Source organism: Aphanothece sacrum FPU1 (assembly GCF_003864295.1).
GTDB classification, from domain to species: Bacteria; Cyanobacteriota; Cyanobacteriia; order Cyanobacteriales; family Microcystaceae; genus Aphanothece_B; species Aphanothece_B sacrum.
Map to the genome: position 1 here is coordinate 630,850 of NZ_BDQK01000013.1, position 230,686 is coordinate 861,535.

Here is a 230,686-nt window from a genome sequence, read left to right on the forward strand (position 1 = left end):
CATCCCGAAACCATTCCGGCATAGGGAGAAGACAATTAACTCTTGCATAGGGAAACCAGGAAGGAACTAGATCTTGTATAAAAATATTAATATCATAGGGAGGTTTTTTTCTAAAAGTATTGCTGGCAAATTTTTCAAAATAAGTAGTTACACGATGAATTTTATGACCAATAGATGGCTTACCAACAGTAAAAACTGATACTTGAAAACCTGCTTTTCTCAAAACCTGACTTAAAATAGAGCTACATCTTGTCAAGCCATGCTGATTATCTACAGTTACTATGTTTATATACGGCATTTTAACTTAGTTTCTAGTTACTCTCGTCTTCAGACATTATCAGTGATTTCTTTAATTAAGGCAAGTGTTTTCTCAATCATCTTTTCTTCAGAAAAGTCTTGAACCCGCTTTTGAGCATTATTAGCCATTTCTTGCATTTCTTGAGGATGTTCTAAAGCCCAAATAATGGCTTCTAATAAGGCGTGTTTATCTTCTTTTTCAAATAATAAACCATGCACTTTATTTTCAATAATTTCTGGCATTCCACTAGCATTAGATACAACAATAGGTAAACCATGAGCCATAGCTTCACTCACAGCAAAAGATTGTCCTCCTTCAAAATGAGTAGGAAAAATAAACAAATCAGCCGCGTTTAAAAAGCGAGAAACATCAGAACGATATCCTAATAAAATAACTTGATTTTCAATTTTATATTTATTAATTTCCTTAACCAGATGATTTCGTAAATCTCCTTCTCCAATCCACACAAATTTAACATTAGGAAATTTTTGAACAATGGGAAAAATAACTTGAACAAGTTCTCGATAACCTTTCTGTGGATGTAAACGCCCGACGGTTAACAAAATTTTATCATTATCATAAATACCAATTTCTTGACGCACTTGATGGCGTAATTGTTGATTTTTTTCTGGAGAATAGTCTAGAAATTCAGCGTTGATTTTAGCTCCATTATAAATAACAGGTATTTTTTCTTCAGAAATTTGTAATGATTGACAAATAAATTTCTTATTATCCTCTGAAATTGCAATCCATTTTTGATTTCTTGAATAACACCAATGATAAATTTTTAGGCGAAATTTACTATAATAAAAATAACGATAAAATAATTGAAATGATACTACTGTAGGCAGGTTTAAAAAGCTACAAGCGATGATACTATCAAAACTCCAATAAGGCCAAGGAACAGTAATATGAACAACATCTGGTTTAACTTTAGATAATAATCTCAAAGTTCTTAAACAATGAGGTATATGTTCTCTAAAAAGCTTATATTCTTTACCATCAACTGGCGCAATATCTAAAGGATGATAAATAATTCCTTGATCTTGAAAATCTTTAATTAAAGACTCAGTTTCAGGCGTTTTAGGAAATGCAGTCTCTACTTGCCAACCTTTTTTAACACCAGCTTTAGCAATAGTTAACGCATATTCTTCCGCACCTCCTCGAATCGGCGAGGGAAAAATGACTAATAGCTTCATATTTTCACAAATGATAAACTTATCTCAAATCTGATTTTGTTGTCCATCGGGATTGATTATTAGTTGATGAAAAAGCTGTAATAGCAGGCTGTAAATCTTCCTCTGTCCATCCTTTACGATAAATAGCCAGTGCTGTACCGGGAATGGCTAAAATGGGGATTTCTTTGGATAATTCGTACAAAGCTTCAGGAACACCATTATAATCACTAAGCCATCCCCAATCAGCATAATCATGCCATAATAATACCCCTTTTTCAGTAAGTAAAGAAAGTAAAATTTTTGTATCAGCTTCTACTGCTTCTTTTTTATGATCTGCATCAAGAAAAAATTCCCATAAATCCTCCTTTTTTTGAAAAAAAATAATATTAATCCTGACTATTGATTTGAATTTATCTTTTTAATTAGAGAAGGTAATAACTCTTGTGGATGACGATAAAAATATTTTATCTTACTATCAATAGACCATTCCCAATAAAAAGGCAATCTTTCAAAAAAGGGAAGCTCTTTGATATGTTGCTTTAAAAGTTTATTATAACGTTCCATGAAAAAATTATTGACTTTACCGTAATAATAGCTTTTAGTTCCTGGTATATGCCTAAAGTTTCCCCAAGTTTCATCTATATACTTTATTTTAGCCACTTTAATAGCTCTGAGGAAAAATTCATTATCCATCACATAGTGTTCATCTACATCATATAAACCAGCTTTTTCATGAATAGATTTATGATAAAAATAAGCAGAAGGATTAACAGGGGGAGGGTTAATCATAAATCCCCGAAGTAAATCTTTTAACCGTAGCTTAGCGGGTTTTTGTACATTAATAATCTGATCATTATCTCCGAGAATATTACAATTACCAACTAAGAAGCTTAAATCAGGGAGACTCTTAAAAATTTCTGCCGCACGGTTCAACACATTTGGTTCATAAAAATCATCAACATTCAAGAAGGATATAATTTCCCCTTTAGTTATCTTAATACCCTTATTCATAGCATCAGATTGTCCTTGGTCGGGTTCAGAAATCCAACGAATATGAGGATATTTCTCAGCATATTCTTCAATAATCTCGACTGTTCTATCTTTTGAACCTCCATCAACAATAATATGCTCAACGTCAGCACAATTTTGCTCAATTACAACTTTGAGACAAGATTCAATAAACTTTTCCCCGTTATAAACCGGAGTAATTACACTGATCATTATTAATCCATAAGTAGTTGAGGTTATGGATTATTATACTTGATCGAGTCCCTAATTCTCAATCCCCAGAAAAACTGACCTTAAGATTGACTCGTTAACGTAATAACTGTTAGTTCTGGGGGACAAAATAAGCGTCCGGGAAAGTATGTCCCTAAGCCTCTATTAACATATAATTGGTTTTGGGCTACTTGATGCCATCCTTGGGCCCATTGCCAATGTTTTAACACTGTGGAACATTTTCGGATAAAAGGAATCCAAGTATCTAAACATCTTGGAGTATATGGACGAATCTGTTGCAGTAAAACGGCGGCCGGCCCAAATCCAGGAATATTAACTTGTCCTCCGTGACTATGACCCGATAATTGTAAATCTACTCGCCATTTTTGTAAAATTTCGGCAGAATCAGGGTTATGAGATAAGACTAAACGGGGAATATGAGGGGAAAGTTGGGTCATAATCGCTTCAGGATTAAACTCTTGTGACCAAAAATCTGCTAGTCCAACAATAGGCAAATCTTCTCCGAGAGGGGTAGCAATTTGATTCCATAATACTTGAATTCCAATACTTGTCAAGGCTTGAATTACCCTACTTTTCGCCTGACAATGATCATAATCATGGTTGCCTAAAACCGCATAAATTCCAGCGCGACTGTGGAGAGACTGAAGACACAATACCAGATCATCAATGGGATCGGGTTGATAAGTGATATAATCTCCAGTGAGTAGGACTAAATCGGGATTTTCTCGATTACTGGCCGCGATCGCTTGGCTTAATAATTTGTCAGATAAACGAAATCCATCATAATGAAGATCAGAGAGTTGGATCAGTTTTGTTCCGACTAAAGAGGGGGATAAATCAGCGATCGCGACCGTCACCCGTTCTATTTTTAGGGGTTCAAACCAAATGGGTGTCATTTCAGTTACCAGTTATCAGTTATCAGTTACTACCGCAAACAAGTCTGTAGCTTGAAGCAACGAATATTTTTATTTCTATCCCCTTGCTCATAGGAGGTTTCAAACCTCTTTTTTTGGTCATGATTGAGATTCAACAAGCAAAACAAGGGTCTATATTATTACAATAGCTTTGGATTTGTTATGGACTAGAAATTGATGGTATTTTTATAATATTTGAAAATAATTAACCTATGCTTAATAGTCTCTTAATTTTTAAAATATTGCTCACCCTATTAGACTGACACAGCTAATAGGGTGTATTAGGAGGCGGTTTTGTTGGGTTTCGTTCCTCAACCCAACCTACAATTTGGCTAAAGTAATCCTGCTTTTTCAAAAATCTGTTTGCCCATTCTATCCCAACTTCTCCTTCGTTTTGAGTCCAATCATGCAACATTTTTGATAAGGCTAAATTAAACCCGCGTAGGCGGGTTTTGTCTATATAGCTTAACCCGATCGGGTTTAAGCATAAATTTCTAATAGTTTTACATAATAGGTTCGGTAGGGCTAATTAAGTTTGCGTAAGTCTTAATCATTTGTTGTGCAATAACTGGCCATTGATATCTGTTTAAGACTAATTGACGGGCATTTTCGCCTCGTTTTTGTCGTTCTTGAGGATTATTTAAGGCTGTTTCTAGGGTATTAGTTAACATTTCTATGTCCAATGATGTTACCCAACCGGCCGCAACTTCTTGGATATCAGGCCAAATATAAACTCCTTCAGAAATTACTACAGGAATGTTCATGGCCATTGCTTCAGCTACTGCAATACCAAAATTTTCGTAATAAGAAGGTAAGACAAATAAATCTGCATCTTGAAGTAATCCTAATTTTAATTCTCCTTTAACAAATCCAGTAATAGTGGTATGTTTGGCTAAACAAGATTTAGATATCTGTTCTTGTATTTGTGCTTCATAAGTAGGATCTTGAGGGTTTGATCCTGCTATGACTAAATGAAATTTGACCTCACGTTTGACTAAATTTTCTCCGGCTGCTAATAATAAATTTAAGCCTTTTTTGGGATCAATACGAGACATAAATAATAATAAAGGTAAATTATTAGGAATACCTAAATTTTGTCGAATTTGTCCGTAGGGGGGACAATTATCGGGTAAACTAACTCCTAATGGAATTACTAAATCTTGAGTTTTCACCCCATAACGATGAGAAATTTTAGCTTCTTGTTCTGTCGTAAAATGAACCCCCGCGGCCCCTGCTAAATTAGGACGTTCTAGAAATGTGCCATAAAATTGTTTAAGAAGACGTTTTTTTTGTAAATCTGCCGGATCTAAGGTTCCTAATGGACGCAAAATATAAGGTAAGTGACAATAACGGGCAATAGTGGCGGCTGCCGTACTTACAGGAGAAAATAAGGCATGAATATGGGCAATATCGTAGTCTGAGGCGTGATTAGCTAACCATTGAAGTAATTGTAAAGAAAATTTGTAACGACGAAAGGGAGAACAAGGAAAATAGATAATTTGATAGCCTTTTTGGAGTATAGGAACCCCTAAAGGAACCTCTAAAGGCAGTTGACCCGTATCTCCATTAGAATTAGTTGTAAGAATAGTTACATCAATTCCTTGATCAGCTAAGGCAGCACATAGGCCTAATACCATTTGACTAGGGCCACCATAAACCAAGGAAATTGACGGAACAACATGTAATATTTTCATCGTAAGTTGCTAATTATAAGCTTATGTGCTATATTTGTCTTTCTATTTGGTATTCAAAAAAATTTATAACGTAAACTTAGTAAATCTAAGAAAAAATAAAAGGGACTATTCCTTTTTTGTTAAAAAGTCTATCTTTTAGGTTCTACCGAACTTTTTATGCCAAATTATCATAAACAATAGCCTTTAACTCTAAAGAGTTGAGCTATACAAACAAAGGTTGCCTACGCAACCTATAATTGAGTTCGCGCTCGTCGGACGCTCGTTTTTGTTGCATCAGGCAATAGTGGCATTATTAATCATTAGTTTAGCATAGTTTGTCTGGTAGAATTGCAATTACTTGGCATACTTCACTTGCAAGTCCCTTATTAAAGGGGGCCATCGCCAGACTGATCACAGATCCATTTCCACAGAGGATGTTTTGGCCCCAACTCCCGAATATTTTTCACCTCATTTTCTAAACGCAATCTTTCTCTAGGAGACAGGCCCCTGAGAATATAGGTACTTTGCCAAACTAAAACCGCCCCCGTCACCCCAATACAAAAAAATAGACTAAAAGCCCCCATCAGATGAAAGGCTAAGCCATAACGTAGGGCAACCCAAGTAAAATGCTCTCGCCAGAGATCAAAGTCTCCTCGAAACTGCCAAAGTCCGTATTGGCCAAAGGTTAGCCAACACAACGTAACAAATAACCAACGACGATAAATACTCAATTCATATAATCGTTGGACTTGTTCGGCTAGGGTAGGATCAGGATCGCTCATGGAGGTACAAATATTCGTTAGTTTCCACGATTTTAAGGCAGATTAAGTAACTGGACAAAAATAAAGTTACAACCTAGTTACATTTCTTAACATAGTATTGTTTATTTATGTCCGACTACTTAGCCAACTCCAAATGCCCTTGGTCAATTTTCCAACAGCGATCAGCGATCGCTAATAGTTCGGTGGGATCATGACTAACCACCAAAATTGTCCAGTGATTTTTCAGCTTAGCTAAGAGTTTAGCCAATTGTTGACGCATTGACCAATCTAATCCGGCCGTGGGTTCATCTAATAAAAGTAAATTCGGTTGACGAATTAATTGTACAGCTAGAGCGAGTCTTCTTTGTTGTCCACCACTAAGAGCATGAGGAGAGGTATTCAGGGAAATATGCTCTAATCCGACCTCCTGTAAGGCGTTTTTAATAGTATCAGCCTCGATTTCGGGATGCCCTAAGCGTAATTCTTCTAAAATAGTACTACCACAAAAATGTCGTTCAGGAAATTGAAAGACTAAACCGCCTAATTGTTGTAAGTCTAGGGGGGTAAGTTCTTGATCTCGCCAAAAAATCTGACCTTTGGTTTGTTCGGCTAATCCGGCTAAGATTTCTAATAAGGTGGTTTTACCGGAACCACTCGGCCCGATCACTAGCCCTAATTCTTGGGAAGCTAGTTCTAAGTTAGCCCCACTTAAAATTGGACTGGGTGTGGCTGGGGGGTGATAGGCTACATCTTTAAGATAGAGCATTGTATCATAGCAACTTGAAAATGAGGATAAGAAAATTTCGTACAGGGATTCAACAGCCGTCTGGCCCACAGAAACTGTGTCCGTACAGTACCTCCGCGTCAGAGATATAGATAATGCCCGCAAAATCGAGGAAAAACTTCACTGCGATCTGATCGGCAATATTCTCCGCCATATCCCGATCAGCGGTGAGTACCTCGAACTTTATATTCGCCTGGGTGTCGGAAACGCTGGGTTGTCCCGACGAGCGCACGTTGCGACTGCCTTTACCGCCAGTCTCCACCACCGTATAACCGGTCGCCCCGGATTCATCGATGATATGGGCGATCTTTTTCAGGAGAACCTTTTCTGTGATTATGACGAGCTTTTTAGCTGGTTTAGCCATGTTGCTTACCTCCTTACAGATGTATATTGTCTATATTGATCTACTTGGTTTGCCGGGTCAAGGGAGCGGCGACATACCGCCGATCGCCTGGGCGAGTCCGATGAAGAACGGTATACACAAGCCGATCGCAACTGGCGTACCGACGGCGGTGGACGCGCCTATATAGGCGGAGGGATTGGCTGATGGGATACCGGCTCGCAACGTGGGGGGTCCTGAGATGTCGGAACTAGAGGAAGCGATGACAGCCAGGATGACAACGCCGCCCATGCTGAATCCTGTGGCGTAGTGGGCAACCATGCCGAGACCGAAGGCGATTAGCCCATGTAGAAAAGGTGCTACTACACTATACACGACGTACCACTGAGCCACCTTCCGCAGTTCGCCAATTCTTGACCAAGCCTCCATACCCATGACCAGCATCAAGATCGAAAGCAAGCCACGAAAGAGGGGATCGTAGAAGCTTTTATAGACACTTTCGGGCTGAGTAAGTATGCCAAGCGCAAGGCCGAGCAACATTGCCGATAGAGCAGGACCCCGGAGACTTTCCTCGATGATCGGCCAGATCTTGACCCGATTATCCCCAGGATCTTGCTGTTGGCTGAGATACTCCTGCCGGTTGCTGGGATAATCTTGCTCATCGGAATAATCCCCTGCCGCAACGGCCTTCTTGCTTAAAGACTCCTGCACGGTGGAGTGGGCTGCTGCTGCACTATGCTTCTTCTTGTTGAGGTAAATGTTGGCCACAACAATCGCAGTTACAAGCGCGGGGATATCCATAAAGGGATAGAGTGCGCCAGCCCATGCCTCGTATGGAATTTTTTGTTCTTCTAGTACCGTCAGACCTGCGGCCATGGTAGAACCACTCACGGCTCCAAACAACCCCCCAGTTGCGAGGGCATCGACGACTTTGACCTTCGGCAGATTGGCCAATGTAAAGCGCGAGATGAAGACAATAAGAACACCTACCATGACGGCAAAGATCATGGGTAACACCATCTCCGTCAGGTTGGAATTGCGGATCGCAATGCCACCGGTCAGACCGATTTTGGTGAGCAGCATAAATACGATGATCGTACAAATCGACTCTGGAATTACCAATTCGCTCCCAAGAGCTGCAATGATCATCCCACCAATTAAAAAGGCGAGTGTTGGAGACTGCAACTGTTTAACAAAGTCTATTAAAAAAAGGGACAAAAAATCCATTAATACCTCCTTGTGCCTCCTCGTCAGAGGAGTATTTACATTGACATCCTCACCGCAGTGAACGGACGGTGATTCCCAAACCTGACGATTTGAGTTTCTCCCACCCCTAACCGAGGCCGGCGGTGTAGCGGGGGATTCCCAAAGCTGATGATTATAGTAGCATCTTCCTTGATCCCTAATCGAACGTCAAAGATTTTTGTTAGCATCAAAGGCAATATTAATCTTTAAATCCTTGATTTTGTGTTGTCTGGAGAGACTTATGATAAATTGGTTGACAAGAACTCAAAAAACGTCTTTATCTTGGTCAGTGCTATGTTTGATTGGGATTAGTATTTGGGCTAATCCTGCCTTAGCGGGTGATCCTTTCCGCCGTAGTAACCCCCGTCCCATTGGGGATAAGACAGAAGCCGCTTTTATTGCTATTTTTCGTAAAGGCAATTATACAGAAGCTCAAAAGTATTTACTCGAAGCCACTAAGGTTGAAGGGGATGAACCTTTAGCCCATGCGATGCAGTCTTCTTTGGCTTATTCTGATGGTAATTTTGACCAAATGAAAGCTGCTGCTGATAACACCTTGGCCACTGCCCAAAAACTGGTCTCTAAAGATCCCTTGCGAGGGAATCTTTATGTAGCGGTTGGCCTTTTTCTTCAAGGGGCTTATACTTATAAAACTCAGGGGCCTTTAGGAGCTATTGATAAGTTACAAAAGGTCTTTGATCATCTTGAGCTTGCTGAGCAAAATGCCCCTAATGATCCAGAGTTTAATCTGCTTAAAGGTTATCTGGATTTGATTTTATCGGTTAATTTGCCTTTTTCTAAGCCAGAAGACGCGATCGCTCGCTTTGAAAAATATGCGGCCCCTGATTATATGGTGGATCGGGCCCTGTCCTCTGCTTATCGGGATTTGAAACAGTATGATAAGGCTTTAGATTTTATGAATAAAGCGTTAGTCATTAGTCCTGACAATCCCGAACTACAATATCTTAAAGGTCAAATTCTGCGGAAACAAGGAAAAAATAATAAAAATATGGTGTTGTTAAAAGAGGCTTATACTTATTTTGAGCAAGCTATGAAAAAAGTCGATCAATTACCCAAAGAGGTTCAAATTCCCCTCCGTCATGATCATCAAGCTGTACAACAAGAAATCGAAAAACTGGCAGCTAATCCTACTCTTGACAAGTTTTAATTATAAGCTGAGGTCTAAGTATTGTGGCAAAATTAATTAATTCTTAACTTTCTAGTCCTCAGGGATTTTTCATATTTTTAGTAATTTCATAAGTTAAACTAATGTCAAGGAACAGCCAGAGGGTGTCTAATGTCAAGAAATCGTAGGATTTTAATAAATACTTAATAGAAACATGATTAAACAAAGGGAGAGAATTGAACAAGAACGCAAAAAGTAACCAACGGCAATTATCCACCGTGAAAGTTTTTATTTTACTTGCATCTTTATCTTTGACTCAAGTGTTGGGAGATATCCTATTGAGTCTAGGAATGAAAGGTTTTTTGGGGTTTGATTTTTCTGACCCAACCATTATCTTTCATTTAATTGCCTATTTGTTGACCAATTCATGGATATTATTAGGGGTTGCTGTTCTAGTGCTTTCCTTGGGCATTTATCTAACAGCGATTTCTTATTTAGATTTAAGTTACGTTTTACCCATTCATGCGTCAAGTTATGTCCTCAATGGGGTCTTTGCTTGGGCATTTTTGGGAGAAGATATTTCCATGATGCGGTGGTCAAGTACGATTATTATTTCCTGTGGTGTTTTATTAGTAGGATTTAGTGATAGTCAGACTTCTAATGTATCAAATTCTCATAACTCAAGCATAAAAGTTCAAAATCTCCCTTTGTTTCTCCTCCCCTTAAGCATTACTATTTCTAAATCTTGGATCGCTATCCTAATTAGTTCTGTATCTGATGCGTCAGGAGATTTACTATTAGCATTAGGGATGAAAAAGATTGGACAAATGAAAATGCTTCCCTTACGAAAAATGCCCCGATTAATTTGGAATATTTTAAGTAATCCTATGATCATTAGTGGTATTATTTGTCAAGGAATTGCCTTTTTTAGCTTTATTTCTGTCTTAAGTTGGGCCGATGTTAGTTTTGTACGTCCAGCAACAGCCTTAACTTATATTATCAGTATGTTAGGGGCAAAGTTTGTTCTCAAAGAAAAAATTAAACCACAAAAATTCTGGGGAATCTTTCTAATTGGTTTAGGGGTATTTTTACATCATTAATAAGTCCGTTTTCGTAGATAACAATTTTAGGTTTTATAGGGGTCAACGGCCGTTGACCCCTACTCTTTAGATATAATTTAGCATAACATATACCAAAGAAGCTTAATCAATTATTTGGAGGTAAAATTCATGAGCGATGACCCCTTATTTTGTGTCAATAATTTACGCATTCAATACCCCAATAATGATATTTGGGCAGTGGATGGGGTATCTTTTACTTTGCGTCGGGGAGAAAAATTAGGCTTGGTGGGGGAGTCAGGGTGCGGTAAATCTACCTTGGGACGGGCAGTTATGGGGCTTCTACCCCAGTTAACACAGGTTAAAGGGCAAATTGAGTTTGAAGGTCAGTCCGTGTTCGCTTTAGCCTCAGAAACGTTACGGCGGTTTCGGGGGGAAGTGGTGGGATTGGTTTTTCAAGATCCCATGACCAGACTTGACCCTTTAATGACTATTGGGGAACATTGTATTGAAACTTTACAAGCCCATCAACCGGAATTATCTCGGACTCAGGCGAAGGAAATAGCCCTAAAAACCCTTGATAAAGTCAAAATTCCGGCAAATCGTTGGGGACAATATCCTCATGAGTTTAGTGGAGGAATGCGACAACGGGTGGCTATGGCTTTGGCATTATTATTAAATCCTAAAATGATTGTAGCTGATGAACCGACAACCGCTTTAGATGTGACGGTAGCGGCGGAAATTTTACAAGAATTGACCCGTTTGTGTGCTGAAGAAGATATGGCCTTGTTATTAATTTCTCACGATTTGGCAATGGTGGGGGAATATTGCGATCGCTTAGCGGTGATGAATCAGGGAAAAATTGTGGAAATGGGAGTGATTCAAGATCTTTTATCTTCTCCTCAACATGAGTATACAAAATCTTTATTAGAAGCAGCTTTGCACGTTCAAGTAGAAGACGAAGAACCCGCTATTAGATACGATAATAACTCAGAGAAACCTGTTTTAAAAGTTACTAATTTACAACAATATTTTACCATAGAAGGTAACTTTTTACAACAATTTTTATCTAAAGAGAAGGAAGTTATTAAAGCTGTTGATGGGGTAAGTTTTGAAATTTATCCTGGAGAAATTTTAGGATTAGTGGGAGAATCTGGCTGTGGTAAAAGTACCCTATCTCGAACGATTTTAAGGTTATTGGAAGCGACTTCAGGAACCATTGAATTTATGGGGGAAGATTTAACTAAAATTTCCCTTGAATCCATGCGTCAAAAACGCCGTGAGATGCAGATGATTTTTCAAGATCCTCATGCTTGTTTAAATCCGGTGATGACGGTGGGACAAAGTATTGCTGATCCTTTATTTATTCATCAAGTAGCTAATCCTCAAGAAATAGAACAACAAGTTAAAGCTATGTTAAAACGGGTTAAATTAACCCCTGTAGAAGATTATTATCATCGTTATCCCAAACAATTATCAGGAGGACAACAACAAAGGGTTGCTATTGCCAGGGCGTTAATTACTAAACCTAAATTAATCATTTGTGATGAACCTGTGAGTATGTTAGATGCGAGTGTACAAGCTGAGGTGTTAAAGTTAATGTCAGAGCTAAAAGATGAGTTTAAGTTAACTTATTTATTTATTACTCATGATTTATGGGTTGCTCGTTTTTTCTGTCATCGTATTGCGGTGATGAATCAAGGTAAAATTGTTGAAATTGGGGAAACAGAAACTATTTTTAAAACACCTCATCATCCCTATACCCAAAAGTTATTAAATGCGGCTCCTTTATTAACAATTTAAAACTTATTTGGTTCTACCGGACAAGTTATGTTAAATTATTACAAAGAATAGACTTTAACTTTAAAGAGTTAAGCTATACAAACAAAGGTTGCCTACGCAACCTAGAATGGCTGTCCGCGCTCGTCGGACGCTCGTTTTTATAGAATAAGGCTTTAGCCTTTTATTAATTATTAGTTTAGCATAGTAAGTCCTGTAGAACCGATTTTTTAATCGTAATACTATAACTCATTGACGACATTTTTCAATCTCAGAAATTGCCACATCAAAAGAAATTTCTTGATCATTAATAGCATTATCATAAGCTCGAATAGCTTCTAATTCTTCTAAAGCTTCTAAGATTTTTTGGTATTCTTCCATGTCTAAAAGAACACCGATTCGATTACCATTAGGGTCTATAATGTATTTTTCTTTTATCTTCATTTAACTATTCTCTTTTAGATTAATTCTTAACTTAATTGTAACTTATTTTTTTAGTTTGTGGAACAGGCCTCTTGCCTGTTTTACGAGTTAATTTGTGGACTGGCACATCTAAAATGTTGCAATAGACCTAGAGATTGCTCCTCATTTAAGATTTTGTTTATACACAGTCTCTTAAAATTGCTATAATAATAACAGTAATCTCAATCAAAAGTAGATGAGAATATATCATTAAATTTAGCTAAGATAAAATGAAACATAAAGCAAAATACTTAACGATTATAGGAGGGGGATTATGGGGATTATCCCTCGGAAATTTAGCTAAACATAATCAAGAAAATACTATTAATCTTTGGTCGCGGAACAGTCATGAAACATTAGAATTAGCTATAATAAGAGCGGATGTTATTGTCTCTGCTGTTTCCATGAAAGGAGTCCGACCAACTATCGAAAAATTGCAAGAGATTAATATATCAGAAACTTTAATTATTGTCACAGCAACTAAAGGATTAGATCCCGAAACCACTCATACACCTTCTCAAATTTGGCAAGGGGCATTTCCTCATAATCCTATTGTAGTTTTATCGGGGCCAAATCTATCAAAAGAAATTCAAAAAGGATTACCTGCCGCTACAGTCGTTTCTAGCTATAATATTAATGCAGCAGAAACGGTTCAAAGCATATTTTCTTCTGATATTTTTCGAGTTTATCTTAATAATGATCCTATTGGTACAGAACTAGGTGGAACTTTAAAAAATGTTATAGCGATCGCGGCTGGTGTTTGTGATGGATTACAATTAGGAATTAATGCGAAATCAGCTTTATTAACCCGTGCTTTACCAGAAATGATTCGGGTAGGAACTGAACTAGGAGCATCTCCTGAAACATTTTTTGGACTATCAGGGTTAGGAGATTTAATGGCAACTTGTGATAGTCCTTTATCTCGTAATTATAGAGTGGGTTATGGACTTGCTCAGGGTCAAAAATTAGACCAAATTTTAATAGAATTAGGAAGTACTGCTGAAGGAGTTAATACCACTAATGTCTTGATAGATTTAGCCAAAAAACAGAAAATTGCTGTTCCTATTGCTCGTCAAGTGTATCGACTTCTCAATGGAAAAATAACTCCTCAAGAAGCAGTTCAATCTTTAATGGCAAGAGAACTTAAATCAGAGTTTGATGACTTAGATTTTTGATAAATAAGTTATAATTTAGGGTGAGCATCGTCCACCACTGTCACTTTAATCATTATGATTTAATAAGTCTTGAAGCGTCGTTAAAGGAACTTGACAAAAATATTGACGTTGAAATTTTTCTTCTTCAATGGCTTCATAAAATATTTCTAATTCTTCTTTGTAATTATTATTTTTTGGCGTGACTTTTGTAAAGGATAACTGATTTTTCTTTTTAGTAGTTTTAAACCCTATTTTTTTTAGTAAATTTAACCCTAACTCTAAAGTAGAATCAATTAATTGTAATTCTTCTTTTAATTGTTCTCTGGTAACGTTTTTTTGTGTCCGAGTTAAATATTTAACAATGCCAATTAATTGTTGACAAACTTGTTGAGGGTTTAAGTTTTCTTGATGGGAATAAGCCAAGGCTAATGTTTCTTTTTGTTTCAACGTTTTTTGATATTTTTTTTGTAATTCGTTCCAATTTGCAGGACAATTTTCTAAGAGTTGATAATCTCTATTTTCTTCGGGTAAATATTGATGATTACGCCAATCAATTAAACTAATTGTATCATAATTATCTTGATTAATCAAAGGGAATGATTCAGAAGAACGTACCGAAATTAAACGAATTTGATATTTTTGATTAGAAGGATTATAATCGAGTTCTACCACAGCATCACAAGGTTGATTTTGCGGTAATTCCTCTTGATAATGTCCCCACCAAATCCCAGGAAATCCTTCCTCAACTGATCGATCTAAAATATTAAAAACAGTTCTGATATATTGAACTTTTTTACTTCTTGCATCTTCAGCATTATAATTTTTTACTTTCTCAAACCAACAGTTCTGAATTAATAATTTTGGTACTGGATTTCCCATACCACAAGGTTCTAATAATTTTAATTCTCTAAATAAATCTTTACCTAATTGAGAAACTGTGACGACTAAATCAACTTCAATTGTCATATTTAAAAGATTGATATCTGTTATTTTTTGACGTAATTTTTGATTAATAGATTCCCGAAATAAATTAATATTTTCAACTGGTAAACTTAGCCCTGCCGCATAAGGATGTCCTCCAAAACGATGTAATAAATCTTGTTGAGAAGACACTAATTCATATAAATCAATTTGATTAATAGAACGGGCTGAACCCCTTGCTAATTTTATAGATTCTTGACTTAAATTTTCTTCTTGTACTGTTGTCAATAAAATTGTAGGACGGCCATATTCTTGCGCAATTTGTCCGGCCACTAATCCTAATACTCCACTGGCCCATTGAGGATCATCTAGAACAATAACTTGAGTCGTTGAAAAATCAATATTAGCTAGTTTCTTTTTAACTTCATTGATAACATTTTTTTGTAGTTCTTTACGACGAGTATTTGCTAATTCCGTATCTAAAGCCAATTTTTTACAGTATTCTTTATCCTTACTTGTAAGCAAATCAACCGCAAATTTAGCATCTCCATGAATACGACTAATGGCATTAATTCGCGGCCCAATTCCAAAAGAAATATCAGTCGGGCGATCGCCGTTTCCTTGACAAGAATTTAACAGATGAGAAATTCCCGGACGAAAACCTTTTTTTGCTTGTTTTTCTAATTGTTTAATCCCTTTTTGTGCCAAATAACGACAATCACCTTTCAACTCAACTAAATCTGCAATTAACCCAATAGCTACTAAATCTAATAAAGTGTCTAAAGGTTGTTGAGGAATCTGTGGTAAACTCTCATAAAGAGCCTCTACCAATTTATAAGCAACTGCCACACCTGACAAAGAAAATAGAGGATGAGTTGAAGCAAAATAACGAGGATTAATAATAGAAATAACAGGGGGCCGTTCATCCGGTAAGGTATGATGATCTGTAATAATCAAATCAATTCCTAACTCATTAGCATAGTCAATTTCTCCTAAATTAGTGCTACCAGTATCACAAGTAACAATTAATGTCGTTCCTGATACTCTTAATTTTTCTAGTCCTGCTTTATTCAACCCATGAGATTCTTTAAACCGATTAGGAATATAATAATCTAATTGTAAATGAGGCACAAAAAAATGTCCTAATCCCTCCCAAAGTACACTAGTTGCTGTAACTCCATCCGCATCAAAATCACCCCAAATAGTAACTTTTTCTCCTACATCAATAGCTTTCTTAATTCGTTTAATCGCCTGTTTTATTTCTTGTCCAAACGCTAAATAACTTGTCGGTTGATACTCATTAAAATCTAAAAAACTCAGCAATTCTTCACGATTTTTAAGACCACGTTGCCATAATAATTGGGCTGCATATTTACCCTCAGATTGAGGGGTATAAATTTTAACCAAATCCACAAACCAATCAGGAAGTAATTGCGGAAGTAAAATGTGCCATTGAGGTTGAAAAAAATTCATATTAATCTAAGTTTCTAGTTACGAATATTATAGATTTGATCCCCCCTAACCCCCCTTAAAACAGTGAACAGTAAACAGTAAACAGTTACCAAGGATAAACACATCATTCTTTACTGATAACTGATAACTGATAACTGTTAAAAAGGGGGATCAAGAATTGAACCTTTTAAATCATCCTCCAGTCTAAACCATTGAATTGACTGGTAGGGCAAAGCGTGACTGTGTTAGCAGACAACCAAGCTGATACGAAAGAGAAAGATTTAGTGCTTCAGTGTCAGCAAGGAGATTCTACCTCATTTAAACAATTGTATGGCCGTTATCAACAACGAGTCCGAGCTACCCTCTATCAACTATGTGGGGATGAAATGCTCGATGACTTAGTACAAGATGTGTTTCTCCGAATTTGGAAAGGTTTACCCCGACTTCGACAACCTGAGTACTTTTCCACTTGGGTATATCGTATTACTTGGAATGTAGCAACAGATAAACGACGGCAGTTTGCCCAAAACCACCTATCCACCGAGGATGATTCAAGTTTGGATAGTACACCATCGCGCCCTGAAGATACCCCTGATTTAATGCGTTTGCACTATCAAGATTTGGTGCAGCAAGGGTTACAGACCTTAAGTTTAGAACATCGTGCGGTTTTGGTATTACATGACTTGGAAGATGTCCCTCAAAAAGAGGTGGCTAAAATTTTACAGCTACCCGTCGGAACGGTGAAATCTCGCCTTTTTTACGCTCGCAATCAAATGCGGAAATTTCTTCAACAGCAAGGAGCATTATAATGTCTCAATCTCCTCATGATAATCGAAAATTGGTCGATTTTCTCAAAAAATATCGGCCTTTGCCTCCCCCTATTTCCCCAAAACTCGAAACTCAGTTATTCGCCACCCTTCCCAGAAAATCTCAGACCCGACCTTCTTTATCTCGTCTGTGGCCATGGCTGATTCCTGGTGCTTTAGTTCTGGGTATGACAGCCATCGGCAGTCAGTCTCGTTGGCAAGAACCCTCTCTCCAACTGGGTACAGGGAATGATTCAGAGGAATTAGAAGCTTTTATGGTTAGTAACTGGCAAGGAACCATAGGAGAAGGTTATGCAGAAGTTTCTACCCCACCTGTCTATGGTCAGTGGATGTTATTGGAAAATTCTGCTACTCCGTCTGAGGTTTCCCATCCCTAAGTTTAAACTTCAGCAATTTAATATTAATGAGGAGAGCATGATTCATGAAGTCTTATCATCCTTTATTCTGGGCTTTTTTGACTATTCCTTTGACAATTAACTCTGTTTTCGCTGAGTCTATCCTTAAATCTTCCTGTGACTCTGGTTTGTGTGACACTCATCTCTTGTCCCAAGGTACCAGAGGTGGTGGCCCAGATAAATTGATGGAACAACTAAATCTTAGTCAGACGCAAGTTCAACAGCTTCAGGCCATTCGCCAAAAATATAGCGGACAAATGGAACCTTTACAACAACAAATACGAGTAAAAGCAGACGAATTAAGCCAATTAATGGATGGAACAGCATCAAATGATGTAATACGCTCTAAACATCAAGAAATGCTTAATTTAAGACAAAAAATGGGTAATTTACGCTTTGAAAGTATGTTAGAAATGCGAGAGATATTAACCCGTCAACAACGTCGAGAATTTGGTCAATTAATGCAGCAACGTCGTCAACAAATGAGAGGAAATCAAGGAGAGGGAGGCGATTTTTCTCCCTAATTAACAATATTATTTAGGAGACTAATAATATTAGCTTTTAATGTAGGGGTCAACGGCCGTTGACCCTTACAAATACTCAGATTAGAAAAAAAATAAACCCAAATTCAATGACATATCAGATTGATCTAATTATAACTCAAATAAATTAATCTTTGACAATTAAACTTTTTTTTGTAACAATAATAAATAGATTTATTTTGAGTAATTATTTACATTAACTGTATGTCTCTAGAAGCCATTTCCCTTAAACCAACTAACAGTAACACTCCTGATCATCTTTTAATTATGCTTCATGGTTGGGGAGCAAATGCTGAAGATTTAGCCCCGTTAGCCTCAATGTTATCCCTTCCTAAATATCAATTTATTTTTCCTAATGCGCCTTTTCCTCATCCTCAAGTTCCTGGAGGACTAGCTTGGTATGAGTTAGAAACAGAAGAACATAAAGGCTTATCCGAAAGTAGAGAACTACTAACAAATTGGTTATTATCTTTAGAAGAAATCACCAAAATTCCTTTATCTAGAACAATTTTAAGTGGCTTTTCTCAAGGGGGTGCAATGTCTCTTGATGTAGGATTAAATTTACCCTTAGCGGGAATTTGTAGTCTTAGTGGTTATTTACATTTTCAACCACAAAATTTAGCATCATCTCTGCCTCCAATTTTAATAATTCATGGTAAACAAGATTTTGTCGTTCCCATAGAAATGGCCCGTCAAGCAAAAGAAAAATTAATATCTATTAATGCTCAAGTAGAGTATCACGAATTTAATATGGGTCATGAAATTCCCGCTAATATTCTTCCTATTGTCGAACAATTTATTAAAACAAAAAATTAGAATTTTAGGTTCTACATAGTATTAATCCCTGATAAGTAGGTACACAAAATTAATTACCCAAGATTTTGTAGGGGCGGGTTTTTTAAATAAATCAATGATTCTCACCAAATAAATAAACCCGCCCTGCTATGTGTAATTGATTTTGTTTAAGCCCTGATATTTAAGAGTTTTAGATAATTCGTGAATTCTAGATAATTCTAATTAGCACTTTTGAAAATTATAAAAAGGAAAAAGCCCTCGGAAGTCTGGCCATGTTTCGACTCCAAGGGCGTTTGTCTTTCGTTCTTACTCCTCACACACCCATATCATGACGCAGCTTAATTAGATAAGTTTCCTATTAGTGACGATTTTTTTATTGTCACTGTTAAACCTATTAAAAGGAACTAAAATTCCTTTCTTAAAGTCTTGTTTCATAATATTTTAGGACTTATGCAGCCCTTCTAGATCATAATTTTTTTGTAGGGTCAATTCATGAATTAACCCTACGATGTCATGTTAATACATCAGTTCAAAATTTTTTAAATAAAAGTTTCCCAGTCTTTCAATTTAGGTTAACCTGAAAACTGAAGGACTGAATTCTTTTGTGAAAAAGGTTCAAACTGGTGTAATCTATGAATAGGAAAAAATATAAATAATCATATAAATAAGCTAGAAGCACCATGATTATCTCAATTACAGCCTTAAAAGGAGGAGTGGGAAAAACAACCACTGCGATACATTTAGCAGCATATTTACAACAAAAAGCCCCTACTTTATTAATTGATGCTGATAGAAACCGTTCTGCTTTAATTTGGTCAAAAGACGAAAAACTTCCCTTTTATGTTGCCTCTCAAGCAGGGGCCACCAGTTTAATTCGTCAATATCCTCATATTATCGTGGATACCAGAGCCAGACCAGAACCAGAAGAATTTAAAGATCTTGCCGATGGTAGTGACTTATTAATCATTCCTACTACCCCTAACCATCTCGATATTGACGCTACCTTTAAAGCAGTAGAACAATTACAATCTTTCAATGCTAATTTTAAAATTTTGTTAACTAAAGTTGATGCTCGTACCAAAAATGGACGAGAAGCTAGAGAAAGATTAAAAGGAGCAAAATTACCTCTTTTTAAAACAGAAATTCCCCTCTTAGTAGCCTTTGAAAGAGCCTCTCAAAAAGGTGTAGTTATTAAAGATTATTCTGATCCTCGTTCTAAATTTGCCTGGTCAACTTATGAAGCGGTTGGTAAAGAAATTATTCCTTAATTTTTTAAGACTATTTATATTAGTAGATGCCTAAATCTTGCCCATTTTTTAATAAAATTTGTAAATTATTTTTGAGGAAAAGACATACTCCATTTAAGTTTGTCCTAAAAAATCAGTAGCATCCTCTGGTTTTAAGGGACGACTAAACCAATAACCTTGGACTTCTTCACAGTTTAAACCTTGTAATAATTTTAACTGTTGTAAAGTTTCTACTCCTTCTGCAATCACTCTTAAGTTAAAAGTTTTTCCCAAAGCAATGACAGCAGAAATAATCGCCGTATTTTGAGGAGTATCTTGCAAAGATTGAATAAAAGATTGATCAATTTTTAATGTATTGACTGGGAATTTATGTAAATAACTCAAAGAAGAATATCCTGTTCCAAAATCATCTAAAGAAACCTGAACCCCTAAATGTCGTAATTTGCCTAATGTTTGCTGAGCGAGATCATGATTTTGCATCAAAGCAGTCTCAGTAATTTCTAGGTCTAAAAATTGAGGTTCCAACCCAGTTTCTTCTAATACTTGACCTACCATTTCTACTAAATTTGGTTGTTGAAATTGTCGTGCAGATAAATTAACTGCAACTGGCATTTTAGATAGTCCTGCTTTTTGCCAGACTTTATTTTGTTGACAAGCTGTCCGTAAAACCCATAAACTAATAGGAACAATTAAATCAGTTTTTTCTGCTAAAGGAATTAATTTGACTGGTGAGACATTACCCAATTCAGGATGATACCAACGTAATAAAGCTTCCATTCCTGTGACTTTATTGTTTGTCAATTTTATCTGAGGTTGATAATTTAGACAAAACTCATTTTCTTCAATTGCTTGATAGAGTAAGTTTTCTAATTTAAGAATCATTGATGCTTTTGATGTCATTGTAGAACTATAGAAACGATAGTGGTTACGACCTCTTTCTTTTGCTCGATAAAGAGCCGCATCAGCATTTTTAACTAAGGTTTCTGAGTCTTCTCCATCTTGGGGATAAATAGCAATACCAATGCTAGTTTTAATATATAATTGATGTCCAGAAATTTCAAACGGCTGTTTTAATTCATCTAAAATACGCTGAGCTAAATTAACCGTATCTTCTGGACTATTAATACGAGGTAATAATAAAGTAAATTCATCCCCACCCCAACGAGCAACTAAATCTTCAGAACGGACACAAGAATTTAATCGTTTCGCAAAACTTTTAAGCAGTTGATCCCCAACACTATGACCTAAAGTATCATTAATATTTTTAAAAGAGTCTAAATCAAGAAACATTACCCCTATTAAATAGTTTTCTCTTTTTGCTCTAGCTAAAGCGAAAGCTAATCTTTCATCAAACCAAGTACGATTAGGTAAATCCGTTAAGGTATCATGAAAAGCTCGATATTCTAGGGTTTTTTCGGCTTTCTTACGTTCAGTAACATCAAATAAATAACTTCTAATCAGTTGATTATCGCATAAATAATGAATATACTGCTCAAAAGTTGCTTGACCGACTTTTATTTCTCGTAATAGTAAATTTCCTTGAATATTTGGGGATTCTGATAATAATCCGGCTAATACTGGATGTTTCAGTTTATCATGAGTAATGGTTTCAAATTTGATACTGGCAGCAGGATTAAGATAAGTTAAATTACCTGTAAAATTAATTTCAATAATGGGATTAGGACTTAATTCAGGAAAAGAGGCTAATCTAACTAAATCATCTCGATCTCGTTCCTGCAAATCTTCGCCTACAATTAAGGTACATTTATTATTTTCTTCCTGAACTTGAGTAATAATTGGTTCTGCTTGTTCAATATTGTCAAATTGATTGAGATCAAGAGGATTAAATAGAGCAATTTCTATGGATGTAGAAAGAATATAATAACTTGCTTTTGCTTCAGGGCTAAAGAAAATTACATCCCCATGTTTAAGATTATGGGACTCATAAGAATTGCCGTTAATTGTTAACCCGTTGGTGCTACGATTTCCTTCTAAATCTCCATCAATAATACGATAGGAATAGTGATCGAGTCGAGGAGTAGGTTTAATGCGAACTAATGTGGCGTGACGGCGAGAAACCACCCGATCATAAATGACGATATCATTGATTGACTCCCGACCAATACTATAGGTTGGTTCTTCAAGAGCAATAATTCGTCGCGCTTTTTGATCCTCAATGACCAGGATATGCCGAAACGGGGTTAGAGTATTCATTGCGGACACATAGACAAGAGCTAATATTAGTGTTCCCGAACTTTTCCCAAAACTAACATTCCTTTAAATAGATTAAAATGGATAATACTGAGGCTGCTTATTGGTTCGCATGGTCGAAAATTCCAGGAATTGGCCCCGTTTTGCTCAAAAGGGTTTGGCAACAATTGGGTAGCTTATCAGATGCTTGGAAAGCTTCTCCAGAAACCTTGGGTTCTGTTGATGGGTTGGGCAAAAAAATAATTCAAGAGGTAATGCAACAGCGATCGCAACTTGACCCCATACAATTATTTAAAGAACATACTCAAAAAAACCCTAATTTTTGGACTCCTGATCATCAAAATTATCCTCGTTTATTATTAGAAATGCCTAGTCCTCCTCCGGTTTTATACTATCGAGGACAGGTGAATTTTCCAGAAAATCAAGGAATTACTCCATTAGTTGGTATTGTTGGTACTCGACACCCCACGGAACATGGTCTTCGTTGGACGGGTAAAATTAGTACAGCTTTAGCGCAACATGGTTTTACGGTGGTATCTGGGATGGCCGCGGGAATTGATGGAATCGCTCATCAGAAGTGTTTACAAGCTGGAGGTAGAACCCTTGCGGTGATGGGAACGGGGGTTGATCTGGTTTATCCGAGTGAACATCGCCAATTGTATCAACAAATTCAAGAAAATGGCTTAATTTTGAGTGAATATCCGGCGGGGACTCCTGGCGATCGCCGTCATTTTCCGGCCAGAAATCGTATTATTGCGAGGTTATGTCGTGCTATTTTAGTGATGGAAGCTCCCGAAAAATCCGGAGCATTAATTACGGCTCGTTATGCCAATGAATTTGGACGAGATGTGTATACTTTGCCAAATTCTCCTGATATTGTACAAGCGCGAGGTTGTTTAAAATTAATTCATCATGGGGCCGAAGTAATTGTTAATTTAGATGAATTATTAGAGATGTTGGGAACTATTCCTAATATTGATCAGCCTAAACAATTATCTTTGTTTGAGTCAGCAACTCCTCAAACTTTACCTAATTTAGAGCCTAATTTATTAAAGATTTTTCACTGTGTTAATTCTGAGCCTATTTCTTTTGATTTGATTGTTAAAAATACTGGCTTAAGTACAGGGGAAGTATCAGGAGGCTTATTACAATTGGAATTAGAGGGGTTAGTGACTCAATTACCAGGAATGCGTTATCAAAAACAGTCTTGATCAATCTGAATAAAATTAATCAATGAATACAGGCTAAAGCCTTATTCTATAAGAACAAAGGCTGTCTACACAGCCTAATTCTAAGCCTGAGTCGCTAGGTTTAGCTCTTTATAAGCTTTACTTATCAGCACAGGTACGGGAGAGCCTTAATTTGGGTTAAATACTTCGGAAACTTTTAACTTTAGTTCTTTAAATATAGGAGATTGTACTAAATAATTATTGCCAAAATTTCCGACTTCTATATAACTATTTCCTGTAAGTTCTAAGACTAAGATAGTTTTGGTTTGAGGATTAACAATCCAGTATTCAGGAATACCACAATCTTCATATTGTATTCTTTTGGCGATGTAGTCCCTATCTCTTTGTATTTCTCCAGGACTAACTACCTCAATGACTAAAATAGGAGGTGACATTGAAAGACGAATAGTATTGCGGTTTGATAATTGTTGAATATGTTCTTCTCGGATAATAGTGAGGTCGGGATAACGGTTTTTTGGTTCCCCTCTCACTTCTAATTCTAATCCTTGTCCTCGTACTCTACGATACCCTAAAAGTGAAGCAAATTTAAGTAATAAAAAAGTAGCAATTTCAACATTAAAACCTGACTCTGGCGGCACTTCAATCAATTCTCCATTAAATAATTCATAGAATCTATCTGAATTATCATTGTATGCTAAGTATTCTTCAAAAGTTGTAAATCTAGGTTTAATTGTTAACATAAAATTGCTCCTAATAAGTAAGTGATTATAAATAAACTTAGGGTGGGCAATGCCCACCCTACCAATGGGGTATGATATATTATGCCCCTAGGAGAACTTAATTATTTTTCAACAATTGGAGCTAATTTAACATTAGTTGCTAACCCAAGTATTTGTAAAAAACGAATAGTCATCCAAGTAATATCAATTTCCCACCAATCTAAACCATGACGAGCAGAATATTGATAAGCATGATGATTATTGTGCCAACCTTCACCAAAAGTTAGGAGAGCAACCCACCAACAATTACGAGAATGATCGTTAGATTCGTGAGTTTGATAACCGAATTTGTGAGTAGCACTATTGACAAACCAAGTGAAGTGAAACACCATCACTAAGCGGACAAAAATGCCCCAAATTACCCATGACCAACCACCAATAGCATATAAACCTAATCCTAAAACCAGTTGAATCAAAATCATGTATTTTTGACAAAATTGATAAAAAGGATCATCTTTAATATCTTGAGTATAACGAGGAACTTCCTTATCGGCAGGAATTTTATGTAACATCCATCCCAAATGACTCCACCAAAACCCTAGATTAGAATCATGGGGATCTGTTTCAGTATCCGAAAATTTATGATGAATACGGTGTAAACCAACCCATTGAATTGGGCCACCTTGACAGGCTAAAGTTCCGCAAAAAACAAGAAGATATTCTAACCATTTAGGAGCTTGAAAACTGCGATGTGTTACTAAACGATGAAGTCCTAATGTAATACCAAGGCCGCCTGTTATCCAATAAATAAATAATGTAATACCAATGGCTCCCCAACTAAAATTACCTGGAAAAAAAGCCAACATTGCAACCAGATGAATGGTAGCCATGTAGATAATAACAGTCCAGTCAAGAGGAAGTTTTTGAGATGTAGCAACAGTCATGTAATAACCTGAATGTGAACGTGATTGAAAACGGTAAAAAATTCAGTTATGCTAATGGTCAATTATTAAACTTAAGGTATTTTTGATACTATAGAGAACTTGTTTAATCATTAATTAACAAAACCGAATTGACATTGACTTATTGATTTGACATACGTAACCTTTTAAGGCTTGAATCAGTAATTAGCCCAATAAGTTTACTTTTAATTGACAAATGGACAGTTTAATGCTTGTAAAAGCAGCAGAAGATAGACTATCTCCGATTTTTTCGGAAATTGACACAAAGGTCAAGCAAAATCTCAAAAAAGTCTTAGAGGCTTTTCGCCATCATCGGGTAGGGGTGCATCACTTTGCTAGTGTGAGCGGTTATGGCCATGACGACTTAGGGAGAGAAACCCTAGATTTAGTCTTTGCTGAGGCGATGGGGGCCGAAACCGCCGTCGTGCGAGTCCAGTTTGTTTCAGGAACTCATGCAATTGCCTGCGCTTTGTTTGGGGTACTTCGTCCAGGGGACGAAATGTTAGCTGTTGCTGGTTCCCCTTATGATACTCTCGAAGAAGTAATCGGTTTGCGTGGCAATTGTCAAGGTTCCTTAATTGATTTTAACATTAATTATCGAGAATTGGCCTTAACACCTCAAGGAACGATTGATTGGGATAATCTTAAAACTGCTATTAAAGATCATACTCGTTTAGTGTTAATTCAGCGTTCTTGTGGTTATTCTTGGCGAGCAAGTTTATCTATTTCAGAGATTGAAAAAATTATTAAAATTGTCAAACAACAAAATCCTAACACAATTTGTTTTGTGGATAATTGTTATGGAGAATTTATTGAAATGCAAGAACCCACTGCAGTAGGAGCAGATTTAATGGCAGGTTCTCTGATTAAGAATCCGGGAGGAACTATTGTTACGGCGGGAGGCTATATTGCAGGGAGAAAAGAGTTAGTAGAAGCGGCTGCTTGTCGTTTAACTGCCCCAGGAATTGGCTCAGAAGGAGGGGCTACCTTTGAGCAAAATCGATTACTATTTCAAGGTTTATTTTTAGCTCCTCAAATGGTAGGAGAAGCGGTTAAGGGAAGTCATTTAATTGCCTATGTTTTTGATCAATTGGGTTATCCGGTGAATCCTTTACCTTTAGTTCCCCGTCGAGATGTAATTCAGGGAATTAAGTTAGGAACTCCTGAAAAATTAATTGCTTTTTGTAGAGCGATTCAAACCTATTCTCCTGTGGGTTCTTATTTAGACCCTGTTCCTGCTCCTATGCCTGGCTATGAGAGTGAATTAGTGATGGCTGGTGGAACATTTATTGATGGGAGTACCTCGGAATTTTCGGCGGATGGCCCCTTAAGAGAACCTTATATTATTTTTTGTCAGGGGGGAACACATTGGACTCATATTTCTTTAGCATTAGAGGCAGCTATTGAGTCTATTTTATTAATGGATAAGTGATAATTAATCTTAACTCTAAAGAGTTAAGCTATACAAACAAAGGTTGCCTACGCAACCTAGAATTTAGTCCGCTCTTGTCGGACTTGGTTTTTATAGGATCAGGCATAAGGTCTGTTATTAATTATTAGTTTAGGATAGAATGACCTGGTTATTATCCATTATTGAACCTTCAATTAAATAACAATTATTTAACTCAAATAGAGTAAGAATTACTTAATTATTGATCGTAATCACTTTCAATACTAATATCTAGAGAATCAGGGTCAATGCTAATATAAAGTAAATTAGGACGACAACAAATTTGACAATCTTCGATATAAGATTGATAGCTTCCGGCACTAATATCCACAAAAGTAGTATTGACTTCTCCACAATAAGCACAGTAATAATCGGCGGTTGTTTCCATAGTTGATAGTTAATAGTTGATAGTTGATAGTTGATCAAATAATATTAGTTATAATTAACTAATTGAAGAATTTGATCAGCAATAGTTAAATTAACAGGAATGATAGATAATCGATTACCTCGTTTAACCACTAATAAATCTTCTGGATTAAAAGTTTTTTTGAGAGTATCTAATGTTAAAATAGCGGGGAATGCTTCCATAAATTCAACTTTAACCGTTTGCCAACGAGGAGAATTAACCGTTGATTTAGGATCATAATAGGGACTATCTTGATTAAATTGAGTAGGATCAGCAACCTGATTTTCTATTATAGTCATTAAGCCTACAATACCAGGAGGAGTTGTATTAGAATGATAAAAGAAAACTCGATCACCTATGTCCATCTGGCGCAAAAAATTACGAGCTTGATAATTACGAACACCATCCCAAATTGTTTGACCATCTTCTTGTAAATCTGTAATACTATAAACAGTAGGCTCAGACTTCATTAACCAATATTTCATTTTACTTATCTTCCTAAAAATTAATGATTCAACTCAACAACTCTAAACATAATTCTTTAAAACCAGGGGTTTATTTTATTGGTGCTGGCCCAGGAGATCCCGACTTATTAACGGTAAAAGCAAGTCAAATTATAGCTCAAGCGGATGTAATTTTTTATGCTGATTCTCTTGTTCCCAAACAAATATTAAATCAAACTCGTTCTGATGCTCAATTAATCCCCACAGGCAACAAAACCTTAGAAGAAATTATGACATTAACCATAGAAAAAGTCCAACAAAATTGTTCTGTTGTGCGTCTTCAATCAGGGGATTTATCTCTTTATAGTGCCATTCAAGAACAAATTTCAATTCTTTTAGACAAAGACATTTCAGTAGAACTTATTCCAGGGATTAGCGCATTTCAAGCAGCCGCCGCGAAATTAGGCACAGAATTAACCATTCCTGATTTAGTACAGACTATTATTTTAACTCGTATTAGTGGAGAAGCTTCCTCCGTTCCCGATGCCGAAGAATTAAGCAGTTTAGCGGCCCATCAAGCCAGTTTATGCCTTTATTTAGCTGCTCGTCATGTAGATAAAGCTCAAGAAAAATTACTTAAATACTATCCCCCTGATACCCCTGTGGCCATTTGTTTTTGTATTGGTTGGCCTGAAGAAAAAATTTGGGTTGTTCCCTTAGAACAGATGAGCAAAATCACCCAAGAAGAAAAATTAATCCGAACCACCCTATATATTATTAGTCCTGCCCTAAAAGCTAATCAACAGTACCGATCGCGCTTATATCATCCCCAACATTCCCACCTATTTCGACCTAAATAATAACCACATTTTTAGAATTTCACAGGTAAGATATTAGTACTAATTTATGATTTCACAGACAAGATGCGACGTGCCACTGCTGACAAATTTTACCCCAAAAATGAAACAGCCCTGAAACAAACCTTACCCACTTTGAGTTCCCCTTTGCGTCTTTGCGCGAGATAAAAAAATCTTCACCGTCACGAGTATGTCACAATAATTGAGTGCAAGAGGAATTATACCTTAAGCGTTACAGTCTAAAAATATGAATCATGCAGGGTTTACTCAACAGTATTTGGCAGTCGATCAAACAATTCTTTAGTCAGCTTTTTGGTTCTTCAAAATCATCAAAGTCTGGCCTCTATAAAAACGACGTAGCAGCAGCAAACCGTCCGTTAAGCGACACAGATTATGAATTTTTATTTAGCCAGTTACTCGATGGAGTGGCTCACGGATGGCATGAAGGGCGTATTCTCAAGTATTTTGAAGACTTAGGAGAACGGGGAAAATCTAGACTGTGGTTAGCTTGGTTAGAACGATTTGAGCAAAAAGTATTAGCCTCTGCGGCCCCTAATTTACAATTAGCCGCCCGCATGATGCGTTTAGGAGAATTAGCTCAATCATTTCCAGCAACTGAACCTATTGGCCTTGCTTCTTACGAGATTGGTAGACAACTGTATACCAAAGAAGCTGGGGGGACAGTGTGGGAATATGAAGGGCCTGATACGGATGTAGCTATCACTGAAATCGTCACCCCAGGAAATCGTAAAAGTACCCCACCCCCTGACCCTAAAATCGTCTTAAATCCAGGAAATCAAGTTCCTGCTGAGGGAACAGAAACCCTAACCCTAGAGGAATTAATGGCTCGTTTAGGGCAAGATTCTCAACTCGCTGAACAATTAGCGGCTCAATTGGGGATTCAATCAACTAATCCTCAAGAGATTGTAGATACTTTGATTGCTCAATTTCAAGTCGATCAAAACCAATTAGAAAATCAAGCTCTCCCTACTACTGTTGAGGGATGGTTTAATTTGGGCATACAACAAGCCAATTTAGGGGATTTAGAAGCCGCGATCGCTAGTTGGGATCGTGCTTTAGAGATCAATCCTTCTTTATCTCAAGCATGGCATAATCGAGGCAGTGCTTTAGGGAATTTAGGCCGCTTAGAGGAAGCGATCGCTAGTTTTGAGCGGGCGATCGCGCTAAATACCAATGACTTCCAATCCTGGAACGCTCAAGGTAACGCCTTTTCTACCTTAGAACGGTGGGAAGAAGCGATCACTTGTTGGGATCATTGTCTAGAATTAGAACTAACCTACTATCAAGCTTATTATAATCGCGGCACTGCTTTAGAAAACTTAGACCGGATAGAAGAAGCGATCGCTAGTTATCGTCAAGCTTTAGAGATTAAACCGGGTTTTGAATTAGCGATCGCTCGACTTGATCAGTTATTGTAATAAAGGTAATAAAAAAAAGGGTTCTCCCGTACCTGTGCTGATAAGTAAAGCTTATAATTCGTAGGGTGGGTTAGACGCGGCTATAATTTTGATGAAAAACGCATAACTTTTAAGGCGCGTCGTAACCCACCATATAAAGTATTGTAGCTGATTATACATTTTATACAATGAAATCTAAAATCTATTTTTGTCTAAATTCTTTTATTGATTATTAAATTCCTATGAAATTCTTTATTAGCATCAGCACCACATTATTAACTCTCTTAAGTGTATCGTTGACGGCTCAAGCCGAAAACCTAGAACATTTGACACAACTGTTATCTACGAAACAATGTTCTCTATGTGATTTAAGCGGTTCTGGGTTAGTTACAGCAGATTTATCAGGGGCTAAACTCATTGGTGCTAATTTAGCGGGGGCAAATTTGTCTCAAGCTAATTTAAGTGGGGCTGATCTGAGTGGGGCGAATTTGACAGGAGCGTCTTTATATGGGGCAAATTTAACGGGTGCTAATCTCAGTAGTGCTATTGTAACAGGAACTGATCTCAGAGAATCTTATTTAACGAATGCTAACTTAATTGGGACTGCCTTGGAACAAGCTTATCTCCAAGGAGCAAAAGGAATTCCTAATAATGCTGCAGATCCCAAATTATTTTATGAATGGGGATTAATTGAAACCAAAGAGGGAAATTATCAACAAGCAATTGATCATTATAATAAAGCCCTTGCTATTAATCCTGAATTTGCTCCTGCTTATTTGGCGCGAGGCTATTCTTTATTGCGAATGGGTAATGAAAATGGAGCGGCTTTGAATGTGGAAATGGCGGCTAAATTATTTAAAGATCAAGAAAATGCTCAAGGACAGGAAACTTCTGATAATTTTCTGAAAAATCTGAAGGCGATGCAAGAAGCTAGAAAGAAAGATAAAGGCAATCCTCAATTAGATAATTTTGTTAGAGGAATGGCTTCTTTGATGCTTCAATTTGTTCTTAAGGGAGGATTTTAAATCAATTAGAAATTAACAATCAAGGTTCTATCTTACGATGGAAAACTAATAATTAATAATGGGACATGATTCTATATTTTTCTCCCAAAGCTAGGATACAAAAGCAGAAATTTTTCTGAGAGGTAGTTATCTAAATTAGGGCCAATTTTGTTATGGAGTCTATTATACAAGAACCGTTGAATCAGTTTGAATAATTTCCCCGTTTTTCGGCCAAAGTTGCTACAATCGGCAAAGAATATCCTTAATCAGCAAGTACAAATATTCTAAGTTGTTTAAAATTTACTGGAATAACAAAATGTTTAAAAAACTGTTCTGGAGAGGGTTTGTCGGTGCTATTTTTCCTATCTTTTTATTAGGGGGATTGCCAGCATATAGCCAAACACAACCCCTTCTTGCTCAAGCGAATTCCCAAACCAACTCTTTAAAGAGTTTAAGTAAAGAAGATTTACAAAAATTCGCTCAAGCTGTCAAAAAACTCCAAGCACTCGAAGAAGATGCTCAACGGAAAATGGCTGAAGCTGTAAAGGCTCAAGGGATGACACCAGAACGGTTTATGGAAATCGGCAAAAGTGAAAATCCCACTAGTAGTAATATTAACGCTGCCGAACAAGAGAAATTTACCAAAGCTTTAGCCCAAGTCAAGAAAATCATTGAGGAGGATAAGGTCAAGAAACAAGAAGCAGTACAAACAAGCGGATTAAATATTGACCAGTTTAATGAGATGGCTCAAGCTATCCGAAAAGATCCCGCTCTACAAGAACAAGTTCGTAAACTTTTAGGTAGTTAAAAAGGCGTTCAGTATAGGTTACATCTGAGGGCTTAATGGTATTCATTAGTGTCAACTTAGTCCCAAACGCCGACAGGCTAAAGCCTGTGGCTATACCAACAAAGTCCGACGAGCGCAGACTTTACTTTAACATTAGCCTGTGTAGACAGGCTTTGTACAGTTAACCCCACCCTTGGCAGGGTGTGGGTGGGATAGTGAGAAAGCTTGCACCCCGTCAAGTTTCGCCTTAAGTTGACACCGATGAATGGTAAGCTGTTGTGCATTTAAACTGCTTATTGGTTAAATGCAAGAAAAAAGCTACAATCCTCTTCCCTTTTGCTTTTTGCCTTTTGCCTTGCTAAAACGCATTGTAAATGCGTTTTAGCTTATTAAGCCCCTACTGCTAAACTCCTTAATTCTCATTTTCTGTAAAGCTGTCGTAGAACGACGGGGTTTTTACCCAAAATTTTCTATGACAAATTCAAAAAGTTGACCATCAGGACTGCCAAACTGAAGTTGTGTTCCTGAAATTAAAGGAACCTCTTGACGGTGAACTCTCTGCCACCCTTCTTCCCCAGAAATCAAGGTTCCAAAACGAGAAAAATCTCGTAAATAATAAGTATAATTATCCTGTTGAGTGCTTCCAGATTCCCGACAAATGATTTCAGCATGATGCTGACTGACCCATTGTTCAGGAATCACTAAATCGTTTCCAGGAAGACGGCCTACTCGTATTAATCCGCCAAAAATTTGACAAATATAATCTTTTCGGTCAACATAACGGATATAAGCCACAGGAGGAATGCTCCTATTCACCGTGGGTAGTTGGGTAATATCCTCAAGGGGCGAAACCAGTTTTCCATCAAATTCTGGGTGCATATAGAGGATGGGTAATGTCCAAGCGGGTTGGTTAAACTTATAGAGAGTCAGTAATTGTTGTCTGGCAATTCTGACGGCCTCATCAATGGGTTTACCTTGGGTTAAAGCTTTGGTAAAGGATTGAATAAAGGTTAAGGCTTCTCGATCTGCAATAGAATCTCGCATGGCTAAAACTGCCGGGACACCATGATGAAGCAAGACTTCCGCTAAACTGCTACGTTCAATGGTTTTTGCTCCATAGCGATCAGGTTGCGCCCCCCAACAAGCGTTAAATACCGCTAAGGTAATCTTATTTCGGATCAGGATTTGAGCTAATTCTGTGCCATTAATTTCCGCTTGGGGGCCTAAAAAGAGTAAACCGCCATCAGGGGCTGGCATACCGTGGCCAGCATAAAAAATTACGTTATACTTGCCTGTATCTAGGGTCTCAATCAGTTGTTCAGGAGTAGGTTGAATGAGGGGATGCACCTGAACACAAACAAACTTCTGCGGGGGGTTTAACCCGTGGGCAACTAAGGCACTTTGTTGTATGAGTTGAGCTAAAAGGGCCGCTTCTCTTTCTAAATCTAGTTCATTAGATGATGAATGATCCAATATATTTGATAGGGTTATCCCTGCTTCGGTTTTGTTAACCACTTCTTGGAGAATCCTTTGACAGGGATGGACTTTTTGCCCTAATACCAACAAAATATTGACGGCTTCTTCTACTTTTGGTAAGACTAAGGGATCAACATTGTTGGTGGTTCGACTAAATAAAATTTGGGAATTGAGAGAAATAGCTTGTTTTCCTACCTCTAGCTGCATAATTTCCCAAGGTAGGGGAACTAAATCCGGTTCTCGAATCTCTAGGCGTAGTCTTAAGGGCCGATATTGTCCCAAGGCTAAACCATGACTTTGGGCAAAACTCTGGGAAATTGGCCCATTAAATAACCATTTACCTAAATTTATTCCTAATTCCTGCATTAACTGCCCCCCGTAACTCTCTGTTGGGTTAGAAAAGGCAAAGGTTAAGGGGGGTAAATAACTGTCTAAGACTTCGTGGGTGACGGGAAAATGAGGTTCTCCTTGAGGAGAAAACATTTCTTGCCAAGCTAACCACTTTCTGGTTAAGCTTTCTGACCATCGGCAGTCATGGTGAACATATCCCCCTGGTAAGGGAGAATGAGTTACCCAAATGGCAAAGCTATCTGAACCGGCCGTTTTTAAAGGGGCGATCGCTAAAGTTAGACAAGGAGTTAGATCGACAGCCATTCCCATCGTTTTAATTAATCAATACCCAAACATTGTGACATATTTTGACTCTTAATGGCTACCTGAATCAACCTTCAACAATTGATAATTGATAATGGATAATTTATTAATAATTATTTACCTGTCTAAACTGGTTTCACCTTTACATATCAGTTTAAAATGCTATATCATAAGTGATATTTAGGTTATTATCTCAGGAATATTATTATGAGTCTTGATTCACTTCAGGCCATCCCTGGAATAGCTTCAGGCAGTTTGCGCCGAGTTCATCATATTGCTTTAAATGTTAAAGATATGAAAAATTCTTGTCATTTTTATAGACAAATTTTAGGGCTTCATCAATTAACAGGAGAGGAAGTACCTAGCACCTTAAAAAAACTGGTTGCTGAAGGAAAAGTTAACAATTTTATGACTCCTGATGGGACAATTTTAGATTTATTTTGGGAACCAGATTTATTGCCCCCTAACCCTGATCCGAGTCATCAATTCACCCGCGCTAATCATTTAGCCTTTGATATTGCACCTGAATTATTTGAGCAAGCAGTGGAAATCTTAAAACAAAATAAAGTTGTAATTGATCATGGGCCGGTTAGTCGTCCAACAGGTAGGGGAATTTATTTTTATGATCCCGATGGCTTTTTATTAGAAATTCGCTGCGATCCTATTTAATAATTGATAATTGCACAAGCTCAAATAGTCTTTAATTCAGCGTTATCTTTGACTTATGTACGGGTTGGTTTATCTAATATATTTGTTGAAAACCAGCAATTGTGATTAAAAACCCGCCCCTACCATTTATTACTTATTACTTAGATCTAGTAAGACTATTAAGTTCTCAGAACTGAGATAAACTATGGGGAAGTGATCCAGAATCTTCTCACCTGATCTAATCTTCTTAGACAATGTGCATTCAATCTAAATCAAGTGTACGGGTAACATCATCAACAGTTGAAGTATTAACACCAACGGCGATCGCTCTGGGTAACTTTGACGGTATACACTTAGGACATCAACAAGTCTTAGCTCCTATTTTATACCCTCCAGAGACCATATTATCCCTTAAATCCCCTCCTTATCCTACTATCGTTACTTTTACTCCCCATCCTCAAGAATTTTTTAGTGGACAACCACGACAACTCTTAACCCCTCTATGGGAAAAGGTACAACACTTAGAACAGCTAGGTATAGTTCAGTTAGTACAATTGCCTTTTGATCGAGAATTAGCGGTTTTGAGTCCTCAAGAGTTTGTGGCTAATATTTTAGTTAAGCAACTCCAAACTAAAACCATTAGTATTGGTCAAGATTTTCGCTTTGGACGGGGACGAATGGGAACGGCCGAAGATTTACAAGAAATTGCCGCATCTTTTGGGGTATCTGTCCATATTACCTCCCTTAAAACCGATGATTCTCCCTCGACTACCCGTATCAGCAGTTCTTTGATTCGTCAGTGCTTAACTGATGGGAATATTCCTCAAGCCAATCTGATGTTAGGTTATTCTTATAGTTTAATCGGGACTGTTGTTCCTGGACAACAAATGGGCCGAACTTTGGGATTTCCCACCGCTAATCTCAAACTACCCTCAAATAAATTTATCCCCCGTCATGGGGTCTATTGTGTCCGAGTTTATTTAGAAACTCAACAGATGGTTAATGGAGTAATAAATATTGGCCATCGTCCTACCCTTAATGGACAAATTCCCACAATAGAAGTGCATTTATTAGATTGGTCGGGGGATTTATATCAACAAACATTAACAGTAACTTTAGAAAAATTTTTACGTCCTGAACGGAGATTTCCTTCTTTAGAAGCTTTAAAGGAGCAAATTACATCAGATTGTCATCTAGCTAGAAAATTTCTTGAGGAACTAAATAAGTAGTGTATTAAGTAAGCATACAAATTTACCGTTATCAAACCTCAACATCATCTTCAATTTATCCCCAATCCCTAACCTCATTAGAAATTCTAGGAGACAGACTGTAAACTTTAAACTCAAATTTGGGCAACCTATACTTGAACCCTCATACCATCACCCTGAAAATAATCCCTATGAGAGATAAAATAGCTGCCCTCAAGGATAATCTAAGTCGTACCATTGTCGGCAAAGATAAACCCATTCGTCTTGTCATTATTGCTCTTTTAAGTGGAGGACACGCTCTCTTAGAAGACGTTCCAGGGGTAGGTAAAACCTTATTAGCTAAATCTTTAGCTCGTTCCATTAATGGACGGTTTCAACGGGTTCAATGTACCCCAGATTTGCTCCCTAGTGATGTTACCGGAACCAATATTTGGAACCCCAGTAGTCGGGAATTTGAATTTTTACCTGGCCCTGTCTTTGCGAATGTTTTATTAGCTGATGAAATCAACCGCGCAACTCCCCGTACTCAGTCTGCTTTATTGGAAGTGATGGAAGAAAAGCAAGTAACTGTAGATGGAGAACCTCGCAAAGTTCCTCAACCTTTCTTTGTTATTGCTACCCAAAACCCTATTGAATATCAAGGTACTTTCCCTCTCCCTGAAGCGCAAATGGATCGCTTTACCGTGTCTTTGAGTATGGGTTATCCCAGTGCTGCTGAAGAACTTCTGATGTTACAAAAACAACTCCATCAAGTGAATGTGGATGAGTTGGAACCCTGTATTTCCCTAGACGATGTGCGAGAATTACAACGTCTGACGAGTCAGGTGAAAGTAACCCGTTCTTTGCAACAATATATGCTTGATATTGTCCGCACTTCCCGTGAAGATGAGGAAATTAGTTTAGGAGTTAGTCCCAGGGGAACAGTTGCCCTACAAAGAGCAACTCAAGCTTTAGCTTTCTTGGAAGAACGCGATTATGCTATTCCTGATGATGTTAAGTTTGTCGCACCTCATGTCCTATCCCATCGGTTAACTACTACTAGTGGCCGTCCACCTAAAGCAATCGTCGAAAGATTGTTAAGATCAGTTATGGTAGAATCCGTAGCCGCTTAACGTTTCTCATGGTCAAGTTTTCTCGATGGTTTAGTCCTTTATCTTTAATTGTTGTCTTGGCGATCGCTCTCTGGTCGATTAGTGTCGGTTGGGAGATCACTCAGGCCCTAGAACCGATCGCCCAATTAACTAATGAGGATAACCCAAGGTTTGAAGCAGGTCGTTCTATGTATATCGAAACCTGTGGTAGTTGTCACATTCCCATTCCTCCAGAGGTGCTACCTATCGAAACTTGGAAAAAGTTGTTAGAAAAACCTAATGACCATTATGGAACCTCTGTTCCGAATGTTATTCGTCTGAGTCAATTATTGATTTGGGACTATGTAAAAACCTTTTCTCGTCCTTTGTCTACGGATGAACCAAAACCTTTTTATGTGGGCCAATCTCGTTATTTTAAGGCCCTTCATCCCCGTGTTAAGTTTACTGAACCTATTACTAATAAAAATTGTATTGTTTGTCATCCAGGGGTCAAGGATTTTGATTTTCGTTCCCTAACTCCTGAATGGGAAAATTCCCCTTAAAGAAGATAAGCAGTAAAATAAGTAAGATTTTCCCTTAATTTTATGGATAAAAATCCTCATCTGATAATTGTATTGGTGTAAAAGGACATTCTCTGGGATACTCAGATTCTTGAGGTTTTCTAACCCCAAAATCAGCCCTTTTACCCTGTTTAATAGCTAAAGTTCGGCCTCGTTCATAAGCTTCCTTAATTCCTTCCTGTAAATAGGATTGTAATGAGGGTATTTTAGCTAAATCAAATATCAATCTACTTCGATGTTCATCTACTGAATCATACCAACTTTTTTTCATTGATTCTGGGGCATCATGCTGAACTTTTAGCTTAAGTAAATGGGCAATTAGTATCATTAAATGACTGACTAATGCTTTTTTTTCTGATTTTCCCATCTCCTCTAATTCTTCCAATAAATTTTCCCAATCTACTTCATTAAATCGGTTTTCTTGTATTTGCTTTTTAGTAGTTTCTATCCATTGATTAAAGTCTTCTTCATGGAGTTTTTTTAGTTTCATACTTGATCCATGACTTTTCATTTAGATACTCTCTAAATTTTCATTTATTATTATACTAAGGATTTAATGAATACAGGCTAAAGCCTTATTCTATAAGAACAAAGGCTGTCTACACAGCCTAATTCTAAGTCTGGGTGGTCATAATTAAAGTCAGAATAGAAAATTTTGTATTAATAGCTTTAGCCCTTATTATACAAAGCTTTCAATCCCTGAAGGGAACCTACTACAAACATTCGTTTATTTATAGCCACCTACTTAAATTGAGCCAAAAAAGGAATTAACATAGGAACTTCACGGCGATAATTTTCATAGGTTTCACCATGAATTTTAATTAAATCTTTTTCCTCTAATTGAATGGCAATTAAAATATAAATGGTCGTAATGATAGCAAAAACAAGATGAGCAACTGTCATCCTAGGAGTCATCCAAAAAGCGAAGAACCAACCCACATAGAGAGGATGACGAACATATTTATATAATCCAGGAGTTTTGAATTCTAAAAATGTATAATCCTTCCCTCGTAAATAAAGATAAACTTGTCGCAGTCCAAAGAGATCAAAATGATTGATTAAAAAGGTAGAAATTAGGACAATAACCCAACCTAAACCAAACAGGGATAATAAAATAATACGTCCCCCTAAATTATTGATATTCCAAATAATTCCCCCCATAGGTTGCCACTGCCAAAAAAGTAATAATAAAGCTAAGCTAGAAAACAAAACATAAGTGCTGCGTTCCATGGGTTCAAAAATAAATTTTGTCCACCAAGTTTTGAATTTTTGTCGCGCCATTAAACTATGTTGAACAGCAAATATGCCTAATAAAGTCACATTAATTAATAATGCTTTTACTAAAGGAATTTCAGGGGAGGAGTCTATAGATTTAGGTACAATAATATTACATAGAAAAGAAATTGCGTAGAGAAAAATTGCCAAAAAGATAACATAAGAAATTATGCCATAAATAAAGACTATAATTTTGGCTAGGCTAATGGTTTTTGCTTCTGGTTGTTGCATCATGAAAATTATAAATTAACTAATAATTTAGTGCATTAGGATTTTGATTTTCGTTCCGTAACTCCTGAATGGTAAAATTCACCATAATTAATCCAAATTAATTATATGAAAAAACAAAAATCTTTTAAACAAAAATCAATCACCCCCATTTGAACAAACACTGATTTTATTATTGAGTTCTCCCTGTGGTTTTAGCACAGGGAGAACTCAAAGGTTTTAGTTTGTTCGCCTTATCTTGAACTCACCTCTTCAGTATTGTTGCGTTTGAGCTTAAGCAGAGAGCTTGCACCTAATAATCCACAAGCTAATAAACCTAAATTAGCATTTGCCTCAGGAACACTGGTTGCTGGTACAACGGTATGGAGTTGAGGAGCAGGAGAGTTTGTCCGAAGTCTAACAGGAGTAATAGCAAAGAAATCTGTATTAGAACATGGACCAGACGCAGTGTGACAATTAGCAAGGGGATCACCGTTCGGACCTCGTACGAGTACGGCATCGGGGGGCGGTGTATTACTCCACTCAGCCTCATCCTGACGAACATCAAAACCGCCAAAGGTTGTCAAGGTGCTTCCACCACTTACGGGGGTGAAATCCGCTTTATATCTGATCCCTAAGAAAGAAGAAAAAGTACCATTTTGTCTGAGGTTTATTCCTCCTAAAGTTCTATTGTCAACCACACCGTCTCCATTGGCATCACGTCGATCAAGGGTGACTAGAACATTATAGAGGGTTCCTGCTACATTCACAGGGTTAATACTCTCAACAGCAAGCGCTAAGGCTTCCATCGGAACCGTGCATTCACCACCAACAAAAGTACAGTCTGCTTGTCGCTCTACTAAGGTATCAGTGTTTCCAGGAAACCCAGCTACAGGTTTTCCTTGCAACGGAACAGTAAAAGGAGAGCCAGGAAGACCTAATGCTGCTGGATCGAAAGTGAAGACAGTACCACCAGCCGGTGATCTTGAATAATCTCTCCCTCGTTGAATATCCACAGCGTTGGCAGGCTTTACCACACTGATAAATGCGACAGCACTAAATATAACAGCCCCAAAACTGAATAGTTTTTGAGCCAAATTCTTTCTTTGAACTGTTTTTGACAATGCTAGAGCTTTTTCTAAGAATGATTTCATTTAGTTAATCTTCCTCAAAGTTTTTTCCTAGCTGATTTATATATTTAATGTCCTTATCTTGTCAATGACTTTGACAATACGTTCATAATTTTTAACATAATTGTAATTGGTTGGACAGAACCCTATTTCTTTTCAACTTTTGTTAGTAAATTGTTAATTAACTAATAACCTTCAACGGTGAAACTATAAATAGTTTGCGTTTGTAGTTCAAGACAGCATTGAGAAGGTTGATGACTTAAGGGAAAAATATGACGATCTAAGTGTACCTGTAACCCTAACATGGGGTCATCTCCCGAAGAAATAAGGAATTCTAACCGTTTTAAATTGGGCCAAGTAACGAGATCATCAAGAATAGACGCGATCGCCAATAAATAAGGGTGTTTCGGGTTCTTATACCAATTTTGTGCGATCATTTGTCGCTGTTCAAAACCTAAGTGAAATATCAAGGAAGACTGACCAAATAAAGCCACTGCCACCGGTCTAACCTCTTCTTGTAATAATAATCCAGCAGAACGGCTTAAATGACGCAATTTCTCTAATTTAGCATAGCTTTCTTTTACAGATGGGACTTCAGCTTGCCAGTCAATAGCGATAGTAATTAAATAGGTTTGTAGTAGCAAATGCCCTAATTTTTCGGCTTTAGTAGCCAAATAACCAGAATTATAATCATTAGAGTCAATTAATAAAGGAACCCGATCGACCACTTCTAAACCATAACCCTTTAATCCGGCGATTTTGCGGGGATTATTCGTAATTAAGCGAATTTGCTTAACCCCTAAATCGTTCAACATTTGGGCCCCCATGCCATAATCTCGTAAATCAGCCGGAAACCCTAAACGTTCATTTGCTTCTACTGTATCAAGTCCCATATCCTGCAAAGAATAGGCTTTTAACTTATTAACTAAGCCAATACCTCGGCCTTCCTGTCGTAGATAAACTACAATTCCTAATCCTGCGGCTTCAATCATTTTTAAGGCACTTTGTAACTGCATTCGACAGTCACAACGCATTGATCCCAAGGCATCCCCTGTTAAACACTCTGAGTGCATTCGCACCATGATAGGTTTATCTTTAAACTGTTTGGGATCACCTTTAACAACGGCTACGTGTTCAGTTGCATCTAAAACATTACGATAAGCGTATATTTTAAAGTCTCCAAACTGACTAGGAAATTGACAGACAGTTTCCCGATAAACAAAGCGATCATGTTTAAGACGATAACTAATTAAATCAGCAATACTAATTAGTTTAAGATCATGTTTTTTGGCGTATTGGAATAATTGAGGCAGTCGGGCCATGGAACCATCAGAGTTTTGAATTTCGCAGATAACTCCTGCTGGATAGAGTCCCGATAACCTGACTAAGTCAACGGCCGCTTCTGTATGGCCGGCCCGTTTGAGAACTCCCCCTTCTTTAGCGCGAATAGGGAAAATATGTCCCGGACGAGTTAAATCATCGGGTTGGGTATTAGAGTTAATAGCCACTTGGATAGTACGGGCCCGATCTTCGGCTGAAATGCCTGTGGTGACTCCTAAATGGGGAGAAGCATCAATACTAACTGTAAAAGCGGTTTGGTTACTATCGGTATTTTTTGTCACCATCAAGGGAAGATGTAATATATCTAATCTTTCTCCCATCATGGCCAAACAAATGAGTCCTCGTGCCTCCACTGCCATAAAATTGATCATGTTAGGGGTGGCAAATTGAGCAGCACAGATGAGATCTCCCTCATTTTCTCGATTTTCGTCATCAACAACCACTACAGCGCGGCCTGCTTTAATATCAGCTAAGGCAGCATCAATAGGGTCAAATTCAAGAATAGGGGTTTCTATTGCGTCCACAAGTCGTCTGTATATTACGTTGACAATCTAGTTTAATTATACTTTAAGTTCTGCCCCGGCTGCTTGATCGAATAACCAGAATAGTTCACCTTGAGGTTGAATAGAACGAGAGGGATAGATTGTCTCCGAGGCCACCTCAGCAAAAACTTGAGCTAAAGCGGGCCGTTTACTTTCTCCAGCCACTAAAAAAATGACACAATGAGCTTGATTAATTAAAGGTAGGGTAAAAGTTAATCGAGGTTGCCCATCTTTATTACCTACTGTGATCAAACGATCATTTACCTTGAGCGCATCTGTTTGAGGAAATAAGGAAGCCGTATGAGCATCATCTCCCATGCCTAATAAAATCACATCAAAAGCCGGAAAATCACCGGGTTTTACCTTGAAAAACTGAGTTAGTTCCATTTCGTGGGTTTGGGCATCTTGGGCTGGATTTTGCGCCCCTGTTGGCATCGGGTGAATATTGGCCGCGGGAATAGAAATTTTATCTAACCAAGCTTGACGTGCCATAAGCTGGTTACTATCGGGATGATCAACCGCCACATAACGCTCATCCCCCCAGAAAATATGAATTTTTTCCCAAGGTAAAGATTGTTCGGCTAAAGCTTCATACAGAGGTTTAGGGGTGCTGCCACCAGAGAGGGCGAGGGTACACTGTCCCCTCCTTTCAATCGCTGATTTAATTTTTTCGACCGTTAAAGATAAAGCTCTACTAATCAGCGAGGTTTTATCGGGTAATACTTCAATAAATTTGTGCATAGTCTTCCCTATCTTAGACAAAATTGACCCTTTATTAGCCTAACAGGCTATTTACAAGTAAAGATTAACTAACTATCCGTCTAAAATGTGAGTTTCTTTATTATTATATTGAGAGGACTTTTGCCCCTTGCGGATTCGCCCCAAATCTTTTAAGCTCATAAATCAAGTTTAAGTGATTATTGCGTGACGATTGAATCAATTTATAGTTGGGCACAAGTCTTGTAAAAAACCAGAAGGAGTGCTTATTTTAAGGCTTAGACTTTGAGATTTAAGTTTAAATAAGAGTAAATCTCTCTTTTGCCCTATCCTTTAACTAATAACAGTGACATAACAAATCAAAGATGAATACTTCGGCTTTTACCTCTCTATCCCTGAAATTGATCGGGGTGATCTTTATTCTCTCGTCCTTACTCGATTATCTAACCCTAGCATTTCCTCTCAATTGGCAAAGTCCTGAGTGGCAAATTGGTTTAGTAACCAATATTGTAGACCGAGGCATTGTTCCCTTGGTGGGAACGGGGTTTGTTTTGTTAGGATATTGGATTGATGCTCGTAGTGATAATCCTCCCCAAAAACCGTCAGGATTTGACCTACGATTACCTGTTTATGCTTTATCTACCCTGTTAGGGCTTCTATTTTTATTGATGGTTCCTTTACACCTCAATAACTTGAATCAGGCTAAAACCACTGCCTTACAGCAGATTGAACAAGGGGCCGGACAAGGAGCCGAACAAATTAAAGGTTTTTTGAGTCAGGTGGACACTTTATCCAAAAATCCTCAGCTACTTAGTCAGCAAATTCAACAAAGAACTGCAGTGATTGAAACCGGTCAAATTCAGGGTAGACAACTCAACGCTCAACAGTTAGATACTCTTCGTCAACAGCGCGATCAATTAAAAGGATTGCTAGATCTGTCTAAAAATCCTGCGGAATATAAAAAGAAAACCAATGAGTTGAAAAAACAACTAGAAACTCAACTTCTTGATCGTCGTAAAAAAGCTGAGGACGAAGCAAAAACCCAGACCTTAAAACAGAGTTTACGCATTGGGTTAAGTAGTCTAATGCTGGCTATTGTCTATAGTGCTATCGGTTGGATTGGCTTTAGCTCAGTAATGGCAGGGGCAAAAATGCGCCTGCCTAAAGCCCCTAAACGCTAATTACCCAAAAATTCCTAATTGAAATATTGTAGTCACCTGTAGGGGCTTAACACAATCTGTTAAGCCCCTACTAAATGAGGTGTGATATGGTATGATCAAAAGCGGTAAGTATGGAGAGTTTGGCCTCTGTGCAACGCTTCAAGCAAGATCTAAAAAATGATTTGATTGCTGGGTTATTGGTGGTTATTCCCTTGGCAACCACCATCTGGCTGACTATTACTGTCGCTAACTGGGTAATCAATCTTCTGACACGAATTCCTAAGCAGGTTAACCCTTTTGATGGTCTTGATCCGATCATTAGCTACTGTCTTAATTTATTGGTGGGGTTCGCGGTTCCCTTATTATGTATTTTGGTCATTGGGTTGATGGCTCGCAATTTTGCGGGTAGATGGCTCTTAGATTTGGGGGAACGAATTTTACAGTCTATACCCTTAGCTGGGGCGGTTTACAAAACCTTACAACAAATTTTAGAAACCCTCTTTAAAGATTCTAAGACCAAGTTTCGTCGGGTAGTTCTGGTTGAATATCCCCGTCAAGGGGTTTGGAGTATTGGGTTTGTAACAGGAACCCTCAGTTCTTCTTTACAATCTCATCTTAATCAACCTATGCTCAGTGTATTTATTCCTACTACCCCTAATCCCACTTCAGGATGGTATGCTATTGTTTCAGAAGATAATGTGATTAATGTGCCAATTTCCATTGAGGATGCCTTTAAAATACTGATTTCTGGCGGTATTGTTAATCCTAATCCTCCTCTACCTGTTCCTTTAACAAAACCCTACAATTGAGAAATGGCTTGAAAAACAATCTTATTCTTGACCAGAAAAAAGGTTTCAAGCCTCCTCTTTCAAGAGAATAGAAATAAAAATATTCGTTGTTTCAAGCTACCGAGTTGTTTGCGGTAGTAACTGATAACAGTTAACTGTTAACTGTTAACTGAAATGACCTAGACCTCATATTGCTCAACAAAGCTGAAAATTACTATGCCCCCTCGCCAGCAACCTCGCCGAACTTCTCGTGAATTAGCTTTATTGAGTTTAAGTCAAATTAAGGGAAATGATGAAACATTAGAACAGCAAGACTTAGATAATCTCGTTTTAGCCGCTATTCGTACCCTGACGAGTGAGGTACATGATGTTCTAGAAACCGCGGCCGCTGAAGTGACAAGGGGCAATGATCAGTTATTTAAGTATGAAACTAGGGCCACCACTCTCGAAAGTGGTAAAGCGATGATCAAAGAGGCTATAGATTTAACTCAAAAAGCCATTAATCGTTTGGCCACTGCCCTTGATTTACCTGAAACGATTAATCTATCAGGTCAATATGAAGTGCGGCAATATGCCCTAGAATTAATTGGGGCAGTTCACCGCCGACGCATAGAAATTGATCAAAAATTGGAATCCGTGTTGGTAGATTGGCATTTGAGTCGTTTACCGAAGATTGATCAAGATATTTTACGCATTGCGGTGGCTGAGATGTTATTTCTTGATGTTCCCCAGAAAGTAGCGATTAATGAGGCTATAGAATTAGCTAAGCGTTATTCTGATGAAGAAGGCTATCGTTTTATTAATGGGGTTTTACGACGGTTTACAGAACGGTTAAAGACTGTTAATCCCAGCTAATTAATGTTAACTAACTGCATAATCTGTATATTTCCTCATATATTAGGGTTGAAATCCTAACACGATATCTTGTTTATCAACTCCTAAATCTACTAATTCTTGACCAATATCAACATCAACAGTAGTTGAGAATCATAAAAACCCTGAAAATGCCTGTAATCATCTGAGTAACGGAATTATAAGCGATGATATTATATCGAACTCAGGTTACTTACTTCAAATATTCTTGAATTTTTCTCACAATAATTTTCTTTAGATATCCCATTTGAATTAAAATAAGTTGAGGCTTAGATAATGACCAAAGAGAATGTTTAAGATAGTACCAATAAACCATTTTTTTTTCATTATTAATCCAAATAAACCAGGGTTTTGAAGAACCCACAAAATGAATAATATTGACGTTATTCTTAAGGGTTGATAAAAAAGATAGATTTGTTTGATTCTTAGTCCGTTGGCCTTCATTATATAGTTTTTCTCTACCTAAATCTACCAAAAAATTCCATTCACTGCCAAGTATCAAAAAATTACCATCAACAATTTTATTAAGAGCATCCTGATCCCAATTTTTTATCATTTCTGGGTTATTTTTAGCAAATTCAAGAGACTGATTGCCGATATTATGTTCTCTCCATTTTTTCAAATTAATGAGCATAACGCCCGAATTAAAATATAAATTATTGTTAAGTTTAAGTTGTTTAGCATAGCTGTTGGATTGATTGCCATAAGCCGCGATATAATAGTCTTCTATATCAAGATCATAAAGTTTTGTTAAAGAATTAAGAACAACTAGATCTGAATCTAGATAAAGGATTTTGTCTACATTGTCCGGTAAAATATTACCAACCATTAATCGATAATAAGCAGCTTCAGAAATATGTGATGAAATTTTCAGGTTAGCAAATTGTTCTTTGGTTACTTCAAAAACAAAGAAGTTAAGTTTATTATTTATGTTTAGTTCTCCTAAGTTTTTACGTAATTTTTTTGAGGCAATATCAGTTATTATATAGAGATTAATAATAGTATCGGAATTATTTAAAATTAATGAAGTTAGGGCGACACCAAAATGTTGCTCGTATTGTTGATCAAAACAAAATAAAATATTCATAACATACTTAAAGTGTTATTTGACTCAAAATATATTGTAGTCTATCATAATCGTCTTTAAGCAGAATACTTAGAATTCTGCCGACTTTTACTAACCAATCTCGATCTGCTTTTCTTAATAAATAAATTTCCCTAATTGTAGCAGCGATTAGGGCTTCAGGTGGAGAGTCTTTAACTTGTAAAAGAATTCTTAAAAAGTCAACTTGTTCGCTAAAATGAATGATTTCTGACGGTTCACACTGATAAACCCCTTGATGAATTTGGGGGGGACGAGGGGGTAAATATTGATAGACTTTCCCTAAATTATTTCCATTACCATTGACTAGGTTTTGTGGTACTTCAAAACCGACAATTGTGGTACGAAATTCCGTTTTTAGCATAGCAAAAATTTGGGGTTGTTGTTCGCGCAAATCCGCTAAAGATAACCCCAAAGCCCTCGCCCGATGTACTGAATCAATGGGAGAGGTTGTCGCATAAGTCACAACCCCTATAATTTTATTACCTGATTCTTCATCAAAAGATTTTACCCAACTGCCAAAAGGGGGCATGACTGGAAAACTCAGTTCTTCGGGTTCAAGACACTGGGCTAAAAATTGAGTCGTCGCTGTTTCGATAACCTCAGCAATATGATTAGGAGAACGACTATCGGTGGCAAATTTGAGTAGGGGAAGACGCATGATAAATTCAGAAATTAAGGCTAAAATCAATGGTAAATTGATCAGTAGTAGGGTGCGTTGGGCAAATTGTTATTATTGAATCATTAATTACAATTTTTATGATGCCGTAACGCACCAATGCCTAGAAGTTTAGGTATGTTACGCTACGCTAAAACATCCTACTACAATTATCTTAAGGTTATTTTTTCTTGCCTACAGTGGTATCAACTGCTTCAATTTCCGATAATTGAAACGTGATTAATTTATCCCAGTTTCCTCCTTCAAATAATACGGCGGCTTTGCCATCACTGACGCGCTGAACTAATCCTTCAAAGCGATGATAAATATCATCAGAGTTGATCACTTTTACAGTTGTACCAGGTAAAATTAGCATAATTTTTTTGTTGTCAGTCAAACTAATATGTTTATATTTTAACAGATAAATCCTGTTTTTGATAACATCTCAGCAAAAATTAGTAATCGTGCCAAATAAATAACTCAAAATTCGTAAGGGCGAGTTTTTGTAGGGGCGGGTTTTTGGGTTCTACCGGATTTACTATGCTAAATTAATAATGAATAAAAGGCTAAAGCCTTATGCTATAGAAACAAAGTCCACCTTCGTGGACTAAATTCTAGGTGTGGAACGCCGCATACTTCGTCTTCGCTCAGTACAAGTCTTGCCTGTTTTGTAGGGGTCAACGTGGAACGCCGCATCTTTCCTGTGGTTGACCCCTACGATGAACGAGTTAAAGTCCTTTATTTGTAATAATAAAGCATAACTTGTCCGGTAGAACCGAAATTAAATAAACCCGCCCTATTTTCCTTGATTCTCAGCAAGAAGTTACATAAGCTGTTGTGCATTTAAACTGCTTATTGGTTAAATTGAAGGAAATAGCTACAACTTTCTTTCTTTTTGCCTTTTGCCTTGCTAATACGCATTTTAAATGCGTATTAGCTTAAACCCGCCCTATTTTCCTTTATTCTTACCAAGAAATTAAATAAACACTCCCTATCTTGATTTTATGGGATATTTATTTTTCTAAAAGTTGTTGATAAAACTTAAGTAATTGTTTAGCTAAAGCTTGATTAGTATATTTTTTTTGCACTCTTTGATAGCCTTTTTCTGCTAATTCTTGGGCTAATTGAGGATTTTCTATCAGTTGTTCTAAGCATTGTTGTAAACCGAAAGAATCTCCTTCAGAAAAAATTAATCCTGATGCTCCAATAACATGAGGAATTTCACCAGAATTAGAACCAATAACCGGAACTTTACAAGCCATAGCTTCAATCAGTACATGACCAAATTGTTCCTTCCATCCTACGGCAGTTAAGGTTTTAAATTTGTTGCTTGTTTCTGATGGTAATACTAACACATTCATTAAATTAATATAACGAGGTACTTCATCATGGGGAACACTTTCAATAATTAATATTTGATGTTCAATTCCCATTTTTTGGGATTCACTAAGAATTGTTTCTTTGAGTTCTCCTCGTCCTAATAATAATAGTTTCCAGGATGAATTAGATAAACGACTAACTGCTTTTAATAAAGTTAAAATACCTTTTTCTTCAACAAAACGACCCACAAAACCAATAACAAAATCTTCAGTTTTAATTTCTAATTGTTGAGCTAATTCTGGTTGAGATGAAGGAGAAAATAAAGTTTCATCTACTCCTAATTGGGGCATTACTTCAACAGCTTTTGTATATCCATGATCTTTTAAAATATCTGCCCCATCTTGATTCCCCGCCACTAAGCCATCAGTATAATTAAGATTATAAGATTCTAACAAAGAAATAGGAAATTTAGACTCATAGGGTAGATTCCACCAAGTGAAAAACAAATTTTTAGCCTTTAATTTTAACAGATTATTGAGAGTAATTAACTGAGCATAAGCCAGAGATTTAACACCTTGTTCGACTTGAATTATTTGCGGTTTAAATTGAGTAAGTAAGCTAATAATATCTAATCCAAATGTCAATAGTCCTTGGTTATTTTGACTAAAATTAGAGATAGGAACGATTCTAAAATTAGCTTCATTTCGAGGTTTAGTTTCAATAATTTTATTTTGTACTCCTCCTGGTTGCCATTTTTTAGGAACAACAATAGTCACTTCAATCTCAGGATCTAAGTTAGCTAAAATTCTAAATTTCTCACAATTTAGGGGAACAATGTAAGTATGACTAACTACTAAAATTTTCATGCTTGTATCTCAAAATTTAATATTAGAGTAAATTAAACTTACTCAAAATAAGTCGTATATTTTTCATCTTGTTGGCTATAAATTTGAGTATCATTATTTCTAGATTTTACTAAAGTTTTCAGAGCATCTATAAAACCTAAACTATAAAAAAAACCTCTAACCATAATTTTAATAGGTGAACCACTTTTATTACAAGGGGGATTACCTAAAACATGACAATCAAACAGTTTACTATAGAGACGTAATTGTTGATTTAGGGTTAAATTTTTTAAAGCCATAAGAAAGTGATTATGATAAAAAGTTACTTGATATTGAAATGATTTAGTGCTGATATCATGACAGCCCCCTGTTTCTTCTCCTAAATGAACTAAATAAGCTTCCGGTTCATACCAAATTTTATAGCCAGTTTGTCGTAATCGTAGACAAAAATCCGACTCTTCTCGGACAGCACTTCCCCGAAATTTTTCATCAAACCAAATATTATATTTAGTAAAAATTTCTTGACGAAACGACATATTACAACCTCGCGTAGAAATGACTTCTTGTGCTTTTGTAGTATGAACTAAATCAATATAATACCAAGCAATTCCAGGGTCCATTGCTTGAGGAGGTAAAGTGTCTATAGTATAAGGAAGATCGCCATTATTAATCTTTTGAGAATCAGCTAATTTCATACGATCTAATACCCGTCCAGCAACAGCCCCAATTTCAGGAAATTCTTGATAAATTCTACCATGAGTTTGTAAATATCCTAATGGTAATTGAACATCATCATCAATAAATAACATAATATCTCCTTTGGCTCTGCGCACACCATAATTTCTCGCTCCAGGTAAACTAGCCCAATTAACTCGAAACCAATTAATTTTATTGGTATTGGCCAGTTGTTCTAAATAAGTTTGAATAGCAGGTTCATGAGTCGGAGTTTGATCAATAACCAGAACCTCAAAATTGGGATAATCTTGTTTCAGGACATCTTCAAGAGTATCTTTGAGGGTTTCTTCACGTCGGTAAGTGGGAATGATTAAAGAAATGGCTGGGTAATTCATAAAAATTTGACTAAAAATTTGACACAAATGGCTGAGTCTTAATATTTTATTTTACGATATAGAATGCTTTTGTTGACCACGAATAACAGTTTTTTTGTTACCTTGTGCTGATTCTTTTTCTGCTTTTAATTTAGCTTGTTCTTGTTGATCAATTATCGGTAGTTTGAAGATTATACCAGCAAACATCCAATAATACAGAGCTACCGGATCAGTATCGAGAGGATACCAATAGGGGAAATAAGCAATAATTAACATAAATACCCAAAAACTAGAAGCAAAACTCCTTAAGCTTTTATCTTTCAAAGAACGATAAGATTTAAAAGCAAGAAAGGTCAAATGAGTAATGAAAATCATGAAAGCAGCTAATCCGAAAAAACCAATTTCAAATAAGAGTTTTGGGTGATAGGTTTCTACCAGAGAAATATCTCCAAATATACGAGTAGAATTAGTAGCAGTCCCTAATCCATTACCGAATAAAATACTTAGAGTTCCTTTAAGATTTTTTAGGGAAAAATTAAATTGTTCTTGAATAAAAACAGTAGGAGGAGACGTATTCCAACGACCAACTAAACTATCAATTCTTTCTTGAAAAAAATCTGGATTAACAAATGAAAATCCGATCAATAATACAACAGATAAACCAATTAGAATAGGAAGAAACTTCTTCAAATTAGCAATTTGTCCGGTTAATATTAGCAAGAGAAAAATAATTCCGGGAACGGCAGCTAAAGCCAATCGCTGACCACAAACAACCGCATTGAGAAATACTAAAGCTATACCGACTAATCCTCCCATTCGCCAGAAAAATGAAGTCTCACTAAAAGTAGTTGCAAAGCAAGTAGCCGCATTTCCGATTAAAAACCATGACCAGTGCCAAGGTGACACAAAAGTTCCAGGTAATCGAATTTGTCCTTGACTGGGACTATACAGAAGTGCGCCTCCAACTAAACACTTTGCATCTAAACGAGGTTTAAATAACTCCAATCCACTCAAATGATCTGTTCCTTTGCAACGTCCTGTTTTCAACATCCAATACTGGGCTAAGCCCAGGATACAACAGATAATTGCTAGGGTAACTAATAACCTTCCTAATGTTAGTAATTGTTTCTTATCTTCTACTAAATAATAAGCACAAAAAATTAGAGGTATATAGCCCATTAAAACCTTTAAACCTAATATACCTTGTAAAAAAGGAATCCCAGATTTACAAGCATTCTTAATGACTACTCCTTGGGCATTAAGAACATAGTCTCCATTGGCATTTACTAGAAATTTCTGAAAATTTGGATCATTACATTCGATGATAAATTGCTGCATCCCATTGACTAAGAAAAGGGTTAATAGGGCAGCTACTAAAAGTAAAATCAAGCTAGGAACTATATTTTTGGGTATAATAATTGGCTTCCTTTTACGGCGACACTCTTGTACAAGTGCAACTAAAGCAGGAAGATAAAAGATATCTTTAGAGACTTGGAATAAAGAATTTCCGCCTCCAATCCAATAAGTAGCAGTTCCACTAAAAGGCATATAAATTAGAAAACTCCATAAAGCTAATCGAGGATAATTATAAGAAATAACTAAAATTGGTATTCCTATAATAATTCCAAGTCCAACTTTAATTCCAGCAATTAGGATACCAGGTACACCTACAATAATTCCAAAAAATAGAGAAAATGCAATAAGACTTATGAGTTTTTGACGAGCTTCTTTAGCCTGTCGTTTCTCAGCTAATTTTTGCTTAATATCAACCGATGAAGATTCTGCTTGATTTTTAGAAGCTTTTTTTTTCCTTTTGGTTCGTAACATTGTATTTAATTTGATAAATTTACTGTTTTGATGGGAAATATTAACAATCTTTAGGTAATAATAAACTCTTAGACCATACTCAGTTTAAAATAATATATATATTTTATAGCTATTCCTCCCCTTTTTTCGATTACAATATAAACTCATGAAGACTCTATTTTCTCTCCCTAACATACCCTCTTGCGCTTGGAAACGTCCCATCGGTCAAGCATGGGATAATCCTTACACCGTGCGCTATGCTAGTAATTTAGATGATGGCCCCTCTCATGGAATGCCCCTGGGTGGGTTTGGGGCAGGTTGTATTGGCCGTTCCCCTCACGGTGACTTCAATTTATGGCATCTTGATGGGGGTGAACACATTTTTCGCAGTCTCCCTTCCTGTCAGTTTAGCATTTTTGAACAGCCTGAAGATGGAACCGCCCAAGCTTATGCTTTATGTACGGAACCACCTCAAGATCAAACTCTCTCTCGTTGGGCCTGGTATCCTCCAGAAAAAGGCACTTATCATGCTCTTTATCCCTGTAGTTGGTATGAATATCAAGGGGTATTTCAATCTCAATTAATCTGTGAACAATTTTCTCCTATTATTCCCAATAATTATCAAGAAACTAGCTATCCTTTAGCAATTTTTGAATGGACGGCCCATAACCCCACTGACAAACCTATTACCCTGAGTATTATGGTCACGTGGCAAAATATTGTCGGTTGGTTTACTAATGCTATTAAATCCCCTGAAATTACCGTTAGAGATGATGGTAGTCCTGAATACGAATATCAACCGAGATGGGGAGATAGTACTGGCAATTTTAATCAATGGATTCAAGATAATTTCAGAGTGGGTTTTATTTTAAATCGAATTCAACCCCATGAGCAAATACAAGAAGGAGAAGGACAAATTTCTATTGCCAGTATTACTAATCCGAGTTTAGAGGTTTTTTATTTGGGTAAATGGAATCCTAATAGTGATGGTTCTGATGTTTGGGACTATTTTGCTATGAATGGTTCATTACCTGATCAAGAAGATGAAACTCCGGCTGAACCTGGAGAACAAATTGCTACAGCTATGGCTATTCGTTTTACGATTCGTCCTGGAAAAACTCGTAAGATTCCCTTTATTTTAGCCTGGGATTTACCTGTCACAGAATTCGCTCAAGGAGTGCAATATTATCGTCGCTATACTGATTTTTTTGGCCGCAATGGTCAGAATGTTTGGGCAATGATTAGAACTGCCTTAAAACATGGTGATGTTTGGCGAGATAGAATCCAAGAATGGCAGTCTCCTATTATTAAACGGGAGGATTTACCTGATTGGTTTAAGATGGCTTTGTTTAATGAATTATACTTATTAACTGATGGGGGAACTCTTTGGAGTGCAGCATCTGAGACTGATCCTGTTGGACAATTTGGTGTCTTAGAATGTTTAGATTATCGTTGGTATGAAAGTCTAGATGTCAGATTATATGGATCTTTTGGATTATTGATGTTATGGCCTCGTTTAGAAAAGTCAGTAATGGAAGCATTTGCACGAGCAATTCCTAGCAGTGATGATACCATTAGAATTATTGGTTATAATCAAGCAAAAGGATTGCGTAAAGCTCAAGGAGCAACCCCTCATGATTTAGGGGCCCCTAATGAACATCCTTGGGAGAAAACGAATTATACTAGCTATCAAGATTGTAATCTTTGGAAAGATTTAGGCAGCGATTTTGTTTTACTAGTTTATCGAGATTATGTGTTAACAGGGGCTAAAGATACAGAGTTTTTATGGGAATGTTGGCAAGCTATTACAGATACGTTAAATTATTTGAAAGCTTTTGATTTAGATGAAGATGGTATCCCCGAAAATTCGGGCGCACCGGATCAAACTTTTGATGATTGGGAATTAAAAGGAATTAGTGCTTATTGTGGTGGATTATGGATTGCTGCTTTAGAAGCTGCCATTAAAATTGCTAAAATATTACTCGATTATCCCCCAATTAATCCTCAGTTAAAACCTCAAGATTATCCAGAATCTATTCATAATTATCTGACTAATTATCGTCATTGGTTAGAACAATCTCGCTCGATTTATCACTCTACTTTGTGGAATGGTGAATACTATAAATTGGATAGCGAAAGTGCCTCAGATGTGGTAATGGCTGATCAATTATGTGGTCAATTTTATGCCCGTTTATTAAAGTTACCTGATGTGGTAGAAAATGACTATGCACAATCAGCTTTAAAGAAAGTTTATGAAGCTTGTTTCTTAAACTTTCAAAACGGAAAATATGGGGCTGCTAATGGGATGAAATCTGATGGAACTCCCGAAGATCCTAATTCCACTCATCCCCAAGAAGTTTGGACAGGAATTAATTTTGGTTTAGCTGCATTTCTGTTACAAATGGACATGAAAGATCAGGCTTTTCAACTAACTGAAGCAGTAGTCAAACAAGTGTATGAAAATGGCTTACAATTTCGTACTCCTGAAGCCATAACCGCAGTAGGAACCTTTCGCGCAAGTCATTATTTACGGGCCATGGCTATTTGGGGAATTTATGGTGTATTAACAGACTTTAGTTAAGGTTATTAATTCTACTGATTTATAATTAAACAAAAAGATTATAATCTTAAAGAAAAATACGTCCCATTAACTGAGTATGTCTACTTGTCCTAAATGTCAGCAACCTGTTGATACACAAGCTATTAATTGTCCCTATTGCAAGACTCCTCTTAAAGCTTATGGACATCCAGGAATTCCCTTATATCAAGCTAGTAAAGAGGAATTTTTATGCGATCGCTGTTTATACGACGAAGATGATAGCTGTAACTATTCTAAACGTCCCTACGCCAAAACTTGCACCCTTTATCATGATAAGACTCAACCCTTAATAACACCAGAAACTATTAGTTTAACCCCTAGTAATCTTATTAAAATTATACAACGATGGTGTTATCGAAATCGGGGATTATTATTAGTTTTAGGTTTAATTGTAATTAGTTTAGCGATCGCCTTATCAAGATAATAAACTACTAGGATTAATTGTAACTTGAGGAGGTAAGTCTTTGAGTTCCTTAACTGACTCTTGAGAAGAACAATTTTCTTGATAAACCGCTAAATCAAACCAAAATGTAGTTCCTACTCCTACCTCACTAATTAGATGAATGCGACTATTATGTTTTTCCATAATATTTTTAACAATAGACAGTCCTAGTCCCGTTCCTTCTAAAGTATGAACTCGGTTTTCAACCCGAAAGAAACGGTCAAAAATTGCCTCTTGATCTTCAGGATCAATGCCAATTCCTGTATCAGATATCTCTATCCTAACTAAAGGTTTATTACAAGGAATAGCAGGATTATATTTGAGACGATAAGCACGAATGACAATGCGTCCTCCTGATACAGTAAATTTTAATGCATTCCCGACTAAATTAGTCAATACTTGTAACAAAAGATCGTAATGTCCCAAAACAAGAGGTAAATTGTCTTCAAGTTCCTGACCTAATTCTAATCCTTTATCTTTGGCATTAAGTTGATAACTGCGTAAAATTTGTTCAACTAATTGAGGTAAGTCAACCCCATGAAAATGATAAATTTTAGAAGATTCTAAACGGGATAAATCTAAGACATCATTAACTAAACGAGTTAGACGATCAGTTTCATGATTAGCGGTTTCTAGGAACTCTCGTCGTTCTTTTTCTGTTAAATCTTCTCCAAATTCAGAGAGAGTCTCTATAAAAGATTTAATATTAAATAAAGGAGTTCTCAACTCATGAGAAACATTGCTAATAAATTGACTTTTAGCAGCATTTAATTCCACCTCACGAGTGATATCTTGTACCGTCATAGCAATACCTTTCAACGTTTCTTTAGGTTGATCGAAAACCTGGGTTAATAGAATACGAACAATACGCTGAGTCGGTTGGGTTAAGGTAATACAAAATTCTGCGGGAGAAACCCCTGAGTCAGTTTCACAAAGGTCTAAAGATTTATTATCAATTTCTTCAGACTCCTGTTCTTCTTGTGCTATTTGTCGTAAAGGAACCGACAGTTCACGGGTTAATTCTGAGGGTAATAAATCAAGCACATTCTCGCTAATAACATCTTTTCCTTCCCAACCGAACATCCGTCTTGCCCTGGGATTAACTAATAATAATTGTAAATTAGTATCGAGTAAAATTGCCCCATCTACAATGGTAGAAACTAGGGTTTCTAATTTGGCTTTTTCTGCCCTTAATTCTTCAATATTCTGTTCTTCATAGCGTTCTAACCGTTCAGCCATTTCATTGAAACTAAAAATCAATTCTCCTAACTCTCCCCCCAGGGGAAGATTAATCCTTTGTTTAAAATTTCCAGTGGCAATATTTTTAACCCCAACTAATAATTCTTTGATGGGTCGAGTAATAGTTAAAGCATTAAATACAGCTCCCAGAATCACCATAGCCCAAATAGCCACAAAAACAGCAATAGTGACATCACGAGTAAGATTAGAAGAATTAACAACCGTTGGATTAGGATTAATACCAATGGCTAAAATACCGAGATATTTATTATTATGTCTAAGAGGAACAAAAACATCAGTTACTTCTCCATTAGGACTAGGATGTTGTCGGACTAAAGGTAAGTTCGTGTGTTCAATATCAGTATCAGGTAATTGAATGCGACGTTCAATAGTCAGAGAATTTTGCACTTCTGCGGCTGAATAAGGAATACCAAAGAAAATTTTACCCTCTTGATCCGCATAGATCAGATAACGAATACTAGAGGTACTCTGATAAAAACGACTGGAAAAACGGGCCACATCAGTTAAATTATCCTCTGCAATCAGGGGGGGCTACGTTGGACGATAATAACAGACCTAAATCTCGACCAAAGCGAGTATCACTTAATTGGGCATCTTGTTGGATACTGTTGACGGCCCAAAACGTTAAACCACTCATCAGTAAAGAGACGGCTAGGGTCGCTGCTGCCATCAATTTGGTTTGCAGGGTAAATTCCGACCACCAGCGTCTGATAATTTCTCGAACTTTTTGTAATAGACTTAGCAAGGTTAACTCAGATCCAAGATTTTAGTCACAATTAATTGTTTGCTATACTATAACCATTATGAACGAGATTTGCTGAGTATTTCCACTTCCCCAAAGTGTCAAGAAAAAATATTTGTTCAACCCCTTGCAATGCTCAAAAATATTTGCTATACTTGGCAAGGACTGATGAAAATTCAAGCCGCCGGGATAGCTCAGTTGGTAGAGCAGAGGACTGAAAATCCTCGTGTCACGAGTTCAAGTCTCGTTCCTGGCATTTTTCGGCTATCGCCCAGACTAACTCACTTTCGTCTTAAAGGGAACGCCGGAACGCCGGAACGCCGCAACAATTTCCCCATCCCACCAAAAATATTTACAGATGCGGCGTTGCCAACCTGAGTTCGATATAAGCTATATAATCAATTCATAAACTAACCCATTGAAAAGGAAGTTAGGAGAAAGTGACAACTAATCTTTACAATACAGATTTTGCCCTGTGGTTAGAAAAGCAAGCGATCGCGCTGACGAATCGAGACGTTCACTCCCTCGATTGGGATAATTTAATAGAGGAAATTGAAAGCTTGGGAAATAGTGATAAAAGAGATATTAACAGTCTGACTCATCGACTTTTATCCCATTTGCTTTTTTATCGCTATTGGACTGACCATAGAGAATTATATCTTGATGGTTGGGCGGAAGAAATTGACAATTTCCGCGATGATTTATTGGCTTTACTTGAAAGTAAGACGCATTACAATTACTTTTTGAGCCAATTTGAAAGTAATTACAGCAAGGCCTTGAAGGTGGCTAATAAGAAAGCAAAAAGGGCCAAATTATACGTCCTTCCTTCGTTTCCTCAAAACTGTCCTTTTACAATTGAACAGATATTAGATGAGGATTTTTATGCGTAAAGGTGACTTATATGAAGAAGATTACAACCTGTGGTCAGACCTACAGATTGCCGCTTTAAAAAATCGAGATGTTGACGCACTTGACTGGGAAAATTTAGCGGCAGATTTAGACTATCCAAAGTATTGGATAGATCATCAGTTAGTCATGGTGATCAGTTCTTTGCTCGAACTTTATGGCGACTTTAACGCCGAAGATTTTGAGAAATACCATTGGAAAACTTTTGTAGATACTAACCGATTCATGCTTAATGGTGTCTTGGAAGATTGGCCACATTATTCTGAAAAGATTAAGTTCGCTATTCCTAAAGCTTATCTAAGTGCTGTTAATTTAATGGAACGTCATGGGAAAGGCAAAGGTTTTGAGTTCAAATTCCCGGATACTTGTCCGTTTAGTTTTGAACAAATACTTGAAGATGGATGGTATCCTGCCTAAATTTAAAGAAAAATCAAGCTACATATTCGTCTTTTTTAAACAAAGATGATTCTGAATCTCGCAGGGATGCAACGCCAACTATAAGGTTCAACTCCTGCACCCTGGATGAAAAAGTTGAACCTGATGAACTACCCCGACTTTTGAGAAGTCGGGGTTTCTAAATCCCCCAGACTTTTATTATTTTGTCGAGACTTTTGTCGCTTCATTTCCCCCATTTGCTTCATCGATCCCGTATGTTTACGAGTTTTAGAAGTAGAGATGGTGAGATCCACGATTTCGAGGCGAGTTCCTAGCCCCGTTTGTTGATTAGTTACCACATTATACATGACCATTACACTCGATTTGTCCCTTCCTTTTTCAAAGTGACAGTTATCACAAATATGATAACGATTTGACAAATCAGCCCAATGTTTATGAACAGTTCCACATTGGGGACAGCGTTGAGAAGGTTTAATCTTTTTGGTGGGTAAAAAGATAACTAACCCCCCCTTACTTTGAACTTTATAAGTGATTTGTTGATTGAGAGTTCCAAAGCCAACATCTAAGATAGACCTATTCAATCTGGGTTTTTGATGTTTACGTTTACTCCCTTTTTTGGCCTTACGGGTCATGTTTTTTGTCTCTAGCTTTTCCGTAACAACGATGTCATAACGACTAGCGATTTCTCTTGTTACTTGATGCTGCCAATTCTTTCGTTGATTGGCTACTTTTCTTTGAAGCTTCGAGACTTGCTTTCTCGCTTTTTTCCACCGTTTTGAAGCAGGAATTTTCTTGTTATGATTGGGGCTTCTTTTCCTCCTTAGTTTCTTAGATAATCTCTGGACTTTTTCTTCAGACTGACGAACAAAACGCGGATTTTCTAATTCAATAAAATCTTCTCCATCATATCCAGTTAAGGCTGTTTGAGTGCCTAAATCAACCGCTAAAATCGATTGATAACTTAAGGTACTCTCTGAGCCAAATTTTGAGTTTGGGACTTCTACATTCACCGTAAAACTGGCATACCATTGATTAAGATAAGGTTTATAAATAATCGTCAAAGTTGTGGGAGTTCCCCACTGATGAACTTGACCTCTTATCCTTATATTTATCCCTAAATCATTAAGAACAACTTGACCATGTTTCCCATTAGTCAAAGCTTTCCAACCACTATAAGCTGGATAAGTCCAACCTGAGTAATTACGAATGGATTGAAATTTCGGTCTTTTTGATAATCCTTTAAAGAATCTGTTGTAACTTAAGTCAACTCTTTTTAGGGTAGCTTGTAAAGTTTGAGAATGGAGTTCCTTGTATTCTGGCCAATCTTCTTTGAAAGCAGGTAAAACATTTTGTTGTTGCAGATAAGTCACCGATTTCCCAAATCTTTCATATTCCGTTTTTCGATGAGAAATTGCTGCATTGTATAGGTAGCAATGCAATCGTCTTGCCTCAAACAGTTTTGACGTTTGGGCAACATTAGGATACAGTCGAAAAGTATATCGTCTAGTAACGATGGGCATTAAAGCTATGCTCTACAACTTACTTGATTCTCTGCTTAACACAATTATATCTTATTTATCCCATAATGCAACCAAACCAACTAAGAAAAAGTTCTCATGCTGTTTTTTCTATTCATCTTCATGTTATTTTTGTGACTAAATACCGTAGAAAAGTCTTGCTTGGTCTTATGTTAGACGATATCAAAGAAGTTTTTGAAAGAGTATTAAGTGCTAATCAAAGCTTTTTAGAAGAATGTAATCTAGAACCTGACCATATCCATCTATTGATTGACCTTCATCCTAATAATAATATCTCTAATTTGATTGCTTCACTCAAATCAGCAAGTAGTCGAATTCTCCGACAAAAATATCCTGAACATATTGCTAAATTTTACTGGGGAAGGAATGCTAAATTATGGCATGATTCTAAATGTATTGTTTCTTGTGGTGGCGCACCTTTAGAATTAGTCAAGCAATATATCCAAAATCAATCTGGCGGACTCGAAACGAAGAAATAATGACGCTACGCGGGTTTATTTTTTGGTCGGGCATTCATCCCTACCTTATAGAAGGATAGGGAATTCTGCCCGACATTTGGTTAAATTAAGTTAAGGCATAATGGGAATCTGTTGTTGTCTGATATAGATTTCCGATGCCCCAGGAGTCTGCGTACGGATATACTCAGGATTGGCCGTTAAAGACGTATTAAACGGATTAGAAATGTCAGGAGTGCGAATTCTTGGTCCGGCCGTTTGCTGTCGCAAAGCATCATGATAGATGGTTTCAAAGGTTTCCCCATCACTAGCAATTTGATTATCAAAGTAAGAACCCGAAGAAGTACGCCAACCGAAAATATTGTTCATTTGACCTGATATATCAGTACTTTCGTAAAATCGCCCTGTTTCGTTATAAAATGCTCTATTAAACACATTGATCACGTGATCCCCTGGTTCTGTGGGAATGGCTTGAACCCCTGGTTGAGTTCTCTGATAGGCCCCTTGTCCCTGACTTTTGGCCTCTAATAAACGCCGTTCGAGTTGTTCTAGACAAGCATTTAAACCGGCCGCAAATTCATTACGACTTAAAGGGCGATCGCCTCGATAAGTCTGATCCGGATATCCGACAATACAGCCATAATTTTCTACTAAATTTTTTAACGCTTGGTAAGACCAATCAACGGGAGAAACATCTCGCAATTGTTGAATACTGTTAAGCTGATGTAAGGTTTTCTCATAATCTGGGACTTGGTTAAGTCTTGGATTCACCGTCGAAGGGGATACAGGGGAGGCTATAGGTTCGTTAGCTTGGACAGGGGTTAGACTTGTACTCCCCACCATAACTGACCCCATCAATAAAACGGGCCACAAAAATTTAGACATGATTAGTGTTTTCCTTTCACGTTCTATCTTAGTGTATTATTATAGTGTGATCGCCGCTACTGTGGAAGAATTAACTCACGAATTTCCAGAGGACGGAGCAGGTGAACCCCGCAACATTCCTTCCGTACTCAGATCTTCGTCTATGTCATCCCAGTGAATTCCATATCCACCACCGCAAACTTCCCAATTTGAACGTTGTTCGGGTGTGGCATTCAGTAGCCTTGGGTACCAAGCTAGAGGTACGGTAATAGTCCGCCCATCCATTAAATCAACGCTAACGGTTTCTTCCGTGAAGTAAACATTTTTAACTAATTTATGGTTATTCATTAATTGATTTAGATGAGATTTTTGTTAAAATATTGTAAGTCAAGAATTAAAACCTTCATATTAGATAAAATTATTTATGGATACTCCATTTACGGCAATTATTAAAAAAGATGGGGATTGGTGGATTGGATGGATCGAAGAAGTAAAAGGGGTCAACGCTCAGGAATCTACAAAAGAAGAACTTATTGAAAGTCTAAGAGAAGCCTTAAAAGATATTTTAGAGCTAAATCGAGAAGAAGCTCGTCAAGAAGCAGCCGAAAACTACGAGGAAATTCTAATTATTCCATGAAGCGAAGTGATTTGATTCGATATCTTGAACAACATGGATGTGAGTTGCTTCGTGAAGGATCTCGACATTCTATCTGGTGGAAACCAGCAACAAAAGATAAAACCGCCATTCCTCGTCATAGAGAAATAAAAGAGTTTTTAGCCAAGAAAATCTGTAAAGATCTCGATATTCCATCAGTATAACCTACAAGATCTAAGTGCGGTCTTGCTTTACAAGTGCGGATGCAACGCGCACGAGTGTAGGGTGCGTTAATGAAATGTAACGCACCTAATTTATGGTTATTCATTAATTGATTTAATGGTGGATTACGCGCAGGCTAATCCACCCTACAGTGCGATCTATACTTTTGATGGCAATCGATAAAATTAAACAATGATCACGGAGTTGGTTATAGTTAAAGCAGGATCGTGATAGTTAGAAATTCAGTAAACCCATGACAAAACGGGCCCTCCTATTAGTTAACCGTCACTCTCGCCAAGGCCAAAGTAATTTTGCCCAAGCGGTAGATATTTTAAATGATTTGGGGTTTGAACTGATCGTTGTCCCCATTAAAGATTCTGAAGCCTTGCCCAAATTAGTACGACATCATGGCCAAAACGTTGATCTCGTCATTGTGGGGGGAGGAGACGGAACCCTCAATGCAGTTGTAGATAGTTTAGTAGAAATGAATCTCCCTCTAGGTATTTTACCTTTGGGAACGGCTAATGATTTGGCCCGAACCCTAAACATTCCTCTTACTATTCCCCAAGCGTGTCAGGTGATCGCCAAAGGATACATCAAATACATCGATCTTGGTTGGGTTAATAATAAATACTTTTTCAATGTAGCTAGTCTAGGATTAAGTGTAGACATTACCCAAAAACTCTCAAAAGGGGCTAAAAGACGTTGGGGAATACTCGCTTATGGGTTTACTGCTTTACAAGTTATTAGCCAAACTCGTCCTTTTCATGCCCAAATTTGCATTAATGAGGAATTAATAGAGGTTAAAACTATTCAAATTGCCGTAGGTAACGGACGCTTTTATGGGGGAGGAATGGCGATCGCCGAAGATGCTACTATTGATGATCAGCGTTTAGACATTTATAGCCTAGAAATTAAACATTGGTGGCAAATTTTCCCCCTGTTATGGAAGTTACCTCAAGGACAACAAGGGGCCTTAACTTGGGTACGAACCTTACAAGGGGAAAAAGTGGAAATTTATACCCGCAAACGTCAAAAGATTAACACTGATGGGGAAATTACTGCCACAACCCCTGCTACTTTTGAAGTGATACCAAAAGCTTTAGGGGTGTTAGTTCCCTGAAGTTTAACAGTTATAGCAGAAGGCAACAGTTCGTAGGGTGGGTTAGACGCGGCTATGATTTTGATGAAAAACTAATAAGTTTAAAGGCGCGTCGTAACCCACCATCTTAAGTATTGTAGCTCCGACATACATTTTACACCAAGATGTCGGGTGATAACTGATAACTGTTTACTGTTAACTGGTTTAACGACCTCCGACGGTAATTTTATCTACTTTTAGATGAGGTTGACCGACAGTAACATAAATACTGCCACTGACGGAACCACAGAAACCTGGGGCTAGTCCTAAGTCTTGGGAACACATGGAAATTTCGGTCATAATATCTTTAGCTGTGCCAATCAGAGTTGCGCCCTTAAGTGGTTTGGTAATTTGACCTTTTTCAATCAAATAAGCTTCAGAAACGGAAAAATTAAACTCTCCTGTTGCGCCAACACTTCCCCCTCCCATTTGCTTACAATAAATGCCTTTATCAATAGAGGCAAAAAGATCATCTAGGGAATAATTACCAGGGGCAATATAAGTGTTCCGCATCCGAGAAGCTGCCGCATAAGCATAACTTTGACGACGACCGCTACCCGTGCGAGGATGACCTGTACGCATTGATCCGGTGCGATCAGCTAAAAAGTTCTTCAGGATGCCGTTTTCAATCAATAGGGTTCGTTGAGTGGGCATTCCTTCATCATCCATATCAAGAGTACCAAAGGCTTTATCGGATCGTCCTTCATCCCAAGCGGTGAGATTTTCGTGGGCAATTTTTTCACCTTTTTTATCCATAAAGGGGGTGGTTTTATGTTCAATTTGAGTGGTTTCTAATAAGTGTCCACAAGCTTCATGAAAGATGACTCCACCAAATTCATTAGCCATAATTACAGGATAATTACCTGATTCTACAAAGTCAGCATAGAGCATTTTTCCTGCTGATTCTGCTACACTTTCGGCTGCAGTTTCGTAATTCCATTGTCGCAAAAAATGAGGGTCACTGGTATCGCCAAATCGTTTACCAATGGAGGAACGATAAGTACCATCTGCACAGAATAAAGAATAACTGACAGATTGAGTTAAGCGGATATCTCTGGCAAATGTGCCATCACTAGTAGCGATTAATATTTCTTGCCAGTCTCGAAAATACATGGCGCGGCGAGATTGAGCATGAGAGGCTTTTTGTGCTAAATTATAGTTAGCTTTGAGGAGAATTTCTCCCATTTCTTCCATTGAACTACATTGAGATAACCAGGTTTCTTTCTCTTTAGCGGTTGCGTAGTCCCGTAACATTTCTAAGTTAATTTCTGGGATGTAGGAATTAGGAGAAGGTAAGGTTAAACCAAGAATAGATAATCCTTTTTCTAATGCTATTTTTAATCCAGTAAAACTGACATCATTGGTGCTGACATAACAGTCTGCTTTGCCTTTAAAAATTCGTATTCCTGCCCCTGTAGAAAGACGGGGAGAAATACTGGTGATAGCATCTTCTTCTGCTAATGAACTGATATAATTAACTCGTTCGATGAAGAATTCAATTAAATCTGCTCCTGCTGCTCTTCCTAATCCCAATAAAGTTGATAGGGGTTCTTGCCAAGTATTATCAAAGCGATCGCGGCTAGAATGATAAGTTAATTGAGGTAGTTCTTTAGATATTAACAATGTGGGTGACATAGATATTTTACCTGGTTGTGCTTTGACAATACACTATTATAATTCTATTGTTTTTTTGCCATAAATATAATTATAACAATTTTTAGTTCTACCGGACAAGTTATGCTAAATTATTACAAATGATAGACCTTAACTCGTTCATAGTTAAGCTATACAAAACAGGCAAGATGCGGCGTTCCATACTTAGAATGGGTGTCCGCGCAGGCGGACTTAGTCTTTATAGGATCAGACATAAGGTCTGTCATTAATTATTAATTTAGCATAGTTTGTCCGATAGAACCCAACTTTTTAATTGTATGTAGGGGCATGGCATCAAAAAACCTTAAAACCCCACCAAAACCTTAAAATTGCCATGCCCCCGTAGATTGGCTAGGGATGCAGTCTTCAGAAAAAGTCATCACTTGAAATCCTTTCTTTGTAAGCGATTGATCCAGTTTTGACTTAAAAAAGTCATCACAACAGTGATTAAAAAATAGGCGTTGCATCACTACAGGATGATTTAACTTTTTCCTAATTTTTAAAGTTTCTAATTTTAGAGAACAATTTCAAACCTGAGATGATCTTGTTCATTAAAATTATAAGTAAAATGATCAATAACATTGGTATCACTCAATTCTAAATTATAAAAATCAACAAAATCATGATCAAAATGAGGTCCCGCGTGCCAAGTTCCTACTTCTAATTTAATAAAACAATTTCCTGGAATTTTAAAGGCTTTTAATTGCATAATATCAGGGTAATTTTTATTCTCAGGAGGCGCAAAAGCCATCAACCATTCTTTCCCTTCTAAAGACCCCAAACACTGAGTACATTGACCATGACGAGTGATATGATTGAATTGACGACCTCGTTTTTTTAAGTGCATAATATAAAATCGAGGGATACCATTTGCTAAATTTAATTGAGCATCAGTCTCATCATAAATTTTACCATCTTTTGATGGAATAATTAACTGTCCATAAGGCTTAAAATTATCTGAAGTAATTTCTATCGCTGGTAACTGTTTAAGAGTAATCGTTGTACTCATAACTTTAAGTTCCTGTTTTAACATCTATTAAAAATATCTGTATCAAAAGTTTATTACCTAAGACTAGAGTAATAAAAACTCAGTTAAAAATAGTTAAGTATTTCCTGATATAACCAACCGACAAACTGCTACTAAAAAAACACCAACTGCTGTAATTAATATCCCAATAAGTGTCCAAATTTGCGCCTTAGATGAGCCTTTTAATTCTTTGACATCCTCTTTAATACTTGCTACTTCTGTATCAAGTGCTTTAATTTCTCCCTTAAGTGATTCAATAGAGACTTTAGTTTCAGTTCTAAAATCATTAACATCTTTTTGGAGAATATCAAACTTATCATCAAGTCTGTCTAATTTATTGTTAATTTGTCCTAAAATTTCTTCTAATGAATAAGTGACAGTAATTGGTGTTTGACTCATAAATTCAGTTCCTCTGGGGGACTACTTTTATTATCTTTTATCTTCGCCGATACCTCACATTTTAACCCATAGACTTTCCAGATGGCCCCAATAAACGTATAGTAAGAAGTGATCCCTAATTTAATTATGCAGCATTGTGAAAAAAATATCTATTCTTGGCTCTACTGGTTCTATTGGAACACAAACCCTCGATATTGTTAACCAATACCCCGAACAATTTCAAGTAGTTGGTTTAGCGACTCGTTCTAATGTAGAATTACTAGCAAAGCAAATTAAGCAGTTTCGTCCTGAAATTGTAGCTATTGGTGATGAGAATAAGTTAGGAACCCTCAAAGAGGCGATCGCTTCTTTTGACTATTCTCCTATCCTCCTTGCAGGGGAAGAAGGGGTGATAGAAGTTGCCCGTTATGGAGATTCTCAAAGTATTGTCACCGGAATTGTCGGATGTGCTGGATTATTACCTACCATTGCTGCTATTGAAGCAGGAAAAGATATCGCTTTAGCTAATAAAGAAACCCTCATTGCTGGAGGGCCAGTAGTGTTACCTTTAGTGGAAAAATATGGGGTTAAATTATTACCCGCAGACTCAGAACATTCGGCTATTTTTCAATGTTTACAAGGAGTTCCTGATGGGGGGTTACGACGCATTATTTTAACCGCATCTGGTGGGGCATTTCGAGATTGGTCTGTTGAACAATTAAAGTATGTTACAGTTCAAGATGCTCTCAAACATCCTAACTGGTCAATGGGACAAAAAATTACAGTAGATTCTGCTACTTTAATGAATAAGGGATTAGAAGTTATTGAGGCTCATTTTTTGTTTGGAATGGATTACAAAGATATTGATATTGTGATTCATCCTCAGAGTATTATTCACTCTTTAATTGAGTTACAAGATACCTCAGTTTTAGCACAATTAGGCTGGCCTGATATGCGTCTTCCCTTGTTATATTCCCTATCTTGGCCCGAAAGAATTTATACTGATTGGAAACCATTAGATTTAGTTAAAGCAGGTAGTTTAACTTTTAGAGAACCTGATCATGATAAATATCCTTGTATGCAGTTAGCTTATGCAGCAGGTAAGGCAGGAGGTGCCATGTCTGCGGTCTTAAATGCCGCAAATGAACAAGCGGTAGCTTTATTTTTAGCTGAAAAAATTGCCTTTTTAGATATTCCTCGTGTCATTGAAATAACTTGCGATCGCTTTACGTCTCATAATTCTTCAACTCCTAGTTTAGAGGATATTTTAGAAGCAGATAATTGGGCAAGAAAAATGGTTTTAATGGCAACTGAAGAATTAGGTAAAACCAGTCATTTTGTTTCTTTAAAATAACTTATATAGCAATCCTAAATCATTTGTGAGAAGTGACACGCCGCATTTTGCTTGTGATCTATTAATTCAAGTAGGGATCAACGGCCGTTGACCCCTACAGATATATTACTCTCATATCTGATTATTTTTTAGTGAATAATATGCCCATTAACTTAATTTTGTTAATCGCAGCTTTATTAGTTTCTTGGCTAGTATTTCGTTGGTTATTTACGGTTATTAAATCAAGTGCTACTACGGCTATTTCTATTGCTGTTATTGTGTTATTATTACAATTAGGTTTTGGCATCGGCCCTGAGAAATTATGGAATGAAATTACAAATATTCCACAAACTTTTCAACAGCTTTTTAAAAAATAATAGAATGTACACAAAAACCATGTAGAGGCAATTCATGAATTGCCTCTACTAAATTAATGAGCAAAAAATCCCGTTAATAATAAGGGTAATAAAATCAAAATACTGATAATTAAAACTGCCGTTTGTGGACTAACAGGAATGGTATTTTTATCAGGTTTAGTCATCGTAAATTCTCTCTTATCTTATTAATTGTGCTTTGAGTTTGTTCTCATCCCAATAAGCTTTTACTTGGGTAATTTTATCTGCTTCATTTAGTTCAAAAGTGGTAATTCCTTCGGCAGTTGCTTCTCTCCCATTTTTACTAATAACCGTCATTTTCCATTTCACTGCCGCTTCATTATTCACCACAAATAAAGATTCTTTCACTATCTCAAATTTAGCATAAAAAGTCGTGAGGATAGTAAACAATTTAATTGAGTCTTTTTCAGGGTTTAAAGGAGGTTTTCCCACGGGATCATAAATAACCGCATTATCTGCTAATGTTGCTAACCAACCATCAGGATTCATCGCGGCTAAACTATTATAATAATTGGAAATTGTTGCTTCTATTGACATAATTTTTTCTCCTGTAGGGCGATGCATTGCCCACCTAAAAGGTTAACATTAAAATTCAGCACTTAAGGGGGTACGAGGGAAAGGAATCACATCTCGAATATTACCCATTCCTGTCATAAATTGTACCAGTCTTTCAAAGCCTAAACCAAATCCCGCATGGGGAACTGTTCCATAGCGTCGTAAGTCTAAATACCACCATAAATCATCAGAAATAATACCCATTTGTGCGATACGTCTTTCTAACACATCTAATCTTTCTTCCCGTTGAGAACCGCCGATAATTTCCCCAATTTTTGGGGCTAAAACGTCCATAGCAGCAACGGTTTTTTGATCCTCATTGAGACGCATATAAAAGGCTTTAATCGCCGCCGGATAATTAGTCACAATTAAGGGCTTTTTAAACAGTTCTTCGGCTAAATAGCGTTCATGTTCTGACTGTAAATCTATACCCCATTCTACCGCATATTCAAACTGTTTATCAGCTTTTTCGAGTAATTTAACTGCCTCCGTATAAGTAATGCGTTCAAACTCATTATTAATAATATTATTCGCTGTTTCTAAGACTGACTTATCAATGCGTTCGTTAAAGAATTCCATATCTTCTGGACAGGTTTCTAAAACATATTTAAAGATATATTTTAAGAATTCTTCCGCTAAATCTTGATCCCCTTGAAGATCACAAAATGCCATCTCTGGTTCTACCATCCAAAACTCAGCTAAATGACGAGATGTATTAGAATTTTCTGCCCGAAATGTAGGGCCAAATGTATAAACATTTTGAAAGGCCATGGCCATAACTTCAGCTTCTAATTGACCACTTACGGTTAAATAGGCCCGTTTCCCAAAAAAGTCTTTATCAAAGTCTATTTCTTGTTGTTTATTGCGAGGAATTTTGTTTAAATCAAAATTAGTAACGGTGAATAATTCTCCTGCCCCTTCACAATCACTGGCCGTAATAATAGGAGTATGAACCCACAAAAAATCTCGTTCTTGAAAAAAGTTATGAATAGCAGTTGCACAAGCATTTCTGACCCGCATAACTGCCCCCATTGTATTTGTACGCGATCGCAAATGTCCAATAGTTCGTAAAAATTCAAAGGAATGACGTTTTTTCTGGAGAGGATAAGTTTCGGGGTTAGCATCTCCATAAACTTGTACAGAAGACGCTTTTAATTCAATTCTTTGCCCCTTTCCAAGAGAGGTAACTAAGATACCTGATACTTCTACAGAAGACCCAGTATTTAGGGTTTTAATGACATTATTATAGTTAGGAATATTAACATCAATGACTACTTGTAAATTACCCATAGAAGACCCGTCATTGACTTCCATAAAAGTAAATTCTTTTAATTGTCTTGTCGTTCTTACCCAACCTTGAATAATAATGGTTTCATCTGGTTGACCATGACGTAAAATATCTCTAATTCGTTTAGTTTGCATCGTTTCTTAAAATTAGTATAAAGCCATTAGTTAGCTATTTTATCAATTATAGCGAGAACTTGATAAAATAAAAAGATAATCATACCATTGGGAAGAAAGATAATGGCAGTAGAACGCTGGACAGATGAAATGCTTGATGAACTCGCTTCTAGTGTGAGTCAAATGCGAAATAGTATGACTGATATGCGAGACAGTATTACTGATGTACGAGATAGCATGAGTGATGTACGAGATAGTATGGATAGTTTGAGAATAACATCTCAAGTTTTGTTACAAGTTGCTGCTCAAAATCAACAAAAAATGAATATGTTTGAACAAGAAATAGAGTTAATGAAACAACGTCAAACAGAAACTGATCAAAGATTTAATATTTTACTCGAAGAAGTTCGTTATCTCATTCGAGGAAAACAAGAAGATTAAGATTAAGAAGGGGATAAAGTGGATAAATGAGGGACAGTTTGTTTAACAAAATTCTGAAGTAAAGCCATTCGTTGATTATTCTCAAATACTTGTTTTAATTTTTGGGAAAATTGCTCAAAATTAATCCCATTCTGAGTCTCAGAATTAATATCTTGAACTTGAAAATATTCAATTAAACTTAATCCTGCTACTCTGGTTAAATAAGCAGCACTAATGCCTTGAGTCGCACCACCTGCAATATATGTAATCATATTACTTTTTAGTAAACCAGCGATCGCCTGAGTAGACATTTCAACTAACCCTAATTGCATCATTAATTTACCAATTGTACCTGATGCCGTTTGTCCTTGAGAAAGAGAAAATTTTTGTTGATAAATCCCACTCAAATCCACTACCATTTGACTACTAATAGCCGCAGTAGCTAATAAATCTAGGGCCGCTACCGGATTAGCAAAAGCCGTCGCCGCAGCTATCCATTGATATTGTTCTATTATAGGAAGGGCGCGATCGCGTCTAACCTGATTTAATCTTTCTTGCGCTTTTTGCTTAATTTCGGTAGATTCACGCCAAATGCTGCCCCAAACTAAACCTTTTCTCTCTTGTTTAATAATTTCTTGTAAACGCCCTTGTAACTGTTGTACATCAGAAGTTTGTTTTTCTTTCCATTCTTGGATAGTTCCATCATCTCGGTGTTGTCGAACCATTATATCTCTGGGAGCGGCACTAATAGGAATAATATCCTCAGAAGGAATAATAGACTCTACCCGTTGACGTAACATTTGTAAAATTAACGCCCGTTCTTCTTGACTATAATTATCTTGCTTATTAAAAATCAACAAAGAACGTTGATAGTTACGGTGTCTTTCTTGGAGATATTGCCATTGAGAGTCGGTTAAATCTCCATTAGTCAAAAATAACAGTAAATCGGCGTTAATAGAAGTATTTTCTACTTCTGTAAATAACGGTTCTGTATCTATCCAGTTTACTTGTTTAGCAATATTTTCCTGAACTAAAAGCTGTTTTAGAGTAGTTTTCCCCGTATTTTTGCCCCCGACTACAGCAATAGAAAGATTTTGACGTTCAAAAGTCTGAGATACTTGGTCTAATTGCTCATTTAAGTCAGAAATATCTTGATTTGGGGCTTCTTCCTGAAAATAATTGATCACTTTTTGGGTTTGGGCGATCGCATCTTTAACCATTTCTAGGGTGAGAGGAGATACAGACAAAACTGTTGGTAAAGCTTTAGTTTGACGTTGCCACCACCAAAACCCCGTTCCTAAAGTCATGGCCCCTAAAAGTCCCCATTCACCTAATTGTAGGAATTTCTCTTGTAAACTTTCTCCTATCCATAAGAGAAAAGAAATGCCAATACCAGCGACGAGAATAGGCTTATTTACTTTAACTGTCATTTTCCCCTCTTTAGCTACCCTTGACTCGATTGTATCGTTATTGGGGACGATTGACGATGAATCTAACACTCCAGTCTAGGAAGTCTATAATATACATAGTATATATCTAGCGATTCACGAAAAAAGAGGTTATAAACCATGAAATCTCAAATTGGGAAGTGGGGTAATTCTTTGGGGTTCCGCATTCCTAAGCATATTGTCGAGACTCTGAACTTAAAACCTCATGATTCAGTTGAATGTTTCATCGAGAATGGTAGATTGATTGTTGAGCGCATTGATCAACTGCCAGAATTTTCCTTAGAGGAGTTACTAGATCAGGTAAGTGAACCTTCTGAGGAAGAAATAGATTGGGGAAAACCTTATGGGGACGAGGTTTGGTGATGTATATTCCCCAGCGACAGGATTTTATTTGGCTTAATTTTGATCCGCAAGCTGGCCATGAACAAATGGGGAAAAGACCCGCTTTAGTGGTTAGCCAAGATGATTTTAATTGTAAAATGGGTTTTATTTTTGTCTGCCCCATCAGTAATACACAGCGCAACAACCCCTTTTACGTTCCTATTCCTGAACAAACCGTAGTAACGGGAGTCATCATGGCAGATCAAATGCGATCACTCGATTATCGTGCTAGACAGGCAACTTTTCTGGGTAAATGTCCTCACATACTCTTTCAGGATGTTTTGCGACGCATTAAACCCATTCTATTTTAGATACTCTTTAATTGCCTCTGCTATAAACTTGTTAAGGTTCATCCCTCTTTGTTGGGCCGCGATCGCTGCTTGTCTGTGGAGATCACTTCCTGTTCTGATATTAAAGCTGCCTTTAAATGGTTTTTCTGGTTCTATTCCTTGATCTTTGCAAATTACCAGGTAATCATCGACCGCTTCTTGAAAATTTGCCTTCAAGGATGGTACATCATGTCCTTCGTAACTAATTAAACTGCGGATATACTCAACTTTTCCGTAAAATACCTCATCTTCGTCATTGTAATTAACTGAACCAAAGTATCCTTCATACTCCATCATGTTTTTCATAGTAGTCCCTCTTGTTTGAGAATCTCAATCACTTGTTCTATCTGATACCTTTTTAAAATATTGTGAGGATGGGGTTTATGAATACTAATAACCAATCCCGAAAAATTGACAAAATTTCGTCTGGAACCCCCTGTTTTTCCCGTTTTTCTCTCCTCAAAATCGAATCCACTCAAGAGAGTGATTAATTCCTCCCAAGTAAAATCTTTTGGTTTACTTAACAGACGCTTGATCAGCTTCTCTTTTCGGGTCATTTCAGCCTCGATTCTCTTATTCAATTGTGCGCTATTTTATAACTAAATGCAACTATTTTTAGTTGCTTAATTGCTTCTGGAAATCAAAACTCAGCCGATTATTAACTGTTGTGACCGTTATTAGTCCATTTTAATGGACTTATTCTGTTAGCCGTGAAATTGATTTCACGGCAGACTGTGGAACCTAACTAGGAAGCCATGTTTTCGTAGGGGCGGGTTTTTTCCATAAATCAATGATTCTCACAAAAAAACTAGATAAACCCGCCCTCTCTACCAAATCCTTACGAGATAAGCATTTCAGCCCCGTTGAAATCTTTGGCAAAAAAAAAATTCCTGAAGTGATATGAAATTTGATCAATGTGGGTATGTTCTTTTTAGAAGACAAAAAACACACAAACGTCTACCACAAACAAGGAAAAACACCAATGAATACTCAATTTCAAGCTAAACTTCTCCAAACTCTCGCTAACAAAAAAGGAAACAAAGGTTTCACCTTAATTGAACTATTAGTTGTTGTTATTATTATCGGTGTATTAGCTGCGATCGCTCTACCTAACCTTTTAGGACAAGTTGGTAAAGCCAGAGAATCTGAAGCAAAAAGCACTATCGGTGCAATGACCCGCGCTCAACAAGGTTATTTCACAGAAAAAGCCGCTTTTGCTTCCAGCAAAGACCTTCTTGAAGTTCCCACCGGAGGCGAAAAATATTACTTCATCAACATTCCCTCTGCAGGACTGCAAATGGCACAAGGTAGTGAGAGTCCTACCGTTCTACAAAACGGTGACAAAGCCAACGAGAAAAATGGCACCCGCGACTATATCTCTGGTATTGCTTATGATACCCTCAATCGTACATTCTCTAACCAAGTTTGTCGTGCAGATAATAGCAAGAAAGCTACTAAATACGTGCTGACAGCAACTGATGCTCCCACTGGTACCAATGGCATTGCTGATAGTGCAGCTGTTACCTGTAAGTCTGGTACTGAACAAATCAAATAGATTTGAGGTCAAAGCAACTCTTGCTTAATGGTGAATATTGACAGGTGGTGTATTAAGATTCCCGCCTGTTTTTATTTATATTGACGTTTAATTATGTTCGACTATTTAGCGATCGCATAAATCCGATTCTACTAATAGTTTAAGCTAATTAGTTCAACAATGAATAATGGATAATGACCTCTCTCTAAAAGGGAAGATGATTGAAAGAAATGAACTTTGTTTATTTCTCCTTGAAAGGAGAGGTTTTAAAGCGAATTAATTAATTATCAATTGTCAATTATCCATTGATAAAGTAGGTATGATTCTTTACTACTAAAAATAGCCATGACTAATGTAATATTTAAGCACCTTATCCCAAAAAAATTTGATCAAGGATTTACCCTAATCGAATTATTAGTTGTTGTTATCATTATTGGCATTTTAAGCGCGATAGTCCTACCCCAAACAATGAACTTTATTGCCAAAAGTAGAGAAGTAGAAGCAAGAAGTATGATGGGAGCTTTAAATCGCGCACAACAAGGTTATTTTAATGAAAAAGGTATATTTGCCACTAGCGCACAACAACTAGAAGTGCCACCGGGTAATGAAAAATATTATACATTTGTCGTCAATCAAAGCAATGATGAAACCGGAGGGTTACAAGGTGCAATAGGTAAAGACAATAAGGGTTATGGCACTCGTGATTATGCAGGTGCAGTTGGTTATAATACAGTGAATCGAAGCTTTTCGACTGTTATTTGTCGTTCAAAAGATAAAGCCAACCAATATAAAATTACAGGTTTAACATCTATTAATACAACTACAGGTACTGGCACAGTGGCGGGTGCAACAGGTGGAATAAAGGCTCAATGTGATACTACTTTAACAGAAGTTGAAGAAATTAATTAATTAGAAAGGGACAAAAAAGTATTACAAATTGAGAGAAGAAGCTAAACTAATAATTAATAACAGACCTTATGTCTGATTCTATAAAAACTAAGTCCGACGAGCGCGGACTAGATTTTAGGTTGCGTAGGCAACCTTTGTTTGTATAGCTTAACTCTGAGCGAGTTAAATTCTATTATTTGTAATATGTTATGTTGCATTATTGAATCCTGAAGATTTTTATTAAATATTAATAAACTAATGTAAAATATAATCGAGTTAACAGTTTTTGAGGAGTCATCACCTAAGTGTTTCAGAAATTATTTAATCGTTCTTTTTTAAATTTACTTGTTTGTGTATCTTTGGGTTCATCTTTTGTCTTATCTGGTTGTAACCCCAAAACAGAAACCCCTAACGCTTCTGTTCCTTCTCAGACCCAAAATGACACCTTAAAGCTATTATACTGGCAAGCTCCCACTATTCTCAATCCTCATCTTTCTACAGGGTTTAAAGATTCGGAAGCTAGTAGAATTACTTTAGAACCTTTAGCGAGTTATGATAAAAATAGTCAATTAATTCCTTTTTTAGCGGCTGAAATTCCTACTATCGAAAACGGAGGAATTGCTAAAGATGGTAAGTCAGTAACTTGGAACTTAAAACAGAACATAAAATGGTCAGATGGGACTCCTTTTACGGCTGATGATGTAGTCTTTACTTATCAATTTATTACTAATAATAAAGTCGGGTCTACCAGTGCAGAAACTTATACGAATATTGTCAAAGTTGAAGCTTTAGATAAGTATACCGTAAAAATAACTTTTAAGACAAGTACCCCCTCTTGGGATCGTCCATTTACTGGCACATCAGGAATGATTTTACCTCGTCATAGTTATGAAAAGTATAACGGAGAAAATGCCCGACAGGCCCCTGCCAATTTAATACCTATTGGTACAGGACCTTATAAAGTAATTGAATTTAAACCAGGAGATGTAGTCGTTTATGAGGCAAATTCTTACTTTAGAGATGAGGATAAATTAGGCTTTAAACGGATAGAATTAAAAGGAGGAGGAGATGCGACATCGGCCGCTAGGGCAGTATTACAAACTGGGGACGCTAACTATGCCTATAATCTGCAAGTAGAAGCCCCTATTTTGAAACAATTAGAAACAGGAGGACAAGGAAAAATTATTTCATTATTAGGGCCATTAAGTGAAAGAATTCTAGTAAATTTATCTGATCCTAATCAAACAACTAAAGAAGGTGAACGTTCTAATTTAAAATTTTCTCATCCTTTCTTTAATGATAAAAAAGTTAGAGAAGCGTTTAGTTTAGCCGTTGATCGTGATACCATTGCTCAACAATTATATGGGGTAACAGGAAAACCAACTGCTAATTTTTTAATTTTACCGCAAGAATATAATTCTCCTAATACTAGCTATGAATTTAATTTAGAGAAGGCATCTCAATTATTAGACGAAGCAGGATGGAAAGACACTAATAATAATAGAACCAGGGATAAAAATGGAGTAGAAATGAAAGTTTTATTACAAAGTTCTGTTAATACTCTGCGTCAGAAAACCCAAGAAATTATTAAACAAGGATTACAAAAAATTGGGGTAGGAGTAGAATTAAAAAGTATTGATCCGAGTGTATTCTTCTCTAGTGATCCGGCGAATAATGATACAGTTGAACATTTTTATGCAGACTTACAAATGTTTACTACAGGGAATGATAATCCTGATCCGAGTACCTACATGAAAACCTATACTTGTAATACTATTCCTCAAAAAGCAAATAATTGGTCAGGAGATAATTATTCTCGTTATTGTAATCCTGAATATGATCAATTATGGGAGGCATCCAATAAAGAATTAGATCCCAAAAAACGTGCAGAAATCTTTATTAAAATGAATGATATATTGGTGAAAGATTTTGTTGTCATTCCTTTGGTTCATCGCGCTGAAGTTGCTGCTATTAATAATCAATTACAAGGTTTTGATTTAACCCCTTGGGACAGAAATACTTGGAATATTAAGGATTGGAAAGTAAAATAATATTAGTGTGGTCGCTGACATGACTAAAATGCTACCATAGATTAACTTATACTGGTATCTCGCCAGAAATATTTTCATAAACATCACTTATTCTTAACTCAATATTGATTGAAGATAAGTTGATTACTCCTCCTTGATCTCGATTTTCTTGTAATAACCATTGATTATCTTGTGTCTTTGTATAATGTTCAATAAAATAGTCAGATTGATCAATTAAAATATATTCTTTAAATTGAGGAATTGAACGATAAGATAAGAATTTATCTCCTCTATATCATGATATTCATGTTTAAATTCTGATATTTCCTCTAGTTTTCGATAATTTTCTAGAGAGATAATTTGCTTTTTGGGTGTAGTATGTGTAGATTGTATGATCATATATCAAGGTTTTTGAACTGTAAATATAAAAAGTAAGGTTGCTTCTACCTTCATTATAAGTAACTGGACAAAAATAAACGTTACGGTGAAGTGAGCGCCGGAGCAGGGGAGCGCCGGAGCAGGGAGAGGGGTTACAACCTAGTTACATTTCTTAACATAGTATTGTTTATTTATGTCCGACTACTTAATTGTTATGTTGGGTTTCGGAGTTATTAAGCTAACTGACAAGATTAGCGCTCGCTACCTTATAAACAATAGATTTAATACCAGAGAGACAATCTCCTAAAGTTTCTCCTATTGTCAACCCAACCGACAAGATCGGCGATCGCACTGCATATCCATTAATCGCCTCGAACTACATCCGTTTTAGCAATTCATCGTACTCATCGTGTGTGCCAATCCAATACCAGTAAATATGGTCGCCTTCGAGTAAACCTAAAACACGATAATTGAGACTGACACGAGCAGAATAAATCGGTTGCTTCTGACTGACTCGCTTGAACTGAAGGCTTGGATGATAAGGATCTTCTTGCCAAAGGGCGTAAGCTTTATTGGTTTGTTCTTGAACTGATGCAGGCAGATCTCCTAGCCGCTTGCGAAATGACTTTGTGACGCTTGATTTCATTTTTGTGTTGGGAAGACCTCATCAAGTAGAACAGTTTCTCCTGCTGCGATCTCCTGCCGCACCATTGCCGTCATCTGATCCCATTGATCCTCTGTCGTGGTAGTAAAACGGGTTTCCCATTTTTGCTCGTCCTGCAACTCTGCCAAAAACCGAGCCGCGATCGCATCTTGCTGGTCGGGTGGGAGTTTTTGGATTTGGGCGATCGCTTGTTGAAGCAGTTCTGTCATTTTTCAGTAGCAGTTAACACCGCAAAATCATATAGCTTATTTATTTTACCCAATATAGAATAAGGGTTGCCAGACTCCTAATTTTGACAAGTTGTCCACCAAAATCCTTATATAGAAATTTATTTCTCTTCAAGACGGTGCGTTACATTTCATTAACACACCCTACAAGATCGGCGATCGCACTACAACATTAGAGATCGCACTAAAATTTCGGCAATAAACCAGCCTGTTTGCAGATTTCATTGGCTGTAATTCTATCAAAAATTTTATGTCTCTTTACAGGAATCGTTTTAGTTTCATTAGTATAAATTGAGTGATTACCACCTTCTCTCAAAAGATAAAAACTGTTTTCTTCAAGGTAGCGAACTAGATCACGTCGTTTGACCGACATAATTAACCTCAACGGGCATTTGTTCTATCAGGCTGTTGCCCAGTGGAATTTCTTTATACTGCTGTTGATAGGCTAAAACCATTTCCTGGGTAGCATCTCGCAACATCTGTCTACATTCTTCTAGATCTTTACCTTCGGTGACAACTTCTGGCCACTCAATGAGTTGACCCATATAACCCGCATCAATTTTAATGTATTTAGCCGTATAGCTTTGTATCATTTACTGGTAATCTTATTAATCATTTAGAATATATTCATTATAAAACAGAATCATGCTTCGCACCCTACAAGATCAGCGATCGCACTGACGAGATTAGCGATCGCTGTGGGATGTTGGGTCAGAGGAACTTCTCTGACTCAAAATTAGTGATAATCTGCTTAATTTTGACTATACTAATATCATCTTGCTCAGATTTTGTATAAATATCCAACAACACAATACCATCAGTTATTTTCAGCCAATAAATCAGACGATACCCACCACTTTTACCCTTTTGGATATCAGTATTTTTAATCCGAACCTTATAAGCAATATATTTAATACCAGAGAGACGATCTCCTAAAGTTTCTCCTAATCTTAGCTTTTCTAAAATTGGCTGTAAATCAGTTTGAAGGTGAGGATATTTTTTAGATAATAATTGTACCTTACGTTTAAATTCACGAGTAGCTTTAATTTCAATTGGTGTCGGTTCAGGCAATGTCTGTCTCCTCCCATAATTGAGATAGGGGTACAGTTTCACCTGCTATTGCCTGTTGCCACGATTTCTTAAAGCTTTCTTCTGAAAAATCCTCATCTACATTAACTAATTCCTCACTATTTTCTTCGGGTTCAGAAACTAAAATAATGACTTTAACCCTTGACGGTTGTGATGAGGTAGGAGAGAGACGAAAATCCGGCAATTCAATCTTGCCATCGGCAGTCACATTAGCGGTTAGTTCGTAGGCTTTCATAGATAGATTAGCTCAATTTTAGACCTGATTTAAACAATAATTGTAAAACCCTGTAGCGCGGGCAAAACTCTATTGTTATTTTATCTTATTATTAATGATATCAATTTGCCTGCCCTACAAGCTCAGGCTTCTATCCTAATCATGATTGTTGTGTTGGGTTTTGGAGTCGTCAACCCAACATACAAGATCGGCGATCGCACTAGGTTTGAGAAATAGAGTCAAGATATAGAGTATCAGGACATATATCTTGTTCGTTTGGCCAAGTTACTGTACCGTCTAGAATTTTTACTTGATTAAAATAATGTTTATTTCTAAGTTCTTGAAAGATGCCAAAGTCCAGAAGTGGTGAACAATCATAAATTTTTTTCTCTTTATTAGTAAATATGAGTTGTAATTGATAGTTGGGTAAGGGGATAAATTAATTACACATAGTTATCCTTGTGTAGCATAGAAGAGAAGAAATTCATAAATTAGTATTTTACTAAGTTAGTCATTGAGTTTTTTCTCAAGGAGTTCATTAAGTTTAGTTTCCTGTTCTAATAAAGACATATCTACCTCAAAATAGATAGCATTTGGACGACGACGGTTAGCGAATTCTTGCCAAGCTTTCTCATCGTCTCTATGAGTTAAAACATAACTTCTTAGTTCCTGAAGACTCATAGTTTTAAAATTAGGTTGTGGTGACATCATATCTCCAGTTTCCTCCTTCAAAAATAGTTATTTCAATTGTCCCTTGTTCTCCAGCTATAACAAATATCTCTTTTCTTTTACTATCATACCGAAGTAATTGAATCGGTCGGTAACAATTAGAGAGTATTTGACAGAGAATAATACATTTTGATGATTGTAAGGCTGTTGGCATCTTACTGATTTTTTTATAATAACAAAAAAGGTGGGCATTGCCCACCCTACGATTATTTGGCAGGAGTTAAGGTTTTCTCCGCTACCATGACGGGATTAGGATTTGTTTCAGGACTTTTTGCTTCTGATGGGGGGACTGCTTGCCAGAATTTACCAACATAATCACCCCAATTATCCAATATTAATTGTCCTTTTTTACTGCCTGTACGAGTAACATGAGTAGCAATTAATCCTTTTAATTGTGCTTCTCCAGCTTCTGTACAAATTCGCTGAATTTCCACAATTTCAGTGTTAACTTTTTCGGGGAAGCTGTTATCTTCATCTAAGAAATAAGCTAAACCTCCCGTCATTCCTGCCCCCACATTGCGGCCAACGGAACCGAGAACCACGATCACACCACCCGTCATATATTCACAACAGTGATCGCCGGCCCCTTCTATCACCGCTTGGGCCATAGAGTTACGCACCCCAAACCGTTCACCGGCCCGACCATTGGCATATAAAACGCCGCCTGTTGCCCCATAAAGGCAGGTATTCCCGACAATTACGTTATCTGCTGCCTCAAAGGTCGCTTTTTTGTAAGGAACTATCACTATTTCGCCGCCGTGCATTCCTTTACCTACATAATCATTGGCTTCCCCTTCTAGGTGCATAATCATACCAGGCAGGTTAAACGCGGCAAAACTTTGACCAGCGGCCCCTGTAAAGTTAAAGGTAATTTCACCTGAAAATCCCGTATTACCGTATTTTTTGGCTAAAGTTCCCGCAATACGGGCCCCGATCGTCCGGTCGGTATTGACGATTTTAACGTCTTTGCTAACAGTTCCATGACTGGCGATCGCAGAACTAATAGCCGTATCAGCCAATAATTCATCGTCTAAGACAGGCCCATTGCTGTGAACTTCCTCATGGTTTAACCAGTCACGGTCTGTTTTGACATCAGGAAGGTTGAGGAGACAGTCTAAATTTAACGCCTGAGTCTTGGTTAATTTGCTCGTCTGACGCATTTTCAACAGGTCAGACCGTCCAATGACCTCATCTAAGGAATAATAGCCTAATTTCGCTAAAATTGAGCGTACTTCTTCGGCGACAAAATAGAAGAAGTTGACCACATGATCGGGAATACCTGTAAACCGTTGACGTAACTTTTCTTGTTGAGTCGCAACCCCAACAGGACAGTTATTCGTATGACAAATACGGGCCATGATACAACCTTCGGCGATCATGGCAATGGAACCGAACCCATATTCTTCGGCCCCCATTAATGCTGCCATCATTACATCCCATCCGGTTTTTAACCCTCCATCGGCCCGTAAAATAACCCGGCCACGGAGTCGGTTTTCGATCAGCATCCGATGTACTTCTGTCACTCCTAGTTCCCAAGGACAACCCGCGTGTTTAATGGAACTTAGAGGAGATGCACCTGTACCGCCATCATGACCAGAAATCTGGATAATATCAGCGTTAGCTTTAGCTACTCCGGCCGCAATGGTTCCGATGCCTATTTCTGCCACTAATTTAACGGAAACTTTAGCTTTTGGGTTAATTTGATGTAAATCAAAGATTAACTGGGCCAAGTCTTCGATGGAATAGATGTCATGGTGAGGAGGGGGAGAAATTAAAGTTACACCCGGTTTAGACTTGCGTAACATGGCAATATAGGGGCTGACTTTTGGCCCTGGTAACTGGCCTCCTTCTCCTGGTTTGGCCCCCTGGGCCATTTTAATTTCTAATTGTTTACCATTCATCAAGTATTCGGGTGTTACCCCAAACCGGCCTGATGCTATTTGTTTGATAGCAGAACTAACCGTGTCTCCGTTACGCAGTCCTTTAAGATGGGGGAAAGTAACAGAGTTGCCGTTTTCGTCTACATCTGACAAGGTAATAAAGCGGGTGGGGTCTTCTCCTCCTTCTCCTGAGTTTGACTTACCCCCTAAACGGTTCATGGCGATCGCCAAAGTTTCGTGGGCCTCCCGTGATAAGGCCCCTAATGACATTCCCCCTGTACAGAAACGTTTCACAATAGTTTCTACTGGTTCCACATCTGCAACGGGAATAGAAGGGCGATCGCCATTAAATTCTAATAAGTCTCGTAAGGCAGTAATGGGACGTTCTTCGAGGTATTTTTGATACATTTCATAATGATCATAGGCCTCTTTATTGGCCCCGTTTTCCCCTGCTTTATACGCTTCTACCGCTTTATGGAGAGATTTGGCCATTTCTGGGGAGTTCATGTGATATTCTCCCCCTGGACGATAGTTAATAAAGCCAAAGTTTTTAAGTTTCTTGTCAGTTAAACTGGGGAAAGCTTGACTATGAACGGCGATAACTTCTTCGGCCAGTTCTTCAATACTTAACCCTCCGACACGACTGGTAGTCCCATCAAAAGCTGTTTCTACTAAGTCCATACCTAGTCCAATGGCTTCAAAAATTTGGGCCCCATGATAAGAAGCTAACAAAGAAATTCCCATTTTAGAGAGAATTTTTAACAGTCCTTCTTCTACTGAGTGACGATAGTTATTTAAAGCTTTGTCTAGGGTAACTTTTCCTAGTTTGCCATTGGCCATCAATTTTTGGGTCCTCTCATCATTCCACCATTGACGGATGGTTTCTAAGGTGAGATAGGGACATATTGCCGAGGCCCCATAACCGACTAAACAAGCAAAATGATGGGTACTCCAACATTGGGCCGTATCAACTATCAAAGAAGTTTGTAACCGTAACCCTTCTTTAATGAGGTGATGATGAACTGTCCCGACTGCTAATAAGGGGGGAATATAACTGGTTGTCTCATCAATATTTCCCTGGCCGTTCGGACCGACAACGCGATCGCTTAAAATCAGGATTTTTGCCCCATTTTTAACCGCTTCTGTTGCTTCGGTACATAGACGATCTAAAGCTGTTTTTAGACCTCCTGGCCCTGATATAATCTCAAATAAAGTAGATAATCCTGTCGCCTGGAAATCAGAAGCTTTGATCAAGTTTAATTCTGTTTCATTCAGAACAGGGGTGTCTATCTTTAACAGTTTAGCATCAGCAGCTTTGGGATCTAAAAGGTTGCCTCTTTCTCCTAATAGCATAGTCAAGGACATGACTAAACTTTCTCGTAAGGGATCAATAGGAGGGTTAGTAACTTGGGCAAACCGTTGTTTAAAGTAGTCGTAAAGTAGATGAGGTTTATTCGAGAGAACGGCTAATGGTATATCATCTCCCATGCAGAAAGTTGGTTCTTTCCCTTGACTGGCCATAGGAACCACAATCATTTCTACATCTTCGGCCGTATAACCAAAGGCGGTTTGTTGCTGTAATAATTGATTAGTTTCGCTTAATAATAGAGTGTCAGAAAAAGGTTGAGGAGTAATTTCTTGACGGTAGGTTGCTAACCATTCCCCATAAGGTTGTGCTTGGGCCACAAGTTTTTTAATGTCCCAATTTTTGAATACTTCTTGAGTGGTTAAGTCAACAGAAATAGTTTGTCCTGGACCTAATCTTCCTTTTTCGATAATTTCAGACTCAGGTAGGTCTACAACTCCTGCTTCCGAACCTACCACAACATAATTATCTTTGGTAATACAATACCTTGCCGGTCGTAACCCATTACGATCTAAACAGGCACCGACCATCTTACCATCACTAAACACTAATAAGGCTGGCCCGTCCCAAGGTTCTTGGAATCCACTATAATACTGATAAAAGTCGACAATTTCGGGATATTGTTTGAGATCTGGTTGATTTTGATAAGCTTCCGGCACTAAAATCATGGCCGCTTCAATGGGACGACGACCAGTTCTTACTAATAACTCCATCGCACTATCTAAGTTGTAGGAGTCACTATTAGCAGTATTAACAATAGGGGTTAAAGCTTCAAGTTCTTCTGTTGTCCACCCTGGTAAACTTAAATTACCTTCTCGTGCCGCCATAGAGTTAATATTACCGATGAGGGTGTTAATTTCCCCATTATGACCCAATAAACGCATCGGTTGGGCCAAAGGCCATTTAGGCATGGTATTGGTACTAAAACGGCGATGATACACCGCAAACTGACTAATAAAGGCAGGATTCTTTAAATCTTGATAAAATTCCCCTAATACCTCACTGCGTACCATCCCTTTATAGACTAAGGTACGACAACTAAAGGAACAAATATAAAAATCATCAGCCAAACGTTTTCCGATCCGCGATCGCGCAATATACAAAACCCGATCTAAAGCATCTCCTGACAACCCATTAGCAGAAGTCACCATGACCTGTTCAATATGAGGTCGGTTTCCTCTTGCTTGCATCCCCAAAACTTCCGCTTTAACAGGGACTTCCCGCCATCCTAACACAGTTAACTTGACAGCTTTAACCACTTCCTCAACGTGGGCCCGTTCTGCTGCCCGTTTGCTGCTATCTTGAGGTAAAAAGACCATACCTACCCCTAATTGTTCCACAGGGGGCATAGTGATGCCTTTTTCTGCGAACCAGGGGGCTAATAATTCGCGGGGAATAGCCGTCATGATACCTGATCCATCTCCTGAATCATTATCTGCGCTACAACCGCCCCGATGCTCCATACAGCTTAACGCAGTTAAAGTCTGTTGTATGAGTTTATGGCTGCCTTTTCCTTTGACATCAGCAATAAACCCGACCCCACAAGCGTCTCTTTCTTCTACTAGGGAGGGTGGCCCCATATAGGTTCTTTGGGGTTGGTTGGTGGTGTTGGTATCAGGGGTCATGTTCATTATGCTGCGCTCATCCATAGCAAGTCAAATGTTAGGGGTTACGGGGTGGCTAAAGCTGGTTTGGTCGGTATCCCAAACCATCATTTACAGAAATCAGAAGTTGTAGGGGCGGGTTTTTGCCGAAATTCTCTGAATTCTTACAAATATGTTAGATCAACCCGCCCATACTCCAATTAAGAAGTGAAAATCTCTGTGTACTTAGGTTTGAGACAAAAGGTCTGTCTTAACCCTTACTTCTCATGCTATCGAACCTGAGAGTTAATGATCTAATTTCCTTGTTAAGACAATTTATCCTATAGATATCCGATGATAGCTGAATTTTCGGAAAGTTATTACATTTGGTTCTAATTTTTTAAGGTTTGTTTAAGGTTTCTAGCTTAATGATCGTATTAACAATCGGCGATTATGTTTTAAATAGCATCAAGGAGATGCTTTTGATGTTGAAATTGTTGATTATAATTAGGAGTCAATTATGGAATCTTTTCAATTATTGCCTGTCCATCCTGGAGAAATTTTATTAGAAGAATTTTTAAACCCGATGGAAATTAGCCCATCAAAATTAGCTGAAGATATTAATGTTTCTATTACTTTAATTAATGAAATTATTGAAGCTAAACGTTCGATCAATGCTGAAATGGCTTTGCGTTTATCTAAATATTTTGGATTATCAGAAAGATTTTGGTTAAATTTGCAAATTAAATATGATCTAGAAGTGACTAAATATCAGTTAAAAAATTCTCTAGAAACAGACGTAAAACCAATACAGATTTAGGTGATTTATACAATGGAATATTACCAAATTAATTCTAAATCTAAGACAAAGTTAGGTAAGATATCCTCCCCTGATAATGTCTGAGGATTATCTAATATTTCCACTTCTTTTCTTTGTCTATAAATTTCCACTTGTTGAGTTTTTCGATTAATTAACCATCCTAATCTTGTGCCATTTTCTAGATACTCTTTCATTTTATCTTGTAAGGATTTTAAGTTATCACTAGGAGAACGTAATTCAATGACAAAATCAGGACATAAAGGTAAGAATTTTTGACGCTGTTGGGATGTTAAATTATTCCATTTTTCTAAGAGTATCCAAGACGCATCAGGGGATCTATCTGCACCGTTTGGTAACGTAAAACCGCCTGAAGAATCGAAAGTAACACCCAATTTATTCTGACGATTCCATGCTTGAAGTTGATAGGTTATTTCACTATTTCGATTGCTAGTTTCTCCTCCTGTTGGTGGCATAATTACCATATCTCCATTGCTGTTTCTTTCAAATCTTAAATCACGATTATCTTGACAGAGTTGATAGAATTGTTCGTCTGTAAGTTTAAAGGATTCAAACTTTATTTCTAAAGGGTTAACCATCTTTCTTATTTCTCCTTATCATATTATATAAATCAGATTCAGAAACAAATGATCCTGGTCTATCATTCAAAATATATGTCTCCGGTTTTACAATTGGAGATGACACTACACTACCCGGTAGTGTCGTAAATTTATGCTATCTTAGCATTAGGGTCTTCTGCTGCTGTTCTGATACCCAAATTAATTAATGCCCCCAAAAAGCAAAAACAATTAATTGAACAATGGCAGAGAGATGAACAATATCTGATTGAACCTTAAATTTTGTAGGGGTAAATTATTTTCCATGACTCCACAAGGAGAACTACTAAAATGAAAACCTTACCAATAGAAATATCAACTACTAAAATAACTAAATTTTGTCAACAGTGGCAAATCACGGAACTTTCCCTCTTTGGTTCTATTTTAAGAGAAGATTTCCATGATAATAGTGATATTGATATTTTAGTCACTTTTTTTCCTAAAGCACAATGGAGTTTATTAGATTTTGTCAGAATGGAAGATCAATTAGAAACTATTTTTCATTGTAAAGTAGATTTAGTTATGAAACAATCTATTGAACAAAGTGATAACTGGTTACGCAAACAAGAAATTTTAGGAACAGCACAAATAATCTATGCTAAGAGATGAAGCAACTTTACTTGATTTCCTGATCTGTCTTTTTCAAATTCCCAATAAGCTAATTTTAGCAAATGTTCTAAGAGACGGGTTAAAAGACTTAATAAAGCGCGTTTATCATTTTTTCCCATACTCTCTATTTCTTCAATCAAATTATCCCAGTCTATTTCATTAAAATTTCCTTCTCGTAATTGTTGAACAGTTGTTTGAATCCATTGGTTATAATCATTATCGTATAAAGTTGATGACATTGAGACTTTTCGCCTGATTTTCTATATAAATTTTATCCTTAAAATCATTTCAAATAATCTACAACTAATTGTAACTCTAAATCAAGAGCTTGAGCAATAACTATTGATTTAAAAACTGTCTAGAATTAATAATATAAATTTCACTAAAGGGATTTAAAGTAAGTAAATCTTGATCACCTGTAATAATATATTGAGCCTTGCCACAAACGGCTAAATCTATAAATTTATTATCTTTCTTGTCTCGACAGACATCAAAATTTTGAGTAATTGTAACAGTTTCAGCATCCTTTAAAAAGTCGGCCAAAAATTTCATTCTCTCCTCTTGTAGCAAGTATTTATTAAGTTTTTTACGATTCAAGACTTTAGTTAATTCTCTAATAATCTCTTGAGAAATCAAAATTTTGCCTGTATCTAAAGCTTTATTAACTGCCTGTCTGGGAATTGATTGTGAAAAGAGTAAAGAACTAACAATTACGTTAGTATCGAGGACAAAACGCACCATAATTACTCTTCTTCTGCTAAAATATCCTCTAGAATTTCTGGGGTTAATCCCCTCTCTTGTGCATTTTGACTAATTTCATCCATTGTTTTTTTCAAGGTTTCATGGTTGGATTGTTTGTATTCTTTGAATAAGCTACTAACTAAAATTTCTAGTTTTTCTTTATCAGTATCAGAGATACCAAGAAACATTGCTACAGCTTCAGCATCAAGTTGTAAGGTTAGGGGGTGTTTTTGTTGAGTTGACATAGCCTAAAAATTATTTCAAATAATCTAAAACTAATTGTAACTCTAAATCAAGAGCTTGAGCAATTTGTTCTGCGGTTAATCCCATTTGTATCAATTTTCTTCTAACAAAATCATAACCTGTTCTCTTGTTACGGTAGGAAATCCTCCTAAAAAATAATCAATTGATTCTCCTCCTTTAAGATAATCTAAAAGAGTTTGTATAGGAACTTTAGTACCTAAAAACACAGGAATACAACTCATTATTTCCGGTGAAATACTAATAATAGAGGCATCTTTGACCATAGTTTTTGTTAGCCTAATTGTATTTTACTATTATAGCTATTGCGCCGCTTGCTGAAGAGGAAGGTTAAATCATTTACTAAAACTGAGAAACTTTTTCTAAAACCCATTCTCGAATTAGATTATGATAATCAACCCCTTGAGATTTAGCTATTTTTTTGATAGTTTCTACTTCATGTAGTTCCAAACGAAGAGAAATTAAGGTTTCTCGTTCAAAAACCTGATCTTTCACCTCTTCTAACTGATCTTCAAAATCTATTAGATCATGAGTATCCCAAAATTGTGCAAGTTCTTTAATCGAGTCAGTTGAGGGAATTTTGCTATAGTTCATGATTTTCTCCATTTTTGATAGCGTTTTCTTTCATTATCGGTCATTGGACGCGCTGTAACAGGATAACCTTTACCATCAGGAAATTGAATCACCACACAAAATAAATATCTCCCCGTGTTAGTTTGTCCTAATACATAATAGACGGGATTTTCTCCTTGAGATTTAGCTTTTAATACCAAAGAAATACCAAAACAAACATCTTCAACTTCATCGGATGTTATATTATGACGAGCAATGTGTTCAATGCGATCATTATTCCAAATAAACTCATAAATTCTCATGAAGTCAGTATATATAAATTTAGCTGATTTTGCCGGGTGTGTTACTGAAATGTAACGCACCTAGGACTATATCAGAATCCGCCCTAGCTGTGCAATTAATTGTGCTTAAATACTTAAATTGGTTAGAATCTGTACCTTATCTAAATAAGAAAAGCTATATCAAGAATTTTTATTATATAATAGGTGATCAGAATAATATTTTTAACTAGCTAGTTGAAGTAATGAGTAATACAATTTTTACAAAGATTATCAATCGAGAAATTCCAGCTAATATTGTCTATGAAGATGATTTAGTATTAGCTTTTAGAGACATAAATCCTCAAGCACCTACTCATATTCTAGTAATTCCTAAAAAAGAAATCACTCAATTAGATACAGCGACTAAAGAAGATGAAAATTTATTAGGCTATTTATTACTTACAGTTAAAAAGGTAGCTGAACAAGTAGGATTAAAAAATGGTTATCGAGTCGTCATTAATAATGGCAATGATGGAGGACAAACTGTTGACCATTTGCATTTACATATTCTTGGAGATCGTCAAATGAACTGGCCACCAGGTTGATGTCATAAAATTTGTAGGGGCGGATTTTTGTAGGGGCGGGTTTTTGTAGGGGCGGGTTTTTTACAGGAGTTATAATGCTCACAAAAAAGTTGAATAAACCCGCCCTATTACTATTACATGATGCTATGCTAAATTAATAATGAATAAAAGGCTAAAGCCTTCTGCTATACAAACGAAGTCCGACGAGCGCGGACTAAATTATAGGTGTGGAACGCCGCATCTTGCTTGTGGTTGACCCCTAAGTGGTTGTACATAATTAAACGAACACAACCTGTAGGGTGGGCATTGCCCACCTTTTTAATGGGTTAAAAAGCATCTAAATCAATAGCTTTTGAACCGCCAAATTTCAACTGTTTTAAGACATTTTCCAATTGAGTCCAGACTAAAGCCGCAATAAAAATAGTCATGGGTAAAGAAATAGCATAAGACAGCCAACGATCAAAGAGAAAAACTTCTAATCCAGCAGACAAAAAGACACAGATTCCAACACAAATTCCCAAGAAAGGTATCTGTAAACCCGAACCTTTTAACATCTCATCTACAGGTTTTTTAAGTAGTTCTCTGACCTTAAATTTAAGGCTTGCTTCAAAGGCTGAACCACAAGTAATTCCGATGAATAAACCAGCAATAATCAAAAAATAGGGAGGTTCAGGCAAATAGTACATAAATGTTGATTAAGGGAGAAATTTTACAACAAAATAGACCATGCTTAATTTAACTCATCTTGACTGTATTGGGAATAATCGCTGCCACTCCCGCAGTAGAAAATTCCCGAAAGGCATTAATAGCAACATTAATTAATTGTTGAGGTTTAAATTCATCACTAATTAAAGCCCAAATTCGTTGCACTTCCTCTGTATGTAAGCGATCATCTTCTGTCAAGGCTAATAATAATTGACGACGTAAATATCTGCCTTCATCTGAAAGTAGATATTGTAACCCTAATTGGGCAGTTGGTAGTAGATCAAATTGTTGATCCGAACGGGCGATCGCAATCATATTTTCTAATCGCTGCCATTGGAATTTTCCGTCTTTAAATAAGACTTCTAATAACCGTTTTCGTAATTGAGGAGATTCCCCAGTTAACAGTCTTCTGGCAACATAAGGATAAGCTACTTCAACAATTTTGAAGTCAGGATCAAGACTTAATGCTAACCCTTCTTGAGTGATTAATGACCGAATAATTAAGGCGAATTTAGCAGGAACTCGGAAAGGATATTCATACATTAATTCCGAAAAATCATCGGTGATAGTTTTAAAGTTAAAGGTTCCCACACTTTGACCAATGGCATTACCTAAGACTTTTTCTAAAGCTGGAATAATGGGACTAATATCAATGTCAGGAGTTAAAAAACCCAACTTAACAAAGTCATCAGTTAATGCATTGTAGTCTTGATTAATCAGTTGAACGACTGAACTCGCAATGGTTTCTTTTGTATCTTCTTCTAACTGATCCATCATGCCAAAATCAATATAAGCCATGCGACCATCTAAGGTCGCAAATAAATTTCCTGGATGGGGATCAGCATGAAAAAAACCATATTCTAAGAGTTGTTTTAAGCCTGATGTTACACCAATTTTGACGATAGTATAAGGATCAATTCCAGCCGCTTTTATTTTGTCTGTATCGGTTAGTTTATAACCGTTAATCCATTCTAAAGTCAAGACAAAATTACTGCTATATTGCCAATAAATTTCAGGAACTTTTACCTCCTTATCATCTCGAAAATTAGCGGCGAATTTTTCAGCATTTCGTCCCTCGTTAATATAGTCAATTTCTTCAAAGAGTTTAACTCCAAATTCATCGACAATAAGAGTTAGATCATGACCTAAATTTAAAGGTAATAATTTACCAAATTGACAAGCTGCCCACCTCATTAAAAAGAGATCACGGGTTAAAGTTGGACGTAAATTAGGCCGTTGCACTTTAACTGCGACTTCTTCTCCTGTATGTAATAAAGCCCGATAAACTTGTCCTAAACTGGCTGCCGCAACAGGATGGGGAGAAATTTCTCGATAAGCTTCATCAATTGAACAGTTTAAAGATTGTTCAATAATGCTAAAAGCTGTATCATTATTGAAGGGAGGTAATTGATCTTGAAGTTTGATTAATTCTCCTAAAAAATCAGGACGAATTAAGTCGGGACGAGTAGAAAGTGCTTGACCAACTTTAATAAAAGTAGGACCTAAACGAGTTAAAATTTGCCGTAATTCAGTGGCGCATTTTTGCTTATTATTTTGGTCAGGGTTAAACCATTGATCCCATTGCAAATGAATGAGAAACCAACCAAAAGACCAGATAATGTTTATAGCACGCCAGATGACCTCCCAAGGACGAAGGCTATAGTAATTAGCGATCGCGGTCGGGTTATAACGTTTGAGTTGTTGAAAGTCAGAACTGGAGTCAGATGGATCTTGTTTTTGCCTATTCACAAGTTGAACTGATACCTCGTAATTCAATAGGGGAAAATAGGATTTTTTTAAAGTTTGTATACAAAACTACAAATATCTTAACTTAATATTATCACCTATTTTCTCTTTCTTGACAATATGCCGCTTAAATGACTGAATGAAGTTCATCAGGGCTTAAGTGAGAGTAGATGACTTGTCCGTCCCGAAACCAGATGATTCGCCCAGAATTACGGGCAACTTCGGCTTCATGGGTGACAACCACAACCGTCATGCCACTCTGATTAAGTTCTGTAAAGAGATCTAAAATTTCTTGGGTAGTTTGAGAATCTAATGCTCCAGTTGGTTCGTCTGCTAGGAGTAACACGGGTTGATTGACAATGGCACGGGCTACTGCTACCCGTTGTTGTTGCCCTCCAGACAGTTGATTAGGCTTATTATTGATACGATGACCCAATCCTACTCTTTCTAGGGCTTCTGTGGCGCGATCGCGGCGTTCTGATGGAGAAATTCCGGCGTATACCATAGGCAAGATGACATTTTCTAGGGCTGTCATCTGGGGTAAGAGATGAAATTGTTGGAAAACAAAGCCAATTTTTTGATTGCGAACTGTGGCTAATTCGGTTTCTGAGAGTCCTGAAACATCGATTTTATCTAAATAATACCTACCGGATGTGGGACTATCTAAACAGCCAATCATATTCATCAGTGTAGATTTTCCTGACCCTGATGCTCCCATGATAGCACAGTATTCACTTTTCTCAATAGTTAGGTTAATGTTATTCAAGGCATGGACAACTGTGTCTCCTTGGCCATAAACTTTACTAATTTCTTCTAGGCGAATAATAACAGGGTGATAGTCGTTAACATTAGGAGTAAAATGGGTTATATTTTTGATTAAGGATGATTTTTCCGGGGTCATAAACTGAGCCATTAAAATATTTACGTCTCTATTATGACGTATCTGAGTTGATTTCTGATGAGAGTAGACGAGTTTTATCTTATTCAAATATGGCAAAATTTTATTCTGAACTAACTCCTGAATTAATTAGTTTTATTGAAGAACAAAAAATGATTATTGGCAACAAAAAAATATTGATACAGGGCTATTTCATTCTTGGGAAATGCTCTCAGGCTAAAGCCTGGAGCTATACAAACGAAGCCTGCCTGCGCAGGCTCAAATATTAATAATTCTTTATTTAGCCCGCGAAGGCGGGCTTTACTTGTTTAGCCCAACCCTTTAGGGTTAGGGCATTTTAAAGAATGAAATAGCCTTGGTATTGATGGGTTGCTTACTTACTTTTTATTATGTATTCAAAATGAAAGCAATATTAGGATTGACTCTTTCTAGTTTAATTATGGTAGAAACCAGTTTTATGGGAGTTTCTCTGGCTCAAGTTAAACCCTCATTGTCTTTAGTTTATCCACCTAATAATCATCAAACAAACTCTGATAAAATTTTCTTAATTGGAACGGCTTCTCCTCAAGGAGAAGTAATTATTAATGAACAAAGAATTGAACGAAGTAAAGCAGGACATTTTGCCCCAAGTTTTCCTTTAAAATTGGGAGAGAATAAATTTAATTTACGCTATAATAATGAGACAATTAATGTAACCGTAAATCGTGTTTCTTCAAGTTTCCAAATTCCTCAAGAAGTGGCTTTTGCTGATAATTCTTTACTTCCTAATCAAAACATTACACGCTTGACTAATGAGCTAGTTTGTTTTAGTGCGATCGCGGCTCCTGATGCTAAAGTTTCCGTTAAAATTGCTGATCAAAATATTGCTTTATTACCCGGTTATCAAATAATTAAATTACCCGCTAATTCTGCTATTTTAACAGATCAAATTTCTCCTATAGTTACTCCACTTATTGAATATCAAGGATGCACAAAATTCTTAAATTCTGGTCAATTTAATTATCCTATATTTCAGTTAACTTTAAATAATAAAACTATTACCCAAACAGCACAAGGAACGGTTGAAATTATTGAACGTAATGAATTAGAAATTATTGAAATTTCTAATTCAGCCATAATTCGTACCGGCCCAAGTTCAGAGCATTCTCGTTTAACTCCCTTACCTAAAGGGACATTAGCTACTGTTACGGGAAAAGAAGGAGAATGGTTACGATTAGATTATGGGGCCTGGGTGAATAAAAATGAGACAAAATTATTACCTATTACAAAACCTCCTCATGCTTTAATTAGAGGGATTAAATTTCAATCACTAAATGAAGCCACAAAAATTATCTTTCCCTTAGATATTCCCGTTCCTATGAGTGTCAAACAGGAAAGTAATAGACTAATATTAACTTTACATAATACAACGGCAGAAACTGATACTATCAAGCTTGACTATGGGCCATATATTAAACATTTTAGTTGGCAACAAATTAATCCTAATGCCATTGAATATACATTAGAATTAAACTCTGATCAACAATGGGGTTATGAGTTAAACTATGAAGGAACTAACTTAATTTTTACCCTACGACATCCTCCCAAATTAAACTCTAATAATTCTCAATCTTTGCAAGATTTAAGCATATTATTAGATCCTGGACATGGAGGTAAAGAAACAGGTGCTATCGGGCCAACTGGTTATCCAGAAAAAAATGTAAATTTAAGAGTTTCTCAGTTATTAAAACAAGAATTATTAAAAATGGGAGCAACAGTTTATATGACAAGAGAAACCGATCAAGAAGTATCATTAAACCAAAGAGTAGAGTTAATTAATAAACTCAAACCCACCATAGCAATTTCCATTCATTATAATGCTTTACCCGATGAGGGTGATGCTATGAATACAAAAGGAATTGGTGTATTTTGGTATCATCCACAAGCTGAAAATATCTCAAAATTTTTGCATAATTATTTAGTAGAAAAAGCTAATCGTCCTTCTTATGGAGTGTTTTGGAATAATTTAGCTTTAACCCGTCCCCACACAACTCCAGCAATTTTATTAGAATTAGGATTTATGATTAATCCCACTGAATTTGAATGGGTAACAAATCCTCAAGAACAAGAAAAATTAGCCCAAATATTAGCTAATGGGATTAGGGAATGGTTTACCAAAGTTTCTTTAAAATAAACATAACTTATACAAAAATATTAAGTACCGAAGCAAAATTAATTGCACAATTGATGCTAATTTCTAATTTTTTGAATTTTATTTTTTTCTTCATGAATAATACAGATTAATTGCTTAAATGTAAGCGAAACATCTTTGTAGGGGTCAACTGCAGTTGACCCCTAAACCATCCGCATCTGTAGTGGAATTTTGAAGAATTGGTATAATTTTCACAAGAATGAAAATTATATTGATAGTCTAATGGCATTTAACAAAACTAACCACAATGTCTCAGAATCTTGCTCCTTCCCTATATCAGATCAATACTCGTGTTTGGCTTAATCAACTTTCTCATCAACTTGGTCGTCATGCTACCCTCGATGACATCCCAGATACAGAACTAGATAAACTCGCTAATTTAGGGTTTAATTGGGTTTATTTCCTCAGTGTCTGGCAAACTGGAGAAGTGGCACGTCAAGTTTCCCGTACTAACCCACAATGGTTGGCTGAATATAGAGAACTATTACCCGACCTAAAAGAAGAAGACATCAGTGGATCAGGATTTGCTATTACCAGTTACACTTTAAATACCAGTTTAGGCGAATCCGACTCATTAATTCGTCTACGCGATCGCCTTCATCAACGGGGCCTGAAATTGATGTTAGATTTTGTCCCTAACCATACTGCCCCCGATCATCATTGGACTAAATCTCACCCTGATTATTATATCTCTGGGAACGAAACCTTACTGGCACAACAACCCCAAAATTATATTAAGATAGACTCTGCCGAAGGTTCAAGAATTCTCGCTTATGGTCGTGATCCTTATTTTGATGGTTGGCCTGACACTCTACAACTTAATTATGGTAATTTAGAGTTACAAACAGCCTTAATCAATGAATTATTAACGATAGCCCAATGGTGTGATGGTTTACGCTGTGACATGGCCATGTTAGTCTTACCCGAAATTTTTGAAAGAACTTGGGGTATTCCCACCGAACCGTTTTGGCCCAAAGCTATCCCCCAAATAAGACAACAACATCCCGATTTTGTCTTTATGGCCGAGGTTTATTGGGATATGGAATGGACATTGCAACAACAAGGATTTGATTATACCTACGATAAAAAATTGTATGATCGTCTTGAACATCAGATTGCTCGTCCGGTTCGGGAACATTTTTGGGCTGATCTCGATTATCAGAGTAAATCTGCCCGTTTTTTAGAAAATCATGATGAACCCCGCGCTGCGGCTACTTTTGCCCCTGATGTTCACCAAGCAGCCGCAATTTTAAGCTTTTTCTGTCCAGGGTTGCGCTTTTTTCATCAAGGGCAGTTACAAGGATGGACGAAAAAGATATCGGTTCACTTGGGACGAGGGCCTCAACAACCCACTGATACTGGTTTAGAGAAATTTTACGGTCAACTGCTTGAAGGGTTGCGCTTAAATGCGGTTCGGGAGGGAAAATGGCAATTATTAGAGTGTAAACCAGCTTGGGGGGATAATTGGACTTGGGATTGTTTTATTGCCTTTGCTTGGCAAGGAAACGAGGGAGAACGGGTGATCGTTGTAGTGAATTATGCCGGAAACCAGAGTCAATGTTATATTCCCCTTCCTTGGTCAAACTTAGCTGGTCAACGGTTTAAACTTCAGGACATCATGGGTGGTACTTCTTATGAGGTTGATGGGGATAATTTAGTGACCCCTGGTCTTTATCTAGACTTTTCAGCTTGGGGATATCAGGTACTTAAATTTTAGCTTTGCCGCCAAGAAACCCCGCGCTGTTTTTGATCAGCAATTTTCGTAGGTTGGGTTGAACGATAGTGAAACCCAACACAGCTTGAGGGTTTTGATAAGGTAAGTAGGTGGTCCTAATTAAAGGGTTCTACCGGACAAGTTATGCTTTATTATTACAAATAAAGGACTTTAACTCGTTCATAATAGGGGTCAACGGCCGTTGACCCCTACAAAATAGGCAAGATGCAGCGTTCCAAACCTATAATTTAGTCCACGAAGGTGGACTTTGTTTCTATAGGATAAGGCTTTAGCCTTTTATTAATTATTAGTTTAGCATAGTTTGTCCCGTAGAACCAGTTTTATTTAGCAGCCATAAGGTTCTCACCACTTAAAATCTTGTCCTAAAACTTCATATAGTTTTTCATTATAACCCGCAAAATAATTTTGTAGTTTTGCTATTACTTCTTCATCATTTGGATTTTTTTCATATGATGTTACCGCATATTTTTCTTGTTGTAACTTAGTGATTTGTTCTAAAGAAAAGGATTCAATTTCTAAAAAATTACAGAGATTATTGAGGAGTGAACTTAAATCTTCTCGCAACTGATCGAAACTGAGAATAAGAATCTTTTCTCGATCAAAATGATTGTAGTAATTTTCTAGTTGATTAAAGTACTGACCTCTTTTAAGATAATCATAGGAATATTTAGCACTATTAGAATCGGGATTAAGTTCTTCCTCTATCGCTTGAGAGAATGTCCTTGTATCAGCTTTTGTTCTGAGGTGAGCGTAGGAGTTTCTACTATAACTATGAAACATTTGCCAAGCTGAATAAGCACGCTCACTAGGATTTCTCAAGAGTGCTATCATCTTTATATTGCCTAAATATTGCTTAATTAATTGAGGAATCTGAGGATAGTATAGATAGCTTGGTGAAGCTTCAAAGGTGAGTTTATTACCTTTTTGGATTTTATTAGGAAAATGACTCAAGTACCAACCGAACCCTTTATTTATATTTTCAGGAACATCAAAATAATAAGTTTCTTTCAATGGGTTGGTCACTAAAATTTGAGAATGTTGTTTGAGATATTGATAGAGGGATGTCACACCAGATCTTTGAGTGCCTATAATCAAGAAGTCGGGTTGTGAGTGGGTAATGGAATAAACAGGATAGATAAGCTTTTTAATAAGTTGTTTCATACTTTTGTTTCCTTATGGTTTAAATGTGATTGGAGCTTACCAGTTATAGCGATTTCCTAGAAAATCATAAAGTTTTTCATTATAAGGAGCGAAATACGACTTCAAGTTTTCTATTGTTTGTTCATCTTCGGGAGTTTTGTCCGATTTATACTTCCCACTATTATACTTCTCAGTTTGAATTTTCTGAATAATTTCTTCTGGAAAAGGATTAAGATTTAAAAATTTGCAAACCTGATCAAGAATTAAGGGTATATTTTTATGAATGTCCGTAAAATTCAAGACTAACAGATTTTCTTTGCCAAAATGGTGACAATAATTTTCTAGCTGTTCGACATATCTACCTCGGCCGACATAATCATAACGAAAAGGATATTTATTATAGTCAAAATCAGATTGAAATTCTTCTTCTACTGCTTCAGAAAAATTTCTTTTATCAAAAAAAGGCTTCAAATGAGCGTTATCAATATTCTCGAAACTATGAAACATCTGCCAGCCTGAATAAGCACGAGAAACAGGTTCTCTCAAGATAGCAATCATTTTCAAAATGCCCAAATCTTTTTTGATTCGCTCAGGCACAAACTCATAGTAGAGATAGTTAGGAGAAGCTTCAAAAGTTAACCTATTTCCCAACAACCTCCAGAGTTTTATGATCAGAAGTTCTTGGAACAAGACTATTTACGAAAACATTATACGCAATCAGGATATTATTCTCTATGGGCAGTTATTGCAGATCGTATCAGACTTGAAAAGATTAATTCTCTATTTAAATACCTAAGTTTTGGTGAATTTAAACTGTTTATGGGTTAAAGTAAACAAAAAAGTTATAATTTTTTTCTATTACATTTTTAAGAGTTGAGACAAAATGGTTCTTATATTTGGAATAAAACTGGGCTTGTTTCTTAGAATGAGCTTATCTAAGCTTAATAATACAGCTTTAAAACTAGGTATGCGACTAAAGTATCCAGAGTATTATAAAAATGATAATTATATTCATCCCTTATCAAATATTGGCAATTTTACGACAATTGAGCGGGGAACTAATATTAATGGACCTGCTTTTATAGCTAGTTCAATAGAAGCTCCTTGCTCTATTGGAAAGTTCTGTGCAATAGGACATAATCTGCGAATTAGACCAAGGAATCACTATACTGGATTTGTAAATATGAATGATAAGTTTCAAAACCGATACAAATTTCCCAATCTATCTTCATTTAAGGGAAAGGTTATTATAGGTAACAATTGCTGGATTGCTGATAATGTTATAATTCTTGGAGGTGTAAAAATTGGTGATGGAGTGGTTTTAGGGGCTGGTTCAATAGTTACAAAAGATATACCTCCGTATTCGATAGCAGCAGGCAGTCCTGCAAAAATCATCAAAAAAAGATTTAGTGAAGAAATCATTCAGCAACTTCTTGAAATTAATTGGTGGGACTGGACAGATGAAAAAATTATCAAGAACAGAAAGTTTTTTGAATTGGATCTAAGTCTGAATGGTGAAGTCGATCTCAAATCAATAATTATTGATTAACTATCTACTGATATTTAGTATTCTAGTAACGTAAGTTGCTAGTTACAATTAGCAACTTGCGTTAGTAGGAGAAGTGATCTTGATGATTGCGGTCATTGATAAAAAACTGGTCTCATTTGATGAGTTTATTGATTGGTATCCAGAAAACTCAGAGAACCACTATGAATTGAGACGAGGGGTAATTCTGCAAATGCCGAAACCGAGAGGCAAGCATTCCAGATTAGCAGGGGATCTGGCGTTCGCGCTAGGTACTGTTATCCGACAAACAAACCAACCCTATTTTATTCCTAAAGAATGTGTGGTCAAAATTGCTAATGATACGGGTTATGAACCAGATATCATTGTTTTGGATGAAACTGCCATTGCCGATGAGCCACGTTGGGAACGAGAATCGATCATCACTTTAAGCCAGTCGATTAAACTGGTGGTAGAAGTGGTTTCAACCAATTGGCGAGATGATTATCTCGTTAAATTAGCAGACTACGAAGGGTTTGGCATTCAGGAATACTGGATTGCGGATTATCTTGGCTTCGGTGGTCGGCGCTACATTGGCTCACCCAAACAACCAACTTTTACCGTTTGCTCCTTAGTGAATGGGGAATATGAAATGCAGCAATTTCGTGGGAGTGATCACCTCATCTCGCCTACTTTCCAGGAGTTCCAATTGACAGTTGACCAGATTTTTAATAGCTGTCCAAGTATCGGAACACAAACTTAATGGGTAGCGAACTCAGTAAATTGTCGCATATAAGGGGAGTGAAACGCCAACACGATATCTTCTTTAGGTACACCTTGTTCTAATAGCAGTGTAGCAATGCCGACTTCAGTACCATCATGCTGTATCCAGATTTTGCCGTCTTTGATATCTAGATGAATGCTACATCCATGAGTCCGACTATTACCACGCCAACCCGTATGTAGTAGGAGGTAGTGGTCGCCTTCGGTATCTAAAACAGCTTGTGTTTCGACTTCTTCTGGGGAACATTGCTGTTGTAACCGCGCTAAAATTAAGTCTTGAATAATTCGACGATATTGTTCTATTTCCATTGAACAATTACCTCCTGTTTTTCATCATAAACCAGTAAATTAATTTGAGTTCTCTCAACTACTAAGCGTAGGAAACAGCGATCCTTAGCCATTGGACTTTTTTGACTTTTCAGATGAAAACATAATTATAACGTTTCTTAGTCTAATCTAGTATTATAGAGAAATATATACAATGAGTTTAGGAGAGGCTAAACGATGGCTGCTATTTCCGAAATCATCAATATTCCTAGTCAAACTCTTCCTGACCATACGCAATTACCAGAGTCAGATGGTACTTTCGTGAAAAATTTTCAAGAACATCCTCAAAGTATTTTATTAACTGAATCTATTTGGTCTAGACTACAGCAAATTCATCCTGATGGGCAATTTTGTCTCGGTCAGGATAGTGGGATATATTGGAGGATAACTGAGCCTCCAGAAAAAGGAGCGGAAGCTCCAGACTGGTTTTATGTCCCAGATGTGCCGCCAACCATAGATGGGCAAATGCGCCGTTCTTATGTAATGTGGCAAGAATTAATTGCGCCTTTAATTGTCTTAGAATTTGTTTCAGGAGATGGCAAAGAGGAAAGAGATAAAACTCCTTATAGGGGTAAGTTTTGGGTATATGAAACAGCAATTCGCGTCCCTTTTTATGGAATTTATGAAGTGAAGAAAGCTATGGTTGAGATGTATTACTTAACAGCAGGGAAATATGAACTGATGTCGGCAAATGAGCGGGGACACTATCCCATAGCACCATTAGGAGTAGAATTAGGAATTTGGCCAGGAAGGTATAAAAATGTGGAGCTACCTTGGTTACGTTGGTGGGATGAGCAAGGAAATCTTTTGCTGACTGGAGAAGAAAGAGCAGAGCAAGAAAGACAACGAGCAGAGCAAGAAAGACAACGAGCAGAGCAAGAAAGACAACGAGCAGAGCAGGAAAAACAACGAGCAGAGCGTTTTGCCGTACAATTACGAGCTTTAGGAGTTGAAATCGATGACTAAGAACAAAGTTATTTTTATTGGTCTTGATGGAGCGGATAAAGATTTAATCTTTGCCAAGGGATGATTCAAGACTTATCTGATATCGTTAACGCTAATACTGGAGAACCTGTTATTCTACAGATTTTCCGGTCAAAGGATCTTTATCAAGGAGAACAGCCCAATGGTCATCGTGATCTTCTCGTGGAGTGGAATCGCAATGCACCAATCACCGCCGTTTATTCTCCCAAAATAGGAAAAGTTGAAAAGATCTACTGGGATAGTCGCACTGGCGATCACAAAGCAGGTGGTCTTTTTCTTGCTCTGGGTGAGTCGATCAAACCGATGCAGGTAGAACAGCCTACCTCTATTCTTGACTTTGCTCCCACCCTTGCTTCTTTATTGGAAGTAGAATTGCCTAATGCTGATGGAAAAGCGATTGCTGATATTTGTCGCTAAATTTTGTTGAGTTGGCAAATGTTTACACGATCTCTAACCTTTATTATACAAAGCTTATTCTTTCATTGAAAAAACTATCCATGACGAACTCCGAACTTAGGTTGTTGGGTTTCGTTCCTCAACCCAACCTACATTTACCATAGGTAGATGAGAACAAAAATCCTGGGATCATTGATGATGAGGGAGGGGGGTTATTCTCTTGTGGGGAATGTCTAAATTGCCAAACTAAATAAGTTATCCCTGCTAATGCTATCCCACTCAACAAGAAGATTAACAGCTTTTTCCTCGGAAAATTAGCAGTTTCAGCCAGATTTATGGGGGTTGTCGGGAGTAAATCCGACAGAGTATCCTGAGATATATCATTTATTCGTTCTGGTGATAAGTTAAAACCATTCAAAGCTGTTTCAATGTCTGTCATAGATAGGGGGGTAGTTTCACTATTAATAAGACATTGGACTTGAGAATAAATCAATCCCACCGTTACATTATCATGTCCGTTTTTTTTGTTGCCAATATCAATTAATTGCTTAGCAACCGTCCCTATATCGGTTTCCCCTTTTAATAAAGGAACTATAGTACTTTGCCAATACTCATCCACTCGATCATAATCGCTTAAACCATCAGAACAGAGCAAAAATACACAATCTTCATCCACAATTAACTGTTGTACATTGGGATGAAGGGATGAACCATTGCCCATCCCCAAAGCTTGAACTAAAGCCCCCGCATTAGGATATTGAATCGCATCCCGATAAAATAAATAGCCTAAACGTACCTCTCTAGAAGCAAGATCATCATCAATAGTGACTTGATGACAACTAGTAGGGGTGATGCAATAAATACGAGAATCTCCCACGTTTGCTAAATATATCTCATGGCCATGGGCCAAGACCATCACTAGGGTAGTTCCCATGCGCTGTCGATCTTGTCGTTGTTCGTCATCATTACGCTGACTAATACGATCATTAACCAAACAAACCACATCCCCTAATACCTGACACCACTCCTGAAACTGCCAATTTTGTGTTGATGAGCATCGCTGAGGGATTTCTTCAGCTAAACTATCAATAGCTAACCCAGAGGCAATTTCTCCCCCATCTTGTCCCCCTACCCCATCACAAACAATAACAAAGGGTAAAGCGGTTTTATCGGTTTCTCTCAATTCTCCACTAGGGGGATAACAGGTATCTTCATTATGATCGCGGGTTGGCCCTGCATCCGTGGCCGTAATTATTTGATATCTTTGTTCGTACCATTGACCACACTGAACGATAGCGGCTTCAAGATAAGTTAATAAGTATTCAGGATGGCGAATTTTTCCCTTTTGTAAATATTCGCATAGGTGTCGTAAAAATTCTTGAATTAAAGGAGAAGCTGTATCCACCCAAGATAACCAAAGTTTTCCTAATTCTTTAACACTGTGATAATGATGTTCGTCTTTGTGGAGTTCCAATAATTGAAGAGTGGCCCCATTAACCCTGAGTAAAGACGGATCAAGCAAACTAGATACCATCTCATGTCCTTCTAGGGGTTGCCATAATTGGGCTATTTGCCATAACCAGTTAAGTTGTCGTAGTGGGGTCGCTTCTGCCCAAACTTCGCTTAATTGAGGCAGAAAATTGGGATAAAGTAACTCCCCAGACTCATTAATCGGAATTGTGCCATATTCTAGTAAACAGACATTAATATCGGTTTTATCTTCATCGGGACTCGGAAAATAGCTATAAACTTGGGGTAGGTGCAAACGATGGGTAAATAATTTTAAGTAAGTTCGTAAATGATGGGGGACTTCATCGAATAATTGGGGTGTTAGTCCGGGTTTAGTATCTAGGAAAATTTTATCCTGTTTAAATAAATAGCGATCGCCTATTAATTGTCCTACTTCATATGAGTTAACCCAATCTCCTAATGCCCACAAATAACGCTTGAGGACAGGAGTTCCACATTGATCACAAAATTGATTCTCTGGGGAATTAGAAGCTTGGCACTCACTGTTAGAACATTGAATTGTTGCCATCGGATCTTGCATGACATCTATCGTTCCCTAGACGATTGACAAAAGGAAAGCTTTATTAAAGATTACTACATCATGACTAACTACTAAGAGTAGTTAAGAAATATAAATTAGCCGTTAACCGTTTTCTAGGGCTAGAGGGTGGGGTGTGCCGAAACACCCCTAAAGTAAGGGAGAATATCCCTATCTTTTGTGTAAGTTGAGACCAATTTCTTGGGCCATAGCCTGAATTCCTTTCTTTTCTAAAGTTTTAATGGCTTTTGTGGAAAGACGTAGTCTAACCCAACGATTTCCTTCAGACCACCAGACTCGTTTCCATTGTAAGTTGGCGTTTTGTAACTTTTTCGTCCGACGGTGAGAGTGAGAAACCGCAAACGCATTATTGGCCTGTTTTCCGGTTAGGTCGCAATGACGAGCCATAATTAAACCTCCTGAATCTTTAAGTATATTTCATCCGATCCCTAATAGTAACAAATTATGGTTTTTTTTTCAGATATTTAGAAGTTGAGAAATTTTTAACCTGAAAAAGGAATTTAAGATTAAGATTGTTTTGAGACTTAATTTCTGAGGAAAAATTACCATATTTTTCGCCACCAATGATTGATAATTAAATAAAAAAATTAAGTCAAATTAACCATATGTCCAAGTTTGTACAGAATTTGAGTTGGTGATGCTCAAATTCTATCTTCCATAACTAAAATTCTATTCATTATCTAATTAAAACCCTATACCTGTCAATTTTACAGGACTTCAGTAAGGCCTCTAGATATTGAGTGTTGTGCTAAGCTCATCATAAATTGACCTGACAGATAGTTCTAATGGGTAAGTCCTATTTTAGATGATTAGGTACAAGAATTAACCACATTTAAGGTATGATTGATAAAGATAAACATAACCCTATTGAACACTACTTGAATTGAAGATGCTTCCTAAAATGACAATCGACTGGCGTAAATCATTACAAGATCCTACCTCTTGGGTAGTTGCGTTAGGAATAGCTTTAGCTGGCCTGCATCTGACGATAGTTGATCTATCTAAAGAACTTAACTTGATGAGTTTAAGTATACTTGCGTGGTTAGCTATTGCCTCTATGCTTTGGGATAAAAGAGAAGATATATCCTTTAAAAGTGGAGTTTTTTCAAGTTTTTTAGGAGCAACCTTAATTGTTTTTATGCTACTAAGAAGTCTTTCTTCTAGTGGTTATCATCTAACATTTTTTCCCTTAGTTTCTGGAGTAGCAATGGCTTTAATTGCATCAGGAATTAAGCAAATTAAACAATATTGGAAAGAATTAGTAATCCTAACTATTTTAGCGGCTACTCCTATTTTTACTTCTCTGTTACAACTGATTAATTTACCCACATTAACCGCTAAGTTTTCTAATGCTTCTTTATGGTTGTTAGGATTTCAAAGTTACCGAGAAGGAATTTATCTTATTTTACCAACAGGACGGGTTGAAGTTGGCGAAGCTTGTTCAGGAATTGAGAGTATTTTACTGATGTTTTTTATTGCTATTCTTTTCCTTTTTATGATTCCTCTTAACCGACTACAACAAATTATTTGTGTTGTTTTAGGAGTTTTATTAGGTTTTATTATTAACAGTATTAGAGTTTGTATTTTAGCTCTTTTAGTCGCTTTTTCTAATAAACAATCTTTTGACTATTGGCATGGAGATGATGGCAGTTTAATTTTTGCTCTGAGTTCAGTTTTCATCTTTGGGATATTCTGTTGGTTAGTGTATATTCGTCCTATGACACTAACAAGTGAATCAGAAGAAAACATTGATATCGAGTAAAATAATTTAAGTAAAGTAGTGATTAATTTATTATAAAAATATGGACAATATTCGTTGGCAAAGAACTAGAATTGGACTGATGGCATTTCTTATTACAGGAGTAATAGCAATTCTGATTCGATCTTTTTTTGTATTGCCCAACAAAGGTGATCAAGAGTCGGCAAAAGTCTTTGAATTTCCTGCAACAGTTCCTTTAGAGGGATGGAAACAAATTGAAGTCAAATCTCTTAAACCTAAGCGAGGAGATGAGAAGGAGATTGATAGTCAAGTATACATTTATGATAATAAAACTCGAAAAATTGAGATTGTGGCTAATTACAGAGAACATGATGGTGGGGATGTCAGACGGCTGTTATTTCGTCTAGGTTCTATTCCAAGAGGAAGTCTAGATATTGAAACTAAATATCAGAATGAGATGGGCTATTATTTTTTATTTGAGTATGGAAATAAAGTTCATTTGAGTACCTGTATCAATAGAGTTGGAGAAAACAGCGTAAGTAATGAACAATTTGTTAAAAACAAGTATAAATATGGGTGGAGTCCTCAACAAGCGGCTTTATGGCTATTAGGAGAAAAAGACTTTTTTGAGACTGGTTGTTTATGGACTTTAGTATCAATACCAACCTCAGATTCAAATGATTTAGAGAAAAACTATCAAACCTTAGAAACTGTTTTTGGGGAGTGGTATAGTTGGTGGAAACAAAAATTATAGTATTATTTTCTCCCAATTATTACTGAAAATGCGATAACATAAATAGGAACTTTATTAGTTAGAAAAATATGGAAATAACAGAACTTAAAAGAGAAATAGAAACAGTTAATTCGCGCCTGGGGAAAACCCAGGACTATCTTTGACTTAGCTCAATTAAAAGCGACAATTCAAGACTTAGAAAATGTGGCTGCTCAACCGGAGTTTTGGGATAGTCCAGATACTGCTCAAATCACTCTACAACAACTCAATGATCTTAAATCTAATATAGATCAATATTACGTTTGGAAAAGTCAATTAGAAGATACAAAAGCCATCGCTCAATTATTAGAATTAGAGGATGATGTCACTTTACGAGAAGAAGCAGAAAATAATATTACTCAACTTAATCATAATTTAGATCGTTGGGAATTACAACAATTATTATCGGGTATTTATGATACTAAAGGAGCGTTTTTAACTATTAATGCGGGAGCAGGGGGAACTGATGCTCAAGACTGGGCAGAAATGTTATTAAGAATGTACACTCGTTGGGGAGAACAACAAGGCTATAAAGTTCATTTAACAGAAATTTCCGAAGGGGATGAAGCGGGTATTAAATCGGCTACCTTAGAGATTGAGGGACGTTATGCTTATGGTTATTTAAAAGGAGAAAAGGGAACCCATCGATTGGTTAGAATTTCCCCATTTAATGCTAATGGAAAACGTCAAACAAGTTTTGCCGGTGTGGAAGTAATGCCAGCTTTAGAGGAAGATGATCTTAAAGTTGAAATACCCGAAAAAGAATTAGAAATTACGACTTCTCGTTCAGGAGGAAAAGGGGGACAAAATGTCAATAAAGTAGAAACTGCTGTGCGTGTTGTTCATCTTCCAACGGGGTTAGCAGTGCGTTGTACTCAAGAACGTTCCCAACTGCAAAATAAAGAAAAAGCCTTAACTTTATTGAAAGCAAAATTGTTAGTTATTGCTCAAGAACAACGGGCCCAAGCTATTGCAGAAATTCGAGGAGATATAGTAGAAGCTGCTTGGGGAACGCAAATTCGTAACTATGTTTTTCATCCTTATCAAATGGTGAAAGATTTACGAACTAATATAGAAACCACTGATATTAATGGGGTGATGAATGGTAATTTAGATCAATTTGTTGAGGCTTATTTACGTTATGTTACCCGTAATTAATTTTAGTAGGTTGGGTTTCACTACAGCAAAGGGTTTTGTTGGGTTTCACTACAGCAAAGGGTTTTGTTGGGTTTCACTATCGTTCAACCCAACCTACGTTTATCCAAAATATGTTAAAATAGAATTAATTCTTAGGAAAAATAACTAACAATGAAATGGGAAGAAGTTTGTGAAAATAAACAATTACAAGATTTACCTTTTAAAATTGAATTAAATAAATGGGGTCAAATTGTAATGAGTCCTGTCAAAATTAAACATTCTTTTTATCAAGGAAGAATTCAAAGGTTATTAGAATCTTTTTTGAAGACAGGGGAAGTGATGCCAGAATGTGCGATTAATACATCAGATGGGGTTAAAGTTGCTGATGTTGTTTGGTGTTCGGAGGAAAGATTTAAGATAATTGAAGATGAAGTATCTGCTTCTATTGCACCAGAAATTTGTATAGAAGTTAAGTCTAGTAGTAATAAATTAGAGGAAATGGAAGGGAAAAAGAATTTATATTTAGAAGCTAAGGCGATTGAAGTTTGGTTATGTAATGAACAAGGAAAAATTAAATTTTATAATCAACAAGAAGAACTAGAACAGTCTTTGTTAGTGCCTAATTTTCCTAAACAGATTCAACGTTAAGGAATAAAAATTAAGTTTTAAGAGCAGTCTTCCACCAATTTTCTAAAGGGTGATTTTTATTAGGTAGGTATCGTGCTTTGACTCGAATAGCATCAAGAATAGTATAAAGCTTATCTGAACTTAAATGGTTTATTTCTGACCAATACTTGATGATATCTGGTGTTGATAAAATTTGAAGATTGGGTGCTTCTTGACTAAATAGCTTGATTGCTGCTTTATCATCAGTCGCTATACTCCATTCTCGATTAATAGCGATCGCCCCTGTTGCTGATTCTCCATCATCTCCTAAAATAGCCGCATAATTAACAAATAAATCTGCTTCAATTTCTGACTCTAAATCAACAATTTTAACCATTTCTTGAATTATAGCATCATTAAACTGTTGTTTATCTTCTGGTTCAAATCGATCAAATTTAATTAACTCTTGTTCATATACTGTTTGGGTAATCACAACTTGAACAGGAATTGTCGTTAAAATGGAAAGAAAATGACCAGAAGCGACAAAATTAAAAACGCAACAAGCATCAAGTAGAAGGTGGGAGTTATGAATTATCATAATTTAAGTGAATCTCCCAATTTATGAGCCTTGACGCAGATCTAGATCCATATTTTCTTCAGTCATTCCACTAGAATATTCCCGTAAAATTTCTGCAATACGACGCGCTTCTAAACGATCAACTCTTATAAAATTAGCGAAACGTCCCTCTGTAATTAACCCTTGATCAAATGCTTCTATCGCTAAATGTTGATAATGAATAGGGGTCAAATCAATCCTTGATTTATTTTCTTGAAAACCTAATTCTTCTTGTGCTTTTCTAACTTTTAAACCGCGATTTTTTAGGCGATCCCAAGTTCCTGATGGTAGCAAATTCATTTCTTCTAACCGATAGATAAGAGCTTGTACTGATACTCCATAATAATACGCTAAGGTTAATAAATTTGTTGGGGTAAACTTACCATGAGTACGATACATATCATTAAATTGTTTAAGTAAGCTACTGGTAGGCATTAGGAAATATTTAGGAAAAGCTTCTGCTAATCGCTCACTTTCAGGCATTCTTTGATATTGATCTTCATAATTAATTACGGGTTTATATCGATGAGATAAAAAGTGTAAATAACCATGTGCTAATGACCAAAGTTGTCGCTCTTTTGGATGATAAGCATTAATGGCTAAACATCCCCCCATTTGTTCATTGTAGCTATAGATTTCTGAACATTTGGATTTTGACGGCATTGGTAGATAAAATATCCGCAATCCTACTTCTTGTTCTAAAATATCTCGTAATAGGGGAATTGCTCTATCTCCTAATCCTAAACGCTGTCTTTCTGTATTAGCAATACTCTCGGCAGCACTTTCTAAAGGCATATTTTCGAGATTATATTCTTGAGGATAATTCCGAGGAAGAGGAGCATCCATTATTTTCTCTAGTTCGAGATAGTTTTGACACAACTTTTCAAACTCTAAAATAATGGGTTTAATTTCTACTTCTTCTGTTTCCCCACGACGATAAGCAACGCGAAACTGTACGTCAAAAGATTCAATAACAGGAGTATTTTGCACAAAATCGCTGATTTTCCGTCCATAAGCACGGGCAAGTTTGATTAATTCTGATGATTTAAGACGACGTTCTCCTTTTTCAATAGCTACAATAGTAGTACTGGCAACATCAATCACGTTTGCTGCGTCTGCCTGAGTCATACCGCACTGTTTTCTTGCTTGTTGTAGTCGTTCTCCCAATTGATTTAGATTAATTTTGTCAAGGATACTTTTAGCCATCGCATTTTTCCTCAACTTTGCTAAAGGATATTCATTAACGTAATTTCGATAAAGTTGTAACAAAGATTTTTGTGTTGCTATAGGTACTAATTCATGAGTAGATGTCATGCAATCTACTATTAATATTTAATCCCATAATCGTTCAATTGAATAAGCATCAAACTTAACATCTCGACTAATTAAAATAAAGGATCTTGTCATTGCCTGAGCGATCAACATTCGATCAAATGGATCACGATGATGTAATGGTAGATGACGAATTTGTAGAGTGTCAATAAAGGAAATAGGTAGCAATAAAATATCTGATGATTCAAGTTCACTGCCAATGGTTTCATAACTGTTTTGAAGTGACAACTTACCAATATTTAGCTTAACTGCAATTTCCCAGAGACTAGCAATACTGAGGTAAACAGTATCAGCTACATCAATAATATTTCTCAGATTCTTAGGTAAATTAGGATCATTTTCAGATAGCCAGATAAATGTATGGGTATCTAAGAGAAAAGAATTCATTCCATGTATTCCTTGAAATCTTCTAACGGTTCATCAAAATCATCTGGTAATGGCAAAACAAAAGTCCCTTGTAAAATGCCTGAGCGACGTTTTTTATGAGGATGTTGTTTTAGGGAAATATCTGTGGAGTAATTTTCCATCAGATACTTGGCATAGTTTAGAACTTCTTGTTTTAGAGGTTCTGGCATTTTCACAATAGTTTGTAATATTTCTGTGTCAATATTCATGTCTTTTATAACTTTAGCTTGGCTTCTTCTACATTAACCTATAGAAAAAAACAGGCTTCTAGCCTGTACCACTAAAGAGAAACAGGCTAGAAGCCTGTACCACATTTACTGTCCCTGTAATTGTAATTCTGTAGTTTGGGGGGAATTTGCGGATTTTTGACTACAATTCTGAACTAAAGCAAAACCTGCGATCGCAACAGCGGCCACCATTCCCAAAGCTAGACCCCATTTCACATTAAAACCGGACTTAGATTCTACTATTTCCTCATCTTCGGTGGGTTCTTCAGAATGGGCGTGACGATGGAACAAGAAATCTAAGGCATAGTTGCGTAATTCATAGTATCTGGGATCTTCAATAATTTGAGCGCGGTTACGAGGACGAGAAAAGGGAATTTCTAGAATTTCCCCAATTTTTGCCGATGGCCCATTAGTCATCATTACCAAGCGATCGCACAAAAACAAAGCCTCATCAATATCATGAGTAATCATCATCACCGTTAAACGATGATCTTGCCAAATATTGAGCAATTCTTCCTGTAATTCCTCTTTAGTGATAGCATCTAAGGCCCCAAACGGTTCATCTAAAATAAGAACTTGAGGACGAATGGCCAATGCGCGGGCGATCGCAACTCTTTGTTTCATCCCTCCCGATAGTTGATCGGGTTTTTTGTTGGCTGCTTCTGTTAACCCTACCATCGCTAAATGTTCTTCAACAATTTTGACCTTTTCAATCCGGTTTTTTTCAGGATAAACGGACTTAACGGCTAAATAAACGTTCTCAAAAGCAGTTTTCCAAGGTAATAGACAATAATTCTGGAAAACCATCATTCTATCTGGTCCAGGTTCCTGAATTTCTTTATCGAGTAATTTTACTTCTCCAGTGGTGGGGGTATTAAACCCCGATACCATATTTAATAAGGTAGATTTACCACAACCTGAATGACCGATCAAACAGACAAATTCTCCCTCACAAACGGTTAAATCTACGCCATCAAGAACCGTATAATCTCCTGTTGGACTCGGATAAACTTTAGATACCTGATCAATGCTTAAAAAAGGAATTTTCGCCTTTATAGAGTTTGTTTCAGTAGAATTCATGGTGTGCATAGTTTTGATGGGGTTAAAGGGTTTTAGGAGACAGGAGTTTAATAAGGGCTTAACACAATGTTTATTGGTCTTAACTTAAGGCAAAACCCAATATGAAATTCCCTCTATCTCACCCACACCCTGCCAAGGGTGGAGTTAACTGTACAAAGCCTGTCTACACAGGCTAATGTTGCTGAAAGTCCGCAAAGGCGGACTTTGTTTGTATAGCCACAGGCTTTAGCCTGTAGGCGTTTAGGAGTTCACGAATTTATAATTTTCTGTATTTTTAACTCCTAAACCCCTTTTTATTTATCATTCATAATTCATAATTTAGTAGGTTGATCGAGCAAAATTTCTGAGATTTGGAAATCACGACAGATAGAAAGACGCTTAAGATATCCTACAGGATCATCAGGATTAAACACCATTTTGTCAAATAGTTGCAAATTCTGGCGATCTGGTTCAATATCTGGCCATCCTAAGGCCCGACAAGCTTCTCCATAAAGATCAGGACGACGGACTCTTTCTAAGATTTCTACCCAGTTACGGGGAAAAGGAGTATACCCCCATCGCGCTAATTGGGTTAAAATCCATAATCCTTCTACCCGGCCAGGACAATTGGTGTTTTCAACATAAAATTGATTAAATCTGGGCAAATATTCGGGTTTTCCGGTTCCCCGATTATAAGTATCAATCAAACCTGGACGAATATAGGCAGGTGAACATCCCACATATTCTGGTTTACGGATTAAATCTACCATTTCTTCCCGATTTCGCCGATCATCGCAATATTCACAGGCTTTTAGTAAGGCTTTCACCAAAGCAATATGAGTTTGGGGGTATTTCTCCACCCAGTCTTCTCGTACCCCTAATACTTTTTCAGGATGTCCTGCCCAAATATCAAGACTTGTGGCGATAACATAGCCTAAATCTTCATAAACGGCGCGAGAATTCCAGGGTTCTCCTACACAATAGCCTTCAATATTCCCTGCTTTCAGACTCGCTACCATTTGCGGAGGAGAAATCATCGTTAACCCCACATCTTCATCGGGATCAACTTCTCCTGATGCTAACCAGTAACGCAATAAAAGATTGTGCATAGAGGCTGGATGTACCATGCCAAAAGTATGTACTTTGTCGGGAGTAGCGGCGATCGCGGTTTTTAAGTCTTTGAGGTTTGTTACCCCCATTTCAAGGAACTTTTTACTCAGGGTGATGGCGTTACCATTGCGACTGAGAACTAAGGCAGTAATGATAGGTGTAGGGATTTTACCTCCGGCCCCTATAGTCATGCTTAAAGGCATTCCAGCCACCATTTGCGCCCCATCTAAACGACCTTCGGCTACTCCTTTAGCAATTTCTTTCCAGGAGGGTTCCCGACTCAGGGTCACTTCTTCTAACCCTTCTTCGGCAAAAAAGCCCAATTCTTTGGCTATAATCAAGGGCGCACAGTCGGTTAAGGCAATAAATCCTAGATTTAGGTTGACTTTCTCTAAACCATTGTGAGAAATGGCAATTTCTGGGATTCTACCGACTTTTTTCGACCGTTTTTGTTGATTGAGGAAGTAAACCATTTCATTGCGTAAACCATAGTAACTTGGATGGTTGACCACTTCTAAACGTTCACGGGGCCGGGGTATGGGGACTTCTAATATTTGTCCGATATGGGCCTCTGGCCCGGTGGTTAACATGACCACTCTATCTGAGAGTAAAAGGGCTTCATCCACATCATGAGTGACCATAATACAGGTAACATCATTTTTTTGGACAATTTCCATTAATTTCGTCTGTAAATTGCCTCTGGTGAGGGCATCTAAGGCCCCAAAGGGTTCATCTAAAAGCAAAACTTTGGGACGGATGGCCAATGCGCGGGCGATCGCCACTCGTTGTTTCATTCCACCGGATAATTGCCCAGGACGTTTATTAGCTGCGTGTTTTAAGCCTACTAAGTTGATATTATGATTAACGATGTCTCGTCTTTCTTTCTCAGGGAAATGACGCATCACACGGTTAACCGCTAAGGCGATATTTTGACGGACGGTTAACCAAGGCAGAAGAGAATAGTTTTGAAATACTACCATGCGATCGGGGCCAGGTTCGGTGACTTCCCGTCCTTCTAAAATAACTCCTCCGTGAGTTGCTTGGGTTAAACCGGCCACAATATTTAGTAAAGTAGATTTACCACAACCAGAGTGACCAATTAAGGAAATAAATTCCCCTTGTTTGATTTTAATGTCAATGTTTTTTAGGGCAATATAGCGATCGCCATTAGGTAGAGGAAAGATTTTATCAACGTGATCAATTTCAATAAAATTAGACATTTTTAGGGGTTAGGGGTTAGGGGATGGATTTTATCTTCGATTATTTTTGTTCGGGAGGGACGACAATACTAGCAATATAACCTACTAATCTATCTAGTAATAATCCTACGACTCCCACATAAATTAAGGCTAAAATAATTTGACTCATTTTAGAACTATTATAAGCATCCCAAATAAAGAAACCAATACCGACTCCTCCCACTAACATTTCTGCGGCTACAATAGCTAACCAAGATAAACCGATTCCTATTCTTAATCCAGTAAAAATATAAGGAACTGCTGAAGGGAAAAGAATGTTAAAAAAGTATTCTGTTTGAGATAGTTTAAGGACTCGTGAAACGTTGCGATAATCTTGAGGGATTTGTTGAACTCCTACCGTCGTATTAATAATTATTGGCCAAATAGCGGTAATGAAAATTACAAAAATAGCTGAGGGATCAGATTGACGAAAAGCTGCTAAAGAGATGGGCAACCAAGCTAAAGGAGGAATCGTTCTTAATACTTGAAATATGGGATCTAAACCATCATAAATTAAGCGATTAGTTCCGATTAAAATTCCTAATCCTATACCGACAATAGCTGATAAAGAAAAGCCTATCGCCACCCGTTTTAAACTAGCTAAAATTTGCCAGAATAAACCGACATCTGTTCCTCCATTATCATAAAATGGGTTAATAATATAAGGATTCCATGTTTCTTGAATAACCGTAATAGGAGAGGGTAAATTAGGACTTTCTCCTGAACAGAGGATTTGCCAAATCATCAAAAATACGAAAAGTGCGACACAAGGGGCGATAATTTTCCTATTAGATTTTGAGAACAAAAACTGCATGAGTGGATTCTGAGGAGAATGACGTTTTAATTGTGCTTTAGCTGTCATAAAGTTGAAAACAAGAGGTGATAGGAATGAATGAGTTAAGGATAAATTTAGGTTGGTTTTAACGATTATGAAACCCAATAAAACTCTTTAATGTGTTGGGTTTATTTCTCAAATATAGATGGGGTGATGCGTTGGGAACGCATCCTACCTTGAATTAAGCTTTCTTTATTTTGAGACTCTTGAGGTATGCGGTCGGATTTTCCGGGTCAAATTCTACCCCATCAAAGAAAGTTTCAACTCCTCTAGATGTGCTAATAGGAATTTCAGCAGCAGGCACTTTTAACGCTGTGGCCGCTTCCTTCCATAAATCCTCACGATTAACTTGATCAATTAAGGCTTTGGTATCAGTATCCGCCGGAATATAACCCCAACGCATATCTTCAATTAAGAACCATAAATCATGGCTTTTATAGGGATAAGACGCATTATCAGACCAGAATTTCATAGCTTGAGGGAAGTTTTCAACTTCTTTACCATTGCCAAAGTTAATGTTTCCTTGGGCCCGAGGTAAAATATCTTCTACAGGTACTTTAAACCACTTATCTTGAGAAACAATTTTACACATTTCTGCCTTATTTTCTGGCTTATCACACCATTGTTGTGCTTCTAAAACGGCCATTAATAAAGCTTTCGCTGCTTTGGGATTTTTATCAACCCAATCTTTACGCATTGTAAAAGCTTTTTCCGGGTGATCTTTCCATAATTCACCAGTTACTAAAGCAGAATAACCCGCTTTTTGATTGACTAATTGGGCATTCCAGGGTTCTCCTACACAAAAAGATTCCATATTGCCTACTTTCATGTTGGCCACCATCTGAGGAGGAGGAACCGGAATCACTGATACATCTTTATTGGGATCGATACCTCCTGCTGCTAACCAGTAGCGTAACCAGAGATCATGGGTTCCGCCAGGAAAAGTGACAGCGCATTTGAGTTCTTTACCGGAAGATTTGGCTTTAGTAAACGCTTGTTTGAGTCCTGCGCTATCTGTGCCAATTTTTAGGTCTTTATGAGTATTAGAGACTGAAATTCCCTGTCCATTGAGATTTAAACGGGCTAAAATGTACATGGGAACGGGTTGTTTCGTTTTCGTAATAGTTCCCAGGGTCATCATGTAAGGCATAGGGGACAGAATATGGGCCCCATCAATACCCCCTCCTTCCGACCCTAATTCTAGATTATCCCTAGTGACTGGCCAAGAAGCTTGTTTAAGCACTTCTACTCCCGTCATGCCATATTTATCAAAAAATCCCTTTTCTTTGGCAATAACTAGGGGTGCAGAGTCAGTTAAGGCGACAAAACCGAGTTTAGCTGTGGTAACTTCTGGGCCGTCTCCTGTTGCGGTGGTGGGTGAAGTTGTTGCGGTGGGAGAGGCCTGAGTTGTTGCCTGTTTGTCACCACCACTACTACATCCATGTAGAATCATTGTCCCTGCGGTGGTAGCCCCGGCGGTTAATATAAATTTACGTCTTGATAGTTTAGCCATATTTTAATGATAGTCTTCCTTAGAATAGATTCCCAACAGCTTTGTCTAGTTGCCATTTGACCCTTAACCAAGGCAGTTTTGGGGATGGTCTGAATTGCCTTTAAATGTAATTCGCTGATTATTTATAAAGCTTTCAAACAGGTAACTTTTGTAGTTTATGTAACAAAATCTTAATTTTTATGCGATTAAGTCTTAATTACTATGCGATTTCTGCATAATAAAAGTTTAAACCATAGTAAAGAAAGGATGATCTTATGAAAAAAGATGGTTTATTGTTTTAATAAGACTTTTTATTTGGTAGAAAAAGATGAACACACCTAATAATGATAGTCCATTAGGACAAGAGATAATTGAACCTCAAGAAGAAGTATCTATTGAAACCATTGCAAAAATGAGTGCTGATAATTTAAAGTCAGTCGATCATCCTCCTGCTTATCGTCAAGTACATTCTAAACCTCATGGTTGTGTTTGGGGTCAATTAATGGTTGATTTAGATATCCCTGAAAATCTCAAGCATGGTATCTTTAAACATCCTGATATTTTTGATGCTTGGATTCGATTTTCTAATGGAAATCCTCCGGATCAAAATGGTCAGTTTAAACCGGATACTGTAGGAGATATTCGAGGCATGGCTATTAAATTAGTCAATGTACCAGGAGAAAAAATACTTGATGATCCTAATCATGCTCATGAGCATGATTTTTTGTTAATGAGTAGCCCTATATTTTTCATTAAAAATGTAGAAGACTATATTACTTTCTTTCAAGTAGGTAATAAAGTTAGAGCAGGAGAAATAAACGTAAAAACTGGCGAAGTTCCTAATGATTTAAGGGCGGATTTTGATAAAGTGGCTTATGCTTTTAAGATTTTTGATGAAATTGGTGAAAGTCCAACTAATAGCCCTTTAGATAGACCTTATTGGAGTGCTACTCCTTATCAATTAGGTACTCATGTGATTAAAATGTTAGCAGAACCTCACCCCAATACTGAACCATTTAATCCCGAAAATGCGACCGATAAAGATAACTATCTTAAGGAAGCTATGAAAGCACATTTAAATAAAAAAGATGCTTATTTTGATTTAAAGGTTCAATTACAAACGAATCCTGAAACTATGCCTATTGAAGATCCAACTATTGAATGGAATGAGGTAGAATCCCCTTATATTAAGGTAGCTACCTTGAGAATTCCTCGTCAAGTATTTGATTTTCAAGCGAGAAACAAATTTAATGAAAATTTATCTTTTTCTCCTTGGCATTGTTTACCTGAACATCAACCATTAGGGGGAGTTAACCGAACTCGTAAAACTGTATATAAAGAACTATCAAAATTACGTCATGAACTCAATCAAATTAGTGAGTAAAGTATTAGATTGGGGTGATAAGTAAAGCTTATAATTTGTAGGGTGGGTTAGACGCGGCTATGATTTTGATAAAAAAACCATAACTTTTAAGGCGCGTCGTAACCCACCATCTTAAATATTATAGCGGCTGTCAACAACCCACCGTTAATCGGAGTACCGATGTAACGGGGGCTTGAAATATAGCCTAAGTTGACCAGACTAAGTATCTAGTATACTACGTTATTTTTGTCACGACACCTTGCGGATGCGAAGCTAGTCCCCTGCTCTGTCATTAGTAATTAAACATCTTTAAAGGGTTAAGGAAGTGTTACTAATTTAAAAAGCTTAAATAACATTGTCGAAGCTAACTTTACCCAGTAATGGAGAGGCAGTAATGTCAAATTATGTGTTAGTAATTGATTCAAACAAACAACCATTAAACCCTTGTCATCCGTCAGTAGCCAGAAAACTATTAAAAAGTAAAAATGCAGCAATATTTAGACAATATCCTTTTACTATTGTCTTAAAAAAAGAAATTCTCGATGTTGTAATTGAACCAATAGAAATTAAAATAGATCCTGGTTCTCAAACAACTGGTATTGCTTTAGTTCAAGGGGATAAAGTTATATTTGGTGCTGAACTTTCTCATCGTGGTTCAACTATTAAAGATAGTTTAGAATCAAGGAGATCATTACGTCGCGGTCGTCGTAGTCGTAAAACTCGTTATCGTCAAGCTAGATTTCTTAATAGAAAAAAACCTTCATGTTGGTTAGCTCCTTCCTTACAACATAGAGTAGATACTACTTTAACTTGGATTAAAAAACTAATTAAGTTCGCTCCTATTGTTGGTATTTCTCAAGAATTGGTAAGATTTGACTTACAACAATTAGAAAATCCTGAAATATCAGGAGTAGAATATCAACAAGGTGAATTAGTTGGTTACGAGGTAAGAGAGTATTTATTAAACAAATGGGACAGAAAATGTTCTTATTGTTCAATAGAAAATGTCCCTTTACAAGTTGAACACATTCATCCTAAAGCCAAAGGAGGTACAAATAGAATAAGTAATTTATGTTTAGCTTGTGAATCATGTAATCTCAAAAAAGGAACTAAAGATATTAATGTATTTTTAGCTAAAAAACCTGATGTTTTAAAGCGTATTTTATCACAAGCGAAACGTCCCTTAAAAGATGCTGCTGCTGTTAATTCTACCAGATGGACATTATTTAATGCTTTAAAAAACACAGGTTTACCCATAACTACAGGATCAGGAGGTAAAACTAAATTTAATAGAACACGATTAAATTTACCAAAACAACACTGGATTGATGCAGCTTGTGTAGGAATAGTTGATACTTTAAAAGTGTTAACTAATAAACCATTATTAATTAAAGCAACAGGTCATGGAACTAGACAATCTTGCAGAACCGATAAATATGGTTTTCCTTCTAGATATGTTCCTAGATTCAAATTCATTAAAGGTTTTCAAACAGGAGATATCGTAAAAGCTGTTGTAACTAAAGGTAAAAAAATAGGGACTTATGTTGGTCGTGTTGCTGTCCGATCAATAGGTAGTTTTAATATATCTAGTCCTAATGGATTAATCCAAGGTATTAGTTATAAAAACTGTACGCATATTCACAAAAAGGATGGTTATTCTTATGCGACATAGACCTTGCCCCTCATTTCCTCTCATCGCTAATCGGAGTACCGATGTAGCGAGAGTCTCCATGAGGGCGGAAAGATGATTTTGATGAAAAACCCATAACTTTTAAGGCGCGTCGTAACCCACCAGCTTAAGTATTATAGGTGATTATACATTTTATACCAAGATATCGGGAGAGCCTGCAGGGCTATTTCATTCTCTAAAAAGCCCTAACCCTAAAGGGTTGGGCTATATGAACGAAGCCTGCCTACGCAGGCTCAACTATTAATAATTCTTATGGAAATGGGATAAATCATGTTAGTATTATGATAGAGTAATGAAGATTAAGGTTCATTTTAAGTCATGAAAATTCTTTCACTTCGACAGAAAGTATTATCAATAGTGATGATAAAATTAATCCTTGATTTTATCAGTTTTTCAGTTAAAATTAGATCAAGGTAAACTAGAAAATCTTAATTATTTCCCATGTTAAACAAACCTAAAAAAGTTTGGAATCCATCAAACTGGGCCAGTTGGAAACCCTTCGGGTTAGGAAAACAATATCCTAATAATTATTGGGAATTGTTGCGGGCAATATGGGAAAATAAAGATCAATTACCCTATGCCTGGGACATTCTTAATCAAGGAGTTTGTGACGGCTGCGCTTTGGGAACTACTGGCATGAAAGATTGGACAGTAGAAGGGTTGCATCTATGTAACGTCCGTTTGCGGTTATTGCGTCTCAATACTATGGCCGCCTTTGACCCTGCAAATTTAGCTGATATTAGTCAATTACGCGCTAAAAATAGCCGTGAACTCAAAGAAATGGGCAGACTTCCTGTTCCTATGCGACGGGATAAGGGGGATAAAGGTTTTCGTCCTATTAGTTGGGAAGAAGCGTTAGACTGTATTGCTAGTCATATTCGCGCTACAATGCCCGATCGCACCAGTTATTATCTTACCAGTCGAGGAACGGTTAATGAGACTTATTATGTGACCCAAAAAGCAGTTCGGGCCATGGGAACAAATAATATTGATAATGCGGCCCGTATTTGTCATTCTCCGAGTACCACTGGACTTAAAAGTAGTTTAGGAGTTGCGGCCACTACTTGTTCTTATAAAGATTGGATAGGGACTGATTTATTAATATTTATTGGTTCTAATGTAGCAAATAATCAACCCGTTACGGTTAAATATCTTCATTGGGCAAAAAAAGCAGGAACCCGCATTGTTATGATTAATAGTTATCGAGAACCTGGAATGGAAAGATATTGGGTTCCGTCCATTCCTGAAAGTGCTTTATTTGGCACAAAATTTGCCGAGGATTGTTTTTTGGTAAATGTGGGAGGAGACATGGCTTTTCTTAATGGAACCCTGAAACATTTGCTAGAAAATAACTGGGTAGATAACAACTTTATTGATAATAATACCACAGGATTTGAGAATCTTAAGAATACTATTAATAGTCAATCTTGGGAGAAATTAGAACAACTTTCAGGGTCTACTAAAGAGCAAATGTATGAGTTTGCTATCATGATTAAAGATGCTCAAAAAGCTGTTTTTGTCTGGAGTATGGGCATTACTCAACATCCTTGGGGTGAAGATAATGTTAGGGCTATTATTAACTTAGCATTAACGAAAGGATTTGTCGGTCGAGAAGGTTGTGGATTAATGCCTATTCGTGGTCATTCTGGGGTACAAGGAGGGGCAGAAATGGGCTGTTATGCCACAGCTTTTCCTGGAGGAAAAGAGATTAATTCTGAAAATGCTGACTATTTAAGTCAAGTTTGGGGGTTTGATGTTCCCACCAGTAAAGGGTTAATTACTTCAGAAATGATCGACGCAGCAGCAGAAAATAAATTGGATGTTTTATTCTCGGTTGGAGGTAATTTCTTAGATGTTTTACCTGATCCAAATTATGTTAAAAATGCATTAAAACAGGTTCCATTAAGGGTTCATATGGATATCCTTTGTTCTCCTCAAATGTTATTAGAACCCCAAAAAACTGTAATTTTATTACCCGCAATGACTCGTTATGAAATTCCCGGAGGGGTAACAGAAACTAATACAGAAAGACGGGTTATTTTTAGTCCTGAAATTCCTGGGCCTCGTATTGAGAATGCCCGATGTGAATGGGAGGTTTTCTTAGACTTAGCGAGACGGGTTAAACCTGAAATTCCTGATCAATTATTCTTTAATAATACCACAGAAATTCGTCAAGAAATTGCTCAACTTATTCCCAATTATGCAGGAATTCAACATCTAAAAGAAGCAGGAGATCAGTTTCAATATGGGGGTTCTCATTTATGTTTTGGTTGGCATTTTCCCACAGAGGATAAAAAAGCTAAGTTTACTGCTTTATTGCCCCCAGAAACTCAATTACCCGATGGTTATTTTGTGGTAACAACAAGACGAGGTAAGCAATTTAATAGTATGATACAAGAGCGAAAAGATGCCATTACAGGGGCAATGAGAGAAGCCATTTTAATGAGTTCTATTGATGCAGAAAAATTGGGTTTAAAAGACGGCGATCGCGTATTATTAAAAAATGAATCAGGAGAATATGAAGGAACAGTTTATACGGCTGCTATCCTACCCGGAAACTTACAAATTCATTGGCCAGAAGGTAATATTTTATTAGATAAAAAAGCGCGATCGCCTGTTGCGGGTATTCCTAATTATAATGGAATTGTTCAGTTAGAAAAGATTCCCTAATCTTAAAAAATATGTCTACCCTAAAAATAGCTAATGGAAGCACAAGCAAAAGAAATTCGACTTTATATTACATCAGAGGGAAAAATTCCTTTTACCGACTGGTTAGAAGCCTTACCTGATCAACAAGCAAGAGGTAAAATTAAGGCAAGACTAAAGCGAGTTACTTTAGGAAATCTAGGAGATTACAAAACAGTAGGTTTAGGAGTATGTGAACTTAGAATTAATTATGGTTCAGGTTATCGAATATATTTTAGAATAATAGGAAGCACAATTATCCTTCTTTTGTGTGGTGGAGATAAAAGCACCCAGACTAAAGATATTAACACAGCCCAACAATATTGGAGAGATTATGACAAGCGTACAAATATCAGCTAGTGACAGCTATCAAGACTATTTAATTACATCTCTGAAAGTTCCAGAAGAAGCGGCCGGATATTTAGATGCTATTTTAGAAGAAGAAAACCCAGAACCAAATTTATTATTATCAGCTTTAGAAGATGTAGCTATAGCATTGGGTGAGGTAAAACTATCTTCAGAAAAGTCTAAATTACATCAACAAAAATTAAAAGATTTTTTACACAAACAAGAAATTGAAGTTGTTTATGAGTTGAGTAGTTGGCTTAAAGTATTAGGATTAAAATTGACAGTAAAAGTTAGTGAAGATTAGATGAGCAATCTTATAAATTATGTCTTTATTAATCATGAAAAATATACCAAAAAGTCAAAGTAAATCTAAAGTTTGGGTAGTAGAAAATGGTCAAATAAGATCACGTACTGATTTTTTGGTAACAGAAGAACCCTTAGAAATTCGTTTAGTTTCTCCTGCTCAAACTGTCGCAGTTACTATGCGAACACCAGGGGCAGATTTTGACTTAGTAGCAGGATTTTTGTATAGTGAAGGTGTAATAATTTGTCAAGAAGATATTCAACAGATGAGTTATTGTGTTGACTCAGATATAGAGGCAGAACAAAACTACAATATTATTAAAGTTGAACTCAGAGAAGAACTAAAGCCAAATTTACCGTCATTAGAACGACATTTTTTTACCTCTAGTGCTTGTGGTGTTTGTGGAAAAACTAGCCTTGAAAGTTTAAAGATAAAGGGATGTATACCAGTTAATACTAATATTAAAATTACTTCAGAATTAATTCTACAACTGCCGACAAAACTTAAAGAAGCTCAAAATATTTTTACAAAAACAGGAGGGTTACACGCTGCCGCATTATTTGATATTGAAGGAAACTTATTAAAATTACGAGAAGATGTGGGACGACACAATGCTTTAGATAAATTAATTGGTTCTGCTATTTTAAGTAAAGAAATGCCTCTAAATAATTGTATTGTGATGGTGAGTGGACGCTCTAGCTTTGAAATCTTACAAAAGTGTATTATGGCTAAGATTCCTCTGTTATGTGCTGTGTCTGCACCGAGTAGTTTAGCCGTGACTTTAGCCCAAGAATTTAAAGTAACATTAATTGGATTTTTACGAGAAAATCGTTTTAATATTTATACAGAAGCAGAGCGAATTATCTGAAAACTTAAGAGTTTATTGAGGTTCAATAATTGATCCTATTAATAAAATAGTATCTGTTTTATTGTCTCGAATAGCAGAGATAAAGGGGCGATTTAAAACCATACTAAATTGATTTTTAGCAGAAAATAGAGGTTTTAATTTCAGATCAAGGGGATTAAATGAAGGAGAATTTGTGCCTGTTTCATTCATTTTTAATAAGGTTTTATGTTTAATTCCATCAATATAAGCAGGACGAGAACTTAAAGCAGAAAAATTAGCATCTGACTGTTTAAATATGGTTGATACTCCTAAAGATTTTAACGTATTTTTTAGATCAACTTCATATTCAATATGAAAACGGGGTATTTGGACTAAACCTGTTTTTTTACTAAACTTATTTAACCATTTACTCCAGTTATTAACAGTTAATTGACCAATTATATCTTTGATAGTTTTATTGGGTTTAGGAAGAAACAGATACAAACTAAACCGTCCATCACCATAGGGAATATTAACAGTTTGAAAAACTGAATTTTCCCAATATTTATATTGGCCTTGACGAGACATAAAAGGATAAATTTTCTGATGGCCATTAGATAAATTAAACGGTTGATCAGTAGTCAAATTTTTGTCAAAATTAACCTGCCAATCCCCTTGAAAAGAAACAGCATTGATTAAAAATAAAGTATCATCATGACTCAGCTTATTCATAATATTCTGAATTTTGCCCTGAGTTTTATCTTGAACCCAACGATTAATAATCCCAAGAGATTCAGAACTGGTAAAATTCAAATTAGTAATCTTAGTATCATAGTATTTTTGATTATCCTTAAGAAACTGATAACGAAAAGAAAACCCTTGTTTAGCCCAAACTGAATTAGCCATCACTAATTCAACTTTATTATGATTAGTATTAATTTCTTTAAGTAAAGTTTGATTAGATTGATTTAAAGCATCAATATCTACCCCTTCAACGTCCAAAAGTGAGGCGATTTCTTGCTGAGTATTGCCCCTAGAACCATTGTAGAGAAGGGACACAGACAAGGCTATACTACTAGGAGAAATAAAAATATTTTCTCCCCCCCTAACTTTAGTTAAGGTCGAAAAGAGCTTAAAGCCAAATTCCGTCTGAGTATTCACCAATTGTCCCTGATTGAGAGATTTTTTGGGAAATAACACAGTAGGAGAAACTTCCTGGACAGCTTGAGCGTCTGGTAATATACTCAGAACGCGAGTCTTTGATAGGGGGAAAAACAAAGTCAACGAAAACAGACAAAGAAAGCCCATAGTTGCGGTTATAGCTTGTTGATTTCTCATCACCCTCACTCCTATTGATTAAACAGGTATGTTGACCAATGCTTAGAGAAAATACTCTAAAGCCTTGTCTGCGTTACCATTTGAGCAACGGTCAGTTTTTTTGTAGCCATTTGGGAGTTAACATGCTCCTTCTCAGAGGATATACTTGATCCCTCAATATAAACCCTTAGAATTGTGAATAAATGATTATATCTATCAACGAAATGCCTAGCTCAAGGCAAGCAAAGGAGGTAAGCTAAGACGGTGAACATCGCAGTAATTATGCAAAAGGGTGGGGTAGCCATGTGGCCCCTACTATTTCTCTCGGTATTATCATTAAGTACCATTATTGAGCGTTTTTGGTTCTGGGGCAGATTTTTACTGAAACAAGGGCAGATTATCAGCCGAATTATGGATGCAGCCGCCCGTAATTGGGATTTAGCTCCAAAAATCGCTAAAGAATATAGTAATCATCCCCTGGGTAATTATCTTTATTCTCCTTTACGTTTAGTGAATGCAGATCCAGAGGTGTTTCATTTAGCTTTAGAATCAGCCGCAGATGATGAATTAGCCCTCATGCGACGGGGAGACAAGGTATTAGAAGCGGTAATTGCCCTCTCTCCTTTGTTAGGATTATTGGGAACCGTATTAGGATTAATTACCTCCCTGAGTGATATTCAACTAAGTGATTTGGGAACATCTTCGACAGCAGGTGTGACCCTAGGAATTTCGGAAGCACTGATCTCAACAGCCGCAGGATTAATTGTAGCTATCATTAGTTTGGCTTTTTACCGTGTCTTTCAATCTCTTTGGTTTAACCAAGTTAGAGTATTTCGTAAAACGGGTAACGAATTAGAGCTAATTTATCGTCAACGGTGGCTCGAAGAAGAAGATTATCCCCCAGCAAATCCGGTGAATCAGGACTTTAAATACGATGAATAAAGAATTAAACTTTACTCAGAACGACTAACTATTACTTTCGTAATCTTGAGGGATTAAAGGTGGCCATGACACAGACAACAATAAAAAAAAGATTACCTCGTAAAACCAGATCTCAAATTCATGTTCGTCCCTTAAAATTGGGACAGGGTATACCCGTCGAACAAGAGGTACGCATTGAAATTGTTCCGTTAATAGACGTTATTTTTTGTATTTTGACCTTCTTTATCTTAGGGGCAGTAGGTCTATCCCGTCAGCAAGCCATGGAATTAGAACTACCTAAAGCAGGTAGTGGTTCCCCCCAAATGCGGGAAATGTTGGTGGTGAGTCTTGATGATTTTAGTCAAGTTTATGTCGAAAAACAACTGGTAAACCGCAATCAGTTATTTGATGCCATAAAAAACTATCACCAATTTAATCCTAATGGTGTAATGGTGCTTCATGCTTCGAGAAATGCCAGTTATAACGACGTGATTCAAGTCCTTGATATGCTTAAACAAGTTGGGGGCGATCGCGTGGCTTTAGCGACATTACCCGGCGAATCTAACCCTGGAAACAACTGGAGTAATCCTACAGCAAATCCCTTACCATCAGAGAGTGGTTTACCTGGAACTGTTCCCAATGGTTTCCCTCAGACTATACCATCCAACCAATCTCAAGGATTTGGTACTATACCCACTACCCCGCCTAATTCGACCCTACCTGGTGTTCCTACTACACCTCCAAGCACACCACCGACTAATTAAGTGACACTCCTCCCGACGCTCACCGCAAGCGGGACAGCGCGGGCTTCCCTACCTCACAGTAGGACGTTACTGTTGGCTGGCTTTTTTGTCAATTTTCTTAGATAGTTTTGATGAGGTTAGAAAGTGCGACGACGAGCGAGTAATTGCTCTTCTAAGGCAGCAATTCGATTATAGGCGGCGGTTAGTTGCGCAGTAAGTCGCCGTACTTGAATATCTGTGGTTAGAATCACTTCTCCCTCTGTCGTAACTAGGGTATCGCTGGCCCGATCATCGACTAGAATGTCTTTATGTTCCATCACCGACTTCAAATGTCCATGAGTGGGTAAGGCAGTAGGCTTCGGTAAAGCATTCTGATGAGACATGGTTGCCACAGAATATCTTCGGTTAGTCATCATCGGGTCATATTGTCCACTTGACCCTACTATCTGTTTAGTAAGCTGCTCAACAATATGATGGAGTTGATCTACTTTATGATTGATCTCATTAATTTGGTGCTGTAGTCCATCCATAGGATTGCCCATCATTGAAAACTTTTATATCTTTTATCCTAAAAGGAAGTGAGAAGATAGGTTACAGAATGCTGATTGATTTAACGATTACTTCACTACTCTTCATTAAATGATAAAGTTCTACTCTTTTTGTTAAGCTTTTTTATAAAGAAGTTAACCGTCAATTTTGATACAATAATATTCATGTTTAACCGTCGTTCTTTTCTTCTTAGTCTAGGAACAATTGCACTAAATCAACTATTATCGGGGTGTGGCGATAGTGAGAATGGATTAGATATCTTATTGCTTAAAGGTTCAATTCCGCCTCAGCTTTTAAGACTATTCCGTCAACAACTCTCGAAGACACAAACCCTATCCCTGAAACCTCTAGCAAACTTAAAAGAGTTATTTAAACTTCTAGAAACTTGGCATGATAAAGATGCTCAAAATTCAGGTTTTTTGCCTTATCTTCCTTTAGTTAATCCTCAACCCCCTCCTGTTAGTGATTTACTGACTTTAGGTGATAGTTGGTTAACTCAAGCAATTCAAGGGCAATTAATTCAACCGTTTGAGATAAGTGAAATTCCTGGTTGGGAAAAATTACCACCCCGTTGGCAGGCTTTAGTTAGACGAGATAATAAGGGAAAAATTGCAGATGATGGACAAATTTGGGGTGTTCCTTATCGTTGGGGAACGACATTAATTGTTTATGATGAAAATCAGTTTCAAAAGTTAGGATGGACTCCTACAGATTGGTCAGATTTATGGCGCGAAGAATTACGAGATCGCCTTGCTATAATTGATCAACCTAGAGAAGTAATTGGCTTAACTTTAAAAAAATTAGGACAGTCTTATAATACTCCTAATTTAAGAGATATTTCTGAGTTAAAATCTCAACTATTCGCCTTACAAAGACAGGTTAAATATTATAGTAATAAACACTATTTACAACCTTTACTTGTAGAAGATGTTTGGTTAAGTGTCGGATGGTCAACTGATATTCTTCCTTTACTTGCTAATAATCGGAATCTTAAAGCGGTGATTCCCCAATCAGGAACTGCTATTTGGTCAGACTTATGGGTAAAACCTAGCCTGAAAACTAAAGAATCTCAATTATCTGATGTAGCTAAAAAATGGATTGAGTTTTGCTGGCAAACTAAATCGGTTAATTTAATTAGTCTATTTACTGATGGTACTTCACCAATGATTTATCAGACCCCAGAAAAAGATATAGAAAAAGAAATTAAAAATAATCCGCTTCTTTTTATTAATCAAGAAATTAGCAAAAAATCAGAGTTTCTTTATCCTTTATCAAAAGAAAGTCAACAGCAATATGAAAACCTTTGGAAAGAGATGAGAAATAGTTAAAAATATCACCATGAAAACTTTATTTATTTGGCTAATTAAGGGATATAGAAACTTAATTTCTCCACTATTTCCTCCTAGTTGTCGTTTTCAACCTACTTGCTCTCAATATACCCTAGAAGCTATTGAAAGATTTGGAGTAGTTAAAGGTAGTTGGTTAGGAATTAAACGTATTTTACGCTGTCATCCCTTTCATCCAGGGGGTTATGACCCTGTTCCTCCTTTAAATCGGGATAAATTATGAATTATGTTGCTAAACCTTAGTTGTTATTATTATAGAAGCCATAAAAATAAAAAAATAGGGGTGAACGGCCGTTGACCCCTACAACTGGGTTGGCTGTACATAAAACTTGTGCCACCTTAAATGTTCACAAAGGGGCCTTTTACAAGAAACCGACAAAAATGGTTAAGATAGACAATAGGCGACCCAATCTCCACTGCGATTCATGAAAGTATCTTCTGATAATTACCCTAAGTCTCTGATTCGTCCCGTGCAGTATCGGGATCTTGACTGGTTGGAAGCCCTTACCAGTGATTCTGCTCAATCCCAACAAAACTCCGTTTCTGTCTCATTTCAAGAGCAATTACAACAGGTTAGACGTTGGTTTGGACTGCTGAAGTTTCTCAGTTGGTTTCCTAATCTGTTTCAGGATCATTTTCGCGTCTATGTAGCTGAATTACCGAAATCTTCCCCAGAAGTTAACTTAAAGGGGTTTATCCAGATTTCGCCTTTTAATACGGGGCGTAGTACCTGGCGTGTAGAACGGGTTATCATAGCTGATGGAGAAGGAGAACCGGAATTATTGACTAATCCTAAAGGCATCGGTTCTCAATTATTACGCCATTGTCTAGAAAAGATCTGGGAAGCCAGAACTTGGGTATTAGAAGTTAATATTAATGAAAAAAATACCCTTGCATTGTATCGTCAAAATGGGTTTCAACCTTTGGCCCAATTAACTTATTGGTTTTTAGAACCAGAATTATTACAACAACTGGCCCAACATAATTCAGATTTATCCAATTTATTACCTGTTAGTAATGCTGATGCTCATCTACTTTATCAGTTAGATTGTGTGTCTATGCCCCCATTATTACGGCAAGTTTTTGATCGCAACCCCCAAGATTTTAGGACTCGTTTTTTAACTGGGTTTTTTTCAAAATGGCAAGAGTGGTTTAATCAACGAGAAGTGGCCGAGGGATATGTATTTGAACCCCAACGTAAAGCAGCGATCGGCTATTTTAAATTAATCCTATCTAAAGATGGTTCACAAGCTCATCAAGCTCAATTAACTGTTCATCCTGCTTATACTTGGCTTTATCCTAAGTTACTGGCTCAGATGGCTCAAATTGTCCAAAAATTTCCTAATCCAAGTTTAGAATTAGTGTCATCAGATTATCAACATGAACGAGAAGAATATCTAGAAAAATTAGGAGCAAAACCTATAGAACATTCTTTGTTGATGTCTCGTTCTGTTTGGCATAAACTCAAAGAAGTGAAACCAGAAGGACTGCATTTATCAGAAATGTTCCAAGGGTTACAAGCAGTTCCTCGAACTCCTATTCCTAGTCGTATGGCCTGGCTAAAAACACCCTTAAACCCTTCAGAAAAAAACACTAAACCGAATAATCAAAAAGAGCAAAATTCTTCTCTAGAACCTTCAGAAAACCCTGATCACGAGTAAGGAAAATTAATGAACTGTTAACCCAAACGACTGAGCAAATACACTCAAAATGTTTTTGAAGCTCTGTTGTTATGTAAAATCAGTTTTAGGGAACAATAACAGTAAATTGATTGAGATGATCTAGAGTATGAAAGCTTCAGAAACCAGTAATTTCGTTATAGAAATACAGAAAATTAACTAACAACTAGAAAAAATACCCACAATTGATACACAAACCGTTAGCATAGAGAGGTGAGCGATCTATTTTATCCGTTGCGATCTCTAAAAGCGGGAAACTGGTTTAAATTAATCTGTGGCGCAAGTTTTCAAGACTTGCCAGCCATTCGCACTCTCACCCTTATTTATACTTTAGCGGGTGTTGATTGCATCGATGTTGCTGCTGATACGGCCGTCATTAATTCGGCTAAAGAAGGGATAAAAATAGCCCAAGGTTTGGGAAATATTGCCAAAAAGAAAGGCTATCAGGGCATAAATAACCCCTGGCTAATGGTAAGTTTAAATGACGGGGAAGACCCCCATTTTCGCAAAGCTTACTTTAATGCTCAAATTTGTCCCCCAGACTGTCCCCGTCCCTGCGAAACCATTTGTCCTGCCCAAGCGATCAACTTATTTGGGGTCATCGATCAGCGTTGTTATGGATGTGGTCGCTGTTTACCTGTCTGTCCCCATAATTTAATTCAGACGCGATCGCATATTATCACCCCAAATCAGATTATTCCCCTTATTGAACCGATGGGAGTAGATGCCCTCGAAATTCATACCCAAGTGGGTCGAGAAGCCCAATTTAAGCAGTTGTGGCAAGCGATCGCCCCTTGGGTGGATCAGTTAAAACTGATTGCCATTAGCTGTCCCGATGGAGAATCATTAATTGATTATCTCCACACTCTTTATGAGGTAATGTCTCCCTTGCCCTGCCCTTTGCTATGGCAAACAGACGGTCGCCCCATGAGTGGAGATATCGGCAAAGGAACTACCCATGCTGCCATAAAACTCGCCCAAAAAGTCCTTAATTCTAGTTTACCAGGATTGGTGCAATTAGCAGGAGGAACTAATCATCATACTGTTCCTAAATTAAGAGAATTAGGATTATTAAAGGAGGCAAGAGATAAAAGAATAGAAAATGATACCTTTGTAGTAGGGGTTGCTTATGGCAGTTATGCCCGTTCTTTATTGTCTCCCATTTTAGAAACATTAGAAATGACCTCAATGTCTTCAAATACAACTCATCAGTTAGAAAATTATCCTGATTTACTCTGGCAAGCGGTAGCTACTGCTTATGAATTAGTTTCTCAGATTAAATCCTTTTAAACAATAAACAAAGGAAAGCTTTCAACCTTGAATTGTTAATTGTTAACCTCATCCATACCTTTATCAGATTCAGAACCTTTAATGCCAAATAATACCCTTTCTCAACGGATGCAAATTACCGATGATATCGGTAAACTTCTTGCTATTTTACCGCCAGATATTCGTCAGCAAATTGAGCAACATCCTAAACAAGATCGCTTAATTGAAGTTGTTATGGATTTGGGAAGATTACCAGAAGCGCGGTTTCCTGATGAAGCGGTTTATTTAGGAAATACACCCATTTCCCCCGAAGATTTACAACATTGTATTGAACGAGTCGGCAGTTTTAGTGGGGATAACCGGGCCGGAATTGAACGAACTTTACACCGTATTAGTGCCATTCGTAACCGCACAGGTATTATTATCGGATTAACCTGTCGTATGGGACGGGCCGTTTTTGGTACCATCAGCATGATTCGGGATTTAGTAGAAACGGGTCAATCCTTACTGCTTTTGGGTCGTCCTGGAGTGGGTAAAACGACGGCCTTGCGAGAAATTGCCAGGGTATTAGCAGATGATTTTAATAAGCGGGTGGTCATTATTGACACCTCTAACGAAATTGCCGGAGATGGAGATATTCCTCATCCGGCCATTGGTCGGGCCCGACGGATGCAGGTTTCCCGTCCTGAATTACAACATCAGGTAATGATCGAGGCTGTGGAAAATCATATGCCAGAAGTGATCGTTATTGATGAAATTGGTACAGAATTAGAGGCATTAGCGGCCCGAACTATTGCAGAACGAGGAGTACAATTAGTAGGGACGGCCCACGGCAACCGCATTGATAATTTGATTAAAAATCCGACTTTATCCGACTTAGTAGGAGGAATTCAAGCGGTAACGTTAGGGGATGAGGAGGCCCGACGACGGGGTTCTCAGAAGACCGTATTAGAACGGAAGGCCCCCCCAACTTTTGAAATTGCCATCGAAATGTTAGAACGTCAGCGTTGGGTGATTCATGAAAATGTGTCCCACACGGTTGATATGTTGTTACGGGGTGTAGAACCTAACCCACAAGTCAGAACGGTTGATGAGAACGCAGAACTGACTATTACCCAAGAAAAGTTAGACAAACCTCCCAGTTATGGGTTAACTGGTACGGTCGGTTTAGAAAGTGTCCCTCGGCCCACGGGATTACGCGCATCAGGACGCATGACTCCTCTTGCACCGATGGGGCTAAATCAAGGGGGATTCTCTAGTGATTTTGAGCGTCTTTTGGATGAGTCTTGGTGTCAACCGGAAGGGGAAGGGGAAAGCGAAAAAATACGCATTCCTGGCCCTAATGGGGAGGATTTCCCTGTTTATGTCTATCCCTATGGTATCGGGCGATCGCAGCTTGAACAGGTGATTGATGTTCTTAATTTACCTGTTGTTCTAACGAAAGATCTCAGTAATGCGGATGTGGTGTTGGCCTTGCGTTCCCATCTGAAAAATGAGTCTAAGTTACGTCAGATTGCCAGGGTTCGTCAAATTCCTGTACATGGGGTAAAATCTAACACTATTCCCCAAATTACTCGTACTTTGCGGCGATTATTAGGGATGGATGAGGTCAAAATCCCTGAGACGGCTGATTTACGGTTGTTTACTCGTGGGGGTAATGATGATGAGTTGGAAGCTTTGGAAGAAGCGCGACTGGCAGTAGAACAGATTGTATTACCAAAAGGGCAACCTGTGGAGTTATTACCGCGATCGCCGCAAGTGCGAAAAATGCAGCATGAATTAGTAGAACATTATCGGTTACAGTCTGATAGTTTTGGGGAGGAACCTAACCGTAGATTACGGATTTATCCGGCTTAATAAGATACTTTGTCGGGGCGGGTTTATCTAATATATTTATTAGAATCATGTAATTTTGTTAATAACCCGCCCTTGTATGCGAACCCATTAATAAAATGTTTTTTGTTTAAGTAATGTTAACGATATCAGATAAATAGTTAGTAACATCAAGAATTGTTTTTAAATGTGTCAGAGACAGTTTTGGTAACTGATTTTGAATTTGTTTCCGAATTTATTGCATTTGCTCTGTTTTACTTGTATAAGTTATTTTGTTATTCATACAATTTCTATTTTGAAAAATTAGGTATCATTAAAATAATTGGTTCTACCGGACAAGTTATGGTAAATTATTACAAATGATAGACCTTTGATAGACCTTAACTCGCTCAGAATTAAGCTATACAAACAAAGGTTGCCTACGCAACCGAGAATTTAGTCCGCGTAGGCGGACTTAGTCTTTATAGGATCAGACATAAGGTCTGTCATTAATTATTAATTTAGCATAGTAAGTCCGATAGAACCAAATAATTGAGAATTATAATAGCATATTTTGTCAAAAATGACAACATTAATCACGAACTGTAGAGTTCAATGACGGGCAAAATGCCCATTCCACAAAAAACATAAAAATTAACCTAAATATTTAAAAATAAGCATAATCACTAATAGCCTAAATCACTCTTTTGGGGGAATAATAAAAAGATAAACCATGATACTTTTAAGAAGAGTATATAAGTAAAGCTCATAATTCGTAGAGTGGGTTAGACGCGGCTATGATTTTGATGAAAAACTAATAAGTTTTAAGGCGCGTCGTAACCCACCATCTTAAGTATTGTAGGCTTATTATACATTTTATACCAAGATCGGGAGAGCCTATATTACGTCCCACACGATACTTTATTGAGTCGCAAACTACTGTAAATTTAGATACGGACTGGGTTATTTTTGGGAGGAACAATGAAAACAACTCACAAATATCGATTTTATGTCCAACGTAAATATCAAATATTTATTATATTTTTTCTGCTGACTTTACTAATTATTTGGTGGGGACATAATAGTTTTAACTCTCATTTATTTACCTCAGAAGGATTACACAATATTCTCACTAAATCAGGTTGGCTTGCCCCTTTTATTTATATCATTTTTTTAGTTATTTCTGTGGTCATTTCTCAAATTCCTGCTATTCCATTAGTGATGGCTGCTGGAATGGTTTGGAATCCTCCCCTTGCTACTATATATAGTGTAATTGGGGGATTTTTAGGAGGATTATTAGCCTATTATTTAGGTCGTACTTTAGGAAGAAATGGAATTAAAGCATTGACAGGAAAAATGTTTTATATTTCTAAAGACAGAGGAGAAATTTATCTCGGTTTTCTAATTTTTATGACTCGACTAATTCCTTTATTTTCTTTTGATTTAATTAGTTATGCTTCTGGTTTTGCTGGAATTTCTTTGCCTATTTATGCAATTAGTACTTTATTCGGCATGATTCCACCTACATTTTTATTAACTTATATGGGGTCTAGTTTAACCTTAGATTTTTATCAGAAATTGAATATTATGAGCTTTTTATTATTAAGTACCTTAATATTTGCTTGGTTGATTCATCGCTATAATTTTTTAGGTTTAAAAAATTTAATTCATGTTGAATAATATCTAATACTAATTTTTTATAAACGTAGGTTGGGTTGAGGCACGAAACCCAAAACTAAAATCTTATTGTAGGGGTCAACGGCCGTTGACCCCTACGTTTTATATCTAAAGAGTTATTCCTAAAAACGTAATAATTTGAGGGAATATTCTCGTACAAGCTGTGGCTAATTTAGTGGCAGGTTCTAATCCTTTAGCAAGAGTTTCTAATAAATTAACGGCTCGGGTTTTTTACATAAATCAATGATTCTCAGCAAAAAACTAGATAAACCCGCCGGAGGCTGTGCAATTAATTTTGCTTCGGTACTTAAATATCCAATAGTAATTGGGTAAAATTAGCATATAGTTAATGTTGAGCTTAATAATATGGTTTCGGCAACTTACAAATGGTCGATAGATAAATGGCACGAATTGGTGAAATCTGGAGTGCTAGAAGGGCAAAAGGTGGAGTTATTAGAAGGAGATATCGTTGAGATGAGTCCAGAGGGTGTCGAACATAGCTTTACTAACGAGAGCATAGTTATTTATCTACGAAACAAGCTATCTCGATTAGCTCATGTTAGAGAATCTCATCCTATCACTTTAGATAATTCTGAACCCGAACCCGATATTGCTATTGTTAGATTGCCTTTAGCTATTTATCGTACCCATCATCCTTATGCAGAAGATATTTATTGGTTAATTGAGGTGTCCCAAGGAACACTCAAGAAAGATTTAGAACAGAAAGTTACTACTTATGCTCGTAATAGAATCTCTGAATATTGGGTAATCGATCTAAAAAATAAGAAGTTAATTATTCATACTCAGCCGAATAAAGATAAATACTTGCAAATAGTTGAATATAAATCGGGAATAGTAATGCCTCAAGCTTTTGCCAATATCGAGATCGAGATCGATAATTTATTGTTGTATTAATTGTTGCCAATTCAGGTGTTATTGATTTGCGCCATGCTGTAATACCGCCAGCTAAAACAAAGGTATGTACTCCTTAATAATCCTTTCTTCCGTACTTATGTTGAAAAGGAATAATAAGCTATAATATTTTACTAGTGGATTAGGTTTTCGATGAAAGAGTCTAAATTGATCGAATCGTCAGAAAAGCCAAAGATTCAGAAGGCGAAAGGATTAAATGCAATTTCTTTACGCTTAGTCTTAATCTTGCCCTTTGTCCTGCAAATTGTTGGTGCAGTAGGATTAGTAGGCTATCTTTCCTTCAAAAACGGACAGCAAGAAGTGAATAATTTAGCTGGTCAACTGCGAAGAACTCACACAAAACAAATTTCCTATTATCTTAGCAACTACTTATCCGTCCCCCAAGAAATTAATCAGATTAATCAGGAAATAATTACATCAGGCTTGCTAAAGTTAGATGACTTTGAACGAATGGGACATTTATTTTGGCAGCAGGTACAGACATACGAAGTAGGTTATATTGACTTTGCTAATGAAGAGAAAGAATTTCTTGGCGTTGAGCGATTTGATAATGGTCAGATATTACTCCACGAAGAACAGAAAAATACAAACAGAAAAAGCTTTAAGTATAAGATTGACAATCATGGTAATCGAAAATATCTGGGAACAACTGACGTTATTGAAGATATCCGTAAAGAGGGTTGGTATGCCGATGCTGTTAAGGCTGGACACCCTATTTGGACACAGATTTATCAATGGGACGACAAGCCAGTATTATCGATTTCCTCAAGCTACCCAATCTACGACAAAAATAAAAATCTATTAGGTGTGATTGGGGTTGACCTAGTTCTTTCTCAAATTAACGATTTTTTGAGGACAATTTCAATTAGTCCTTCAAGTTGTATCTTCATTTTAGAGAGAAATGGATTAGTTGTGGCTAGTTCTAGTGAGGTTCCTTTTTCTGAGGTTGTTGATGGTAAAGTTAATCGACTGAGTGCGTCAGGAAGTTCAGATATACTTATAAAATATAGCACTGAATTTTTGCAAAAAAAGTTTGGTGATTTGTCCAAAATAGAGCAAAGCCATCAATTAGATTTTTTTCTACCTAATAGTAATGAACGTTATTTTTTGCAAGTCACACCCTGGAAAGATAAATATGGATTGAATTGGCTAGTGATAGTAGTCGTACCTGAGTCAGATTTTATGGGACAGATTAATGCCAATAGACAAATAACCATCATCCTCTGTGTTTTAGCCCTAATAATAGCCATTATTCTCGGATTAATTACCTCCTCTTGGATTACTCAACCCATTCGACGTTTGAGTCAAGCATCTGTTGCTATTGCTCAAGGAAATTTGAACCAAAAAGTAGAAGTTAAAGGCATCATTGAACTAGCTATTTTATCCCATTCTTTCAATGAGATGGCCCAACAATTACAAGCCTCCTTTGCTAATTTAGCTAGTACCAATCAACAACTAGATCAAACTAATGCAGAATTAGAGAAAATCAATCAAGAATTAGAAATTAGAGTAGAAGAAAGAACTGCTGAATTAAAAGAAGCCAAAACTCTTGCCGAATCAGCTAATCGTGCTAAAAGCAAATTTATTGCTAACATGAGTCACGAACTTCGCACTCCCCTTAACGCCATCCTTGGTTTTAGCCAACTGCTGGACCGTGAAACCTCTCTAACCCAACAACAACAAGGGAATATTCGCATTATTAATCGCAGTGGCCAACACTTATTATCCCTCATTAATGATGTATTAGATTTAGCCAAAATTGAGTCAGGAAAAATGACTCTTTATGGTACTGATTTCGATTTATACGATTTATTAGACCTCATCCATGAAATGTTAGCATTGAAAGCAACATCTAAAGGGTTACAGTTAATTATTGAACGTGATAACAATCTACCCAAATATATCAACACAGATGAGAAAAAATTGCGTCAAGTTTTGCTTAATTTATTAGGGAATGCTATTAAATTTACCCATCAAGGCACTGTAACCCTAAGAGTAGGATTAGGAGACAAAGCTAACCATATTAACTTTGAAGTGGAAGATACCGGCGCAGGTATTGCGCCTGAAGATATAGACAGTTTATTTAAACCTTTTGTCCAAACAGAAATAGGCAAACAATCTCAACACGGAACAGGTTTAGGCTTGCCAATTAGTAAGAAATTTATTGAACTTATGGGCGGGAAAATTACGTTTAGTTCTCAAGTTAACCAAGGAACTATCTTTCGCTTTAGTATCGAATTTAAATTAAGTGAATATCGTAAAATAAAAGAACAAAAATCCCTTCAAAGAGTCATTGCACTAGCACCAAATCAACCAGAATATCGAATTTTAGTCGTAGATGATTATTGGGAAAATCGTCAAGTATTATTAAAATTACTACAACCAATTGGTTTTACTGTCCGAGAAGCTTGTAATGGACAAGAAGCTGTAGACATTTGGCAAGAATGGCAACCCAATCTTATTTGGATGGATATGAGGATGCCAGTAATGAATGGTTATGAAGCAACTCAACAGATTAGATCCCATCTTCAAGGACAAGCCACAGCCATTCTAGCGTTAACTGCTAGCACTTTAGAAGAAGACAAAGCCGTTGTCCTTTCGGCAGGTTGTGATGATTTTATTCGTAAACCTTTTCAGGAAGAAGTCATTTTTAAGAAGATGACGCAATATTTGGGAGTTCGTTATCTCTATGAAGATATTCACCCAGAGGATATCTCAAAAGCTGTTAACATTGATAAGTTAACCGCCGAAGCTTTAAGGATTATGCCTGATGAATGGTTAGAGGAACTTGCTGAAGCCGCTGCTTTAATTAATAATCAACTTATTACTCAATTACTCTCTCAAATATCTGAAGAACATCAAAGTTTAGCCCAAGCTATTCACATAGAAGTTGATAATTTTGATTTTGAACGTCTTATGAACCTTGCACAAAATGCTATAAACAATGGACAATGAATAATAACTTTAAAAGGTTTCCTCTACGCTTAATTTTGATATTGCCTTTTGTTCTTCAAATTTTTGGTGCGGTGGGATTGGTAGGTTATCTTTCTTTTAGAAGTGGACGACAATCAGTAGTTGAGTTGATTAATCCATTGGAAGAAGAAATTGCCAGCCGTGTTGAGAAAGAAACAATTAATTTCTTAAGGACACCCCATTTAGTTAACCAAGTTTTGCTCTCTAGTATCTATAGTGGTAATCTGAATCTAGAAGACAAGCCAGCCTTAGAAAAATTATTTTTTACTCAAATTAAATCTCATGGAATTGTTTCATATCTTTTTTATCTAGACAATTTTGGCAATTTTACCGGAGTTCAACAACTTGATAATGGTCAATTTATTAATAAAATTAAAGATAAATCCACAGGTAAAAATAGAAATATCTACGAACTTGATGAGCAAGGTCGTCGCGTTAAACTAATTAAAAGTACAGAATTTGATAGCAAGGAATATTTTTCATTCCCTCACTCTAAAGACACAAAAATCAAAAAAATAGACCAATCAACTTGGAGCAAAGTTTCTCTATCTTCTAGTGTATTGGCTTTGGAAATTAAAGCTCTTACGCCAGTATACAGTAAGATAGGTAAATTACAAGGTGTATTAGGAGTCGAACTTTTTCTATCTCAAATTAGTCAGTTTCTCCGCAAGCTCAAAGTCAGTGAGTCTGGACAATATTTTATTTTAGAACGTTCTGGGGAAATGATTGCAAGTTCAAGTTTAGAGTACCCTTACATTGAAAAAAATAATAGACAATTTCGACTGCTGGCGACAAAAAGCCACGATCCTTTGACTCAGGCAACAGCAAAACATCTATTACAAAAGTTTGGAGATTTTAATCAAATTACGTCCGGTCAACGCTTCACTTTTGAACTTAATGGCCAACGGCAACTTGTTTATGTGCAACCACTAAAAGATCCTGGAGGAATAGATTGGTTAACGATTGTTGTTATTCCCGAATCTGATTTCATGGCCCAAATAAATGCTAATACCCAAACAACTATCATCCTCTGTATTTTAGCATTAATAGTCGCCATTATTCTAGGCTTAATGACCTCTCGTTGGATTACTAAACCAATTGTGCGTCTGAGTAAAGCCTCAGTTGATATTGCTCAAGGAGATTTGAACCAACAAGTAGAAATACAAGGTATTATCGAACTAGAAGTTCTATCCGACTCTTTTAATGAGATGGCGCAACAACTGCAAGCGTCGTTCAATAATTTAGCTCGTACTAATCAACAACTAGATCTTATCAATCAAGAATTAGAAACCAGAGTAGAACAAAGGACAAATGAGCTAAAACAAGCTAAAGAATTAGCAGAGTCAGCCAACCGTGCTAAAAGCGAATTTCTGGCTAATATCAGTCATGAACTGCGGACTCCCCTTAACTCCATCCTCGGTTTTAGCCAACTGATGAACCGTGAAACATCTCTGACAAAACCGCAACAAGAGAATATTGATATCATCAATCGTAGTGGTGAACACTTATTATCTCTGATTAATGACGTACTAGATTTAGCCAAAATTGATTCAGGAAAAATGACTTTCTACCCCAGAGATTTCGATTTTTATGATTTATTAGACCTAATCATAAAAATGTTAGCCCTCAAAGCTAAATCTAAGGGGTTACAGCTTATTTTTGAACGTAGCAACGAATTACCTCGATATATCAATACTGATGAGAAAAAACTGCGTCAAGTTCTGATTAATTTACTAAGTAATGCCATCAAATTTACTGCATCTGGTAGAGTAACTTTACGAGTAGAATTAGGAGAGAAAGCTAACAATATTAACTTTGAAGTAGAAGATACAGGTGCAGGCATTGCACCCGACGAGATAGAAAGTTTATTTGAACCTTTTGTGCAAACAGAAATAGGCAAAAAATCCCAAAAAGGAACAGGTTTAGGCTTACCTATTAGCAAAAAATTTATTGAACTGATGGGAGGGAAAATTAAGGTTAGTTCAGTATTAGGCAAAGGCAGTATCTTTCAATTCACAATTCAATCTAATTTGAGTGATACTACTCAAATTAAAACACACCAAGCAACTTCAAGAGTCATTAGACTCGAACCTAACCAACAAGAATATCGAATTTTAGTAGCAGATGATCGCACTGAAAACCGACAACTATTATTACAATTATTACAACCAATTGGTTTTTCCCTCAAAGAAGCCAGCAATGGACAAGAAGCTGTAGAAATTTGGCAACAATGGCAACCCCATCTAATTTGGATGGACATGAGAATGCCTGTGATGAACGGTTATGAAGCGACTCAAAATATTAAATCCCATCTCCAAGGACAAGCAACGGCAATTATTGCTTTAACCGCTAGTACCTTTGAAGAAGAAAAAGTATGTGTTCTTGCGGCTGGTTGTGATGATTTTGTCCGTAAACCTTTTTCAGAAGAAGTCATTTTTCAGAAGATAGAACAATACTTGGGGGTACGCTATGTCTATGAAAGTATTGAGGCTGGAGATAATTTTGAATTAGCTAGTATTGAGGAATTAACCGTTGAAGCTTTAAGGATAATGCCTGATGAATGGCTAAGGGAACTTGCCGAAGCTGCTGCCCTTATTAATAATCAACTAATTGCCCAATTATTGTCTCAAATACCTAAAGAAAATCAAAGTTTAGCCCAAGCTATTCACAAAGAAGTCGATGATTTTGATTTTGAGCATATTCTTAACCTGGCTCAAGAAGCTATTAAGTGATAATTGATTATGAAATCATGTTGAGTTGTTGATCTAGATCACCATCACAGAGAATATAATCAAGATATAATTGGTAATTGGTGATGAGTTTATAACTCCTTAATCGGGAAAACATCAAAAGAAGGCGTTGCTGATTGATGGTATGATTTTTAGTTCGCGCAAAGACGTAAAGACGCAAAGAATCGACGCAAAAAATGGTTGTTTCATACTCTGATTCAGCAAGTACCAAAAGAAAAGTTGGACAAGATGAATTTCATTAGTACCAATAAACCAATTAGTTTACTTAATAACCGTCAGTTTATGAATTCTAACAAGTTAGATTATTTTGGCCGCAATATTTTAATTGTTGATGATATTCCCGATAATCTCAGATTTTTATCCGCGTCTTTAAGCAGGCAAGGCTATCAAGTTCGTTGTGTTAAAAATGGGGCAATGGCATTAATCACAGCCCAAAAATCTCCACCAGATCTTATTTTATTAGATATTAAAATGCCAGAAATGGATGGATATGAAGTTTGTGAAAAGCTCAAAGCCAACGAATTAACTCGTGACATTCCTGTCATTTTTTTAAGTGCCTTAGATGATGTTTTTGATAAGGTAAAAGCCTTTACAGTGGGTGGCGCAGACTATATCAGCAAACCTTTTGAAATTCAAGAAGTGTTAGTTCGCATAGAACATCAATTATCTTTACAAGCAGCTAAAGCAGAAATTTATCAGCTAAATGCCAAATTGGAACAAAAAGTTCAAGCAAGAACCGCAAAATTAGAAGAGGTTATTAATAAACTTAATATAGAAGTTACTCACCATAGAAAAACCCAAGAACAACTCCGAAAACAGGCCTTTACACGATTCTCTGACTGGTTTACCCAATCGTACCCTGTTTATGGATCATCTGGAAAAAGCTCTCCAACGCGGTCAAAGAAACCGAAATTATTTGTTTGCTGTCTTTTTTATTGACCTTGATCGCTTCAAAATTATTAACGATAGTTGGGGACATTCTGTCGGTAATAAGCTTTTAATTGCCATTGCTAAAATTCTCCAGAGATCATGCCGTGAAATAGATACAGTTGCTCGTTTGGGTGGAGATGAATTTACCATTCTTTTGGAAGATTTGCCTGATTTTCAAGAGGCAATCACTATCGCCGACCGACTATTAGAAAAACTGCATTCTGCCATTGATTTAGGGGGTAATAAACTTTTTACCAGTGCTAGTATAGGCATCGTTTTCGGCTCGACAAATTATGAAAATGGAATAGAATTACTGCGGGATGCTGACATTGCCATGTATCGTGCTAAAGCTTTAGGAAAAGGATGTTATACTATTTTTGATCAAGAAATGTATGAGCAGACGCTTCATCTTTCACAAACCGAAAATGATTTGCGTTTAGCTCTAGAACGTCAAGAGTTTCGGCTTGACTATCAGCCCATTGTCTCTCTAAAAACCGGTCAAATGGAAGCATTTGAAGCCTTGTTGCGCTGGCAACATCCTGAAAAAGGATTAATTCATCCTAGTGATTTTATCCCGATTGCTGAAGAAACTGGCTTAATTGTACCCATTGGAGAATGGGTTTTACGGTCCGCTTGCCAACAATTACGAACTTGGCATCTTAAGTTTCCCCATGCTTCATCTTTGCAGATCAGCGTCAATCTTTCGAGTAGACAAATTAAATGCTTGAATTTTCTTGATAACTTAACAAAAATTATAATTGATACGGGTTTAAATGGGGAAAATTTATGTTTAGAATTGACTGAAACTATGATTATGGATCAAGGAGAAAAGACTATCGAAATTCTATCCCATATTAAAGAGAAAAATATCCACTTAAGTCTCGATGATTTTGGGACGGGTTATTCCTGCTTAAGTTATTTACATCGTTTCCCTATAGATACTCTTAAAATCGACCGCTCTTTTGTCAATTGTATTGATACTGAAAAAGCAAATTCTGGCATCATAAAGACAATCATTACCCTAGCTGATTCTTTGGGGATGAAAGTGATCGCTGAAGGAGTTGAAACATCATCTCAATTTACTCATTTAAAAAGTTTAGGCTGTGACGCAGCCCAAGGATACTACTTTAGTCAACCTCTTAGCTCACAGTTAGCAGAATCAATAATTACTACCAATCGTCATTTCCTCGACGAAAGATAATTTTCGTCTCTAAGTTTTTTATTATAGTTAAAAAATTATCCTAGCTTTTTCTGAAGAAATATTGGTATAATCTAAAATATTAAATTTTTATGATTCAATTATTTGCTTTCATGAAAGAAGTCAAATATCCCCTCTGGAATCTCAACAGTATCAGCTTAATACCCGTAATTTTGTTATTATTTTTTGCTGCTAGTTTGGGTATGGTTTGGCAAATTTTCCATAGTCATACCTTAACGGAAAAAATACTCGCCTTTTCTCTGTTTTTAGCCTCTATTGAGCAAGGAAGAATGGCAAAAGTTGATTTAGACCAAATTGTACAAGTAAAACAACATATTGAAGATTCTCGCTTAACTCATTTTTCTTTAGTAACTATCACCACCATTATTGTAGAACTTATGGGCTTTTTTTGTGCATTTTTTCTACCTTATTGGGGAACATTGATCATAATATTAAGCCTCGCTGGATTTAATCTTTTTGCAGGTATCAGACTTCACCCTAATGAAGAAATAATGATTGAACCTTGGGGGGTTTTACCCAGATTACCTATCCTATTAGCTGATGGATTAGGATTAGTTTTAGTTAGTTTGGCCATGCTTCCATTTACCCCCCTAGTTATGGTATTATTATTATTAACAATCTTTCTTATTTATGGCTGGATTAAGTATATTTAAACAGTTGAGCAGTCGTGTTAAAAAATTGCTTAGCTCCTTCTGTTAAACTATCTTCGTCTAACACCCATAATTCCTCATCATTGTTATCCCAATTATCTTGATTTTCTTCTAAGATAGATTCCATTAAAAAAATGAGATAGAGTTCATCTTGAATATTATTAGAAAAATTACACATTGATTTCCGCCTCCTATTTCCTTTTATTTAATTATCTTAAATTCTGAATTAATTATCTTCATTCCTAAGACTTATTCAGTAGGATGATTTAAAACCCACTAAGGATGAAGTCATCTATCCATTAAGAGTGCAACTATTCATCCCAATGGGTGAATTGAGAGCATGACTTGACACTCTCGCCGCTAACCGCTTGGGGGGTGTAGCGGGAGATTCCTGATTCAACGAGCGATGCTTTCTAATACAAGTACCAGCGAGTCTTATTCACTCTCCACAGGCTTAAAATTCCGTCTGTCCGGCGGTATTTATTGACAGTATTCTTAATCCTTCTGCTCTGATATTTTTAGCTGCGTTTTCGTCTCGGTCATGGTGAGTTTGACAATTAGGACAAACCCAATCTCTGATGCTTAAATTTATCAAATTATTTTTGAATCCGCAGCAAGAACAGGTTTTTGTACTTGGATAAAATCTGTCAACTTGAACAAGTTTCCCCCCCTCTCTTTCTAGCTTGTAGCTTAAGAAGTTTAGTAACATACCAAATCCAGCATCAAGTATTGATTTAGCTAATTTGGTACGCGCTAATCCTTTTATACAAAGGTTTTCTGCTACAATGACTTGGTTTTCGTCAACGAGCTTTCTTGAGAGTTTGTGGAGAAAATCTTGTCTAGTATTAGTAATTTTTTCGTGAACAAGAGCGACTTCTTTAATCGCTTTTCTACGGTTGTTAGAACCCTTGGTTCTACGAGATAATTTCTGTTGTCTCCTTTTTAATCGTTTGGCATATTTTCTAGTTGGTTTAATTGGGTCAACCTTATAAGTTGTTTCACCATCAAAGACTGTCACTAGGCTAGATAAGCCTAAATCAATTCCTGAGACTTTAGAGGTTTTATTGATGATTAAATCGTCAGATTCAAATAAAATAGAGGCAAAATATTTACCTGTACTTGTTTTTGAAACTGTCACTGACTTAATCTTTCCTAAAATCTCTTTTGAAAGTTTAGCTTTAACAATCCCCAGTTTTGGGAGCTTTAAACCGTTGTTATTAAGAGAACAACCTTCAGGGTAACGGATTGATTGTTGTTTATATTTACTCTTAAACTTAGGAAATTTAGCCCTTTTAGAAAAGAAATTTTTAAAAGCAGCTTCTAAGTTTTTGAGTGCCTGTTGTAAGGTGGCAGCCGTTGATTCTTGCAACCATTCAAAATCAGGGAGCTTTTTTAGCTGAGTTAGGTCTTTTGCCATTTGGCAATAAGTCATCCCAATCCCAGTTTCTTGATACTGATTGTTAGTCTTATTTAAGTAAAAATTATACACAAATCTTGCACAGCCTAAATTTCGATTTAAGGCAATTTCTTGTGGCTGATTTGGATAAATTCTGACTTTTAAGACATTTAACACGGCTTTCGACCTGTTGTGTTACATTAGCCAGTGTAACACTTAACGCTTTAATATGTCAAACGCTTACAATCATGGATTTAGATCGGTCTACAGACTTAACGCTCATATTGTTTTTGTCGTTAAATACAGAAAACAGGCTATCAGTGAACCTATACTGTCTAGACTTCAAGAAATCTTTAAAGACACTTTAAATAAATGGGATTGTGAATTACTAGAATTTAATGGCGAGTCCGACCATGTTCATTTGCTCATTGACTACAAACCCGATAAACCTTTATCTACTTTAATCGGTAATTTAAAAACTGTTAGTAGTAGGTTGATACGAAAAGAAAACCCTGACTTGTCTAAGAAATACTTTTATGGAAAACCTTATTTTTGGACAGGCTCTTATTTTGTGGCAAGTTGTGGTGGCGTAACTGTTGAACAACTTAAAAATTATGTTGAAAACCAAAATTCCCCTAAGAAATAAGGACTCCCTACGGTCGGTTTATTTGTTGGCAAAAATTCATCTCACCGCTAACCGCTTAGGCGGTGTAGCGGGAGTCCTCTTTTTGCATTTTAGATAGTATAATTTTTTGTAGGTTGGGGAGCCACTTCCTCTACTTGGGGTCTCCCCAAGTAGAGGAAGTGGCGTTTGAGGAACGAAACCCCACACAGCACAGAGGTTTAGTCTGCATTATTCATGACAAGCTACGAGGCCAGTTATGGGGTTCTATCGGACAAGTTATGCTAAATTATCACAAATAATCGACTTTAACTCGTTCATAGTTCAGCTATACAAAACAGGTAAGATGCGGCGTTCCACACCTAGAATTTAGTCCGCGCTCGTCGGACTTTGTTTCTATAGGATAAGGCTTTAGTCTTTTATTCATTATTAATTTAGCATAGTAAGTCCGGTAGAACCAAAAACCCAGGGCGGGTTTATCTAGTTTTTTGGTAATAATCATTGATTTATGTAAAAAACCCGCCCCTACTACAAATTTTGTGTAATTAATTTTGTCTACCTACTTATGATTAGCGGTGCTGTGATAACATTAATAGGATTAAGTCTAGCTTTTTTAACTCTCTAAAACTCCTGTCGTAAACGATAAAGAATAGTATTGCGGTCAATTTCATCAAGAATTGTTTTAATAACGGTACTTGGCCCCAATGGCCCCCAACTACAGCCTTTTTCTAAATATTCTTGGGCTGCTTTTCCAATAATATAAGCACAATATCCCGCCATTCCTCCTTGCATTAAAGCGGTAGTTCCATAAGTAGTTAATATAGCAGGACTTTCTAAAAAACTAGACACCGCAGACGCACTTTTTCCGACTCCTAAAATCAAACTACTCCCTAGTTCTGTTAATAATAATCCCCCTGAACTAAAAAGAATTTTTCGCCATAATTTCCCCGCTTCATGATTAGTAATGGGCAAGCCATACAATTGAGCTAAGGCACGAATTAAAGATAAATCGGCAAAAGCTCCTCCAATTATATCAAATAAAGCAACCGGATTTAAACCCACAATTAAAGCTTTATATTTAGTATATTGCCAAATAATTTTTTCTGCTTCTTTTTGTCTAATTTCTAATGTTTTTTGAGCAATATTTTCTTCCGCTTGTTTTGCTTGCATTAAAGCATTAATTGATAAAAGAGACTTGCCTTCTTGGTTTAAAATATTAAGAATAGTTTGACGAAGTTGTTCAATATCTGGGGGAGGTGTTTCCCATTCTTCTGTTACTTTACCATTAGGATATTCCACTCTAATAGGAATGGGTTGAGGTTCAGCGGCCACCATAATAATTTCTTCCGTTGAAAGAAGTGGATTTGCTTTTCCTTGGGATTTAATAGCAATATTTTGTAATTGTTTATAAATAGTTTCACAATCTTTTTCAGGATAAAGATCAATCTTATTAAACACTAAAATAAGAGGTTTTTGAGCGCGTCTTAACTCCCATAAAGCTTGATATTCTGTCCGAGTAATATCTCCCGCCACAATAAAGAGAATTAAATCAGCTTGACGCGCTATTTCTTGAGCCATATTTGCCCTTGCTTCCCCCTGAATTTCATCTAACCCAGGAGTATCAATAAATTCTATTTGTATCTTACCGCTAGGAGGTGTCCAACGCACTGATTTTGGCCACTGAGTTACACCATGAAGGGGCCCAGTATCAAGAAGTTTCTGTCCAATTAAAGCATTAACAACCGCAGATTTTCCCCGACTAACTAACCCAAAGGTAGCAATTTTAATTATATTTTGTTCTACTTTATCTAAAGCTTCTTTTAGTGCTTGTAAATCTTGTCGTACTGCTGCTTGCAGTTCAGGATTAGGGGGATAATTCCAATGACGACGAAAACTCGCATACCAGGATAACGCTTGTTGGAGACTAACGCGAGCTTGTTGGAGATGGGTTTCTTGTTGCGTTTGAGTCAAAGTAATTTTAAATAATGAATGATAACTAATTAATTAAATTATAGCAAATCTGGTATAAATTGTGTGTTTTGTAAGGGCAATTTATGAATTGTCTCTAGAAGTAGAATCTCTTGGTAAGTCCTGTTTTTATCTTATTTAACCCATGCTTTATCAGTTTAAAATCTTCTGGCTCAGTAAAAGATAATAATCCCACTAACATGAGCCATTGAAATAAAAATAAATTCATGGCATATTCGAGAGAGAGGTGCATTCCCACTGCTATTAATAAGGCAAAACGACGGGTTTCTTTAAACCATAAACCAATAGGAATAAATAATTCAACTACTAAAACTATCCAAGTCATTATCTTCATTAATGTTAATGAAGTAAACAAAAATTGAGGAACGGGAAAATGTCCAAATAAATCGTCTAAATGACTAACATAATAAATTGCTGTTCCATTAACCCAGTCTTCTCCTTTCATTTTTTCCCATACTGTAGAAAAGTAAATTAATGACATCTGAATCTGAAGTAATCTTAAAGCCCAAGTTGATTTTTTTTTATTTAAAGTATATCCTTTACGAGTATTTAAACAATTATCTAAAGAATAGTAAGTTCCAATTGGCATAAATATTAAAAAAAATCCTATTAGTCTAAATAAAGTATCTTCTGCATCAAATAAAATATGATGGCGATGGACAAAAGAAACAAACCAAATAAAGACACAAATCGCTTGAAATCTGCTAAATAAGCCAATTAATAATAGAATAATTTGAGAGACAAAAATTCCATAACACAGCCATAATACGTCATTATTCTTAGGTAGCCACATAAAAATTGTTAGAGTATCAGGATCAATAATTTCTCTAGATACTGAGTAAGGTAAAAGCCCATTTTCTCCAAACCAATTGTTTAAATCTGGTAACAAAACTAAAAGATTAATTAGTAATAAAAAACTATAAAAAATGCGAATAATATCACAAATTTGAGGATTAATAGGCTGATGAAAAAATATATTCCAACCTCGAAAAATTTGCTTCCAGCTTAAAGAAGAAATACTCATGGATTCCCTTGCCAAGTATACAGTTGAGTATAATTTATTTTCTGATTATCTGATATTTCTTTCTGTACTTTATTGTCGTTAGGTGGCGGAATATTGACCCATTCTTGAATTAAAAAAATTTTGATAGGTTTCGCTTCTGGATTATTAGGAGAAACAATATTTTTAGCTAAATATTCAGCTAAATGTGGCCAAGTTTTTTGATAAGTTTGTAAGCGAACACCATCATAATATTCCATATATCGAAACTTAATAAAACGTTCCCAAATTGACATTTGAGTCCAATCAGGAGAAGACCATTTTCCTTGAGTTAGATCAGAAAATGTGATTTTTGCAATAATACGACTATTAATTTTATCCACATTAGGAGCAAATAATTGCCAACTTCCTTGCCAAATTCCCATAGCATCTACTATGGGGTCAATCATCTGTTTTAAGCGACCATGTAACAAAGAAGTTTCAGGTAAACCGTCAATTAATATTAAGAATAAGATAAAAGCAATAAAAGTATTAAGAACAAATCTTTGACCTAATTTCATCAACACTTTTTAAGTATTAGATAATATTGATTTATGTAAAAAACCCAGGGCGGGTTTATCTAGTTTTTTGGTAATAATCATTGATTTATATAAAAAACCCGCCCCTACTACAAATTTTGTGTAATTAATTTTGTCTATCTACTTATTAAGATTCTACTAAAATTATATAAAATCAGAAAGAGAACCGACGACTTTCCTTGTTTCGTCTCGGCTCTCTTGCTGGTTTTCGCTCCTCACACTTGTAATAACTATAGAAGAAACTTTTTATTTTGTCACTGTCCTTAAAGAAAATTTTAAATTTGTTGTAAAGTTATAATTCGACTGGGGGAACACGCCCTGTTTCCCTCTCCCAGAGCCTCTTTAACCATTGTTGTGTCACCCAAATTAATCCTAGTCTGGCTTGGGATAATTCGGGAGTCTCTCGCAACGTTTCTCCAAAAATACGACAATAACGCTCAAATTCTAAAAAAGATAGGCTTAAATTAGTAGCTAATTTACTTAAACTCTCTAAAGATTCACTAGAAACTTGATCACTCGTGTTTACTAAGCAAGAAATCAGCGATCGCTCTTTTGGGTCACTTAACCATAAATTTTTCTCTGATGTCCTTAACCAAGGAATGGGTTGAGGTTTTTTTTGAGGCTGAGTAAAACTACTCAAAACCGAGTCATTAAGCTGGATTATCCCTTCTTGATCTCCAAGACGTAATAGGGCGCAACAACGAGCATGAGCATAGTTAACTAAGAATGAATTGTCATAATTACCTGACATTTGTCGGTGATTTGACGGTTGCCATTCTTCAAAATTAAGCGAACTAATGTATTGTAGCCACATGGCCAAGGAGGAATCAGTCAAACGAAAATCTAACCACCCTGGTTCAATAAATCTCACCCTGACACTTAACTGAGGAAACAACTCGTCAGAATCATCAATCTGAGGGAGCAAAAGAGCTAATATATCTTGAGCTAGTTGTGGAGGGGATAAACCAGACTGACGGGATAATTGAAACGCGATCGCACAACGATAAGTAATGTCTGTCCCATGAGACAAACGAAATAGAGAAATCTCTTGAACTTTCAAATCATTGGGAGCAACTTGTAACCCTGATTTACAATTTAATCGAGTCAATAAAAATAGTTTCAGGCACTTCTGAAGGGAAAAAGTCTCTAATGTCAGATTAAACGGATAAAAATGTCCTTTAATTCCTTGATTATCTAGGCTAAAATTCACATTTTTAAGATGGATTCCAAAGATTATGTTTTAGATTTAAAAAATTTAGTTTGGAGCATTATTGATCACCCAAATTATTAATTATAAATACGATAGGAATAGAAGGACAAATTTGCCGTTTTATTATGACCATTTGTAGGGAATTAGGTCTGTATCAAATGGTAAACGTTCTTCGTCGGGAGTATCTGCTATAAAAGCAACTGAGTTAAGATGCAAGGCAAAGGTTTCTTGAGTACCAACTGCTTGAAAACCATGCCAAATTCCTGGAGGAAACTGAACTAGCTTGGGAGCCAATTCTCCTAACAATATAGTATCAACTCTTTCATAGGTTGGAGAATCCTCTCTAGCATCGTAGAGAACAAGTTTTAATAACCCTATAATGACAGCAATTTGGTCTATCTGTATAGAGTGCTTATACCAAGCCTTGATAACACCAGGAAAAGTAGAAGTGATATAAGCTTGTCCAAAACCGGGGAAAATAGAATCATCAAATCTTTGGACTTCCATCAGTCGTCCTCGTTCATTAGGAACAAGTTTTAAGGGAGATACTTGTACCCCATCTATCCAATCTACATTAGAGACTTTTGATGTCAAACCCATAAAAACTAGAGAGATTGTTGACAATTTATACTTGCTATTATATCTTAAATCATATTGCATATTATAGAATTTGGAAATTAGTGGTTATCAATCATTTAAACTTATTGTTATTTACAAAAGATGTATCATTAGCAAAACAAGCTGAGGAAGCAGGTGTTGAGAGCATTATAGTTGATTGGGAGCAAACAGGTAAACATCAAAGACAGAGCGGTTATTCAACAGAGATTAACTCACATACAACCCAAAATGTGATTGAGCTTGCTGAAGTTATTACTATACCAATTACAGTCAGGATTAATCCCTTTGGATCAAATACCATTAAAGAAATTGAGACAGCACTAGATTGCGGTGCTAAGATTATTATGTTGCCTATGGCCAAACATCCCAGAGAAGTAGAAAAATTTCTAGATTTAGTTCATGGGAGAGCGGAAACAATCATTCAGATTGAAACTTCCGAGTTAGTTGAACATTGCCATCTCCTTCGAGATCTTTCATGGAACTATGCTTACATCGGTTTGAATGACCTAACTATTTCACGCCAAAAAACATGGATTTGGGATTTAGTAGCTGATGGCACAGTAGAAAAGATTTTTGAAAGTTTAGGGCATCGTCTAATCGGGTTTGGAGGTGTTACTATAATTAGTGGTGGAAACCCTATCCCTTTCATCAACATCTTACATGAAATGTCCCGACTAAACTGTCGATTAAGTGTTTTAAGACGTAGTTTCAAAAGGGAAATTGTAGGGCGTGATTTTCAGACTGAAATTGATGCTATTCGGACTGCTTGGGTGGCTGCATCCGAAAGGAATCCGAAGACTATTCAGGATGATCATCTAGCTTTTATAGAGCTACTTCGAGATAAAAAATATATGTTATACAAAGTTTAAGTTTTTTAAAAAAATTGTATTTTTGATTTTCTTCGTTTTTTTTAAAGACCCAATGATGGATATAGCTGTTATCATCCCATTATTTAATGGTGCCAAATGGATTCGTCAAACCCTAGAGTCAGTTTTTTCTCAATCTCACTTACCACGAGAAGTGGTAGTAGTAGATGATGGCTCAACCGATAAATCATTAGAAATCCTTCAGGATTTTCCTCATGTCAAACTGTTACGATCTCCCGATAAAGGAGGTCCTGCGGCGCGAAATTTTGGACTACAACAGACTACAGCACCATTGGTAGCATTTCTCGATCAGGATGATATTTGGCATCCTGATCACCTGCGTCTTTTAAGCGGTCTTCTGTGTCAATATCCTCAATATCCGGCTGCCGTTGCCATGATGTTAAGTTTTGAAGATAACCTAGTGTTTCCACATCCTGTTCTCGATGAGTATCCTTTGGATTTTTGGAGTACCTTTCCCAGAAATAGTATTGGTGGTCCTTCGCCAATTCTAATCCGTAGAACTGCTCTCGATTCAATTGGAGGCTGGCCAACAAAATTTTCTACAAGTGCTTTTTATGCTTGGCTGAGACTCAGTGCCAATCATCCCTTTATGCAAAACCGAAGCTTTACAGTTGGATATCGTCAGCATGATCAATCTCATAGCTATAGATTACGGAAACAATGTAGTTTTTATGATGAACAAATAGAAGCTTTAGAAGATGCCCTTCCTTATAGGATAATGGCTCAACCTCAAGAAGAGAAAGAGTTAAGAAAACGGTTAGATACTTGGTTCATTTTATCTGATCTATTGAAGGCAATAGTTAATTGTGATTACACGCTTCTAGAAAAGTATGCTCTGATTTTAGAAGATAATTTATCTGACTTCTCAACGGAATTTAGTGAATCTTTGTGTCAAAGTTTAGTCTTTTGGAATTTAGTACCTGTTTGGCGTTATGATTCATTACAACAGCAGCAACAACTAATAGAAACTCTATTAGAACATTGGCCTAAAAAAGCAGAAAGAACGAGACAAATTATCCGATCATTGACTCAGCAAATTGCACCAAGAAAAGCATTTATAAAATATCTATTACATCGTCCCTTTTCTTGGAAACGGTGGATTGTATTTTCAGAGATAATCTTCAATTTATCCCCAACCCCTAACCCCTAACCCCCATCTTCACTTTGGCCTACTTGTCACCCCGTCAGCCCTTATTCTCTCGTTGAAAAAATTATCCACGACGAACTCCGAATTCAGGTTGCCCCTTTACAACCCCTATGACGTGCTATAATTATCGGGCGGTAATCCCCACGAAGCAAGAATCCCACCGCTTCTAGCTGTGGAAGTTTCAAAGTGAGATATAGCGATCTAAAATTAAACTCGTAGAAAACAGGCCATTTCTATGCATATAAGTGACATGACTCATCCCAATCAGTTGCATGGCTTATCACTTCGACAACTGGAGGATGTCGCCCGTCAAATTCGAGAAAAACATTTACAAACCGTCGCCGCAATAGGAGGCCATTTAGGCCCAGGGTTAGGAGTTGTAGAATTAACCGTTGCCTTATACCAAACCCTAGATTTAGACCGAGATAAAGTCATTTGGGATGTGGGACACCAAGCCTATCCCCATAAAATATTAACCGGACGTTATCATCGTTTCCACACTTTACGGCAAAAAAAAGGCGTTGCTGGCTATCTTAAACGTTGTGAGAGTCAATTTGACCATTTTGGAGCGGGACACGCCTCTACTAGCATTTCTGCTGCTTTGGGAATGGCTTTAGCCAGAGATTCTCAAGGAGAAGACTACAAAGTTGTTGCTATCATCGGAGATGGTGCCTTAACCGGAGGTATGGCCCTAGAAGCCATTAACCACGCCGGCCATTTGCCCCATACTAACCTGATGGTGGTCTTAAACGACAATGAAATGTCGATTTCTCCCAATGTGGGCGCAATTTCTCGTTATCTCAACAAAGTTCGTCTCAGTGATCCGGTACAGTTCCTCTCAGACAACCTAGAAGAACAATTTAAGCATTTACCCTTCTTTGGTGAGGCATTTAATCCCGAAATGGAACGGCTTAAGGAAGGCATGAAACGCCTTGCTGTACCGAAAGTTGGCGCAGTCATTGAAGAATTGGGCTTTAAATATTTTGGCCCTATTGATGGTCATAATTTACAAGAATTAATCGCCACCTTCAAACAAGCCCATAAAGCCACAGGCCCCGTATTCGTCCATGTTGCCACAGTTAAAGGCAAAGGTTACGAATTAGCCGAAAAAGATCAAGTGGGCTATCATGCCCAAAGTCCCTTTAATTTGGCGACCGGAAAAGCTATTCCCTCCAATACCCCTAAACCTCCTAGTTATTCCAAGGTTTTTGCCCATACCCTCACTACCCTCGCTCAAAATAACCCTAAAATTATCGGTATTACGGCAGCGATGGCTACTGGGACAGGACTTGATAAACTTCAGGCAAAATTACCGAAACAATACATTGATGTGGGTATTGCCGAACAACACGGCGTTACTTTAGCCGCAGGGTTAGCTTGTGAAGGAATGCGCCCCGTAGTGGCGATTTACTCCACTTTTCTACAACGGGCTTACGATCAGGTCTTACACGATGTCTGTATTCAAAACTTGCCCGTTTTCTTCTGTTTAGATCGGGCCGGTATTGTAGGCGCAGACGGGCCTACCCATCAAGGGATGTATGATATTGCCTATCTACGGTGTATCCCCAATATGGCTATTATGGCACCCAAAGATGAAGCGGAATTACAACGCATGATAGTGACGGGAATCAATCATACTGATGGCCCTATTGCTATGCGTTATCCTCGTGGTAACGGTATCGGGGTTCCTCTGATGGAAGAAGGATGGGAACCTTTACCCATCGGCAAAGGGGAAATTCTGCGTAATGGGGATGATCTTTTATTAGTCGCTTACGGTAGCATGGTTAATACGGCCTTGCAAGTGGCTGAAGTTCTCAGAGAACACTCTGTTGAGGCCACAGTCATAAACGCCCGTTTTGTTAAACCTTTAGATACCGAGTTGATCCTACCTCTAGCCCAACGTATCGGTAAAGTCGTTACTTTAGAGGAAGGCTGTTTAATGGGAGGTTTCGGATCGGCTGTAGCTGAGGCTTTAATGGACAATAATGTCTTAGTTCCTCTTAAACGCTTTGGAGTCGGGGATCACCTAGTTGATCATGCTACACCCAATGAATCTAAATCTGATTTGGGGTTAACCAGTCCTCAAATTACGGAACAAATTCTCAAAACCTTTTTTAGTGTTAAACAATCTTCTGTTGTCAGCTAAATTACACTAATTAGACAAATAAACTGTAGGGGTCAGACTGTTGACCCCTATATTTTTTCCTATCAATTGATTAAGATGTATAGCAGTAGCCAAGGCAATTAGGACATTTTCCAAAGCTCAAACAAGGGCGATGACAACGGTTTTACTGTTGCCTGTGATTTATCAAATGGGAGAAGAACGGAGTCAAGAACTAATTAATACTTATTTTCCACGTTTTTGTCAAAAAAAATATGAAGTGATTACTTAATTAAAGTCAAATTTACGTGACTGTATCAGACAAAAGATTCTTTTATTATACAGACAAGAGGGGGTTTATTTGCGTCTTTAAAATTTCTAAGATTTGAGGCGGTAATAATAGAGTAGATTCAATTTCTTGAGAGACTTTAGGACTAATTTGTCCGTCTGAGTTTAAACATTCCACTAAAAATAAATTAGCTTGATAATACTGATCCCAGAGTTCTTGTTGTTCAGGGTTCAGTTGCCAATTATAACCAATTTGACGATGTTCAATCAGTAGATGATGAAACGTTTCAACCCATTCTTTTCCTTCTTCTTGCCACCAAGTAAAAATATCTTCTTTCTTATTTTCGGGTGAAGGAAGTATAGATTTTAATGTTTGAAAACTTTCTTGAAAATTGGGATCTAACTGAAACTTGTTTTCTAATTCCAAAGTAAAACATAAATTCAGAAAATGTTTAAGATTGGGTTTTTCAACTAAGCGGACACTATCTACAAATGCTCTGGCTAAAATAGAATCTAGTTGTAGTTCTTTATCTAATTTTAATTGACTTGATAAATTAATATCAAGAGCAAGAGCTAAGTCTAAATCTCGATGACGAAATAAAGTAAAATAAAAAGCTCTTAAGGCTGATTTTTCACCAGAAAATTTCACTGATGATACCTTGTTCTCTAGAAGAACTAAGAATCTTTCTAATAGCAAATCTTGTTGAACTAAAGAATCAAGAACTTGTTTCATATTTTGCAATACAAAATCGGCATTAGGTAACAAACTAATCGTTAATAAAATTACCTCCCGCCAACGACTTTCTAGTATTTTTTGGGCTAATTTATTTAATTCATTTTTTAAAACTTCAGATTTTGTACTAACAATTTTTCTCGCTGTCAGATATTCTTGAAAAGTTAAATGAGAAAAAGAATAAATATCCCTCGCTCTTTCAATTAATAAACCATGCTGTAATTCAATGGATTTTAACACCGCTTCACTGGTTAACCATAAGGTTTCAGCATCTTCCTTCAAATCAAGAGAATTCTCTAGATATTCTTCGATAATATCTAAAACTTCCCGACTTTCAAAAAAACAACTATCCCGCTCAAATGTAATAGCAGCAATTTGACATAAAAGCTTGATTTTATGAGGTAAGGGCAAATTATGATAAATACCATCTCTTTCAATACCTCTAGCTTGATCCCAACGCTGTAATAAAATATCTAAGCCAATTTGATATAATTTAGCTCGTTTAGTCGGGAAACTAGACCTTTCTTTAAAGACTGAACAGAGAAGATTTAGTAAAATAGGCGTAATCGCTAATTCTCGAATGGGCTGATTTTCAGGGAGATCTAATTGTTCTAGGAATTCATCTGCTTTATTCTTACCATTCCGCTTATTATCAGCCATTGCCACAAACCATCTTTGAGCAAAATTTTCAATACTGGTATGATCAAAATCAGCAATTTCTACATAGGTAAATCCCTTAAAATGAAATTGCTGAACCGCACCTCTACAAGTCATAATAATTCTATTTTTGTAATAATCTTGAGCAAAATTATCAATATTTCTGTATAAAATCTCTCGACTTTCTTGAGAAATTTCATCTAGTCCATCTAATAAACAGAAAAATTTCCCCTCCTGCAATAAAGTCAAGCTTTGTTCATGAGATAACCCATGACCAAGACATTGTCTCATCAGATAAGATGATAAATTAATTTCCTCATCAAACCCTTGTTCTAACCAACTTCTTAGCTGAATAAAACAAGGAATTAAGTCACCTTTATACTTGCCTTTACTACATTGGAGCGCAATATATTGTAAAAATGTGGTTTTTCCTGCTCCTGGTTTCCCCAAAATCATCAACTTGTTATATTTATTGATTATTTCGAGTCCAGATACCGCTTTCGGGTTAGTACCCTTAACACTAAATCTTTGTGTACTATTTTTCCCTTGTTGTAAATCAACAACTTCTAACCATCGTTGATGGGTTGGTTCAGGTAAAATCTTAACCGTAGTATAAATTTGATCAAGGGGAGGTTGAGTTAACTCAAAAGAAGATTGTAAGCTATTACATTGGATTTGAATTTGCTCTCCCACTTTAGCGCGCATCATCTTTACACATTCCTCAAGACCTAGATTTTCCACTATCCATTCAGGTTGCACTCGTTTGGGTGATTGTTCATAAGGTAAGTCAACAATTTCTTCCCAATTAAGTTCTAATTTAAAACAAATTTCTTTAAAAATATGACGTTCAATGGGTCGCCCTGTCAAAAATTTCCAGACACATTGACGACTAGACAAGCCGACTTCACCCGCCAAATATTGCTGACTCCAGCCTTTCATGGCTAATATTTGCTTCGCTTGAGTAATTCCGTCTTCAGAAGAACGTACAGATCGGTGTGTCATACTTATAGCTTAATTGAGTAATATAATTAGTTTTATATCCTTGAACAAATACATCAATTTATCTGAAGGAGACTGGGGGAGTCGCTACTAATTAATTTTCTCCCAGATATATTATCAATAGATAATTCACTATATAGAATGTATTTTAGATAAGTTCAAGCATTTTTGCTGTGATCACCGTCACTGAGATTTAGAGATCGATATTACACCTATATCAAGTATAAAGCATGATAGTAGAAAGCAATTGATAGAAAACACTTATTTCTTACATTAACAGAACAAAATGGCTATTAATGATCTTAAGAAATGTCTTGACCTTTTACATCCTGTCGTTGAAAACGCCAAGGAAATTAAAATATTTAGCCTAGTACTTTCAATTAGAGACACCGAAAGAAAATAACTGTCCTAACTTGTCTTCATTGTAACAAGCTATTGTCATATTATAAATAATTATGAATCTATGGAAACAAAAATTGATAAAGTAGAAAGAGTGTACATAAAACCAAAAAATTAGCAATAAATACCAATAAACTTCAGAACTTGATTACCTGACTCCCTAAACTAGCTATAGCCATAGCTTTATTCTCAGTTAAATCTATGACAATGAGTAATATCAAACCGAACAAAATAACCCTTCGCTATTTAGTCCTGACAAGTATTGGTTTGATCGTGGCGCAATTGATTTTTGGGATCATTCAGGTACGTTGGCGATACTATCAGAGTACGGAAAATATTCGAGATCGCGTACAAGATTTAGCTAAAGAATTACGCATTATTTCTCAAGAATCATCCCTTAAGCTAAATGATTCTACCTTAGAACGATTAATGAGACAAAATAGTTTAGAAAATAAATTGGTTTATGGCATAATTATTAATGATCAGGGTCAGACAATAACCAGTTTTTTTAATCAAGAAGAAAAAACTATTTCTGATGCGATCACTACTCCAAATACCACTTCAATTAAACTTAGTAAAATCCTTGAAACAATTAAAAATAATCCTAAAATAAGGGAAATTCGTCAACCAGTTATCGTTTCTGGCGAATCTTTAGGAGAGATTCGTCTAGCTTATTCCTTAGAACCAACAGATCAAGAAACCCTCAAATCAGCCAGTAAAATTATTATTGCTTCTTTAATAGTGAGTGGAGTCTTGGTAATAATTACAGTCGCAATGTTTAAGAGAGAAATACAACGTCCATTACAAATTTTAGTTAAACAAGCTCAAGATATTCTGCCAACTGATGAAGTTTCAGACATTGATAATAAAGATGAATTAAGTCAATTACAGATATTAATTGATAGTCTGAGAAAACACTTAGAACGTTTTGAAAATTTACAGATAAAAGTTACAGAACAAAAAGCAACAGAAAAAGCGATTGAAGAACTTAGCAAAGCTAAAAATGAGTTTTTAGCCATGATTGGCCATGAAATTCGTACCCCGTTAAATGCAGTCACTGGAATGACCGGATTATTATTAGATACTCAACTAAATCCCCAACAAAAAGAATTTGTGAATATTGTCCGAAGCAGTGGAGAAAGTCTTTTGACGATGATTAATAATATTTTGGATTTCTCCAAAATCGAAGCCGAAAAAATTGAATTAGAAGAACAACCTTTTGAACTGGGCCCCTGTATTGAAGAAGTATTGCGTTTATTCGTTCCCCAGGCCTCCGATAAAAAATTAGAATTAGCCTATTTGATAGAACCAAATACTCCTAGTGCCATTGTGGGAGATAGCACAAGATTAAAGCAAATTTTAGCTAATTTAGTTGGTAATGCTGTTAAATTCACCGAAACTGGGGAAGTGGTTATATATATCAATGGGACATCCCTGTCTCAGGAAGAACCGACGGAAGAATCTTCCCCTAACTATGAACTGCGCTTCGCCATCAAAGATACAGGTATTGGTATTCCCAATGATCGCTGTCATCGCCTATTCCAAGCCTTTAGTCAAGTTGATGCCTCTACCACCCGAAAATATGGGGGAACAGGGTTAGGCCTAGTCATCAGCAAACGTTTGACCGAGTTGATGGGAGGTAAAATGTGGGTACATAGTACAGAAGGAAAAGGATCGACATTTTACTTTACCCTTCAGACTAAGGCGGCCCCCAGTTATTGTCGCGCGACTTCTCAAGAAGGAGAACGGGAGTTAATGGGTAAACGAATGTTAATTATTGATGATAACCTGACAAATCAGAAAATTTTGACCTTACAAGCCCAATCTTGGGGAATGTTTACCTGTGCCGTTGATTCAGGTGAAAAATCCCTAGAATGGCTCGATCGCGGCATTACCTTTGATGTGGCAATTTTAGACATGAATATGCCTCAGATGGACGGTTTGTCCTTAGCTAAGAGCATTCGTCAACAACCCCACTGTCAAAATTTACCCCTAGTGATGCTCAGTTCCATCACGACTCAAGAGATCAACCAACAGTCTGATTATGCTGACTTTGCCGCCATACTAATTAAACCGATCCGACAAACTCAACTTTATAATAGTTTGATGCAGATTTTCGCTGGAAAACCGATTATAGTGACTAAATCGGTTAAAGAAGCGTCCCCAGAACAATTAATGGCTGATATTATGCCTTTACGCATTCTGGTAGCGGAAGATGTGGGGGTCAATCAAGAGGTTATCCGTTTATTATTAGAAAAATTGGGCTATTGGGCTGATATGGTCAGTGATGGAGAAGAAGCTTTAGACGCAATACGTAATAGACCCTACGATGCTGTTTTAATGGACGTGCGAATGCCTGTTATGGATGGATTAACGGCCACTCGTCAGATTTGTCAAGAAATCCCGAACCATAAGCGTCCCCGCATTATTGCCATGACCGCAGAATCAATGCGAGGCGATCGCGAAAAATGTCTGGCCTCTGGGATGGATGATTATATTTCTAAACCTATTCGCATCGAGGAGTTAAAACAAGCCCTTAGACGATGTAAACCTCTAGCAAAAATGCCCGCTCTTGATGGTTCTACTCTCAATTCTTTACGAAAAATGGCAGGAAAACGGGCGGGGGAGGTAATTAATAACCTAATCATGGGTTATCTTGAAGATGCTCCCCTACGTCTGTCTGCCATAAAATCCGCGATCGCTCAAAATGATCCAGACGCTTTACGTCAGGCGGCTCATGCTCTAAGATCGGCTAGTATTAATTTAGGGGCAACGGATTTATCTAATTTGTGTCAAGAATTAGAGATGATGGGACGAAAAGGAACCATGTCTGGAGCAAATAAGAAAATGTCTGTCCTTAAAATGGAGTATGATCGAGTGTGTCAGACTTTGCAAAAAGAACTTATTAAGATCTAACAACCCATCATTGTTAATGGTTAACTGTGAGCAGTCAAACTTTTCTATCAAAAACCCCTCTAATTCTGATTGTGGATGATGATCGAGCCATGCGAACCTTGTTAAAAGTCGCCATGGAAGAAGAAGGTTATCGTGTGATAGAGGCCAAAAATGGTCAACAATGTCTGGAGGAATATAACCGGGCTAAACCGGATATGATCCTCTTAGATGCGATTATGCCGGAAATGGACGGATTTACCTGTTGTCAGCAACTTCGCGCCCTCCAGAATGATGTTTATCTGCCCATTCTAATGATTACTGCTCTTGATGATCAAGACTCCATTGATCAGGCGTTTGTCGTAGGGGCCACAGATTATGTCACAAAACCTATTTATTGGTCGGTATTATCCCAACGGGTACGGCATTTATTGGAAACCAGTCAAGCTTTACAAGAGCTTCAGTCTTTAAAATATCAATTAGAGCGACAACAGCAGTGGCAAACTCTTTGGCAACATTTGACGGGACAATTAACTAAACCGTTTCAGATTAAATCTTTACTTCAAAAAACGATTAATGAACTACGAACATTAGTAAATGCTCAACGGGTTGGATTATCACAGGTTAATGATAAGTTCTTGGTAGAATCAATTGAACCTGGTTATCCTTCGGTTAAAACTTTATCTTGGGACAAATTGACAGGTTTTGAAGAGTATAAAAATACTTATGAAGCCGAACAAATTGTCATGATTGATTTATTAAGTCAAACTGATATCCCTCAAACCGCGATCGCCCCTTGGGAACAATTAACGATTAAAAGTTTAGCAATGGTTCCTATTATGGGTAAAGAAGGATTATTTGCTATTTTATGGATTCATCATTGCCAATCTTCCTATCAATGGGAATCTTGGGAAGTGGAATGTCTGTCTTATCTTAGGGACTTATTAGGGTTGACAACTAGCTACCATTTTGCTAACATTAACTAACAAACGCTAACAAATCAGCGAATGTTTGTTCCATTACGAAAAGCTGTTGAAATTTTGGGTTTTCATCCCAATACATTAAGAAAATATGCCGACGAAGGAAAAATCAAAAGCATTAAAAATGAAGCTGGACAACGATTGTACGATGTCCAATCCTACATTAATGGTGCAACTAGAACTTCCCTTGTTTGCTATTGCCGAGTCAGTTCAACAAAGCAACGAGACGACCTTGACCGACAAGTTAACTTCATGTACTCATTCTATCCAGAAGCAGAAATCATCAAAGATATTGGAAGTGGGATGGCTCATAGTAATACTGTTACATCTTCTAGTGCTGTTGTTAAATGACAAATAACTCGCTTAAGGCAGTACGTATCATTTTAGTCGAAACGGCTGGCCCTTTAAATGTGGGATCAGTAGCGCGAGTTATGAAGAATATGGGACTTAATCAGTTAATTTTGGTTAACCCTCGTTGCGATCGCTTCAGTGATGAAGCTAGACGCATGGCTGTTCATGGTCTTGATGTGTTAGAACAATCTCAATTAGTGGGTAGTTTGCCGGAAGCTTTAAGGGGATGTCAACAAGCAATCGCCACAACTTCTCGTTCTCGGACTCTTCTAACTCCCTTAGAATCACCTAAAGAAGCCCTCCCCTGGTTACTGACACCTAACCTGACCAGTGCCTTAATTTTTGGGCCAGAAGATCGGGGCTTAAATAACGAAGAACTCAACTATGCTCAGCGTTTTGTCGGAATTCCGGCAAATCCTGATTATCCTTCCCTTAATTTAGCGCAGGCGGTGGCTGTTTGTGCCTATGAACTCTATCAAGCGGCCCAAAGTGTTAGGGAACCTCTACCAACTATAGAATTAGCGTCATTGGACATTCTCGAAGGCTATTATCAACATTTAGAAGCCAGTTTACTTAAAATTGGTTATCTTTATCCTCATACCGTGACTGCTCGTATGGAAAAAATTCGGAGATTATATAATCGTGCTAATCTGACTCCTGAAGAAGTCGCTCTATTACGGGGCATTCTCGGACAAATGGACTGGATGTGGCAACATTTATCCCAACAGGAGAGTCACAAAAGCCAACCATCTTAATTCGGTTGACTAGAAATAATCTGTCTCATCAGGAAAAATCTACTTATGTCTCGTCGAATTGTTAACCCTTCCTCCTCTAACAAAAACACCACTAACTCTCCTTCTCGTCGTTCTGTGAAAGCTAGAAGTAGTCAAAGTCGTCAACGAATTAATATGGTTTCAGGGAAAGCAAATTCCGACAGAGACAATACTATAAAAGAATCTTCTACCCTGACAGTTTCTGCAAAACGGGTCGATACCCCATCCCGTCAGCGTAATAAGCCTCGTCCCCCTAATATTATTGCATCTGCCTTATTGTATGTCCTTCGTTTCGCCATTATGGGAGTAGGAATTGGTGCGATCGCCGGAACAGCTTTCACTGTTTTTGATCCTACTGGCTTTTTGGCGACTTACCTAAAATTTCCCTCCTCAACTGCGACTCCCCAAAAACCCGCACCCATAGAGGTAGAAATTCCCCAAGAAACTCCTAGTAATGAAATTATTTTAAATCAAGAATTAACCAATCTCAAAACTAAATTACAAGCAATTGCAGCTAAATATCCAAAGGTTAAACCTCAAGCTTGGTTTTTGGATTTGGATAATGGGGCTTATATTAATTTAGGCGGTTCTACTCCTATTCCTGCGGCTAGTACCATTAAAATCCCTGTTTTAGTGGCTTTCTTTGAAGAAGTTGACAAGGGAAATATTCATCTTGATCAAATGTTGATAATGGATAAAGAAGTTATAACTACTGGGTCAGGTGATATGCAATATATGCAGGTCGGAAAAAAATTTACCGCATTAGAAGTAGCGACTAAAATGATTATTATTAGTGATAATACTGCTACTGATATGTTAATTCGGCAAATTGGGGGTAAAGAAGTTCTCAATCAAAGGTTTAAAGAATGGGGATTAACTCATACTGTAATTAATAATCGTTTGCCGGATTTAGAAGGAACTAATACCACCAGTTCAGAAGATTTAGGTAAACTTTTAGCTAAAGTTGAACGAGGAGATTTTTTAAGTCCAAGATCCCGCGATCGCTTATTAGCTATTATGGAAAAAACCAAAACTAGAACTTTATTGCCTCAAGGGATTGAAAAAGAGGCTAATATTGCTCATAAAACTGGAGATATTGGCACGATTTTAGGGGATGCTGGAATTATTGATATTCCTACAGGAAAGCGTTATATTGGTGTAGCATTTGCCCAAAGAGCTTATAATGATCCCGCAGCAAGATCCTTAATTCAAGAATTTTCTCGAACAGTTTATCAACACTTTAAATATTATCAAACTCGTCCCACACCTAAAGTAATCGAAAATAAACCTAAACCTCCAGCACAACCGACTAATTCCAATATTCCTGAAAATAAACCTAAACCCCAAGGACAAGCAGATAATTCTAATCATTCTAACAATTAATATTGATGTATCAAATAGGTATTATAATAATCAAAAATCTCTCTTAAAACCATGATAAATCTTACCATTCATAACCTAGACGAAAACCTCAAAAGTCGTCTACAAAAACAAGCTAAACAAAATGGACATACCCTGGAAGAAGAAGCTAAAGAAATTTTGCGTTTAGCCCTCATGAAAAATGAAAATCCTATCAATCTTGTTACTCTGATAGAGCGACGTTTTGCCCATTGTGAAGACATTGAAATACCAGAAATACCTAGAGAACCTATCCGACAAATAGCCACCTTTTTAAAAAGCGGCTTCAATATAGTCTAATAACGTTAATTGATAACCTTGCCATTGAATAGATTTACCAATTTTGATAGTAAGTGTATCGAGTTCTAACTCATTATTTTGACAAGGTTTATAATGAACTAAAGCCACATCAAAACGACAAGGAAGTTCAGCAAATTGCGTATATTTTCCTAAAAAATAAGCGGCTGTTTGCCTAATTTTAGCTTTTTTTTGACCTGTAATTGCCAAGACTCCCCCGCCATCCCAATTACAAGTTTTACGGGTTTTGACTTCAACAAAAGCAACCATAGAGGCGTTATAATGTTGAGCAATGAGGTCAATTTCTCCCCAAGGAGATCGCCAACGCTGTTGTAAAATTTGCCAACCGCCAGACAGTAACCATTGAGCGACAAATTGTTCTCCAACTTGGCCAATTGATGTCATAAAATTGGTGTAAAGTAAATCAATAGAGTGTTATTGAGACAAGGTTAATCAAAATGATAATCCCCAGAGTTTTCAATTATAGACGATTATTTCTAGTTATTACTTGTTTAGTGATTTCTTTTTTATTTTTCACTCCTGATCAATCTGTTTTAGCCGTAAGTTATAATCAACAGAATTTGGTAGGAAGCGATTTTTCTTATCAAGATTTACGGGATGTTACCTTTGATCATGCTAACTTAAGGGGAGCTAATTTCAGTCACGCGAAGTTACAAGGAGCAAGGTTTTTTTCTGCTAATTTAGAATCAGCTAATTTTGAAGAAGCGGACTTAAGATTTGCGGATTTAGAGTCTGCTAGATTAACCCGTGTTAACTTTACTAATGCGGTTTTAGAAGGAGCCTTTGTTACCAATACATTATTGAATGGGGCTATTATTGACGGGGCAGATTTTACAGATGTTTTATTACGTCCTGATACAGAAAAGAAACTGTGTCAAATTGCCCAAGGAACCAATCCGGTTACTGGTAGAAATACAAAAGATACATTATATTGTCCCTAAAATATTAAGAGACAAAAAATATATAATGTTACTTAATATAACGAGTAGTAATTTCATTCATTTTTAATTGAAGGCTTTTTTGTAATGGCTTAATTCGCAGTTTTCGAGATACATAATCAGCTAAAAATAACCCTAAACCAAAACGCTTAACCCGAAACTGTGTCCGAAACAACCAATCTTGTAACCGAAGTTGTTTTTGTCTTGATGATGTTACTTCTCGATGAGGTAAACCACTCAATTCATAACCTCTATCTTTGAGTAAATGTCCAATTCTTGATTCAACTAATTGGACCTCATCCTCAGACATTTTCTTGCGCCACTGATTTATCAACTTAGGATCAGGTAAATCATAAGTTGTATGTTGAGCATAGTTCAACATAGATTGATCATATTCTAAACCAAGGAAATGACATATTTTTGTTAATATTTCCACTGGATTAGTAATGAGATCTTCATAAATAATTTCAATATATCTATCAGGTGTAATTGTGTTTTTAAGTTGATTCCACAAACATTCAGCCTCTAACCAACGCTCTACTCCTGTCCAAACATTACCAGACCATCCCATTCCTATACAAGAACGAGCAACATCTCTACCATCTCGAATTAAATGAATAAAACGGGCATCTGGCCAAATTTTAGGTAGTCTATCAAAATGACGATGAACTGTTGCACCAACTATTTTTTTATTTTCTCGCTCTAATTGCTGGCATAAAAAACTATTCACCAGTTCATTATAATCTAAACTTTGATTAATGATGAAATCCGTCGCTTGAAAAATCCAGTGAGTTTCTAGCCATTCATAATATTGGTCGAGATTAGGGGCTATACCATCATCTCCAAATTTATCCACCACATATTCAAATTCTGGACACCAGCAAATTTGAGAATGATCAGACAACATAAGTCTCAGAAGAGTGGTTCCAGAACGCTCGGCACCAACAAGAAAAATGGGTTGAGAGATTATTGATATATCGTTATTATTCATGAATATATTGTTAGTGATTATATTTAATAATTATCAAAATTAATATAAGTCCTAAACCAGTTGTAACATGAGTATATTGTAACAGATATAATTATCTAGGACAAGGGTTAGTTTGATCTGGCTATCAACCATATACATTAGACCTCTTGCGAAAGTCAAAAATATAATTAATCATCATAAAATTTTCGTCAATTATTATCCTTATTTCCTATTGTTTATTAATTATTAAGTTACTTTCGCAAGAAGTCTATTCTTATCTTTCTAATCAAATTAAGTTAGTATTATCAGTTAAATTTCTCCTTGTTTGTGTCGAAATGACCCGACGAGTAATAGGGTTGGCTTTAGTCAACACAAACCCACTTAAAGCACCGGACATCACCATAAAAACTGGATTGAATTGATTGTTTATCGTGCAGTCAAGCATATACAAAGGTAAAATGATTGCTACAATAGCTGCGGGTGCTACCTGGGGATGAAACCAGATACGAGCAGGATATCGCAATAAAAAAACTAAAGGTGGCAGTAATGATACAGCAAAAATACTAAATAAACCAACTGCTCCATTAACACCATAGCTCATAATCCATAGACTATCTGTGATAGAAACATCAACTAATTCATCAGCATAATTATAATCGAAGACACGGTTACGTCCCCATCCTCCCCAACCCAAGATTGGTTGTTTCATTGCTTTTTGTACTAATGCTTCTTCATTATCAAATCTAAATGCTAATGACTCAACTCGCTCAGGTGGAACTATTTGAGAAACAAAAGAAATAACTTGATCAGCATTTTGTCCCGCAAAGTTACCTGTCGCACCCAAAAATAAATAGAATGATATAGAAAAAATCAGAAATAGTAAGGGGATGGCATTACGAAACCATTTGGCGGTGAATAAGACAACAAGTCCATAGAGTAAATACACATAAGCCCCTGTGGATTTGAGCAGAATAAATGTTATCATCATTCCCCCAATTAACCAAGTCATGGGGATATTCCAGAGTTTTTTCAACATTCCTGACTGCCAAAGCCAAATTCCTATCAGGGTGGCTGCCATCATCCACATAGCAACACTAAGTCCATGACGCATAAAAACTGTAGGTCGATATCCTCCTAAACGGATTGACTGCAAGAAACTCCGAGTTCCTTCGTAACCATAAACCATACGATGAAGTTGTGGACTCATTTTAACTTCATACAAACATAAAGGAACGTAAACTAACCCACCAAGAAAAATGGCAATTACTAACTTTTTTAGACTAGAAAAATTAGTCAAATAAATACGTCCTAAAAAGTAAGGAAATCCATATTGAACAGTTTGATTCAGAGTAGCAGAGAAACCATCATAAGGTCCAAGATCATTCGCCATGGATGAAAAAAATGGGACAATACACAAGATTAGGATAGGAACATCAAGCCAGCTAAATTTAAAGCTTCTAAACCGTTGGAAATCAAAGATAAACGTAGCCACAAAAATCCCATAACAAGTGGCAGATATTCTATCGTAGTCTGGAAGGCCAGGGATAGAAAAACCTGCTTTCTGGGGTAAAAAAAGCCAGGCTACTATGAAACCAATAATTACAGCTTTTTCTTTTTCGCGGGAAAAGCGAATAAATAACCAGAAAATTGTGGGAACCCACAATATCATCACTAATTGAGCTTGAGGACTCATGATTAATAGGATTTAGAACAATGTATTCAAGACAACAGGCAACGCCGAAGGGAGATAATGTAAACGAATCCTAGATTTACGGCTTATTTTTTAAGAAAATATTGCCAATATCTAACACAATAGGGGGTAATATTTTTCTGACAATAGTTTTAGCAGTGGAAGCAGATGATACAGGTTTTTTAATCGTTTCTTCCATTGGACGTTCTTTAAATAAAGTAGTATGAGAATCAGAAATTTCTTCTGGGGGTCGGCCATTACTATAATAATAAAGTGCTAAAGATTTACGAGTTAATCCTTCTGGACAGTTTAAGGGATCAGGATGACCATGATAGGAAAAATCTGAGGTACTAAAAACAACACAACGATTGAATATAGGTAGTATTTTTTTTACACATATCGTCATATCCTTATTCCACATTTCAAAATGTCCACCATATTCTTCTTGCCAATCTTTATTGAGATAAATTAGTAGATTTAAACGACGATCTACTTTCATTATCCTATCTCTGTTAAAATCAACGTGCATTTTCAAAAATCCCCCCCGTTCAATTTGATGTAATCCTCCGCCCTGAAAATGAGGATCAGGAATGATTCCTTCAATTCCTGTTAGCTTCTCCAAAAAGTTAATAAAAATTGATGAATTTAGCTGGTAAAGAAAAAAGCGGGTGAATTCTCCCATTTGTAGTTCTGAAGTAGATGCTAACTTTTTCGAGCCAGTGCCATCAAAACGTTGCCAATCAATTGAACGAGGTTGAGGAAATTCATCGAGAATTTGTTCTAAGACATATTCGGGTAAAAAGTTGTCTATAACAATGTGAGGAAAAGGATTAGCTTCAACATATTGCTCATGACATTGAACCGCTAAATTATCTAGGTAATCGGCATCCAAGCAAAATTTTAATTGTGTTTTCATGACTAAAACTTTCTCCAAAATTTTAATTGTGTATTGACTTTGGTTATTGATCCCAGTGGGATAGATCTCGGTTTAAAAATTGAGCTAATTCCCGATTAGGTTCACGAAATTTTTCAATTAGCATTATACGAGTTTCAGGTAACATCTTAGGAGGAAAATATTGCTTTTTTTTCCATTTTTCATAGGTCAAGTCCTTCAGCATATTATACATCCCTTGTTTGATAGGTTTAGGAACAAGTTTAGTCATCAATTTAACCCCAGGAATAGCGTTAACAGAACCTGCGATTTTTTTTTGAAAGACTCCTTCTCGATAATCCTTCGCCTGGTTAGCTATGACTTCTCCTCCCTTCATAATATCGACAGTAGAATCAGCCCCTAAAAAAGTCAATATCTGATTTAGAGTACTAGCTGGTTTTTCAATTAAATCTTCCATTAATAGAAATAAAAAAGATTCTCTTGGAAAAAACGGTAAATATCTTTCAATTTGCTCTAAATAGTAACTACTATCAATGAATTCACTTTGTTGAGCGATCGCTTCTTCAAAGGTTTTTGCTGTCATTAACTCATTTCTAGCTACATGAAATTCTTGATTAAGTTGAGTTCCTTTAAATCGATAAGCATAAAATGAATAAGCCCTATCTAGCGGATGCCGCATAATATAAATTAACTTCACATTAGGACAATATTTTGCGATTCTTTCTGCTGCTTTAGGATGTTGCTCATACCTAGAATAGGTTGTAGAGGCCTCCCCACAAATTTGATCTGGTGTTGCGTCCTTAAATAGAGATTCATACCAATCAATTCCCCTAGCATAACTTTTTTCAAGGGAGAAAAAGTCAGGCTCCTTTGGAGTACTCATGTAAATCTGTGGATGACGACATAAATACTGATAAAGTGTCGTTGTCCCTGACTTAGCCGCCCCTATAATAATAAAATCAGGCTTCCTCATTCTCTAACTCCTTCAACTTAATTCAGCTCTGACTTGTCGAAAAAACACTTCTACCTGAATATAACATGATTGGTGACTAATTCTCTAGATAAAACCATTAAACTATTTATTAAGAGTAATAAGAGGTATACCAATTAACAAAGTTTTGAATCCCGATTTCAAGGGGAGTATTTGGTCTAAATCCCACATCTTGTATTAAATCATCCACATCCGCATAAGTCATCGGTACATCCCCTGGTTGCATCGGTAAAAAATCCTTAATTGCTTTCTTATTTAAGCAATTCTCTAAAACCTCAATAAAATACATAAGATTTACTGGTTGATTATTACCAATATTATAAACTTTATAAGGTACATTGTTATTAGAATCTAAGGGTTGAGGAATCTTATTCATTACTCTTGTTACCCCTTCTATAATGTCATCAATATAGGTAAAATCTCGCATCATTTTACCATGGTTAAATACTTTGATCGCCTGACTTGCTAAAATTGCTTTAGTAAATGAAAAATAAGCCATATCAGGACGACCCCAAGGGCCATACACCGTAAAAAAACGTAATCCTGTGGTGGGTAATTGATAAAGGTGACTATAGGTATAAGCCATTAATTCATTAGCTTTTTTCGTGGCAGCATATAAACTCAGGGGGTGATCAACATTATCTTTGGTAGAAAAAGGAATTTTCTTGTTAGCTCCATAAACTGAACTCGAAGAAGCGTAGACCAAATGATCAATTTTAGCATAACGACATCCTTCTAATATATTCATAAATCCGACTAAGTTACTATCTACATAAGCCTGGGTATTTTCCAAAGAATATCTCACACCTGCTTGAGCTGCTAAATGAATAACATAATCAAAATTATTTTGCTCAAACAACTTATAAATAGCCCTCCTATCAGCTAAATCAAGTTGATAAAAACTGAATTTTTCTTGCTTTTTTAATTGGCTGAGACGAGCTTCTTTAAGAGAAACATCATAGTAAGAATTCAGATTATCTATTCCTACTACTATATCCCCTCGCAGAAGAAGATATAAACTTAAATGAAAACCAATAAAACCAGCAGCACCTGTCACTAAAATTGTTGTCATACTTTTACTATTAATTGATTTTTTAAATTTAAAGATAAACTTTCAAGCCATCAATAGGTGAACCAAAACCTAATAAGTTTCTGATAGTTATTTCTATTATAATTAATGCTACCAGTAATAAGGTTGCTTGAAGATCCTGAGAAAGACAAGATAATTTTTCTTTCCAAAGTTTAAAATTGATCGTTATATAATAAGGAAAGTCGTTTAAGACGATAACCCATATTGCCCCTAAAAAACCGAAATTTAAAAAAGCCATAGGTAAAAATAACAACATATACAAGAATTTAAAGCAATTGCCTAATGCTGGATAAAAAGGTTTTCCTAAAGCATAAAGAGATTTGTCAACTGTTATTGAGAGCATAAGAGGCCAAAGACCTAATGATAATAGGGGAAGCATCCAAGCTGCCTCTTTATATCTTTTATCATATAAGGTCAAAATAATGAAATCTCCTCCACAGAATAGTAAGCTTACTATAACAGCAAGTGCCACCAATATTAACCATCTTGCTTTTAAAATTTTAGCTCGAAGAATTTCTCTAGGTAAGTCAATTTGTTGAGCGATGATTGGCATCATTATCTGTTGACTCACTTGCCTAAAAGCTTTTCTAGGTAAATCGGAAAATGTAAAAGCTATAATATAAACTCCTAACATTTCTAATGATAAAAATTTTCCTAACATCAGCGTATCAGCTTGGTCGGCTAAAAAAGCCATAGCGGTTGCTACAAATATCCAGCGACCAAAAGATATTAGTTCTTTGAGTGATTCTTGATCCCAAGCAAAACGATTAGATATTTTTGGTTCTAATCGATGACTCATCACCATATTAATGAAACTAGAAATCAATGTTCCAGCAATTAAAGCCCATATTGATCTTTGGAAATAAGCCCAAACAATCATCACGCTAATGGAGATAGACTGTATTATAAACTGATACTTCGTAATCTTCTCAATGTCCATTTTACGATTGAGAGTCGCTAAAGCAGTTGAGGCAAATCCTGACATGATTGTTGTTAAGCCAACAATAGGTAATAGCCAGAGAAATTGATACTTTCCATAAAAGTGAGCTACTGGCCAAGCTATTACACAACAGGCAAACCACAAAATAAATCCCCTGATGACAGTTAATGTCCAAGCTGTATTGATGAAAATCGGGTCATCTCCTCTGGGACTACGGATAATACTAGGACGAACTCCAATGTCAGAAAATAAGTTTAATCCTTGGATGAAAGTATTAACTAAGGCCATTAAACCAAATAATTCTGGCACCAAGAGACGAGTCAGAATTATATTGCTACCAAGACGGAGAACTTGAGCTCCCCCATACCCTATTAATGTCCAGATAGTACCGCTAATTGCTTTTTGCTTGATTGATGACATCAGAATTAATTTCTTAACAGTGAATTTTTACCTTGGGGATCTCAAAATTTTAACATTCTTGTAATATATATTAATTTTGAGAGTTGTTCATCCTAGCATAAATCTTATCTGATTTTATCATAAATTAGTCTTTTCCTAATACTATGCTCCTCATTGACTCAGTAAATTTGACTAATTATATCATTAATTTGCTTTTTCGATTTATTTATCACGATTAAAATTAACTTGACAAGATCTTAACAATTTAACGGTAATTTGAAGAAACTCAGTATAGATTAATATATCTAAACTGCAATTTTTTCCGTATTACGGATCAAGTTAATCTAATTGTTGTTCTAAAAATTAGGTGTATACTATTATATTTTACCTAAACATTTTGGGTAATTTAAGTCTATCAATCAATATATAAAGGTGTTAAAATATGACGGAAATAAATGATTTTAATAAAGCGGTTAGTCGAGGGACTGTTACCGTAAAAGTTAATAATCCTCCCTTGGCAGTTAATGATAATCAGATTACTCAAAAAAACACCCCAATTACCATTCTAGCCTCTGATTTATTAGGCAATGATAAAGATCTTGATGGCAATCCATTAACCCTTACTGGTGTCAATAATGGGGTCAATGGAACCGTCGCTCTTAATAGTAAGGGAAATGTAGTTTTTACCCCTAAGGCTAATTTTGCAGGAGCAGCTAGTTTTACTTATAATGTTAGTGATGGAAATCAAGGTGTTAGTCGAGGGATTGTTACCGTAAAAGTTAATAATCCTCCCTTGGCAGTTAATGATAATCAGATTACTCAAAAAAACACCCCAATTACCATTCTAGCCTCTGATTTATTAGGCAATGATAAAGATCTTGATGGCAATCCATTAACCCTTACTGGTGTCAATAATGGGGTCAATGGAACCGTCGCTCTTAATAGTAAGGGAAATGTAGTTTTTACCCCTAAGGCTAATTTTGCAGGAGCAGCTAGTTTTACTTATAATGTTAGTGATGGAAATCAAGGTGTTAGTAAAGGGACTGTTACCGTAAAAGTTAATAATCCTCCCTTGGCAGTTAATGATAATCAGATTACTCAAAAAAACACCCCAATTACCATTCTAGCCTCTGATTTATTAGGCAATGATAAAGATGCTGATGGCAATCCATTAACCCTTACTGGTGTCAATAATGGGGTCAATGGAACCGTCGCTCTTAATAGTAAGGGAAATGTAGTTTTTACTCCTAATGATAATTTTGCAGGAGCAGCTAGTTTTACTTATACTATTAGTGATGGAAATCAAGGTGTTAGTCAAGGGATTGTTACCGTAAAAGTTAATAATCCTCCCTTGGCAGTTAATGATAATCAGATTACTCAAAAAAACACCCCAATTACCATTCTAGCCTCTGATTTATTAGGCAATGATGAAGATCTTGATGGCAATCCATTAACCCTTACTGGTGTCAATAATGGGGTCAATGGAACCGTCGCTCTTAATAGTAAGGGAGATGTAGTTTTTACCCCTAAGGCCAATTTTGCAGGAGCAGCTAGTTTTACTTATAATGTTAGTGATGGAAATCAAGGTGTTAGTAAAGGGACTGTTACCGTAAAAGTTAATAATCCTCCCTTGGCAGTTAATGATAATCAGATTACTCAAAAAAACACCCCAATTACCATTCTAGCCTCTGATTTATTAGGCAATGATAAAGATGCTGATGGCAATCCATTAACCCTTACTGGTGTCAATAATGGGGTCAATGGAACCGTCGCTCTTAATAGTAAGGGAAATGTAGTTTTTACTCCTAATGATAATTTTGCAGGAGCAGCTAGTTTTACTTATACTATTAGTGATGGAAATCAAGGTGTTAGTCGAGGGATTGTTACCGTAAAAGTTAATAATCCTCCCTTGGCAGTTAATGATAATCAGATTACTCAAAAAAACACCCCAATTACCATTCTAGCCTCTGATTTATTAGGCAATGATGAAGATCTTGATGGCAATCCATTAACCCTTACTGGTGTCAATAATGGGGTCAATGGAACCGTCGCTCTTAATAGTAAGGGAAATGTAGTTTTTACTCCTAATGATAATTTTGCAGGAGCAGCTAGTTTTACTTATACTATTAGTGATGGAAATCAAGGTGTTAGTCAAGGGATTGTTACCGTAAAAGTTAATAATCCTCCCTTGGCAGTTAATGATAATCAGATTACTCAAAAAAACACCCCAATTACCATTCTAGCCTCTGATTTATTAGGCAATGATAAAGATGCTGATGGCAATCCATTAACCCTTACTGGTGTCAATAATGGGGTCAATGGAACCGTCGCTCTTAATAGTAAGGGAGATGTAGTTTTTACCCCTAAGGCCAATTTTGCAGGAGCAGCTAGTTTTACTTATAATGTTAGTGATGGAAATCAAGGTGTTAGTCGAGGGATTGTTACCGTAAAAGTTAATAATCCTCCCTTGGCAGTTAATGATAATCAGATTACTCAAAAAAACACCCCAATTACCATTCTAGCCTCTGATTTATTAGGCAATGATAAAGATGCTGATGGCAATCCATTAACCCTTACTGGTGTCAATAATGGGGTCAATGGAACCGTCGCTCTTAATAGTAAGGGAAATGTAGTTTTTACTCCTAATGATAATTTTGCAGGAGCAGCTAGTTTTACTTATAATGTTAGTGATGGAAATCAAGGTGTTAGTCGAGGGATTGTTACCGTAAAAGTTAATAATCCTCCCTTGGCAGTTAATGATAATCAGATTACTCAAAAAAACACCCCAATTACCATTCTAGCCTCTGATTTATTAGGCAATGATGAAGATCTTGATGGCAATCCATTAACCCTTACTGGTGTCAATAATGGGGTCAATGGAACCGTCGCTCTTAATAGTAAGGGAAATGTAGTTTTTACTCCTAATGATAATTTTGCAGGAGCAGCTAGTTTTACTTATACTATTAGTGATGGAAATCAAGGTGTTAGTCAAGGGATTGTTACCGTAAAAGTTAATAATCCTCCCTTGGCAGTTAATGATAATCAGATTACTCAAAAAAACACCCCAATTACCATTCTAGCCTCTGATTTATTAGGCAATGATAAAGATGCTGATGGCAATCCATTAACCCTTACTGGTGTCAATAATGGGGTCAATGGAACCGTCGCTCTTAATAGTAAGGGAGATGTAGTTTTTACCCCTAAGGCCAATTTTGCAGGAGCAGCTAGTTTTACTTATAATGTTAGTGATGGAAATCAAGGTGTTAGTAAAGGGACTGTTACCGTAAAAGTTAATAATCCTCCCTTGGCAGTTAATGATAATCAGATTACTCAAAAAAACACCCCAATTACCATTCTAGCCTCTGATTTATTAGGCAATGATGAAGATCTTGATGGCAATCCATTAACCCTTACTGGTGTCAATAATGGGGTCAATGGAACCGTCGCTCTTAATAGTAAGGGAGATGTAGTTTTTACCCCTAATGCTAATTTTTCAGGGGTAGCGAGTTTTACTTATACTATTAGTGATGGAAATCAAGGTGTTAGTCAAGGGATTGTTACCGTAAAAATTGATAATATCATAGATAATGGGACATTTACGACAGCTAATGGTGTCAATATTTTTAACACTAATTCATCAATTATCTATTCCAAAGATGCTGATAAAGGTTGGTTCACGAATGCTTCTGATAGTCAATGGAATTTTGATGCAACAAATCAGTGGGTTAAAACTGATAATTCTGGTACATTGGGTTTAATTGAAGTAATCAAAACTAATCAAGTTACCAAAGGATTACAACCCATTAGTTTTGATGCCACTAATTGGGGTTCAGGTAATACCCTACGGCTACAAGTCTATGGGGTTGATGGTGAATTCAAGATGAGTAGTGGGAATACCAATGCTCCTGTGAGTCAAGATGCTTCTCCGATTAAGGTTGTAAGTTTACTTGATACTAATAATATTGCGAATACTCAGTTTGATTGGAAAACATTCACTTGGGATAGTATAAATTTTGGCAGTGGATATCAATACATTGCCCTTCGCTTTTCGACCAATGGCGTTGATGAAACTGAGTTTCAAGCTATTGATAATGTTATGGTAGGTTCTCTCCCCAAAAATCCTAGAACGCCTCCCCAAGCTTATGATGATAAGTTCCTTACTCAACAGAACAAAACCCTAACTATCCTAGCAAAAGATGTATTGGCTAATGATACAAATCCCAATGGTGGAAATCTTTACATCAAAGGAGTTGATCAAGCCACTTATGGAAATGTCTCTCTTGATAGTCAAGGAAATATACTATTTACCCCAAAAACAGATTTTTCTGGTGTTACAAGCTTTGACTACACCATACAAAATGATCAAGGCGTATTGAGTAAAGCGACAGTTACAGTTAACGTCGCCCATCCTGTTGCACTAGGAACAAACCTTGCAGGTATTAGTTCTTGGTCAACTCAACTCCCTTTTGTTGATAGCTTTAAATCTTCTCGTGGCTGGATTACTCAATTTACCGGTATTTTTAATACTGAAGAATCTAACCTGTTAGATTTAGATCAAAACGGTTGGGTTAGATCCTTACCTGCACTCGAAGATGCACCCAAATATACCTCTGTTTGTACCTTGTTCAATCCGACGAACTATTCATCAGGGGGAAGATACGTTGTATTGTATGAAGGCGAAGGTGAAATTCAATATGGATTGGGTGCGAAAATTGATCGAGATGCCTCTATTGCGGGCCGAGATGTGATTAATGTAGACCCTAATGAAGGTATTTCATTAAGTATTATTGCAACAGACCCTAATCACACAGGAAATTATATTCGCAATATTCAGGTAGTTCCTGAAGCTTATCAATCAACTTATCAAACACAGATATTTAACCCTGATTTTCTGCAAAAAACCCAACCTTTCGGTGCAGTTCGTTTTATGGATTGGATGGAAACTAATAATTCATCACAAGGTGAATGGAGTGATCGACCAACCCCGGATGATTCAACTTGGACAACTAAGGGCGCACCCGTAGAAATTATGGTACAACTGGCAAACACCCTTGATGTTGATCCTTGGTTTAATATGCCTATTCAGGCGACCGATGAGTATGTAAGAAATTTTGCAACGTATGTCAGAGATAACCTCGAACCAGAACGAAAAGTTTATGTCGAGTATTCTAATGAAGTCTGGAATGGTAACTTTACTCAACTCGGCTGGGTAATCCAACAAGCCGAAAATGATCCTAACTTTCATGGTAATGCGATGAATTGGTTTGGGAAACGAACCACTGAGATTACCCGAATTTGGGATCAAGTATTTGATCAAACTGGAAAAAAAGAGCAAGTCATTGGGGTGATGGCGGCTCAAGCGGCAAATATTGGGACAGCAACCAGCGCACTCAATTATGCTTCTTGGTCTGATGAAAATAAATCTCATGCAGATTACGGAATTGATGCGATCGCTATTGCTCCTTATTTTGGGGGTTATATTGGCAAAGCTGAAAATGAAACTCAGGTACAGACTTGGAACGTTGATCAACTATTTGATGAATTAACTCAAGGAGGAGTATTAAATAATGGGCCTGTAGGTGGTGCTATAAAACGAGCCTATAACAACATTGATAAATACGCAGCACTAGCACAAAAAGAAAATTTACAGCTACTAGCTTATGAAGGGGGTCAACATTTAGTAGCAGATGAGGAAGTACAAAACCGCCAAGCTCTTACTGATCTCTTTATACAAGCTAATCGTGATCCTCGTATGGGCGAACTATACAAACAATACCTTACTTATTGGTATCAGCAGGGAGGTGGCTTATTCATGAACTTTAATGATGTGGGAACACCCAGTAAGTATGGAAGTTGGGGGACTTTAGAGAATCTTAATCAGACTAGTTCTCCTAAATATGATGCTCTGATGGATGTGCTTAAGAGTAGTGGTCAATAATGATCAACAACCTCAAAATAGGGGTTAGGAGTTAGGGTTAGGGAATCTTGCAACTGATTTAGGATTGCTATATGTATGGTAATTTTACGATAAGCTTGACTAGATACCCTTTCTCCTCGCACCATAATCTCAAGTTGTTAACGGCTGATGAATCAATCTCTTGTTTCGGTTCCCACTGGTTCTTTACAAATTTCTGATACACCTCATACTCCAAAAATAGTGAAGGGCCGTATCCCTAAATTTTCTTTGATTTTACCTACTTATAACGAAGCGGGAAATATTAAAGATATTGTCGGAATTTTGAGTGAGTTACTTGATGGGTATATGGTCGGAGATTATGAGTTGATTGTAGTTGATGATAATAGTCCCGATCAAACTTGGAAATTGGCCCTAGAATTAACTCCTGATTATCCTCAATTGCGGGTCATGCGTCGAGTAGAAGAAAAAGGACTCTCCACTGCTGTGATTCGGGGTTGGCAAGTGGCCCAAGGGGAAATTTTAGGGGTTATTGATGCGGATTTACAACATCCCCCAGAAGTCTTACAACAATTGCTTCAAGAAATGGAAAAAGGGGCTGATTTAGCCGTTGCTAGTCGTCACGTTGAAGGGGGTGGGGTCAGTGAATGGAGTATTATCCGTCGCTTCCTCTCTCGTGGGGCCCAGGTTTTAGGTTTAATGATTCTTCCTGAAGTTATTGGCCGTCTGTCTGACCCCATGAGTGGTTATTTTATGGTACGTCGAAATGCGATCGCTGGTAAAAATTTAAGTCCAGTCGGTTATAAAATTCTGATTGAAGTTACAGCACGAGGTAAAATTCGTTGGTTAGCTGAAGCAGGTTATGTTTTTCGAGAACGTCAAGCAGGAGAAAGTAAGGTCACTTGGAAACAATATATTGAATATCTTCACCATCTTTTACGATTACGTTTATCCTTGTCTGCCCGGTTTATTCAGTTTTGTTTAGTGGGGTTTAGTGGGCTTTTTGTGGATATAGCAATCTTTTCTTTTCTTCGCAAGGGATTAGAATTAGGCTTGACCCGCAGTACCATTATTTCCGCAGAAGTGGCAATTATTAATAATTTCTTCTGGAATGATTTATGGACATTTCGGGATATTTCCCGTCAACAACCAGGGAAACGTCAACGGATAAAAAGATTGATTAAGTTTAATTTAATTTGTTTGGCTGGCGTAATTTTACAGACCTTATTGGTTAATATTTTCTTTGCCATTTTCCAATGGTTACAGTTAGACGCAATTATGGGTGACTTAACTACTAGCGTATTATTAAGAAACTTACTAGCTAGTGATATTTTGTCTAAATTAATTGCTATTGTTATTGTGACGTTTTGGAATTTCTGGTTAAATACCAAGTTAAGTTGGCGAGTTACAGAAGTTGATAAATAATGAAGTATATCTAATAACTTTACCATGACAACATTACAACGCCCTCAATTAAACTCTTTACCTCCTATTACTTGGGAAAAATTGCCCGATGATTTTAATTTACCTGATGAACCTGTGGAAAGTAATCTTCAGCCCCTTCTAGCATCTGCTTTACGAGAATCTCTAGAGTTAGCAGGTTTAATTGTAGAATCAATGTTAATTGCCTCTAATTTTGGCTTATGTGCCACTGTAGGGGATAAAACTATTGTTAAAGCACCCGATTGGGTTTATGTGCCATCAGTACAGTCTCTACCTGTTGGAGAAATTCGACGTAGTTACACTCCTCATCTAGAAGGAGATATTCCTTCTATTATTATCGAATTTGTCTCAGAAACAGAAGGGGGTGAATACTCTATTAACCCTCATTATCCCTATGGTAAATGGTACTTTTACGAGAAAATTTTACAAGTACCTATTTATGCAATTTTTCATCCTAAAACAGCAGAATTAGATGTATATCGTTTAGTTTCTGGTAAATATGAACAACTATTAGCTGATGAAAATAATCAATATTGGCTCGAAGAAATTGGCTTATTTTTAGGAATATGGTTAGGGAAAAAAGCCGAAATGACTACTTCTTGGTTACGGTGGTGGGATCAATCACGCAATTTATTATTATGGGGAAGTGAATTATTAGAACAAGAAAGACAACGTACTGAATCTGAAAGACAACGCGCTGAATCTGAAAGACAACGCGCTGAACAAGCTGAATTAAAACTTGAACAGTTAGCACAAAAATTAAGAGATTTGGGAATTGATACTGAAACAGTATAGCAGTTCCTAGTCTAGATGTTTGTAATAGGCAAAAAATTCTTGAATTCTTTGCCATATTTGTTCTACCAAATTTAGAGATTTAGCATCAAACCATTCAATGTCTGTATCACCACGAAACCAAGTACGCTGACGTTTCGCAAACTGACGGGTATGTAAAATAATTTCTTTTTTAGCTTGTTCTAAAGATGTTTTATCTCTTAAGTAAAGTTTAATTTCGCTATAACCTAATGTATCTAATAATGGTAACTTCCATCCATATTTATTAATGATGTTTTCGACTTCTTTAACTAATCCCATTTCTATCATTTTTTCTGTTCTTTGTTCAATTCTTTTTTCTAAATCTTCAGCAGAACAATCTAAACCAATTTGTAGGATAGGATAGGGGGGAGGATTTTCTCCTTGTTGTTGAGAAATGGGAATACCTGTTACATAAAAAACTTCTAAAGCACGAAGGGTTCTTACTTCATCATTAGGATGAATTTTATTAGTAGCAATAACATCTATTTGAGATAAAATGTCATAGCATTGTCTTTGTCCCAACCCTTGTAATTGTTGTTTTAATTCAGGTTGAGGAGCAACTCTGGGGATTTTTAATCCCTTAACAATAGACTTAATATATAATCCTGTTCCTCCTACTAATAGAGGAGTAATAGTTAATTCATTTATTAAAAATTGAGCTTTTTCTTGATATTGAGCTAAGGTTAATGTCTCTATTGGGTCACAAATATTAATTAAATAATGAGGAACTAATTGTTGTTCAGTTAAGCTAGGTTTTGCGGTTCCAATATCAAATTCTCTATAGACTTGACGAGAGTCTGCACTAATAATCATGGTATTGAGACGTTGAGCTAATTCTAACGCTAAACCTGATTTACCTGTTGCTGTAGCACCACAAATAACAATTAAAGATGTTTTCACTGACCTGATTTCAATGTTTATTAACTACTGTATTATTAACCAGATGAGGTATTCTGACACCCCGTAGATTATGCTATCATCTAGTAATAGGGGGCGGGTTTATTTAACTTTTTTGTGAGAATCATTGATTTATGCAAAAAACCCGCCCCTACAAAAACCCGCCCCTACAAATTTTGTGTAATTAATTTTGTCTACCTACTTAATAACTAAGTTGTCTTTTATTCTCTAAAACGGCCCCATCTTCTGTAGGAATCAAATAGCTATTTTTCAGACTGCATAAGGCTTTCAAGCTTTTTTTCAATTCTCTCATGAATAATGCAGGCTAAAGGAAAAAATGGTTGATTTACAAAATTGCAAAAACATAGATCACACAAGGGTTAGACCCCTCAATCCCAGACAAAAAATAAAGAAGTGTTGCGAATTGTTGCTTTAAGTGTTAAAGTGTGATTGAGGTAGGCAGTCAACCTTCGTATTAAGGAGACCTATTATCTATGCTCTGCACCTGTCATTATCAAGTCCCTGGTCAGCCCACACTAATCATTAGCTGATTGCCAAAGTCTGTAGATAATCATCATCTCTAACACCCAACTAGCCGCTTTCTTTAATGAGGGAGAAAAGTAAAATACAAGTTCGCCAGCTAGTAACGTTAGAACACCCGATGGTATCTAAGGCATCTTACAACAATAGAATTTAGTCAATTTTTTACTTAACTAATTAATTCAGTCGATAAATCTTGCACTGATCTTGAGACAGCTTTCGTGTCCTTGATCACCGTTAGATCTTGACTGGAGGAGGTTTTGAACGTGAAACTAGAAGGAAAAACCGCTCTGGTAACAGGAGCTTCTCGTGGCATTGGACGGGCCATTGCCCTAGAATTAGCCAAAACAGGCGTAAAACGTCTCTTATTAGTAGCTCGTGATGCTAGAAAATTAGCTCAAGTGGCCGCAGACATCGAACTCATGGGCGTAGACGTGGTGATTCTTCCTTTAGATCTCACTCAATCTGTAGCTGTTAATCAAGCGATCGCCCAAGCTTGGCAAAAACACGGGCCCATTCAGCTTCTGGTTAACTGTGCGGGTGTCGCTTCTCAAACTCCCTTCTTATCGGCCAAACTCTCCCAAATTCAAGATGAACTCTCCCTCAATTTAATGGGTACTTACACTATCACCCGTTTATTGGCCCGACGTATGGCAGTTCATAAAGAAGGAACCATTGTCAATGTCTCTAGTTTGATGGGAAAAATTGCAGCCCCAACTATGGCCACTTATTCGGCCACTAAATTCGCTCTCTTGGGTTTTAGCCAAGCTTTACGGGGAGAACTGGCCCCCTATAACATTCGAGTGGTGGCCTTGCTTCCTTCCCTCACCGATACGGATATGGTTAAAGGTTTAGACTGGTTTCGCTTTATGAAACCTGTGTCTCCCCAAACCGTCGCCCAAGGTTTAGTTAAGGGACTAGAACAAAATACCTCGGAGATTTTAATCGGATGGCAAAGTCATTTAGCTGCCTGGTGCCAACGTTTAGTCCCTTGGTTAATGGAAAAAATCTCTCTGATGGCGGCCCCTTTATCTCCTAAAGAGCGATCGCTGACCTTAACTCAATTTGAGGCAACTTCTCGCATTTAAACCCTTAACTCCTAACTCCTAACACCGAACTCAGGTCTATGAGATTGTAGGATGGGTTAGGCACGGCTATTTAAAGCACATAACCGAAATTTAGGGAACCCGCGTGCCGTAACCCATCATTTATCATCTGCTGGTGATGGGTTACGCTGCGCTAACCCATCCTACAGGTTTTATCTAATCAGGTAAACACAATGTTTTGCCCCTACTTTATTTTTGCTTCAGATAAGCAAATACCGATTTATCCCCAATATCGGGAGGAATGGGTTGAATGACTTTCCGTACAGCAAAGATCATAAACAAAACTGTCCAAGCAGCTAATAAAATTTGCTCCGCCATAACGGGTAACATCCCCATTAAATGCCCTAGCAACAGAAACGGCACTAAGGGGGTGAGAAACTTGGTTTCTAGACGATTAAAACAAAAAGCTTCTTTAAAATAAATTCCCGTTAAAGCCGCAAAAATAAAGCCAATCCCTAATAATGTTAAGGGTTGATTATAGACAAATAAAGCTAAAGGATCTTGACTTTGACTAGCCAATACGATAGCAGAAATCACCCCAATCAACCAAAAGACTTTTAAGACTCGATGCAGAGGAATGAAGTATATGTGAATGGTCAGTAAACTAATTCCTAACCCTACCGCAAATAGGGCAAATAATGGGGTCAGTAAAGGGAGAATAATTTCTTTAGATTCTATTAATAGAATTAAGAGGCTACTTAAGGTAAAACTTAAAGCAGCTAAGACTAATCCTCCTCGATAGACGATAACTCCTTGCCGATCCTCCTCATTAATCTCAAATTGTCCGAATTGTCCTTGATAAATTTGTGGTCGAGTCTCTGTTGTTGTCATAGTTACCTCTTTTCTAACTTAACGTTTAAATCCTATCGCTTTTTTCCGTAATATTACCTATTGTTAAGTTTAATGATAAACTCAATATTAATTTTTTAAATATTTCTTTTATTTTAAGATACAATTATGTTTATTTCTAATAATGGGGTGCAAAATATTCTCCATTCTGACCCCAATTGTAAAATAATGTTATAACTGTAAGTTTTGAACAAAATAAAAAAGCTAGAATAATTATGTTAGTAAGTAAGGCGCTAGGTAGAGAGAAGCAATTAGCGACCGTAATATAGTGTGGAGTGAGGAAGTTAAATAACCCAGAACATTTAGTTTCTGGACAGTCAAAAAACATAGCAGTAGCTATTATCGCTGCTCCTTACACTCTTGGAGGTCAAAATGGTTAACAATTCAGTTAAAGTTATTGCAACAAGTGCTTTAGTAGCTGTTGGTGTATTAGGTTTAGTTTCTGGCGCGAAAGCTGATTCCAAATATCCCCAATACAACATGATTACGGAAGGATTTCCTTCCACTGTTGATTGGGCAAGCAGCCAAGCAATCACCCCCCACGAACAAATTAAGGTAGTTTTTGCCTGTGAATCGAAAGGGGATGGAACTTATATGACAGTGGAAAAAGTGGTTAAAGAAACCGTTGATCCCGATCATTATCCTGTCTATAAAACAGAAGATCTTTCCTCTGAGAATGGTTTGTCTGGAGAGTCTATGATTAACTGGACAGCTACCCTACCTTCTAATAATCCTAAAGGAGAGTACACCCCTGCTAGCCGTTGCGGTACTGTCAGCGCGCGTTTAACCAATCTCGCCTACGCCTTTGGCTTAACCAATCCCACAAATGTGGCTAAAATCGGTGAAGCTAGTCTCGTTGGACGTGTTAATGCAGAAAAAGTTATCTTTATCTCTCATGATCCTATGAAGGCTTCTTCTAGTAATGTGATCTTTACCTTGAAACCCGACAACGCTACTGCTGCTAAGGCTCCCAAAGTTCTTACCCAGTTCCGTACTGGTATTGCTGGAAGTGTTGGTGGTAGTGGAGATCCTGCTACTTTAGCCCCTGTTGTGGAATAAGCCAAATATCGGAAAGAATGCTTCAACATCTCTTATTCTTTCCCTTTTGATCCCCTAGAGGGTGGGTTTTTGCTCCTACTCTCTATTTTTCTGTCTATTTTTTTTGTTAAATAAATATTAAAGTTAAACCATTAACTCAAAAATATGGTATAATATCGAGCAGGCTAAGAAGTAAGAAAAGTGTTAAGAATCTTTGTCTACGGAACCCTAAAACCTGGAGAGCGTAACTATCCGGTTTATCTGGATAAACGGGTGATAGAGTCACTCAGAGCTTACACTCCTGGAATTCTTTACCACCTTAGTTTAGGTTATCCGGCCATGACCACAGGGCAAGACATAGTCAAAGGATATCTACTCACCTTGGCTGATGAGACAATTTTAGATAAATTGGATCAACTCGAAAATTATTCTCCTTGGCGATCGCCACAAGAGAACAGTTACCTCAGACAAAGACTACAAGTGTATGCTCCAAATGGACAAGATTTAGGGAAAGCTTGGAGTTATGTGATGAGTTCGACTAACGTCGAAAAATGGCAGGGTAAGTTGATTGAATCAGGATGGTGGACTCAAACTACTGAGCATCAGGTGGAATCTCAACCATGGGACGATTAAGGGCGATGGTTAAGGAATCAACTTCTACATCAGTAGGGAGAGGAGAGTTTTGTGCGTGATAAGGGATAAGAGAATTATCCCGCCACCAAAGATTAGAAACAAGTCCTACCACTAACGCAGCTAGAGCAAAACCCCCTACTAGAGTCAAGCGTCGGACTCGGTGCTGACGATCTATTGACGCAAAAACCAGATCAGACAACGGTTGTGTCTCTGGGGAACTTGTAGGAACTGGAACCGTCGGGATTTCTCGTTGTAGTCGTAAAAGTTGAGTGTATAATTGGTGAAACTGAGGATCAGTGTCAAGCAATTGCTGGACTTGCTGGCGTTCTGCGGCTGTTACTTCCCCATCCATATAGGCACTTAACAACTCAAAACGCTCGAACTGATTATTCATATCTGTGGCCTCATCAAATGAGGGCCCATTGTCTGATTCATAATTAGACATCTTGATTGACCTCTCCCAGAAGCTAAACCAATAGGGTTGGTTGCGGAGACGGATGCTATTAATAGCAATGTCTTGACACTCCTCACTGATCGTCAAAGTTGAGATAGATAACTTAGTCTAGATAGGGTTGCAGCACTGACTGTAACTTAGCTCTAGCTCTGGCAATACGGGACTTAACTGTTCCTAAAGAAACCCCTGTCATTTCAGCGATTTCTTCGTAGGCTAGACCGTCAATTTCTCGTAATACTATAGTAGTACGAAAAGCTTCAGGCAAATCAGCGATCGCTAATCTCAACCGATCATAAAATTCGCGGGTGGCCAAATTATCATTAGGACTGGGATAATCTGAGACAATATCCCATTCAATTTCCCCATCATCAACACGACGAGGCGCGTCGAGGGAAACTGGATGACTAACCCGCTTGCGCTTACGCAATTCATCATAAAACAAGTTAGTGGCAATACGACTCAACCAGCCACGAAACTTCATAGGTTCGTTGAGACGCTTGATATTACGGTAAACCCGAATCCAAACTTCTTGTGCCAAATCGGCCCTATCTTGCCAATCGGGGGCTAGATGATACAAAATTCTGTCTACATGAGACTGGTAGCGGTTTAATAGTTCAGCGAATGCTACCCGATCAGGATTAAAGCCTTCCTGACAGCGTAAAATCAGATCGTAATTTGAGAGTTTTTCGGGGGACAGCTTAGACTGAGATTGTTTCCCTTCGGCTGTTAACCAGGATGCAGAAATTGCTTGACTCATGAGCTTACCGGATTCGTAATTACTCCTCACATTAACAGAGGAAGACCCATAAGCCAAACATAAAGTTCCCAGTTTTACTTGTTTTACTACTGGGTTCGCTTTAATCAAGAGCTAAAGATTTGAGTAAATTAGTCATTTTCTCAAAAATATCCTGACGTTGAGTCTGTTCTAGGGGATTTCTACCGGGAACTGTAGGACGATCAATATAACGTTGAATCCCTTCTTTTACCTGTTTAGTAATCAAGGTCTGAAGATCTTCTTTTGCTCGTTGACGTTGATAGTCAGCCCCTTCTTCTGTAGTAGCATAAAGGGGAGGCAAGCGATTGAGGGCATAAGCGGCAATATCACCTACATCTAATTCGCCTTGCTGTTGTGCGGCAATTTCTTTGATAGAACTGATAGCTTCGCTTAAGACTAATTCTTCCATGACATTAATAAATTGTTTGCGTGGCATGGCGACTACTTCCCCATTCAATAAAGCTGTCATCAGTCGATCTAACCCCATATACTCCTCTAGAGATAGTTCTGAGACTGACTCACAAAGTCTGCCTATCTCGGTTTCCATTGTTGGGGTCAGATAGCCCTCTTTTAAGGCCCGTTCGACAATATTTTGAATACTCATCAGAAATTTGGGTAGAAACCCCGTCGTAGAACGACGGCTTTATATTTCGTGACTTTGGGTTTACAATTAAGGCAGCCACATTGACCTTAAATGGCGGGTGAAACTCCCCGTGGTGGGACACTCAGTTAAAAGACAAGCAAGCGATGGAGTGTCAAAAGGCTTATTGTATAAGTAATAAGTAATGAATTGTAGGGGCTAGTTTTAACGACAAACATTTCAGGTATTGGGTTTAAGATAAACTAATGCTTGTCGCCAAACTAAAATAGTCTGATTAGCTTCATCGGATAAACATAAACATTGGACATCTTGCCACAGAATAGTTCCCGTTAATAGTTCCTGTGTGGTTAACTTAATGTTAACCTTTGTTTTATCCTTAATAAACCGTTGAACTTGGCGGATGCTTGGTAGTCCTGTATCAAATTCAGCCATGATTTGAGGGGTCAAGGTTTGGGGTCATTCTTATTATCGGGCATCTCTTGTATATCCTTCTCAGTTGATTGATAATTATTTATGGTGTCCCAATCTTAAATTATTATGCTTGAAGTTACCAAATATCACGGACTAGGCAACGATTTTATTTTGATTGATAACCGTTCGAGTCAAACTCCCTTAGTCTCTCCTGAACAAGCTATTAAAATGTGCGATCGCCATTTTGGTATTGGGGCAGATGGGGTAATTTTTGCCTTACCTGGAGTCGATAATACTGATTATACCATGCGGATTTTCAATTCTGATGGTTCAGAACCTCAAATGTGTGGTAACGGAATTCGCTGTTTAGCGCGTTTTTTGGCTGAATTAGAGGGCGGGGAATCTATCGGTAAGACCTACCGCATTCATACTTTAGCCGGGGTCATTTCTCCTCGGATAGAGGCTCAGGGACAGGTTAAAGTAGATATGGGAACCCCTTATCTCATGGCCCAAGAAATTCCTACTACTTTAGGAACCCCTCAAGATAAGGTCATTAATCAACCTTTGAGTGTGGGGGGACAATCTTGGTCGGTTACTTGTGTCAGTATGGGTAATCCTCATTGTATCACCTTTGTGGATGATGTGGCGGCTATTGACTTAGAAAGTATTGGGCCTAAGTTTGAACATCATCCGGTCTTTCCTGAACGGACAAATACAGAATTTATTGAAGTAGTACGACCTGATTATCTTAAAATGCGGGTTTGGGAACGGGGGGCTGGTATTACTTTAGCTTGTGGAACGGGGGCCTGTGCTTCTGTTGTTGCTGGTGTTTTGACCGGAAATTGCGCTCGCCATTGTACTGTAGAATTGCCTGGAGGTTGTCTGACTATTGAATGGTCAGTTGTTGACGGACGACTCTATATGACAGGGCCTGCTGAAAAAGTATTTACGGGTCAATATTAAACAACAATTACTGTTGAAATCTTTTTGAGTGAATTAAAGTAAAGAAGATGCTATTAAACTATAATCCTCGCCATTGTTTACCATCTGCTGAAGATTTACCCGACTCTGATGATACACCTGTGGATAATCAATTACAAGTTTTAGTTCCTCAAATTCTTCAAGTAATTCTGGCCATGCTTTGGTCAGAAAGACAAGATTGGTATTTTGGGATTAACATGGGAATCTATTATAATCCTAAACAACCAACGGATGTAATTGTTCCTGATGGTTTTTTAAGTATTGGAGTTCCCCGCATTATTGATTCAGATTTACGGTTATCCTATGTTTTATGGGATGAACAAGTTATCCCTACAATGGTTTTAGAAGTGGTTTCTCAAACTCGACGGCAAGAATATACTAAAAAGAAAGAAGATTATGCAAAAATGGGAGTTTTATATTATGTGATTTATAACCCATTACGGAAGCGTAAACCCCGTTTAGAAGTTTATGAATTAAACAATGAAGAATATGAGTTATTGCAAGGGGAACCCGTTTGGTTATCTGAAATTAATTTAGGAATAGGGAGAGAAACAGGTGTTTATCAAGGGGTATTAAGAGAATGGTTATATTGGTATGATCAACAAGGTAAACGGTATTTAACCCCAGAAGAAAAAGCATTAGAAACTCAACAACAACTATTGGAAGCTCAACAACAAGTATTAGAAGCTCAAGAAAGAGCAAAAATATTAGAAGAAAGACTTAGAAATTTAGGGATTAATCCCAATGAATTATCATAGATATTTACAGTATTTATAGCAATAAGTCAACTTTAAGTGGTAAAAAAAGTGAAAGTAATTCAATTTGTTGTGGATGAAAAAGGAGAGAAAAAAGCGGTTCTAATTGACTTAAACGAATGGGGGGAACTTTGGGAAGATTTTTATGATATTGCTGTCTCTCGCGCTAGAAAAAATGAATTAGAAATTTCTTGGGAAGATTTAAAAGCAGAAATAGAACAGGAGAGTAAAACAGACAAATAATCCCGCAGTGAAGCAAGGTATTTATTAATCTTTCCAAAATTTATCATTTAATAAAACATCTAATTCACTAGAAAATGGACAAATATTAGGGAACAAAGTATCATATTCAATTCTCATATTTTCTAATGCTTCTTGATAACAATCATGATAAATGTCTCGTAAATAATTGCGTAAATTAGGGGAATCTGTAAGAATATCTCTTAATTTAGATTGGGTTCTTCTCATGGTCACTTCCCAACCTCGATAACAATCTTTAAGGGGAACGTATTGACGTTTAAGCGCATGTTCAAATAGAGTAATTAATCTATGTTTTAATTCTCTCCTATCTTTTCGAGTCAACCCTTCAACCTCTTGAATCAAATTTTCCCAGTCTAAAGCTTCTGTATTTCTTGTGTTTAATTTGTTTACAGTATCTTGAACCCAAAGATCAAAATCTTGATCATAAAGCGTTTTTATCGAAGTCTCAACCATAATATTTCTCCCTATGTGCATGAGATTCATTTAATTATAGCCTAACCATTAATAAGGATAATAATACCCATATTTATGATTGTGTGCTGCAGGATGGACACAGGAAGTTGTCCGCTAAGTAACTGGACAAAAATAAACGTTACGGTGAAGTGAGCAGGGGAGCGCCGGAGAGGGGTTACAACCTAGTTACATTTCTTAACATAGTATTGTTTATTTATGTCCGACTACTTATACAGTGACGTAAGCAAACGCTGATCAGTTAGTGATGGGAGGGGTTCCCAAACAGGACATTGTCTTAGCTTATCATGTCCCTCATCTGCAACAATACACAGAGTTTGCGATGAGGTAAAGACATAAATTTTAGAATCAGCAAAAAGATCCATTCCTCTTGAGAATCCATTGATCCCCATTATGATTTATTATGGAACTTACCTATTAACTTAGGAAACAAATTTTGCTATGCTAAGAATAGGTAAAATCAAATTTACGCGCCAGCCTGTAGAAACAATTCGTGAATTGTCTCTACCAAAACACATAATTTTTAGTAGGGTTGTGTAAGTTTTGTTGGACTTATCTAGGGAAATTATCTTTAGGGGCTTAATAAGCTTAAATTACTGTATTTAACCTGCTAATTGTTGTTTATTTCCTAATCATTAATCAAGCTAAGGTTGTTATAAATATGAGTCGCTTTCTTTACGAAACATCTATTTCTTATAAGGGCTATTTAATTATTCCTTTTTTATTAGCAAGAATGGGAGGACAGATGATTTATTCTTATGCTTTACTGGCTGAAGAAGGATATAAAAATGATTTACATAAAGCCATAAATCCTTCAGAAATATGTTCTAATAATCTTAAAGAAATGATAAAAATTGCTCAACAGCATATTAATGAACAGGAAAAATCATCTGATTTAGAAAAAAATGATTATTTTGAAGAACGTTATACTTATCAAAATAATTTAATCATTATTCATCAAGAGTATCAAAAATGTTTTTATGATCATTATCCTCCCAATGAATTGAGAAATATTGCTGCACCGACTTTATTTCTTGATGCTAATGATTGTATGAATTGGATTCAACAAAAATTATCACGTCATCAAGTAAAATGGGCATGATAGCAAATCTATTTTAGTTTTCTTGGTGAAAGGGGAGAGTGTGTAGGGTGGTGATAACTAAAGCTTATAATTCGTAGGGTGGGTTAGACGCAGCTATGATTTTGCAGTAAAAACGGCTCAATTTTAAGGCCCGTTCTAACCCACTATCTTCAGTATTATAGCTCCGACATACATTTTATACCAAAATGTCGGGAGAGCCTATTATTTTTATGGGTTAGAGGAACGGCTATCGAATGTTATATTAAACATTGGGATATCAATTTTTAGTAGGCTATTAAATTCGGCGGTAAGCATCGTTAACCATAGAAATAAAATGGTTATACAAAAAATGTTTATAGCATTAAAATGAGCCAATTTTTATCCTTTATCCCGTAAAAAGTCAAGTATAATTTAAGTAAAATTCAGGTTAAAAAAATGGTGCAAGCTTTATCAAAAATACTAACATTAGAGGAGTTTCTACAACAACCAGAAGCTAAACCCGCTAATGAGTATATTGACGGTAAAATTATTCAAAAACCGATGCCACAGGGAAAACATAGTATCATTCAAGGAGAGCTTATAACCACTATCAATAGTGTTTTGAAGCCTAAACGCTTAGGGCGTGCTTTTGTTGAACTACGTTGTACTTTTGGAGAACGTTCTATCGTTCCTGATGTTTCTGTTTTTACTTGGGAAAGAATTCCTCGTGACGAAAATGGAGAAGTTTCTAATACTTTTATGATAGCTCCTGACTGGACTATTGAAATTTTATCTCCTGCACAAAGTCAGACAAAAGTAACTAAAAATATTCTCCATTGTCTCAATAATGGAACTCAAATTGGTTGGTTAATTGATCCTAAAGAAAAAACGATTTTTGTTTATTTTTCTCAAGGACAAACAGAGGTATTTGATCAACCAGATCAAATCCTTCCAGTTCCTTCTTTTTCTCATAATATTAATTTAAGTGTAGGGTCTATATTAGATTGGTTATTAGAGTAAATATATCAGTTTTTTAGGGTCAATTCATGAATTGACCCTACAGATAGTTTTAATGAGTAAATTTTGTTGCTATTATTAGGTAAGATAATTAAGAGCGATCGCTTAGTAAAAAAATGAAAGGACTCTGGTTAGAAAACAATCGATTACAATTAAAAACTGATCTACCTATTCCCGAACCTGCTAATAATGAAGCTTTAGTAAGAGTTCTACAAGCAGGAGTCTGTAATACGGATTTAGAATTATTACGGGGTTATTATCCCTATCAAGGTATTCTCGGTCATGAATTTGTCGGCATTGTTGAAAAAGGGCCCCAACATTTAATTAATCAACGGGTTGTTGGTGAAATTAATGCGGTTTGTGGTGAATGTCGTTTCTGTTTGGGAGGTTCACCTACCCATTGCGAAAACCGTAGCGTTTTAGGTATCGTTAATCGTAACGGGGCCTTTGCTGAATATCTCACTTTACCTGTCAATAATTTACATAAAGTTCCTGATAATATAAGCACAGATGTGGCAACTTTTACCGAACCTTTGGCAGCAGCTTTAGAAATACAACAACAAATAAAAATAGGAGAAAATCAACGGGTTTTAGTAGTAGGAGATGGTAAATTAGGACAATTAGTGGCGCAAACTTTAGCCTTAACTGGATGTGATTTATTAGTTATTGGTCGTCATCCCGAAAAATTAGCTAATTTAGCCGTTAGAAACATTAAAACCGGGTTAGAAAATGAGCTAAAAGAAAGAAGTTTTGATATTGCCGTAGAATGTACAGGAAACCCCGCAGGATTTGAGATTGCTCGTCGTTCTTTATCTCCTCGTGGTATTTTGGTTTTAAAGAGTACCTACGCAGGAAAATTAACCCTAGATGCTTCGGCTTTGGTAGTCGATGAAATTACGGTTATGGGTTCTCGTTGTGGACCCTTTGTTCCTGCATTAGAATTATTAGCTAATAACCGAGTAGATGTTGCTTCTTTAATTCAAGCTCGTTATCCTTTAATTGATAGTTTAAAAGCCTTTAATCATGCTCAACGTCGAGGGGTATTAAAAGTATTAGTTGAGGTTAGTTCCTAGGGGTCAATTAGAGTAAATGAACAAGAGGAAGTTATGCAAATTACCACTAGCTGGATGCAAAAGGGACTTGAACAGGGACTTGAACAGGGACTTGAACAGGGACTTGAAAAAGGACTTGAACAGGGACTTGAACAAGGACTTGAACAGGGACTTGAACAGGGACTTGAACAAGGACTTGAACAGGGACTTGAACAGGGACTTGAACAAGGCGCAGAACGAGAAAAAGAGTTAATTGTACGTCTTCTTAAACGCAAGATAACACCAATTGATGCCAACTTAGAAGCAACAATAAAAGCCTTGGATTTGGATAGTATTGAAGCATTAGGAGAGGCATTATTAGATTTTTCAACTGTGGAGAATTTGAGGTATTGGTTAAACAATCAAGCCAAAAACAGCTAGTAAGCTATTACGCATTTAAAATGGTTATGAACAATCGAACCTAGGTAAGTAGTTTTATAGTATTAAGCACCTACAAAAAAAGACAGGTAAAAATACCTGTCTTAATCTTTCACACAGAAAAAGAAACCTTACTTGATGCTAACTTTAGCACCAGCTTCTTCAAGTTGTTTCTTGACATTTTCAGCATCATCTTTGCCAGTAGCTTCTTTAACAGCTTTAGGTGCCGACTCAACTAAATCTTTAGCTTCTTTGAGGCCTAAACCAGTGATAGCGCGAACGACTTTAAGGATAGCAATCTTCTTGTCGGCCGGAACATCTTCGAGAACTACGTCAAATTCTGTTTTCTCCTCTTCAGGTTCAGCCGCAGCAGCAGGACCAGCCGCGCCAGCAGCCATCATCATCATGCCACCAGCAGGCGCAGCAGCACTAACCCCAAATGCTTCCTCAATTTGTTTTACTAATTCAGAAGCTTCTAACAGGGTCAAAGATTTTAGCTTTTCTAGAATTTCATCAGTTGCAGCAGACATAGTTTACTCCTTGACAATAAATCAAAAAATTGGATAATCAGACAAACACAATTTAAAACAAGGGCAGAGTTTTTAAAGACTTTGCCCTATTCTTTAGCCGCAATCGCACCAACAACACGACCCAAAGAACTGGGTACTTCGTTGATACCACGAGCCACAGAGGACGGCACTTCGTTGATACCCACCGCCAGTTTAGTAGCGATAGAATTGATAGCACCAGCAATTTGAGCGATTAATTCCTCTTTGGACGGTAAATCCGCGATCGCTTTGACTTGCTCCTCATTAAGAGCTTGCCCCTGCATTACGCCACCGCGAAATTCAGTCTTCTTGGTGTCTTTCTTAAATGCCTGGTAAGCTCTAATAGCACCGCCGACATCGTCTTTGACGAGAACAAAGGCTGAGGAACCCGATAAAAATTGGGTCATCGGTTTCCAAGTCTCGTTTTCTTCAACAGCTAAGCGCATAAAGGTATTTTTAGTCACCTTACACACAGAACCCGTTGGACGCAGACGGTTACGCAAGTCGGTAATTTCGGCAACGGATAGCCCTTTATAGTCAACTACAAAGGCTAATTGAGCGTCAGTCAAGAGTTCCTTGATTTGCGCTATTACCGTCCCTTTATTTTCCCTGGTTCTTCCCATTGTCTTCTCACCTCCTTGATGTTGTAGTTTTGGGAAAGTTTACCCACGGGCAAAAAATTAGCCCCTAGCTTTTCGCCGGGGCCGAAATTAGGTCAAGCCAGCCAAAAAAGGTTAATTAGTTCCTTTTTTATCACTGTTGTTACCTTACTTCAAGCTTTAAACCTCGGCAGGACATTAAGCGTTTATTGCCCCTGCTGTCTTTGGCGTAAACCTTTAACAGTTATCAGTTATCAGTTATCAGTAAAGAATGATCCTTGATAACTGTTTACTGTTTTAATTGTAATGGGTAGTTAGATCATGCCTCTAACAGTTTTAGATCCCGCAAGGCATTTATGTCAACTGGGATTGATGGCCCCATAGAAGCGGAGACATAAACACTGCGCCAGTAACGTCCTTTGGCACCGGAGGGACGGTTACGATCAACAGTTTCTTGTAGGGCTTTGAGATTAGCCAGTAAATCTTCTGGGGTGAAGGATGCCTTTCCAAACATAACATGAACAATCCCAGTTCGATCAGCCCGGAATTCTAATTTCCCTGCTTTAAATTCGGCGATCGCATTGACTAAATCACTGGTGACGGTTCCCCCTTTGGGTGAAGGCATTAAACCTCTTGGCCCCAATAAACGACCTAATTTAGCCACTTTAGGCATCATATCAGGGGTAGCGATTAATACCTCGAAATCCATCATTCCTTTGAGGATTTCTTCAATTAATTCTTCTGAACCAACAATATCGGCTCCCGCATTACTAGCTTCTTGAACTTTTTCCCCTCTGGCAATAACAGCAACCCGTACTTTTAGTCCGGTTCCTTTGGGTAAGGAAACCGTTGTCCGTAATTGTTGATCCGTATATTTAGGGTCAATTCCTAGGCGAATATGGGCTTCTGCTGATTCATTAAATTTAGCAGTTGCCGTATCTTTAAGCAATTGGAGAGCTTCTAAAGGTTCATAAGTTTTGCTTTGATCGACTTTCTCTAAGGCTGCTTTGAATCGTTTTGAGTTTTTTTTGGTCATGTTTTCTCCGAGGGTAAATAACGAAGCAATGCCTCTCCCCTTCCAATAAATAAACAAAATTAGTCTTTGATGGTAATACCCATGTTACGGGCAGTCCCTGCAACAATATTCATGGCCGCATCAATGTCATTGGCATTGAGATCGGGCATTTTGGTTTGAGCAATTTCCCGCAGTTGAGTGGTGCTAATACTGCCTACTTTGGTCTTATTAGGCTGATTAGAACCTCTTTCGACTCCGGCTGCTTTACGGATCAAAACTGATGCAGGAGGGGTTTTTAAGACAAAACTGAAGCTTCTATCTTCATAGACAGATATTTCCACAGGAATGATCATTCCTACCTGATCAGCCGTTTTGGCATTGTATTCTTTACAGAATGCCATGATGTTCACCCCATGTTGACCCAAGGCCGGGCCGACTGGGGGAGCGGGGTTCGCTTTTCCTGCGGGTAGGGCTAGTTTAATAATGGCCGAAATTTTTTTCATCGCTAATCGCTAATTTTGCTTCTCAACTTGATTAAATTCTAGTTCAACTGGGGTATCTCGTCCAAAAATCGAGAGTAAAGCTCTGAGTTTACTCCGTTCTGGGCTAACTTCCACCACTTCTCCTTCAAATTCTTTAAACGGCCCTGAAAGCACCAGAATTTTATCACCAATTTCCATGTCGATTTTGACGACTGGTTCTAGTATTTCAATTTGTCTAAAGATTCGTTCCACTTCGGATGGGTTAAGTGGCACTGGTTTAACGTGGCCCCTGCCTCTACCATATCTTCGTTTTTGTTCTGCTCCAACGAAGTTGATAACATTCGGGGTATTTTTGACGACTTGCCAAGCATCATCGTCCATAATCATTTTCACCAGGACATAGCCAGGGAAGACTTTTTCATCTCCATGCTGACGGGAGCCGTCTTTACGGACTTTAATAGTAGGCGTTTTCGGAATTTGTACCTGTAAGATGCGGTTAGCCACATCTAGGGTATGAATTCTCTGTTCTAAGTTAGCTTTAACCCGTTTTTCACAGCCAGAAGCGACTTGAACGGCATACCAGCGAGCCGCTTTTTGCTGTTGTTCGAGTTGCTCTAGTTCGGGCGATGAATCTTGGGCAAAACTCATTAAAATACCTTCCCTGATCCCCAACTGAAGAGATTATCAACTAAATAAATGACTGTAGCCACTAAGCTAACCATTAAAATTACGGCCGCTGATTCGCTGAGAAGTTGCTGTCTAGAGGGCCATACAACTTTAACCAGTTCTTCTTTGGTCTCGTTCACAAGATTGGCTAATTTCGATTGGCTATTTGCTTGTTGAACCTCGCTTTTGTCTTTTTTTGACCCGTCTTTTTTAACCACTGTGTTTCCTCCCCAACGTAACCGTTGTCAGTCTTTTCTAGTTGGCTGATTGTTCAACCCTTAAAAACGCGCCCTGGAGGACTTGAACCCCCGACATCAGGTTTTGGAGACCTGCGTTCTACCAACTGAACTAAGAGCGCACATCCTGAACTATAACTGAGGTTTATGCTCTGACTTTTTTCAATTATAGCGCAAGGTGACTCTTTTTTGTTCTTTTGTTTAGGCGGTTGTGGGATCTTTTTATAAGGGGCGATCAAATCGTTGCCGGATGCGGGTGGCTTTCCCGACGCGATCGCGTAAATAATAGAGTTTGGCTCGGCGTACTCTGCCTCGACGTACTATAGTAATACTGTCAATCCGTGGGGAGTGTAAGAGAAAGACTCGTTCTACTCCTACTCCTTGGAATACTTTACGGACGGTAATGGTTTCGCTAATACCTCCATTACGCATGCTGACTACTGTCCCTTCATAGGGTTGAACTCGTTCTTTTCCTCCTTCTACAATCTTCACACCTACCCGAATGGTATCACCTACGTGAATGGTCGGTAAGGTGTGATTAAGATATTCTGCTTCTATGTCATTGATGATTTTTTCGGCGTTCATAGTTTGGGTAAAAACTCACAATTTTTCATTATACCTTATTTTAGAACAATAGGGGAGGGAACAAGGGTGGACAGAGTTAGTAGGGGCGAATGGCCATTCATTGGTGTCAACTTAGTCCAAAACGCTGACAGGCTAAAGCCTGTGGCTATACCAACGAAGTCCGACGAGCGCGGACTTTCTGTACAAAGCCAGCCTATGCTGGCTTTGTACAGTTAACCCCACCCTTGGCAGGGTGTGGGTGGGATGGTGGGAAAGCTTGTGTGTCTTGGGGTTTAATTTTAAGTTGACACTAATGATGGCCATTCCCCCCTACTAAGGACAGTGAGTTAGAATAGCAAATAATAACTGGGATTCGTTATTAGTTAATATTTTCTATTATTTAACCTATTTTAAAATTAATATGGGAGTCGGCCAATTATCATTTCGTCGTATTCTATTATCTCGCTTATTATTAGTAAGTGTTCCCGTTTTATTGATGGGAGTTTATGTCACTTATCGTAAAGCCCGTTCTGCTTTTTTGGAAACAGCAAGACAAAATTTAACCCAAAGTTCCATTCGTCAAGGTGAAAGTATTCGTCAGTCTATTGAAGGGTTACAAGGAACCTTAGTAACCGCTAGTGATAGTGTGGTTCTTAAAGCTGGATCTCTACAGGATAAGCAAAAGTTTATTGAACAACTTACTACTACACTGGCCACAGAAATTAAATGTATTCAATTAAAAAATTTAACGAGTCAAAAATTAATTGCTAACACTTGTCAAAAATCTCCTTTGACTTCTAATAATAAAACTTTGTGGCCCAAAAAACAAACTCAATTATTAACGAGTCCTGAGCAGATTATTATTCAACTTTTGCCTCCTAAGAAATCTTCTTTTAATTCATCGAATCAGTCTCAGTTTGTTTTATTATTAACAGCACCTGTTTATGACAGTCAAGGACAATTAAGATATGCGCTAAAAATTCAATCAACTTTGCTCAAAAAAAATAAAATTAATCCTGGTTTTCTCACAGGATATCCCGTCATTATCACTCAGTATGGAGTAATTTTAGTCCATCCTTTATCGGAACGCATAGGACATAACATTAAACAGGAAGATGATACAGATCGTATTGAGAGTTTAATGGGAAGGGCCATCGCTGGACAACCCAATTTTTTACATTTATTTTCTCTGGACAAAAATGGCTTAGAAGTAGTAGCAGGTTATAGTTCGATTCCCAGTCCAGTGACTCAAGATAAAGGAGAAAAATGGGTCATTCTAGCGGTTTCTCCCTTAGAATATGCCCTTTCTCCTTTATCAGAAATTAAACGAGTCTTATTGTGGATGATTTTTGCTTTAGCAATGGTCAGTTTGTTAGCTATTCTTTATATTGCTTGGGAGTTATCCCGTCCGGTAGAAAAGTTACGAGATTATGCTCTTAATAAAGATACTATTAATGCTAAAGAAACTATCCCTATTAACTTTAAAATTCGGGAATTAAATCAATTAGGTATGGCTATTAATGATATGGTTGAACGACTAAAATTATGGGGTGAAGAAATTGTATTATCATGGCAAGAAGCACAAAATGCTAACCGTCTTAAAAGTGAGTTTTTAGCAACAACATCTCATGAATTAAGAACTCCTCTTAATGGAATTATTGGCTGTATCCATATTATCAAACAGGGGTTTTGTGATTCTCGTGAAGAAGAATTAGAATTTTTGTCACAAGCTGAAGAATCTGCTATTCATCTATTAAAAATTATTAATGATGTTTTAGATTTGGCTAAAATTGAAGCGGGTCATCTTTCAATTAAAATTGAACTTTGTGACATTAATCAGTTATTATTAGAAGTGGTTTATCTACAAATTGCTCCTATTCAAACTAAAGATTTAACGTTAAATATTATTGATAATAAACAAGAAATTTTTGTTAATGCTGATCCTTCCAAACTTAAACAAGTTATTCTAAATATTATTAGTAATGCGATTAAATTTACGGATAAAGGAAGTATTACAATTGCCACTGAAATAAAAATCAAAGATGATAATAAACAGGTATATATTATAATCAAAGATACGGGAATTGGGATTGATCCGGCCCAACAAGATAAACTTTTTCGTCCATTTGTGATGATAGATGCTTCCAAAACCCGTAAGTATAGCGGAACGGGCTTAGGCTTAGCAATTTCTCGTAATTTTATGGAATTAATGGGAGGTACTATTACGTTATCCAGTCCAGGGTTAGGGTTAGGAACAAGAGTCGAAATTTGTTTACCATTAGTAACAGGAGATGTCAAGGAATAAATGTTAGATAATTTTGTCTTAAGTTCTTTAATATTTTTGGCTCAAATACCGAGTCAAGAACAGCAATTTATGGTATTAAAAAAGCAATTAGAACTTTATGGTTTTCAAGTATTAATTGAGTTACCTCCACAACAAGGGGCCTATGGATTATTAAGACCTGATGCTAAAAAAATCTGGATTAACCCTGTAGTTTTTGATTTACAAATTGCTGTACCTACGTTAATTCATGAAGGGACTCATGCGGCTCAAGTTTGTGCAGGTAAAGGTAAAATAACTTTATTAAATCTTGACCTTGAACCAATTAATTATGCTCGACCTTTTTTTAATCGTTATCAAGATATACATAGAAAAGATTTAGAAAGGGAAGCTTATACTGTCCAAACTCAACCGAATGCTTTTGAATTAGTTTTGTCCCTTCTAAAAAAACATTGTAAATAAGTAATTTGAAAGAATTAAACTTAGGAGAAATATGTAATGGAAGAATTATTAGAACTCAAGGATTTGCTATTAGCAGGAAATATCGCTGATGCTTTGCTAATGGTGGAGGAAATGACGGAGATGAGCAAAGATGACAAAATTAATAAGATATCAAGCTATGCTAAAATACTCTTGTTACATTTGATTAAAAGAGCAGCAGAAAAACGCTCTACTCGTTCTTGGGATTTATCGATTGAAAACGCGGTTTATGAAATTCAGAAAACCAATAAGCGACGCAAAGCAGGTGGCAATTATTTGTCATCTGAGGAGTTGAGACAGGCAGTAGAAAATGCCTATAGAATTGCTTTATCGGGTGCGGCAGTCGAAGCTTTTGAGGGTCGTTATGAAGTTGAAGAAATTGCTTCTATGGTTGACCGTTCTGAAATTATTAAACAAGCGATGCAGTTAATTTTAGCAACAGTGGGGGAATAAATCAGCGATCGCACTAGATTCGAGGAGGATGTTCACCCAGTTTAACCCACATTTTACGAACTCGAATCATTTGAGGACAGTTTAAGGTATATTTTGCTCTGGTCTTTAAGATATTAAGGTAATCAATTTGTTGTAATAAGTTATCTAGGGTTATTTGTTCTTTTGTAGAAAGTTGATCATTAATATTTTTAGCGAGTAATTCATTAAGTTTAGCTTGAGTTTTTGGCACTAAACTACTGTTAGCGAGGGCTTCTAATTCCTCAATACTTAAATCTGTTAAACGTTCATTATCTAAATTCATCGGTTTTATTGATTTTGTTTGATTACTCTATTTTAGCTTGGGTAATCCTTCTGTAAAGAATGGGGTTATGATGGTTGGGTTTCGTTCCTCAACCCAACCTACAGATTAGCGATCGCATTGTTTGATGTACTCTAAAAGAGTTTCTGCTAAAATATATTAACCAGTAAAAGAGGTAAATTATGGTTCAAACCTCCACTAAATTTGTTACTTTCGATGATTTTATTACCTGGTATCCCAACACAGGCCAACGCTATGAACTCCATGACGGAATTATTATTGAGATGCCAAAACCCACAGGAAAACATTCAAATGTCACAGGTTTCCTCATAGAAGAATTAATTTTCAATATTAAACAGATAGGGAAGCGAGGCATTTGGACAATTCCCAGGGAATCTATTGTTAAGCCTAGCAATGAAAAGTCTGGCTATGAACCGGATATTATTATTTTAAACCAAGAATTGATTATTAATGAGCCACGTTGGGAGAGTGAATCAATTATTGAAAATGCAGAGTCAGTTAAACTTATTGTAGAAGTTGTTAGCACTAATTGGCGGGATGATTATTTCAAAAAACGGGCTGATTATGAAGAAATGGGTATCCCTGAATATTGGATTATTGATTATGCTGCTTTAGGGGGACGTAATTTTATTGGTAATCCTAAAGAACCGACAGTATTTATTTATCAATTAATTGATGGGGAATATCAAGTCACTCAATTTAAAGGTGATAATTGTCTAGTATCACCTACTTTTCCAGATTTAGATCTGACAGTTAAGCAAATTGTTCAAGTAGGACAATAAACTATAAGGAACACAACTTGTGAGAATCATGGATTTATGTAAAAAAGCCTCCGGCGGGTTTATCTAGTTTTCTTGTGAGAATCATGGATTTATGTAAAAAAGCCTCCGGCGGGTTAAGAAAAACCCGCCCCTACTACAAATTTTAGGTAATTAACTTTGTGTCCCTACTTATTATCTACTAATCTCTAATATACTCTTAATATGATATAATTACCGATGACCAATTATAGATAAGGAGTGAACAATGCAAGGGAAATTAAAAGTATTCTGCATAACAGTGTTGATGTTCTTAATGATTTTCTTTAAGCAGCCAATCACACAAGCACAAGTGACTCAAGGGATTACCTGTGATAAGTCACTTTTTCAAGAGAGTCAGCTTTCTATTAATACTAAACAAGCGAAAGAAAAATTTATCAATTTAGCAGACTCATTTCACGAAGATTCTAATGTGGATATCATTTTTGAAGTCCCCATTGAAAAAAAATCACCCGCCGAAATTGAGCAAAGAATCACTGAAGGAAAATCCAATTATTTTATCCTTGATAAAAATGGATTGACTCCCGAATCTGATGGTTTTTCTCAACTTTATCAATCAACAGATGGAGAATGGAAAAAAACGATTAAAGTAACAACCAATGAGGCTAATGGTAATTCAATTATTCCCTATATTCAAATCTTTTATGAAGATAATTATGGGGGAGTTATTCGCATTAAACCCTATGGCAATCCTTCAGCACCTGCCTTTTTATCTCATTTAAAAATGCCTCATGGGACTCTCTACTTTAAACAAGATGCTCAAGGAGATTTATCCTGGTCAAATGAAGCTTTTAAGGTTTATGGATTAATGCCTCTTCCTAAAGCTCCTAAAGAGGTAAAATTGCCAGATGGGGTAACATTTGGAACACCCGAAGCAGAGTCTTTTTTACAACAGTGCTGGACTTTTAAAACTCACGTTCCTCTGGCAAGTCTTTAAAGTTAATTATCATATTAAGAATCCTCGCCGTAGAACGGCGAGGGAGTGTTAAGCAGGAACGTCTACAGTTTCTTTCCCTGCTAAATCAAAGGCTTGATGCACAGCTTTTAAGGCTTTGACACCATCTTCTTTCCCCACCACACAACTAATTTTAATTTCTGAGGTGGCGATCATTTTAATGTTGATTTTTTCCCTAGCTAAAGCGTCAAAAAACTTGGCTGCTACCCCTGGTTGTCCCACCATACCAGCCCCCACAATACTCACTTTAGCAATGTCCGTATCCACCGTCACCTCATCAAAGTCCATAGCCAAGGTTTCTAAGGCGATACGGGCGGCTTCTACATCGATTTGGGCAACCGTAAAGGCAATGTCACGGGTGGGCATTCCCTTGATAATACGACAACGTTGGGATTGAATAATGGTGTCTACACTGATGTTTTTTTCCGCTAAAATGCCGAAAATATTAGCAGCCATCCCCGGACGATCTTTAACATGACGGATGCCGATTTGAGCTTGTTTCGTATCCAATGCTACCCCACGCACAGGGAGACAACTATCTATTGATTTGCACGACACCGGATGAGTAGATAATTCCACCTCAAAAGCATCACATAAAGCTTGAATCGCGCGATCGCCATTTTCTTGAGCAATAACACAACTTACTTTAACTTCCGAGGTAGCAATCATTTCAATGTTAATACCCGCCTCGGCCAACGTTTTAAACATCTTAGCGGCAATTCCTGGCCGGCCAATCATTCCGGCCCCGGCAATCGCAATTTTAGCTACCCCTTTTTCTACTAATACCTCTGCTTCATGAGTATTAGCCAGTTGAGTACGTAAAGCAGGGGCAATAGCTTCGGCCACTGCTTCAGCTTGGGTTAAGACATTTTTCATCACAGTAAAGGCGATATCATTGGTATTGCCTTCATGGATGGATTGAATAATTAAGTCTACATCGACCTTTTGATGGGAAATTTCCCCAAATAAGCGGGCCGCAATACCTGGCCTATCAGGAACTCGTAATAAGGCCACTTTTGCTTGATCACCGTCGAATTCCACCCCATCAACCGCTTTAGTAAGTTCTAACCCTTCTAAAGATCTCGCCTTTGGTATAGGAGAATTAACCCAAGTTCCTGGGGCCTCACTCCAACTTGAGCGTACTACTAAAGGAATTCCATAATTACGGGCAATTTCCACGGCCCGGGGATGTAATACTTTAGCCCCTAAACTGGCTAATTCTAACATCTCATCAGAGGTGATTTCTGCCATTAATTGGGCATCTGGGACAATTCTGGGGTCAGTGGTGAGGATACCGGGTACATCAGTGTAAATTTCGCAATAATTGGCTTTTAAAGCTGCTGCTAGGGCAACTGCCGAAGTATCAGAACCCCCACGACCCAAAGTCGTAATTTCTAGATCATCTCCGGTACTAATACCTTGAAAACCTGCGACAACTACAACTTGACCCAATTCTAGATGTTTTTGGATACGATCAGGTTTAATGGAAAGGATACGGGCGCGACTATGTTGCGCTTCGGTGACAATGCCCACTTGGGCCCCAGTTAGAGAGATGGCCGGTTGTCCTAACCCTTGCAGGGCCATACTCATCAGGGCGATGGAAACCTGTTCTCCTGTGGATAGTAACATATCCATTTCTCGACGAGACGGATTAGAGGTGATTTCTTGGGCTAAATTGACTAAAGTATCAGTAGTTTTGCCCATAGCCGAGAGAACAACTACTACTGCGTTACCCCCTTGGGCCGTTTTTTGGATGCGTCGGGCTACTATTTGTATCCGTTCTACTGAACCAACAGAAGTGCCTCCATACTTTTGGACAATTAAAGCCATAATTTTGTCTAGATTCTATGACAGGAAAAATAATAATCTATCAATCAATAAGTTAGCAAAATTTACAGGTCATGGTAGATTTTTTGTTACATTTGATCATATAGAAGAAGACGGTAAGGGCGGGTTTTTTACATAAATCAATGATTCTCACAAGCAAACTAGATAAACCCGCCGGAGGGTTTTTTACATAAATCAATGATTCTCACAAACAAACTAAATAAACCCGCCCCCTATTATTAAAGCATTACGACTATATCACAACCCGCCAGTACTATTTATTTCAAATGGCAAAACTTAGTCTAGGAACTCGATTATTTTTATCTCATTTACTGGTTATGGTAGTAGGATTAGGCAGTTTTATTTGTATTGCTAAGTTATCTTCTCCTGGTATGTTTATTGTACGGTTAGAACAATTAGAAAGACGAGGATTGTTTACTGTTCGTTCGGCTCGGACTTTATTAGTAAAAGGCTTTGAAACTGCTTGGGATAATAGTGCTGTTTGGTCGCTTATTTCTGGTGCTAGTGCCGCCGGAATACTCAGTTATTGGGCTTCTAAACGGATTATGAAACCTTTAAATCAAATGAAGGACATCACCCAAAAGTTAGCCGCAGGAAATTTACATGAAAGGATGCCAGTTAGTGAGATTCCTGAGTGGAATCAATTGGGCAATAGTTTTAATTTAATGGCTAGTAGTTTAGAGAATGTGGAGCAAAGAAGACGAGAATTAATTGGCGATATGACTCATGAATTACGAACCCCTTTAACGGTTATTAGAGGTTATTTAGAAGAATTAGCTAGTGGCTCAATAGAACCATCTTCCGAGCTTTATTTACGCTTAGTTAAAGAAACCAGACGTTTAGAAAGATTAATTCATGATTTGCAAGAACTTTCTCAAGTAGAAGCAGGATATTTATCAATTAGTGTCCAGCCGATTTCTTTGGTTCCTTTATTAAAATCATTAGTAGAAAAATTTGCCGATCAAATTATGGATGATGGCCCCATAATTAAATTAGATTATTCCTCAGATTTACCTCCGGTTTTAGCAGATAGCGATCGCACCGAACAAATTTTAGTTAACTTATTAGGAAATGCCATTCGTTATACAGAAAAAGGAACAATTACGGTTCAAGCTTGGCGCAATCGTCATCGAGTTTGGATTGCTGTTACCGATACAGGAATTGGCATTAAACCAGAAGATTTACCCTTTGTTTTTGAACGATTTTGGCGCGCCGATAAATCCCGATCAAGTTATTCTGGAGGTACAGGAATTGGACTAGCAATTACACGTCGTCTGGTAGAATTGCAAGGAGGAACAATTGAAGTTGAAAGCGAAGTCGGAAAAGGCAGTATCTTTCGCTTTTTTCTTCCCGTTGCCTGAGAAAATTTTCACCTAATACTAGATAAATAAAGATATTTTATATAATTATTGGATTGTCAAAAAATGTGGTATAATGCTCCTGATAATATAGAAATAAACTCCTCAGATATTCATTTATGGCGGAGGAAATTGGAATCATCAGATCAGGAAATTAAGACTCTTTTTAATATCCTCAATGAAGAAGAACAAACTAAAGCCAAAAGATTTGTATTGGCACAACATCAAAGACGGTTTATCGTAGCTAGAACTACCCTTAAAATCATTTTAAGTAATTACTTAAAGATAGCTCCTAATCAAATAAAATTTGAATATAGTTCCCGTGGTAAACCCACACTTATTAAAGACATAAACCCCAATAAATTAGAATTTAATGTGTCTCATTCAGAAGAATTAGCACTTTATGGAATTACCCGCGATCGCTTAATAGGAGTAGATGTAGAATATAATAGTCCTATACCCGATGCCGAACAACTAGCCAAACGCTTTTTTTGTCCCCAAGAATATGAAATAATTCGTCCTTTAACTTCCCCAGAAAAAGAACAAACATTTTTTCAATTATGGACAGCAAAAGAAGCCTATTTAAAAGCAACAGGAGAAGGAATATCAGGGGGATTAGATCAAATTTTCGTATCCTTAAAGACAAAGCCTAAATTTTTAGCCCTTCCCCACAGTGGAAAACCCTTGACAGACTGGACATTATTCACCCTAACCCCTCAAACGGGATATCTAGCATCTGTTGTTGTTCAAGGGAACCACTGTGCCTTAAAATATTGGGAACTCAATCAATCAGTTTTTTAGGTATTATCCTCCTTAACAATTATTCCCAAATCGTGTATAATTGATAATAATTTATTGTCTAAAGACCTCATGACAAAAATTTTACTCACAGGTAGTAACGGACAACTCGGTCAAGAGTTACAATACACCCTCAAACCATTGGGAGAGGTCATTGGAATTACTCGTCAAATGATGGACTTGTCCCAACCAGATCAAATTCGTCAAACTATCCAAAAAAATCAACCTAATATTATTGTTAATTCGGCCGCTTATACGGCTGTAGATAAAGCGGAAAGTGAACCAGATTTAGCCTTTGCTATTAATGGAATAGCTCCTACTATTATGGCAGAAGAAGCTCAAAAAATAGGAGCTTTTTTGCTACAGGTTTCTACCGATTATGTCTTTGATGGAACTAAAAATACCCCTTATTTTGAAACTGATACCACTCATCCTCTTAGTATCTATGGACAGTCTAAACTAGCCGGAGAAAAAGGTATAGAAAAACACACTAATGCTTATGCTATCTTAAGAACAGCTTGGGTTTATGGAACCTATGGAAAAAGTAATTTTGTCAAAACTATGCTAAAGTTAGGGCAAGAAAGAGAACAACTACGTATCGTGGCTGATCAAGTGGGTAGCCCAACTTATGCTCAAGATATTGCTAATGCGATCGCTAATTTATTAGCAAATTCCAACGTAAGAAATACCTCTGAAATTTATCATTTTACTAATAGTGGAGTCGCTAGCTGGTATGATTTTGCTGTAGCCATTTTTGAAGAAGCTCAAACCCTTGGTTTTCCGATAAAAGTTAATCAAGTTGTTCCGATTACAACCTCTGATTATCCGACTCCTGCTAAACGTCCTGCTTATTCAGTTTTATCAGGACAAAAAATTACCTCTATCTTAAGGAATTATGCTCCTTATTGGCGTAATTCTCTCAAACAAATGCTCAAACAAATGTTAGAGCAATGAGCCTGAAAGCGATTATTATTGTTACATAATTAGTAAAGAATAAAAGATTTAGAACAAGAAATCATGAACAATCAACTAGATAAAACTAACATTGGTGCTATATTTGGGACAGGAAGAAGTGGAACAACTTGGCTTGGTTCTATTCTTAATAGTCACCCTGATGTTGTCTATCGATTTGAGCCATTTCATCGATTACAAAAAAACAATCAAGACATAGCTGAGTTAATAAAGATTTTAAAATCCAATCAAATTTCAGAGCAGGACATAATTCATATGTATAAAAGCTTACTTCCTGCTTATCCAGAAATTGATAAACCTCCATTTTTTGAAAAAAATTTTTCTTCCCGATTTCCTATAGGTCGCCCATTATTATATCCTTTGGCTAGAAAAAATAATATTTTAAGGATGCTTTTTAGAGAAATGTACACTCCGACACAGAGTCCATTATTAATTTTTAAAGAGGTGGGATATATTGAGATTCCGAAGAATTTAATCGATAACACTCGGATGCCAATTGTTTATATGGTGCGTCATCCTTGTGCTGTTATATCTTCACTTATAAAAGGTCAAAATCTATTTTTAATGTCAACAGGAAGACTGGGAATTATCAATAATTTACTTAAGGAATATCAACCTAAATTAGCAGAAAAATATGAAGGAAACATAGAAAATATGACAATGGCCGCAAAACAAGCCTTGCTTTGGTATATCGAAGTTGAAGAATCCTTCTTAGCTTGTCAAGATTCCCCCCATGGTCTAGTGGTAATTTACGAAGAATTAGTCGATAATACTTTGGCAGTAGCGGAAAAAGTGTTAGGACATTTTGGATTAGACTTGCACCAAAAAACCATTGATTTTATAGAAAAGAGTACATCTTCTTCCCCGAAACAATCATTGATAAAAGAATTTGGAATGATTAATAAATATTTTACGATATATAGAGACTCAAAACAAGTGCGCGATAAATGGAAAGATAAAATGTCTGAAGAAGACCAAAACACAGTCAGAGAAATTGTTCAGAGTAGCAAATGTTTTCAAAAAGGAGTAAATTTAGGATTATGGAATTAAGCTACTTGTCGATGCTAAAATTTAATTATAAACAAGGCTCAAGGAGCCTAGTAAACAAGTAGACTAGATTAGACATTAACAAGTAAATTCAATAAAATTAATCATGAAAGCACTGATTCTTTCGGGTGGAAAAGGAACTAGATTACGCCCCTTAACCTATACAGGGGCAAAGCAATTAGTTCCTGTTGCTAATAAACCTATTTTGTGGTATGGAATTGAATCAATTGTAGCCGCAGGAATTACGGATATTGGCATTATTATTAGTCCTGAAACTGGCGAAGAAATTGCAGAAAAAACAGGAAATGGGGAGCGATTTGGAGCTAAGATTACCTATATCGTTCAAGATCATCCTTTAGGGTTAGCTCATGCGGTTAAAGTAGCTCAACCCTTTTTAGGAGATTCTCCCTTTATTATGTATTTGGGAGATAACCTAATTCAAGACAGTTTAAATAGCTTTTTAGATGAGTTTAAAAGTAAACACCTTGATGGCTTAATTTTATTACGTTCTGTACCTAATCCGACTGCTTTTGGTGTGGCGAAAGTTGATGAACAAGGACGGGTTTTACAGTTAGTTGAAAAGCCAAAAGTTCCCCCATCAAATTTAGCTTTAGTGGGGGTTTATTTTTTCTCTCCTACCATTCATGATGCCATTGCCTCAATTAAACCCTCAGCGCGGGGAGAATTAGAAATTACTGATGCTATTCAGGAATTAATTGATACTCAAAAAACAGTAGAAGCATTAAAACTAGAGGGATGGTGGTTAGATACAGGGAAAAAAGATGATTTATTAGAAGCAAATCGGATTATCTTAGATAATAAATTAGATATAGTTGTTGAGGCAGAAGTTGACGAGAAAAGTCAAATTAGCGGACGGGTACATATAGAAAAAAGCTCTAAAATAATTAATAGTACGATTCGCGGACCTGTAATTATTGGTCAAAATTGTCACATAGAAAACTGTTTTATTGGCCCTTATACCAGTATTGGTGATAACGCGACTTTAATTGATGCTGATCTTGAACATAGTGTTATTTTAGAAGGCGCAAAAATTGTCGAAATTCATCAACGAATTGTTGACAGTTTGATTGGGCGACGTGCTAAACTAGAAATGGCTCCTCAACGACCGAAAGCATTGCGGTTTATGGTGGGAGATGATTCTCACATTGAGTTAGTTTAATGTATGTCCATATAAGGAGTATTCTGGCAGGTAAATATTGGTGATTAGTATTAAATTAATGGAAAAATTTTGAGTTATGAAACAACAAAAATTTGGCGTAATTACTTTAAGCTACTCTCCTGATTTCGAGCGATGTGAATTGTTGTCATGGAGCATTGAAAAATCTGTAAATTCTGATTATACTCATTATATTATTGTTGACAAAAAAGATTTAACTTTATTTAATAAACTTAAAAAACGAAACACAGAAATTATTGCTGTAGAATCTATTTTACCCTGGTGGATAAAGAAAATACCCGGATTGAAAAATGGATGGATTAGTTTTAAAAGTTTACCAGTTCGTAATTGGATAATTCAACAAATTACTAAAATTGCTGTGTCAGAATATCTTGAGCAAGATGTTTTAGTTTTTATTGATTCTGATGTTGCATTTGTTAGGAAATTTGATTTAAACACCTTTATCAGAGGAGATAAAGTTAGATTATTCAAGCCCGTTAACCAGAGAAAGACAACTGATTCATTTACTTCTTGGTATGAAACCGCTAGCAATATTCTTGGTTTAACTCCCCAAAACTATCCCGATGGTTATATCGGTAATTTAATTACCTGGAAGCGAGAAAATGTGTTAAAAATGCATCAACGAATAGAACAAATCACTAGACGATCATATATTGAAGTTTTATGTAATCAAAGTAAGTTGTCTGAATATGTCTTGTATGGAGTTTTTGTGGATTACATTTTAAAAGAGAAAGCAGAGCATTTTTACGATCAAACCAGTATTTGTCAGGAATACTGGAAAACAGATAATCTAGAAGATGAAGAATTAGGAAAGTTTTTTACCGGACTTCTTCCTAGTCAAGTTTCTGTTATGATATCTGCCAAAGCTAAAATATCAGTCAAACGCTATGAAAAACTGTTAAAATCAGTAGATAAAAATCAATAAGATATTGAATTGATTTAACCCATCTTAGCGGAAACTTGAAAGATGATACCTACTACTTTATCGACTGAGAACACACCTTTGGTTTTACAAATGTCGCCTGCCCTCGACATGACAGACGAACAATTCTTCGCTTTGTGTCAATTAAACCGAGATTATCGCATTGAGCGCAACCCTAAGGGAGAATTAATAATTATGCCCCCTGCAGGATCAGAAACCGGAAATCGTAACTTTAAACTGAGTCAACAACTTGCCAATTGGACTGATGATAATGGCACAGGAATTGGGTTTGATTCATCTACAGGGTTTAAACTGCCTAATGGTGCAGATCGTTCTCCTGATGCAGCTTGGATGACTTTAGAAAAATGGAATTCTATTCCTCAAGAACAGAGAATTAGATTTGCTCCTATTGCTCCTAATTTTGTCGTTGAAATACGTTCCCCTAGTGATCAACTTCAATCACTTCAGGATAAACTTAAAGAATATATCGATAACGGGGTAAAATTAGGTTGGTTAATTGATCGGAAAAATCACCGAGTCTATATTTACCGCCCCCAAATAGAAGTAGAATGTTTAGAAAATCCAACTACTGTGATTGGCGATCCAGTTTTGCCAGGTTTCATCTTACAAATGAATACTATTTGGTGATTAAATGCGTCGATACATAGAATCTATTAGGAGTTTAACCCATGAATGAACCTGTCACCGTTACCTATTCAATAGAGGAAGTTTTAAAGCGTATTGAGGATAAATTAGACAGGATAGACGAGAAGTTTGAGACAAAATTAGATCGGATAGACGAAAAGTTTGAGACAAAATTAGATAGAATTGATGAACGTCTCACCAATTTAGAAGTAGGACAAGCAACCCTAACTGAAAAAGTTAGCAGTATGGACAAGCGATTGGAAAAGGTAGAAAATGAACAATCTACAATGGTTAAGGCAATTTCTGATTTGCAAGGTTTTCGTTCTCTAATTGTTCCGATTGTTGTAGCGGTGGCAACTGCTTTATTGACTTTACTTTTCCGTCTTGTTCCTAATATCTCCTTAAATTAATTAATAAAAATCTAGAATATTTTGAGTGAGCTTATGTTACTTTCTGAAGAAAAAAAAAGTATTTTAATTACGGGTGGTGCAGGATTTATCGGTTCCAACTTTGTTCATCATTGGTGTTACCAATATCCTGATTCTCATGTTATTGTTTTAGATGCCTTAACTTATGCGGGAAATCGTCAAAATATAGCTAGTTTAGAAGACAGAGAAAACTTTAAATTTATTGAAGGAAATATATGCGATCGCCAGTTAATTGATAATCTTTTAAAAGAAGAAAATATCAATATTGTGGCTCATTTTGCGGCAGAATCTCATGTTGATCGCTCTATTATTAGTCCCGATGCTTTTATTCAAACCAATGTCATTGGAACTTTTACCTTATTAGAAAGTTTTCGTCAATATTGGAATAGCAAAGATAAACCCAAAAATTACCGTTTTCTTCATGTGTCTACGGACGAAGTTTATGGCAGTTTAGAAGCCGATGATCCCGCTTTTACAGAAACAACTCCCTATGCTCCTAATAGTCCTTATTCTGCCTCAAAAGCAGGAAGTGATCACCTAGCAAGAGCTTATTATCATACCTATAATGTCCCCACAATTATTACGAATTGTTCTAATAATTATGGACCTTATCACTTCCCTGAAAAATTAATTCCTTTGATGTGTATTAATATTTTATTAGGTAAGCCTTTACCCGTATATGGAGACGGACAAAATATCAGAGATTGGTTATATGTAGGGGATCATTGTTCAGCATTAGAGACAGTAATTAACCAAGGAAAACCAGGAGAAACTTATAATATTGGGGGCAATAATGAGGTTAAAAATATTGATTTAGTGACCATATTATGTGACTTAATGGATGAATTAGCCCCTAATTTACCTGTTAAACCTGCTCAAAAATTAATTACCTTTGTTAAAGATAGGGCAGGCCATGATCGACGTTATGCCATTGATGCCACTAAAATTAAAACAGAATTAGGTTGGATACCTCAAGAAACAGTAGAAGGAGGTTTAAGAAAAACCATTCAATGGTATTTAGATAATCAAGATTGGTGGCAACCCTTATTATCACAAGAATATCAAGAATATTATCAAAAAGTTTATGGATAAAATAGACATCTCCAAGACAATTTCTAGCATCTACACAAAATCTGTCAAAATGAAGGTACATTATAGATACCTACAACCTCTCACTTGCTTATGATTTGGCCTTTTAAACCTAGACCGAGTAAACAAATTGCTAGAATTGAAATTACCGGAGCTATTGGCTCAGAAACTCGTAAAAATGTTCTTCAAGCCCTAAAAACGGTTAAAGAAAAGAAATTTCCGGCTTTATTATTGAGAATTGACTCTCCTGGAGGAACAGTCGGAGATTCTCAAGAAATTTATGAGGCCCTCAAACGTTTACGTCAAGATGTAAAAATTGTCGCCAGTTTTGGTAATATTTCCGCTTCTGGTGGGGTATATATTGGGGTAGGAGCGCAATATATTGTTGCTAACCCTGGAACTATTACTGGAAGTATTGGCGTAATTTTAAGAGGCAATAATCTAGAAGTATTACTTGCTAAAATTGGCGTATCCTTTAAAGTAATTAAATCAGGCCCTTACAAAGATATTCTCTCATTTGATCGAGAATTAACCACCGAAGAACAAACCATTCTTCAAGAAATGATCGATGTGAGTTATCAACAATTTGTCTCTACTGTTGCTCAAGGTCGTAATCTAGAAATAGAAAAAGTCAAAAGTTTTGCTGATGGACGTATTTTTACTGGACAACAGGCCTTAGAATTAGGAGTAGTTGATCGCTTAGGGACAGAAGAAGATGCTCGCCTCTGGGCAGCCGAATTAGCGGGACTTAACCCAGATAAGGCTCAATGTTATACCATTGAAGAACCGAAATCTGTCTGGAATCGTTTTTTTTCCCGTAATAAAACTAAATCAAAGATAGGATCGGCTATAGATTGGCTAGAATTTGAATTAGCGACTAATGGTCAGCCCTTATGGTTGTATCGACCTTAAACATGATGATACAATTAAATATTACGGGTCGGAGGAAGACACAGTGGGTATTTGGAAAGTACGGGGAATTCGCGGAGCAACCACCGCTTCAGATAATACCAAAGAAGCGATCGCACAAGCTGTCACAGAACTATTAGATGCGATCGAGTCCCGTAACCAATTCGATCCCGAAGACATTGTTAGTGTAACATTTACCGCTACTGGCGATCTTGATGCTATCTTTCCGGCCGCGATCGCTCGTCAACGTCCTCAGTGGGATACTGTTCCCTTATTAGATGTACAACAAATGCAGGTTGAAGGCAGTTTAAAACGCTGTATTCGAGTGTTAATTCATCTTAATACCCCCTTACCTCAAAAAGAGATTTATCACTCTTATTTACGAGATGCTTGTCATCTTAGACCTGATTGGAGTTTAACTCATGCTTCTTCTTCTGTGTCATGAAATTCTCTTAATACTGAAAAAGCTCGTTCTGAGTTAATTGTAACTCCTATTTTAGTAGAATTAAGAAAGCAGTTTAATTATCAAATTAGTTTTTTTTCAGGAAAAGAATTTAATATAGATTCAGAAAAAGGTTTGAATGGATTTTGTGATTTTCTAATTAGTCGCTCTCCTGAACAACTATTAATTAAAACTCCTGTTGTTGCCTTAGTTGAAGCCAAAAATGATAATATTCAAAATGGACTACCTCAATGTATGGCTGAAATGATTGCTGCTCACATATTTAATGAAAGAAAAAATAATCATATTTTTCAAATCTATGGAGTAGTTACAACTGGAACTAATTGGAAGTTTTTACGATTGATTGATAAAATTATAGAAGTTGATTTGAACGATTATTTTATTGATAATATCAGCCAAATAGTCGGCATTTTAAAGTATTTAATCAATTCAACAGATGAACAAAAAACAATAGCAAATTATAGTGTACCTGATTAAACTCTAAAATTTGATAATTCATAATTCATAATTCATAATTCATAATTCATAATTCATAATTCATAATTCATAATGTCTCGTCCTTCTAAACTTAAATATGATCGTGGTACTTTAATTGTTCATCCTCCCCCAAAAGGTAAAGAGTGGATGGAGTTTGCTACTTGGGATGATCGCATTGAAAAGTTTCGTGTTCCTGCTATTTATTATCGTCCTCTAATTGAAACTTTACAAGCTCATAATATTAGTTTTATTGACGAAGCAAAAGAGTTTATTCCCCTAGACTTAACTCCTAGTTTTGAACGAGAACCCTATCCCCATCAACAAGAAGCTTTACTCGCATGGAAACAAGCAGGACGCAAAGGAGTAGTCGTATTACCAACTGCAGCAGGGAAAACCTATTTAGCACAGTTAGCAATGGTTTCTACCCCTCGTACCACCTTAATTGTAGTGCCTACCTTAGATTTGATGCACCAATGGTATGCTCAAATGATGGCGGCCTTTCCTGATATAGAAGTAGGATTATTAGGAGGAGGATCACGTGATCGCACACCTATTTTAATTGCTACTTATAATAGTGGGGCTATTCACGCCGAAACTTTGGGAAATCAGTATGCTTTGCTCATTTTCGATGAATGTCATCATCTACCGACCGATTTCTTCCGAGTTATTGCAGAATACGCCATCGCACCCTATCGTTTGGGTTTGACAGCGACACCAGAACGCACCGATGGTTCCCATCGAGAGTTAGATAGTCTCATTGGTTCGGTAGTTTATCGTAAGGGAGTTAAGGAACTTTCAGGTAATACTTTAGCCCAACATAAAATTGTCGAAATTAAAGTTAAGTTATCACAAACCGAACGAAAACGTTATGATAATGCTATGGCAATTCGTAATGATTTTTTACGGAAATCTAATATTTCTTTAGGGAGTTTAAACGGATGGCAATTATTTGTCAAAGCAAGTGCTAAAAATCCGGCCGGAAGACGGGCAATGTTAGCTCATCGAGAAGCAAAAGAAATAGCGGCTGGAACCGATGGAAAATTGCGAGTTTTGACTGAATTAATTTGTGAACATGATGCCGATTCTATTTTAATTTTTACCAACGATAATGCCACTGTTTACCGTATTTCTCAAGACTTTCTAATTCCAGCCATTACTCATCAAACCCCGATTAAAGAACGCCATGAGGTTTTAACTAATTTTCGAGAAGGTATTTATAAAGCTTTAGTTACCTCTCATGTTTTAAATGAGGGAGTAGATGTTCCTGAAGTTAAGATAGCTATTATTTTATCAGGAACAGGTTCTACTAGGGAATATGTGCAAAGATTGGGGCGGATTTTACGCAAAGGAGAAAGCAAAAATAAGTTAGCCATTTTATATGAAATTGTCGCAGAAAATACCAGTGAAGAAAGAACTTCAGAACGACGCAGGGGAGAAAATCAATCTATTGAAAAAGAGACAAATCAGCCTCAACAATTAGAATTACTTCCTTCGGCTTCTCCCTATGAAATTAAGTCCCAGAAATCATTAAAAGCGGCGGAATCATCTGTTGATCAATGGGGAGATCTAGAGGAAGATGAATGATTTATAGTATTGATGTTTTTTTGCATCTCACAGGCCTGAGTTCAAAATAAGGTAATTTGTGGAAAACTCGCCACAAGCAGGAGTCTGGCAACCCTTATTCTCTCGTTGAAAAAATTATCCACGACGAACTCCGAACTTCTAACACCGAACTCAGGTCTAGTTAAAATGAAAATCTCTAATAAAGTAAAAATGTTAGTAGACACGCTACAATTCATCTAATCATTGATAAAGGAAATGATACTTATGCTGAAATCTCTTGTGGTGGGGGGAATTATTGGGGTTATTGGACTATCATTACCAATGGTAAGCCATAGTCAAACCATTGTACCTCAACAATCCATTGTCAACGCTACTCAACCGGAACTTAGTGCTTTAGAACTGCGACAATATGCACAAGCAGTAAAACAACTACAAATTGTTGAGAAAAAAACTCAAGAACTGATGGCCAAAGCGATCGCTTCTGAAGATCTTAGTCCTCAACGGTTTATGGAAATTGGCCAAACTCGCACTAGAATTGGAGAATCATCAGATAAATCTGCTTCTCCAGAAGAAATCGAAAAGTTTAAAAAAGCCCTAGTTAAAGTTAATAATGTGTTGGAAGTCTCTCAGTCTAAACAAGAACGAGTGATTAAAGGCCAGGGATTAGAAATCAATCGTTTTAATCAGATAAGTAAAATAATTGAACAAGATCGTAATTTAAAACAAAAATATGAGCAAATGATCACTAACTAACGAGTCATTGAGGAAAGCAACCAATTTTAGGATCTAGAGAAGTTGTCTTGTCATTAAACAGCCAGCTTTACTGGCCTAAACTCTAAAATAAAGGTTATAGTTAACTCAGATTTACCCTATCTGATATGATTTCTAGCTTTCCTCAATCTCCTTCGGTTAATTTATCTCAAATTCGCCTAGAAATTCGCGCCCTACAATCTCGTTTAGTGGCATGGCGTAGACAACTTCATCAACAACCAGAATTAGGCTTTCAAGAACATAAAACCGCCGCTTTTATCGCCCAAGAATTACAACAAATGGGCATTGATTATCAGACAGGTATTGCCAAAACTGGAATTGTCGCTACTATTAAAAGTCCTTTTCCTGGCCCCGTTTTAGCCATTCGCGCTGATATAGATGCTTTGCCTATTCAAGAAGAAAATGAGGTTACTTATCGTTCTCAACATGATGGTATTATGCACGCTTGTGGCCATGATGGTCATACCGCGATCGCATTAGGAACCGCTTATTATCTTTGGCATCATCGCACTAATTTTAAAGGAACTATTAAGATTTTGTTTCAACCGGCCGAAGAAAGTCCGGGAGGGGCTAAACCCATGATAGCTGAAGGTGTTCTCAAAAATCCTGATGTAGATGCCATTATTGGGTTACATCTATGGAATGTGCTTCCTTTGGGGACGGTAGGGGTACGCAGTGGGGCAATAATGGCTGCTGTGGAGTGTTTTGAGCTTAATTTGTTCGGAAAAGGAGGCCATGGGGCTATGCCTCATCAAACGGTAGATTCTGTGGTTTTAAGCGCGCAAATTATTAATGCTTTACAAACTATTGTTTCTCGTAATATTAACCCCATAGATTCAGCAGTAGTAACCATAGGAAAACTGCAAGCAGGAACGGCTTTAAATGTAATTGCTGATAAGGCGTTTATGAGTGGAACTGTACGTTATTTTAAGCCTGAATTAGAGGGTTATTTTGGAAAAAGAATTGAGGAAATTGTGGCGGGTATTTGTCAAGGTTATGGGGCTAAATATGAGTTAGATTATTGGCATTTATATCCTCCTGTTATTAATGAGGAAAAAATGGCAAATTTAGTCCATTCTGTTGCTTTAGATGTGGTAGAAACTCCGGTGGGAATTGTTCCGAATTGTCAAAATATGGGGGGAGAAGATATGTCATTTTTCTTGCAAGAAGTCCCTGGTTGTTATTTCTTTTTGGGATCAGCTAATGTTGATAAAGGCTTAGCTTATCCTCATCATCATCCTCGTTTTGATTTTGATGAAACTGTGTTATCTATGGGGGTTGAAATGTTTATCCGTTGTGTTGAAAAGTTTTGTTGTTAAAGGTTATTTAAACTGATTAACTTAACAAGTATCTCCAGGCTAAAGCCTTATACTATAAGAACGAAGGCTGTCTACACAGCCTGATAAAAGACTGCGAAGGCAGGCTTTGTTTATATAGCCTAACCCTTCAGGGTTTGACTATATTATTTTTAATTATTACTTACTTGGGCTGACATTTTCCTGCCCTAATTAATCCCACTCGTTTAGCGATCGCCTCTTCTTGTGAATTAAATGGCCCCCATTTTAGTTCAGATTCAAAGACATTATTATCTTCTCCCAAAATAATCTGACAATAACCTTCTTTCCCTTTAATAATATACCATTTTTGTGGCTCATTCATACATTTTTTGTGTCTTATTTAATTATTTTAACATATTGTTAAATCAGATATAATTGTGGAACGGGCATCTTGCCCGTCACAGGCTATAAGCCTGTGCCACAAGTATTTATTTTTCAAATTAAACACTATATTTAATCATTTTAACATGAGTAATCCCTGCTTCTTCAAAGCGATCGCCAATGGTTTCAAATCCTAATTTTTTGTATAATTCCTGAATATATTTTTGAGCATTAACAATAACTTTTGGACAATTACTATCTTTAATTAAGCTGAGAGATACTTTCATTAATTCGGTAGCAATTCCTTGTCCTCTACCATGAGGTAATACAGCAACCCGTTCAATTTTAGCAGTAGTTTGATCAAGAAATCTAATCCTAGTTGTTCCGACAGGTTGATTATCTAAATAAGCTAAAAGATGTTGACAGGTTTCATCATATCCATCAAATTCTAAATCAGGATTAATTCCTTGTTCTTCTTGAAATACAATTTGACGAATCATTTTTATGGATTCTATTTCTTGAATATAATTAACTTGTTTTATGGTTAATTTTAGCATAATTCATATTAATATTTATCTTCTGTTATTTTAGGCTTATCAGCCAAGGATATGTAGTTATAATAATCTATTATATAGCATTATAGAATGTAGGTAGTCTTCAATACATCACCATGACTTTATCAAAAAAACCGACAGAACTATCCTTAGCTGAAGACTTAGGAGAGTTAATCAAGGACTTACCAGAGCATCAACATGGTAAACTAATAGAAAGAGCCTTAGCTGTCTTATTGCGAATTGCGGACGAAGAAATTGACCGTTTAGACTGGAAAATCCTAACAACTGCCCTAGAAGACTTAGAAAAAGGGTTTCAGGTATTTTATCCCTATCGTCATACTCGTAAAGTTACCATTTTTGGTTCTGCTCGTCTATCCCCCCAAAGTTCAGAATATCGCTTAGCTGTCGAATTTGCTCGTTATATCACACAATTTGGCTTTATGGTACTAACGGGGGCCGGGGGTGGTATCATGCAAGCAGGGAATGAAGGAGCAGGGAGAGAACATTCTTTTGGGTTAAATATTGAGTTACCTTTTGAACAAGGAACTAACCCTTTTATTGCAGGGGATGATAAATTAATTAGATTCAAATACTTCTTTACCCGTAAACTTTTCTTTTTAAGAGAAAGTGATGCAGTTGCTTTATTTCCTGGAGGTTTTGGCACTCAAGATGAAGCATTTGAAACATTAACTTTATGTCAAACAGGGAAATATGGCCCCTCTCCGTTAGTATTAATAGATGAACCTGGGGGAAACTATTGGAAAGCTTGGAATGAGTACAATTATAACAATTTATTAGCGCGGGGTTTAATTAGTGCAGAAGATTCTAGTCTTTATACAATAACTGATAGTTTAGCTACTGCTTGTAATGTGATTCGTCAATTTTATTGTGTTTATCATTCTATTCGTTATGTGGAAGATTTATTAGTTATGCGTCTTAACTCACAATTAACAGACGCACAAGTAGAACAACTTAATGAAGAATATTCTGATATTTTAGTTAAAGGAAAAATAGAAAAAAGTCAAGTATTACCAACAGAAATTAAAGATGAAACAGCTAGTCTTCCCCGTTTAAGATTGTACTTCAATCAAAGAAATTTAGGAAGATTATATCAAATGATTAATCAGATTAATAAATTTGGGACTTGTTTACCTATTGAACCTCATCCCGAATGGAAATAATACCATTATTTTTGAAATTGTTCTAATAACCATAAGCCAACTTTACTATGGTTCGTTTGGCGAGTTTTTCTGATAGCTTCTTCTAATAAAGCAATTTCTAATTTGGGTAAAACTTGAGACTCTCTAATTCGATGACTTCCTTCATTTTCTATGGCAAAAGCAATAATTTCTAATTTATTAACATCAATAATCCAATATTCTTTGACTTGTAAATCTTCATATAAATTTTTTTTTTCTCCTTTATCATCAGCTAAAGAACTATTAGCAATTTCAACAACTAAAGTAGGAGGTGAAAACTCATCAAGACTAATAATTGAGGTTCCATAGGGAACAGCATCTACTGTGTCTTCAATATAGTAAGATAAATCGGGTTGAGCATCTTGATAACCCGTTTTACGATAAGTACAGTTATCTTTTCCATTCAAATTAATCCCTTTAACAACAGCATAAAGATTAATTGCATAGGTGATAATATTATGATCACTTGCATGGTCATTTCCTAAAGGGGACATTTCAATTCTAAATTTTCCCTTGTTGTAGTAAAATTTTGCTTTTTGATAGTCTGAGTTTTCGGTTATTTGGATATATTCACTCCAAGTAGCATTTATCCAACTATCAGTCTTGATTTTAGCTTGTAGGTTACTCATTGGTTAAGTCTTAAAATATCAGTATTAACCTGATTGTCTTTGATATTTACCTTCCATAATAGCAGTTGTCCATCAGCCCCACCACTCACAATTTTTATGTTATTCCCAGAAACATTAATTGCTAGAGACAAAACTTTTTTCTCATGTTTCAGGTTAGGATTTTTATTATTAGTCATTAAGTCAAGTTTTTTTTTTGTAATTACATCCCATAATTGTACATTTCCTGTTTCATCACCAGTAACAACATATTTTCCCTCAGAACTAATGGTAACTGATGTGATCGAACTTTTATTCTCAATGATATTTTTAGTATTATTTTCAGTATTTTGGACTAACATTTTTCCAGCAGAATCCGTTGTTACAAAATACTGAGCATTAGGACTAATAGAAGCTAAAAAAAAACTATTGGAATTTGGGTAAATTTGCCCAATAAAAAATTGAATTATATTTCCAAAAAATAATAAACAAATTATCCCAATACCACCTAATGAAATTATTAATGGTACTATATATTTTTGATATGTTGTTCCACGTTCTTGATGGCTTGTAAAATTTTTTTGAAGTTGACTAGGTGCATCATATGGTGTCAAATTTTCTTTCTCAATAAGATTAGATAATCCTCGCCAAACTCCTTCATTTTTAAGGACATCTTCTGTTTTAATTCCAGTGACAACTACTAATGCTTGAAAACTATCCGTTTCTTTAGGTAAACGATTATCTTTAACTTCACGAGCAATAATATTCCTATTATTCTCGGTATTTTTGCCAATCATTTCTATTGATGTTCCACCATCACTATTCCCGATGTTAGATGGTGTTTCAATAAGATTCTGTATTTTATGATAATCAACTTTAAATCCTTGTTTTTCTTCTACTGTAATAGCATCGTCAATTTTACTTTCTAATTGCTCTTTTAATGCAAACACAGCCAGTCCTCTTATTTTTCTCTCATTTTCCTCACTATCTTCAGTAATAAACGCAATAGAATTACGTATGACACGACCCATATAATCTTTACGTTGACTTGCTTTCATTCCGGTAACTAGCAAAATTAATTCATCATTTTCGCGCCCTATAAAAATTGAATATGCTGGAGTTTGAAGCAAACTTTTAGCCTTATTGAGAAATTCTGGTTCGTCTACCTTTTCCTGGGACTTACTTGTATTTGTTTGCCAAAAGTAATCTTGCTCTTGGGAACGACCAGCACTTTGTACATATATTTTCATAGTTGACTCCTATTTATTTATTTATCCATAAAAAGTTTGTCTTTACCCTGTACAATATCAAAACCGCCAGATGTTTTACATTTAATAGCCGACTTTCTAGCAGATTCTAAAAGGTATTTATCTAAATTGAAAAGCTGACGAATAAAGTTAAACTTTCCCCATTTTTTTCCGTGATGAAGTTGGAGGAGGAAACTTAATAAATAGCGCAACGGTTGATCACTATCCTTTGGAGTATATCCAGCATCATGACTCATTTTGCGAAAATAAAAATGGGGTTGTACTTTTCCATCTATTGTCTCCGGTTTAATACTACTAAAAAATACAGTTCCTACAGTTTGCACAGGTGTAATTACACAGGCGATCTTAGTAAGTAATTTTTCACTTTTGAAGAAATTAAAAAGTTGCTCATATTCAGACTTAATGCACCTAAGTAACTTTTTAGCATCCTCGTCATTTTGCAAATATTTCTCACAACGAATAGGAACAAAAATAACCAGTTTAGGTTCTTGTAAATTACCATAACTTCTTTGAAAAAAATTACAAATCTGCTTAGGTCTATTCATCAAATCATTCCATTTCCCTCCAGCTTCCATAAGTGCAGGAGCATCAATTGCAATTAGAACAGCAACACATTCTTCCATGGCGTTCTCAACGAATTTTGGATTATTGTTGATATAACCACCAGGAAAGTCTTGAAATACGAGTTTCATAGAGGGTTTAGCACCTACTTTTCCGAGATCAAAGTAGAAAGATCGAGGATTTTCATCTCCTTCCAATCCTCCCGTTGCTTCAAAATCATCAAGCAAAGCTTTTAGCTGTCCTACACGTTCTTGTAGGAGTGCGGAACTTTCAGGATCAGGAGTCAATTGCAAATTCGTGTCCTTAAATGTCTCATCGAACTGCTCATACATAGCAGTTAAAATACTGGTTTTACCAACCCCTCTGTGTCCTAACATTGTCACTTTAAATTCTTCTGTCATTATCTCTCCTGGCTATGTTAATTAATAAATTGAATGAAGTCTTGTTGATTTGCTTTTGTCGCCTCTTGTACTGCCTCTAGCCACTCTTGACGGAGTCGGGAACGTTCTCCCAATAATTCAAATTCTTTGGGCCAAATATAAGCACGTTCTTTATAAAGAAAATTTTGCCATTCACGCTTAACATTTTCAGCACGAAGTACACGATCAAGAAATTCCTCTACGATGGCAAAACCAGCTTGGGAAGGTTCACAAAGAAAATCTTCTAAAGCTGTCTCACATTGAAAAACAGCTTCTTGATGAAGCACTTTAAGATTGCTCATGATTTCCTTTGCATTGGGAGACTGTTTTGATAGATTAAGATTCGTTTTATCAGGAGTTAAACCATTCAGACATTGACGAATTCGATGTTGAATAGTCCCCCGATAAGAAAGTTCAAATTCAGATAGGATGTTGAATCCGAATCTTAGTTGATCTTCATCAGTTAGTCGTTTAGCGATCGCCGACAAAAAATTAACTCCTTGTGCTTCTGTGATTCCTCCTAAATTTACCTTGTTAATTAATACATCTACTACTTGACTTTTGACCCGATCTAAAGATTGTTTTAAGCCATTATCCAGAGAGAGAAAATGCTGGGAGAGATGAGCGCGAATTTCATTTAAGTAATCACTATAGGCACTATTATAACTCCCTTTATTGTTACGTCTTGTTTCAATTTCTTCTAAAGATGAAGGAATTTTTGTATCTTCCTCGCAAGTTTTAAGTGCCTTATTTACGGATTTTTTAAAGTCTTGATCCTGATCATTAATTTGTTGACTCAGTTGTGTAAGTAAGTTTTCTAGACCATTTGTTAAATCATCCCAAAATTTATCAAATAAGAGCAGAAATTCAGACATATCTGTTGAAGAGTTTCCTTTTCCTAAAGCATTTTGAGATTTTTCTAATTCAGCAATTACCGATGTTTGGAGTTGTTTGAGGCGATCCTGACAAGCAGAGGCATATTGCCGATCTAAGTCAGTAATATTGTTAGTTAAATAGTTAAGAATAGGGTCTAAAACTTGATTATTAGCTTCTTGAGAATCAGCACAATTAGCAATTACACAGTCGACAACCTTGATATATTTATTGGTAATGTCACCTTTTAAACTTTCGCATTGTGTTAAGTTATTTTCATCATTCAGTTTATTGAGAACCATAAAAGACCATAATTCTACGGGCAGATCATTTAAAGCACTATAAGCGGTATCATAAAGTTGCACATCAACGTCACCCCAGAAGTCTCCGAAAGCTTTTGGCATACGAACAAATAAGACTACATCAATATCTTCCCCAATAGTTTTTACCATTCTTTTCTCATCACCAATACCCGTATCTCCTAATCCTGGCATATCAACTAAGGCAATTTTTCCTACATCATCTTTAGGGAAATTGCAAGTAATTTTAACTTCTCGAACGGCTAAATAATTAAAATAAATACGTTCTCCTTTTTCGTTATCTTGTGCTACATATTCTCTAATTTCTTCTTTAGTAATTTGTCGTGGTGAAGGTGATTTTAACAGAGAACGATATTGATCTACCTGCTTATAATATTGCCGTAGATGTTCATATTTAGCATTGACTTCTGCTCCTTTGGTATCATTGGGTAAGGAAGGTAGTTCTTGGCTGGCAAAATTATCAATATTAATTGGTTTAATTCCTAATTTTAACTCTTCATAATAAGGGGAAATCACCTCATCAATAAAAGAACGTTCTGTATAGAAAAAAACCTCACCATAGATGGACATATTAGGGTTATGATGAATTGTGCTGCGAACCCCTGTACAATGTTGACCACTACCATCAGGAATTTCTGCTTTACTCAATCCTGTTAAACTTTGCAATAAACGACTTTTACCCTGTCTTGCACGTCCAATAACACCAATATTTAAAGTATCTCTTGAAAACCTTCTTTTGAGCTTATTAAGTGCTTGTAATTCCGAGGCAATATCTTGCTGAATCTTAGAAAAATCAATCTCTTTTAAACGTCCAATTATGTTGGGTTCATCAACTTTATTCAGTAAGCTTTGACGATGCTCTTCAAGATGGCTAAGTCTATAGGCAATTCTATTTAAATTCACCTCCGTTTTTTCGATGTTTTTAGTCAAAGGTTGACGCTTATTAATAATTTGGGTAATTTGAGAAGTTCTACTCATAAATTTTAGTTATAAATTTATTATTAGTCTAAATGTAGTATTACTCCTAAGAATTTATTGGTAAAATTTACAATTATTTTACTTTTTAAGAAGGGATTAATAGTATTATTCCCCTACAAGATGCTCCGAAATTTTGGTATCATTCATCACTTTTTTCTCGAATTAGTTAAGATTCTATTTAGAGAACCGAGGTTAACTAAAAGATAGGGTTAAACTAATCAGCGTGTTCCCTAGACACATTACAACAGTCAAACAAGACCGTTAATTCTCTTTATAAGACACCCGTAGAGTTGGTAGGAATTATATGACAAAGCGAACCTTTGGCGTAATCGGCTTGGCGGTAATGGGAGAAAACCTCGCCCTCAACGTCGAAAGTCGTGGTTTTCCCATTGCTGTCTATAACCGTACAGCAAGCAAGACAGAAGAATTCATGAAAAACCGGGCCCAAGGTAAAGACGTAAAAGCGGCCTATTCTTTAGAAGAATTCGTACAAACCTTAGAACGTCCCCGCAAAATTCTGGTAATGGTACAAGCGGGAAAACCCGTTGATGCTGTTATTGAACAACTCAAACCCCTTCTTGATGAAGGAGACATGATTATTGATGGCGGTAACTCCTTATATGAAGATACCGAACGCCGCACCAAATATCTCGAATCTACTGGTTTCGGTTTCGTAGGAATGGGTGTCAGTGGTGGTGAAGAGGGCGCATTAAAAGGGCCTAGCTTAATGCCTGGAGGCACTAAAGCTGCTTATCAAGAATTAGAACCCATTTTAGTCAAAATCGCCGCTCAAGTCGATGATGGCCCCTGTGTTACTTTTGTTGGACCTGGTGGTGCTGGCCATTATGTGAAAATGGTTCACAATGGTATTGAATATGGGGATATGCAGCTAATTGCTGAAGCCTACGACATCATGAAAAATGCTCTAGGTCTTACTAATCCTCAACTGCATGAAGTGTTTAGCGAGTGGAATACCACCGATGAACTTAATTCTTTCTTAATTGAAATTACTGCCGATATCTTCAAATATATCGACCCCGAAACCAATACCCATCTGATTGATTTAATTCTCGACTCTGCTGGTCAAAAAGGCACGGGACGTTGGACAATTATGAGTGCCTTAGAGTTAGGAGTTCCCATCCCGACCATGTATGCTGCGGTTAATGCACGGGTGATGTCTTCTTACAAAGCAGAACGAGTAGCAGCTTCTAAGCAATTACCTGGCCCGACTACAACTTTTGATGGAGATGTTAAAGCTTTTGTCGGCAAAGTACGGGATGCTTTATATTGCTCTAAAATGTGTTCCTATGCTCAAGGGATGGCCTTAATTGCTAAAGCTTCTGCTGAATATTACAATAACGAAATCAGTTTACCTGAGTCGGCTCGTATTTGGAAAGGCGGTTGTATTATTCGGGCTGGCTTCTTAGATAAGATTAAGAAGGCATTTGTCGATAATCCTAGTTTACCTAATTTGTTGTTAGCTCCTGAGTTTAAACAAAGTATCTTAGACCGTCAAGATGCTTGGCGCGAAGTGTTAGTATTAGCCAATGAATTAGGAATTCCGGTTCCTGCGTTTAGTTCTTCTTTAGACTACTTTGATAGCTATCGTCGTGCTGACTTACCTCAGAATTTAACCCAAGCGCAACGTGACTATTTTGGGGCCCATACTTACGAACGGACTGATAAACCCAGAGGTGAATTCTTCCACAGTGGATGGTCTGCTTAATTTTCATTAATTAATGACTTTAATTATTAGCCCTTCCTTTAATTGGATCTGGTTTTTAATTTTAAACCCCTGGGGCTTCTTCCAGGGGTTCTGATTTCCAGTATTTATGTCTTACTTTAACTTAATGTCGCCAGAATTCCCCATCCCTCTATAGGGTGGGGACGGCAGTTCTTTTATGTCGGGGAACCCGCCAACAAGACTGCCTCATAAATGGCGACCAGTAAATAAACGCAGAAGCATCCACATTCTCTAAAATCTATGTTACCATGTTATCAGTCGTCTACTAGGTGGCTACGGTTCATTCAAAAATCAAGAGAGTAAGAGAAGATTTTCTACACAAACTATCCCGCAAGATAGTAAACGAAAACCAAGTTATTGCCGTAGAAAATCTTAATGTAAAAGGCATGGTACGCAATCACAATCTAGCAAAAGCTATTAGTGATTGTGGGTGGAGACAATTTTGTACCATGCTTAAATACAAGTCAGAATGGGATGGAAAAACCTATATTGAAGTAGGGAGATTTTTTGCCTCATCTAAAACCTGTAATGTCTGCCTAAATCGAATAGATAGTTTAGATTTAGACATTAGATCCTGGACTTGTAATAAATGCCAAACTCATCACGACCGTGATGTAAACGCGGCAAAAAACATTTTATTTGAAGCCTTGCGGATATTGTCGTTAGGAACTAGCGACACAGCCAATGGAGGGAATGTAAGACAACCTAACAAAACCGAAGTTTTGTTAGATGCAGTTCCCTGTGAAGTTGGAAACCCCATCCGTCTTACGGTGGGGTAGTTCATCTTTCGGTTTTTGTTTCTGGTTTAAATAGGGTTTGCTGAATAAGGACAAAAACCTGATACAATAAAGGTTATAGGGGTACTAAGTGGGAAAAAAACATCACTATAACGCAATTGAGGGGAAATTCGGACAAGCAAAACGAAGATTTAGCCTCAACTTAGTGATGACTAAACTCCCTGAAACGTCAGAAACATCTATCGCTATTACTTTTTTAGTTGTCAATCTTTCTAGACTGCTTCGGCAGTTTTTGACGTTTTTTTGTCCTCATTTATTAATAATAATACACCTGAGATGATTATCCCTGTTAATATTAAATTTGATTATCGTTTCGATTTTTTGTCCGCAGATAAACTTATTAATTGTAGGGTATTGATGTGAGAGTTGCCATTCGATCACAAAAATTAATGAATAAAAAGAAACACAAAAAATAAATCCCTATTATTTATAAATATCACGATGTAACGCC

230 protein-coding genes, 2 tRNA genes, 6 pseudogenes and 1 other annotated feature (2 of these 239 running past the window's edge) are annotated in these 230,686 nt (G+C 36.8%); of the genes and pseudogenes, 121 read left to right on the top strand and 117 right to left on the bottom strand.

Going from position 1 to position 230,686, the window contains the following annotated elements; genetic code table 11:
* The 11 genes and pseudogenes from AsFPU1_RS13610 to AsFPU1_RS13650 form a co-directional block, all read right to left on the bottom strand.
* Window positions 1–298: the 5' portion of a glycosyltransferase gene (locus tag AsFPU1_RS13610; protein ID WP_124970929.1), read on the bottom strand. Its footprint begins 683 nt before the window's first position; the window shows 298 of its 981 coding nt (coding positions 1–298); its start codon is at window positions 296–298; its stop codon lies off the left edge, out of view.
* A 29-nt stretch (window positions 299–327) separates the two neighbouring features.
* Window positions 328–1,497, bottom strand: coding sequence for a glycosyltransferase family 4 protein (locus tag AsFPU1_RS13615; RefSeq protein ID WP_124970926.1), 1,170 nt, complete (start codon window positions 1,495–1,497; stop codon window positions 328–330).
* A 19-nt stretch (window positions 1,498–1,516) separates the two neighbouring features.
* Entirely contained in the window at window positions 1,517–1,678 is a 162-nt protein-coding gene (locus AsFPU1_RS22715) for a hypothetical protein (RefSeq protein ID WP_172957410.1), read from the bottom strand.
* 57 nt (window positions 1,679–1,735) lie between these two features.
* A pseudogene (locus AsFPU1_RS23645) lies at window positions 1,736–1,876 on the bottom strand (hypothetical protein); the annotation flags it as partial.
* The gene (locus AsFPU1_RS13620) at window positions 1,873–2,697 is read right to left on the bottom strand and encodes a glycosyltransferase family 2 protein (protein ID WP_124970923.1); all 825 of its coding nucleotides are present in this window, start codon (window positions 2,695–2,697) and stop codon (window positions 1,873–1,875) included. The gene AsFPU1_RS13620 and the pseudogene AsFPU1_RS23645, both read right to left, overlap by 4 nt.
* 80 nt (window positions 2,698–2,777) lie before the next feature.
* A complete protein-coding gene (locus tag AsFPU1_RS13625) occupies window positions 2,778–3,611 on the bottom strand; it encodes a metallophosphoesterase (RefSeq protein WP_124970920.1) in 834 nt (277 codons plus the stop codon).
* A gap of 521 nt (window positions 3,612–4,132) precedes the next feature.
* Window positions 4,133–5,323, bottom strand: coding sequence for a hormogonium polysaccharide biosynthesis glycosyltransferase HpsP (gene hpsP / locus AsFPU1_RS13630; RefSeq protein ID WP_124970917.1), 1,191 nt, complete (start codon window positions 5,321–5,323; stop codon window positions 4,133–4,135).
* Window positions 5,324–5,688: 365 nt separating this feature from the next.
* Window positions 5,689–6,084, bottom strand: a complete 396-nt coding sequence (locus AsFPU1_RS13635; RefSeq protein WP_124970914.1) for a hypothetical protein — start codon at window positions 6,082–6,084, stop codon at window positions 5,689–5,691.
* A gap of 115 nt (window positions 6,085–6,199) precedes the next feature.
* Window positions 6,200–6,829 carry an ABC transporter ATP-binding protein gene (locus tag AsFPU1_RS13640; RefSeq protein WP_124970911.1) on the bottom strand — a complete coding sequence of 210 codons (630 nt, stop codon included), beginning with the start codon at window positions 6,827–6,829 and terminating at the stop codon, window positions 6,200–6,202.
* A gap of 49 nt (window positions 6,830–6,878) precedes the next feature.
* Complete coding sequence (locus AsFPU1_RS13645) at window positions 6,879–7,211, bottom strand: P-II family nitrogen regulator (RefSeq protein WP_124970908.1); 333 nt, start codon at window positions 7,209–7,211, stop codon at window positions 6,879–6,881.
* 57 nt (window positions 7,212–7,268) lie between these two features.
* Window positions 7,269–8,414, bottom strand: coding sequence for a sodium-dependent bicarbonate transport family permease (locus AsFPU1_RS13650; RefSeq protein WP_124970905.1), 1,146 nt, complete (start codon window positions 8,412–8,414; stop codon window positions 7,269–7,271).
* 259 nt (window positions 8,415–8,673) lie between these two features.
* Between AsFPU1_RS13650 and AsFPU1_RS13655 the strand changes: the two genes are divergently transcribed.
* The 3 genes from AsFPU1_RS13655 (at window position 8,674) to AsFPU1_RS13665 (ending at window position 12,419) form a co-directional block, all read left to right on the top strand.
* On the top strand, window positions 8,674–9,600 hold the full coding sequence (locus AsFPU1_RS13655) for a Sll0314/Alr1548 family TPR repeat-containing protein (protein WP_124970902.1): 927 nt from the start codon (window positions 8,674–8,676) through the stop codon (window positions 9,598–9,600).
* Between the two features lie 236 nt (window positions 9,601–9,836).
* Window positions 9,837–10,658 carry a DMT family transporter gene (locus AsFPU1_RS13660; RefSeq protein WP_227873347.1) on the top strand — a complete coding sequence of 274 codons (822 nt, stop codon included), beginning with the start codon at window positions 9,837–9,839 and terminating at the stop codon, window positions 10,656–10,658.
* Window positions 10,659–10,787: 129 nt separating this feature from the next.
* Window positions 10,788–12,419: a dipeptide ABC transporter ATP-binding protein gene (locus tag AsFPU1_RS13665; protein ID WP_124970899.1), complete on the top strand. Its 1,632-nt coding sequence runs from the start codon at window positions 10,788–10,790 to the stop codon at window positions 12,417–12,419.
* Window positions 12,420–12,644: 225 nt separating this feature from the next.
* On the opposite strand, the gene AsFPU1_RS13670 is transcribed toward AsFPU1_RS13665, so the two are convergent.
* Window positions 12,645–12,839 carry a RelB antitoxin-like protein gene (locus AsFPU1_RS13670; protein ID WP_124970896.1) on the bottom strand — a complete coding sequence of 65 codons (195 nt, stop codon included), beginning with the start codon at window positions 12,837–12,839 and terminating at the stop codon, window positions 12,645–12,647.
* Window positions 12,840–13,087: 248 nt separating this feature from the next.
* Between AsFPU1_RS13670 and AsFPU1_RS13675 the strand changes: the two genes are divergently transcribed.
* The gene (locus AsFPU1_RS13675; protein WP_124970893.1) at window positions 13,088–14,032 is read left to right on the top strand and encodes an NAD(P)H-dependent glycerol-3-phosphate dehydrogenase; all 945 of its coding nucleotides are present in this window, start codon (window positions 13,088–13,090) and stop codon (window positions 14,030–14,032) included.
* Window positions 14,033–14,077: 45 nt separating this feature from the next.
* Here AsFPU1_RS13675 and recJ read toward each other — a convergent pair whose 3' ends face one another.
* A complete protein-coding gene (recJ, locus tag AsFPU1_RS13680; protein WP_124970890.1) occupies window positions 14,078–16,405 on the bottom strand; it encodes a single-stranded-DNA-specific exonuclease RecJ in 2,328 nt (775 codons plus the stop codon).
* Between the two features lie 221 nt (window positions 16,406–16,626).
* Here recJ and AsFPU1_RS13685 point away from each other — a divergent pair, with 221 nt between their 5' ends.
* The 5 genes from AsFPU1_RS13685 to AsFPU1_RS13705 all read left to right on the top strand — a co-directional run bounded on the left by AsFPU1_RS13685 (window position 16,627) and on the right by AsFPU1_RS13705 (window position 20,211).
* Entirely contained in the window at window positions 16,627–17,193 is a 567-nt protein-coding gene (locus AsFPU1_RS13685; protein ID WP_124971239.1) for a sigma-70 family RNA polymerase sigma factor, read from the top strand.
* Window positions 17,193–17,588 carry a hypothetical protein gene (locus tag AsFPU1_RS13690; protein ID WP_124970887.1) on the top strand — a complete coding sequence of 132 codons (396 nt, stop codon included), beginning with the start codon at window positions 17,193–17,195 and terminating at the stop codon, window positions 17,586–17,588. Before AsFPU1_RS13685 ends, AsFPU1_RS13690 begins: the two co-directional genes overlap by 1 nt.
* A gap of 44 nt (window positions 17,589–17,632) precedes the next feature.
* Window positions 17,633–18,130: a Spy/CpxP family protein refolding chaperone gene (locus AsFPU1_RS13695; protein ID WP_124970884.1), complete on the top strand. Its 498-nt coding sequence runs from the start codon at window positions 17,633–17,635 to the stop codon at window positions 18,128–18,130.
* A gap of 222 nt (window positions 18,131–18,352) precedes the next feature.
* A complete protein-coding gene (locus AsFPU1_RS13700; RefSeq protein ID WP_124970881.1) occupies window positions 18,353–18,964 on the top strand; it encodes an alpha/beta hydrolase in 612 nt (203 codons plus the stop codon).
* A 659-nt stretch (window positions 18,965–19,623) separates the two neighbouring features.
* Entirely contained in the window at window positions 19,624–20,211 is a 588-nt protein-coding gene (locus AsFPU1_RS13705; protein ID WP_124970878.1) for a nucleotide-binding protein, read from the top strand.
* A gap of 93 nt (window positions 20,212–20,304) precedes the next feature.
* Here AsFPU1_RS13705 and AsFPU1_RS13710 read toward each other — a convergent pair whose 3' ends face one another.
* Window positions 20,305–22,404 (bottom strand): EAL domain-containing protein, encoded by a 2,100-nt coding sequence (locus AsFPU1_RS13710; protein ID WP_124970875.1) that lies wholly within the window; start codon window positions 22,402–22,404, stop codon window positions 20,305–20,307.
* Window positions 22,405–22,481: 77 nt separating this feature from the next.
* Between AsFPU1_RS13710 and dprA the strand changes: the two genes are divergently transcribed.
* Window positions 22,482–23,612, top strand: a complete 1,131-nt coding sequence (dprA, locus tag AsFPU1_RS13715; RefSeq protein ID WP_124970871.1) for a DNA-processing protein DprA — start codon at window positions 22,482–22,484, stop codon at window positions 23,610–23,612.
* Between the two features lie 146 nt (window positions 23,613–23,758).
* Here dprA and AsFPU1_RS13720 read toward each other — a convergent pair whose 3' ends face one another.
* The gene (locus tag AsFPU1_RS13720) at window positions 23,759–24,331 is read right to left on the bottom strand and encodes a Uma2 family endonuclease (RefSeq protein WP_124970868.1); all 573 of its coding nucleotides are present in this window, start codon (window positions 24,329–24,331) and stop codon (window positions 23,759–23,761) included.
* Between the two features lie 101 nt (window positions 24,332–24,432).
* A complete protein-coding gene (locus tag AsFPU1_RS13725; protein WP_124970865.1) occupies window positions 24,433–25,254 on the bottom strand; it encodes an acyl-CoA desaturase in 822 nt (273 codons plus the stop codon).
* 214 nt (window positions 25,255–25,468) lie between these two features.
* Between AsFPU1_RS13725 and AsFPU1_RS13730 the strand changes: the two genes are divergently transcribed.
* Window positions 25,469–26,704, top strand: a complete 1,236-nt coding sequence (locus tag AsFPU1_RS13730) for a methionine gamma-lyase family protein (protein WP_124970862.1) — start codon at window positions 25,469–25,471, stop codon at window positions 26,702–26,704.
* A gap of 217 nt (window positions 26,705–26,921) precedes the next feature.
* Here the strand turns inward: AsFPU1_RS13730 and AsFPU1_RS13735 are convergent, their stop codons facing one another.
* Together AsFPU1_RS13735 and AsFPU1_RS13740 are read right to left on the bottom strand one after the other, a co-directional pair.
* A complete protein-coding gene (locus AsFPU1_RS13735) occupies window positions 26,922–27,110 on the bottom strand; it encodes a CPXCG motif-containing cysteine-rich protein (protein ID WP_124970859.1) in 189 nt (62 codons plus the stop codon).
* A gap of 44 nt (window positions 27,111–27,154) precedes the next feature.
* Complete coding sequence (locus AsFPU1_RS13740; RefSeq protein WP_124970856.1) at window positions 27,155–27,613, bottom strand: EVE domain-containing protein; 459 nt, start codon at window positions 27,611–27,613, stop codon at window positions 27,155–27,157.
* Window positions 27,614–27,636: 23 nt separating this feature from the next.
* Between AsFPU1_RS13740 and cobM the strand changes: the two genes are divergently transcribed.
* The 4 genes from cobM (at window position 27,637) to AsFPU1_RS13760 (ending at window position 31,658) form a co-directional block, all read left to right on the top strand.
* On the top strand, window positions 27,637–28,431 hold the full coding sequence (gene cobM / locus AsFPU1_RS13745) for a precorrin-4 C(11)-methyltransferase (protein ID WP_124970853.1): 795 nt from the start codon (window positions 27,637–27,639) through the stop codon (window positions 28,429–28,431).
* A 251-nt stretch (window positions 28,432–28,682) separates the two neighbouring features.
* Window positions 28,683–29,867, top strand: coding sequence for a tetratricopeptide repeat protein (locus AsFPU1_RS13750; RefSeq protein WP_124970850.1), 1,185 nt, complete (start codon window positions 28,683–28,685; stop codon window positions 29,865–29,867).
* A 221-nt stretch (window positions 29,868–30,088) separates the two neighbouring features.
* Window positions 30,089–30,871, top strand: coding sequence for a pentapeptide repeat-containing protein (locus AsFPU1_RS13755; RefSeq protein ID WP_124970847.1), 783 nt, complete (start codon window positions 30,089–30,091; stop codon window positions 30,869–30,871).
* A 295-nt stretch (window positions 30,872–31,166) separates the two neighbouring features.
* Complete coding sequence (locus AsFPU1_RS13760) at window positions 31,167–31,658, top strand: DUF4168 domain-containing protein (protein ID WP_124970844.1); 492 nt, start codon at window positions 31,167–31,169, stop codon at window positions 31,656–31,658.
* A gap of 435 nt (window positions 31,659–32,093) precedes the next feature.
* On the opposite strand, the gene AsFPU1_RS13765 is transcribed toward AsFPU1_RS13760, so the two are convergent.
* Window positions 32,094–33,767, bottom strand: a complete 1,674-nt coding sequence (locus AsFPU1_RS13765) for a CHAT domain-containing protein (RefSeq protein ID WP_124970841.1) — start codon at window positions 33,765–33,767, stop codon at window positions 32,094–32,096.
* A gap of 207 nt (window positions 33,768–33,974) precedes the next feature.
* Between AsFPU1_RS13765 and AsFPU1_RS13770 the strand changes: the two genes are divergently transcribed.
* The 4 genes from AsFPU1_RS13770 (at window position 33,975) to AsFPU1_RS13785 (ending at window position 37,256) form a co-directional block, all read left to right on the top strand.
* Complete coding sequence (locus AsFPU1_RS13770; protein WP_124970838.1) at window positions 33,975–34,436, top strand: VOC family protein; 462 nt, start codon at window positions 33,975–33,977, stop codon at window positions 34,434–34,436.
* Between the two features lie 233 nt (window positions 34,437–34,669).
* Window positions 34,670–35,644: a bifunctional riboflavin kinase/FAD synthetase gene (locus AsFPU1_RS13775; protein WP_124970835.1), complete on the top strand. Its 975-nt coding sequence runs from the start codon at window positions 34,670–34,672 to the stop codon at window positions 35,642–35,644.
* 170 nt (window positions 35,645–35,814) lie between these two features.
* The gene (locus AsFPU1_RS13780) at window positions 35,815–36,735 is read left to right on the top strand and encodes an AAA family ATPase (protein WP_124970830.1); all 921 of its coding nucleotides are present in this window, start codon (window positions 35,815–35,817) and stop codon (window positions 36,733–36,735) included.
* A gap of 8 nt (window positions 36,736–36,743) precedes the next feature.
* Window positions 36,744–37,256, top strand: coding sequence for a cytochrome (locus AsFPU1_RS13785; protein ID WP_124970827.1), 513 nt, complete (start codon window positions 36,744–36,746; stop codon window positions 37,254–37,256).
* 40 nt (window positions 37,257–37,296) lie between these two features.
* On the opposite strand, the gene AsFPU1_RS13790 is transcribed toward AsFPU1_RS13785, so the two are convergent.
* The 5 genes from AsFPU1_RS13790 to pgl all read right to left on the bottom strand — a co-directional run bounded on the left by AsFPU1_RS13790 (window position 37,297) and on the right by pgl (window position 42,510).
* Window positions 37,297–37,785 (bottom strand): DUF29 domain-containing protein, encoded by a 489-nt coding sequence (locus tag AsFPU1_RS13790; protein ID WP_227873346.1) that lies wholly within the window; start codon window positions 37,783–37,785, stop codon window positions 37,297–37,299.
* Between the two features lie 230 nt (window positions 37,786–38,015).
* Complete coding sequence (gene mddA / locus AsFPU1_RS13795; RefSeq protein WP_124970824.1) at window positions 38,016–38,783, bottom strand: methanethiol S-methyltransferase; 768 nt, start codon at window positions 38,781–38,783, stop codon at window positions 38,016–38,018.
* Window positions 38,784–39,010: 227 nt separating this feature from the next.
* Window positions 39,011–39,910: a hypothetical protein gene (locus AsFPU1_RS13800; protein ID WP_124970821.1), complete on the bottom strand. Its 900-nt coding sequence runs from the start codon at window positions 39,908–39,910 to the stop codon at window positions 39,011–39,013.
* Window positions 39,911–40,071: 161 nt separating this feature from the next.
* Window positions 40,072–41,751 carry a bifunctional 3,4-dihydroxy-2-butanone-4-phosphate synthase/GTP cyclohydrolase II gene (gene ribBA / locus AsFPU1_RS13805; protein WP_124970818.1) on the bottom strand — a complete coding sequence of 560 codons (1,680 nt, stop codon included), beginning with the start codon at window positions 41,749–41,751 and terminating at the stop codon, window positions 40,072–40,074.
* 36 nt (window positions 41,752–41,787) lie between these two features.
* Complete coding sequence (gene pgl, locus AsFPU1_RS13810) at window positions 41,788–42,510, bottom strand: 6-phosphogluconolactonase (protein WP_124970815.1); 723 nt, start codon at window positions 42,508–42,510, stop codon at window positions 41,788–41,790.
* 341 nt (window positions 42,511–42,851) lie between these two features.
* Here pgl and hpsJ-B point away from each other — a divergent pair, with 341 nt between their 5' ends.
* The 3 genes from hpsJ-B to nusB all read left to right on the top strand — a co-directional run bounded on the left by hpsJ-B (window position 42,852) and on the right by nusB (window position 45,289).
* On the top strand, window positions 42,852–43,667 hold the full coding sequence (gene hpsJ-B, locus AsFPU1_RS13815) for a hormogonium polysaccharide biosynthesis protein HpsJ (protein WP_124970811.1): 816 nt from the start codon (window positions 42,852–42,854) through the stop codon (window positions 43,665–43,667).
* A gap of 110 nt (window positions 43,668–43,777) precedes the next feature.
* The gene (locus AsFPU1_RS13820) at window positions 43,778–44,455 is read left to right on the top strand and encodes a DUF502 domain-containing protein (protein ID WP_124970807.1); all 678 of its coding nucleotides are present in this window, start codon (window positions 43,778–43,780) and stop codon (window positions 44,453–44,455) included.
* A gap of 195 nt (window positions 44,456–44,650) precedes the next feature.
* The gene (nusB, locus tag AsFPU1_RS13825; RefSeq protein ID WP_124970804.1) at window positions 44,651–45,289 is read left to right on the top strand and encodes a transcription antitermination factor NusB; all 639 of its coding nucleotides are present in this window, start codon (window positions 44,651–44,653) and stop codon (window positions 45,287–45,289) included.
* A gap of 42 nt (window positions 45,290–45,331) precedes the next feature.
* Here nusB and AsFPU1_RS23445 read toward each other — a convergent pair.
* From AsFPU1_RS23445 to hpsL, 7 genes and pseudogenes are all read right to left on the bottom strand, one after another.
* Window positions 45,332–45,400 (bottom strand): annotated as a pseudogene (locus AsFPU1_RS23445) (hypothetical protein); the annotation flags it as partial.
* A 100-nt stretch (window positions 45,401–45,500) separates the two neighbouring features.
* Window positions 45,501–46,394 (bottom strand): glycosyltransferase family 8 protein, encoded by an 894-nt coding sequence (locus tag AsFPU1_RS13835; protein WP_124970801.1) that lies wholly within the window; start codon window positions 46,392–46,394, stop codon window positions 45,501–45,503.
* 7 nt (window positions 46,395–46,401) lie between these two features.
* Window positions 46,402–47,070, bottom strand: coding sequence for an HAS-barrel domain-containing protein (locus AsFPU1_RS13840; RefSeq protein WP_124970798.1), 669 nt, complete (start codon window positions 47,068–47,070; stop codon window positions 46,402–46,404).
* A gap of 178 nt (window positions 47,071–47,248) precedes the next feature.
* Complete coding sequence (locus tag AsFPU1_RS13845) at window positions 47,249–47,443, bottom strand: NAD(P)H dehydrogenase subunit NdhS (protein WP_124970795.1); 195 nt, start codon at window positions 47,441–47,443, stop codon at window positions 47,249–47,251.
* 637 nt (window positions 47,444–48,080) lie between these two features.
* Window positions 48,081–49,253 carry a hormogonium polysaccharide biosynthesis glycosyltransferase HpsO gene (hpsO, locus tag AsFPU1_RS13850; RefSeq protein ID WP_124970792.1) on the bottom strand — a complete coding sequence of 391 codons (1,173 nt, stop codon included), beginning with the start codon at window positions 49,251–49,253 and terminating at the stop codon, window positions 48,081–48,083.
* A 38-nt stretch (window positions 49,254–49,291) separates the two neighbouring features.
* Window positions 49,292–50,302, bottom strand: coding sequence for a hormogonium polysaccharide biosynthesis glycosyltransferase HpsN (gene hpsN, locus AsFPU1_RS13855; RefSeq protein WP_124970789.1), 1,011 nt, complete (start codon window positions 50,300–50,302; stop codon window positions 49,292–49,294).
* Between the two features lie 51 nt (window positions 50,303–50,353).
* Window positions 50,354–52,108 carry a hormogonium polysaccharide biosynthesis protein HpsL gene (gene hpsL / locus AsFPU1_RS13860; RefSeq protein WP_124970786.1) on the bottom strand — a complete coding sequence of 585 codons (1,755 nt, stop codon included), beginning with the start codon at window positions 52,106–52,108 and terminating at the stop codon, window positions 50,354–50,356.
* A 145-nt stretch (window positions 52,109–52,253) separates the two neighbouring features.
* Here hpsL and AsFPU1_RS13865 point away from each other — a divergent pair, with 145 nt between their 5' ends.
* Both AsFPU1_RS13865 and AsFPU1_RS13870 read left to right on the top strand, forming a co-directional pair.
* Window positions 52,254–54,668: a GH116 family glycosyl hydrolase gene (locus tag AsFPU1_RS13865; protein ID WP_124970783.1), complete on the top strand. Its 2,415-nt coding sequence runs from the start codon at window positions 52,254–52,256 to the stop codon at window positions 54,666–54,668.
* A gap of 76 nt (window positions 54,669–54,744) precedes the next feature.
* Entirely contained in the window at window positions 54,745–55,110 is a 366-nt protein-coding gene (locus AsFPU1_RS13870) for a zinc ribbon domain-containing protein (protein WP_124970780.1), read from the top strand.
* Here the strand turns inward: AsFPU1_RS13870 and nblS are convergent.
* Window positions 55,102–57,133, bottom strand: a pseudogene (gene nblS, locus AsFPU1_RS13875) (two-component system sensor histidine kinase NblS). The gene AsFPU1_RS13870 and the pseudogene nblS sit on opposite strands and share 9 nt — an antisense overlap.
* A gap of 180 nt (window positions 57,134–57,313) precedes the next feature.
* Between nblS and AsFPU1_RS13880 the strand changes: the two are divergent.
* The 3 genes from AsFPU1_RS13880 to AsFPU1_RS13890 all read left to right on the top strand — a co-directional run bounded on the left by AsFPU1_RS13880 (window position 57,314) and on the right by AsFPU1_RS13890 (window position 58,453).
* A tRNA-Phe gene (locus AsFPU1_RS13880) sits at window positions 57,314–57,386 on the top strand.
* A 184-nt stretch (window positions 57,387–57,570) separates the two neighbouring features.
* Entirely contained in the window at window positions 57,571–58,020 is a 450-nt protein-coding gene (locus AsFPU1_RS13885; RefSeq protein WP_124970774.1) for a DUF29 domain-containing protein, read from the top strand.
* Entirely contained in the window at window positions 58,013–58,453 is a 441-nt protein-coding gene (locus tag AsFPU1_RS13890) for a DUF29 domain-containing protein (RefSeq protein WP_124970770.1), read from the top strand. Before AsFPU1_RS13885 ends, AsFPU1_RS13890 begins: the two co-directional genes overlap by 8 nt.
* 128 nt (window positions 58,454–58,581) lie before the next feature.
* Here the strand turns inward: AsFPU1_RS13890 and AsFPU1_RS13895 are convergent, their stop codons facing one another.
* Complete coding sequence (locus AsFPU1_RS13895) at window positions 58,582–59,952, bottom strand: RNA-guided endonuclease InsQ/TnpB family protein (RefSeq protein WP_227873345.1); 1,371 nt, start codon at window positions 59,950–59,952, stop codon at window positions 58,582–58,584.
* Window positions 59,953–60,017: 65 nt separating this feature from the next.
* Between AsFPU1_RS13895 and tnpA (AsFPU1_RS13900) the strand changes: the two genes are divergently transcribed.
* Window positions 60,018–60,449 carry an IS200/IS605 family transposase gene (tnpA, locus tag AsFPU1_RS13900; RefSeq protein ID WP_124970766.1) on the top strand — a complete coding sequence of 144 codons (432 nt, stop codon included), beginning with the start codon at window positions 60,018–60,020 and terminating at the stop codon, window positions 60,447–60,449.
* A 90-nt stretch (window positions 60,450–60,539) separates the two neighbouring features.
* Here tnpA (AsFPU1_RS13900) and AsFPU1_RS13905 read toward each other — a convergent pair whose 3' ends face one another.
* Complete coding sequence (locus AsFPU1_RS13905) at window positions 60,540–61,310, bottom strand: iron uptake porin (RefSeq protein WP_124970762.1); 771 nt, start codon at window positions 61,308–61,310, stop codon at window positions 60,540–60,542.
* A 75-nt stretch (window positions 61,311–61,385) separates the two neighbouring features.
* Window positions 61,386–61,637 (bottom strand): DUF2442 domain-containing protein, encoded by a 252-nt coding sequence (locus AsFPU1_RS13910; RefSeq protein WP_124970759.1) that lies wholly within the window; start codon window positions 61,635–61,637, stop codon window positions 61,386–61,388.
* Window positions 61,638–61,713: 76 nt separating this feature from the next.
* Between AsFPU1_RS13910 and AsFPU1_RS13915 the strand changes: the two genes are divergently transcribed.
* The 3 genes from AsFPU1_RS13915 to AsFPU1_RS13925 all read left to right on the top strand — a co-directional run bounded on the left by AsFPU1_RS13915 (window position 61,714) and on the right by AsFPU1_RS13925 (window position 63,229).
* Window positions 61,714–61,926 carry a type II toxin-antitoxin system HicB family antitoxin gene (locus AsFPU1_RS13915; protein WP_124970756.1) on the top strand — a complete coding sequence of 71 codons (213 nt, stop codon included), beginning with the start codon at window positions 61,714–61,716 and terminating at the stop codon, window positions 61,924–61,926.
* Complete coding sequence (locus AsFPU1_RS13920; protein ID WP_124970753.1) at window positions 61,923–62,108, top strand: type II toxin-antitoxin system HicA family toxin; 186 nt, start codon at window positions 61,923–61,925, stop codon at window positions 62,106–62,108. Before AsFPU1_RS13915 ends, AsFPU1_RS13920 begins: the two co-directional genes overlap by 4 nt.
* A gap of 251 nt (window positions 62,109–62,359) precedes the next feature.
* A complete protein-coding gene (locus AsFPU1_RS13925) occupies window positions 62,360–63,229 on the top strand; it encodes a lipid kinase (protein ID WP_124970750.1) in 870 nt (289 codons plus the stop codon).
* A gap of 183 nt (window positions 63,230–63,412) precedes the next feature.
* Here AsFPU1_RS13925 and AsFPU1_RS13930 read toward each other — a convergent pair whose 3' ends face one another.
* The 3 genes from AsFPU1_RS13930 to AsFPU1_RS13940 form a co-directional block, all read right to left on the bottom strand.
* The gene (locus AsFPU1_RS13930; RefSeq protein WP_124970747.1) at window positions 63,413–64,882 is read right to left on the bottom strand and encodes a TldD/PmbA family protein; all 1,470 of its coding nucleotides are present in this window, start codon (window positions 64,880–64,882) and stop codon (window positions 63,413–63,415) included.
* 532 nt (window positions 64,883–65,414) lie between these two features.
* Window positions 65,415–65,909: an ureidoglycolate lyase gene (locus AsFPU1_RS13935; protein ID WP_124970744.1), complete on the bottom strand. Its 495-nt coding sequence runs from the start codon at window positions 65,907–65,909 to the stop codon at window positions 65,415–65,417.
* Between the two features lie 93 nt (window positions 65,910–66,002).
* Window positions 66,003–66,326 (bottom strand): hypothetical protein, encoded by a 324-nt coding sequence (locus AsFPU1_RS13940; protein WP_124970741.1) that lies wholly within the window; start codon window positions 66,324–66,326, stop codon window positions 66,003–66,005.
* Between the two features lie 136 nt (window positions 66,327–66,462).
* On the opposite strand from AsFPU1_RS13940, the gene dxr reads away from it, so the two are divergent.
* Together dxr and AsFPU1_RS13950 are read left to right on the top strand one after the other, a co-directional pair.
* Window positions 66,463–67,659: a 1-deoxy-D-xylulose-5-phosphate reductoisomerase gene (gene dxr / locus AsFPU1_RS13945; RefSeq protein ID WP_124970738.1), complete on the top strand. Its 1,197-nt coding sequence runs from the start codon at window positions 66,463–66,465 to the stop codon at window positions 67,657–67,659.
* Between the two features lie 140 nt (window positions 67,660–67,799).
* Complete coding sequence (locus tag AsFPU1_RS13950; protein ID WP_124970735.1) at window positions 67,800–68,015, top strand: hypothetical protein; 216 nt, start codon at window positions 67,800–67,802, stop codon at window positions 68,013–68,015.
* A 177-nt stretch (window positions 68,016–68,192) separates the two neighbouring features.
* Here the strand turns inward: AsFPU1_RS13950 and AsFPU1_RS13955 are convergent, their stop codons facing one another.
* Window positions 68,193–68,570, bottom strand: coding sequence for a nuclear transport factor 2 family protein (locus AsFPU1_RS13955; RefSeq protein WP_124970732.1), 378 nt, complete (start codon window positions 68,568–68,570; stop codon window positions 68,193–68,195).
* A gap of 48 nt (window positions 68,571–68,618) precedes the next feature.
* Window positions 68,619–70,010 (bottom strand): asparagine--tRNA ligase, encoded by a 1,392-nt coding sequence (gene asnS / locus AsFPU1_RS13960; protein WP_125061124.1) that lies wholly within the window; start codon window positions 70,008–70,010, stop codon window positions 68,619–68,621.
* 102 nt (window positions 70,011–70,112) lie between these two features.
* Here asnS and AsFPU1_RS13965 point away from each other — a divergent pair, with 102 nt between their 5' ends.
* Window positions 70,113–70,430 (top strand): hypothetical protein, encoded by a 318-nt coding sequence (locus AsFPU1_RS13965; RefSeq protein WP_124976589.1) that lies wholly within the window; start codon window positions 70,113–70,115, stop codon window positions 70,428–70,430.
* 2 nt (window positions 70,431–70,432) lie between these two features.
* Here the strand turns inward: AsFPU1_RS13965 and AsFPU1_RS13970 are convergent, their stop codons facing one another.
* A complete protein-coding gene (locus AsFPU1_RS13970; RefSeq protein ID WP_124976587.1) occupies window positions 70,433–71,839 on the bottom strand; it encodes a slr1306 family protein in 1,407 nt (468 codons plus the stop codon).
* Between the two features lie 138 nt (window positions 71,840–71,977).
* On the opposite strand from AsFPU1_RS13970, the gene AsFPU1_RS13975 reads away from it, so the two are divergent.
* Window positions 71,978–72,220 (top strand): AbrB/MazE/SpoVT family DNA-binding domain-containing protein, encoded by a 243-nt coding sequence (locus AsFPU1_RS13975; RefSeq protein ID WP_124976585.1) that lies wholly within the window; start codon window positions 71,978–71,980, stop codon window positions 72,218–72,220.
* A complete protein-coding gene (locus AsFPU1_RS13980; RefSeq protein WP_124976583.1) occupies window positions 72,220–72,549 on the top strand; it encodes a type II toxin-antitoxin system PemK/MazF family toxin in 330 nt (109 codons plus the stop codon). Before AsFPU1_RS13975 ends, AsFPU1_RS13980 begins: the two co-directional genes overlap by 1 nt.
* On the opposite strand, the gene AsFPU1_RS13985 is transcribed toward AsFPU1_RS13980, so the two are convergent.
* Both AsFPU1_RS13985 and AsFPU1_RS13990 read right to left on the bottom strand, forming a co-directional pair.
* Window positions 72,541–72,873: a type II toxin-antitoxin system HicB family antitoxin gene (locus AsFPU1_RS13985; protein ID WP_172957548.1), complete on the bottom strand. Its 333-nt coding sequence runs from the start codon at window positions 72,871–72,873 to the stop codon at window positions 72,541–72,543. The genes AsFPU1_RS13980 and AsFPU1_RS13985 overlap by 9 nt on opposite strands.
* Window positions 72,870–73,124: a type II toxin-antitoxin system HicA family toxin gene (locus AsFPU1_RS13990; protein WP_124976581.1), complete on the bottom strand. Its 255-nt coding sequence runs from the start codon at window positions 73,122–73,124 to the stop codon at window positions 72,870–72,872. The genes AsFPU1_RS13985 and AsFPU1_RS13990 overlap by 4 nt, the downstream gene beginning before the upstream one ends.
* 425 nt (window positions 73,125–73,549) lie before the next feature.
* Between AsFPU1_RS13990 and AsFPU1_RS13995 the strand changes: the two genes are divergently transcribed.
* The 3 genes from AsFPU1_RS13995 to AsFPU1_RS14005 all read left to right on the top strand — a co-directional run bounded on the left by AsFPU1_RS13995 (window position 73,550) and on the right by AsFPU1_RS14005 (window position 77,040).
* Window positions 73,550–74,122 carry a type IV pilin-like G/H family protein gene (locus tag AsFPU1_RS13995; protein WP_124976579.1) on the top strand — a complete coding sequence of 191 codons (573 nt, stop codon included), beginning with the start codon at window positions 73,550–73,552 and terminating at the stop codon, window positions 74,120–74,122.
* Window positions 74,123–74,446: 324 nt separating this feature from the next.
* Window positions 74,447–75,010 (top strand): type IV pilin protein, encoded by a 564-nt coding sequence (locus AsFPU1_RS14000; protein ID WP_124976577.1) that lies wholly within the window; start codon window positions 74,447–74,449, stop codon window positions 75,008–75,010.
* Window positions 75,011–75,294: 284 nt separating this feature from the next.
* Window positions 75,295–77,040: a peptide ABC transporter substrate-binding protein gene (locus tag AsFPU1_RS14005; RefSeq protein WP_124976575.1), complete on the top strand. Its 1,746-nt coding sequence runs from the start codon at window positions 75,295–75,297 to the stop codon at window positions 77,038–77,040.
* Between the two features lie 733 nt (window positions 77,041–77,773).
* On the opposite strand, the gene AsFPU1_RS14015 is transcribed toward AsFPU1_RS14005, so the two are convergent.
* The 10 genes from AsFPU1_RS14015 to gltB form a co-directional block, all read right to left on the bottom strand.
* On the bottom strand, window positions 77,774–78,043 hold the full coding sequence (locus AsFPU1_RS14015) for a type II toxin-antitoxin system RelE family toxin (RefSeq protein ID WP_124976573.1): 270 nt from the start codon (window positions 78,041–78,043) through the stop codon (window positions 77,774–77,776).
* On the bottom strand, window positions 78,040–78,270 hold the full coding sequence (locus tag AsFPU1_RS14020; protein WP_124976571.1) for a hypothetical protein: 231 nt from the start codon (window positions 78,268–78,270) through the stop codon (window positions 78,040–78,042). The genes AsFPU1_RS14015 and AsFPU1_RS14020 overlap by 4 nt, the downstream gene beginning before the upstream one ends.
* A 202-nt stretch (window positions 78,271–78,472) precedes the next feature.
* Window positions 78,473–78,661: a type II toxin-antitoxin system HicA family toxin gene (locus tag AsFPU1_RS14025; RefSeq protein ID WP_124976569.1), complete on the bottom strand. Its 189-nt coding sequence runs from the start codon at window positions 78,659–78,661 to the stop codon at window positions 78,473–78,475.
* On the bottom strand, window positions 78,642–78,881 hold the full coding sequence (locus AsFPU1_RS14030) for a type II toxin-antitoxin system HicB family antitoxin (protein WP_124976567.1): 240 nt from the start codon (window positions 78,879–78,881) through the stop codon (window positions 78,642–78,644). The genes AsFPU1_RS14025 and AsFPU1_RS14030 overlap by 20 nt, the downstream gene beginning before the upstream one ends.
* 118 nt (window positions 78,882–78,999) lie before the next feature.
* Complete coding sequence (locus tag AsFPU1_RS14035) at window positions 79,000–79,359, bottom strand: type II toxin-antitoxin system RelE/ParE family toxin (RefSeq protein WP_124976565.1); 360 nt, start codon at window positions 79,357–79,359, stop codon at window positions 79,000–79,002.
* Window positions 79,352–79,612: a hypothetical protein gene (locus AsFPU1_RS14040; protein ID WP_124976563.1), complete on the bottom strand. Its 261-nt coding sequence runs from the start codon at window positions 79,610–79,612 to the stop codon at window positions 79,352–79,354. The genes AsFPU1_RS14035 and AsFPU1_RS14040 overlap by 8 nt, the downstream gene beginning before the upstream one ends.
* 199 nt (window positions 79,613–79,811) lie before the next feature.
* A complete protein-coding gene (locus AsFPU1_RS14045) occupies window positions 79,812–80,027 on the bottom strand; it encodes a DUF2442 domain-containing protein (RefSeq protein ID WP_124976599.1) in 216 nt (71 codons plus the stop codon).
* Window positions 80,028–80,098: 71 nt separating this feature from the next.
* On the bottom strand, window positions 80,099–80,302 hold the full coding sequence (locus AsFPU1_RS14050) for a DUF6887 family protein (RefSeq protein ID WP_227873591.1): 204 nt from the start codon (window positions 80,300–80,302) through the stop codon (window positions 80,099–80,101).
* On the bottom strand, window positions 80,283–80,474 hold the full coding sequence (locus AsFPU1_RS14055) for a DUF6888 family protein (protein ID WP_124976561.1): 192 nt from the start codon (window positions 80,472–80,474) through the stop codon (window positions 80,283–80,285). Before AsFPU1_RS14055 ends, AsFPU1_RS14050 begins: the two co-directional genes overlap by 20 nt.
* 52 nt (window positions 80,475–80,526) lie before the next feature.
* Complete coding sequence (gltB, locus tag AsFPU1_RS14060; protein WP_124976559.1) at window positions 80,527–85,197, bottom strand: glutamate synthase large subunit; 4,671 nt, start codon at window positions 85,195–85,197, stop codon at window positions 80,527–80,529.
* A 469-nt stretch (window positions 85,198–85,666) separates the two neighbouring features.
* On the opposite strand from gltB, the gene AsFPU1_RS14065 reads away from it, so the two are divergent.
* On the top strand, window positions 85,667–85,969 hold the full coding sequence (locus AsFPU1_RS14065) for a HigA family addiction module antitoxin (RefSeq protein WP_438357531.1): 303 nt from the start codon (window positions 85,667–85,669) through the stop codon (window positions 85,967–85,969).
* 20 nt (window positions 85,970–85,989) lie between these two features.
* Here the strand turns inward: AsFPU1_RS14065 and AsFPU1_RS14070 are convergent, their stop codons facing one another.
* Complete coding sequence (locus AsFPU1_RS14070; RefSeq protein WP_124976555.1) at window positions 85,990–86,565, bottom strand: Uma2 family endonuclease; 576 nt, start codon at window positions 86,563–86,565, stop codon at window positions 85,990–85,992.
* Between the two features lie 309 nt (window positions 86,566–86,874).
* Here AsFPU1_RS14070 and AsFPU1_RS14075 point away from each other — a divergent pair, with 309 nt between their 5' ends.
* Window positions 86,875–87,192: a nucleotidyltransferase family protein gene (locus AsFPU1_RS14075; RefSeq protein ID WP_124976553.1), complete on the top strand. Its 318-nt coding sequence runs from the start codon at window positions 86,875–86,877 to the stop codon at window positions 87,190–87,192.
* Between the two features lie 14 nt (window positions 87,193–87,206).
* Here AsFPU1_RS14075 and AsFPU1_RS14080 read toward each other — a convergent pair.
* From AsFPU1_RS14080 to AsFPU1_RS14105, 6 genes and pseudogenes are all read right to left on the bottom strand, one after another.
* A pseudogene (locus tag AsFPU1_RS14080) lies at window positions 87,207–87,431 on the bottom strand (DUF29 domain-containing protein); the annotation flags it as partial.
* 100 nt (window positions 87,432–87,531) lie between these two features.
* The gene (locus tag AsFPU1_RS14085) at window positions 87,532–87,933 is read right to left on the bottom strand and encodes a putative toxin-antitoxin system toxin component, PIN family (RefSeq protein WP_124976549.1); all 402 of its coding nucleotides are present in this window, start codon (window positions 87,931–87,933) and stop codon (window positions 87,532–87,534) included.
* A 2-nt stretch (window positions 87,934–87,935) separates the two neighbouring features.
* The gene (locus tag AsFPU1_RS14090; protein WP_124976547.1) at window positions 87,936–88,178 is read right to left on the bottom strand and encodes a hypothetical protein; all 243 of its coding nucleotides are present in this window, start codon (window positions 88,176–88,178) and stop codon (window positions 87,936–87,938) included.
* 90 nt (window positions 88,179–88,268) lie between these two features.
* Window positions 88,269–88,460 (bottom strand): DUF433 domain-containing protein, encoded by a 192-nt coding sequence (locus AsFPU1_RS14095; protein ID WP_124976545.1) that lies wholly within the window; start codon window positions 88,458–88,460, stop codon window positions 88,269–88,271.
* Window positions 88,461–88,536: 76 nt separating this feature from the next.
* Window positions 88,537–88,788 carry a CopG family antitoxin gene (locus tag AsFPU1_RS14100; RefSeq protein ID WP_124976543.1) on the bottom strand — a complete coding sequence of 84 codons (252 nt, stop codon included), beginning with the start codon at window positions 88,786–88,788 and terminating at the stop codon, window positions 88,537–88,539.
* On the bottom strand, window positions 88,785–89,069 hold the full coding sequence (locus AsFPU1_RS14105; RefSeq protein WP_124976541.1) for a BrnT family toxin: 285 nt from the start codon (window positions 89,067–89,069) through the stop codon (window positions 88,785–88,787). The genes AsFPU1_RS14100 and AsFPU1_RS14105 overlap by 4 nt, the downstream gene beginning before the upstream one ends.
* 221 nt (window positions 89,070–89,290) lie before the next feature.
* On the opposite strand from AsFPU1_RS14105, the gene AsFPU1_RS14110 reads away from it, so the two are divergent.
* Window positions 89,291–89,632, top strand: a complete 342-nt coding sequence (locus tag AsFPU1_RS14110; protein WP_124976539.1) for a histidine triad nucleotide-binding protein — start codon at window positions 89,291–89,293, stop codon at window positions 89,630–89,632.
* Between the two features lie 305 nt (window positions 89,633–89,937).
* Here the strand turns inward: AsFPU1_RS14110 and AsFPU1_RS14115 are convergent, their stop codons facing one another.
* The 3 genes from AsFPU1_RS14115 to AsFPU1_RS14125 all read right to left on the bottom strand — a co-directional run bounded on the left by AsFPU1_RS14115 (window position 89,938) and on the right by AsFPU1_RS14125 (window position 92,963).
* Window positions 89,938–90,297: a hypothetical protein gene (locus AsFPU1_RS14115; RefSeq protein ID WP_124976537.1), complete on the bottom strand. Its 360-nt coding sequence runs from the start codon at window positions 90,295–90,297 to the stop codon at window positions 89,938–89,940.
* 49 nt (window positions 90,298–90,346) lie between these two features.
* Window positions 90,347–92,065: an ABC1 kinase family protein gene (locus tag AsFPU1_RS14120; RefSeq protein WP_124976535.1), complete on the bottom strand. Its 1,719-nt coding sequence runs from the start codon at window positions 92,063–92,065 to the stop codon at window positions 90,347–90,349.
* Window positions 92,066–92,189: 124 nt separating this feature from the next.
* On the bottom strand, window positions 92,190–92,963 hold the full coding sequence (locus AsFPU1_RS14125) for an ABC transporter ATP-binding protein (protein ID WP_124976595.1): 774 nt from the start codon (window positions 92,961–92,963) through the stop codon (window positions 92,190–92,192).
* Window positions 92,964–93,324: 361 nt separating this feature from the next.
* Here AsFPU1_RS14125 and AsFPU1_RS14130 point away from each other — a divergent pair, with 361 nt between their 5' ends.
* Window positions 93,325–95,133 (top strand): N-acetylmuramoyl-L-alanine amidase, encoded by a 1,809-nt coding sequence (locus AsFPU1_RS14130; protein ID WP_438357529.1) that lies wholly within the window; start codon window positions 93,325–93,327, stop codon window positions 95,131–95,133.
* Between the two features lie 265 nt (window positions 95,134–95,398).
* On the top strand, window positions 95,399–96,868 hold the full coding sequence (locus tag AsFPU1_RS14135) for an alpha-amylase family glycosyl hydrolase (protein ID WP_124976531.1): 1,470 nt from the start codon (window positions 95,399–95,401) through the stop codon (window positions 96,866–96,868).
* 360 nt (window positions 96,869–97,228) lie between these two features.
* Here the strand turns inward: AsFPU1_RS14135 and AsFPU1_RS14140 are convergent, their stop codons facing one another.
* Entirely contained in the window at window positions 97,229–98,047 is an 819-nt protein-coding gene (locus AsFPU1_RS14140) for a sulfotransferase domain-containing protein (protein WP_124976529.1), read from the bottom strand.
* 36 nt (window positions 98,048–98,083) lie between these two features.
* Window positions 98,084–98,677: a sulfotransferase domain-containing protein gene (locus AsFPU1_RS14145; RefSeq protein WP_227873590.1), complete on the bottom strand. Its 594-nt coding sequence runs from the start codon at window positions 98,675–98,677 to the stop codon at window positions 98,084–98,086.
* Window positions 98,678–98,909: 232 nt separating this feature from the next.
* On the opposite strand from AsFPU1_RS14145, the gene AsFPU1_RS14150 reads away from it, so the two are divergent.
* The gene (locus tag AsFPU1_RS14150; RefSeq protein ID WP_125061125.1) at window positions 98,910–99,575 is read left to right on the top strand and encodes a CatB-related O-acetyltransferase; all 666 of its coding nucleotides are present in this window, start codon (window positions 98,910–98,912) and stop codon (window positions 99,573–99,575) included.
* Window positions 99,576–99,657: 82 nt separating this feature from the next.
* Complete coding sequence (locus tag AsFPU1_RS14155) at window positions 99,658–100,293, top strand: Uma2 family endonuclease (RefSeq protein ID WP_125061126.1); 636 nt, start codon at window positions 99,658–99,660, stop codon at window positions 100,291–100,293.
* Here AsFPU1_RS14155 and AsFPU1_RS14160 read toward each other — a convergent pair.
* On the bottom strand, window positions 100,290–100,622 hold the full coding sequence (locus AsFPU1_RS14160) for a XisI protein (RefSeq protein WP_124975219.1): 333 nt from the start codon (window positions 100,620–100,622) through the stop codon (window positions 100,290–100,292). The genes AsFPU1_RS14155 and AsFPU1_RS14160 overlap by 4 nt on opposite strands.
* Window positions 100,623–100,817: 195 nt before the next feature.
* Here AsFPU1_RS14160 and AsFPU1_RS14165 point away from each other — a divergent pair, with 195 nt between their 5' ends.
* Together AsFPU1_RS14165 and AsFPU1_RS14170 are read left to right on the top strand one after the other, a co-directional pair.
* Window positions 100,818–101,606, top strand: coding sequence for a DUF874 family protein (locus tag AsFPU1_RS14165; RefSeq protein WP_124975217.1), 789 nt, complete (start codon window positions 100,818–100,820; stop codon window positions 101,604–101,606).
* 60 nt (window positions 101,607–101,666) lie between these two features.
* Window positions 101,667–102,041 carry a hypothetical protein gene (locus tag AsFPU1_RS14170; protein ID WP_124975215.1) on the top strand — a complete coding sequence of 125 codons (375 nt, stop codon included), beginning with the start codon at window positions 101,667–101,669 and terminating at the stop codon, window positions 102,039–102,041.
* A 118-nt stretch (window positions 102,042–102,159) separates the two neighbouring features.
* Here AsFPU1_RS14170 and AsFPU1_RS14175 read toward each other — a convergent pair whose 3' ends face one another.
* Window positions 102,160–104,070 carry a protein phosphatase 2C domain-containing protein gene (locus AsFPU1_RS14175; RefSeq protein WP_124975213.1) on the bottom strand — a complete coding sequence of 637 codons (1,911 nt, stop codon included), beginning with the start codon at window positions 104,068–104,070 and terminating at the stop codon, window positions 102,160–102,162.
* Window positions 104,071–104,238: 168 nt separating this feature from the next.
* Window positions 104,239–104,475: a 50S ribosomal protein L28 gene (gene rpmB, locus AsFPU1_RS14180; protein ID WP_124975211.1), complete on the bottom strand. Its 237-nt coding sequence runs from the start codon at window positions 104,473–104,475 to the stop codon at window positions 104,239–104,241.
* 514 nt (window positions 104,476–104,989) lie between these two features.
* Here rpmB and crtA point away from each other — a divergent pair.
* From crtA to AsFPU1_RS14200, 4 genes are all read left to right on the top strand, one after another.
* A complete protein-coding gene (gene crtA, locus AsFPU1_RS14185) occupies window positions 104,990–105,850 on the top strand; it encodes a cyanoexosortase A (RefSeq protein WP_227873536.1) in 861 nt (286 codons plus the stop codon).
* A gap of 40 nt (window positions 105,851–105,890) precedes the next feature.
* On the top strand, window positions 105,891–106,562 hold the full coding sequence (locus tag AsFPU1_RS14190; RefSeq protein ID WP_124975209.1) for a cyanoexosortase A system-associated protein: 672 nt from the start codon (window positions 105,891–105,893) through the stop codon (window positions 106,560–106,562).
* 68 nt (window positions 106,563–106,630) lie between these two features.
* A protein-coding gene (gene prfB / locus AsFPU1_RS14195; protein WP_124975206.1) for a peptide chain release factor 2 occupies window positions 106,631–107,738 on the top strand; the annotation gives its coding sequence in 2 pieces (ribosomal slippage) (window positions 106,631–106,702 and window positions 106,704–107,738; 1,107 coding nt in all).
* Window positions 107,739–107,888: 150 nt separating this feature from the next.
* Window positions 107,889–108,365 (top strand): Uma2 family endonuclease, encoded by a 477-nt coding sequence (locus AsFPU1_RS14200; protein ID WP_124975204.1) that lies wholly within the window; start codon window positions 107,889–107,891, stop codon window positions 108,363–108,365.
* 10 nt (window positions 108,366–108,375) lie between these two features.
* Here AsFPU1_RS14200 and AsFPU1_RS14205 read toward each other — a convergent pair whose 3' ends face one another.
* The 8 genes from AsFPU1_RS14205 to AsFPU1_RS14240 all read right to left on the bottom strand — a co-directional run bounded on the left by AsFPU1_RS14205 (window position 108,376) and on the right by AsFPU1_RS14240 (window position 116,658).
* Entirely contained in the window at window positions 108,376–108,921 is a 546-nt protein-coding gene (locus AsFPU1_RS14205; protein ID WP_124975202.1) for a hypothetical protein, read from the bottom strand.
* 21 nt (window positions 108,922–108,942) lie between these two features.
* A complete protein-coding gene (locus AsFPU1_RS14210) occupies window positions 108,943–110,253 on the bottom strand; it encodes an XRE family transcriptional regulator (RefSeq protein ID WP_227873535.1) in 1,311 nt (436 codons plus the stop codon).
* Between the two features lie 18 nt (window positions 110,254–110,271).
* Entirely contained in the window at window positions 110,272–110,658 is a 387-nt protein-coding gene (locus AsFPU1_RS14215) for a type II toxin-antitoxin system VapC family toxin (protein ID WP_124975200.1), read from the bottom strand.
* On the bottom strand, window positions 110,655–110,885 hold the full coding sequence (vapB, locus tag AsFPU1_RS14220) for a type II toxin-antitoxin system VapB family antitoxin (protein WP_124975198.1): 231 nt from the start codon (window positions 110,883–110,885) through the stop codon (window positions 110,655–110,657). Before vapB ends, AsFPU1_RS14215 begins: the two co-directional genes overlap by 4 nt.
* 105 nt (window positions 110,886–110,990) lie before the next feature.
* Window positions 110,991–111,992, bottom strand: a complete 1,002-nt coding sequence (locus tag AsFPU1_RS14225; protein WP_438357515.1) for a nitrate ABC transporter ATP-binding protein — start codon at window positions 111,990–111,992, stop codon at window positions 110,991–110,993.
* Window positions 111,993–112,294: 302 nt separating this feature from the next.
* Window positions 112,295–114,292, bottom strand: coding sequence for an ABC transporter ATP-binding/substrate-binding protein (locus tag AsFPU1_RS14230; protein WP_124975194.1), 1,998 nt, complete (start codon window positions 114,290–114,292; stop codon window positions 112,295–112,297).
* 40 nt (window positions 114,293–114,332) lie between these two features.
* Window positions 114,333–115,124: a nitrate ABC transporter permease gene (ntrB, locus tag AsFPU1_RS14235; RefSeq protein ID WP_227873538.1), complete on the bottom strand. Its 792-nt coding sequence runs from the start codon at window positions 115,122–115,124 to the stop codon at window positions 114,333–114,335.
* A gap of 202 nt (window positions 115,125–115,326) precedes the next feature.
* A complete protein-coding gene (locus AsFPU1_RS14240; protein ID WP_124975190.1) occupies window positions 115,327–116,658 on the bottom strand; it encodes a CmpA/NrtA family ABC transporter substrate-binding protein in 1,332 nt (443 codons plus the stop codon).
* 307 nt (window positions 116,659–116,965) lie between these two features.
* Here AsFPU1_RS14240 and AsFPU1_RS14245 point away from each other — a divergent pair, with 307 nt between their 5' ends.
* From AsFPU1_RS14245 to fdhD, 6 genes are all read left to right on the top strand, one after another.
* The gene (locus AsFPU1_RS14245) at window positions 116,966–118,021 is read left to right on the top strand and encodes a catalase family protein (RefSeq protein ID WP_124975188.1); all 1,056 of its coding nucleotides are present in this window, start codon (window positions 116,966–116,968) and stop codon (window positions 118,019–118,021) included.
* A 373-nt stretch (window positions 118,022–118,394) separates the two neighbouring features.
* Entirely contained in the window at window positions 118,395–119,672 is a 1,278-nt protein-coding gene (gene iscB, locus AsFPU1_RS14250) for an RNA-guided endonuclease IscB (RefSeq protein WP_124975186.1), read from the top strand.
* A gap of 459 nt (window positions 119,673–120,131) precedes the next feature.
* Window positions 120,132–122,360: an FdhF/YdeP family oxidoreductase gene (locus AsFPU1_RS14255; RefSeq protein WP_124975184.1), complete on the top strand. Its 2,229-nt coding sequence runs from the start codon at window positions 120,132–120,134 to the stop codon at window positions 122,358–122,360.
* Window positions 122,361–122,393: 33 nt separating this feature from the next.
* Window positions 122,394–122,735: a type II toxin-antitoxin system RelE/ParE family toxin gene (locus AsFPU1_RS14260; protein WP_124975182.1), complete on the top strand. Its 342-nt coding sequence runs from the start codon at window positions 122,394–122,396 to the stop codon at window positions 122,733–122,735.
* Window positions 122,710–123,027 (top strand): helix-turn-helix domain-containing transcriptional regulator, encoded by a 318-nt coding sequence (locus AsFPU1_RS14265; RefSeq protein ID WP_227873534.1) that lies wholly within the window; start codon window positions 122,710–122,712, stop codon window positions 123,025–123,027. The genes AsFPU1_RS14260 and AsFPU1_RS14265 overlap by 26 nt, the downstream gene beginning before the upstream one ends.
* Window positions 123,028–123,061: 34 nt before the next feature.
* Entirely contained in the window at window positions 123,062–123,895 is an 834-nt protein-coding gene (gene fdhD / locus AsFPU1_RS14270) for a formate dehydrogenase accessory sulfurtransferase FdhD (protein ID WP_124975180.1), read from the top strand.
* A 12-nt stretch (window positions 123,896–123,907) separates the two neighbouring features.
* On the opposite strand, the gene AsFPU1_RS14275 is transcribed toward fdhD, so the two are convergent.
* Window positions 123,908–125,191 (bottom strand): serpin family protein, encoded by a 1,284-nt coding sequence (locus AsFPU1_RS14275; RefSeq protein WP_124975178.1) that lies wholly within the window; start codon window positions 125,189–125,191, stop codon window positions 123,908–123,910.
* A 282-nt stretch (window positions 125,192–125,473) separates the two neighbouring features.
* Here AsFPU1_RS14275 and AsFPU1_RS14280 point away from each other — a divergent pair, with 282 nt between their 5' ends.
* Window positions 125,474–126,112, top strand: coding sequence for a MotA/TolQ/ExbB proton channel family protein (locus tag AsFPU1_RS14280; protein WP_172957510.1), 639 nt, complete (start codon window positions 125,474–125,476; stop codon window positions 126,110–126,112).
* A gap of 65 nt (window positions 126,113–126,177) precedes the next feature.
* A complete protein-coding gene (locus AsFPU1_RS14285; protein ID WP_124975174.1) occupies window positions 126,178–126,855 on the top strand; it encodes an ExbD/TolR family protein in 678 nt (225 codons plus the stop codon).
* A gap of 116 nt (window positions 126,856–126,971) precedes the next feature.
* Here AsFPU1_RS14285 and AsFPU1_RS14290 read toward each other — a convergent pair whose 3' ends face one another.
* The gene (locus tag AsFPU1_RS14290; protein ID WP_124975225.1) at window positions 126,972–127,364 is read right to left on the bottom strand and encodes a hypothetical protein; all 393 of its coding nucleotides are present in this window, start codon (window positions 127,362–127,364) and stop codon (window positions 126,972–126,974) included.
* A gap of 183 nt (window positions 127,365–127,547) precedes the next feature.
* Here AsFPU1_RS14290 and AsFPU1_RS14295 point away from each other — a divergent pair, with 183 nt between their 5' ends.
* From AsFPU1_RS14295 to AsFPU1_RS14345, 12 genes are all read left to right on the top strand, one after another.
* Window positions 127,548–128,711: an extracellular solute-binding protein gene (locus AsFPU1_RS14295; protein WP_124975172.1), complete on the top strand. Its 1,164-nt coding sequence runs from the start codon at window positions 127,548–127,550 to the stop codon at window positions 128,709–128,711.
* Between the two features lie 10 nt (window positions 128,712–128,721).
* A complete protein-coding gene (gene yidD, locus AsFPU1_RS14300) occupies window positions 128,722–128,952 on the top strand; it encodes a membrane protein insertion efficiency factor YidD (RefSeq protein WP_124975170.1) in 231 nt (76 codons plus the stop codon).
* Between the two features lie 202 nt (window positions 128,953–129,154).
* On the top strand, window positions 129,155–130,390 hold the full coding sequence (locus tag AsFPU1_RS14305; RefSeq protein WP_124975168.1) for a GNAT family N-acetyltransferase: 1,236 nt from the start codon (window positions 129,155–129,157) through the stop codon (window positions 130,388–130,390).
* Window positions 130,391–130,621: 231 nt separating this feature from the next.
* A complete protein-coding gene (gene ldpA / locus AsFPU1_RS14310; RefSeq protein WP_124975166.1) occupies window positions 130,622–131,698 on the top strand; it encodes a circadian clock protein LdpA in 1,077 nt (358 codons plus the stop codon).
* A gap of 108 nt (window positions 131,699–131,806) precedes the next feature.
* Entirely contained in the window at window positions 131,807–133,534 is a 1,728-nt protein-coding gene (locus AsFPU1_RS14315; RefSeq protein ID WP_124975223.1) for a R3H domain-containing nucleic acid-binding protein, read from the top strand.
* Between the two features lie 936 nt (window positions 133,535–134,470).
* Window positions 134,471–135,169 (top strand): TVP38/TMEM64 family protein, encoded by a 699-nt coding sequence (locus AsFPU1_RS14320; RefSeq protein ID WP_124975164.1) that lies wholly within the window; start codon window positions 134,471–134,473, stop codon window positions 135,167–135,169.
* A 363-nt stretch (window positions 135,170–135,532) separates the two neighbouring features.
* A complete protein-coding gene (locus AsFPU1_RS14325; RefSeq protein WP_124975162.1) occupies window positions 135,533–136,081 on the top strand; it encodes a Uma2 family endonuclease in 549 nt (182 codons plus the stop codon).
* Between the two features lie 150 nt (window positions 136,082–136,231).
* Window positions 136,232–139,054, top strand: coding sequence for a hybrid sensor histidine kinase/response regulator (locus AsFPU1_RS14330; protein WP_124975160.1), 2,823 nt, complete (start codon window positions 136,232–136,234; stop codon window positions 139,052–139,054).
* Window positions 139,051–141,804, top strand: coding sequence for an ATP-binding protein (locus tag AsFPU1_RS14335; protein WP_124975158.1), 2,754 nt, complete (start codon window positions 139,051–139,053; stop codon window positions 141,802–141,804). The genes AsFPU1_RS14330 and AsFPU1_RS14335 overlap by 4 nt, the downstream gene beginning before the upstream one ends.
* Before the next feature lie 246 nt (window positions 141,805–142,050).
* Window positions 142,051–142,761, top strand: a complete 711-nt coding sequence (locus AsFPU1_RS23155) for a response regulator (protein WP_227875722.1) — start codon at window positions 142,051–142,053, stop codon at window positions 142,759–142,761.
* The gene (locus AsFPU1_RS14340; protein WP_265415807.1) at window positions 142,688–143,953 is read left to right on the top strand and encodes a putative bifunctional diguanylate cyclase/phosphodiesterase; all 1,266 of its coding nucleotides are present in this window, start codon (window positions 142,688–142,690) and stop codon (window positions 143,951–143,953) included. Before AsFPU1_RS23155 ends, AsFPU1_RS14340 begins: the two co-directional genes overlap by 74 nt.
* An 89-nt stretch (window positions 143,954–144,042) precedes the next feature.
* Window positions 144,043–144,624, top strand: coding sequence for a hypothetical protein (locus AsFPU1_RS14345; RefSeq protein ID WP_124975156.1), 582 nt, complete (start codon window positions 144,043–144,045; stop codon window positions 144,622–144,624).
* On the opposite strand, the gene AsFPU1_RS14350 is transcribed toward AsFPU1_RS14345, so the two are convergent.
* On the bottom strand, window positions 144,611–144,799 hold the full coding sequence (locus tag AsFPU1_RS14350) for a hypothetical protein (RefSeq protein WP_124975154.1): 189 nt from the start codon (window positions 144,797–144,799) through the stop codon (window positions 144,611–144,613). The genes AsFPU1_RS14345 and AsFPU1_RS14350 overlap by 14 nt on opposite strands.
* 276 nt (window positions 144,800–145,075) lie before the next feature.
* Window positions 145,076–146,194, bottom strand: a complete 1,119-nt coding sequence (locus AsFPU1_RS14355) for an RNA-guided endonuclease InsQ/TnpB family protein (RefSeq protein ID WP_227873431.1) — start codon at window positions 146,192–146,194, stop codon at window positions 145,076–145,078.
* 52 nt (window positions 146,195–146,246) lie between these two features.
* Between AsFPU1_RS14355 and tnpA (AsFPU1_RS14360) the strand changes: the two genes are divergently transcribed.
* The gene (gene tnpA, locus AsFPU1_RS14360) at window positions 146,247–146,663 is read left to right on the top strand and encodes an IS200/IS605 family transposase (protein WP_124973012.1); all 417 of its coding nucleotides are present in this window, start codon (window positions 146,247–146,249) and stop codon (window positions 146,661–146,663) included.
* 597 nt (window positions 146,664–147,260) lie between these two features.
* Here the strand turns inward: tnpA (AsFPU1_RS14360) and AsFPU1_RS14365 are convergent.
* From AsFPU1_RS14365 to AsFPU1_RS14385, 5 genes are all read right to left on the bottom strand, one after another.
* Window positions 147,261–148,616 (bottom strand): GTP-binding protein, encoded by a 1,356-nt coding sequence (locus AsFPU1_RS14365; RefSeq protein ID WP_124975152.1) that lies wholly within the window; start codon window positions 148,614–148,616, stop codon window positions 147,261–147,263.
* 88 nt (window positions 148,617–148,704) lie between these two features.
* A complete protein-coding gene (locus tag AsFPU1_RS14370; protein WP_124975150.1) occupies window positions 148,705–149,652 on the bottom strand; it encodes an HTTM domain-containing protein in 948 nt (315 codons plus the stop codon).
* Complete coding sequence (locus AsFPU1_RS14375) at window positions 149,649–150,188, bottom strand: hypothetical protein (protein ID WP_124975148.1); 540 nt, start codon at window positions 150,186–150,188, stop codon at window positions 149,649–149,651. Before AsFPU1_RS14375 ends, AsFPU1_RS14370 begins: the two co-directional genes overlap by 4 nt.
* A 310-nt stretch (window positions 150,189–150,498) precedes the next feature.
* Window positions 150,499–151,416 carry a DALR anticodon-binding domain-containing protein gene (locus tag AsFPU1_RS14380; RefSeq protein ID WP_124975146.1) on the bottom strand — a complete coding sequence of 306 codons (918 nt, stop codon included), beginning with the start codon at window positions 151,414–151,416 and terminating at the stop codon, window positions 150,499–150,501.
* 123 nt (window positions 151,417–151,539) lie between these two features.
* Window positions 151,540–152,016, bottom strand: coding sequence for a dTDP-4-dehydrorhamnose 3,5-epimerase family protein (locus tag AsFPU1_RS14385; RefSeq protein ID WP_172957509.1), 477 nt, complete (start codon window positions 152,014–152,016; stop codon window positions 151,540–151,542).
* A gap of 17 nt (window positions 152,017–152,033) precedes the next feature.
* Between AsFPU1_RS14385 and AsFPU1_RS14390 the strand changes: the two genes are divergently transcribed.
* The 3 genes from AsFPU1_RS14390 to dxs all read left to right on the top strand — a co-directional run bounded on the left by AsFPU1_RS14390 (window position 152,034) and on the right by dxs (window position 156,214).
* Entirely contained in the window at window positions 152,034–152,903 is an 870-nt protein-coding gene (locus tag AsFPU1_RS14390; protein ID WP_172957508.1) for an aldolase/citrate lyase/malate synthase family protein, read from the top strand.
* 52 nt (window positions 152,904–152,955) lie between these two features.
* Window positions 152,956–154,071: a glycosyltransferase family 2 protein gene (locus AsFPU1_RS14395; RefSeq protein ID WP_124975140.1), complete on the top strand. Its 1,116-nt coding sequence runs from the start codon at window positions 152,956–152,958 to the stop codon at window positions 154,069–154,071.
* 232 nt (window positions 154,072–154,303) lie between these two features.
* Entirely contained in the window at window positions 154,304–156,214 is a 1,911-nt protein-coding gene (gene dxs, locus AsFPU1_RS14400; protein ID WP_124975138.1) for a 1-deoxy-D-xylulose-5-phosphate synthase, read from the top strand.
* A 292-nt stretch (window positions 156,215–156,506) separates the two neighbouring features.
* On the opposite strand, the gene AsFPU1_RS14405 is transcribed toward dxs, so the two are convergent.
* Entirely contained in the window at window positions 156,507–158,849 is a 2,343-nt protein-coding gene (locus tag AsFPU1_RS14405; RefSeq protein ID WP_124975136.1) for an NACHT domain-containing protein, read from the bottom strand.
* A gap of 603 nt (window positions 158,850–159,452) precedes the next feature.
* On the opposite strand from AsFPU1_RS14405, the gene AsFPU1_RS14410 reads away from it, so the two are divergent.
* The 6 genes from AsFPU1_RS14410 to AsFPU1_RS14435 are packed head-to-tail and all read left to right on the top strand — an operon-like array spanning window position 159,453 to window position 165,939.
* Window positions 159,453–162,161: a response regulator gene (locus AsFPU1_RS14410; protein WP_227873529.1), complete on the top strand. Its 2,709-nt coding sequence runs from the start codon at window positions 159,453–159,455 to the stop codon at window positions 162,159–162,161.
* Between the two features lie 26 nt (window positions 162,162–162,187).
* The gene (locus AsFPU1_RS14415; RefSeq protein WP_124975132.1) at window positions 162,188–163,123 is read left to right on the top strand and encodes a response regulator; all 936 of its coding nucleotides are present in this window, start codon (window positions 162,188–162,190) and stop codon (window positions 163,121–163,123) included.
* Between the two features lie 21 nt (window positions 163,124–163,144).
* On the top strand, window positions 163,145–163,468 hold the full coding sequence (locus AsFPU1_RS14420) for a MerR family transcriptional regulator (RefSeq protein ID WP_227873528.1): 324 nt from the start codon (window positions 163,145–163,147) through the stop codon (window positions 163,466–163,468).
* Window positions 163,465–164,223: an RNA methyltransferase gene (locus AsFPU1_RS14425; protein ID WP_124975130.1), complete on the top strand. Its 759-nt coding sequence runs from the start codon at window positions 163,465–163,467 to the stop codon at window positions 164,221–164,223. Before AsFPU1_RS14420 ends, AsFPU1_RS14425 begins: the two co-directional genes overlap by 4 nt.
* A 45-nt stretch (window positions 164,224–164,268) precedes the next feature.
* On the top strand, window positions 164,269–165,624 hold the full coding sequence (locus AsFPU1_RS14430) for a serine hydrolase (protein WP_124975128.1): 1,356 nt from the start codon (window positions 164,269–164,271) through the stop codon (window positions 165,622–165,624).
* Window positions 165,625–165,675: 51 nt separating this feature from the next.
* Window positions 165,676–165,939 carry a FitA-like ribbon-helix-helix domain-containing protein gene (locus tag AsFPU1_RS14435; RefSeq protein ID WP_124975126.1) on the top strand — a complete coding sequence of 88 codons (264 nt, stop codon included), beginning with the start codon at window positions 165,676–165,678 and terminating at the stop codon, window positions 165,937–165,939.
* Here the strand turns inward: AsFPU1_RS14435 and AsFPU1_RS14440 are convergent.
* Complete coding sequence (locus AsFPU1_RS14440) at window positions 165,913–166,341, bottom strand: YraN family protein (RefSeq protein ID WP_124975124.1); 429 nt, start codon at window positions 166,339–166,341, stop codon at window positions 165,913–165,915. The genes AsFPU1_RS14435 and AsFPU1_RS14440 overlap by 27 nt on opposite strands.
* Before the next feature lie 53 nt (window positions 166,342–166,394).
* On the opposite strand from AsFPU1_RS14440, the gene AsFPU1_RS14445 reads away from it, so the two are divergent.
* On the top strand, window positions 166,395–166,898 hold the full coding sequence (locus AsFPU1_RS14445; RefSeq protein ID WP_124975122.1) for a pentapeptide repeat-containing protein: 504 nt from the start codon (window positions 166,395–166,397) through the stop codon (window positions 166,896–166,898).
* Between the two features lie 28 nt (window positions 166,899–166,926).
* Here the strand turns inward: AsFPU1_RS14445 and AsFPU1_RS14450 are convergent, their stop codons facing one another.
* The 6 genes from AsFPU1_RS14450 to AsFPU1_RS14475 form a co-directional block, all read right to left on the bottom strand.
* A complete protein-coding gene (locus AsFPU1_RS14450) occupies window positions 166,927–167,886 on the bottom strand; it encodes a sulfotransferase family protein (protein ID WP_125061127.1) in 960 nt (319 codons plus the stop codon).
* A gap of 265 nt (window positions 167,887–168,151) precedes the next feature.
* On the bottom strand, window positions 168,152–169,558 hold the full coding sequence (locus AsFPU1_RS14455) for an O-antigen ligase family protein (RefSeq protein WP_125061128.1): 1,407 nt from the start codon (window positions 169,556–169,558) through the stop codon (window positions 168,152–168,154).
* A gap of 76 nt (window positions 169,559–169,634) precedes the next feature.
* Window positions 169,635–170,471, bottom strand: a complete 837-nt coding sequence (locus AsFPU1_RS14460) for a 2OG-Fe(II) oxygenase (protein ID WP_124975457.1) — start codon at window positions 170,469–170,471, stop codon at window positions 169,635–169,637.
* A 43-nt stretch (window positions 170,472–170,514) separates the two neighbouring features.
* On the bottom strand, window positions 170,515–171,420 hold the full coding sequence (locus tag AsFPU1_RS14465) for a sulfotransferase domain-containing protein (RefSeq protein WP_124975459.1): 906 nt from the start codon (window positions 171,418–171,420) through the stop codon (window positions 170,515–170,517).
* Window positions 171,421–171,529: 109 nt separating this feature from the next.
* On the bottom strand, window positions 171,530–172,510 hold the full coding sequence (locus AsFPU1_RS14470) for an NAD-dependent epimerase (protein WP_124975461.1): 981 nt from the start codon (window positions 172,508–172,510) through the stop codon (window positions 171,530–171,532).
* 28 nt (window positions 172,511–172,538) lie between these two features.
* Window positions 172,539–173,888, bottom strand: a complete 1,350-nt coding sequence (locus AsFPU1_RS14475; RefSeq protein ID WP_124975463.1) for an oligosaccharide flippase family protein — start codon at window positions 173,886–173,888, stop codon at window positions 172,539–172,541.
* Between the two features lie 421 nt (window positions 173,889–174,309).
* On the opposite strand from AsFPU1_RS14475, the gene AsFPU1_RS14480 reads away from it, so the two are divergent.
* From AsFPU1_RS14480 to AsFPU1_RS14490, 3 genes are all read left to right on the top strand, one after another.
* The gene (locus AsFPU1_RS14480) at window positions 174,310–179,805 is read left to right on the top strand and encodes a beta strand repeat-containing protein (RefSeq protein ID WP_124975465.1); all 5,496 of its coding nucleotides are present in this window, start codon (window positions 174,310–174,312) and stop codon (window positions 179,803–179,805) included.
* A 147-nt stretch (window positions 179,806–179,952) separates the two neighbouring features.
* Entirely contained in the window at window positions 179,953–181,206 is a 1,254-nt protein-coding gene (locus AsFPU1_RS14485) for a glycosyltransferase (RefSeq protein ID WP_124975467.1), read from the top strand.
* Between the two features lie 24 nt (window positions 181,207–181,230).
* Complete coding sequence (locus tag AsFPU1_RS14490; RefSeq protein WP_124975469.1) at window positions 181,231–182,019, top strand: Uma2 family endonuclease; 789 nt, start codon at window positions 181,231–181,233, stop codon at window positions 182,017–182,019.
* Window positions 182,020–182,025: 6 nt separating this feature from the next.
* On the opposite strand, the gene miaA is transcribed toward AsFPU1_RS14490, so the two are convergent.
* Window positions 182,026–182,937, bottom strand: coding sequence for a tRNA (adenosine(37)-N6)-dimethylallyltransferase MiaA (gene miaA, locus AsFPU1_RS14495; protein ID WP_124975471.1), 912 nt, complete (start codon window positions 182,935–182,937; stop codon window positions 182,026–182,028).
* A gap of 803 nt (window positions 182,938–183,740) precedes the next feature.
* On the opposite strand from miaA, the gene AsFPU1_RS14500 reads away from it, so the two are divergent.
* The gene (locus AsFPU1_RS14500) at window positions 183,741–184,562 is read left to right on the top strand and encodes an SDR family NAD(P)-dependent oxidoreductase (RefSeq protein WP_124975473.1); all 822 of its coding nucleotides are present in this window, start codon (window positions 183,741–183,743) and stop codon (window positions 184,560–184,562) included.
* A 207-nt stretch (window positions 184,563–184,769) separates the two neighbouring features.
* On the opposite strand, the gene AsFPU1_RS14505 is transcribed toward AsFPU1_RS14500, so the two are convergent.
* A complete protein-coding gene (locus AsFPU1_RS14505) occupies window positions 184,770–185,411 on the bottom strand; it encodes a DUF2301 domain-containing membrane protein (protein ID WP_124975475.1) in 642 nt (213 codons plus the stop codon).
* 390 nt (window positions 185,412–185,801) lie between these two features.
* Here AsFPU1_RS14505 and AsFPU1_RS14510 point away from each other — a divergent pair, with 390 nt between their 5' ends.
* Both AsFPU1_RS14510 and AsFPU1_RS14515 read left to right on the top strand, forming a co-directional pair.
* Complete coding sequence (locus AsFPU1_RS14510; RefSeq protein WP_124975477.1) at window positions 185,802–186,488, top strand: COP23 domain-containing protein; 687 nt, start codon at window positions 185,802–185,804, stop codon at window positions 186,486–186,488.
* 180 nt (window positions 186,489–186,668) lie between these two features.
* Window positions 186,669–187,100: a gamma-glutamylcyclotransferase family protein gene (locus tag AsFPU1_RS14515; protein ID WP_124975479.1), complete on the top strand. Its 432-nt coding sequence runs from the start codon at window positions 186,669–186,671 to the stop codon at window positions 187,098–187,100.
* Here the strand turns inward: AsFPU1_RS14515 and AsFPU1_RS14520 are convergent.
* The 4 genes from AsFPU1_RS14520 to AsFPU1_RS14535 all read right to left on the bottom strand — a co-directional run bounded on the left by AsFPU1_RS14520 (window position 187,060) and on the right by AsFPU1_RS14535 (window position 189,362).
* Window positions 187,060–187,545 carry an anti-sigma factor family protein gene (locus AsFPU1_RS14520; RefSeq protein WP_124975481.1) on the bottom strand — a complete coding sequence of 162 codons (486 nt, stop codon included), beginning with the start codon at window positions 187,543–187,545 and terminating at the stop codon, window positions 187,060–187,062. The genes AsFPU1_RS14515 and AsFPU1_RS14520 overlap by 41 nt on opposite strands.
* Window positions 187,546–187,657: 112 nt before the next feature.
* Entirely contained in the window at window positions 187,658–188,311 is a 654-nt protein-coding gene (locus AsFPU1_RS14525; protein WP_124975568.1) for a sigma-70 family RNA polymerase sigma factor, read from the bottom strand.
* A 100-nt stretch (window positions 188,312–188,411) separates the two neighbouring features.
* Window positions 188,412–188,933, bottom strand: a complete 522-nt coding sequence (locus AsFPU1_RS14530) for a late competence development ComFB family protein (protein ID WP_124975483.1) — start codon at window positions 188,931–188,933, stop codon at window positions 188,412–188,414.
* Window positions 188,934–189,149: 216 nt separating this feature from the next.
* Entirely contained in the window at window positions 189,150–189,362 is a 213-nt protein-coding gene (locus AsFPU1_RS14535; protein ID WP_124975485.1) for an Hfq-related RNA-binding protein, read from the bottom strand.
* Window positions 189,363–189,467: 105 nt separating this feature from the next.
* On the opposite strand from AsFPU1_RS14535, the gene dapF reads away from it, so the two are divergent.
* From dapF to AsFPU1_RS14550, 3 genes are read left to right on the top strand one after another with little or no spacing between them, the layout of a single operon-like run.
* Window positions 189,468–190,304 carry a diaminopimelate epimerase gene (gene dapF / locus AsFPU1_RS14540; RefSeq protein ID WP_438357518.1) on the top strand — a complete coding sequence of 279 codons (837 nt, stop codon included), beginning with the start codon at window positions 189,468–189,470 and terminating at the stop codon, window positions 190,302–190,304.
* Between the two features lie 47 nt (window positions 190,305–190,351).
* On the top strand, window positions 190,352–191,080 hold the full coding sequence (locus AsFPU1_RS14545) for a Uma2 family endonuclease (protein WP_124975489.1): 729 nt from the start codon (window positions 190,352–190,354) through the stop codon (window positions 191,078–191,080).
* Between the two features lie 48 nt (window positions 191,081–191,128).
* Window positions 191,129–191,320: a hypothetical protein gene (locus AsFPU1_RS14550; RefSeq protein ID WP_124975491.1), complete on the top strand. Its 192-nt coding sequence runs from the start codon at window positions 191,129–191,131 to the stop codon at window positions 191,318–191,320.
* Window positions 191,321–191,344: 24 nt separating this feature from the next.
* Here the strand turns inward: AsFPU1_RS14550 and AsFPU1_RS14555 are convergent, their stop codons facing one another.
* Window positions 191,345–191,791, bottom strand: a complete 447-nt coding sequence (locus AsFPU1_RS14555; protein WP_172957515.1) for a DUF29 domain-containing protein — start codon at window positions 191,789–191,791, stop codon at window positions 191,345–191,347.
* A gap of 262 nt (window positions 191,792–192,053) precedes the next feature.
* Here AsFPU1_RS14555 and AsFPU1_RS14560 point away from each other — a divergent pair, with 262 nt between their 5' ends.
* The 5 genes from AsFPU1_RS14560 (at window position 192,054) to AsFPU1_RS14580 (ending at window position 195,358) form a co-directional block, all read left to right on the top strand.
* A complete protein-coding gene (locus AsFPU1_RS14560) occupies window positions 192,054–192,140 on the top strand; it encodes an element excision factor XisI family protein (protein WP_265415811.1) in 87 nt (28 codons plus the stop codon).
* 330 nt (window positions 192,141–192,470) lie between these two features.
* Entirely contained in the window at window positions 192,471–192,911 is a 441-nt protein-coding gene (locus AsFPU1_RS14565) for a hypothetical protein (protein ID WP_124975493.1), read from the top strand.
* A 414-nt stretch (window positions 192,912–193,325) separates the two neighbouring features.
* Entirely contained in the window at window positions 193,326–193,889 is a 564-nt protein-coding gene (locus AsFPU1_RS14570; RefSeq protein WP_124975495.1) for a Uma2 family endonuclease, read from the top strand.
* 113 nt (window positions 193,890–194,002) lie between these two features.
* Window positions 194,003–194,959 (top strand): MDR/zinc-dependent alcohol dehydrogenase-like family protein, encoded by a 957-nt coding sequence (locus AsFPU1_RS14575; protein ID WP_124975497.1) that lies wholly within the window; start codon window positions 194,003–194,005, stop codon window positions 194,957–194,959.
* A 33-nt stretch (window positions 194,960–194,992) separates the two neighbouring features.
* A complete protein-coding gene (locus AsFPU1_RS14580; RefSeq protein ID WP_124975500.1) occupies window positions 194,993–195,358 on the top strand; it encodes a DUF4351 domain-containing protein in 366 nt (121 codons plus the stop codon).
* Window positions 195,359–195,486: 128 nt separating this feature from the next.
* Here AsFPU1_RS14580 and rplL read toward each other — a convergent pair whose 3' ends face one another.
* The 8 genes from rplL to rplS form a co-directional block, all read right to left on the bottom strand.
* Window positions 195,487–195,885: a 50S ribosomal protein L7/L12 gene (rplL, locus tag AsFPU1_RS14585; protein WP_124975502.1), complete on the bottom strand. Its 399-nt coding sequence runs from the start codon at window positions 195,883–195,885 to the stop codon at window positions 195,487–195,489.
* Window positions 195,886–195,971: 86 nt separating this feature from the next.
* Window positions 195,972–196,526: a 50S ribosomal protein L10 gene (rplJ, locus tag AsFPU1_RS14590; protein ID WP_124975504.1), complete on the bottom strand. Its 555-nt coding sequence runs from the start codon at window positions 196,524–196,526 to the stop codon at window positions 195,972–195,974.
* A gap of 93 nt (window positions 196,527–196,619) precedes the next feature.
* Window positions 196,620–196,748: a sequence feature (ribosomal protein L10 leader region), on the bottom strand.
* A gap of 73 nt (window positions 196,749–196,821) precedes the next feature.
* On the bottom strand, window positions 196,822–197,538 hold the full coding sequence (gene rplA, locus AsFPU1_RS14595; RefSeq protein WP_124975506.1) for a 50S ribosomal protein L1: 717 nt from the start codon (window positions 197,536–197,538) through the stop codon (window positions 196,822–196,824).
* 59 nt (window positions 197,539–197,597) lie between these two features.
* Window positions 197,598–198,020 carry a 50S ribosomal protein L11 gene (rplK, locus tag AsFPU1_RS14600; protein ID WP_124975508.1) on the bottom strand — a complete coding sequence of 141 codons (423 nt, stop codon included), beginning with the start codon at window positions 198,018–198,020 and terminating at the stop codon, window positions 197,598–197,600.
* Between the two features lie 9 nt (window positions 198,021–198,029).
* Window positions 198,030–198,647 carry a transcription termination/antitermination protein NusG gene (gene nusG, locus AsFPU1_RS14605; protein ID WP_124975510.1) on the bottom strand — a complete coding sequence of 206 codons (618 nt, stop codon included), beginning with the start codon at window positions 198,645–198,647 and terminating at the stop codon, window positions 198,030–198,032.
* A complete protein-coding gene (gene secE / locus AsFPU1_RS14610) occupies window positions 198,647–198,883 on the bottom strand; it encodes a preprotein translocase subunit SecE (RefSeq protein WP_124975512.1) in 237 nt (78 codons plus the stop codon). The genes nusG and secE overlap by 1 nt, the downstream gene beginning before the upstream one ends.
* Before the next feature lie 67 nt (window positions 198,884–198,950).
* Window positions 198,951–199,023, bottom strand: a tRNA-Trp gene (locus AsFPU1_RS14615).
* A 100-nt stretch (window positions 199,024–199,123) separates the two neighbouring features.
* The gene (gene rplS / locus AsFPU1_RS14620) at window positions 199,124–199,486 is read right to left on the bottom strand and encodes a 50S ribosomal protein L19 (protein WP_124975514.1); all 363 of its coding nucleotides are present in this window, start codon (window positions 199,484–199,486) and stop codon (window positions 199,124–199,126) included.
* A gap of 400 nt (window positions 199,487–199,886) precedes the next feature.
* Here rplS and AsFPU1_RS14625 point away from each other — a divergent pair, with 400 nt between their 5' ends.
* Genes AsFPU1_RS14625 through AsFPU1_RS14635 form a run of 3 tightly spaced genes read left to right on the top strand, consistent with a single transcriptional unit; the run spans window position 199,887 to window position 202,679 of the window.
* The gene (locus AsFPU1_RS14625; RefSeq protein WP_124975516.1) at window positions 199,887–201,770 is read left to right on the top strand and encodes a sensor histidine kinase; all 1,884 of its coding nucleotides are present in this window, start codon (window positions 199,887–199,889) and stop codon (window positions 201,768–201,770) included.
* Window positions 201,771–202,208, top strand: coding sequence for a hypothetical protein (locus AsFPU1_RS14630; RefSeq protein WP_124975518.1), 438 nt, complete (start codon window positions 201,771–201,773; stop codon window positions 202,206–202,208).
* A 36-nt stretch (window positions 202,209–202,244) separates the two neighbouring features.
* On the top strand, window positions 202,245–202,679 hold the full coding sequence (locus AsFPU1_RS14635) for a DUF29 family protein (RefSeq protein WP_124975520.1): 435 nt from the start codon (window positions 202,245–202,247) through the stop codon (window positions 202,677–202,679).
* 13 nt (window positions 202,680–202,692) lie between these two features.
* Here the strand turns inward: AsFPU1_RS14635 and AsFPU1_RS14640 are convergent, their stop codons facing one another.
* The gene (locus tag AsFPU1_RS14640; RefSeq protein ID WP_124975522.1) at window positions 202,693–202,980 is read right to left on the bottom strand and encodes a hypothetical protein; all 288 of its coding nucleotides are present in this window, start codon (window positions 202,978–202,980) and stop codon (window positions 202,693–202,695) included.
* Window positions 202,981–203,159: 179 nt separating this feature from the next.
* Here AsFPU1_RS14640 and AsFPU1_RS14645 point away from each other — a divergent pair, with 179 nt between their 5' ends.
* Together AsFPU1_RS14645 and AsFPU1_RS14650 are read left to right on the top strand one after the other, a co-directional pair.
* A complete protein-coding gene (locus AsFPU1_RS14645; RefSeq protein WP_124975524.1) occupies window positions 203,160–203,780 on the top strand; it encodes a Uma2 family endonuclease in 621 nt (206 codons plus the stop codon).
* A 244-nt stretch (window positions 203,781–204,024) separates the two neighbouring features.
* Entirely contained in the window at window positions 204,025–204,753 is a 729-nt protein-coding gene (locus tag AsFPU1_RS14650; RefSeq protein WP_124975526.1) for a hypothetical protein, read from the top strand.
* Window positions 204,754–204,801: 48 nt separating this feature from the next.
* On the opposite strand, the gene AsFPU1_RS14655 is transcribed toward AsFPU1_RS14650, so the two are convergent.
* Window positions 204,802–206,601, bottom strand: coding sequence for an aspartate kinase (locus AsFPU1_RS14655; protein WP_124975528.1), 1,800 nt, complete (start codon window positions 206,599–206,601; stop codon window positions 204,802–204,804).
* Window positions 206,602–206,885: 284 nt separating this feature from the next.
* Between AsFPU1_RS14655 and AsFPU1_RS14660 the strand changes: the two genes are divergently transcribed.
* The 15 genes from AsFPU1_RS14660 (at window position 206,886) to AsFPU1_RS14730 (ending at window position 220,578) form a co-directional block, all read left to right on the top strand.
* Entirely contained in the window at window positions 206,886–207,980 is a 1,095-nt protein-coding gene (locus tag AsFPU1_RS14660; protein ID WP_124975530.1) for a sensor histidine kinase, read from the top strand.
* 63 nt (window positions 207,981–208,043) lie between these two features.
* Window positions 208,044–208,778, top strand: coding sequence for a 4'-phosphopantetheinyl transferase family protein (locus AsFPU1_RS14665; RefSeq protein WP_124975532.1), 735 nt, complete (start codon window positions 208,044–208,046; stop codon window positions 208,776–208,778).
* Window positions 208,779–208,847: 69 nt separating this feature from the next.
* Window positions 208,848–209,729, top strand: a complete 882-nt coding sequence (gene rfbD, locus AsFPU1_RS14670; RefSeq protein ID WP_124975534.1) for a dTDP-4-dehydrorhamnose reductase — start codon at window positions 208,848–208,850, stop codon at window positions 209,727–209,729.
* Between the two features lie 63 nt (window positions 209,730–209,792).
* Window positions 209,793–210,797, top strand: coding sequence for a sulfotransferase domain-containing protein (locus AsFPU1_RS14675; protein ID WP_125061129.1), 1,005 nt, complete (start codon window positions 209,793–209,795; stop codon window positions 210,795–210,797).
* A 103-nt stretch (window positions 210,798–210,900) separates the two neighbouring features.
* On the top strand, window positions 210,901–211,974 hold the full coding sequence (locus AsFPU1_RS14680) for a glucose-1-phosphate thymidylyltransferase (protein WP_124975538.1): 1,074 nt from the start codon (window positions 210,901–210,903) through the stop codon (window positions 211,972–211,974).
* A 76-nt stretch (window positions 211,975–212,050) separates the two neighbouring features.
* Window positions 212,051–212,917, top strand: a complete 867-nt coding sequence (locus tag AsFPU1_RS14685; protein WP_124975540.1) for a DUF6492 family protein — start codon at window positions 212,051–212,053, stop codon at window positions 212,915–212,917.
* Window positions 212,918–212,959: 42 nt separating this feature from the next.
* Entirely contained in the window at window positions 212,960–213,562 is a 603-nt protein-coding gene (locus AsFPU1_RS14690) for a Uma2 family endonuclease (RefSeq protein ID WP_172957516.1), read from the top strand.
* Window positions 213,563–213,603: 41 nt separating this feature from the next.
* Window positions 213,604–213,969 carry a shikimate dehydrogenase gene (locus tag AsFPU1_RS14695; RefSeq protein WP_124975542.1) on the top strand — a complete coding sequence of 122 codons (366 nt, stop codon included), beginning with the start codon at window positions 213,604–213,606 and terminating at the stop codon, window positions 213,967–213,969.
* A 33-nt stretch (window positions 213,970–214,002) separates the two neighbouring features.
* A complete protein-coding gene (rfbB, locus tag AsFPU1_RS14700; protein ID WP_124975544.1) occupies window positions 214,003–215,079 on the top strand; it encodes a dTDP-glucose 4,6-dehydratase in 1,077 nt (358 codons plus the stop codon).
* Window positions 215,080–215,169: 90 nt separating this feature from the next.
* Window positions 215,170–215,988: a signal peptide peptidase SppA gene (gene sppA, locus AsFPU1_RS14705; RefSeq protein WP_124975546.1), complete on the top strand. Its 819-nt coding sequence runs from the start codon at window positions 215,170–215,172 to the stop codon at window positions 215,986–215,988.
* Window positions 215,957–216,430, top strand: a complete 474-nt coding sequence (aroH, locus tag AsFPU1_RS14710; protein ID WP_124975548.1) for a chorismate mutase — start codon at window positions 215,957–215,959, stop codon at window positions 216,428–216,430. The genes sppA and aroH overlap by 32 nt, the downstream gene beginning before the upstream one ends.
* A 132-nt stretch (window positions 216,431–216,562) precedes the next feature.
* Window positions 216,563–216,925, top strand: coding sequence for a hypothetical protein (locus AsFPU1_RS14715; protein ID WP_174715384.1), 363 nt, complete (start codon window positions 216,563–216,565; stop codon window positions 216,923–216,925).
* A gap of 72 nt (window positions 216,926–216,997) precedes the next feature.
* Window positions 216,998–218,509 carry a DEAD/DEAH box helicase family protein gene (locus AsFPU1_RS14720; RefSeq protein ID WP_124975550.1) on the top strand — a complete coding sequence of 504 codons (1,512 nt, stop codon included), beginning with the start codon at window positions 216,998–217,000 and terminating at the stop codon, window positions 218,507–218,509.
* A 243-nt stretch (window positions 218,510–218,752) separates the two neighbouring features.
* The gene (locus AsFPU1_RS14725; protein WP_172957517.1) at window positions 218,753–219,241 is read left to right on the top strand and encodes a DUF4168 domain-containing protein; all 489 of its coding nucleotides are present in this window, start codon (window positions 218,753–218,755) and stop codon (window positions 219,239–219,241) included.
* Window positions 219,242–219,366: 125 nt separating this feature from the next.
* Window positions 219,367–220,578: a M20 metallopeptidase family protein gene (locus AsFPU1_RS14730; RefSeq protein WP_124975554.1), complete on the top strand. Its 1,212-nt coding sequence runs from the start codon at window positions 219,367–219,369 to the stop codon at window positions 220,576–220,578.
* Window positions 220,579–220,738: 160 nt separating this feature from the next.
* On the opposite strand, the gene AsFPU1_RS14735 is transcribed toward AsFPU1_RS14730, so the two are convergent.
* Window positions 220,739–220,918: a hypothetical protein gene (locus AsFPU1_RS14735; RefSeq protein WP_124975556.1), complete on the bottom strand. Its 180-nt coding sequence runs from the start codon at window positions 220,916–220,918 to the stop codon at window positions 220,739–220,741.
* 118 nt (window positions 220,919–221,036) lie between these two features.
* Complete coding sequence (locus AsFPU1_RS14740) at window positions 221,037–221,474, bottom strand: GNAT family N-acetyltransferase (RefSeq protein ID WP_124975558.1); 438 nt, start codon at window positions 221,472–221,474, stop codon at window positions 221,037–221,039.
* A gap of 113 nt (window positions 221,475–221,587) precedes the next feature.
* On the opposite strand from AsFPU1_RS14740, the gene AsFPU1_RS14745 reads away from it, so the two are divergent.
* Entirely contained in the window at window positions 221,588–222,652 is a 1,065-nt protein-coding gene (locus AsFPU1_RS14745; RefSeq protein ID WP_124975560.1) for an LOG family protein, read from the top strand.
* A 5-nt stretch (window positions 222,653–222,657) separates the two neighbouring features.
* Here AsFPU1_RS14745 and AsFPU1_RS14750 read toward each other — a convergent pair whose 3' ends face one another.
* From AsFPU1_RS14750 to AsFPU1_RS14765, 4 genes are read right to left on the bottom strand one after another with little or no spacing between them, the layout of a single operon-like run.
* Window positions 222,658–223,299: a Uma2 family endonuclease gene (locus AsFPU1_RS14750; RefSeq protein ID WP_124975562.1), complete on the bottom strand. Its 642-nt coding sequence runs from the start codon at window positions 223,297–223,299 to the stop codon at window positions 222,658–222,660.
* Window positions 223,296–224,525, bottom strand: coding sequence for a hypothetical protein (locus AsFPU1_RS14755; protein WP_124975564.1), 1,230 nt, complete (start codon window positions 224,523–224,525; stop codon window positions 223,296–223,298). Before AsFPU1_RS14755 ends, AsFPU1_RS14750 begins: the two co-directional genes overlap by 4 nt.
* Before the next feature lie 17 nt (window positions 224,526–224,542).
* Window positions 224,543–225,505, bottom strand: coding sequence for a hypothetical protein (locus AsFPU1_RS14760; protein ID WP_124975566.1), 963 nt, complete (start codon window positions 225,503–225,505; stop codon window positions 224,543–224,545).
* A 17-nt stretch (window positions 225,506–225,522) separates the two neighbouring features.
* Window positions 225,523–227,694 carry a hypothetical protein gene (locus AsFPU1_RS14765; RefSeq protein WP_124977124.1) on the bottom strand — a complete coding sequence of 724 codons (2,172 nt, stop codon included), beginning with the start codon at window positions 227,692–227,694 and terminating at the stop codon, window positions 225,523–225,525.
* A 304-nt stretch (window positions 227,695–227,998) separates the two neighbouring features.
* On the opposite strand from AsFPU1_RS14765, the gene gnd reads away from it, so the two are divergent.
* The 3 genes and pseudogenes from gnd to AsFPU1_RS14780 form a co-directional block, all read left to right on the top strand.
* Window positions 227,999–229,420 (top strand): decarboxylating NADP(+)-dependent phosphogluconate dehydrogenase, encoded by a 1,422-nt coding sequence (gnd, locus tag AsFPU1_RS14770; protein ID WP_124977122.1) that lies wholly within the window; start codon window positions 227,999–228,001, stop codon window positions 229,418–229,420.
* Window positions 229,421–229,707: 287 nt separating this feature from the next.
* A pseudogene (locus tag AsFPU1_RS14775) lies at window positions 229,708–230,217 on the top strand (RNA-guided endonuclease TnpB family protein); the annotation flags it as partial.
* 109 nt (window positions 230,218–230,326) lie between these two features.
* Window positions 230,327–230,598, top strand: a pseudogene (locus AsFPU1_RS14780) (transposase); the annotation flags it as partial.
* A 73-nt stretch (window positions 230,599–230,671) separates the two neighbouring features.
* Here AsFPU1_RS14780 and AsFPU1_RS14785 read toward each other — a convergent pair.
* Window positions 230,672–230,686: the 3' end of a hypothetical protein gene (locus AsFPU1_RS14785; RefSeq protein ID WP_124977120.1), read on the bottom strand. It continues 177 nt past the right edge of the window; only the last 15 of its 192 coding nucleotides appear in the window; the start codon falls outside the window, past its right edge — the gene reads right to left on this strand; its stop codon occupies window positions 230,672–230,674.

Bases quoted from the DNA above. Each gene is read 5' to 3' on its own strand.
- AsFPU1_RS14510 (WP_124975477.1), top strand. From the start codon at position 185,802: ATGGTTAACAATTCAGTTAAAGTTATTGCAACAAGTGCTTTAGTAGCT.
- AsFPU1_RS14370 (WP_124975150.1), bottom strand. From the start codon at position 149,652: ATGAGTATTTCTTCTTTAAGCTGGAAGCAAATTTTTCGAGGTTGGAAT.
- nusB (WP_124970804.1), top strand. From the start codon at position 44,651: ATGCCCCCTCGCCAGCAACCTCGCCGAACTTCTCGTGAATTAGCTTTA.
- AsFPU1_RS14290 (WP_124975225.1), bottom strand. From the start codon at position 127,364: ATGGATGGACTACAGCACCAAATTAATGAGATCAATCATAAAGTAGAT.
- crtA (WP_227873536.1), top strand. From the start codon at position 104,990: ATGACAATCGACTGGCGTAAATCATTACAAGATCCTACCTCTTGGGTA.
- AsFPU1_RS14340 (WP_265415807.1), top strand. From the start codon at position 142,688: ATGGATCATCTGGAAAAAGCTCTCCAACGCGGTCAAAGAAACCGAAAT.
- AsFPU1_RS13890 (WP_124970770.1), top strand. From the start codon at position 58,013: ATGCGTAAAGGTGACTTATATGAAGAAGATTACAACCTGTGGTCAGAC.
- iscB (WP_124975186.1), top strand. From the start codon at position 118,395: ATGTCAAATTATGTGTTAGTAATTGATTCAAACAAACAACCATTAAAC.
- AsFPU1_RS14125 (WP_124976595.1), bottom strand. From the start codon at position 92,963: ATGACCCCGGAAAAATCATCCTTAATCAAAAATATAACCCATTTTACT.
- AsFPU1_RS13770 (WP_124970838.1), top strand. From the start codon at position 33,975: ATGAGTCTTGATTCACTTCAGGCCATCCCTGGAATAGCTTCAGGCAGT.
- AsFPU1_RS13800 (WP_124970821.1), bottom strand. From the start codon at position 39,910: ATGAAATCATTCTTAGAAAAAGCTCTAGCATTGTCAAAAACAGTTCAA.
- AsFPU1_RS13790 (WP_227873346.1), bottom strand. From the start codon at position 37,785: ATGAAAAGTCATGGATCAAGTATGAAACTAAAAAAACTCCATGAAGAA.
- AsFPU1_RS14655 (WP_124975528.1), bottom strand. From the start codon at position 206,601: ATGGCTTTAATTGTCCAAAAGTATGGAGGCACTTCTGTTGGTTCAGTA.
- AsFPU1_RS14245 (WP_124975188.1), top strand. From the start codon at position 116,966: ATGAACACACCTAATAATGATAGTCCATTAGGACAAGAGATAATTGAA.
- dprA (WP_124970871.1), top strand. From the start codon at position 22,482: ATGGATAATACTGAGGCTGCTTATTGGTTCGCATGGTCGAAAATTCCA.
- AsFPU1_RS14320 (WP_124975164.1), top strand. From the start codon at position 134,471: ATGAAAACAACTCACAAATATCGATTTTATGTCCAACGTAAATATCAA.
- AsFPU1_RS14475 (WP_124975463.1), bottom strand. From the start codon at position 173,888: ATGTCATCAATCAAGCAAAAAGCAATTAGCGGTACTATCTGGACATTA.
- AsFPU1_RS13985 (WP_172957548.1), bottom strand. From the start codon at position 72,873: ATGAAAAACATGATGGAGTATGAAGGATACTTTGGTTCAGTTAATTAC.
- AsFPU1_RS14135 (WP_124976531.1), top strand. From the start codon at position 95,399: ATGTCTCAGAATCTTGCTCCTTCCCTATATCAGATCAATACTCGTGTT.
- AsFPU1_RS13740 (WP_124970856.1), bottom strand. From the start codon at position 27,613: ATGAAATATTGGTTAATGAAGTCTGAGCCTACTGTTTATAGTATTACA.
- AsFPU1_RS14375 (WP_124975148.1), bottom strand. From the start codon at position 150,188: ATGAAATTAGGTCAAAGATTTGTTCTTAATACTTTTATTGCTTTTATC.
- AsFPU1_RS13655 (WP_124970902.1), top strand. From the start codon at position 8,674: ATGATAAATTGGTTGACAAGAACTCAAAAAACGTCTTTATCTTGGTCA.
- AsFPU1_RS14090 (WP_124976547.1), bottom strand. From the start codon at position 88,178: ATGTCAACTCAACAAAAACACCCCCTAACCTTACAACTTGATGCTGAA.
- AsFPU1_RS14555 (WP_172957515.1), bottom strand. From the start codon at position 191,791: ATGGTTGAGACTTCGATAAAAACGCTTTATGATCAAGATTTTGATCTT.
- AsFPU1_RS14150 (WP_125061125.1), top strand. From the start codon at position 98,910: ATGGTTCTTATATTTGGAATAAAACTGGGCTTGTTTCTTAGAATGAGC.
- AsFPU1_RS13965 (WP_124976589.1), top strand. From the start codon at position 70,113: ATGGCAGTAGAACGCTGGACAGATGAAATGCTTGATGAACTCGCTTCT.
- gltB (WP_124976559.1), bottom strand. From the start codon at position 85,197: ATGAACATGACCCCTGATACCAACACCACCAACCAACCCCAAAGAACC.
- AsFPU1_RS14130 (WP_438357529.1), top strand. From the start codon at position 93,325: ATGGGTTGCTTACTTACTTTTTATTATGTATTCAAAATGAAAGCAATA.
- AsFPU1_RS14025 (WP_124976569.1), bottom strand. From the start codon at position 78,661: ATGTCGGTCAAACGACGTGATCTAGTTCGCTACCTTGAAGAAAACAGT.
- AsFPU1_RS14665 (WP_124975532.1), top strand. From the start codon at position 208,044: ATGTGGTATAATGCTCCTGATAATATAGAAATAAACTCCTCAGATATT.
- AsFPU1_RS14095 (WP_124976545.1), bottom strand. From the start codon at position 88,460: ATGGTCAAAGATGCCTCTATTATTAGTATTTCACCGGAAATAATGAGT.
- AsFPU1_RS13920 (WP_124970753.1), top strand. From the start codon at position 61,923: ATGAAGCGAAGTGATTTGATTCGATATCTTGAACAACATGGATGTGAG.
- AsFPU1_RS14385 (WP_172957509.1), bottom strand. From the start codon at position 152,016: ATGGGTTTGACATCAAAAGTCTCTAATGTAGATTGGATAGATGGGGTA.
- AsFPU1_RS14075 (WP_124976553.1), top strand. From the start codon at position 86,875: ATGAAAACCTTACCAATAGAAATATCAACTACTAAAATAACTAAATTT.
- AsFPU1_RS13665 (WP_124970899.1), top strand. From the start codon at position 10,788: ATGAGCGATGACCCCTTATTTTGTGTCAATAATTTACGCATTCAATAC.
- AsFPU1_RS13735 (WP_124970859.1), bottom strand. From the start codon at position 27,110: ATGGAAACAACCGCCGATTATTACTGTGCTTATTGTGGAGAAGTCAAT.
- AsFPU1_RS14100 (WP_124976543.1), bottom strand. From the start codon at position 88,788: ATGAACTATAGCAAAATTCCCTCAACTGACTCGATTAAAGAACTTGCA.
- mddA (WP_124970824.1), bottom strand. From the start codon at position 38,783: ATGATGCAACAACCAGAAGCAAAAACCATTAGCCTAGCCAAAATTATA.
- AsFPU1_RS14085 (WP_124976549.1), bottom strand. From the start codon at position 87,933: ATGGTGCGTTTTGTCCTCGATACTAACGTAATTGTTAGTTCTTTACTC.
- AsFPU1_RS14160 (WP_124975219.1), bottom strand. From the start codon at position 100,622: ATGGAAATAGAACAATATCGTCGAATTATTCAAGACTTAATTTTAGCG.
- cobM (WP_124970853.1), top strand. From the start codon at position 27,637: ATGATTCAACTCAACAACTCTAAACATAATTCTTTAAAACCAGGGGTT.
- hpsN (WP_124970789.1), bottom strand. From the start codon at position 50,302: ATGAATTACCCAGCCATTTCTTTAATCATTCCCACTTACCGACGTGAA.
- AsFPU1_RS13695 (WP_124970884.1), top strand. From the start codon at position 17,633: ATGAAGTCTTATCATCCTTTATTCTGGGCTTTTTTGACTATTCCTTTG.
- AsFPU1_RS13710 (WP_124970875.1), bottom strand. From the start codon at position 22,404: ATGAATACTCTAACCCCGTTTCGGCATATCCTGGTCATTGAGGATCAA.
- AsFPU1_RS13615 (WP_124970926.1), bottom strand. From the start codon at position 1,497: ATGAAGCTATTAGTCATTTTTCCCTCGCCGATTCGAGGAGGTGCGGAA.
- AsFPU1_RS14725 (WP_172957517.1), top strand. From the start codon at position 218,753: ATGCTGAAATCTCTTGTGGTGGGGGGAATTATTGGGGTTATTGGACTA.
- AsFPU1_RS13775 (WP_124970835.1), top strand. From the start codon at position 34,670: ATGTGCATTCAATCTAAATCAAGTGTACGGGTAACATCATCAACAGTT.
- AsFPU1_RS14105 (WP_124976541.1), bottom strand. From the start codon at position 89,069: ATGAGAATTTATGAGTTTATTTGGAATAATGATCGCATTGAACACATT.
- AsFPU1_RS13670 (WP_124970896.1), bottom strand. From the start codon at position 12,839: ATGAAGATAAAAGAAAAATACATTATAGACCCTAATGGTAATCGAATC.
- ntrB (WP_227873538.1), bottom strand. From the start codon at position 115,124: ATGCAGTTTTTGTTCTCAAAATCTAATAGGAAAATTATCGCCCCTTGT.
- AsFPU1_RS14485 (WP_124975467.1), top strand. From the start codon at position 179,953: ATGAATCAATCTCTTGTTTCGGTTCCCACTGGTTCTTTACAAATTTCT.
- AsFPU1_RS13955 (WP_124970732.1), bottom strand. From the start codon at position 68,570: ATGTCAATAGAAGCAACAATTTCCAATTATTATAATAGTTTAGCCGCG.
- AsFPU1_RS14740 (WP_124975558.1), bottom strand. From the start codon at position 221,474: ATGCTAAAATTAACCATAAAACAAGTTAATTATATTCAAGAAATAGAA.
- AsFPU1_RS14165 (WP_124975217.1), top strand. From the start codon at position 100,818: ATGGCTGCTATTTCCGAAATCATCAATATTCCTAGTCAAACTCTTCCT.
- AsFPU1_RS13705 (WP_124970878.1), top strand. From the start codon at position 19,624: ATGATTATCTCAATTACAGCCTTAAAAGGAGGAGTGGGAAAAACAACC.
- AsFPU1_RS14140 (WP_124976529.1), bottom strand. From the start codon at position 98,047: ATGAAACAACTTATTAAAAAGCTTATCTATCCTGTTTATTCCATTACC.
- hpsL (WP_124970786.1), bottom strand. From the start codon at position 52,108: ATGTTACGAACCAAAAGGAAAAAAAAAGCTTCTAAAAATCAAGCAGAA.
- tnpA (WP_124973012.1), top strand. From the start codon at position 146,247: ATGTCAAACGCTTACAATCATGGATTTAGATCGGTCTACAGACTTAAC.
- AsFPU1_RS14110 (WP_124976539.1), top strand. From the start codon at position 89,291: ATGAGTAATACAATTTTTACAAAGATTATCAATCGAGAAATTCCAGCT.
- AsFPU1_RS14015 (WP_124976573.1), bottom strand. From the start codon at position 78,043: ATGAAATCAAGCGTCACAAAGTCATTTCGCAAGCGGCTAGGAGATCTG.
- vapB (WP_124975198.1), bottom strand. From the start codon at position 110,885: ATGAATATTGACACAGAAATATTACAAACTATTGTGAAAATGCCAGAA.
- AsFPU1_RS13675 (WP_124970893.1), top strand. From the start codon at position 13,088: ATGAAACATAAAGCAAAATACTTAACGATTATAGGAGGGGGATTATGG.
- AsFPU1_RS14315 (WP_124975223.1), top strand. From the start codon at position 131,807: ATGCAAATTACCGATGATATCGGTAAACTTCTTGCTATTTTACCGCCA.
- AsFPU1_RS14205 (WP_124975202.1), bottom strand. From the start codon at position 108,921: ATGATAATTCATAACTCCCACCTTCTACTTGATGCTTGTTGCGTTTTT.
- AsFPU1_RS14635 (WP_124975520.1), top strand. From the start codon at position 202,245: ATGGAAGAATTATTAGAACTCAAGGATTTGCTATTAGCAGGAAATATC.
- AsFPU1_RS13625 (WP_124970920.1), bottom strand. From the start codon at position 3,611: ATGACACCCATTTGGTTTGAACCCCTAAAAATAGAACGGGTGACGGTC.
- hpsO (WP_124970792.1), bottom strand. From the start codon at position 49,253: ATGAAAATTTTAGTAGTTAGTCATACTTACATTGTTCCCCTAAATTGT.
- AsFPU1_RS13785 (WP_124970827.1), top strand. From the start codon at position 36,744: ATGGTCAAGTTTTCTCGATGGTTTAGTCCTTTATCTTTAATTGTTGTC.
- AsFPU1_RS13725 (WP_124970865.1), bottom strand. From the start codon at position 25,254: ATGACTGTTGCTACATCTCAAAAACTTCCTCTTGACTGGACTGTTATT.
- AsFPU1_RS14410 (WP_227873529.1), top strand. From the start codon at position 159,453: ATGAGTAATATCAAACCGAACAAAATAACCCTTCGCTATTTAGTCCTG.
- rpmB (WP_124975211.1), bottom strand. From the start codon at position 104,475: ATGGCTCGTCATTGCGACCTAACCGGAAAACAGGCCAATAATGCGTTT.
- AsFPU1_RS14275 (WP_124975178.1), bottom strand. From the start codon at position 125,191: ATGAGAAATCAACAAGCTATAACCGCAACTATGGGCTTTCTTTGTCTG.
- AsFPU1_RS13905 (WP_124970762.1), bottom strand. From the start codon at position 61,310: ATGTCTAAATTTTTGTGGCCCGTTTTATTGATGGGGTCAGTTATGGTG.
- AsFPU1_RS14675 (WP_125061129.1), top strand. From the start codon at position 209,793: ATGAACAATCAACTAGATAAAACTAACATTGGTGCTATATTTGGGACA.
- AsFPU1_RS14335 (WP_124975158.1), top strand. From the start codon at position 139,051: ATGAATAATAACTTTAAAAGGTTTCCTCTACGCTTAATTTTGATATTG.
- AsFPU1_RS14070 (WP_124976555.1), bottom strand. From the start codon at position 86,565: ATGGTTAACCCTTTAGAAATAAAGTTTGAATCCTTTAAACTTACAGAC.
- dxs (WP_124975138.1), top strand. From the start codon at position 154,304: ATGCATATAAGTGACATGACTCATCCCAATCAGTTGCATGGCTTATCA.
- AsFPU1_RS13865 (WP_124970783.1), top strand. From the start codon at position 52,254: ATGAAGACTCTATTTTCTCTCCCTAACATACCCTCTTGCGCTTGGAAA.
- AsFPU1_RS14000 (WP_124976577.1), top strand. From the start codon at position 74,447: ATGACTAATGTAATATTTAAGCACCTTATCCCAAAAAAATTTGATCAA.
- AsFPU1_RS14020 (WP_124976571.1), bottom strand. From the start codon at position 78,270: ATGACAGAACTGCTTCAACAAGCGATCGCCCAAATCCAAAAACTCCCA.
- AsFPU1_RS13870 (WP_124970780.1), top strand. From the start codon at position 54,745: ATGTCTACTTGTCCTAAATGTCAGCAACCTGTTGATACACAAGCTATT.
- AsFPU1_RS14265 (WP_227873534.1), top strand. From the start codon at position 122,710: ATGACAAGCGTACAAATATCAGCTAGTGACAGCTATCAAGACTATTTA.
- hpsP (WP_124970917.1), bottom strand. From the start codon at position 5,323: ATGAAAATATTACATGTTGTTCCGTCAATTTCCTTGGTTTATGGTGGC.
- AsFPU1_RS13730 (WP_124970862.1), top strand. From the start codon at position 25,469: ATGGACAGTTTAATGCTTGTAAAAGCAGCAGAAGATAGACTATCTCCG.
- AsFPU1_RS14535 (WP_124975485.1), bottom strand. From the start codon at position 189,362: ATGGCTGAATTTGATACAGGACTACCAAGCATCCGCCAAGTTCAACGG.
- AsFPU1_RS14175 (WP_124975213.1), bottom strand. From the start codon at position 104,070: ATGCAAGATCCGATGGCAACAATTCAATGTTCTAACAGTGAGTGCCAA.
- AsFPU1_RS14765 (WP_124977124.1), bottom strand. From the start codon at position 227,694: ATGAGTAGAACTTCTCAAATTACCCAAATTATTAATAAGCGTCAACCT.
- AsFPU1_RS14050 (WP_227873591.1), bottom strand. From the start codon at position 80,302: ATGATGTCACCACAACCTAATTTTAAAACTATGAGTCTTCAGGAACTA.
- AsFPU1_RS14115 (WP_124976537.1), bottom strand. From the start codon at position 90,297: ATGTACTATTTGCCTGAACCTCCCTATTTTTTGATTATTGCTGGTTTA.
- AsFPU1_RS13820 (WP_124970807.1), top strand. From the start codon at position 43,778: ATGGAGAGTTTGGCCTCTGTGCAACGCTTCAAGCAAGATCTAAAAAAT.
- AsFPU1_RS13990 (WP_124976581.1), bottom strand. From the start codon at position 73,124: ATGACCCGAAAAGAGAAGCTGATCAAGCGTCTGTTAAGTAAACCAAAA.
- AsFPU1_RS14575 (WP_124975497.1), top strand. From the start codon at position 194,003: ATGAAAGGACTCTGGTTAGAAAACAATCGATTACAATTAAAAACTGAT.
- AsFPU1_RS13925 (WP_124970750.1), top strand. From the start codon at position 62,360: ATGACAAAACGGGCCCTCCTATTAGTTAACCGTCACTCTCGCCAAGGC.
- AsFPU1_RS13940 (WP_124970741.1), bottom strand. From the start codon at position 66,326: ATGAGTCAAACACCAATTACTGTCACTTATTCATTAGAAGAAATTTTA.
- AsFPU1_RS14735 (WP_124975556.1), bottom strand. From the start codon at position 220,918: ATGAATGAGCCACAAAAATGGTATATTATTAAAGGGAAAGAAGGTTAT.
- AsFPU1_RS14425 (WP_124975130.1), top strand. From the start codon at position 163,465: ATGACAAATAACTCGCTTAAGGCAGTACGTATCATTTTAGTCGAAACG.
- AsFPU1_RS14525 (WP_124975568.1), bottom strand. From the start codon at position 188,311: ATGAGTCAAGCAATTTCTGCATCCTGGTTAACAGCCGAAGGGAAACAA.
- AsFPU1_RS14285 (WP_124975174.1), top strand. From the start codon at position 126,178: ATGACACAGACAACAATAAAAAAAAGATTACCTCGTAAAACCAGATCT.
- AsFPU1_RS23155 (WP_227875722.1), top strand. From the start codon at position 142,051: ATGAATTTCATTAGTACCAATAAACCAATTAGTTTACTTAATAACCGT.
- AsFPU1_RS14230 (WP_124975194.1), bottom strand. From the start codon at position 114,292: ATGTCTAATTTTATTGAAATTGATCACGTTGATAAAATCTTTCCTCTA.
- AsFPU1_RS13780 (WP_124970830.1), top strand. From the start codon at position 35,815: ATGAGAGATAAAATAGCTGCCCTCAAGGATAATCTAAGTCGTACCATT.
- AsFPU1_RS14200 (WP_124975204.1), top strand. From the start codon at position 107,889: ATGAAATGGGAAGAAGTTTGTGAAAATAAACAATTACAAGATTTACCT.
- AsFPU1_RS14645 (WP_124975524.1), top strand. From the start codon at position 203,160: ATGGTTCAAACCTCCACTAAATTTGTTACTTTCGATGATTTTATTACC.
- AsFPU1_RS13995 (WP_124976579.1), top strand. From the start codon at position 73,550: ATGAATACTCAATTTCAAGCTAAACTTCTCCAAACTCTCGCTAACAAA.
- AsFPU1_RS13755 (WP_124970847.1), top strand. From the start codon at position 30,089: ATGAAATTCTTTATTAGCATCAGCACCACATTATTAACTCTCTTAAGT.
- AsFPU1_RS13910 (WP_124970759.1), bottom strand. From the start codon at position 61,637: ATGAATAACCATAAATTAGTTAAAAATGTTTACTTCACGGAAGAAACC.
- AsFPU1_RS14170 (WP_124975215.1), top strand. From the start codon at position 101,667: ATGATTCAAGACTTATCTGATATCGTTAACGCTAATACTGGAGAACCT.
- AsFPU1_RS14680 (WP_124975538.1), top strand. From the start codon at position 210,901: ATGAAAGCACTGATTCTTTCGGGTGGAAAAGGAACTAGATTACGCCCC.
- AsFPU1_RS14420 (WP_227873528.1), top strand. From the start codon at position 163,145: ATGTTTGTTCCATTACGAAAAGCTGTTGAAATTTTGGGTTTTCATCCC.
- AsFPU1_RS13975 (WP_124976585.1), top strand. From the start codon at position 71,978: ATGAAATCTCAAATTGGGAAGTGGGGTAATTCTTTGGGGTTCCGCATT.
- AsFPU1_RS14750 (WP_124975562.1), bottom strand. From the start codon at position 223,299: ATGAGTAACCTACAAGCTAAAATCAAGACTGATAGTTGGATAAATGCT.
- AsFPU1_RS14570 (WP_124975495.1), top strand. From the start codon at position 193,326: ATGGTGCAAGCTTTATCAAAAATACTAACATTAGAGGAGTTTCTACAA.
- AsFPU1_RS14470 (WP_124975461.1), bottom strand. From the start codon at position 172,510: ATGACAACAATTTTAGTGACAGGTGCTGCTGGTTTTATTGGTTTTCAT.
- AsFPU1_RS14520 (WP_124975481.1), bottom strand. From the start codon at position 187,545: ATGTCTAATTATGAATCAGACAATGGGCCCTCATTTGATGAGGCCACA.
- AsFPU1_RS14260 (WP_124975182.1), top strand. From the start codon at position 122,394: ATGGAAGCACAAGCAAAAGAAATTCGACTTTATATTACATCAGAGGGA.
- AsFPU1_RS14455 (WP_125061128.1), bottom strand. From the start codon at position 169,558: ATGAGTCCTCAAGCTCAATTAGTGATGATATTGTGGGTTCCCACAATT.
- AsFPU1_RS14630 (WP_124975518.1), top strand. From the start codon at position 201,771: ATGTTAGATAATTTTGTCTTAAGTTCTTTAATATTTTTGGCTCAAATA.
- gnd (WP_124977122.1), top strand. From the start codon at position 227,999: ATGACAAAGCGAACCTTTGGCGTAATCGGCTTGGCGGTAATGGGAGAA.
- dapF (WP_438357518.1), top strand. From the start codon at position 189,468: ATGCTTGAAGTTACCAAATATCACGGACTAGGCAACGATTTTATTTTG.
- rfbD (WP_124975534.1), top strand. From the start codon at position 208,848: ATGACAAAAATTTTACTCACAGGTAGTAACGGACAACTCGGTCAAGAG.
- AsFPU1_RS14030 (WP_124976567.1), bottom strand. From the start codon at position 78,881: ATGATACAAAGCTATACGGCTAAATACATTAAAATTGATGCGGGTTAT.
- nusG (WP_124975510.1), bottom strand. From the start codon at position 198,647: ATGAGTTTTGCCCAAGATTCATCGCCCGAACTAGAGCAACTCGAACAA.
- AsFPU1_RS14280 (WP_172957510.1), top strand. From the start codon at position 125,474: ATGTGGCCCCTACTATTTCTCTCGGTATTATCATTAAGTACCATTATT.
- AsFPU1_RS14490 (WP_124975469.1), top strand. From the start codon at position 181,231: ATGACAACATTACAACGCCCTCAATTAAACTCTTTACCTCCTATTACT.
- AsFPU1_RS14755 (WP_124975564.1), bottom strand. From the start codon at position 224,525: ATGAAAATATATGTACAAAGTGCTGGTCGTTCCCAAGAGCAAGATTAC.
- AsFPU1_RS14745 (WP_124975560.1), top strand. From the start codon at position 221,588: ATGACTTTATCAAAAAAACCGACAGAACTATCCTTAGCTGAAGACTTA.
- AsFPU1_RS14565 (WP_124975493.1), top strand. From the start codon at position 192,471: ATGAGTCGCTTTCTTTACGAAACATCTATTTCTTATAAGGGCTATTTA.
- AsFPU1_RS14690 (WP_172957516.1), top strand. From the start codon at position 212,960: ATGATACCTACTACTTTATCGACTGAGAACACACCTTTGGTTTTACAA.
- AsFPU1_RS14660 (WP_124975530.1), top strand. From the start codon at position 206,886: ATGGCAAAACTTAGTCTAGGAACTCGATTATTTTTATCTCATTTACTG.
- AsFPU1_RS14225 (WP_438357515.1), bottom strand. From the start codon at position 111,992: ATGCACACCATGAATTCTACTGAAACAAACTCTATAAAGGCGAAAATT.
- AsFPU1_RS13845 (WP_124970795.1), bottom strand. From the start codon at position 47,443: ATGCTAATTTTACCTGGTACAACTGTAAAAGTGATCAACTCTGATGAT.
- asnS (WP_125061124.1), bottom strand. From the start codon at position 70,010: ATGCAAACTAAACGAATTAGAGATATTTTACGTCATGGTCAACCAGAT.
- AsFPU1_RS14760 (WP_124975566.1), bottom strand. From the start codon at position 225,505: ATGACAGAAGAATTTAAAGTGACAATGTTAGGACACAGAGGGGTTGGT.
- recJ (WP_124970890.1), bottom strand. From the start codon at position 16,405: ATGAATTTTTTTCAACCTCAATGGCACATTTTACTTCCGCAATTACTT.
- AsFPU1_RS14580 (WP_124975500.1), top strand. From the start codon at position 194,993: ATGCAAATTACCACTAGCTGGATGCAAAAGGGACTTGAACAGGGACTT.
- fdhD (WP_124975180.1), top strand. From the start codon at position 123,062: ATGAAAAATATACCAAAAAGTCAAAGTAAATCTAAAGTTTGGGTAGTA.
- AsFPU1_RS14215 (WP_124975200.1), bottom strand. From the start codon at position 110,658: ATGAATTCTTTTCTCTTAGATACCCATACATTTATCTGGCTATCTGAA.
- aroH (WP_124975548.1), top strand. From the start codon at position 215,957: ATGGTCAGCCCTTATGGTTGTATCGACCTTAAACATGATGATACAATT.
- AsFPU1_RS14405 (WP_124975136.1), bottom strand. From the start codon at position 158,849: ATGACACACCGATCTGTACGTTCTTCTGAAGACGGAATTACTCAAGCG.
- AsFPU1_RS14350 (WP_124975154.1), bottom strand. From the start codon at position 144,799: ATGTGTAATTTTTCTAATAATATTCAAGATGAACTCTATCTCATTTTT.
- rplA (WP_124975506.1), bottom strand. From the start codon at position 197,538: ATGACCAAAAAAAACTCAAAACGATTCAAAGCAGCCTTAGAGAAAGTC.
- AsFPU1_RS13620 (WP_124970923.1), bottom strand. From the start codon at position 2,697: ATGATCAGTGTAATTACTCCGGTTTATAACGGGGAAAAGTTTATTGAA.
- AsFPU1_RS14440 (WP_124975124.1), bottom strand. From the start codon at position 166,341: ATGACATCAATTGGCCAAGTTGGAGAACAATTTGTCGCTCAATGGTTA.
- AsFPU1_RS14480 (WP_124975465.1), top strand. From the start codon at position 174,310: ATGACGGAAATAAATGATTTTAATAAAGCGGTTAGTCGAGGGACTGTT.
- AsFPU1_RS14695 (WP_124975542.1), top strand. From the start codon at position 213,604: ATGAATGAACCTGTCACCGTTACCTATTCAATAGAGGAAGTTTTAAAG.
- AsFPU1_RS13935 (WP_124970744.1), bottom strand. From the start codon at position 65,909: ATGAGTACAACGATTACTCTTAAACAGTTACCAGCGATAGAAATTACT.
- AsFPU1_RS13765 (WP_124970841.1), bottom strand. From the start codon at position 33,767: ATGGCTGTCGATCTAACTCCTTGTCTAACTTTAGCGATCGCCCCTTTA.
- AsFPU1_RS14685 (WP_124975540.1), top strand. From the start codon at position 212,051: ATGAAACAACAAAAATTTGGCGTAATTACTTTAAGCTACTCTCCTGAT.
- AsFPU1_RS14505 (WP_124975475.1), bottom strand. From the start codon at position 185,411: ATGACAACAACAGAGACTCGACCACAAATTTATCAAGGACAATTCGGA.
- AsFPU1_RS13895 (WP_227873345.1), bottom strand. From the start codon at position 59,952: ATGCCCATCGTTACTAGACGATATACTTTTCGACTGTATCCTAATGTT.
- AsFPU1_RS14040 (WP_124976563.1), bottom strand. From the start codon at position 79,612: ATGAAAGCCTACGAACTAACCGCTAATGTGACTGCCGATGGCAAGATT.
- AsFPU1_RS13930 (WP_124970747.1), bottom strand. From the start codon at position 64,882: ATGTCACCCACATTGTTAATATCTAAAGAACTACCTCAATTAACTTAT.
- AsFPU1_RS14190 (WP_124975209.1), top strand. From the start codon at position 105,891: ATGGACAATATTCGTTGGCAAAGAACTAGAATTGGACTGATGGCATTT.
- AsFPU1_RS14640 (WP_124975522.1), bottom strand. From the start codon at position 202,980: ATGAATTTAGATAATGAACGTTTAACAGATTTAAGTATTGAGGAATTA.
- AsFPU1_RS14545 (WP_124975489.1), top strand. From the start codon at position 190,352: ATGCTATTAAACTATAATCCTCGCCATTGTTTACCATCTGCTGAAGAT.
- rplK (WP_124975508.1), bottom strand. From the start codon at position 198,020: ATGAAAAAAATTTCGGCCATTATTAAACTAGCCCTACCCGCAGGAAAA.
- AsFPU1_RS13750 (WP_124970850.1), top strand. From the start codon at position 28,683: ATGCAGGGTTTACTCAACAGTATTTGGCAGTCGATCAAACAATTCTTT.
- AsFPU1_RS13650 (WP_124970905.1), bottom strand. From the start codon at position 8,414: ATGGATTTTTTGTCCCTTTTTTTAATAGACTTTGTTAAACAGTTGCAG.
- AsFPU1_RS13970 (WP_124976587.1), bottom strand. From the start codon at position 71,839: ATGACAGTTAAAGTAAATAAGCCTATTCTCGTCGCTGGTATTGGCATT.
- rplS (WP_124975514.1), bottom strand. From the start codon at position 199,486: ATGAACGCCGAAAAAATCATCAATGACATAGAAGCAGAATATCTTAAT.
- AsFPU1_RS14730 (WP_124975554.1), top strand. From the start codon at position 219,367: ATGATTTCTAGCTTTCCTCAATCTCCTTCGGTTAATTTATCTCAAATT.
- AsFPU1_RS13835 (WP_124970801.1), bottom strand. From the start codon at position 46,394: ATGAATATTTTATTTTGTTTTGATCAACAATACGAGCAACATTTTGGT.
- AsFPU1_RS14255 (WP_124975184.1), top strand. From the start codon at position 120,132: ATGTTAAACAAACCTAAAAAAGTTTGGAATCCATCAAACTGGGCCAGT.
- AsFPU1_RS14445 (WP_124975122.1), top strand. From the start codon at position 166,395: ATGATAATCCCCAGAGTTTTCAATTATAGACGATTATTTCTAGTTATT.
- AsFPU1_RS13980 (WP_124976583.1), top strand. From the start codon at position 72,220: ATGTATATTCCCCAGCGACAGGATTTTATTTGGCTTAATTTTGATCCG.
- rplL (WP_124975502.1), bottom strand. From the start codon at position 195,885: ATGTCTGCTGCAACTGATGAAATTCTAGAAAAGCTAAAATCTTTGACC.
- AsFPU1_RS14295 (WP_124975172.1), top strand. From the start codon at position 127,548: ATGTTTAACCGTCGTTCTTTTCTTCTTAGTCTAGGAACAATTGCACTA.
- AsFPU1_RS13645 (WP_124970908.1), bottom strand. From the start codon at position 7,211: ATGGCTAAACCAGCTAAAAAGCTCGTCATAATCACAGAAAAGGTTCTC.
- AsFPU1_RS14155 (WP_125061126.1), top strand. From the start codon at position 99,658: ATGATTGCGGTCATTGATAAAAAACTGGTCTCATTTGATGAGTTTATT.
- AsFPU1_RS14395 (WP_124975140.1), top strand. From the start codon at position 152,956: ATGATGGATATAGCTGTTATCATCCCATTATTTAATGGTGCCAAATGG.
- AsFPU1_RS13720 (WP_124970868.1), bottom strand. From the start codon at position 24,331: ATGTTAACAATTAAACCTAGATTTACAACTTTTGAAGAATACTTAGCA.
- AsFPU1_RS14460 (WP_124975457.1), bottom strand. From the start codon at position 170,471: ATGAAAACACAATTAAAATTTTGCTTGGATGCCGATTACCTAGATAAT.
- rfbB (WP_124975544.1), top strand. From the start codon at position 214,003: ATGTTACTTTCTGAAGAAAAAAAAAGTATTTTAATTACGGGTGGTGCA.
- AsFPU1_RS14330 (WP_124975160.1), top strand. From the start codon at position 136,232: ATGAAAGAGTCTAAATTGATCGAATCGTCAGAAAAGCCAAAGATTCAG.
- AsFPU1_RS14305 (WP_124975168.1), top strand. From the start codon at position 129,155: ATGAAAGTATCTTCTGATAATTACCCTAAGTCTCTGATTCGTCCCGTG.
- pgl (WP_124970815.1), bottom strand. From the start codon at position 42,510: ATGCACAAATTTATTGAAGTATTACCCGATAAAACCTCGCTGATTAGT.
- yidD (WP_124975170.1), top strand. From the start codon at position 128,722: ATGAAAACTTTATTTATTTGGCTAATTAAGGGATATAGAAACTTAATT.
- rplJ (WP_124975504.1), bottom strand. From the start codon at position 196,526: ATGGGAAGAACCAGGGAAAATAAAGGGACGGTAATAGCGCAAATCAAG.
- AsFPU1_RS14325 (WP_124975162.1), top strand. From the start codon at position 135,533: ATGGTTTCGGCAACTTACAAATGGTCGATAGATAAATGGCACGAATTG.
- AsFPU1_RS14210 (WP_227873535.1), bottom strand. From the start codon at position 110,253: ATGACATCTACTCATGAATTAGTACCTATAGCAACACAAAAATCTTTG.
- AsFPU1_RS14450 (WP_125061127.1), bottom strand. From the start codon at position 167,886: ATGAATAATAACGATATATCAATAATCTCTCAACCCATTTTTCTTGTT.
- AsFPU1_RS14530 (WP_124975483.1), bottom strand. From the start codon at position 188,933: ATGAGTATTCAAAATATTGTCGAACGGGCCTTAAAAGAGGGCTATCTG.
- AsFPU1_RS14240 (WP_124975190.1), bottom strand. From the start codon at position 116,658: ATGGCTAAACTATCAAGACGTAAATTTATATTAACCGCCGGGGCTACC.
- AsFPU1_RS14345 (WP_124975156.1), top strand. From the start codon at position 144,043: ATGATTCAATTATTTGCTTTCATGAAAGAAGTCAAATATCCCCTCTGG.
- AsFPU1_RS13840 (WP_124970798.1), bottom strand. From the start codon at position 47,070: ATGCGTCTTCCCCTACTCAAATTTGCCACCGATAGTCGTTCTCCTAAT.
- AsFPU1_RS13640 (WP_124970911.1), bottom strand. From the start codon at position 6,829: ATGCTCTATCTTAAAGATGTAGCCTATCACCCCCCAGCCACACCCAGT.
- AsFPU1_RS13700 (WP_124970881.1), top strand. From the start codon at position 18,353: ATGTCTCTAGAAGCCATTTCCCTTAAACCAACTAACAGTAACACTCCT.
- AsFPU1_RS14435 (WP_124975126.1), top strand. From the start codon at position 165,676: ATGATAAATCTTACCATTCATAACCTAGACGAAAACCTCAAAAGTCGT.
- AsFPU1_RS14465 (WP_124975459.1), bottom strand. From the start codon at position 171,420: ATGAGGAAGCCTGATTTTATTATTATAGGGGCGGCTAAGTCAGGGACA.
- AsFPU1_RS13915 (WP_124970756.1), top strand. From the start codon at position 61,714: ATGGATACTCCATTTACGGCAATTATTAAAAAAGATGGGGATTGGTGG.
- AsFPU1_RS13950 (WP_124970735.1), top strand. From the start codon at position 67,800: ATGCCCATTAACTTAATTTTGTTAATCGCAGCTTTATTAGTTTCTTGG.
- sppA (WP_124975546.1), top strand. From the start codon at position 215,170: ATGATTTGGCCTTTTAAACCTAGACCGAGTAAACAAATTGCTAGAATT.
- AsFPU1_RS14055 (WP_124976561.1), bottom strand. From the start codon at position 80,474: ATGCCAACAGCCTTACAATCATCAAAATGTATTATTCTCTGTCAAATA.
- AsFPU1_RS14625 (WP_124975516.1), top strand. From the start codon at position 199,887: ATGGGAGTCGGCCAATTATCATTTCGTCGTATTCTATTATCTCGCTTA.
- AsFPU1_RS14720 (WP_124975550.1), top strand. From the start codon at position 216,998: ATGTCTCGTCCTTCTAAACTTAAATATGATCGTGGTACTTTAATTGTT.
- AsFPU1_RS14650 (WP_124975526.1), top strand. From the start codon at position 204,025: ATGCAAGGGAAATTAAAAGTATTCTGCATAACAGTGTTGATGTTCTTA.
- AsFPU1_RS13690 (WP_124970887.1), top strand. From the start codon at position 17,193: ATGTCTCAATCTCCTCATGATAATCGAAAATTGGTCGATTTTCTCAAA.
- tnpA (WP_124970766.1), top strand. From the start codon at position 60,018: ATGCAACCAAACCAACTAAGAAAAAGTTCTCATGCTGTTTTTTCTATT.
- hpsJ-B (WP_124970811.1), top strand. From the start codon at position 42,852: ATGAATACTTCGGCTTTTACCTCTCTATCCCTGAAATTGATCGGGGTG.
- AsFPU1_RS13635 (WP_124970914.1), bottom strand. From the start codon at position 6,084: ATGAGCGATCCTGATCCTACCCTAGCCGAACAAGTCCAACGATTATAT.
- AsFPU1_RS13760 (WP_124970844.1), top strand. From the start codon at position 31,167: ATGTTTAAAAAACTGTTCTGGAGAGGGTTTGTCGGTGCTATTTTTCCT.
- AsFPU1_RS14430 (WP_124975128.1), top strand. From the start codon at position 164,269: ATGTCTCGTCGAATTGTTAACCCTTCCTCCTCTAACAAAAACACCACT.